This is a genomic window from Rhodococcus sp. JCM 9793, assembly GCF_055380405.1.
Genome location: NZ_AP043721.1, coordinates 5,800,801 through 6,028,012, shown reverse-complemented (window position 1 = coordinate 6,028,012; position 227,212 = coordinate 5,800,801). Strand labels below are relative to the sequence as shown.

224 protein-coding genes, 1 tRNA gene, 2 pseudogenes and 1 riboswitch (2 of these 228 running past the window's edge) are annotated in these 227,212 nt (G+C 65.7%); of the genes and pseudogenes, 113 read left to right on the top strand and 114 right to left on the bottom strand.

Annotated elements, in window-relative coordinates; translation table 11 throughout:
- The 6 genes from ACZ46K_RS30070 to ACZ46K_RS30045 all read right to left on the bottom strand — a co-directional run.
- Positions 1 to 151, bottom strand: partial view of a LamB/YcsF family protein gene (locus tag ACZ46K_RS30070; protein ID WP_054806248.1) — the start only. The gene continues 623 nt to the left of window position 1, outside the view; 151 of the gene's 774 nt are visible here — the first part of the coding sequence; its start codon is at positions 149 to 151; its stop codon lies off the left edge, out of view.
- Positions 152 to 172: 21 nt separating this feature from the next.
- A complete protein-coding gene (locus tag ACZ46K_RS30065; protein ID WP_464746328.1) occupies positions 173 to 1,768 on the bottom strand; it encodes a GMC oxidoreductase in 1,596 nt (531 codons plus the stop codon).
- 82 nt (positions 1,769 to 1,850) lie between these two features.
- Positions 1,851 to 2,399, bottom strand: coding sequence for a TetR/AcrR family transcriptional regulator (locus ACZ46K_RS30060; RefSeq protein ID WP_054806249.1), 549 nt, complete (start codon positions 2,397 to 2,399; stop codon positions 1,851 to 1,853).
- A gap of 28 nt (positions 2,400 to 2,427) precedes the next feature.
- Positions 2,428 to 3,315, bottom strand: coding sequence for a metal ABC transporter permease (locus tag ACZ46K_RS30055; protein ID WP_464746327.1), 888 nt, complete (start codon positions 3,313 to 3,315; stop codon positions 2,428 to 2,430).
- On the bottom strand, positions 3,312 to 4,178 hold the full coding sequence (locus ACZ46K_RS30050) for a metal ABC transporter ATP-binding protein (protein ID WP_464746326.1): 867 nt from the start codon (positions 4,176 to 4,178) through the stop codon (positions 3,312 to 3,314). Before ACZ46K_RS30050 ends, ACZ46K_RS30055 begins: the two co-directional genes overlap by 4 nt.
- 40 nt (positions 4,179 to 4,218) lie before the next feature.
- Complete coding sequence (locus ACZ46K_RS30045; RefSeq protein ID WP_464746325.1) at positions 4,219 to 5,250, bottom strand: metal ABC transporter solute-binding protein, Zn/Mn family; 1,032 nt, start codon at positions 5,248 to 5,250, stop codon at positions 4,219 to 4,221.
- A 150-nt stretch (positions 5,251 to 5,400) separates the two neighbouring features.
- On the opposite strand from ACZ46K_RS30045, the gene ACZ46K_RS30040 reads away from it, so the two are divergent.
- Positions 5,401 to 6,510, top strand: a complete 1,110-nt coding sequence (locus ACZ46K_RS30040) for a LacI family DNA-binding transcriptional regulator (RefSeq protein WP_464746324.1) — start codon at positions 5,401 to 5,403, stop codon at positions 6,508 to 6,510.
- Positions 6,511 to 6,516: 6 nt separating this feature from the next.
- Here the strand turns inward: ACZ46K_RS30040 and otsB are convergent, their stop codons facing one another.
- Together otsB and kstR are read right to left on the bottom strand one after the other, a co-directional pair.
- Positions 6,517 to 9,075: a trehalose-phosphatase gene (gene otsB, locus ACZ46K_RS30035; RefSeq protein ID WP_464746323.1), complete on the bottom strand. Its 2,559-nt coding sequence runs from the start codon at positions 9,073 to 9,075 to the stop codon at positions 6,517 to 6,519.
- A 106-nt stretch (positions 9,076 to 9,181) separates the two neighbouring features.
- The gene (kstR, locus tag ACZ46K_RS30030) at positions 9,182 to 9,859 is read right to left on the bottom strand and encodes a cholesterol catabolism transcriptional regulator KstR (protein ID WP_464746322.1); all 678 of its coding nucleotides are present in this window, start codon (positions 9,857 to 9,859) and stop codon (positions 9,182 to 9,184) included.
- A 92-nt stretch (positions 9,860 to 9,951) separates the two neighbouring features.
- Here kstR and ACZ46K_RS30025 point away from each other — a divergent pair, with 92 nt between their 5' ends.
- From ACZ46K_RS30025 to ACZ46K_RS29995, 7 genes are all read left to right on the top strand, one after another.
- Entirely contained in the window at positions 9,952 to 12,087 is a 2,136-nt protein-coding gene (locus ACZ46K_RS30025) for an acyl-CoA dehydrogenase (RefSeq protein ID WP_464746321.1), read from the top strand.
- A 163-nt stretch (positions 12,088 to 12,250) separates the two neighbouring features.
- Positions 12,251 to 13,300, top strand: coding sequence for an acyl-CoA dehydrogenase family protein (locus tag ACZ46K_RS30020; protein ID WP_464746320.1), 1,050 nt, complete (start codon positions 12,251 to 12,253; stop codon positions 13,298 to 13,300).
- Complete coding sequence (locus tag ACZ46K_RS30015; protein ID WP_054810659.1) at positions 13,285 to 14,436, top strand: acyl-CoA dehydrogenase family protein; 1,152 nt, start codon at positions 13,285 to 13,287, stop codon at positions 14,434 to 14,436. Before ACZ46K_RS30020 ends, ACZ46K_RS30015 begins: the two co-directional genes overlap by 16 nt.
- On the top strand, positions 14,433 to 15,446 hold the full coding sequence (locus ACZ46K_RS30010) for a bifunctional MaoC family dehydratase N-terminal/OB-fold nucleic acid binding domain-containing protein (protein WP_464746319.1): 1,014 nt from the start codon (positions 14,433 to 14,435) through the stop codon (positions 15,444 to 15,446). The genes ACZ46K_RS30015 and ACZ46K_RS30010 overlap by 4 nt, the downstream gene beginning before the upstream one ends.
- Before the next feature lie 8 nt (positions 15,447 to 15,454).
- Entirely contained in the window at positions 15,455 to 15,868 is a 414-nt protein-coding gene (locus tag ACZ46K_RS30005) for a MaoC family dehydratase (protein WP_464749508.1), read from the top strand.
- A complete protein-coding gene (locus ACZ46K_RS30000; protein ID WP_464746318.1) occupies positions 15,865 to 17,037 on the top strand; it encodes a lipid-transfer protein in 1,173 nt (390 codons plus the stop codon). The genes ACZ46K_RS30005 and ACZ46K_RS30000 overlap by 4 nt, the downstream gene beginning before the upstream one ends.
- Before the next feature lie 92 nt (positions 17,038 to 17,129).
- A complete protein-coding gene (locus tag ACZ46K_RS29995) occupies positions 17,130 to 17,966 on the top strand; it encodes a mycofactocin-coupled SDR family oxidoreductase (protein ID WP_464746317.1) in 837 nt (278 codons plus the stop codon).
- Here ACZ46K_RS29995 and ACZ46K_RS29990 read toward each other — a convergent pair.
- Positions 17,956 to 19,599 carry an MFS transporter gene (locus ACZ46K_RS29990; protein WP_464746316.1) on the bottom strand — a complete coding sequence of 548 codons (1,644 nt, stop codon included), beginning with the start codon at positions 19,597 to 19,599 and terminating at the stop codon, positions 17,956 to 17,958. The genes ACZ46K_RS29995 and ACZ46K_RS29990 overlap by 11 nt on opposite strands.
- 179 nt (positions 19,600 to 19,778) lie before the next feature.
- On the opposite strand from ACZ46K_RS29990, the gene ACZ46K_RS29985 reads away from it, so the two are divergent.
- Complete coding sequence (locus ACZ46K_RS29985; protein WP_464746315.1) at positions 19,779 to 20,738, top strand: ATP-binding cassette domain-containing protein; 960 nt, start codon at positions 19,779 to 19,781, stop codon at positions 20,736 to 20,738.
- A gap of 11 nt (positions 20,739 to 20,749) precedes the next feature.
- The gene (locus ACZ46K_RS29980; RefSeq protein WP_464749507.1) at positions 20,750 to 21,538 is read left to right on the top strand and encodes an ABC transporter permease; all 789 of its coding nucleotides are present in this window, start codon (positions 20,750 to 20,752) and stop codon (positions 21,536 to 21,538) included.
- 4 nt (positions 21,539 to 21,542) lie between these two features.
- Here ACZ46K_RS29980 and ACZ46K_RS29975 read toward each other — a convergent pair whose 3' ends face one another.
- The 6 genes from ACZ46K_RS29975 to ACZ46K_RS29950 all read right to left on the bottom strand — a co-directional run bounded on the left by ACZ46K_RS29975 (position 21,543) and on the right by ACZ46K_RS29950 (position 28,846).
- On the bottom strand, positions 21,543 to 22,589 hold the full coding sequence (locus ACZ46K_RS29975; RefSeq protein ID WP_464746314.1) for an alpha/beta hydrolase: 1,047 nt from the start codon (positions 22,587 to 22,589) through the stop codon (positions 21,543 to 21,545).
- A gap of 76 nt (positions 22,590 to 22,665) precedes the next feature.
- A complete protein-coding gene (locus ACZ46K_RS29970) occupies positions 22,666 to 24,411 on the bottom strand; it encodes a cholesterol oxidase substrate-binding domain-containing protein (RefSeq protein ID WP_054810347.1) in 1,746 nt (581 codons plus the stop codon).
- A gap of 31 nt (positions 24,412 to 24,442) precedes the next feature.
- Positions 24,443 to 25,303, bottom strand: a complete 861-nt coding sequence (locus ACZ46K_RS29965; protein ID WP_464746313.1) for a MaoC/PaaZ C-terminal domain-containing protein — start codon at positions 25,301 to 25,303, stop codon at positions 24,443 to 24,445.
- A gap of 52 nt (positions 25,304 to 25,355) precedes the next feature.
- The gene (gene kstD, locus ACZ46K_RS29960; RefSeq protein ID WP_464746312.1) at positions 25,356 to 27,071 is read right to left on the bottom strand and encodes a 3-oxosteroid 1-dehydrogenase; all 1,716 of its coding nucleotides are present in this window, start codon (positions 27,069 to 27,071) and stop codon (positions 25,356 to 25,358) included.
- A gap of 262 nt (positions 27,072 to 27,333) precedes the next feature.
- Positions 27,334 to 27,696 (bottom strand): hypothetical protein, encoded by a 363-nt coding sequence (locus ACZ46K_RS29955; RefSeq protein WP_054805051.1) that lies wholly within the window; start codon positions 27,694 to 27,696, stop codon positions 27,334 to 27,336.
- 1 nt (position 27,697) lies between these two features.
- Positions 27,698 to 28,846, bottom strand: a complete 1,149-nt coding sequence (locus ACZ46K_RS29950) for a Rieske 2Fe-2S domain-containing protein (RefSeq protein ID WP_054805050.1) — start codon at positions 28,844 to 28,846, stop codon at positions 27,698 to 27,700.
- Between the two features lie 189 nt (positions 28,847 to 29,035).
- Here ACZ46K_RS29950 and hsaA (ACZ46K_RS29945) point away from each other — a divergent pair, with 189 nt between their 5' ends.
- From hsaA (ACZ46K_RS29945) to ACZ46K_RS29925, 5 genes are all read left to right on the top strand, one after another.
- On the top strand, positions 29,036 to 30,211 hold the full coding sequence (gene hsaA / locus ACZ46K_RS29945) for a 3-hydroxy-9,10-secoandrosta-1,3,5(10)-triene-9,17-dione monooxygenase oxygenase subunit (protein ID WP_464746311.1): 1,176 nt from the start codon (positions 29,036 to 29,038) through the stop codon (positions 30,209 to 30,211).
- An 8-nt stretch (positions 30,212 to 30,219) separates the two neighbouring features.
- Entirely contained in the window at positions 30,220 to 31,092 is an 873-nt protein-coding gene (hsaD, locus tag ACZ46K_RS29940; RefSeq protein WP_054805049.1) for a 4,5:9,10-diseco-3-hydroxy-5,9,17-trioxoandrosta-1(10),2-diene-4-oate hydrolase, read from the top strand.
- Positions 31,092 to 31,991: an iron-dependent extradiol dioxygenase HsaC gene (hsaC, locus tag ACZ46K_RS29935; RefSeq protein WP_054805058.1), complete on the top strand. Its 900-nt coding sequence runs from the start codon at positions 31,092 to 31,094 to the stop codon at positions 31,989 to 31,991. The genes hsaD and hsaC overlap by 1 nt, the downstream gene beginning before the upstream one ends.
- Complete coding sequence (gene hsaB, locus ACZ46K_RS29930) at positions 31,991 to 32,605, top strand: 3-hydroxy-9,10-secoandrosta-1,3,5(10)-triene-9,17-dione monooxygenase reductase subunit (protein ID WP_054805057.1); 615 nt, start codon at positions 31,991 to 31,993, stop codon at positions 32,603 to 32,605. The genes hsaC and hsaB overlap by 1 nt, the downstream gene beginning before the upstream one ends.
- Positions 32,606 to 32,738: 133 nt before the next feature.
- The gene (locus ACZ46K_RS29925; RefSeq protein ID WP_054805048.1) at positions 32,739 to 33,020 is read left to right on the top strand and encodes a DUF4193 domain-containing protein; all 282 of its coding nucleotides are present in this window, start codon (positions 32,739 to 32,741) and stop codon (positions 33,018 to 33,020) included.
- Between the two features lie 5 nt (positions 33,021 to 33,025).
- On the opposite strand, the gene ACZ46K_RS29920 is transcribed toward ACZ46K_RS29925, so the two are convergent.
- The 5 genes from ACZ46K_RS29920 to ACZ46K_RS29900 all read right to left on the bottom strand — a co-directional run bounded on the left by ACZ46K_RS29920 (position 33,026) and on the right by ACZ46K_RS29900 (position 40,560).
- Positions 33,026 to 35,491, bottom strand: a complete 2,466-nt coding sequence (locus ACZ46K_RS29920) for a bifunctional lysylphosphatidylglycerol flippase/synthetase MprF (protein ID WP_464749506.1) — start codon at positions 35,489 to 35,491, stop codon at positions 33,026 to 33,028.
- A 38-nt stretch (positions 35,492 to 35,529) separates the two neighbouring features.
- Positions 35,530 to 36,846 (bottom strand): alpha/beta hydrolase, encoded by a 1,317-nt coding sequence (locus tag ACZ46K_RS29915; protein WP_054805047.1) that lies wholly within the window; start codon positions 36,844 to 36,846, stop codon positions 35,530 to 35,532.
- Positions 36,847 to 36,850: 4 nt separating this feature from the next.
- The gene (locus ACZ46K_RS29910) at positions 36,851 to 37,666 is read right to left on the bottom strand and encodes a hypothetical protein (protein ID WP_054805046.1); all 816 of its coding nucleotides are present in this window, start codon (positions 37,664 to 37,666) and stop codon (positions 36,851 to 36,853) included.
- A 103-nt stretch (positions 37,667 to 37,769) separates the two neighbouring features.
- Complete coding sequence (locus tag ACZ46K_RS29905) at positions 37,770 to 38,918, bottom strand: RNA-guided endonuclease InsQ/TnpB family protein (RefSeq protein ID WP_054805045.1); 1,149 nt, start codon at positions 38,916 to 38,918, stop codon at positions 37,770 to 37,772.
- A 154-nt stretch (positions 38,919 to 39,072) separates the two neighbouring features.
- Entirely contained in the window at positions 39,073 to 40,560 is a 1,488-nt protein-coding gene (locus ACZ46K_RS29900; RefSeq protein WP_464746310.1) for an NAD-dependent succinate-semialdehyde dehydrogenase, read from the bottom strand.
- A gap of 111 nt (positions 40,561 to 40,671) precedes the next feature.
- Between ACZ46K_RS29900 and ACZ46K_RS29895 the strand changes: the two genes are divergently transcribed.
- From ACZ46K_RS29895 to ACZ46K_RS29885, 3 genes are read left to right on the top strand one after another with little or no spacing between them, the layout of a single operon-like run.
- Positions 40,672 to 41,913: an aspartate aminotransferase family protein gene (locus ACZ46K_RS29895; protein ID WP_054810123.1), complete on the top strand. Its 1,242-nt coding sequence runs from the start codon at positions 40,672 to 40,674 to the stop codon at positions 41,911 to 41,913.
- A gap of 18 nt (positions 41,914 to 41,931) precedes the next feature.
- Positions 41,932 to 42,429 (top strand): DUF3830 family protein, encoded by a 498-nt coding sequence (locus ACZ46K_RS29890; RefSeq protein ID WP_054805044.1) that lies wholly within the window; start codon positions 41,932 to 41,934, stop codon positions 42,427 to 42,429.
- A 55-nt stretch (positions 42,430 to 42,484) separates the two neighbouring features.
- Positions 42,485 to 42,961 (top strand): SRPBCC family protein, encoded by a 477-nt coding sequence (locus ACZ46K_RS29885; protein ID WP_464749505.1) that lies wholly within the window; start codon positions 42,485 to 42,487, stop codon positions 42,959 to 42,961.
- 143 nt (positions 42,962 to 43,104) lie between these two features.
- Here the strand turns inward: ACZ46K_RS29885 and ACZ46K_RS29880 are convergent, their stop codons facing one another.
- The 4 genes and pseudogenes from ACZ46K_RS29880 to ACZ46K_RS29865 all read right to left on the bottom strand — a co-directional run bounded on the left by ACZ46K_RS29880 (position 43,105) and on the right by ACZ46K_RS29865 (position 45,190).
- Positions 43,105 to 43,353 carry a substrate-binding domain-containing protein gene (locus ACZ46K_RS29880; protein ID WP_464746309.1) on the bottom strand — a complete coding sequence of 83 codons (249 nt, stop codon included), beginning with the start codon at positions 43,351 to 43,353 and terminating at the stop codon, positions 43,105 to 43,107.
- 152 nt (positions 43,354 to 43,505) lie between these two features.
- Positions 43,506 to 44,202: pseudogene (locus ACZ46K_RS29875) on the bottom strand (SDR family NAD(P)-dependent oxidoreductase).
- A gap of 153 nt (positions 44,203 to 44,355) precedes the next feature.
- Positions 44,356 to 44,664, bottom strand: coding sequence for an ArsR/SmtB family transcription factor (locus ACZ46K_RS29870; protein ID WP_054805043.1), 309 nt, complete (start codon positions 44,662 to 44,664; stop codon positions 44,356 to 44,358).
- A gap of 262 nt (positions 44,665 to 44,926) precedes the next feature.
- Entirely contained in the window at positions 44,927 to 45,190 is a 264-nt protein-coding gene (locus tag ACZ46K_RS29865) for a hypothetical protein (RefSeq protein WP_054805042.1), read from the bottom strand.
- Between the two features lie 46 nt (positions 45,191 to 45,236).
- Here ACZ46K_RS29865 and ACZ46K_RS29860 point away from each other — a divergent pair, with 46 nt between their 5' ends.
- Entirely contained in the window at positions 45,237 to 45,473 is a 237-nt protein-coding gene (locus tag ACZ46K_RS29860; RefSeq protein WP_054805041.1) for a hypothetical protein, read from the top strand.
- A gap of 264 nt (positions 45,474 to 45,737) precedes the next feature.
- Here ACZ46K_RS29860 and ACZ46K_RS29855 read toward each other — a convergent pair whose 3' ends face one another.
- From ACZ46K_RS29855 to ACZ46K_RS29790, 14 genes are all read right to left on the bottom strand, one after another.
- Positions 45,738 to 45,911: a hypothetical protein gene (locus ACZ46K_RS29855; RefSeq protein ID WP_464749521.1), complete on the bottom strand. Its 174-nt coding sequence runs from the start codon at positions 45,909 to 45,911 to the stop codon at positions 45,738 to 45,740.
- A gap of 174 nt (positions 45,912 to 46,085) precedes the next feature.
- A complete protein-coding gene (locus tag ACZ46K_RS29850) occupies positions 46,086 to 46,418 on the bottom strand; it encodes a gas vesicle protein K (protein WP_054805055.1) in 333 nt (110 codons plus the stop codon).
- The gene (locus ACZ46K_RS29845) at positions 46,411 to 46,620 is read right to left on the bottom strand and encodes a gas vesicle protein (protein WP_464746308.1); all 210 of its coding nucleotides are present in this window, start codon (positions 46,618 to 46,620) and stop codon (positions 46,411 to 46,413) included. The genes ACZ46K_RS29850 and ACZ46K_RS29845 overlap by 8 nt, the downstream gene beginning before the upstream one ends.
- The gene (locus tag ACZ46K_RS29840; protein WP_464746307.1) at positions 46,617 to 47,405 is read right to left on the bottom strand and encodes a GvpL/GvpF family gas vesicle protein; all 789 of its coding nucleotides are present in this window, start codon (positions 47,403 to 47,405) and stop codon (positions 46,617 to 46,619) included. Before ACZ46K_RS29840 ends, ACZ46K_RS29845 begins: the two co-directional genes overlap by 4 nt.
- On the bottom strand, positions 47,392 to 47,805 hold the full coding sequence (locus tag ACZ46K_RS29835) for a gas vesicle protein (RefSeq protein ID WP_054805040.1): 414 nt from the start codon (positions 47,803 to 47,805) through the stop codon (positions 47,392 to 47,394). The genes ACZ46K_RS29840 and ACZ46K_RS29835 overlap by 14 nt, the downstream gene beginning before the upstream one ends.
- Entirely contained in the window at positions 47,802 to 48,095 is a 294-nt protein-coding gene (gvpO, locus tag ACZ46K_RS29830; RefSeq protein WP_464746306.1) for a gas vesicle protein GvpO, read from the bottom strand. Before gvpO ends, ACZ46K_RS29835 begins: the two co-directional genes overlap by 4 nt.
- A gap of 6 nt (positions 48,096 to 48,101) precedes the next feature.
- Positions 48,102 to 48,353, bottom strand: coding sequence for a gas vesicle protein GvpG (locus tag ACZ46K_RS29825; RefSeq protein ID WP_054809996.1), 252 nt, complete (start codon positions 48,351 to 48,353; stop codon positions 48,102 to 48,104).
- 4 nt (positions 48,354 to 48,357) lie between these two features.
- Positions 48,358 to 49,143, bottom strand: a complete 786-nt coding sequence (locus ACZ46K_RS29820) for a GvpL/GvpF family gas vesicle protein (RefSeq protein WP_054805039.1) — start codon at positions 49,141 to 49,143, stop codon at positions 48,358 to 48,360.
- Positions 49,143 to 49,547, bottom strand: coding sequence for a gas vesicle protein GvpJ (gvpJ, locus tag ACZ46K_RS29815; RefSeq protein ID WP_054805038.1), 405 nt, complete (start codon positions 49,545 to 49,547; stop codon positions 49,143 to 49,145). Before gvpJ ends, ACZ46K_RS29820 begins: the two co-directional genes overlap by 1 nt.
- Positions 49,544 to 50,686 (bottom strand): SRPBCC family protein, encoded by a 1,143-nt coding sequence (locus ACZ46K_RS29810; RefSeq protein ID WP_464746305.1) that lies wholly within the window; start codon positions 50,684 to 50,686, stop codon positions 49,544 to 49,546. The genes gvpJ and ACZ46K_RS29810 overlap by 4 nt, the downstream gene beginning before the upstream one ends.
- 5 nt (positions 50,687 to 50,691) lie before the next feature.
- A complete protein-coding gene (locus tag ACZ46K_RS29805; protein WP_054805037.1) occupies positions 50,692 to 51,354 on the bottom strand; it encodes a hypothetical protein in 663 nt (220 codons plus the stop codon).
- A 311-nt stretch (positions 51,355 to 51,665) separates the two neighbouring features.
- Positions 51,666 to 52,064, bottom strand: coding sequence for a hypothetical protein (locus ACZ46K_RS29800; protein ID WP_464746304.1), 399 nt, complete (start codon positions 52,062 to 52,064; stop codon positions 51,666 to 51,668).
- A 723-nt stretch (positions 52,065 to 52,787) separates the two neighbouring features.
- Positions 52,788 to 52,886 (bottom strand): DUF6131 family protein, encoded by a 99-nt coding sequence (locus ACZ46K_RS29795; protein WP_464746303.1) that lies wholly within the window; start codon positions 52,884 to 52,886, stop codon positions 52,788 to 52,790.
- 60 nt (positions 52,887 to 52,946) lie between these two features.
- Positions 52,947 to 53,141 (bottom strand): CsbD family protein, encoded by a 195-nt coding sequence (locus tag ACZ46K_RS29790; RefSeq protein ID WP_054805036.1) that lies wholly within the window; start codon positions 53,139 to 53,141, stop codon positions 52,947 to 52,949.
- A 291-nt stretch (positions 53,142 to 53,432) separates the two neighbouring features.
- Between ACZ46K_RS29790 and ACZ46K_RS29785 the strand changes: the two are divergent.
- A pseudogene (locus ACZ46K_RS29785) lies at positions 53,433 to 53,604 on the top strand (TetR/AcrR family transcriptional regulator C-terminal domain-containing protein); the annotation flags it as partial.
- 177 nt (positions 53,605 to 53,781) lie between these two features.
- Positions 53,782 to 53,988 carry a hypothetical protein gene (locus ACZ46K_RS29780; RefSeq protein WP_054805034.1) on the top strand — a complete coding sequence of 69 codons (207 nt, stop codon included), beginning with the start codon at positions 53,782 to 53,784 and terminating at the stop codon, positions 53,986 to 53,988.
- Between the two features lie 301 nt (positions 53,989 to 54,289).
- On the opposite strand, the gene ACZ46K_RS29775 is transcribed toward ACZ46K_RS29780, so the two are convergent.
- Together ACZ46K_RS29775 and ACZ46K_RS29770 are read right to left on the bottom strand one after the other, a co-directional pair.
- Positions 54,290 to 55,663, bottom strand: a complete 1,374-nt coding sequence (locus tag ACZ46K_RS29775) for an amidase (protein WP_464746302.1) — start codon at positions 55,661 to 55,663, stop codon at positions 54,290 to 54,292.
- 43 nt (positions 55,664 to 55,706) lie between these two features.
- Positions 55,707 to 56,681 carry a D-2-hydroxyacid dehydrogenase gene (locus ACZ46K_RS29770; protein ID WP_054805053.1) on the bottom strand — a complete coding sequence of 325 codons (975 nt, stop codon included), beginning with the start codon at positions 56,679 to 56,681 and terminating at the stop codon, positions 55,707 to 55,709.
- A gap of 80 nt (positions 56,682 to 56,761) precedes the next feature.
- Here ACZ46K_RS29770 and ACZ46K_RS29765 point away from each other — a divergent pair, with 80 nt between their 5' ends.
- From ACZ46K_RS29765 to ACZ46K_RS29755, 3 genes are read left to right on the top strand one after another with little or no spacing between them, the layout of a single operon-like run.
- Positions 56,762 to 57,502 (top strand): maleate cis-trans isomerase family protein, encoded by a 741-nt coding sequence (locus tag ACZ46K_RS29765; RefSeq protein WP_054805033.1) that lies wholly within the window; start codon positions 56,762 to 56,764, stop codon positions 57,500 to 57,502.
- Positions 57,503 to 57,517: 15 nt separating this feature from the next.
- Positions 57,518 to 58,273 (top strand): maleate cis-trans isomerase family protein, encoded by a 756-nt coding sequence (locus ACZ46K_RS29760; protein WP_464746301.1) that lies wholly within the window; start codon positions 57,518 to 57,520, stop codon positions 58,271 to 58,273.
- Entirely contained in the window at positions 58,260 to 58,943 is a 684-nt protein-coding gene (locus ACZ46K_RS29755; RefSeq protein ID WP_464746300.1) for a GntR family transcriptional regulator, read from the top strand. Before ACZ46K_RS29760 ends, ACZ46K_RS29755 begins: the two co-directional genes overlap by 14 nt.
- On the opposite strand, the gene ACZ46K_RS29750 is transcribed toward ACZ46K_RS29755, so the two are convergent.
- From ACZ46K_RS29750 to ACZ46K_RS29700, 11 genes are all read right to left on the bottom strand, one after another.
- Positions 58,912 to 59,655, bottom strand: coding sequence for an acetoacetate decarboxylase family protein (locus ACZ46K_RS29750; RefSeq protein ID WP_464749504.1), 744 nt, complete (start codon positions 59,653 to 59,655; stop codon positions 58,912 to 58,914). The two genes, ACZ46K_RS29755 and ACZ46K_RS29750, sit on opposite strands and share 32 nt — an antisense overlap.
- A 64-nt stretch (positions 59,656 to 59,719) precedes the next feature.
- Positions 59,720 to 60,595, bottom strand: coding sequence for an aldo/keto reductase (locus ACZ46K_RS29745; protein WP_464746299.1), 876 nt, complete (start codon positions 60,593 to 60,595; stop codon positions 59,720 to 59,722).
- 178 nt (positions 60,596 to 60,773) lie between these two features.
- Positions 60,774 to 63,944: a helicase HerA domain-containing protein gene (locus tag ACZ46K_RS29740; protein ID WP_464746298.1), complete on the bottom strand. Its 3,171-nt coding sequence runs from the start codon at positions 63,942 to 63,944 to the stop codon at positions 60,774 to 60,776.
- Positions 63,941 to 64,582: a hypothetical protein gene (locus tag ACZ46K_RS29735; RefSeq protein ID WP_464746297.1), complete on the bottom strand. Its 642-nt coding sequence runs from the start codon at positions 64,580 to 64,582 to the stop codon at positions 63,941 to 63,943. The genes ACZ46K_RS29740 and ACZ46K_RS29735 overlap by 4 nt, the downstream gene beginning before the upstream one ends.
- A complete protein-coding gene (locus ACZ46K_RS29730; RefSeq protein ID WP_464746296.1) occupies positions 64,579 to 65,616 on the bottom strand; it encodes an endonuclease domain-containing protein in 1,038 nt (345 codons plus the stop codon). The genes ACZ46K_RS29735 and ACZ46K_RS29730 overlap by 4 nt, the downstream gene beginning before the upstream one ends.
- A gap of 91 nt (positions 65,617 to 65,707) precedes the next feature.
- On the bottom strand, positions 65,708 to 66,268 hold the full coding sequence (locus ACZ46K_RS29725) for a P-loop NTPase family protein (protein ID WP_054807971.1): 561 nt from the start codon (positions 66,266 to 66,268) through the stop codon (positions 65,708 to 65,710).
- 19 nt (positions 66,269 to 66,287) lie between these two features.
- Positions 66,288 to 67,337 (bottom strand): acyl-CoA dehydrogenase family protein, encoded by a 1,050-nt coding sequence (locus ACZ46K_RS29720; protein ID WP_464746295.1) that lies wholly within the window; start codon positions 67,335 to 67,337, stop codon positions 66,288 to 66,290.
- Positions 67,334 to 68,308, bottom strand: coding sequence for an acyl-CoA dehydrogenase family protein (locus ACZ46K_RS29715; protein WP_464746294.1), 975 nt, complete (start codon positions 68,306 to 68,308; stop codon positions 67,334 to 67,336). The genes ACZ46K_RS29720 and ACZ46K_RS29715 overlap by 4 nt, the downstream gene beginning before the upstream one ends.
- Positions 68,305 to 69,465, bottom strand: coding sequence for an acyl-CoA dehydrogenase family protein (locus ACZ46K_RS29710; protein WP_054810695.1), 1,161 nt, complete (start codon positions 69,463 to 69,465; stop codon positions 68,305 to 68,307). The genes ACZ46K_RS29715 and ACZ46K_RS29710 overlap by 4 nt, the downstream gene beginning before the upstream one ends.
- Entirely contained in the window at positions 69,465 to 70,334 is an 870-nt protein-coding gene (locus ACZ46K_RS29705; protein ID WP_054810694.1) for an enoyl-CoA hydratase, read from the bottom strand. Before ACZ46K_RS29705 ends, ACZ46K_RS29710 begins: the two co-directional genes overlap by 1 nt.
- A complete protein-coding gene (locus ACZ46K_RS29700) occupies positions 70,331 to 71,878 on the bottom strand; it encodes a FadD3 family acyl-CoA ligase (RefSeq protein WP_464746293.1) in 1,548 nt (515 codons plus the stop codon). Before ACZ46K_RS29700 ends, ACZ46K_RS29705 begins: the two co-directional genes overlap by 4 nt.
- Before the next feature lie 44 nt (positions 71,879 to 71,922).
- Between ACZ46K_RS29700 and ACZ46K_RS29695 the strand changes: the two genes are divergently transcribed.
- From ACZ46K_RS29695 to ACZ46K_RS29665, 7 genes are all read left to right on the top strand, one after another.
- On the top strand, positions 71,923 to 73,131 hold the full coding sequence (locus ACZ46K_RS29695) for an acyl-CoA dehydrogenase family protein (protein WP_464746292.1): 1,209 nt from the start codon (positions 71,923 to 71,925) through the stop codon (positions 73,129 to 73,131).
- The gene (locus tag ACZ46K_RS29690) at positions 73,128 to 73,943 is read left to right on the top strand and encodes an SDR family oxidoreductase (RefSeq protein ID WP_054807217.1); all 816 of its coding nucleotides are present in this window, start codon (positions 73,128 to 73,130) and stop codon (positions 73,941 to 73,943) included. Before ACZ46K_RS29695 ends, ACZ46K_RS29690 begins: the two co-directional genes overlap by 4 nt.
- Positions 73,944 to 73,982: 39 nt before the next feature.
- On the top strand, positions 73,983 to 74,591 hold the full coding sequence (locus tag ACZ46K_RS29685; RefSeq protein ID WP_464746291.1) for a TetR/AcrR family transcriptional regulator: 609 nt from the start codon (positions 73,983 to 73,985) through the stop codon (positions 74,589 to 74,591).
- Between the two features lie 9 nt (positions 74,592 to 74,600).
- Positions 74,601 to 75,749: an acetyl-CoA C-acetyltransferase gene (locus ACZ46K_RS29680; RefSeq protein WP_464746290.1), complete on the top strand. Its 1,149-nt coding sequence runs from the start codon at positions 74,601 to 74,603 to the stop codon at positions 75,747 to 75,749.
- A gap of 124 nt (positions 75,750 to 75,873) precedes the next feature.
- On the top strand, positions 75,874 to 76,143 hold the full coding sequence (locus ACZ46K_RS29675; protein WP_054718315.1) for a DUF2277 domain-containing protein: 270 nt from the start codon (positions 75,874 to 75,876) through the stop codon (positions 76,141 to 76,143).
- A 144-nt stretch (positions 76,144 to 76,287) separates the two neighbouring features.
- Positions 76,288 to 78,600 (top strand): carbon starvation CstA family protein, encoded by a 2,313-nt coding sequence (locus ACZ46K_RS29670; RefSeq protein WP_464746289.1) that lies wholly within the window; start codon positions 76,288 to 76,290, stop codon positions 78,598 to 78,600.
- Entirely contained in the window at positions 78,597 to 78,779 is a 183-nt protein-coding gene (locus ACZ46K_RS29665; RefSeq protein WP_054807218.1) for a YbdD/YjiX family protein, read from the top strand. The genes ACZ46K_RS29670 and ACZ46K_RS29665 overlap by 4 nt, the downstream gene beginning before the upstream one ends.
- 6 nt (positions 78,780 to 78,785) lie before the next feature.
- Here ACZ46K_RS29665 and ACZ46K_RS29660 read toward each other — a convergent pair whose 3' ends face one another.
- Positions 78,786 to 79,313, bottom strand: a complete 528-nt coding sequence (locus ACZ46K_RS29660; RefSeq protein ID WP_054807219.1) for a PadR family transcriptional regulator — start codon at positions 79,311 to 79,313, stop codon at positions 78,786 to 78,788.
- 73 nt (positions 79,314 to 79,386) lie between these two features.
- Between ACZ46K_RS29660 and ACZ46K_RS29655 the strand changes: the two genes are divergently transcribed.
- Positions 79,387 to 80,343, top strand: a complete 957-nt coding sequence (locus tag ACZ46K_RS29655) for a hypothetical protein (protein WP_464746288.1) — start codon at positions 79,387 to 79,389, stop codon at positions 80,341 to 80,343.
- Here the strand turns inward: ACZ46K_RS29655 and ACZ46K_RS29650 are convergent.
- Positions 80,306 to 82,297 carry a CocE/NonD family hydrolase gene (locus tag ACZ46K_RS29650; RefSeq protein ID WP_464746287.1) on the bottom strand — a complete coding sequence of 664 codons (1,992 nt, stop codon included), beginning with the start codon at positions 82,295 to 82,297 and terminating at the stop codon, positions 80,306 to 80,308. The genes ACZ46K_RS29655 and ACZ46K_RS29650 overlap by 38 nt on opposite strands.
- 144 nt (positions 82,298 to 82,441) lie before the next feature.
- Here ACZ46K_RS29650 and ACZ46K_RS29645 point away from each other — a divergent pair, with 144 nt between their 5' ends.
- Positions 82,442 to 83,185, top strand: a complete 744-nt coding sequence (locus ACZ46K_RS29645) for a methyltransferase domain-containing protein (RefSeq protein ID WP_054809539.1) — start codon at positions 82,442 to 82,444, stop codon at positions 83,183 to 83,185.
- 107 nt (positions 83,186 to 83,292) lie between these two features.
- Here the strand turns inward: ACZ46K_RS29645 and ACZ46K_RS29640 are convergent, their stop codons facing one another.
- From ACZ46K_RS29640 to ACZ46K_RS29630, 3 genes are read right to left on the bottom strand one after another with little or no spacing between them, the layout of a single operon-like run.
- Positions 83,293 to 84,522, bottom strand: coding sequence for an NAD(P)/FAD-dependent oxidoreductase (locus tag ACZ46K_RS29640; RefSeq protein ID WP_464746286.1), 1,230 nt, complete (start codon positions 84,520 to 84,522; stop codon positions 83,293 to 83,295).
- A 28-nt stretch (positions 84,523 to 84,550) separates the two neighbouring features.
- Positions 84,551 to 86,131 carry an ABC transporter substrate-binding protein gene (locus ACZ46K_RS29635; protein WP_464746285.1) on the bottom strand — a complete coding sequence of 527 codons (1,581 nt, stop codon included), beginning with the start codon at positions 86,129 to 86,131 and terminating at the stop codon, positions 84,551 to 84,553.
- Positions 86,132 to 86,173: 42 nt separating this feature from the next.
- Positions 86,174 to 87,736: an ABC transporter substrate-binding protein gene (locus tag ACZ46K_RS29630; protein ID WP_464746284.1), complete on the bottom strand. Its 1,563-nt coding sequence runs from the start codon at positions 87,734 to 87,736 to the stop codon at positions 86,174 to 86,176.
- A 112-nt stretch (positions 87,737 to 87,848) separates the two neighbouring features.
- Here ACZ46K_RS29630 and ACZ46K_RS29625 point away from each other — a divergent pair, with 112 nt between their 5' ends.
- Positions 87,849 to 88,421, top strand: a complete 573-nt coding sequence (locus tag ACZ46K_RS29625; RefSeq protein WP_054805824.1) for a TetR/AcrR family transcriptional regulator — start codon at positions 87,849 to 87,851, stop codon at positions 88,419 to 88,421.
- Between the two features lie 64 nt (positions 88,422 to 88,485).
- On the opposite strand, the gene ACZ46K_RS29620 is transcribed toward ACZ46K_RS29625, so the two are convergent.
- The 5 genes from ACZ46K_RS29620 to casG all read right to left on the bottom strand — a co-directional run bounded on the left by ACZ46K_RS29620 (position 88,486) and on the right by casG (position 93,838).
- On the bottom strand, positions 88,486 to 89,598 hold the full coding sequence (locus ACZ46K_RS29620) for an NAD(P)H-dependent flavin oxidoreductase (protein WP_464746283.1): 1,113 nt from the start codon (positions 89,596 to 89,598) through the stop codon (positions 88,486 to 88,488).
- Complete coding sequence (gene ipdB / locus ACZ46K_RS29615; RefSeq protein WP_054809533.1) at positions 89,595 to 90,368, bottom strand: cholesterol ring-cleaving hydrolase subunit IpdB; 774 nt, start codon at positions 90,366 to 90,368, stop codon at positions 89,595 to 89,597. Before ipdB ends, ACZ46K_RS29620 begins: the two co-directional genes overlap by 4 nt.
- Positions 90,365 to 91,264, bottom strand: a complete 900-nt coding sequence (gene ipdA, locus ACZ46K_RS29610; RefSeq protein WP_464746282.1) for a cholesterol ring-cleaving hydrolase subunit IpdA — start codon at positions 91,262 to 91,264, stop codon at positions 90,365 to 90,367. The genes ipdB and ipdA overlap by 4 nt, the downstream gene beginning before the upstream one ends.
- Before the next feature lie 44 nt (positions 91,265 to 91,308).
- Positions 91,309 to 92,070 (bottom strand): (7aS)-7a-methyl-1,5-dioxo-2,3,5,6,7,7a-hexahydro-1H-indene-carboxyl-CoA hydrolase, encoded by a 762-nt coding sequence (gene echA20 / locus ACZ46K_RS29605; protein WP_054805823.1) that lies wholly within the window; start codon positions 92,068 to 92,070, stop codon positions 91,309 to 91,311.
- A gap of 88 nt (positions 92,071 to 92,158) precedes the next feature.
- On the bottom strand, positions 92,159 to 93,838 hold the full coding sequence (casG, locus tag ACZ46K_RS29600; RefSeq protein WP_464746281.1) for a steroid-24-oyl-CoA synthetase: 1,680 nt from the start codon (positions 93,836 to 93,838) through the stop codon (positions 92,159 to 92,161).
- Positions 93,839 to 94,044: 206 nt separating this feature from the next.
- On the opposite strand from casG, the gene ACZ46K_RS29595 reads away from it, so the two are divergent.
- The 5 genes from ACZ46K_RS29595 (at position 94,045) to ACZ46K_RS29575 (ending at position 98,994) form a co-directional block, all read left to right on the top strand.
- The gene (locus ACZ46K_RS29595) at positions 94,045 to 94,869 is read left to right on the top strand and encodes a MaoC/PaaZ C-terminal domain-containing protein (RefSeq protein WP_464746280.1); all 825 of its coding nucleotides are present in this window, start codon (positions 94,045 to 94,047) and stop codon (positions 94,867 to 94,869) included.
- Positions 94,870 to 94,896: 27 nt separating this feature from the next.
- Complete coding sequence (locus ACZ46K_RS29590) at positions 94,897 to 96,570, top strand: AMP-binding protein (protein WP_464746279.1); 1,674 nt, start codon at positions 94,897 to 94,899, stop codon at positions 96,568 to 96,570.
- Between the two features lie 155 nt (positions 96,571 to 96,725).
- Entirely contained in the window at positions 96,726 to 97,913 is a 1,188-nt protein-coding gene (locus ACZ46K_RS29585; protein ID WP_464746278.1) for a Rieske 2Fe-2S domain-containing protein, read from the top strand.
- Positions 97,894 to 98,151: a hypothetical protein gene (locus ACZ46K_RS29580; RefSeq protein ID WP_464746277.1), complete on the top strand. Its 258-nt coding sequence runs from the start codon at positions 97,894 to 97,896 to the stop codon at positions 98,149 to 98,151. The genes ACZ46K_RS29585 and ACZ46K_RS29580 overlap by 20 nt, the downstream gene beginning before the upstream one ends.
- A 39-nt stretch (positions 98,152 to 98,190) precedes the next feature.
- The gene (locus ACZ46K_RS29575; protein WP_054805822.1) at positions 98,191 to 98,994 is read left to right on the top strand and encodes an SDR family NAD(P)-dependent oxidoreductase; all 804 of its coding nucleotides are present in this window, start codon (positions 98,191 to 98,193) and stop codon (positions 98,992 to 98,994) included.
- Between the two features lie 72 nt (positions 98,995 to 99,066).
- On the opposite strand, the gene ACZ46K_RS29570 is transcribed toward ACZ46K_RS29575, so the two are convergent.
- The 3 genes from ACZ46K_RS29570 to ACZ46K_RS29560 all read right to left on the bottom strand — a co-directional run bounded on the left by ACZ46K_RS29570 (position 99,067) and on the right by ACZ46K_RS29560 (position 102,312).
- Entirely contained in the window at positions 99,067 to 100,116 is a 1,050-nt protein-coding gene (locus ACZ46K_RS29570) for a 2Fe-2S iron-sulfur cluster-binding protein (RefSeq protein WP_054805821.1), read from the bottom strand.
- A 136-nt stretch (positions 100,117 to 100,252) separates the two neighbouring features.
- A complete protein-coding gene (locus ACZ46K_RS29565) occupies positions 100,253 to 101,401 on the bottom strand; it encodes an NADH:flavin oxidoreductase (RefSeq protein WP_464746275.1) in 1,149 nt (382 codons plus the stop codon).
- Positions 101,398 to 102,312: an LLM class F420-dependent oxidoreductase gene (locus ACZ46K_RS29560; protein ID WP_054805827.1), complete on the bottom strand. Its 915-nt coding sequence runs from the start codon at positions 102,310 to 102,312 to the stop codon at positions 101,398 to 101,400. Before ACZ46K_RS29560 ends, ACZ46K_RS29565 begins: the two co-directional genes overlap by 4 nt.
- A gap of 315 nt (positions 102,313 to 102,627) precedes the next feature.
- Here ACZ46K_RS29560 and ACZ46K_RS29555 point away from each other — a divergent pair, with 315 nt between their 5' ends.
- From ACZ46K_RS29555 to ACZ46K_RS29525, 7 genes are all read left to right on the top strand, one after another.
- A complete protein-coding gene (locus tag ACZ46K_RS29555) occupies positions 102,628 to 103,542 on the top strand; it encodes an IclR family transcriptional regulator (RefSeq protein ID WP_464749503.1) in 915 nt (304 codons plus the stop codon).
- Positions 103,543 to 103,609: 67 nt separating this feature from the next.
- Positions 103,610 to 104,476 carry an alpha/beta fold hydrolase gene (locus ACZ46K_RS29550; RefSeq protein ID WP_464746273.1) on the top strand — a complete coding sequence of 289 codons (867 nt, stop codon included), beginning with the start codon at positions 103,610 to 103,612 and terminating at the stop codon, positions 104,474 to 104,476.
- 177 nt (positions 104,477 to 104,653) lie between these two features.
- On the top strand, positions 104,654 to 105,832 hold the full coding sequence (locus ACZ46K_RS29545) for an acyl-CoA dehydrogenase family protein (RefSeq protein WP_054809537.1): 1,179 nt from the start codon (positions 104,654 to 104,656) through the stop codon (positions 105,830 to 105,832).
- Between the two features lie 38 nt (positions 105,833 to 105,870).
- Entirely contained in the window at positions 105,871 to 106,791 is a 921-nt protein-coding gene (gene bphC, locus ACZ46K_RS29540) for a biphenyl-2,3-diol 1,2-dioxygenase (RefSeq protein WP_054804958.1), read from the top strand.
- A gap of 106 nt (positions 106,792 to 106,897) precedes the next feature.
- The gene (gene hsaA, locus ACZ46K_RS29535) at positions 106,898 to 108,064 is read left to right on the top strand and encodes a 3-hydroxy-9,10-secoandrosta-1,3,5(10)-triene-9,17-dione monooxygenase oxygenase subunit (RefSeq protein ID WP_054804959.1); all 1,167 of its coding nucleotides are present in this window, start codon (positions 106,898 to 106,900) and stop codon (positions 108,062 to 108,064) included.
- A gap of 117 nt (positions 108,065 to 108,181) precedes the next feature.
- Positions 108,182 to 108,661, top strand: coding sequence for a nuclear transport factor 2 family protein (locus ACZ46K_RS29530; protein WP_054804960.1), 480 nt, complete (start codon positions 108,182 to 108,184; stop codon positions 108,659 to 108,661).
- A gap of 2 nt (positions 108,662 to 108,663) precedes the next feature.
- Positions 108,664 to 110,130, top strand: a complete 1,467-nt coding sequence (locus ACZ46K_RS29525; protein ID WP_464746270.1) for an FAD-dependent oxidoreductase — start codon at positions 108,664 to 108,666, stop codon at positions 110,128 to 110,130.
- Positions 110,131 to 110,175: 45 nt separating this feature from the next.
- Here the strand turns inward: ACZ46K_RS29525 and ACZ46K_RS29520 are convergent, their stop codons facing one another.
- Positions 110,176 to 110,679 (bottom strand): flavin reductase family protein, encoded by a 504-nt coding sequence (locus tag ACZ46K_RS29520; RefSeq protein ID WP_464746268.1) that lies wholly within the window; start codon positions 110,677 to 110,679, stop codon positions 110,176 to 110,178.
- Between the two features lie 255 nt (positions 110,680 to 110,934).
- Between ACZ46K_RS29520 and ACZ46K_RS29515 the strand changes: the two genes are divergently transcribed.
- A complete protein-coding gene (locus ACZ46K_RS29515) occupies positions 110,935 to 111,549 on the top strand; it encodes a TetR/AcrR family transcriptional regulator (RefSeq protein ID WP_054804982.1) in 615 nt (204 codons plus the stop codon).
- 81 nt (positions 111,550 to 111,630) lie between these two features.
- On the opposite strand, the gene ACZ46K_RS29510 is transcribed toward ACZ46K_RS29515, so the two are convergent.
- Positions 111,631 to 112,476 carry a TauD/TfdA dioxygenase family protein gene (locus tag ACZ46K_RS29510; protein ID WP_054804963.1) on the bottom strand — a complete coding sequence of 282 codons (846 nt, stop codon included), beginning with the start codon at positions 112,474 to 112,476 and terminating at the stop codon, positions 111,631 to 111,633.
- A gap of 91 nt (positions 112,477 to 112,567) precedes the next feature.
- Between ACZ46K_RS29510 and ACZ46K_RS29505 the strand changes: the two genes are divergently transcribed.
- The 3 genes from ACZ46K_RS29505 to ACZ46K_RS29495 all read left to right on the top strand — a co-directional run bounded on the left by ACZ46K_RS29505 (position 112,568) and on the right by ACZ46K_RS29495 (position 115,017).
- Entirely contained in the window at positions 112,568 to 113,227 is a 660-nt protein-coding gene (locus ACZ46K_RS29505) for a TetR/AcrR family transcriptional regulator (protein ID WP_054804964.1), read from the top strand.
- 102 nt (positions 113,228 to 113,329) lie between these two features.
- On the top strand, positions 113,330 to 114,106 hold the full coding sequence (locus ACZ46K_RS29500; protein WP_464746266.1) for an SDR family oxidoreductase: 777 nt from the start codon (positions 113,330 to 113,332) through the stop codon (positions 114,104 to 114,106).
- Positions 114,103 to 115,017, top strand: a complete 915-nt coding sequence (locus tag ACZ46K_RS29495; RefSeq protein WP_464746264.1) for an SDR family oxidoreductase — start codon at positions 114,103 to 114,105, stop codon at positions 115,015 to 115,017. The genes ACZ46K_RS29500 and ACZ46K_RS29495 overlap by 4 nt, the downstream gene beginning before the upstream one ends.
- Positions 115,018 to 115,067: 50 nt before the next feature.
- Here the strand turns inward: ACZ46K_RS29495 and ACZ46K_RS29490 are convergent, their stop codons facing one another.
- The 4 genes from ACZ46K_RS29490 to ACZ46K_RS29475 all read right to left on the bottom strand — a co-directional run bounded on the left by ACZ46K_RS29490 (position 115,068) and on the right by ACZ46K_RS29475 (position 118,716).
- Complete coding sequence (locus ACZ46K_RS29490; protein ID WP_054804965.1) at positions 115,068 to 116,264, bottom strand: low temperature requirement protein A; 1,197 nt, start codon at positions 116,262 to 116,264, stop codon at positions 115,068 to 115,070.
- Positions 116,265 to 116,337: 73 nt separating this feature from the next.
- Positions 116,338 to 116,997, bottom strand: a complete 660-nt coding sequence (locus tag ACZ46K_RS29485) for a GNAT family N-acetyltransferase (RefSeq protein ID WP_054804966.1) — start codon at positions 116,995 to 116,997, stop codon at positions 116,338 to 116,340.
- A 79-nt stretch (positions 116,998 to 117,076) separates the two neighbouring features.
- Complete coding sequence (locus ACZ46K_RS29480) at positions 117,077 to 117,550, bottom strand: nitroreductase family deazaflavin-dependent oxidoreductase (protein ID WP_054804967.1); 474 nt, start codon at positions 117,548 to 117,550, stop codon at positions 117,077 to 117,079.
- A 2-nt stretch (positions 117,551 to 117,552) separates the two neighbouring features.
- Complete coding sequence (locus ACZ46K_RS29475) at positions 117,553 to 118,716, bottom strand: steroid 3-ketoacyl-CoA thiolase (RefSeq protein ID WP_464746261.1); 1,164 nt, start codon at positions 118,714 to 118,716, stop codon at positions 117,553 to 117,555.
- A gap of 202 nt (positions 118,717 to 118,918) precedes the next feature.
- On the opposite strand from ACZ46K_RS29475, the gene ACZ46K_RS29470 reads away from it, so the two are divergent.
- Positions 118,919 to 120,172, top strand: coding sequence for a cytochrome P450 (locus ACZ46K_RS29470; protein WP_054810435.1), 1,254 nt, complete (start codon positions 118,919 to 118,921; stop codon positions 120,170 to 120,172).
- Between the two features lie 66 nt (positions 120,173 to 120,238).
- Here ACZ46K_RS29470 and ACZ46K_RS29465 read toward each other — a convergent pair whose 3' ends face one another.
- From ACZ46K_RS29465 to ACZ46K_RS29425, 9 genes are all read right to left on the bottom strand, one after another.
- Complete coding sequence (locus ACZ46K_RS29465; RefSeq protein ID WP_054804968.1) at positions 120,239 to 121,183, bottom strand: DUF1254 domain-containing protein; 945 nt, start codon at positions 121,181 to 121,183, stop codon at positions 120,239 to 120,241.
- A gap of 54 nt (positions 121,184 to 121,237) precedes the next feature.
- Complete coding sequence (locus ACZ46K_RS29460; RefSeq protein ID WP_054804969.1) at positions 121,238 to 121,924, bottom strand: YqeB family protein; 687 nt, start codon at positions 121,922 to 121,924, stop codon at positions 121,238 to 121,240.
- A complete protein-coding gene (locus ACZ46K_RS29455) occupies positions 121,921 to 122,520 on the bottom strand; it encodes a TetR/AcrR family transcriptional regulator (protein ID WP_054804970.1) in 600 nt (199 codons plus the stop codon). The genes ACZ46K_RS29460 and ACZ46K_RS29455 overlap by 4 nt, the downstream gene beginning before the upstream one ends.
- A gap of 72 nt (positions 122,521 to 122,592) precedes the next feature.
- Positions 122,593 to 123,165: a nucleotidyltransferase family protein gene (locus tag ACZ46K_RS29450; RefSeq protein WP_054810433.1), complete on the bottom strand. Its 573-nt coding sequence runs from the start codon at positions 123,163 to 123,165 to the stop codon at positions 122,593 to 122,595.
- A gap of 9 nt (positions 123,166 to 123,174) precedes the next feature.
- Positions 123,175 to 123,588: a nuclear transport factor 2 family protein gene (locus ACZ46K_RS29445; protein WP_054810432.1), complete on the bottom strand. Its 414-nt coding sequence runs from the start codon at positions 123,586 to 123,588 to the stop codon at positions 123,175 to 123,177.
- Positions 123,585 to 124,481, bottom strand: a complete 897-nt coding sequence (locus tag ACZ46K_RS29440) for a TIGR03619 family F420-dependent LLM class oxidoreductase (protein WP_464749502.1) — start codon at positions 124,479 to 124,481, stop codon at positions 123,585 to 123,587. The genes ACZ46K_RS29445 and ACZ46K_RS29440 overlap by 4 nt, the downstream gene beginning before the upstream one ends.
- 12 nt (positions 124,482 to 124,493) lie before the next feature.
- A complete protein-coding gene (locus ACZ46K_RS29435) occupies positions 124,494 to 125,669 on the bottom strand; it encodes a thiolase domain-containing protein (protein WP_464746258.1) in 1,176 nt (391 codons plus the stop codon).
- Entirely contained in the window at positions 125,669 to 126,730 is a 1,062-nt protein-coding gene (locus ACZ46K_RS29430; protein WP_464746256.1) for a thiolase domain-containing protein, read from the bottom strand. The genes ACZ46K_RS29435 and ACZ46K_RS29430 overlap by 1 nt, the downstream gene beginning before the upstream one ends.
- A gap of 13 nt (positions 126,731 to 126,743) precedes the next feature.
- Entirely contained in the window at positions 126,744 to 127,718 is a 975-nt protein-coding gene (locus ACZ46K_RS29425; RefSeq protein WP_054804972.1) for a Zn-ribbon domain-containing OB-fold protein, read from the bottom strand.
- Between the two features lie 90 nt (positions 127,719 to 127,808).
- Here ACZ46K_RS29425 and ACZ46K_RS29420 point away from each other — a divergent pair, with 90 nt between their 5' ends.
- A complete protein-coding gene (locus ACZ46K_RS29420) occupies positions 127,809 to 128,846 on the top strand; it encodes an LLM class F420-dependent oxidoreductase (RefSeq protein WP_054810325.1) in 1,038 nt (345 codons plus the stop codon).
- A gap of 100 nt (positions 128,847 to 128,946) precedes the next feature.
- Positions 128,947 to 129,816: a class II glutamine amidotransferase gene (locus ACZ46K_RS29415; RefSeq protein ID WP_054810326.1), complete on the top strand. Its 870-nt coding sequence runs from the start codon at positions 128,947 to 128,949 to the stop codon at positions 129,814 to 129,816.
- 6 nt (positions 129,817 to 129,822) lie between these two features.
- On the opposite strand, the gene ACZ46K_RS29410 is transcribed toward ACZ46K_RS29415, so the two are convergent.
- The gene (locus ACZ46K_RS29410; RefSeq protein WP_054804973.1) at positions 129,823 to 130,659 is read right to left on the bottom strand and encodes a crotonase/enoyl-CoA hydratase family protein; all 837 of its coding nucleotides are present in this window, start codon (positions 130,657 to 130,659) and stop codon (positions 129,823 to 129,825) included.
- Between the two features lie 78 nt (positions 130,660 to 130,737).
- Here ACZ46K_RS29410 and ACZ46K_RS29405 point away from each other — a divergent pair, with 78 nt between their 5' ends.
- Positions 130,738 to 132,408 (top strand): acyl-CoA synthetase, encoded by a 1,671-nt coding sequence (locus ACZ46K_RS29405; protein ID WP_464746254.1) that lies wholly within the window; start codon positions 130,738 to 130,740, stop codon positions 132,406 to 132,408.
- A gap of 8 nt (positions 132,409 to 132,416) precedes the next feature.
- Positions 132,417 to 133,529, top strand: a complete 1,113-nt coding sequence (locus ACZ46K_RS29400) for an NAD(P)H-dependent flavin oxidoreductase (protein WP_464746252.1) — start codon at positions 132,417 to 132,419, stop codon at positions 133,527 to 133,529.
- 7 nt (positions 133,530 to 133,536) lie between these two features.
- Here the strand turns inward: ACZ46K_RS29400 and ACZ46K_RS29395 are convergent, their stop codons facing one another.
- Together ACZ46K_RS29395 and ACZ46K_RS29390 are read right to left on the bottom strand one after the other, a co-directional pair.
- A complete protein-coding gene (locus ACZ46K_RS29395; RefSeq protein WP_464746249.1) occupies positions 133,537 to 136,104 on the bottom strand; it encodes a multicopper oxidase domain-containing protein in 2,568 nt (855 codons plus the stop codon).
- Positions 136,101 to 136,823 (bottom strand): helix-turn-helix transcriptional regulator, encoded by a 723-nt coding sequence (locus tag ACZ46K_RS29390; RefSeq protein WP_464746247.1) that lies wholly within the window; start codon positions 136,821 to 136,823, stop codon positions 136,101 to 136,103. Before ACZ46K_RS29390 ends, ACZ46K_RS29395 begins: the two co-directional genes overlap by 4 nt.
- Before the next feature lie 79 nt (positions 136,824 to 136,902).
- Between ACZ46K_RS29390 and ACZ46K_RS29385 the strand changes: the two genes are divergently transcribed.
- Positions 136,903 to 137,685: a DUF2249 domain-containing protein gene (locus tag ACZ46K_RS29385; protein ID WP_464746245.1), complete on the top strand. Its 783-nt coding sequence runs from the start codon at positions 136,903 to 136,905 to the stop codon at positions 137,683 to 137,685.
- Here ACZ46K_RS29385 and ACZ46K_RS29380 read toward each other — a convergent pair.
- Positions 137,672 to 138,253 carry a TetR/AcrR family transcriptional regulator gene (locus ACZ46K_RS29380; protein WP_054804984.1) on the bottom strand — a complete coding sequence of 194 codons (582 nt, stop codon included), beginning with the start codon at positions 138,251 to 138,253 and terminating at the stop codon, positions 137,672 to 137,674. The two genes, ACZ46K_RS29385 and ACZ46K_RS29380, sit on opposite strands and share 14 nt — an antisense overlap.
- A 34-nt stretch (positions 138,254 to 138,287) precedes the next feature.
- Entirely contained in the window at positions 138,288 to 139,040 is a 753-nt protein-coding gene (locus ACZ46K_RS29375) for an esterase/lipase family protein (protein WP_464746243.1), read from the bottom strand.
- Between the two features lie 156 nt (positions 139,041 to 139,196).
- Here ACZ46K_RS29375 and ACZ46K_RS29370 point away from each other — a divergent pair, with 156 nt between their 5' ends.
- From ACZ46K_RS29370 to ACZ46K_RS29340, 7 genes are read left to right on the top strand one after another with little or no spacing between them, the layout of a single operon-like run.
- Positions 139,197 to 140,984, top strand: a complete 1,788-nt coding sequence (locus ACZ46K_RS29370) for a multicopper oxidase family protein (protein ID WP_464746241.1) — start codon at positions 139,197 to 139,199, stop codon at positions 140,982 to 140,984.
- Positions 140,981 to 142,156 carry an alpha/beta hydrolase gene (locus ACZ46K_RS29365; RefSeq protein ID WP_464746239.1) on the top strand — a complete coding sequence of 392 codons (1,176 nt, stop codon included), beginning with the start codon at positions 140,981 to 140,983 and terminating at the stop codon, positions 142,154 to 142,156. The genes ACZ46K_RS29370 and ACZ46K_RS29365 overlap by 4 nt, the downstream gene beginning before the upstream one ends.
- Positions 142,153 to 143,427, top strand: a complete 1,275-nt coding sequence (locus ACZ46K_RS29360; RefSeq protein ID WP_054804979.1) for an oxygenase MpaB family protein — start codon at positions 142,153 to 142,155, stop codon at positions 143,425 to 143,427. The genes ACZ46K_RS29365 and ACZ46K_RS29360 overlap by 4 nt, the downstream gene beginning before the upstream one ends.
- A gap of 24 nt (positions 143,428 to 143,451) precedes the next feature.
- On the top strand, positions 143,452 to 144,507 hold the full coding sequence (locus tag ACZ46K_RS29355; RefSeq protein ID WP_054804980.1) for a lipocalin-like domain-containing protein: 1,056 nt from the start codon (positions 143,452 to 143,454) through the stop codon (positions 144,505 to 144,507).
- Entirely contained in the window at positions 144,504 to 145,805 is a 1,302-nt protein-coding gene (gene hmgA / locus ACZ46K_RS29350; protein WP_054804981.1) for a homogentisate 1,2-dioxygenase, read from the top strand. The genes ACZ46K_RS29355 and hmgA overlap by 4 nt, the downstream gene beginning before the upstream one ends.
- Before the next feature lie 9 nt (positions 145,806 to 145,814).
- Positions 145,815 to 147,299 (top strand): aldehyde dehydrogenase family protein, encoded by a 1,485-nt coding sequence (locus ACZ46K_RS29345; RefSeq protein ID WP_464746235.1) that lies wholly within the window; start codon positions 145,815 to 145,817, stop codon positions 147,297 to 147,299.
- Positions 147,300 to 147,323: 24 nt separating this feature from the next.
- Positions 147,324 to 148,568 carry a CaiB/BaiF CoA transferase family protein gene (locus tag ACZ46K_RS29340; protein WP_464746232.1) on the top strand — a complete coding sequence of 415 codons (1,245 nt, stop codon included), beginning with the start codon at positions 147,324 to 147,326 and terminating at the stop codon, positions 148,566 to 148,568.
- Between the two features lie 214 nt (positions 148,569 to 148,782).
- Here the strand turns inward: ACZ46K_RS29340 and ACZ46K_RS29335 are convergent, their stop codons facing one another.
- Positions 148,783 to 150,015: an HNH endonuclease signature motif containing protein gene (locus ACZ46K_RS29335; protein WP_464746230.1), complete on the bottom strand. Its 1,233-nt coding sequence runs from the start codon at positions 150,013 to 150,015 to the stop codon at positions 148,783 to 148,785.
- Between the two features lie 160 nt (positions 150,016 to 150,175).
- Here ACZ46K_RS29335 and ACZ46K_RS29330 point away from each other — a divergent pair, with 160 nt between their 5' ends.
- Positions 150,176 to 151,309, top strand: coding sequence for a nitronate monooxygenase (locus ACZ46K_RS29330; RefSeq protein WP_464746228.1), 1,134 nt, complete (start codon positions 150,176 to 150,178; stop codon positions 151,307 to 151,309).
- A 58-nt stretch (positions 151,310 to 151,367) separates the two neighbouring features.
- On the opposite strand, the gene ACZ46K_RS29325 is transcribed toward ACZ46K_RS29330, so the two are convergent.
- From ACZ46K_RS29325 to ACZ46K_RS29275, 11 genes are all read right to left on the bottom strand, one after another.
- Positions 151,368 to 152,579, bottom strand: a complete 1,212-nt coding sequence (locus tag ACZ46K_RS29325; RefSeq protein WP_054810623.1) for an MCE family protein — start codon at positions 152,577 to 152,579, stop codon at positions 151,368 to 151,370.
- On the bottom strand, positions 152,576 to 153,670 hold the full coding sequence (locus tag ACZ46K_RS29320) for an MCE family protein (RefSeq protein WP_464746225.1): 1,095 nt from the start codon (positions 153,668 to 153,670) through the stop codon (positions 152,576 to 152,578). Before ACZ46K_RS29320 ends, ACZ46K_RS29325 begins: the two co-directional genes overlap by 4 nt.
- Positions 153,667 to 154,899, bottom strand: a complete 1,233-nt coding sequence (locus ACZ46K_RS29315) for an MCE family protein (RefSeq protein ID WP_054805266.1) — start codon at positions 154,897 to 154,899, stop codon at positions 153,667 to 153,669. Before ACZ46K_RS29315 ends, ACZ46K_RS29320 begins: the two co-directional genes overlap by 4 nt.
- Positions 154,896 to 155,897 (bottom strand): MCE family protein, encoded by a 1,002-nt coding sequence (locus ACZ46K_RS29310; RefSeq protein WP_464746223.1) that lies wholly within the window; start codon positions 155,895 to 155,897, stop codon positions 154,896 to 154,898. Before ACZ46K_RS29310 ends, ACZ46K_RS29315 begins: the two co-directional genes overlap by 4 nt.
- A 14-nt stretch (positions 155,898 to 155,911) precedes the next feature.
- Positions 155,912 to 156,928, bottom strand: a complete 1,017-nt coding sequence (locus ACZ46K_RS29305; RefSeq protein ID WP_464746220.1) for an MCE family protein — start codon at positions 156,926 to 156,928, stop codon at positions 155,912 to 155,914.
- The gene (locus ACZ46K_RS29300; RefSeq protein WP_054810782.1) at positions 156,925 to 158,097 is read right to left on the bottom strand and encodes an MCE family protein; all 1,173 of its coding nucleotides are present in this window, start codon (positions 158,095 to 158,097) and stop codon (positions 156,925 to 156,927) included. Before ACZ46K_RS29300 ends, ACZ46K_RS29305 begins: the two co-directional genes overlap by 4 nt.
- 4 nt (positions 158,098 to 158,101) lie before the next feature.
- Entirely contained in the window at positions 158,102 to 158,962 is an 861-nt protein-coding gene (locus tag ACZ46K_RS29295; RefSeq protein ID WP_464746218.1) for an MlaE family ABC transporter permease, read from the bottom strand.
- Positions 158,959 to 159,738, bottom strand: coding sequence for an MlaE family ABC transporter permease (locus ACZ46K_RS29290; protein WP_054805264.1), 780 nt, complete (start codon positions 159,736 to 159,738; stop codon positions 158,959 to 158,961). Before ACZ46K_RS29290 ends, ACZ46K_RS29295 begins: the two co-directional genes overlap by 4 nt.
- A gap of 123 nt (positions 159,739 to 159,861) precedes the next feature.
- Positions 159,862 to 161,481, bottom strand: coding sequence for a long-chain-fatty-acid--CoA ligase (locus ACZ46K_RS29285; RefSeq protein WP_464746216.1), 1,620 nt, complete (start codon positions 161,479 to 161,481; stop codon positions 159,862 to 159,864).
- 18 nt (positions 161,482 to 161,499) lie between these two features.
- Complete coding sequence (locus ACZ46K_RS29280) at positions 161,500 to 162,615, bottom strand: acyl-CoA dehydrogenase family protein (protein ID WP_054809804.1); 1,116 nt, start codon at positions 162,613 to 162,615, stop codon at positions 161,500 to 161,502.
- Positions 162,616 to 162,629: 14 nt separating this feature from the next.
- A complete protein-coding gene (locus ACZ46K_RS29275) occupies positions 162,630 to 163,808 on the bottom strand; it encodes an acyl-CoA dehydrogenase family protein (RefSeq protein WP_464746213.1) in 1,179 nt (392 codons plus the stop codon).
- Between the two features lie 106 nt (positions 163,809 to 163,914).
- On the opposite strand from ACZ46K_RS29275, the gene ACZ46K_RS29270 reads away from it, so the two are divergent.
- The 12 genes from ACZ46K_RS29270 to ACZ46K_RS29215 all read left to right on the top strand — a co-directional run bounded on the left by ACZ46K_RS29270 (position 163,915) and on the right by ACZ46K_RS29215 (position 175,693).
- Entirely contained in the window at positions 163,915 to 164,103 is a 189-nt protein-coding gene (locus ACZ46K_RS29270) for a ferredoxin (protein WP_054714149.1), read from the top strand.
- 142 nt (positions 164,104 to 164,245) lie between these two features.
- Entirely contained in the window at positions 164,246 to 165,163 is a 918-nt protein-coding gene (locus ACZ46K_RS29265; RefSeq protein WP_464746211.1) for a 3-oxoacyl-ACP reductase, read from the top strand.
- A gap of 467 nt (positions 165,164 to 165,630) precedes the next feature.
- Positions 165,631 to 166,395, top strand: coding sequence for an MlaE family ABC transporter permease (locus ACZ46K_RS29260; protein WP_440123043.1), 765 nt, complete (start codon positions 165,631 to 165,633; stop codon positions 166,393 to 166,395).
- Positions 166,396 to 166,408: 13 nt separating this feature from the next.
- On the top strand, positions 166,409 to 167,257 hold the full coding sequence (locus ACZ46K_RS29255; protein WP_054805263.1) for an MlaE family ABC transporter permease: 849 nt from the start codon (positions 166,409 to 166,411) through the stop codon (positions 167,255 to 167,257).
- Positions 167,258 to 167,264: 7 nt separating this feature from the next.
- On the top strand, positions 167,265 to 168,443 hold the full coding sequence (locus ACZ46K_RS29250) for an MCE family protein (protein ID WP_464746209.1): 1,179 nt from the start codon (positions 167,265 to 167,267) through the stop codon (positions 168,441 to 168,443).
- Between the two features lie 2 nt (positions 168,444 to 168,445).
- Positions 168,446 to 169,465, top strand: a complete 1,020-nt coding sequence (locus ACZ46K_RS29245) for an MCE family protein (RefSeq protein ID WP_054805262.1) — start codon at positions 168,446 to 168,448, stop codon at positions 169,463 to 169,465.
- A complete protein-coding gene (locus ACZ46K_RS29240; RefSeq protein ID WP_464746207.1) occupies positions 169,462 to 170,520 on the top strand; it encodes an MCE family protein in 1,059 nt (352 codons plus the stop codon). Before ACZ46K_RS29245 ends, ACZ46K_RS29240 begins: the two co-directional genes overlap by 4 nt.
- On the top strand, positions 170,517 to 171,845 hold the full coding sequence (locus ACZ46K_RS29235; protein ID WP_054805261.1) for an MCE family protein: 1,329 nt from the start codon (positions 170,517 to 170,519) through the stop codon (positions 171,843 to 171,845). The genes ACZ46K_RS29240 and ACZ46K_RS29235 overlap by 4 nt, the downstream gene beginning before the upstream one ends.
- Positions 171,842 to 173,059 (top strand): MCE family protein, encoded by a 1,218-nt coding sequence (locus ACZ46K_RS29230; protein WP_054809805.1) that lies wholly within the window; start codon positions 171,842 to 171,844, stop codon positions 173,057 to 173,059. The genes ACZ46K_RS29235 and ACZ46K_RS29230 overlap by 4 nt, the downstream gene beginning before the upstream one ends.
- The gene (locus ACZ46K_RS29225; protein ID WP_054809808.1) at positions 173,056 to 174,471 is read left to right on the top strand and encodes an MCE family protein; all 1,416 of its coding nucleotides are present in this window, start codon (positions 173,056 to 173,058) and stop codon (positions 174,469 to 174,471) included. Before ACZ46K_RS29230 ends, ACZ46K_RS29225 begins: the two co-directional genes overlap by 4 nt.
- Complete coding sequence (locus ACZ46K_RS29220) at positions 174,471 to 175,088, top strand: hypothetical protein (RefSeq protein ID WP_464746205.1); 618 nt, start codon at positions 174,471 to 174,473, stop codon at positions 175,086 to 175,088. The genes ACZ46K_RS29225 and ACZ46K_RS29220 overlap by 1 nt, the downstream gene beginning before the upstream one ends.
- Positions 175,089 to 175,219: 131 nt before the next feature.
- On the top strand, positions 175,220 to 175,693 hold the full coding sequence (locus ACZ46K_RS29215; protein WP_464749501.1) for a twin-arginine translocation pathway signal: 474 nt from the start codon (positions 175,220 to 175,222) through the stop codon (positions 175,691 to 175,693).
- A gap of 13 nt (positions 175,694 to 175,706) precedes the next feature.
- On the opposite strand, the gene ACZ46K_RS29210 is transcribed toward ACZ46K_RS29215, so the two are convergent.
- The gene (locus ACZ46K_RS29210; protein ID WP_464746203.1) at positions 175,707 to 177,212 is read right to left on the bottom strand and encodes an alpha,alpha-trehalose-phosphate synthase (UDP-forming); all 1,506 of its coding nucleotides are present in this window, start codon (positions 177,210 to 177,212) and stop codon (positions 175,707 to 175,709) included.
- Positions 177,213 to 177,243: 31 nt separating this feature from the next.
- Entirely contained in the window at positions 177,244 to 177,411 is a 168-nt protein-coding gene (locus ACZ46K_RS29205; RefSeq protein WP_464746201.1) for a hypothetical protein, read from the bottom strand.
- Positions 177,412 to 177,616: 205 nt separating this feature from the next.
- Between ACZ46K_RS29205 and ACZ46K_RS29200 the strand changes: the two genes are divergently transcribed.
- From ACZ46K_RS29200 to ACZ46K_RS29190, 3 genes are all read left to right on the top strand, one after another.
- The gene (locus tag ACZ46K_RS29200) at positions 177,617 to 178,417 is read left to right on the top strand and encodes an alpha/beta fold hydrolase (RefSeq protein WP_054809806.1); all 801 of its coding nucleotides are present in this window, start codon (positions 177,617 to 177,619) and stop codon (positions 178,415 to 178,417) included.
- 246 nt (positions 178,418 to 178,663) lie between these two features.
- Positions 178,664 to 180,073 carry a lysine N(6)-hydroxylase/L-ornithine N(5)-oxygenase family protein gene (locus tag ACZ46K_RS29195; RefSeq protein ID WP_054805260.1) on the top strand — a complete coding sequence of 470 codons (1,410 nt, stop codon included), beginning with the start codon at positions 178,664 to 178,666 and terminating at the stop codon, positions 180,071 to 180,073.
- Positions 180,070 to 180,309, top strand: a complete 240-nt coding sequence (locus tag ACZ46K_RS29190) for an MbtH family protein (protein ID WP_054805259.1) — start codon at positions 180,070 to 180,072, stop codon at positions 180,307 to 180,309. The genes ACZ46K_RS29195 and ACZ46K_RS29190 overlap by 4 nt, the downstream gene beginning before the upstream one ends.
- A gap of 8 nt (positions 180,310 to 180,317) precedes the next feature.
- Here the strand turns inward: ACZ46K_RS29190 and ACZ46K_RS29185 are convergent, their stop codons facing one another.
- Positions 180,318 to 181,940: a threonine/serine exporter family protein gene (locus ACZ46K_RS29185; protein ID WP_464746198.1), complete on the bottom strand. Its 1,623-nt coding sequence runs from the start codon at positions 181,938 to 181,940 to the stop codon at positions 180,318 to 180,320.
- A gap of 122 nt (positions 181,941 to 182,062) precedes the next feature.
- Between ACZ46K_RS29185 and ACZ46K_RS29180 the strand changes: the two genes are divergently transcribed.
- Positions 182,063 to 182,137: transfer RNA gene (locus ACZ46K_RS29180), tRNA-Thr, on the top strand.
- 494 nt (positions 182,138 to 182,631) lie between these two features.
- Positions 182,632 to 183,261, top strand: a complete 630-nt coding sequence (locus ACZ46K_RS29175; protein WP_464746196.1) for a YdcF family protein — start codon at positions 182,632 to 182,634, stop codon at positions 183,259 to 183,261.
- 10 nt (positions 183,262 to 183,271) lie between these two features.
- Here the strand turns inward: ACZ46K_RS29175 and ACZ46K_RS29170 are convergent, their stop codons facing one another.
- Together ACZ46K_RS29170 and ACZ46K_RS29165 are read right to left on the bottom strand one after the other, a co-directional pair.
- Positions 183,272 to 183,517, bottom strand: a complete 246-nt coding sequence (locus tag ACZ46K_RS29170) for a hypothetical protein (protein ID WP_054807462.1) — start codon at positions 183,515 to 183,517, stop codon at positions 183,272 to 183,274.
- A gap of 66 nt (positions 183,518 to 183,583) precedes the next feature.
- A complete protein-coding gene (locus ACZ46K_RS29165) occupies positions 183,584 to 184,057 on the bottom strand; it encodes a YflT domain-containing protein (RefSeq protein ID WP_054807463.1) in 474 nt (157 codons plus the stop codon).
- A gap of 106 nt (positions 184,058 to 184,163) precedes the next feature.
- Between ACZ46K_RS29165 and ACZ46K_RS29160 the strand changes: the two genes are divergently transcribed.
- Both ACZ46K_RS29160 and ACZ46K_RS29155 read left to right on the top strand, forming a co-directional pair.
- Positions 184,164 to 184,808: a TetR/AcrR family transcriptional regulator gene (locus tag ACZ46K_RS29160; protein ID WP_464746193.1), complete on the top strand. Its 645-nt coding sequence runs from the start codon at positions 184,164 to 184,166 to the stop codon at positions 184,806 to 184,808.
- Between the two features lie 7 nt (positions 184,809 to 184,815).
- On the top strand, positions 184,816 to 185,679 hold the full coding sequence (locus tag ACZ46K_RS29155) for a ribokinase (protein ID WP_464746191.1): 864 nt from the start codon (positions 184,816 to 184,818) through the stop codon (positions 185,677 to 185,679).
- Positions 185,680 to 185,686: 7 nt separating this feature from the next.
- Here ACZ46K_RS29155 and ACZ46K_RS29150 read toward each other — a convergent pair whose 3' ends face one another.
- Positions 185,687 to 186,514: an ABC transporter gene (locus tag ACZ46K_RS29150; protein WP_464746189.1), complete on the bottom strand. Its 828-nt coding sequence runs from the start codon at positions 186,512 to 186,514 to the stop codon at positions 185,687 to 185,689.
- A 42-nt stretch (positions 186,515 to 186,556) separates the two neighbouring features.
- A complete protein-coding gene (locus ACZ46K_RS29145) occupies positions 186,557 to 186,871 on the bottom strand; it encodes a DMT family transporter (protein WP_054807208.1) in 315 nt (104 codons plus the stop codon).
- Between the two features lie 10 nt (positions 186,872 to 186,881).
- Positions 186,882 to 186,947, bottom strand: a riboswitch (guanidine-III (ykkC-III) riboswitch).
- A 128-nt stretch (positions 186,948 to 187,075) separates the two neighbouring features.
- Here ACZ46K_RS29145 and ACZ46K_RS29140 point away from each other — a divergent pair.
- From ACZ46K_RS29140 to ACZ46K_RS29130, 3 genes are all read left to right on the top strand, one after another.
- A complete protein-coding gene (locus tag ACZ46K_RS29140) occupies positions 187,076 to 187,780 on the top strand; it encodes a response regulator (protein ID WP_054807207.1) in 705 nt (234 codons plus the stop codon).
- Positions 187,777 to 189,192, top strand: a complete 1,416-nt coding sequence (locus ACZ46K_RS29135; protein WP_464746187.1) for a sensor histidine kinase — start codon at positions 187,777 to 187,779, stop codon at positions 189,190 to 189,192. Before ACZ46K_RS29140 ends, ACZ46K_RS29135 begins: the two co-directional genes overlap by 4 nt.
- 69 nt (positions 189,193 to 189,261) lie before the next feature.
- A complete protein-coding gene (locus ACZ46K_RS29130) occupies positions 189,262 to 190,380 on the top strand; it encodes an alpha/beta hydrolase (protein ID WP_464746185.1) in 1,119 nt (372 codons plus the stop codon).
- A 2-nt stretch (positions 190,381 to 190,382) separates the two neighbouring features.
- On the opposite strand, the gene ACZ46K_RS29125 is transcribed toward ACZ46K_RS29130, so the two are convergent.
- The 3 genes from ACZ46K_RS29125 to ACZ46K_RS29115 are packed head-to-tail and all read right to left on the bottom strand — an operon-like array spanning position 190,383 to position 192,421.
- On the bottom strand, positions 190,383 to 190,808 hold the full coding sequence (locus ACZ46K_RS29125; RefSeq protein ID WP_054810699.1) for an HIT family protein: 426 nt from the start codon (positions 190,806 to 190,808) through the stop codon (positions 190,383 to 190,385).
- An 18-nt stretch (positions 190,809 to 190,826) separates the two neighbouring features.
- The gene (locus tag ACZ46K_RS29120) at positions 190,827 to 191,330 is read right to left on the bottom strand and encodes an ArsR/SmtB family transcription factor (RefSeq protein WP_054810700.1); all 504 of its coding nucleotides are present in this window, start codon (positions 191,328 to 191,330) and stop codon (positions 190,827 to 190,829) included.
- Positions 191,327 to 192,421, bottom strand: coding sequence for a serine hydrolase (locus tag ACZ46K_RS29115; RefSeq protein ID WP_464746183.1), 1,095 nt, complete (start codon positions 192,419 to 192,421; stop codon positions 191,327 to 191,329). Before ACZ46K_RS29115 ends, ACZ46K_RS29120 begins: the two co-directional genes overlap by 4 nt.
- Positions 192,422 to 192,523: 102 nt before the next feature.
- Between ACZ46K_RS29115 and ACZ46K_RS29110 the strand changes: the two genes are divergently transcribed.
- The 4 genes from ACZ46K_RS29110 to ACZ46K_RS29095 all read left to right on the top strand — a co-directional run bounded on the left by ACZ46K_RS29110 (position 192,524) and on the right by ACZ46K_RS29095 (position 197,555).
- Positions 192,524 to 193,189: a nucleoside/nucleotide kinase family protein gene (locus tag ACZ46K_RS29110; protein ID WP_464746181.1), complete on the top strand. Its 666-nt coding sequence runs from the start codon at positions 192,524 to 192,526 to the stop codon at positions 193,187 to 193,189.
- Between the two features lie 10 nt (positions 193,190 to 193,199).
- Positions 193,200 to 194,453, top strand: a complete 1,254-nt coding sequence (gene purD, locus ACZ46K_RS29105) for a phosphoribosylamine--glycine ligase (protein WP_464746179.1) — start codon at positions 193,200 to 193,202, stop codon at positions 194,451 to 194,453.
- Between the two features lie 86 nt (positions 194,454 to 194,539).
- Positions 194,540 to 196,306, top strand: coding sequence for a CocE/NonD family hydrolase (locus tag ACZ46K_RS29100; protein WP_464746177.1), 1,767 nt, complete (start codon positions 194,540 to 194,542; stop codon positions 196,304 to 196,306).
- Between the two features lie 31 nt (positions 196,307 to 196,337).
- Positions 196,338 to 197,555, top strand: a complete 1,218-nt coding sequence (locus ACZ46K_RS29095; RefSeq protein WP_054810672.1) for an aminotransferase class I/II-fold pyridoxal phosphate-dependent enzyme — start codon at positions 196,338 to 196,340, stop codon at positions 197,553 to 197,555.
- Between the two features lie 6 nt (positions 197,556 to 197,561).
- Here ACZ46K_RS29095 and ACZ46K_RS29090 read toward each other — a convergent pair whose 3' ends face one another.
- A complete protein-coding gene (locus tag ACZ46K_RS29090) occupies positions 197,562 to 199,145 on the bottom strand; it encodes a GMC oxidoreductase (protein ID WP_464746175.1) in 1,584 nt (527 codons plus the stop codon).
- Between the two features lie 185 nt (positions 199,146 to 199,330).
- On the opposite strand from ACZ46K_RS29090, the gene ACZ46K_RS29085 reads away from it, so the two are divergent.
- Genes ACZ46K_RS29085 through ACZ46K_RS29055 form a run of 7 tightly spaced genes read left to right on the top strand, consistent with a single transcriptional unit; the run spans position 199,331 to position 205,979 of the window.
- Positions 199,331 to 199,942 carry a TetR/AcrR family transcriptional regulator gene (locus tag ACZ46K_RS29085; RefSeq protein WP_054807714.1) on the top strand — a complete coding sequence of 204 codons (612 nt, stop codon included), beginning with the start codon at positions 199,331 to 199,333 and terminating at the stop codon, positions 199,940 to 199,942.
- Positions 199,943 to 199,973: 31 nt separating this feature from the next.
- Positions 199,974 to 201,395, top strand: coding sequence for an adenylosuccinate lyase (gene purB, locus ACZ46K_RS29080; RefSeq protein ID WP_464746173.1), 1,422 nt, complete (start codon positions 199,974 to 199,976; stop codon positions 201,393 to 201,395).
- Between the two features lie 60 nt (positions 201,396 to 201,455).
- Positions 201,456 to 202,073 (top strand): TetR/AcrR family transcriptional regulator, encoded by a 618-nt coding sequence (locus ACZ46K_RS29075; RefSeq protein ID WP_464746171.1) that lies wholly within the window; start codon positions 201,456 to 201,458, stop codon positions 202,071 to 202,073.
- Between the two features lie 24 nt (positions 202,074 to 202,097).
- Positions 202,098 to 202,526, top strand: a complete 429-nt coding sequence (locus ACZ46K_RS29070; protein WP_054810993.1) for an HIT family protein — start codon at positions 202,098 to 202,100, stop codon at positions 202,524 to 202,526.
- Positions 202,527 to 202,530: 4 nt separating this feature from the next.
- Complete coding sequence (locus ACZ46K_RS29065) at positions 202,531 to 204,123, top strand: L-lactate permease (RefSeq protein ID WP_464746169.1); 1,593 nt, start codon at positions 202,531 to 202,533, stop codon at positions 204,121 to 204,123.
- A gap of 36 nt (positions 204,124 to 204,159) precedes the next feature.
- Complete coding sequence (locus ACZ46K_RS29060) at positions 204,160 to 205,179, top strand: Dyp-type peroxidase (protein WP_054807495.1); 1,020 nt, start codon at positions 204,160 to 204,162, stop codon at positions 205,177 to 205,179.
- Positions 205,176 to 205,979 carry a family 1 encapsulin nanocompartment shell protein gene (locus ACZ46K_RS29055; protein ID WP_464746166.1) on the top strand — a complete coding sequence of 268 codons (804 nt, stop codon included), beginning with the start codon at positions 205,176 to 205,178 and terminating at the stop codon, positions 205,977 to 205,979. The genes ACZ46K_RS29060 and ACZ46K_RS29055 overlap by 4 nt, the downstream gene beginning before the upstream one ends.
- 48 nt (positions 205,980 to 206,027) lie before the next feature.
- Here the strand turns inward: ACZ46K_RS29055 and ACZ46K_RS29050 are convergent, their stop codons facing one another.
- The 3 genes from ACZ46K_RS29050 to ACZ46K_RS29040 form a co-directional block, all read right to left on the bottom strand.
- On the bottom strand, positions 206,028 to 206,522 hold the full coding sequence (locus tag ACZ46K_RS29050) for a MarR family winged helix-turn-helix transcriptional regulator (RefSeq protein WP_464746164.1): 495 nt from the start codon (positions 206,520 to 206,522) through the stop codon (positions 206,028 to 206,030).
- A gap of 248 nt (positions 206,523 to 206,770) precedes the next feature.
- Positions 206,771 to 207,529, bottom strand: coding sequence for a cutinase family protein (locus ACZ46K_RS29045; protein WP_464746162.1), 759 nt, complete (start codon positions 207,527 to 207,529; stop codon positions 206,771 to 206,773).
- 105 nt (positions 207,530 to 207,634) lie between these two features.
- On the bottom strand, positions 207,635 to 208,303 hold the full coding sequence (locus ACZ46K_RS29040) for an alpha-ketoglutarate-dependent dioxygenase AlkB family protein (RefSeq protein WP_464746160.1): 669 nt from the start codon (positions 208,301 to 208,303) through the stop codon (positions 207,635 to 207,637).
- A gap of 72 nt (positions 208,304 to 208,375) precedes the next feature.
- Between ACZ46K_RS29040 and ACZ46K_RS29035 the strand changes: the two genes are divergently transcribed.
- The 7 genes from ACZ46K_RS29035 (at position 208,376) to ACZ46K_RS29005 (ending at position 214,600) form a co-directional block, all read left to right on the top strand.
- Entirely contained in the window at positions 208,376 to 209,056 is a 681-nt protein-coding gene (locus ACZ46K_RS29035; RefSeq protein WP_054811042.1) for a TetR family transcriptional regulator, read from the top strand.
- 36 nt (positions 209,057 to 209,092) lie between these two features.
- Entirely contained in the window at positions 209,093 to 209,596 is a 504-nt protein-coding gene (locus ACZ46K_RS29030) for a hypothetical protein (RefSeq protein WP_464746158.1), read from the top strand.
- 114 nt (positions 209,597 to 209,710) lie between these two features.
- The gene (locus ACZ46K_RS29025) at positions 209,711 to 210,529 is read left to right on the top strand and encodes an SDR family oxidoreductase (RefSeq protein ID WP_464746156.1); all 819 of its coding nucleotides are present in this window, start codon (positions 209,711 to 209,713) and stop codon (positions 210,527 to 210,529) included.
- A gap of 21 nt (positions 210,530 to 210,550) precedes the next feature.
- Positions 210,551 to 211,774, top strand: coding sequence for an acyl-CoA dehydrogenase family protein (locus tag ACZ46K_RS29020; RefSeq protein ID WP_464746154.1), 1,224 nt, complete (start codon positions 210,551 to 210,553; stop codon positions 211,772 to 211,774).
- Positions 211,771 to 212,553 carry an SDR family oxidoreductase gene (locus tag ACZ46K_RS29015; protein ID WP_054806219.1) on the top strand — a complete coding sequence of 261 codons (783 nt, stop codon included), beginning with the start codon at positions 211,771 to 211,773 and terminating at the stop codon, positions 212,551 to 212,553. The genes ACZ46K_RS29020 and ACZ46K_RS29015 overlap by 4 nt, the downstream gene beginning before the upstream one ends.
- Positions 212,546 to 213,580, top strand: a complete 1,035-nt coding sequence (locus ACZ46K_RS29010; protein ID WP_054810104.1) for a phosphotransferase family protein — start codon at positions 212,546 to 212,548, stop codon at positions 213,578 to 213,580. The genes ACZ46K_RS29015 and ACZ46K_RS29010 overlap by 8 nt, the downstream gene beginning before the upstream one ends.
- 36 nt (positions 213,581 to 213,616) lie before the next feature.
- Positions 213,617 to 214,600, top strand: coding sequence for an NADPH:quinone oxidoreductase family protein (locus ACZ46K_RS29005; RefSeq protein ID WP_054806220.1), 984 nt, complete (start codon positions 213,617 to 213,619; stop codon positions 214,598 to 214,600).
- A 76-nt stretch (positions 214,601 to 214,676) separates the two neighbouring features.
- On the opposite strand, the gene ACZ46K_RS29000 is transcribed toward ACZ46K_RS29005, so the two are convergent.
- Positions 214,677 to 216,113, bottom strand: coding sequence for an MFS transporter (locus tag ACZ46K_RS29000; RefSeq protein ID WP_464746151.1), 1,437 nt, complete (start codon positions 216,111 to 216,113; stop codon positions 214,677 to 214,679).
- 103 nt (positions 216,114 to 216,216) lie between these two features.
- The gene (locus ACZ46K_RS28995; protein WP_054806221.1) at positions 216,217 to 216,852 is read right to left on the bottom strand and encodes a TetR/AcrR family transcriptional regulator; all 636 of its coding nucleotides are present in this window, start codon (positions 216,850 to 216,852) and stop codon (positions 216,217 to 216,219) included.
- A 123-nt stretch (positions 216,853 to 216,975) separates the two neighbouring features.
- Here ACZ46K_RS28995 and ACZ46K_RS28990 point away from each other — a divergent pair, with 123 nt between their 5' ends.
- The 8 genes from ACZ46K_RS28990 to ACZ46K_RS28955 are packed head-to-tail and all read left to right on the top strand — an operon-like array spanning position 216,976 to position 225,008.
- Positions 216,976 to 217,767, top strand: a complete 792-nt coding sequence (locus ACZ46K_RS28990; RefSeq protein ID WP_464746149.1) for a 3'(2'),5'-bisphosphate nucleotidase CysQ — start codon at positions 216,976 to 216,978, stop codon at positions 217,765 to 217,767.
- Positions 217,764 to 218,684: a sulfate adenylyltransferase subunit CysD gene (gene cysD, locus ACZ46K_RS28985; protein ID WP_054806222.1), complete on the top strand. Its 921-nt coding sequence runs from the start codon at positions 217,764 to 217,766 to the stop codon at positions 218,682 to 218,684. The genes ACZ46K_RS28990 and cysD overlap by 4 nt, the downstream gene beginning before the upstream one ends.
- Entirely contained in the window at positions 218,684 to 220,585 is a 1,902-nt protein-coding gene (gene cysN / locus ACZ46K_RS28980; protein ID WP_054810103.1) for a sulfate adenylyltransferase subunit CysN, read from the top strand. Before cysD ends, cysN begins: the two co-directional genes overlap by 1 nt.
- 44 nt (positions 220,586 to 220,629) lie before the next feature.
- Positions 220,630 to 221,007 carry a nuclear transport factor 2 family protein gene (locus ACZ46K_RS28975; RefSeq protein WP_054714012.1) on the top strand — a complete coding sequence of 126 codons (378 nt, stop codon included), beginning with the start codon at positions 220,630 to 220,632 and terminating at the stop codon, positions 221,005 to 221,007.
- The gene (locus ACZ46K_RS28970) at positions 221,004 to 221,819 is read left to right on the top strand and encodes an SDR family oxidoreductase (protein ID WP_241997447.1); all 816 of its coding nucleotides are present in this window, start codon (positions 221,004 to 221,006) and stop codon (positions 221,817 to 221,819) included. Before ACZ46K_RS28975 ends, ACZ46K_RS28970 begins: the two co-directional genes overlap by 4 nt.
- Before the next feature lie 36 nt (positions 221,820 to 221,855).
- The gene (locus ACZ46K_RS28965) at positions 221,856 to 223,001 is read left to right on the top strand and encodes a sulfotransferase family protein (protein WP_464746147.1); all 1,146 of its coding nucleotides are present in this window, start codon (positions 221,856 to 221,858) and stop codon (positions 222,999 to 223,001) included.
- A 40-nt stretch (positions 223,002 to 223,041) separates the two neighbouring features.
- A complete protein-coding gene (locus ACZ46K_RS28960) occupies positions 223,042 to 224,103 on the top strand; it encodes a DUF1214 domain-containing protein (protein ID WP_132475332.1) in 1,062 nt (353 codons plus the stop codon).
- A 29-nt stretch (positions 224,104 to 224,132) separates the two neighbouring features.
- Complete coding sequence (locus ACZ46K_RS28955) at positions 224,133 to 225,008, top strand: TIGR03619 family F420-dependent LLM class oxidoreductase (RefSeq protein WP_464746145.1); 876 nt, start codon at positions 224,133 to 224,135, stop codon at positions 225,006 to 225,008.
- Here ACZ46K_RS28955 and ACZ46K_RS28950 read toward each other — a convergent pair.
- Entirely contained in the window at positions 225,002 to 225,493 is a 492-nt protein-coding gene (locus ACZ46K_RS28950; RefSeq protein WP_054714018.1) for an FBP domain-containing protein, read from the bottom strand. The two genes, ACZ46K_RS28955 and ACZ46K_RS28950, sit on opposite strands and share 7 nt — an antisense overlap.
- Before the next feature lie 42 nt (positions 225,494 to 225,535).
- The gene (locus tag ACZ46K_RS28945) at positions 225,536 to 226,036 is read right to left on the bottom strand and encodes a MarR family winged helix-turn-helix transcriptional regulator (RefSeq protein WP_132475341.1); all 501 of its coding nucleotides are present in this window, start codon (positions 226,034 to 226,036) and stop codon (positions 225,536 to 225,538) included.
- A gap of 76 nt (positions 226,037 to 226,112) precedes the next feature.
- On the opposite strand from ACZ46K_RS28945, the gene ACZ46K_RS28940 reads away from it, so the two are divergent.
- Positions 226,113 to 227,212, top strand: the 5' portion of a protein-coding gene (locus ACZ46K_RS28940; protein ID WP_464746142.1) for an ABC transporter ATP-binding protein. It continues 733 nt past the right edge of the window; the window shows 1,100 of its 1,833 coding nt (coding positions 1–1,100); the start codon lies at positions 226,113 to 226,115; the stop codon falls past the right edge of the window.

The following is a 227,212-nucleotide window of genomic DNA, read 5'->3' as shown; positions in this document are numbered from 1 at the left end:
TGCAGGTTTCGAGCAGGGTCGACGGGTCGCCTGCGTGGAAGCCGCACGCGATGTTGGCGCTCGTGACGAGGGAGAGCATGGTCTCGTCGTCGCCGAGTCGCCATTGCCCGTAGCTTTCGCCCAGGTCGCTGTTCAGGTCGATGCGGGTCACGGGTCCGATTCTAGGCGGGTGTCAGATCGTCACCCCGACATCCTTCGCGACGATGTTGTCGAGCGCGCGTTCGGCGACGGCGGCGATGGTCATCGACGGGTTGCACGCACCGGACTGGCCCGGAAGCAGCGCGCCGTCGAGCACGTACAGGCCACGCTGGCCGTGTACTCGTCCGTCGAGGTCGCAGACGCCGCCCATACTCGCCCCGCCGAGCGGGTGCCACGTGGACGGAACGATGGCATTGGTATCGGTGGCGACGCCTGTGCTGCCGACGATCCTGCGGACCGTGGGATCGATGTGGCCGTTCTGGATCGCGGCGTCGCCGTCTTTCGGCCAGTGCAGGACGGCGTCGTCCTTCGCGGAGTCGTAGACGAACGAACCGCGGCTGTCGCTGATGCCGTAGCCCACGAGCACGGTGCTGCGGGTGTCGACGCCGATCGACGGGATCGACGCCTGGACCACCGTGAACGCGGCGTTCGGGTCGTCCCAGTTCTTGCTGCCGTAGACGACGGGGCCGCCCTGCAGCGCACCGAAGTCCTCGCGCATGTCGGACCAGAGATAGATACGGTCGGCGTTGCTGCCCCAGTTGCGTCCGAGATCGTCGGGAAGATCCGGGATCTGCCCCTTCTGCGAGGCCCGGACCAGTAGCCGTGTCGTGTTGAGGCTGCCGGCGGCCAGAATGAGCGTGTCGGTGGTGAGGATCTGGTTCTCGAGGAGTTTTCCGGAGGTGTCGATCCGGTCGACGTACACGGTCCACCGGCCGTCGGATGCTCGTGCGATGTCCCTGACCTCGTGCTGGGTCCGGACGGTCACCAGACCCGTGGCCTCGGCGGCAGCGATGTAGGTGACGTCGACGGAATGCTTGCCGCCGTTGTTGACACCGAGAGCGCCGGAGCCGTCCGTGTACGACGGAGTCATCTCGCCGCGCAGTTCGGCGAGGGCGTAGTCCCAGTCGATCGGCATGGGAATCTTGTCGAGCGGGAGACCGGCCTGTTTCACTCGTTCGGCGAAAATCCGCGCGGCGGCGTAGTTGGGGTGGGAGACGAGTTCGTCGGGGGCGGTCGCGAGCCCCAGCATCTGGGAGACACGCGGGTAGTGGACGCGATTCATGGTGGTCCAGTCGAGCTCGTTCGGGAAGTGGGTATTGAACACTTCCTCGCTGGGCTGCAACGACATTCCCTGGTAGACCAGCGAGCCGCCGCCGACGCCGGCGGCACACAGGGCGGTCATGTTCCGGCCGACAACCGCCTCGACCAGGCCGGTGTGCGGCTCGACCATGACGGGCCTGCCGAAGAGTTCGGGTGCAGAGCGGAACCACAGCATGCGCCCGTCGGGTGCGTCGACTCGCGGGAAGGTCGTCGCGTCGGGTCCGGTGGGCCAGCGTTTTCCTCGTTCGAGGATGGTGACGGGTACCCCGGCCTCGGCAAGGCGCAGTGCGCTCACGCCGCCGCCGAAACCGGAGCCGATGACGACGACGCGGTGTTCCTCGCGTGTCAGGGGAACTTTGTTCGTCCGGGCGGCGATGCCGGTGGACGCGTGGGCGGCCGATGTTCCTGCCAGTGCAGCGCCGACGGTGGCGGCCCCCGCGAGAAATGTGCGCCTGCTGATGCTCGACAAGATTTCGCTCCCCCAAGAGTCTGCTCGACCCCGGCGGATACCTCCGGGTCGCGTGCAAAACTAGACAGATGGGTGCCAAGTGTCAAGGTTTCGGCATCGCCGGCTCCAGCCATCTGGTGAGAAAGCGCCTCAGTTCGTCATCCGAATGCATTTCCGGATCGTCGAACAGAACCACCGACAATCCGAGGAAGAGCGCGATGTCGGCGATGTCGTCGAGTTGGGGAACGATCTCGGGGTATTTGTCGGTCATTGGCTCGAGCAGTCGAAGGACGACCGGTTTTGCCCGGCTCACCATGCCCGTGTCGAAGAAAGGATGCTCGCGGCCCGAACGATGCAATGCGGCGAGTACCGGATTGTCACGCACCGCCCTCCGGCCGGCGACGAGCAGTTCGACGAGGTACTCGCACGGCGTGTCCGCTCCGGCCAACCGCGTGAGGATATCGTCGAGCCTTCCCAGCGCAGCGCTCGCGACCGCCTGCGACACCAGATCTTCCCGACTCCCGAATATCGAGTACACGGTCTGTCGGGAGACGCCGGCCGCCTTCGCCACGCCCGCGATGGTGACGGCATCGAACCCGTCGCTCGTGATGAGCGCGAGCGTCGCGTCGAGGACTTTCGTGCGGGAGCGCATCCGCTGATTGTCCCGCACCCAGCGGGCGTCAGGAGGCCGGTGCCAGAACCCGTCCTGCGCCCCGGCGACGTTGCATCGATCCGATCGTCCGGCACACCAGGTAGATGACGAATGCGATCGCGGTGATGAAACTCGACACCGGGACACCGGGTGCGAGCGCGAGCAGGATGCCCCCGACAGCGGCGACTTCAGCGAAGATCACCGACAGGATCGTCGCGGCGAGCGGACCACGGGTGACGCGCGCCGCTGCGGCAGCGGGCGTGATGAGCAGGGCCATGACGAGCAGCGCCCCGACGATCTGCACACCGAGCGCCGCGGTGATGCCGACGAGCACAGCGAAGACCATCGACAGTGCCCGCACCGGTACGCCGCGTGCGGCGGCGACCTCCGGGTCGGTGCTCGCGAACAACATCGGCCGGTAGATCAGCGTCAAGGTGCCGATCACCACCACTGCACAGCCCGCGAGCAACGCGACACCGGTTCCGCCGGGCGCAACGATCTGGCCGGTCAGCAGTGAGAACGCAGCGCCGGTGCGCCCGTCGTATGCCCACAGCAGCAACACGGCGAGGCCGAGCCCGAAGGCCATGACGACGCCGATCACCGAGTCCCGTTCGCGGGCGCGGGTACCGAGCAATCCGAACAGGATCGCGGCGACCACTGCACCGACGACCGCGCCGATCCCGACGGAGACCCCCACGAGCAGTGCTGCGGCGGCGCCGGTGAGCGACAGCTCGGAGGTGCCGTGCACCGAGAATGCCATCTGTCGGCTGATGATCAGGGGGCCGATGACACCGGCGAGCAGACCGAGGATGGCGCCCGAGATCAGGGCCTGCTGCACGAAGTCGTACTGCAGGAGTTCTGCGGTGGCCTGGAAATCGAACAGCCGTCCCATGGCGTCCGAGAACTTGCTGCTCATGCGTGGTCCTCCGGGTGGTGATGGTGGACGCCTTCGCCGGGGCGGAGTCCGCCCGCGCTGCCGAGTGCATCGATGGCGTCGCCCGTGCCGACGACGACGAGTCGCCCGCGCATCTCGAGCACTTCGACCTCGGTGCGATACAGCTCGGAAAGCACCTCGGAGGTCATGACCTCCGAGGGGGTGCCGATGCGGAACTGGCCGTCGACGAGATACAGCACCCGGTCGACGAGGGGAAGGATCGGATTGATCTCGTGGGTGACGAACAGGACCGCGGTGTCGTGGTCCTTGCGTCGTTTGTCGATGAGTGCCGACACGAGATGCTGGTTGGCGAGATCGAGGCTGAGCAGCGGTTCGTCGCACAGCAGTACCTGCGGATCGCCCACGAGCGCCTGCGCGACGCGGAGTCGTTGCTGCTCTCCGCCGGACAGGTCACCGACGAGCGCGTTCGCATACGACTGCGCACCGACCTGCTCGATAGCGGCATTCACCGCGGACTTGCGGCGCGTGAAGTGTCGAATGCCCGTGCCCCACCGGTGCCCGTCGACGCCGAGGCCGACGAGGTCGCGGCCACGCAGTGGCACACCCACATCGAGCGTCTTCTGTTGCGGCACGTATCCGACGTGAGGACTGCCGGTGTGGACCGGTGTGCCCGCGATGGTGGCGGTGCCTGCGCTGAGCGGAAGCTGGCCGAGCAGGACCTTGAGCAGGGAGGTCTTTCCGGCGCCGTTCGGCCCGAGGACCGCGATGAACTCTCCTGGGTGCACCGCGAGTTCGAGGTGATCCCAGAGGATGCGTTCGCCGAACGCCAATCGGGCGCCGCTCAGTTCGACCGCGTGGGGATGGTCGGGGAGGGAAGATGTCACCGGGGTCCGTGTTCTCGAGCTGTGGTCAGGGGATGGGGGACTACGACGCAGAATCGAGTCCGGTGGCGAGCGACTCGGCGGTCCGGGTCTGCCACTGAATGTAATCGAGTCCCTCGGGGAGGGTCTCGAAAACTTCGACGACGGGAATGCCCGAAGACTCGGCGGCGGAGCGCATCTCCCTGCTCACCTTGTCTTCGGTCTGGGGGTTGTAGAGGAGGACCCCGACCTTCTTGTCGAGCAGTAGCTGCCGAGTCTCGGCGATGCTTGCGGGCGACGGATCGGTGCCGTTCTCGATCGCGTTGGTGAAGTCGGTGGGGGTCACGTCGTCGAGACCGGCCGCCAGCACGAGGTAGTGCCCGATGGTTTCGGTCTGAGCGATGGGTGCGTCGGCGTGGTCCTGCGCGATCCCCGTCGTCACATCGGAAACGCCGTGCAGGCTCTCATGGAAAGCGGCGGCATTGGCGCGATACACCCCGGCGCCGTCCGGATCGAGTTCGGAGAGCTGCTCGGCGACGGCGTGGGCGACGGCATCGGCGGTCGCCAGGTCGTACCAGACGTGCTCGTTGACGCCGCTGTGATCATGGCCCGCGTGATCGTCGCCGGCGTGATCGTGTGTGGCCTCGTCTTCTGCCGGCGCTTCGGATGCGGGGGCGTCAGTGCTCGTGCCGTGGTCGTGACCCGCGTGAAGGTCGCTGTGTTCACCCGACTCGAACAGTGCGAACGCTTCGACCGTGGGGACGTCACCGCCGACGGACTCGAGGATGTCGTCGACGAAGTGGTCGTATCCGCCACCGTTGTAGACCACCAATGACGCATCGCTGATCGCAGCGGCATCGAGCGGGCTCGCCTCGTACGAGTGCGGGTCTGCGGTCGGCTCGGAGATCAGCGACTCGACCTCGATCCGATCGCCCGCCACGGCCTGGGCGATCGAGCCCCACACGTTCGTCGATGCGACCACGCTCAGCTCGCCGTCCGAGCCCGAGTCGCCGGTCGTGCCGGAGCCACACGCTGCGAGGACGGTAGCGCACGACAGGGTGGCCGCAGCGAACGCGGCGCGGGAGGACATACGCACTGGTGTTCTCTCCTGGGTCGGGGCGCGGCAAGGCGGTGAGGCCACCCTAACGCTATTGGAAACCGTTACCGTTCCACTTTAGCTGACGATTTCGTGCATTCTGCCCAACCCGCGTGGTCGTGAGCATCGACACAGGACTACGGTCCGATCATGTCAAGGTCCCGTCAGCCGCGCCGACAGGCGACTCTGGCGTCGATCGCCGCCGAGCTGAAAATCTCCCGCACCACCGTCTCGAACGCGTACAACCGGCCGGATCAACTGTCCACTGAACTGCGCGAACGGGTCTTCGAGGTCGCCAAGCGCCGCGGCTACGCCGGCCCCGATCCGATGGCCCGGTCGTTGCGCACCCGCAAGGCAGGCGCGGTCGGGGTGCTGCTCACCGAGGCGCTGAGCTATTCGTTCCGCGATCCCGCTGCGATGAGTTTTCTCTCCGGCCTGTCCGAAGCGTGCGAAGCCGCAGGGCAGGGCCTGCTGCTCATACCCGCAGGGCCGGGCCTCACCGACGCCGAAGCGGCGCAGGTCGTGCACCGCTCGTCCGTCGACGGGTTCGTCGTCTATTCCGTACCGCCGGAGGATCCGTATCTGGCCGCCGTGCTCGAGCGGCACCTGCCGATCGTCGCCTGCGACCAGCCGCGAGGCATCGGGGCGGCGCCCGTCGTCGGAATCGACGACCGCAGACCCATGCGTGACCTCGCCGCCCACCTGATCGAGCTCGGACACCGCGAGTTCGGAATCGTCTGTATGCGGCTCGGTCGCGAACGGCACGACGGCGTCGTCGACCTCTCCGTGCTCGACGAGACGGGCTTTCACGTCCAACGTGAACGCATCCTCGGGGTGCGTGACGCCATGCGCGAGGCGGGGCTCGACGATTCCGCACTCACCGTCGTCGAACGGTTCACCCACACCTCCGGCGACGGGCAGTCCGCCGCGGCGCAGGTCATGAGCGTAAACCCGCGCATCACCGCGCTGATGTGCACCACCGACGTCCTGGCGCTCGGTGCACTGGCGTGGGCCGACCACGCGGGGCTCGATGTCCCCGGCCACCTGTCGATCACCGGGTTCGACGGCGTCGACGAGGCACTACGCGAAGGCCTGACGACGGTGAGCCAGCCGCAGAAGGACAAGGGACGCCGCGCGGGTGAGCTGCTGCTGGCCTCGCCGGCGCACTCGGGCATCCCCGAAATGGAGACCCTCGACACCCAGCTGGTGTTCGGCAAGACCTCGGGTCCTGTCGAGAGCACCGGCTGGTACGCCGAGTGAGGCCGGTCAGGCGGGATTCGCGGCGAGCAACTGCGCGCAGCGCAGGAGCCCGATGTGGCTGTACGCCTGTGGGTGGTTGCCCAGCGACCGCTCGGCGACCGGGTCGTACTCCTCGCTGAGCAGGCCGGTGGGCCCCGCCGCGGCGACGAGCTGGGCGAAGAGCGCCTCTGCGTCGTTGCGCTGTCCGACGAGCAGATACGCCTCGACGAGCCACGCCGCGCACAGGTGGAAGCCACCTTCGACGCCCGGCAGCCCGTCTTCGTGACGGTACCGATACACCGTCGAACCACTCCGCAATTCTGCTTCGGTGGCCCGAACCGTCTCGCGGAAACGCTCGTCGGTGGGGTCGATCAGTCCGGTCAGTCCGATGAACAGGGTTGCCGCGTCGAGGTCGGTACCGTCGTATGCGGCGGTGTAGGAACGGACGTCGTCGTTCCAGCCCTTCTCGAGGACTTCCTCCGCGATCTCGTCGCGGAGTGATTCCCATCCTTCACCGGCGGGACGCGAGAACGTATCCGCGAGTGCGAGAGCGCGATCGATGGTGAGCCAGCCCATCACCTTCGAATACACGTGGTGCCGGGGGTTGTCGCGGATCTCCCAGATGCCGTGATCCGGTTCGAACCAGCGACGTTCGACGGCTGTGACCATCGAGCAGACCAGCTCCCAGTCGCGATCGGTGAGCGCGGATGCGTGATCGGCGCCGCGTGCATCACGCCGATGCGCGATCGCGGAGATCAGATTCACGATGGGGCCGAACACGTCGAGCTGGACCTGCTGGTTGGCCGCGTTGCCGACGCGCACCGGTCGCGAACCTGCATATCCGGGAAGGGAATCGAGCACGGCCTCCGGTGGTAGCGGGCCACCCGCGAGCGTGTAGAGCGGATGCAGGCGCTCCGGTCCGGGCAGCGTCTCGAGGACACCGTGTACCCAGTCGAGGTAGTTCTCGGCCTCGACGAGGGAACCCACGTCCACGAGCGCGTGCGATGTCAGTGCCGCATCGCGCAGCCAGCAGTACCGATAGTCCCAGTTGCGTACGCCGCCGATCTCCTCCGGCAGCGACGTGGTGGCTGCCGCGAGGATCGATCCGGTCGGTTCGTGCACGAGACCGCGCAGCGTGAGCGCCGACCGCTTGGCAAGGTCGGGTTTGAGCGTAGGGAGGTCGAGTTCAGCGGCCCATTGCCACCAGTACGCTTCCGCGTGTGCACGGCGTTCCACCTCGGATACCGGATGGGATCCGAGATCGTCTGTTCCGCAGCGTAATTCCAGGGTTATGTCGCCTACGGTCGGGTCGACTACGGCGTGCGCGGTGTGGTGCACGCCCTCGCTGGTGATGTCCCAGTGGACTCCCGGTGACCGCAGGACGAACGGTTCGTTGAAGCCGTGCACGCGCAGACCGTCGTCCACGGTTTCGAGGATCACCTGGCCCTGACCGAACTCGGGCCTCGGTGCGAACGTCACGACTGCCGTGGCGCGGCCGGAGATCACACGTGTCAAATCGGTGCGGCCGGTATCGACGTCGTGCGGCAGGTAGTCGATCACCGCGAGACTCGCCCAGCGGGTTACGACCGTCATCGTCGAGTCGATGTACCGCTGGCTCAGCGGAAGTGCTTCGCGTGTCGGGCCGATCGTGAAATGACCGGCGGCGTCGCCGCCGAGCAGATGAGCGAAGATCGCGGCCGAATCCGGGTCCGGATGGCACAACCAGGTGATGGTGCCGTCGGGGGTGACCAGTGCCTTCGATCGAGGGCTTGCGAGCATCGTGAGCCGTTCGATCGGGGCGGCGTGCGCGCCCGAGAGCCACGTCCGTCGCTCCTCGAGAAGGAAGGCGAGCGCGGCGATCACGTTCTCGGACCGATCCACCCGATACTCGGCGACCGTCTCACCTTCGCCGACCTTGATACCCACGTCGGGTCCGCGCAGGGATGCGAAGGCCTTCTCGTCGGTGACGTCGTCGCCGAAGAACACTGCGGCGCTCGAACCCTCCTGGTGCCGGATGATGTCGAGTGCGCTGCCCTTGTCGGTCGGGACGACCGACAGTTCGATGACCGCTTTGCCTTCGGTGACCTGGACTCCGGGGCGCAACGCGAGGTCGCCGCGCACCGCCGCCACGGCGTGGTCGGCATCCTCGGGCGCGGCATTGCGTACGTGCAGGGCGGCGCTGGCGGGCTTCGTCTCCACCCCGACTCCGGGGAATCGGCTCGCGATGGTCTCGAGCCCCGCGACGATGTCGCGGAGTCTGCTCTTGGACTCGTCGTCGATCGCGTGCACGAACCCGACGTCGAACTCGGAGCCGTGGCTTCCTACCAGCTTGACCTCGATGGGCAGACGTGAAAGCGCTGCCAGATCCTTGAGCGCGCGTCCGGAGATGACTGCGGCGGAGGTCGCGGGTAGAACCGCGAGGCCGCGCAGGGCGCGGACCGCTTCGGCGTGCGGAACGGCCTTGTCCGGATCGGACACGATGGGAGACAAGGTGCCGTCGTAGTCGCTCGCGACCAGCAGCCGGGGCGCGCGTGCGACGGCGGCCAGTGCCCGGCGCAGCTCGATAGGGAGGTCTAGTGCGCTCACTTGTCCCAAGGTAGGCGAAAAAGCCGGTGCATCCACCCGAGCGGAGGCAATCGTGATGGTGTTTCGTGTTACATCGTCGGTGTGCAGGCCGAAAGAGTCGTTCGGCTCAGGAATCGCCGCGCGACTCGGCGCCACCCGGCGTGGAGTACGCCTCGCGCGGGGAATCGCCGAGCAGCAGGTCGACGGTCAGTTCCAGCCGACGTGCGACGTCTGTGGCCGAGGACCGGCGGGTCAGCCACGCCACGAGGTTGGACAACCACACATCGCTGATGACGCGCGCGACCGCGAGTTCTTCCTCGGTGGGCTCGCCCTCGTTCATCGCCTTGGCGAAGAGCCGGTCCATGAGCTTGCCCACCTGGTCGACCTCCGCGGCGGCCGATGCATCGGCGAACATGAACGCCCGCGTCATGGCCTCGGTGAGCAGCGGGTCGCGTTGCATGGCCTTGGTGATCAGGCTCAGGATCAGATGCATGCGTTCGAGGGGGCTGTGGCCGGGAGGGATCTTTCCCCTGCCCTCGATGCGGGCGAACTCACGCCCGAGTGCAGAGACCAGCAGGTGCACCTTCGACGGAAAGTACCGGTACAGCGTGCCCACCGCGACATCGGCGCGTTCCGCCACCGCGCGCATCTGCACGGCCTCGTACCCGCCCTTGGACGCGAGCGTCAGGGTGGCATCGAGAATTCGCTTGCGCCGTTCCTTCTGGGCGTTGGAACTGAGATCGTCCTCGGTGAGGGCGGTCAGGGTTCCGTTGCCATTGGAACGCGAGCGAGACGGGGTGGCCATAGATCGTTTTCCTCACACCTTGACTCTGAACCGGTGTCATATTAGAACACGTTCTAGGTAAGAATGTCATTTCGAAAGGTCGGAGACCCGCTGTGAGTATTGCCATGACAGAGGAGCAGCGGGCCGTTCAGGCTTCTGTTCAGGCCTGGTCACGAGCCGTGGAGCCGGTGTCCAGGATACGTCGGCACCCCGACGACGCGTGGCGCGAGGGCTGGACGTCGCTCGCCGAAATCGGACTGTTCGGCGTTGCTGTTCCGGAGGAGGCCGGTGGGCTCGGTGCGACCGTGGTCGACCTGGCCGTCATGCTCGAACAGGCCGCGTACGAACTCGCTCCCGGCCCCGTCGTGACCACCGCCGTCGCTGCGCTCGTGTTCGGCCGCGGCGGAGATTCGGCGGCGAAGACGGCCACGCTGCTCGCGGAGGGCGCTCTACCCACGGCCGTCGCACTCGACCCGGTCGCTGCCGAGCCCACCGCTGACGGGGTCGTACTCACCGGTGAGGCCGGCGCCGTGATCGCGGCGGAGTCCGGTGTCTCGGTCCTTGTCCGGCTCGACACCGACGGCCCCGAACGCTGGGGGCTGGTCGATCCCGACGCCCCGGGCATGCACCTCGACGTGCTCGACACGATCGACAAGTCGCGTCCGCTCGCGCGGGTGCGGTTCGACGGAACGGTCGTACCTGCCGATCGGGTGGTCCAGGTTCCCTCAGGGTTCGTCCGCGATCTCACCGTGGCGCTCTCGGTGGCCGAACTCGCCGGTGTCGCAGGCTGGGCGCTGACCACCGCCGTCGAGTACGCCAAGATCCGCGAGCAGTTCGGTAAACCCATCGGCTCGTTCCAGGCCATCAAGCACCTGTGCGCGGAAATGCTCTGCAGGACAGAGAAGATCCGTGCCCTCGCCTGGGACGCAGCCGTCGCCGTGGACACCGATCCGGCCGAACTGCCCGTCGCGGCCGCCGTCGCTGCGGCGGTCTCGCTGGATGCGGCTGTGAAGACCGCCGAAGACGCGATCCAGGTGCTCGGCGGAATCGGCTTCACCTGGGAACACGACGCGCACTTCTACCTTCGGCGCGCGGTTGCCACGCGGCAGGTGCTCGGTGGCTCAACCAAGTGGCGCGCGCGCCTGACCGATCTGACCCGAGCAGGCGCTCGCCGTCACCTCGGTATCGACCTGTCGGAGCACGCAGCCGATCGCGAACGCATCCGCGGCGAGGTCGCGGCGATCGCGGCGCGCCCTGAGTCCGAGCACAGGGTGGCGCTCGCCGAATCCGGTTGTCTCGCACCGCACTGGCCCGCTCCGTACGGGCGCGGGGCCGGCCCGGTGGAACAGCTCCTCATCCAGGAAGAGCTTGCCGCCGCAGGAATCCCGCGGCCGGACCTGGTGATCGGCTGGTGGGCGGTGCCGACCGTCCTCGAGCACGGCACCCCCGAGCAGATCGAACGTTTCGCGATGCCCACCTTGCGCGGCGAAATCGTGTGGTGTCAGCTCTTCTCCGAGCCCGGCGCCGGATCCGACCTCGCGGCCCTGCGCACCACCGCGGAAAAGGTCGACGGCGGCTGGACGCTGCAGGGGCAGAAGGTGTGGACCTCACTTGCACACGAGGCCGACTGGGCCATCTGCCTGGCCCGCACCGACCGGGACGCTCCGAAACACAAGGGCATCACCTACTTCCTCGTCGACATGAAGTCCGCGGGCATCACTGTGGCACCGCTTCGGGAGATCACCGGCGACGCGTTGTTCAACGAGGTGTTCCTCGACTCGGTGTTCGTGCCCGACGAGTGTGTTGTCGGTTCGCTCGGCGGCGGCTGGAAACTCGCACGGACCACGCTCGCGAACGAGCGGGTCGCGATGGGCGGGAAATCGTCGCTCGGCCCCGCAATCGAAGAACTCCTCGCCTCGGCTGCACCCGGCGACGCGGTGGCCGACGACCGGATCGGTACTCAGATCGGCGAGGCGCTGGTCGGTTCGCTGCTGGACATGCGTACCACTCTCGCGCAGCTCGAGGGTCAGGATCCCGGCCCGGCGTCGAGCGTGCGGAAGCTGATCGGAGTGCGTCAGCGTCAGGACACCGCGGAGCTCACGATGGATCTCGCGGGGGAGGCCGGATGGGTGGAGGGTCCACTCACGCGCGAGTATCTCAATCTGCGCTGTCTGACGATCGCAGGCGGTACGGAGCAGATCCTGCTCACCGTCGCGGCCGAACGCCTTCTGGGACTGCCCAGGAACTGACCAGGAGTTGACGAGGTCGGAGGTCGGGGTGCGGCGAGTCCCGAAGGTCGGGACGGGCTCGCCGTCGGCGTGTCGGGTCATGCACGATACGAGCCGACGGCGGTTTCGTAGACATCGAAATAGTGCTACAACTAGAACACGTTCTAATTAGAAGGTGGTTACGGTGGATTTCGCACGTGACGAGACGCAGGAGGAAGTGGCCGGAGTCGCCGCCGACCTGCTCGGTCGGGGTCTGGGCTCCGACGAACTGTGGTCCGCGCTCGCCGGTGCGGATCTGCTCTCCCTGGCATTGCCTGAACGGCTCGGTGGCTCCGGGCTCGGAGTTGCCGAGGCGCTCACCGTCCTCACCGAGGTCGGCCGCGTTGCGGCGCTGATCCCGGTGCTGCCCACCATCGGGTTCGGTGTGCTGCCCGTACTCGCGCTGGCCACCGACGAGCAGCAGGACGAATTGCTGAGCGGGGTCGCCGGCGGTGGTGTCCTCACCGCGGCGCTCGCCGAGCCGGGCCGTCCTTTCCCGCAGACACCCGCCGCGACGGCCGTCGCGGCCGACGGCGGTGTCGCGGTCACCGGTTCGTTCGTCGCGGTGCCCTACGCGGATCGGGCACGCAGCATTCTCGTGCCCACCGCCGCCGGTGTCGTCGCCGTGGCTCCGGACGCCGACGGGGTGACCCTGCGGGAGAGCCCCACGTCGGCACACACCCCCGAATTCTCCGTCCAACTCGACTCCGCAGTCGGAATCCGGCTCGGTGCAGGGGCCGAGCCGGCATCCGACGTCGAGACCCTGTACCGCCTCGCGACCACCGCGATCGCCGCATACTCCGACGGACTGCTCACCGGCGCCACCGAACTCACCGCGAAGCACCTGAGCGAACGTCAGCAGTTCGGCAAGCCGCTCGCCGCCTTCCAGGCCGTGGCGCAGCAGATCGCCGACGTGTACGTCACCGCCCGCACCCTGCACGTGGCGGCCCTGTCGACCATCTGGCGGGTCGCCGAGGGGCTCGACGCCGCAGACGATCTCGACGTCGCGGCCTACTGGATCGCCGCGGAACTACTCCCGGCGATGCGCGTACTGCATCACCTGCACGGCGGCATCGGCGTCGACGAAACCTATCCGATGCACAGATATTCGTCGACAGCCAAGGACATTGCGCGGCTGCTCGGCGGCGCTTCGTACCGACTCGACCTCGTGGGGGCCCGGTGTTCATCGAACTGACCGAAGACCAGCGTGCATTGCAGGACGAACTGCGCAGCTACTTCTCCAACCTGATCTCGCCCGACGAGGCCGAGATCATGCGGACCGAGCGGCACGGACCCACCTACCGTGACGTGATCCGCCGCATGGGCAAGGACCGCTGGCTGGGCGTCGGCTGGCCCGTCGAATTCGGCGGTCACGGTTTCGGCGACGTCGAACAGCAGATCTTCGCCAACGAGGCCGTCCGCGCCGACGTGCCGTTGCCCAGCGTCACGCTGCAGACCGTCGGCCCGACCCTGCAGGTGTACGGCACCGACGAGCAGAAGCAGAAGTTCCTGCCCGCGATCCTCGCCGGTGAGGTCCACTTCGCCATCGGTTACTCCGAGCCCGAAGCCGGCACCGATCTCGCGGCGCTGCGCACCACCGCTGTCCGTGACGGCGACGAGTATGTGATCAACGGCCAGAAGATCTTCACCACCGGCGGTCACGACGCCGACTACATCTGGCTCGCCGCCCGCACCGGATCCGCGGACTCCCGCCATCGGGGCATCTCCGTGTTCATCGTCGACACCAGCGACCCCGGATTCAGCTGGACCCCGATCATCACCGCCGACGGCGCGCACCACATCAACGCCACGTACTACAGCGATGTGCGGGTGCCCGCGAGCATGCTCGTCGGTGAGGAGAACAAGGGCTGGCGCCTGATCACCACCCAGCTCAACCACGAGCGCGTCATGCTCGGACCGGCCGGCAAGGTCGCGGGCATCTACGAGCACCTGCTCGACTGGGTGCGCGAACACAAGCTCACCGACGAGCCCGACGTGCGCCGTGCGCTCGGCGAGATCCACGCGACGTACCGGCTCAACGAACTGCTCAACTGGCAGGTCGCCTCGAGTGACGGCGACGCAGTCGACATCGCCGACGCCTCCGCCACCAAGGTCTTCGCCACCGAACGCATCCAGCGGGTCGGCATGCTCGCCGAAGAGATCGTCGGACGGCACGGCGACCCCGCCGACCCCGACACCGGCGCGCTGCTCAGCTGGCTCGACATGCAGGCCAAGCGGAACGTCGTCATCACCTTCGGCGGCGGCGTCAACGAGGTGATGCGGGAACTGATCGCAACGGCAGGTCTCGGGATGCCCCGGGTACCGCGATGACGGAGGCGAACACGATGAGCACCCCCGACGAGATACTCGCGTCCGCCGACGGCGTTCGCGGCGATGGGCCGTCTGCCGCGCGCGCGGGACGCGACCCCGTGAATATGCCGATGATCCGCAACTGGGTCGAGGCGATCGGCGACGACAACCCCATCTACACCGACGAAACCGCGGCCATCGCCGCCGGCCACGGCGGTCTCGTCGCGCCTCCCGCGATGGCGCAGGTGTGGACGATGCGCGGCCTCGGCGCCGAACGTGAGAAGGACGATCCGCTCGGCCGCATGACCGAAATTCTCGACGAGGCCGGCTACACATCGGTGGTCGCGACCAATTCCGACCAGATCTACCACCGCTACCTTCGTCCCGGCGAAGAGGTGACGATCGAGTCCACACTCGAGGACGTCGTCGGCCCCAAGAAGACCGGACTCGGTGAGGGCTGGTTCTTCACCACCCGCAACATCTGGAAGGTCGGCGACGAAACGGTCGCCGAGATGATCTTCCGCATTCTGAAGTTCGCGCCTCCCGCCGCGGATGATGGAGCGTCGAAGTCGGTTGCAGCGCAGCAGGTACCGGAGGACCTCGATCCGACCCGCATGCTCCGGCCGTCCGTGTCGCACGACACGAAGTTCTTCTGGGACGGTGTCGCCGAACACGAACTGCGCATTCAGCGTCGTCCCGACGGGTCACTGCAGCATCCGCCGGTCCCCGCGCTGTGGCTCGACAAGAACGAGACGACCGATTACGTCGTCTCGACCGGCCGCGGCACCGTCTTCAGCTTCGTGGTGCACCACGCACCGAAGGCGCCCGGGCGGCAGTTGCCGTTCGTGGTTGCGCTCGTCGAGCTCGATGAGGGAATCCGCATGCTCGGCGAGCTGCGGGGTGCCGCGCCTGCCGATGTGAAGATCGGAATGCCCGTCCAGGCAACCTATCTCGATTTTCCGGGCGACGACGAGACCGACGGAAGCCCCTGGACTCTCTACGCTTGGCAGCCCCGTGAGGAGGACGCGTGAGTACACCCATGATGACGGTGGGGGAGAAGCTCCCGCCCCTGTCCATCCACGGTGATCCGACCTTCGTCATCTCGACGGCGTTGGCGACCAGGGACTTCCAGGACGTCCACCACGACCGCGACCTTGCGCAGCAGCGCGGCTCGAAGGACATTTTTGTCAACATCCTCACCGACACCGGGCTCGTGCAACGGTATCTGACCGATTGGGCCGGGCCGCGTGCCGTCGTCAAATCCATCTCGCTGCGCCTCGGTGTCCCGTGGTATGCGTACGACACGCTCACGCTGAACGGCACCGTCGCCGGCATCGACGACGACGGTGTCATCACCGTCGACATCGTGGGCAGCAACTCGCTCGGTAGCCACATCGTCGCGAAAGCCACGTTCCTCGCAGGCGAGGGCGCATACGAAGGAGGGCTCGCATGAGTGGGCTGTCGCGTAAGGCTGCGATCGTCGGAATCGGCGCGACCGATTTCTCCAAGGACTCCGGGCGCAGTGAACTGCGCCTCGCCGCAGAAGCGGTGACCGATGCCCTCGACGACGCCGGACTCACACCGGCCGACGTCGACGGTCTGGTGTCGTTCACGATGGACACCAATACCGAGGTCGCGGTCGCGCGAGCGGCGGGCATTCCGAGCCTGAAGTTCTTCTCCCGCATCCACTACGGCGGCGGTGCTGCCGCCGCGACGGTGCAGCAGGCCGCGATGGCTGTCGCGACGGGAGTCGCCGACGTCGTCGTCGCCTACCGCGCATTCAACGAACGTTCCGGTGCCCGTTACGGGCAGGTCAACAGTGCCCTTGCGGCCCAGGTGAATTCGTCTGGTACCGACAACGCGTTCTCCTACCCGCACGGCCTGAGCACCCCGGCCTCGTTCGTCGCGATGACCGCGCAGCGCTACATGCACGTCACGGGAGCCACCAGCGCCGACTTCGGTGCTGTCGCGGTCGCCGACCGCAAGCACGCGGCGACGAACCCGAAGGCATTCTTCCACGGTAAGCCGATCACCCTCGAAGACCATCAGAACTCGCGCTGGATCGCAGAGCCCCTGCACCTTCTCGACTGTTGCCAGGAGTCCGATGGCGGTGTGGCCCTGGTGATCACGACACCCGAGCGTGCCCAAGACCTGAAGCAGACGCCGGCGATCATCACGGCGGCGGCGCAGGGCAGCGGCCCGGATCAGTACATCATGACGAGCTACTACCGGGACGGCCTGACCGGATTGCCCGAGATGGGCATCGTCGGCAACCAGTTGTGGGACCAGTCGGGCCTGACTCCGCAGGATGTGCAGACCGCGGTGCTCTACGACCACTTCACCCCGTACGTGCTGATGCAGCTCGAAGAATTGGGATTCTGCAAGCCCGGGGAAGCGAAGGACTTCATCGCCGGTGGTGGAATCGAACTCGGCGGGCACCTGCCGCTCAACACCCACGGTGGTCAGCTCGGAGAGGCCTACATCCACGGCATGAACGGCATCGCCGAGGCGGTTCGCCAGATCCGCGGTACGTCTGTCAACCAGGTCGACGCGGTCGAGAACGTGCTCGTCACCGCTGGTACCGGAGTACCGACGTCCGGCCTGATGCTCGCGCGGTCTTGATCGGATTCCCGGTCTTCGGGAGATTCCCGGGCGTGTCGCCGGTCCGTGGTGTAGACCGAGTCCGGCAGGTACGGAATCGAGAAGGGAACGGCATGAGCAGGTTCGAGGGCAAGGTCGCATTCATCACGGGGGCTGCGCGCGGTCAGGGACGCTCGCACGCACTGGCATTCGCCGAAGCGGGAGCGAACCTCGTACTGTGCGACCGCTGTGAGGATTCGCCCGCCGTGCGGTATCCCCTCGCCACCGACGACGACCTCGCCGAAACCGTGCGTCTGGCAGAAGCTGCCGGTGCGAAGGTGGTCTCGGAGAAGCTCGACACCGCAGATCGCGCAGCGATGGACGGGCTCGTCGCACGCGCCCACGACGAGTTCGGTCGCATCGACATAGCGGTCGCCAACGCCGGGGTGTCGACGGCGGCGCCGGTCCAGTCGATGCCGCAGGCCATGTGGGACGAGACGATCTCCTCGAACCTGACGGGTGTGTTCAACACGATCGGCGCGGTGTCGCCCGGAATGATCGACCGCGGCTACGGGCGGATCGTGACGATCTCGTCGATGCTCGGGCGCGCCGGGAACACCAACATGGTGGCCTACAGTGCATCGAAGTGGGGGGTCATCGGCCTGACCAAGAGTGCTGCACTGGATCTCGCGCAGAACGGGATCACCGTCAACGCCATCGCGCCCGGCAACATCTCCACGCCGATGATCCACAACGCCGCGCTCTACGGCATGCTCCGTCCCGATCTCGAGAACCCCACCGCCGACGACGTCGCGCCGGTCTTCACCTCTCTGCACGCACAGCCGGTGCCGTGGCTCGAGCCCGCCGAGATCACCCGCGCGGTGCTGTTCTTCTGCGACGAGGCCGCCGCGCACATCAGCGGCACCGTGCTGCCGATCGATGCCGGGAACGCCGCGCGCGTTACGGGCTAGCGACTTCGGGACCGGTGCCGACGGCGCGCGTCGGTAGCCGGCCCGTCCCGAACAGTGCCGCGACCGCGAGCAGCGCGGTCACACCGAATGCCACCTGCAGGGCTTCGAGGCGAGCGTCGCTGTTGACGGCGACGACGGCGTCGCGGGTCGGCTCGTCGAGACCCGCGGCGTCCAAGGCACCATCGAGTTCGGTGTTCGACAGGAACGGCACGCCTTGTGCGATCTGGGTGGTCGTCTGTTCCTGAACGGTTGCGGGGATCTCCGGGTTGTCTGCGATCCCCGCGCCCACCGACGTGGCGAGGGTGCCGATCAGGATCGATCCGATCAGCGCCGTACCGAGCGATGCGCCGAGGTTGGTTGCGGTGTTCTGGACGCCGCCGACCTCGGCGCTCTGCGATTCCGGGACCGCCGAGACCGTGATTGCTCCCAGCTGCGACGACAACGCCCCGAGTCCCAATCCCATGAACAACATCGGGATCGCCACGACGGCTGCTGTGGCACCGGGGTCCATTCCGGCGGTGAGGATCAGGATTCCGACGATCATCGACGCGAGACCGACCCGCACCACCCGGCGGGGGTTCGCGTGCGGCCACAGTTTGGGGATGCCTGCTGCCGCCAGGACGAGTGCGATCGAGAGCGGGAGGATCCGTACACCCGTCTCGAGTGCGCTCAACTCGAGCACCACCGACAGGAAGAGCGGCACCGAGAAGAACACTCCGGCCTGGACCGCGAACTGCGCGAAGAACATCGTCAGCCCGCCGGTGAGCTGACGGTTCTCGAACAATGCCGGATCGATGAGAGGGTCGCGGCCTTTCTCGACCAACGAGTGCTGCCGTCGCATGAACACATAGAGGACCAGCAACCCGCCGATGATCAGCCAGATCACCGGGGACACCCCGATGATCTCGGGGCCGGAGGGCGTGGCGATCACCCAGCCCCATTCGCTCGACCGCAGAACGCCGTACACGATCGTCGCCAGCCCCAGCATCGACATGATCGCGCTGGGCACATCGATCGACACCGGCGACGGCGGCACATCCCGCACCCGCCGCAGTACCAGCAGGATCAGCACCACCACGACGACCTCACCGAAGAACACGTATCGCCACGACGCGAAGGTCGTCACCGCCCCACCGAGCAAGGGCCCGACGGCGACGGCCATCGCGCCGGCTGCCGCGACGAGTCCGTACGCCGCCGCGCGTCGTTCCGGTGGGAAGTTCGCAGCGACGAGCGACACGATCGCAGGCATGATCAGCGCCGCGCCGATGCCCTCGAGCAGACTCCACCCCACCAGAAGGATCAACAGATTCGGGGCAAGACCGGTGACGAGCGAGCCGACACCGTAGATCACGAGACCGATGCCGAAGGCTCGTCGTCGTCCGAGTGCGGTGCCGATCTTGCCGCCGGTGATCATCAGCGACGCCATCACCAGCGTGTACAGCGTGATCGCGGTCTGGATGCCGGTGATCGTCGTACCCAGATCCTGTGCGACCGTCGCCATCGACACGTTCATCACCGAACTGTCGAGCGTCATGAGGAATTGGCCGGATGCCAACACCGCCAGGACGACGGCGGATCCGGATCGAGTGTCCGACCCGGAATCGACACCATCCGAATCGCAACCAGTACTCATGGTGAACCGGCTTTCGAGTTCAGAAGCGAATCCCGCAGTGTTCACAAAATACAGCAGTTCGGGGCGCTGACGGAGAGACTCGATCGAATTCCGCGCCGAGCCCGCGCGGGCAAATTCGGTCGCGTTCTGTCGGTGCCCTGATGCACACTGGGCGAGCACCCAAATCCAGGGGAGAACATATGGCCGACGCCATTGTCGTAGAAGGATTGATCAAGAGGTTCGGGGATTTCACCGCGCTGGACGGAATCGATCTTCATGTTCCGGAGGGCACGATCACCGCGCTCCTCGGCCCTAATGGCGCCGGGAAGACCACCGCGATCCGCGTGCTGACCACGTTGCTCGTCCCCGACGGTGGCCGCGCCGAGGTTGCCGGATTCGATGTGGTCTCCGAGGCCGCAGCATTGAGAACACAGATCGGGGCGTCCGGTCAATACGCAGCGGTCGACGAATACCTCACCGGGTACGAGAATCTCGAAATGGTCGGGCGCCTCTACCATCTCGGTGTCAAGCGAAGCCGTGAGCGGGCACGCGAGCTGCTCGGCCGATTCGACCTCGTCGACGCAGGCGATCGCCCGGTGAAGACCTACTCGGGTGGTATGCGGCGCCGGCTCGACCTCGCGGGTGCACTGGTCGCCGAGCCGCCCGTGCTGTTCCTCGACGAGCCCACCACGGGGCTCGACCCCCGTGCCCGCCTCGATCTGTGGGACATCATCGAGAAGCTCGTCGAACGTGGCACCACCCTGCTGCTCACCACGCAGTACATGGACGAGGCAGAACGACTGGCCGACCGGATCGTCGTGATCGACCGGGGCACCATCATCGCCCGCGGTACCGCCGACGAGCTCAAGTCGCTCGTCGGCGGGGAACGCATCGAGCTGGTGGTGCCCGACGCTGGGCAGCTCGAGACCGCGCGTGAGGCTCTCGCGGAGCTGGCAGCCGGAGACATCCGCATCGAATCGGGCCGGGTGGTCGTGCCCGCCACCGGTGGCACCGAACTCCTCGTTGCGGCACTCGGGCGGGTCGCCGAGGCCGGGGTGCGGGTCACCGATGTCACGCTGCGCCGACCCACCCTCGACGACGTGTTCCTCACCCTGACCGGCCATGAGGCAGAGGAGAAGATCGAGGAGACGACGACGTGAACACCTTGCAGATGACCGCATCCGACGGCCTGACCATCGCCAAACGCAACATGATCAAGATCAAGCGCGTTCCGGACCTGATCGTCTTCACGACGCTGTCGCCGATCATGTTCGTGCTGTTGTTCGCGTATGTCTTCGGCAGCGCGATCCAGATCCCCGGTACGTCGTACCGGGAGTTCCTCATCGCCGGCGTGTTCACTCAGACCGTGATCTTCGGAGCCACGTGGACGGGCCTCGGTATGGTCGAAGATCTGCAGAAGGGCATCATCGACCGATTCCGGACGCTGCCGATGGCACCGTCTGCGGTGCTGATCGGCCGCACCTCCACCGACGTGCTCATCAACATCGTGAGCTTGGTGGTCATGTCGCTGACCGGCCTGGTGGTCGGCTGGCGCATCAACTCCTCGCCCCTCGAGGCGCTCGCCGGATACCTCCTGCTGTTGCTGTTCGCCTATGCCCTGTCGTGGCTGATGGCTGTGGTGGGCATGTGGATCCGCACGCCCGAGGTGTTCAACAACGCCAGCTTCATGGTGATCTTTCCGCTGTCGTTCATCGCCAACACATTCGTCGACACGTCGCAGATGCCACCCGTGCTGCGCACGTTCGCCGAATGGAACCCGGTGTCGGCGGTGACGCAGGCCGTCCGCGAGTTGTTCGGCAACACCAATCCGATGATGCCGGTACCCGAGGTGTGGCCGTTGCAGAACCCCATCATTGCGTCACTGTTGTGGACTGCTCTGATGCTGGTCGTGTTCGTGCCGTTCGCGATCCGTCGCTACAAGAAGGCCGTCAGTCGCTGAGACATCATGCTCCGCGCTGCGCGGCCCATCCGTTTATTGCGGTCGCGAACTCGGTCGACGCGGGCAGCAGTGCCGGCCCGTCGGCGATGCCGGCGGGCAGCGGGCCGAGTTCTTCGAGGGTGTGGTTGGCCGTGGTGAAGTGTCCGAACTGCAGATCGGTGTGTTCGAGCGAGGCCCGCAGCGGCTCGATCTGATCGCAGCTGATGTTGAGGTCCTTGTCGGAACACGTCAGAAGGACCGGGGTGCCGTCCGGGAGCGATGCGGCAAGGTCCGGCGGGTTGAGCGCGTCGGCCTCGGCCAGGAACGTCGCGTTGTACGCGTTGAAGCCGAACTGCACCATGATCGGACTCAGATCTTCGGGGACGGTGCCGGTGGTGCGGAGGGACTCGACGGCACGGGGAATGTCGTTGCGCAGCGCCTCGGCGTCGGCGTCGGCGAGTTGCCCCGAGTGCGCGATGGACTCGAGCTGGCCACCCAGCAGGTCGAGGTAACGCATCGACAGCGGTGCGAGCAACCCGTAGCCGTCGCCGACGCCGCGCTCTGCGAGCGCCAGCGTGGTCAGGCCCCCTTCGCTGTGTCCCATGACGAGGATGTCGTCGACCCCGAACCCGGTGCGTTCGGAGAGCAGCTCGGCAGCGGCCTGTGCATGGTCGACCTGATCGGTGAATCCGTAGACGTTGCCGGTCTCGGGTGCGTATGAACCGAGGCCGGTGGCGCCCGCGCCGATCTTGTCGAAGCGCAGGCTGGCGATGCCTTGGGCAGCGAGCGACTCGGAGACACGAAGCAGGGTATCGGCCACCATCATCGGTGCCTGGTTGCCGTTGCGATCGGTGACTCCACTGCCCGGCAACAGCAGCGCGGCGCCCTTGACCTCGCCGTCGGGGCTGCGAAGGCTGCCGTGGAAGGTGGTCCCGGAGGCGTCGAACGTGACTTCGGTGTCGGAGCCGGACGGTGCGATGACGGATCCGGTGTCGGGCAATGCCGACGCGGTACCCGTGAATGTCGCACCGCCCGCCACGACGAGCAGGGGAATCGTTGCTGCACCGATCACATGTCGAAGGCTTCGCATAATTGCGAACCCTAACAAACCTCGTGAACCTCGGTCGGGTCGAGTGGGAACGGTCGGCTCAGGGGAGCAGGCGGTCGATGAAGGTGTTGCTGTACACGCGGTGCGGATCGAGCCGGTTGTACACCGCCCGCGCGGTATCCCAATTCTCGTCCGCCGGCACACCTTCGCGGTAGGTGTCGGGCAGCCCCTGGGTGATGATCTGCTCGTCCGTGTAGGGCAGGTCGGGGCCGAACGCCCAGCCCTTCGACCACTCGGGGCGGAACGTCGAGTCACCGCCGTTGTAGCGCTGACGCATCCACTGCTCCATCTCGCGGTAGAACGCGAACATGCCGGGTGTCCCCGGAACTCCCAGCACGTTCAGCCAGATCGCGGTGTCCCACTCGGGCTGGTCCGGGCGTGGACGCGTCGCCGAGATGGTCGGTGCCCCCGCAGACGGCACGCGCACATCGGCCGCCTGATCAAGGCCGCAGCAACGAATCTCGACCGGCCCGTTGAGCGGATACTGACCGAGCCCACGGTAGTGCTCGATCCGTTCGTTGAACCACTGGGTGAAATCGTGGATGACATTGGCGATGTTGGCCCGGTTCGTCAGTACCGCGCCGCCGCCTTCGGTGAGACGCAACGTTGTCGCCTTGATGTAGAACTGCAGGTCCTTGGACCAACCCCAGATGTCCGACGATGCCGTGGCGGCGAGCCCAGCAACGGTCACTCCGTAATAGGTCTGACCGAAAAGAGGTGCGATCTGGGGATTTCCTGCCGTCAGCTGCCCGAGCAGATCGGTGATCTCCTCGGGAACGTTGTCGGAGAACGGGTAGTTGTAGGGACCCGTGACTTCGCGGGACTCGGCCGGTTTCTCCGGAGCGAGCGACCACACCTTCATCCACGGCTTTTCCGTAAAGGGGTACCAGATGGCCTCGGCGCGGCCCGTGCTGCTGATGAACGACTCGAATGTACGACCGGAAGTTCCTGCGGGAGAAAATAGTTCATGCCAATCGATGTCGGTGTAGCTCTGGCATCGCATGCGATAGTTGGGGCCGGCCTGGAGCGTCACCGAGGTCAGGAACGTCCGTCCCAGGTGGGTGAGCAGCGCCGTGATGTCGGGATCTGCGCGGGTGACGGTGCGCAGCGCATACTTGTTGCCGTCCCAGACGACTGCGGTGAGTTCGGTGACGAGATTGCTCAGCGACCCGAATGTGTGTCCGGGAACGTTGCTTTCGCCATCGGCTGGAAGGGCTGCTCCGTGGGCGTTGACCGCGAGTGATCCTGCGATCGTCAGGACACCGGGAGCGGGTAGATTCGCGAACCCGAGTCCGTGATCCTGCAATGCCGAGGTGATCGCGTCGAGCGTCGCACCGGGCCCGGCGGTCACGGTGGCAGGGTCGCCACCCGGATTCACGCTCACCGAATTCAGATGGAGCATGGTGTCGGCGAGGATCACCCGGTCGACCGGAGCGCCGTTGACGATCGTCAACGGCGTCCAGCCGTGCATCGCTCCCCGCGGCCGGACGGTGTATCCGTTCTCATGGGCCCAATTCGTCAGCCGCACCACGTCATCGGCATTGTTCGGTGCGCATGTCCAGATCGAGTCCAGCATGATCTCTTTGGACCAGTTCTGGTACGCCTGCTGGTACAGATCGATGCCCTCAGGGAACGACGGCGGCGCTGGAAGCGTCGCGTCGGAAGATCCGAACGGAATTGCGTGCGCGGGTGTCCAGCCGCCGACGGCGGTCGCTGCCAGCGCCCCGGCGCCGACGGCGAGGAAGCCGCGTCGGGAAAGGCTCGGTGCGGAGTCTCGAATTGTCATGTTTTAGAGCAACTTTCCGGGAGGGATGGTCTCACGCGATGGCGAGCACCACATCGGCCAGGGCTGGTGCGAGGTCTCGGTCTGCGACGGTGACAGTGGCAAGGAGTTGGTTCGCGCTCTTCCAGACGCGCACGCGCAATGTCTCACCCGGGAACACGACGCCGGCGAACTTGGCACGGAAGCCCGCGACACGTGTCGCGTCGGAATCGAGGAGGTGGTCGGTGATCGACTTGCACACCGTGCCGTACGTGCACAGGCCGTGGAGGATCGGTGCCGGGAACCCGGCGGCCTTCGCGAACTCGGGATCCGAGTGGAGGGGGTTACGGTCGCCGCACAGGCGGTACAGCAGTGCCTGCTGAGGCAGGGTCGGGACGTCGAACTCGGCGTCCGGGTCGCTGTCGGGCAGTGCGACGGTCTCCGACGGACCGCGTTCACCGCCGAAGCCGCCTTCCCCGCGTGCAAAGATCGACGACCGTGCGGTCCACAGCGGGTTCCCGTCGAGATCCTCGGTGACGGATTCCTGCACGATGACCGCGGCCTTGCCCTTGTCCCACACCTCGGCGATACGAGTGGTGGTGCGGCCCTTGCCGGATGCCGGAATGGGCGCGTGGACCTGCACTTCCTGGCTGCCGTGGACGACCTTCGCCAGATCGATCTCGACCCCTGGGAAGGAGACCTTCGGAGGTTCCGTGTCGTGGAAGGTCGCGGCTACCGTCGCGAACGTGGGGAGCACCTGAGGATCACCGTCGCGGAGGTAGCGCAGCTCACCGGCGTCGGTGGGGCGGGCGCCGGCTCCGAGGCCGAGATTGTAGAGCTGGACGTCGCTGCTGCTCCACGAGAATTCCTGGACGGGGAGTGCTGCGCCGAGGGCGACTGAGAGATCGATGGGCACGAAGGTCCTTTCTTCACGAGCGGGCCGCACTTCGGCACCGGATGGGCGCAGGTTATGTGTGATCGGCGGTATCCGCGACGGTGTCTTCCGCGGAGCGGGACCCGTTCGTGCGGAGAATGTCGAGTACGGCCAGGTATCCGAAGGTCATTGCCGGTCCGATGGTGGCGCCGGGGCCGGCGTAGGTGTGGCCCATCACGGGGGAGCTGACGTTGCCGGTCGCGTACAGGCCGTCGATGACGGTGCCGTCCTCTTTCAGGACACGGGCATCGACGTCGGTGACGAGACCGCCCTTGGTGCCGAGATCTCCCGGAACGACCTTGATTGCGTAGTACGGCGCCTTACCGATCACCGCGAGGCTCGGGTTGGGCTTGTTTCGCGGGTCTCCGTAGTAGTGGTCGTACTTCGACTCGCCGCGACCGAAGTCCTCGTCCTTGCCGGACCGTGCGAAACCGTTGAAGCGTTCGACGGTTTCGGTGAGTGCAGAAGCCGGAACACCGATCGTGTCGGCGAGCTCGCTGACCGTGTCGGCCTTGACGATCACGCCCGCCTTGAACCACCGCTTCGGGAAAGGCTGTCCGGGAGTGATTCCCGCGAAGGTGTAGCGATTTCGGTAGCGCTGGTCGAGGACCAGCCAAGCCGGGATGTTCTCGCCCGGTCCATCGCCGCGGCCGTTCTTGCCGCCGTACATGGCGTGTGTGGCCTCGACGTACGGCGCAGATTCGTTGACGAATCGTTTGCCCGCGCTGTTGACCATCATGCAACCCGGCAGGCTGCGCTCCGACAAGGCGAACCACGGACCGCCTGTGAGGGGGAACGACGGTCCCCACCAGGCGTCATCCATGAAATCGACTGCGCCCCCGATGGCCTGGCCGGCGCGGATACCGTCGCCGGTATTGGCCTTCGCGCCTACCGTCCATTCGGTGCCGATCGGCTGACGCTGGTACTGCTCACGCATTTCGGCGTTGTGTTCGAAGCCGCCGGTCGCGAGGATGACGCCCTTGTTCGCGTGAATGGTGAGTTCCTCACCTCCGGTCTCGACGCGCACTCCGCGCACGACGCCGTCCTCGACGACGAGATCGGTCAGTGCGGTGTCGAGCAGTAGAGGGACACCGGCGTCCCGCAGGCCGATGCGCAGTCCGGCCATCAGTGCCTGACCGCGGACCAGCAGATTCTTCTTGGTGATCTTGGCCCATACGAATCGCGCGCCGACCTTTGCTGCGCGCAGGGGGCCGCGCGGATTGCGCATGAGCAGGTTGAGCCACTTGTAGTCGGCCTGGGTGATGACGAAGTTCGGTGGCGCCTTGACGTAGTCGGGCTCGAGGAGCTTCAGGTCGTCGCCGAGACGGTTGCCGTCGAACGGCTTGGGTTCCACCGAGCGGCCACCGGCCCGCCCTCCGGGCGCTTCGGGATAGTAATCGGAATATCCTGGCACCCAAGCGAGTTCGAGTGCGCTGTTCTTCTGGATGAACGACAACATCTCGGGCCCGCGGTCGATGTAGGTGTCGATTCGCTCGGCGGGAACGACGTCGCCGATGATGCTGTGGAGGTAGGTGCGTGCGGCTTCGGGGGTGTCCTCGACGCCCGCGGCCTTCAGGGCGTCGTTGTTGGGGATCCACACGCCGCCCCCGGAGCGCGCGCTCGAGCCGCCGTAGTGGGGTGCCTTCTCGATCAGGACGACACTTGCGCCCTTGCGGGCAGCGGTGATCGCGGCGGTCATGCCGCCGGCGCCGCTGCCGACGACGACGATGTCGTACTCCTGAACTGTCATCTGATGGTCGGCGCGGCTACTCCGCTGTTCGCGAGGGAGGGAAGCGCCGTCCTCCTTCCTATTGATGGGTTGCTCAACGCAACCGTGTCGGGTCGAGCAAACCTTGTCGGTGGGTCCGGTTACGGTGCCGTCAGGGCAGGAGAGACGTTAAGTAGAACACGTTATAGAACGAAACTGCGTCAAGTCCACCTTTGCGTGAGCGGTGGTCGCGAGTCGAGAGTTGAGGATCGAAACACGTTTCCGATCTCGAGGGTAGGAACACCTACGCGGAACCCTTGGCAGGCACTGGCAAAGTGCCGTCGATCACGGCCTGCTCGATGCTGGCGCGCAGATTCGGGCAGCCCTCGCGCGGTGTGATCGACGTGCCCGCGTCTGCAGCGTCGGCGCGGAGGACCGGGCACACGGCGCTCGGGTCGTCCTGCCACTGCACGCTCGTGTGCCGGTAGCTGTTCTTGCGCACGAGGACGCATGTGCCGCACTCGCGACACGCGACTTCGTGGAGGCCCGAGTCGAGATAGTTGATCTTGTCTATCGCGGTCTGGGCTGCGATGGCCTCGACCCGGTCGGGGCGATCGGCGAAATCCGGGGACTTCGCCCATTTGGCTTCTCGGGTCGAGGCGCTCATGTCAGACCTCCGCTTCCTGCGTACGCTTTTCTTCTTCTGCCGCCCTACGCTCGAGATTCTCGGCGACTTCCTTCTCCCAGGCCTCGTTGGCCTTGGCGGTGTCGACCTCGAATTCGAAGCGTCCGGTCATCTTGTCGGTGACGTCGGCCGCGTCGACGTAGAACTGCTCATACCAGCGACGCAGCTGGTAGACCGGACCGTCTTCTTCACACAGCAGCGGATTCTCGATCTTGGTCTTGTTCTTCCAGATCTCGACGTCCTGCAGGAAGCCTTCGCCGACACCTTCGGTCAGTTTGGCGGCCAGCATGTCGGTCTGCTCCGGGTTCATGCCGGTCGGCTTCTTGACGATGATTCCGTACTGGAGCATGAACGAATCGTGCGTGATCGGGTAATGGCAGTTGATGAGCACGGATTCGGTCTCATAGCCCCCGTAGCTGTTCTTCAGCGGGTTGATCATGTAGGACGGGCCGTAGTACGCGGCGTAGGACTCGAGTTTCGATTCCATGCCGTACTGGGTGGCCATGCCTTTGTCGGGGCGTCCGCGGGTGTTGAGGTACTGCTCCGCGACGTGGCCTTCGAAGACGTTCTTGAAGAACGTGGGAAAGGCGTAGTGGATGTAGAAGAAGTGCGCCATATCGACGACGTTGTCGATGATCTCGCGGCAGTTGGAACCCTCGATGACGATCTGGTGCCACGTCCAGTCGGTCCACTCGTCGGTCCCGTATTGCTCGAGTTCGGGGATCGTGACGTTCTCCGGTGGCTTGTTGCCCTCGGGGTCGTTCCACACGAACAGCTGGCCGTGCTTCTCCATCGTCGTCCACGCGCGGGTGCGGGCGAGCGGGGGAACGCGACGCGAGTAGGGGATATCGGTGCATTTGCCGTTGCCGCCCCAGCGCCAGTCGTGGAACGGGCACGCGATCGAATCGCCCTTGATCTCGCCCTGGGACAGGTCTCCGCCCATGTGTCGGCAGTAGCCGTCGAGCACCTTGATCTCGCCGTTGCTGTCCGCCCAGACCACGAGTTTGGTGCCGAAGGCCTCGACGGAGTGCGGCTTGCCGTCCTTGAAGCTGCGGCTCAGCCCGAGGCAGTGCCAACCCCGCGCGAATCGTGTCCGCGCCTCTCCGACGTCGATCTCGCGAATCTGTGCCATGTCCGCTCACTTCCTTCCGGATCTCTTAGTAGAACACGTTATAGAATTTAGCCCGCGACCGAAAGGGAACGAGGACTTTGGTCCCAGCGGAACCTGTGGCGCCGCTGAACTCCTCCGGTCTCGACACAAATAAGAACATGTTCTAGTCTCGAACCAAGCGATCAATTCCTGAACAGACGGGAGCGTCCAGTGGGTGACCACGACAGTCACGAGGTACTGCAGCGGATCGACGCTCTGCTGCCCAGCCTGCGGGAACGCGCGCAGGAAGCCGAGGATCTTCGCCGCATCCCCGACAGTTCGATCAAGGCGCTTCAGGAGTCCGGGTTCTTCAAACTTCTGCAACCGGCACAGTGGGGCGGATACGAGGCCGATCCCGTCACCTTCTACACCGCGGTGCGCACGATCGCGAGTGCCTGCGGATCCACCGGCTGGGTGTCCGGAATCATCGGTGTCCACAATTGGCACCTCGCACTGTTCGACCAGCAGGCGCAGGAAGACGTCTGGAGTGAGGACGCCGATGTGCGCATTTCCTCGTCCTATGCACCGATGGGCGCCGGCGAGGTCGTAGACGGCGGCTACAAGGTCAACGGTGCCTGGGCCTGGTCGTCGGGCAGCGATCACGCGACCTGGGTCGTCGTCGGAGGTCCGGTCATCAAGGACGGGCGTCCCGTCGACTTCGGCAGCTTCCTGATCCCGCGCTCGGAATACGAGATCGACGACGTGTGGAACGTGGTCGGACTGCGTGGCACGGGCTCGAACACCATCGTCGTCAAGGATGTGTTCGTTCCGCGACACCGCTTCCTGAGCTTCAAGACGATGAACGACCTGACCTCGCCCGGGCTCGAGCGCAACACCGCGCCCGTCTACAAGATGCCGTGGGGCACCATCCATCCCACGACCATCTCCACACCGATCGTCGGCATGGCGTACGGGGCCTACGACGCCCACGTCGAGCACCAGGGCAAGCGTGTGCGCGCCGCCTACGCGGGGGAGAAGGCCAAGGACGATCCGTTCGCGAAGATCCGCATCGCCGAGGCCTCCAGCGACATCGATGCCGCGTGGCGCCAGCTGTCGGGCAACGTCGCCGACGAGTACGCCTACCTTCTCGAAGGCAAGGACGTTCCGATCGAACTCCGCCTGCGCGCCCGCCGCGACCAGGTCCGCGCGACCGGTCGCGCCATCGCCTCGATCGACCGGCTCTTCGAGAACTCGGGCGCCACCGCACTCGCCAACGGCACGCCCATCCAACGCTTCTGGCGCGACGCACACGCCGGTCGTGTGCACGCCGCCAACGATGCCGAACGCGCGTACGTGATGTTCGGCGGCGCCGAGTTCGGCCTTCCGCTCACCGACACGATGGTTTAGGACCGCCCGTGACTGCAACGCAAGAGATCACCTACGAATCGACGTCCCGCTTCGCACAGGTCCGCGACGATCTGCGCCTGCACTACCACGAGGCAGGCGTCCGCAACGACACGACGATCGTGCTGCTGCACGGCGGTGGCCCCGGTGCGTCGGGCTGGTCGAACTTCTCGCGCAACATCCCGGTGCTCGCCGAGAAGTTCCACGTCATCTGCGTCGATCAGCCCGGATACGGCAAGTCCGACAAGCCCACCGAGCACCCGCAGTATTTCGTGCACAGCTCGACCGCGCTGAAGGATCTGCTCGACCACCTCGGTATCAAGCGGGTACACCTGCTCGGAAATTCCCTCGGTGGCGGCGCCGCAGTGCGTTTCGCCCTCGACTTCCCCGGTCGCGCCGGTCGGCTCGTCCTCATGGGGCCTGGCGGGCTCAGCGTCAACCTGTTCGCCCCCGACCCGACCGAGGGGGTGCGTAACCTCGGCAAGTTCAGCTACCAGCCGACGCGCCAGAATCTCGAGTCCTTCCTGCGGATCATGGTGTTCGACCAGTCGCTCGTCACCGAGGAACTGATCGACGAGCGATTCGAAGCCGCAAGTGCCCCCGAATCACTCGCTGCGGCAAAGGCGATGGGGAAGTCGTTCTCCGGCGCCGATTTCGAGCTCGGCATGCTCTGGCGCGACGCCTACAAACTCCGGCAGCGGGTCCTGCTGATCTGGGGGCGGGAAGACCGCGTCAATCCGCTCGACGGCGCGCTCGTCGCGCTCAAGATGATCCCGCGCGCGCAACTGCACGTGTTCGGCGGCTGCGGGCACTGGGCACAGCTCGAGAAGTTCGAGGAATTCAACCGGATCACGGCGGATTTCCTCACGGACGGAGGTAAGTGATGTCGATCCGCTCACTCGCGTATCTGCGTATCGGCGCGACCGACGTGGCTGCGTGGCGCGACTACGGACTCAAGGTGCTGGGCATGATCGAGGGCAAGGGCACGAATCCCGACGCCCTGTACCTGCGCATGGATGATTTTCCGGCTCGCCTCGTCATCGAACCGCACGACACCGACCATCTGCTGGTGTCGGGCTGGGAGACCGCGAATGCCGGCGACCTGCAGTCGGTGCGCGACAACCTGTCGGCCGCCGGTGTCCCGTTCAAGGAAGGCACCGCCGAGCAGATCGCCGACCGCCGCGTCGACGAGATGATCGTGTTCCAGGATCCGTCCGGCAACACACTCGAGGCATTCCATGGTGCCGCGCTCGAACACCGTCGCGTCGTCAGTCCGTACGGGCACACGTTCGTCACCGGAGAGCAGGGCCTGGGGCACGTCGTGCTCTCCACCCGCGACGACGAGGAGTCGCTGCGCTTCTACCGCGATGTCCTCGGTTTCCGTCTGCGCGACTCGATGCGGCTGCCCCCGCAGATGGTGGGCCGACCGGCCGACGGTAAGCCAGCGTGGCTGCGGTTCTTCGGATGCAACCCGCGCCACCACAGTCTCGCGTTCATGCCGATGCCTACACCCAGCGGCATCGTGCATCTGATGATCGAGGTCGAGAACTCCGACGACGTCGGGCTCGGACTCGACCGTGCGCTGCGCAAGAAGGTCAAGATGTCGGCGACCCTCGGCCGCCACGTCAACGACAAGATGCTCTCGTTCTACATGAAGACACCGGGCGGATTCGACGTCGAATTCGGTTGTGAAGGGCTGCAGGTCGAGGACGAGGGATGGATCGCCCGGGAATCGACCGCCGTGAGCCTGTGGGGGCACGATTTCTCGGTGGGGTTCCAGTGATGAGTGTCCCCACGGACGGCGACGCCGGTGCATTCGAACAGTCGCAGGGGGTCGCGCCCCTCGATCCGAGGACGTTCCGTACCGTCCTCGGGCAGTTCTGCACCGGCGTCACCATCATCACCACCGTCGACGACGACGGTGCTCCGGTCGGATTCGCGTGCCAGTCGTTCGCCGCGCTGTCACTCGACCCGCCGCTCGTCCTGTTCTGTCCCACGAAGCAATCCCGCTCGTGGTCGGCGATCGAACGCAGTGGCCGATTCTGTGTGAACGTGCTCGGAGAAGAGCAACAGGACGTGTGCGCCCGCTTCGGGTCCAGGGAACCGGACAAGTTCGCGGGTGTCGAATGGACGTCGTCGCCGCTCGGCTCACCCATTCTCGCCGGATCTCTCGCGCACATCGACTGCACCGTCGAGACCGTGCACGACGGCGGCGACCACTGGGTCGTGTTCGGTCGGGTCTCCTCACTGAGCGAGCTGGGCGACGAGCTGGGCCGGCCGCTGCTGTTCTATCGCGGTCAGTACACCGGCATCGAGCCGGAGAAGACCACCCCGGCCCCGTGGCGCGATGATCTCGAGGCGTTTCTCACCACGGTCTCCGAGGACACGTGGTTGTAGTAACCGAAACCGGGTCAGAAAATTGTTCCCCATGTGATCGGGCATAAATCCTCCCCTCGGCGTGTTGTGCTCTACCATCGGTCAACCAAGACCGGTAACCGGCAATTGCCAACATCCACGAACGGAGGAGCCCATGGCAACCGACTATGACCGCCCCAGGGTCGAAAGCAAGGATGAGTCGCTCGATATCTTGGGCCCCGGCCGCAACTCTGCGCAGGCGGCGGTGGCAGACGTCGAGGAGTCCGACACGGCCGAATCGTTCGAACTGCCCGGCGCCGACCTGTCGGGTGAGGAGTTGACCGTCCGTGTCGTTCCTCGTCAGGCGGACGAATTCACTTGCACGCGTTGCTTTCTCGTTCAACACCGCAATCGTCTCGCCGATTCTGCCGAGAGCATCTGCATGGATTGCGCCTGAATCGATCAGCGCTGCAGGATCCGGGACATCAGCTGCCGTCCCTGCTCGAACGACATGTTCGGCAAGTACGCGTGGCTGACTGCGAGCCCGATTCCGGGCAGTGCTGTGGCGTCCGGGAACACCATGTACATGGGTCGATGCCGTGGTTGGAACTTGGTCTTGAACGACAGCAGTGACCGGAACCCGTACACGGGCTCGAGGACCTGACCGAGTAGTTTCAGCAGATCGTCGAGTGCACCTCGCTCGTCGGTGCCCGAATTCTCCGTGGCACTGGCGAGTGGAGCGCCGGACAGGCTGAGGAACTCGAGACCGTCCTCCCGAGCGGATAGCGCGGCCGATGCGATGAGGAACTCCATCACCGGCGGAAACCCGTCGGAATGTCGCCGCATGAAATCGAGCGTGAGACCCACGAGCTGACCCCGACGGAACACAGGCATCCACGACGTGACGCCGTGAACATGCCCGTCGGCATCAAGTGCCACCAGCAGCCGCACCTCGGGATCCTTCAACTCGTCGAGACCTCCCAGCGTGAATCCCATTTCGGGAAGTCCCTTGTCTGCGACCCACTCTTCCGAGATCTCGACGATCTGTGAGGTCACCGACAAGGGGGCATCGGCGAAGGTGGTCCAGCGTGCCTCGATGCCCTGCTTGGACGCACGGTTGAGTGAGGTGCGGACGTCCTGGAATTTCTTGCCTTTGAACGCGAGATCGGGCAGGTCGATGACCGTCTCCTCGGCGACCTGCACGCAACTCCAGCCGTGGTCGCGTGCGATCGCTGCGAGCTCTTCGCCGACCGAGTAGAAGCACGGGGTCCACCCGCTTCGCTGACAATGCGCCGCGAACGCATCGACCGCCTCCGCACGGGTCGCCGGATCACCGACCGGGTCGCCGGTGGTCAGCGCGATACCCGAATACACGCGATACGCGATGGTGTGTGCACCGTCGTCGCTGAACCAGTAGCTGTTGCCCGGCCACGTGATCATCCACGACAGTGAACTGCCACCGGGCGACCGCAACAACGCGCGAACCCGCTGCTCGTCGGTGGGAGAGTGCCCGAGCACGGGAATCATGAAACTGCGGAGCATCAACAGGGCGAACACGATCCACACCGTGGTACCCACCCATTCGAACAGCACCGTTGCGGGAGTGGTCAGCGGCAGCACCGGCGGTTCGAACAACTGCAGATACACCGGTGGCACGAGCCGGTGGACGAAATCGCGGAGCAGCGTCACCGGGCCGGGGTCGCGATCGAAACCGTCGGCGAGCAGACTTCCCACCGCAACATAGACGACAAGGGCAGCAGCACCCGCGGCGACGGTCCCGAGCCACACACGCCGGTACGTTCCTCGGGGCGCACGCACATCGAACAGCCGATGCGTCGCCAACAGCACGATGAGCACCGCGAGAAGTGCCGACAGCGGCGCCAATTCCTGGTAGAGCGAACCGTGTCGATGGACTCCGTACACCAGCGACCGCGTCTCGTCCCGTTCGGTGACCCGCACCACGACGCTCGCTGCGGCCGCCGCGATGAGCGCCACGTGCCCCCATGTGACGAGCAGCCACGCTGCCCGGCGTCCCCGTCGTAAGCCCTCCGCACCGACGAGCAGTACGACCGCCGGCATCAGATTCGCGACCACAGGGCCGAATCCTGACAGCCGAAGTGCTTCCCGTCCCTTGCGGCATTCCCCGCGCAGCGTCGGGTCGGAGCACACGTCCACGAGCTCTCGGGCGGTGTAGGGAACCTGGTTGAACAGCTCACGCAGTGCCGACAGCGGTCCGATGGCGTGTGGGGAGAGCGCCGCGAGCATCGGCCCCAGCACACTCGCCGCGACCACGAGGGCGACGAGGGTGCGCTGTTCCCTGATGGTGCCGCCGAGCGTTGCCGTGCGACCGTGTCGGCCGAACAGGACCGGGCCCAGCGCCAACCCGATGACGGCAGCGCAGAGACGCGTCACGTCCTGCAGGTGCCCGGCGAACAATGCGGTCGTGACCAGGAAGACCAGCGCCACCATGCGGATCCGTCGTCGCCACAGTGTCGGCATGGCGGCGGTCGCCGCCAGGAGCGTGCCGATGACCCACGAAAGGGGGTCCTCGATCAGATGGCCGTGAAGGTCGAGCCCCCACGAGTTCGGAACCAGCGAGGCGAAGTGAGCGGCCACCAATGCCGATGCGGCGCCCGCACCTTGGGTGACGACGGCACTGATCGCGAACCGTGCGCTCCCACTGATGTTCTCGACAGGAACGGCCACCGCGAGGATGACGACCGTCGCGAGGAGATAATCGCCGAGCCCGGATGCGAACATTCCGGACGTCCACAGCACCCAGACATGTCCGTCCGAGAAGCTCGGGACCCCGAGCGAGACGCTGTGCGAGAGGTCTCGTGAGGGGCCGTGCAGGAGGCTTCCCGTCGCGACCGCCAGAATCCAGAGTCCCGCGAGCAGCGCGAGCGTCACAGGAGCGCGGCGCAGCATCGACGTGCCGCGGGTGATCACCGGCCGACGAGGCGGGGTCACTGGTCTGTCAGTCCGAGTCGACGGCTGAGCCACGGCAACTCCTTCTCCAGCCCGGCGGACCACACCTCGAAGCTGTGGCTGCCGGGCAGTTCGGTGAGGTGGACATCCATTCCGGCCGCCTTCGCGGAGGCGGCGAGCTGTTCGACTCCGGGTCGGTACTCGCTGTCGTCGGCGCCGACGACGAATGCACCGGCGGAATCGGGGAAGCGCTCGTGGGCCAGCAGGTACGCGGGGTCGATTCGATCGAACGCCGCTTCGTCGCCACCGAACACCTCGTTGATCGTGCTGGTGCGGTCGCCGAGCGTGGGTTCGGCCTGACCGGACAGGTCGAGGAACGTGGGGTAGACGTCCGGTCGTAGCGTCGCCATCTGGAGCGCGCACGTGCCGCCGTACGACAGCCCGCCGATCGCCCACGCCGTCGGATCGGTATCGACCTGAAGGTTGCTCCGCACCCACGCGGGGACGTCGACCGACAGATACGTCGCGACATTGCCGAGGTGCGAGTCGACGCACAGCGGGTTGGCGAACTGGCTGCCGGTGCCATCGGCGAGCACCACTATCGGCGCGAGTCCGCTGTGCTCGGCCGCAAATGCATCCATGGTCTGCGTGAGCCTGCCCCCGACGAGCCAGTCGTCGGTACTTCCGGGCTGCCCTGCCAGCAGCACCAGTACGGGCAGTTCCGGGCGAGGGTCGGTGAAATAGGCAGGGGGAAGATAGATGTTGGCATTGCGTGCCGGGAACCCCGACGTCGCGCCCGGTATCGGAGTGGTGGTCACGACACCGGTCTGCGGAATGTCCGACGGCGGGATCCAGTCGGCGCTGGCGACCGTGTCCGTCGGTTCGAGCGAGTCGAACGGGACAGTCCGATAGTTGCTCAACCCCAGCGCCGCCCGGACGGTCGGGTACGCGTCGTAGACAGCGTTGATCTGGCCGGCTGCAGCCACGGTGACCACGAGCCACGCCGCGATCAGCCCGCACGCCGCGACAAGGTGGCGTCGGGTGTGGTCGCGACTGAACAGTCGGCCCACGGGAAGCGCGAGCGCGAGAACCGCAATCCCGGCCCAGATGTAGACCGTCGTCGGGAGGCTGTCGGGAAACGGTTTCCACACCTGCTCGATGACCACGGCCGCGACCACCGTCGTCACCACGGCGATCACGCCGAGCAACGGCAGGTAGACGAGAAGCCACCGCGTGCGCCGCCGACCGGCGAGCACGCACAACCCCACGAGTGCAGCGACGGTGAAGACAACCGCCGCTGCGCTCGTGGTCAGCGGCAGATTCAACACGGGTTCGGTGATGCCGGACCAGGACACCGATTCAGTATGTACGGCGTTCGGCGTCGTCGGAGTCGTTGCCTGCGATCTGCGCGTCTCCGATCAGCGATTGAACGATCACCGGTGACGCGACGAGCACCAAAGCGACGACGAACAGATATCCGACCATGGTGAAGACGATTCCGAGTACCCCGAAGTGCGCTTCGGAACCGGCCGTGACATGCGGCAGCACCACGCTGCCGCCGATGGTCACCGCGGTCAACAGTGTCGCGGTGAGCAGACCCGTGGCGATCAGGATGCGAGTGGGAACGAGTCCCGAGGTGAGCAGCGACGGACACGCCGTCCACACGCAGACCCACATGCACCACTGTGAAATCACTTCGAGGGTCGGGGCATCCAGCTGATGGATCATCCCGGTGAGCAGTGCGGATGACGCCACCAGGAGCAGGACCGTGCACCAGCGCCACGCATGGGACAGACGGAGCACGGGCGTGGCCCAGATCTTCCCGTAAACCCTGCCGAGTGCACGCGCGAACGAGGTGCCGCTGATGAGGACCATCAGCAATCCCACCGCGCCGAACGCCGCAGCCTCGGACGTCACCTCGAACCCGTCCTGGACGAACGCGTCGGGATCGATTCCGAACGGGTCGAGGAGGGTCTCCCGGATCGCTGACGTATCGACGAGAACCGACGCAGCCATGATAACGGGCAGAACCGAAGTGAACAGCTGCGCAGCGAGCGTCATCGCGCGGTCGACGAGTTCGATCCGCCCGAGCCCCACAAGAATGTGCTGGAGGGCCCGACCCACCGGGTGGGTGTTCAACTCGGCGCGGAACCGCGCCACCGTTGTGGCCAGCATTGAGCGATCCTTTGACGTCCTCCTGGCCGTGAACGACCGGGATTCCTCCTGCGACACGATATGCCGCTTCGGTGGTTCCTGTTTCACAAGGGCTCGCTCTCCGCTACACGGAAAGACTCACAGCCCCTCCGCAGGCGTTTCGCCTCTCCGCCCGTCCGGCGGCGAGAATATTCTTCGCAGCATTGACATCGCGATCGTGGACCACCCCACACGCCTGGCACTGCCATCGACGCACCGACAACGGCTTCCGGCCATCCTGCACCCCACACACCGAGCACAATTGCGACGACGGAAACCACCGATCCACCTTCACAAACACCCGCCCGAACCGGGCAGCCTTCTCCTCCAACAAACGGGTGAACACGCCCCACCCGGCATCGTGCACCGACTTCGCCAACCGCGTCCGCGCCAACCCGGTGATGCACAAGTCCTCGACATACACCGCTTGGTTCTCGCGGATGATCGCCGTGGACTGCTTGTGCGCCCAATCCTTGCGGGCATCGGCCACCCGGGCATGGGCCTTCGCGACCTTGACACGTGCCTCGGCCCGATTCTTGCTGCCCCTTTCCTTGCGCGACAGGCTCTGCTGCGCCTTGCGGAGTCTGCGTTCGGCGCGGCGGAAGAACTTCGGGGACTCGATGACCTTGCCATCGGAGAGGACTGCGAACGTGGTCAAACCCAGGTCGATACCCACCTCCGCATCGCACTCCGGCAGTGGCTCGTCTGTTGTCTCGACGACGAAACTCGCGAAGTACCGGCCCGCGGCGTCCTTGATGACCGTGACCGACGACGGCTCCGACGGCAGATCCCGCGACCAGACGACTTTCAACTCGCCGACCTTCGCCACATACAACTTCCGGTTGTCCCGGATACTGAACCCGTTGCGGGTGAGCCGGATTGCCTGCCGGTTGTCCTTGCGGGACCGGAACCGCGGCGCCCCGACCCTGCGGCCCTTCCGCTTCCCCGACATCGAGTCGAACCAATTCCGGTACGCGCGCCGCGCATCCTGACAGGCCTGCACCAACACCACAGACGCCACCTCGGCCAGCCACGCCCGCTGCGGGGCCTTCTTCGCCTCGGTCACCACCCACCTCTGCACGTCGGTGTCCGAGACCTTCAGCCCCGCTGCGTACGCGTTCTGCCGGGCCAGCAGACAGTCGTTGAACACCACCCGTGCGCACCCGAACGACCGAGCCAGCATGTCCTGCTGTCCGGGCGTCGGATACACGCGGTATTGGTATCGCAGCTGCATGTCTGCACCGTACGGACACCTACCGACAAGATCGACAGATCGGATATACCCCGGCCGTGAACGACCGGGTTTGCGCCGAAGAGTCCATGGTCAGGGAATCGCCCGTCCCATCTGCTGTACGACTACAGCGCTGAACAACTACGGCCTCGAATAATCACAGCGTCACACCGATGTACTTGGTTTCCAGGAACTCGTCGATTCCCGTGAAGCCGCCTTCGCGCCCGAGCCCGGACTCCTTGATCCCGCCGAACGGTGCGGCAGGGTTGGAGACCACGCCCTGATTCAGTCCCACCATTCCTGCTTCGAGGGCTTCGCATACGCGCAGCCCCCGTCGCAGGTTCTCGGTGTAGACGTAGGACACGAGCCCGAAGGGAGTGTCGTTGGCGCGTCGGACCGCTTCCTCTTCGGTGTCGAAGGTGCTGATCGCCGCGACCGGGCCGAAGATCTCGGTGTGGCACATCTGCGCGTCGTCGGTGACGTCGGTGAGTACCGATGCCGGATAGAAGTATCCGGTTCGGTCGACGGGGGTACCGCCGAGGGCGACGGTCGCGCCGCGGGCGACGGCGTCGTCGATGAGTTGGCCGACCTTGTCGACGGCGGCGCGGTTGATGAGCGGCCCGACGACCACCCCGTCCTCGACACCTCGACCCATCGGCAGCGCAGACATGCGTTCGGTGAGGCGCTTCGTGAATTCCTCGGCAACACCGCGCTGGACGAGGATACGGTTTGCGGCGGTGCAGGCCTGCCCGATGTTGCGCATCTTCGCGGCCATCGCGCCGTCGACGGCGGCGTCGAGATCGGCATCGTCGAACACGAGGAACGGCGCGTTGCCGCCGAGTTCCATCGAGGTGCGCATGACGGTCTTCGCGCACAGTTCGAGCAGGTGCTTGCCGACGCCGGTCGATCCCGTGAACGACAGCTTGCGTGAGCGTGGGTCGAGGATCAGCGGCGCCATCACGTCGTCGGACTGCGACGTGGTGACGACGTTGACGACCCCGGGCGGAAGTCCCCCCTCGCTGAGGAGGTCGGCGAGGGCGAGTATCGACAGCGGGGTCTGCGACGCCGGCTTGATCACGCTCGTGCAGCCTGCGGCGATGGCCGGGCCGATCTTGCGGGTGCCCATCGCCATCGGGAAATTCCATGGGGTGATGAGCAGGGTCGGGCCCACCGGCTGCCGGGTGACGAGGAATCTCGATCCACCGGCGGGTGCCTGCATGTAGCCGCCGTCGATGCGGACGGCCTCCTCGGCGAACCAGCGGAAGAACTCGGCCGCGTAGTTGACTTCGCCGCGTGCTTCGGCGAGCGGCTTACCCATTTCGAGCGTCATGATGAGCGCGAGCCGATCGACGTTCTCGATCATGAGCCGATATGCGTCCGCGAGGATCGTCGAGCGTTCACGCGGTGACGTCTGCGCCCACGAATCCTGGGCTGCTGCCGCGGCGTCGAGAGCGCGCATCCCGTCGGCGGGGCTCGCGTCGGCGACCGAACACAACTCTCGTTCGGTGGACGGATCGACGACGGGCATCGTGCGGTCGGCGTCCTGCCATCGACCGTTTATGAAGAGGCCCGTCGGGACCGTACGGATGGCTGCCTCTTCGTTCGGGCTGAGCTTGTCGTTCTGATTGACCGCCTGATCGGGCATGGCATGCCTTTCGTCCGTTGCCTTCGGCCTCCGCCCATGTTATGCATATTGTCAACAATCCAACAATAGGATTGGGATTCGAATTCGGTCGCCGAACCCGGGAGGGTTGTCATGACTCGACTGTCTCCACTGCTTCAGCAAGCCACGCCCGTCACCGTCGACCACGCCGCCGGCAGCTACATCTATGGCACCGACGGACGCAGATATCTCGACTTCACGGCGGGAATCGGTGTGACCAGTACCGGTCACTGCCATCCGCACGTCGTAGAAGCGGCGCAGCGTCAGATCGGCTCGTTGATCCACGGCCAGTACACGACCGTCATGCACAAACCCCTGCTCGAACTCACCGAAAGGCTCGGCGCGGTCCTGCCCGAGGGTCTCGACTCGTTGTTCTTCGCGAACTCGGGGAGTGAGGCGGTCGAGGCCGCGCTGCGTCTTGCCCGCCAGGCGACCGGACGTCCCAATGTGATCGTGTTCCACGGCGGATTCCACGGCCGCACCGTCGCCGCCGCGTCGATGACCACCTCGGGCACCCGATTCTCCGCGGGGTTCAGTCCCCTGATGGGTGGCGTGCACATCGCGCCGTTCCCCAATGCGTACCGCTACGGATGGACCGAGGAACAGGCCACCGATTTCGCGCTCAAAGAACTCGACTACCTCTTCGCGACGGTCACCTCGCCGGCCGAAACCGCGGCGTTCATCGTCGAACCTGTCCTCGGCGAAGGTGGTTACGTCCCGGGGAACACTCGCTTCTTCCGGGGCCTGCGCGAGCGTGCAGACCGGTATGGAATCCTTCTCGTCTTCGATGAGATCCAGACCGGATTCGGGCGCACCGGAAAGTTCTTCGGGCACCAGCACTTCGACACCCGGCCCGACGTGATCACGATCGCGAAGGGCCTCGCCAGCGGGTTCCCCCTGTCCGGTATCGCGGCATCCGAAGAGCTCATGGCCAAGGCATGGCCCGGATCCCAGGGTGGGACCTACGGCGCCAATGCCGTGTCGTGTGCGGCGGCGGTCGCGACTCTTGACGTCATCGAGAAGGAAGGCCTCGTAGAGAATGCTGCGGCGCGCGGTGTCGAACTACTCGAAGGCGTCCGGGCGCGGGCTACTGACGCCGTGGGTGATGTACGGGGACTGGGCTTGCTGGTGGGTAGCGAATTCGTCACCGAAGATGGCGTTCCCGATCGCGAACGCGCCTCGGCTGCACAGAAACTCGCGTCGAGCAAGGGTCTGTTGCTACTGACATGCGGGGCATACATGAACGTCGTGCGGATGATTCCGCCGCTCATCGTCACCTCCGAGCAGGTCGAGGACGCCCTCGGCATCTGGTCCGAGGTGCTCGCCGAAGTCTGATCGCGTCCAGGAGGTTCTGTGACCCGTTTCATCACGATCACGCTCGACCAGCGTGGCATCTCCTGCCGTGCACGACTCCTCGACGCGGAGGCGCCGCTGACATGCGAGGCGGTGTGGAACGCCCTACCGCAGAGCGGCGCCGCGTTCCACGCGAAATACGCACGCAACGAGCTCTATACGCTCGTCCCGCGGATCGTGGCAGCGCCACATCGTGAAAACCCCACGGTTACACCGATTCCCGGTGATGTGTGCCTGTTCGATTTCGAGCCGTGGGAGATCGGCAACCCAGCGTACGGGTACGAACCGGGATCGGAGGCCCACCATGAGCAGGGCGCCACCGATCTGGCGCTGTTCTACGGCCGCAACAACCTGCTGATCAACGGCGATGTCGGGTGGGTGCCGGGAAATGTGTTCGCGACCATCGAGGACGGGTTGCCCGAGCTCGCCGTGGCGTGCAACGACCTGTGGATACAGGGGGTGGTGGGGGAGACCCTGAGCTTTACCCGAGCGACGTAGGCGGGAGGGTCTCGCTCATGGGCCGACCCGATGCTTCCTTGTGGCAGCAGGCAGGATGGGGCTCATGCAGACCTTGCCTCTGACCCTCCAGTCCTCTGTCGTCGTGCGCGCAACTCCGGAGGAGGTGTACGCGTTGGTATCGGATGTGACCCGGACCGGCGAGTGGTCGCCGGTGTGCGCCCATTGCTGGTGGGACGAGGGGCAGGGACCCGAGGTCGGTGCCTTCTTCACCGGTCGGAACGTGACCCCCGACCGCACCTGGGAAACTCGCTCGGAGGTCGTCGTCGCCGATTCGGGCCGGGAGTTCGCGTGGTCGGTCGGTCCTGGCGTGGTGCGCTGGGCCTATCTCACCAAGCCCACGGACGACGGCGCGGAGTTGACGGAGACGTGGCAGTTCGGCGAGGCCGGGCAGAAATTCTTCGAAAAGCGCTTCGGCTCCGAGGCTCAGCGGGAGATCGCGGCGCGGGAGCAAGCCGCTCGCGAGGGAATCCCCACAACGCTCGCCGCGATCAAGCGGATCCTCGAGGGCTGAGGCCCTGTCGGGGACCCAGGTGCGGTGGCGACGCCGCTGCGAGCTCGCGGTGGCGCCACCGACGGCCGCATGACAAGGAAGCGCGCTCAGCAGATGTTGTAGCGGAGACGCCCACGCGGTCTGCGGACTATGACGTTCTCCCGTCAGGGCGCGGTGAAGCCTGCATCGGCGAGAACCTGCTGTCCTTCGGGGCTGAGGACGAGTTCTTCGAATGCTGTGGCAGTGGCGGCGTTCTCCGAGTCGGTAAGGACCGCGATCGGGTAGGTGTTGACCGATTCGGCCGATTCTGGGAATGCGATGGTGACCACTTGGTCGCCTGCGCCGGAAGCGTGCCTCGGTCGTGCTCTGTTTGATCGCGGAGACCTGATCGGCGGACAAGCCCATCTGTCCATGATCGGAGTGTCGATCGGTCCTGGGCTGACGGCATTGACGCGAATGGCGTCGGGTTGCCGAATGCATCTTCCGACTTCTCACGACCCGGGCGGTGTGCCGGGGTCATCGTGTGGCCACCGACGGATGATCTCGATATGAACGGGTCGTTCCTTCAGATGGCGGAAGTGCCTCCGTCGACAGACAGCTCGACTCCATTGACATACGTCGAGTCTTCGGATGCGAGGAAGAGCGCGACCGTTGCGATTTCTTCGGGACGGCCCATCTGTCCACGCGGGATCAAGGATTCGAACTGTCGCTTCGTCTCTTCATCGAACAGCTCTTCTTGAATCGGCGTGGCGATCTGCCCCGGGCTCAGGACGTTGACACGAGTATGCGTGCAAAGCGGCCTTGCTGGCGGCGTAGACACTCCACCCAGGCCAGCCCTTCACCGAAGCGATCGAACCGGTCATGAAGATCGATCCGCCATCATTGAACAATGGGAGGGCCTTCTGGACTGTGAAGAGTGTTCCCCGTGCGTTCAAGCCGAATTGGCGATCGAAGTGTTCTTCGGTGATCTCCCCGAGATGACTGGCCTCTCCGGCTCCGGCGCTGGCATAGAGCACGTCAATGCTGCCCTTCTCGCGTTTGACGGTGTCGAAGAGACGATCGAGATCGCCGACCCTGCTTGCATCGCCCTGTACTCCCGTTACATTCCGCCCGATCGACTGAACGGCTGCGTCCAGGGCATCCTGTTTTCTGCCTGTGATGAACACATGTGCGCCCTCTTCTGCAAAAAGCTTGGCGGTGGCGAAGGCCAACCCGCTCGAACCGCCTGTGATGACCGCTACTTTGCCTTCGAGCTTTCCCATTTCATCCCTTGCGTGGTTCGTACAATTACGAACCTGAATACTACATCATAGGTACGTAAAAATACGAACCTTTCGGCACCGTTCGCGAACTCGCTTGCCACCTTCAGGCCAGAAGGGGGCCAACGGAATCAAGGGTCGGACGTGGGAGGGCAGTCAGCCGGCGTGGCGAATAACGTCGAGCAGGCCGGGGAGCTGCTGCTCGATCGCGGCGCAACGCAACGCTACGAAGACTCGATTTCCGTGGTCGACGGTCTCTACGATCCCGGATTCGTGAAGAACCCGGAGATGTTGAGTGAGCGTGGACCGACTTACGGACACGTTGAACGCGGCACATGACGACACCTGATTGCCGGGCGTCTCCAACAGTGCGGTCACCACCTGGCGACGGACCGGGTTGGCGAGCGCTTTGAGAGTCGTGTCGAGGGTGATCTCGATAGTGTTCTCAGGACTCACCGGTGGCATTTTCCGCTCCTCAGCTCATGTGCGTACGTTCGATGGCAAGCGTACCTCCGACTTCCATGCCCGAGCGCCTTGGCTGTGCCGGGCAATCGCATTGACTGCGCAGAGCAGTGTCAGCGATCCAGATGATGTCAACGGTGGTGACCGGCGGTCGCGCTGATTGCTTTGAGTGGGCGCAGTTGCGGCAAACTTCCCGCGCGGGAATCTCGGTGAGATCGCAGGAGCTGAGGAAGTTCCGGGCGCGTCCTTCATGTCCAGTTTCAGTTCAGCAGGTAGAGCAACGCGGCTTCGCGGCATAGGCGGTGTCGAAGTCGACAGCGAGCACGGCTTCGACCGGCCCGACCAGCGCGTGCTGCTCCCAACTCTGCCCGGTGCGGCTGTGCAGCTTGGTGCCAGCGGTGTCGATACCCCACAAGGATCCGTCCTGCGCGGCGCAGAGCAGCGTCAGCTGCGGGGCGCGGGGCACCACGGCGAAGGTGTGCCCGCCCGTCGGTGCTGTGTTGCAGCCCGTCCGTAGGGGTGCGCCCACCCCCCGGCATCGGTCACGGCGAGGACGGCAATACAGGAGGTGTGCGGTGCAGAAGGAGGTCGTCGAGTACGTCGACGACTTCGACGGGAAGCCGATCGACGAGGGCTTGGCACAGACGATCCGATTGACCGTTGACGACGGTCGCCTACGAGATCGACCTACGGACGTCGCCGGTGACCTGTGCCGGCCGGGACCGATAACAGCTCGCTGCGGTGCGGGCTTGGGCGAAGGGCAGGAGATTGCGAACGGATCCGACGCACCGAATCCGAACATGAAGCGGTGATCATTCGGCGCTGTGGGTCGCCGCGAACATGAGAAACACCACGAACAGCGCTGCCGCTCCCAAGACTGCTCCGACCGCGGCGGTCCGACGATCTGTCGCGGATCCCTTATCGACCCGCTCGAGACCGACCCATCCGCACAGCACGGCGATCACTCCGGCGGGGACGGTGACAAAGTCTCCGAACCGTTATCGTGCCAGACGAGAATCGAGGCAACACCCGACAACGGCAGGGCGGGGGTCAGCCCGAAAATGCAGGTTCCCCGGTCAGTGCGCGGCAGGGCCGCGAAGTGCGCTGCGCCGGGGGGCGTGGCCCTGCTCGGTCGCTTCTACGAATCGTTCTGCGACCATGCCGTGGAGATCGGTGACCGCGTGGTATTCCTGGAGACCGGCCTCACCAGCCATGCCGGGGAACGCCACGAGGGAGAGCCGCCGCAACACGGCCTCGACAGTTGAGGTTGGTGACCGGTTGCCGGCCGGGCCATTCGAGGGAGTGAGTACAGCCCGGCGTCGGAGTGTGTCCCCTTCAGCGACGGGGCCATGACGTCGATCTCGGCGCTGCCGTCTCTCCAGTGCCGGACGGTGGGGAATCAAGTGAAATCCGAAGGGCCCCTGTTATTCGTTGGACAGCAGCGGCCCCAGTGGTCCGAGGTCGATGTTGAGATCCTCGGGCGTGAGACCGAAATGATCCCGTAGTTCGGCCATGCGCTCTTCGAGCAGCATCAGTGTTGTACCGATGCGTTCGATCTGCTCGTCGCTGAGGTCACCGTGCTCGACGCGGCGTAGTGCCTGACGTTCCATCAATTGACGCAACAGTTCGACGAGGGTCAGGACCAAGGTGACCAGGCCACGCTCGACGGATTCGGGGTCGGCGTCGATCCGCTGAGGGAGACCGTGGCGGCCGATGTCGGGTTGCACGTGCGAGTGGGCAGGCTCCGGTTCAGTCATCGGTAGGGCCCAGTTCGACAGGGTCGGGGACGAGCGCGCTGACGGATGCGATGAGGGTGCGCAGCGAGATACGGACCATGTCGACGTCGGCGAGTGCGAGAGTGATCTCCCCGGTGATGACGACTCCACCACCGAGCACTCGGTCGAGCAGATCGACGAGGGCGATGCGACGAGTGTCGCTCGCGGGGACCATCTCGCTCATGGGTTCACCACCTCGGTCCCGGCGAACGAGTACGGAGGCCATGGTCCGGTCAGCTCCACCGTGACGCCGTGGTGTTCGGAATCGAGTGCTGCGACGAGCGCTGCGAATTCGTCGACCCGGTCGTCGTTCACGAGGTAGGTGCCGTTGAAGATCATCCAGGCCTGCTTTCCGGTCAGCACCGGATCGGTGACCGGCCGCCGGTGGCCGTCGACGGCGTGAGCGAGAAGCGCGGAGTGAATCTCTTCGGCATGGCCTGCCGCCCGCTGTTCCACGTCTTGTTGTGCGCTCAACTCAGCGCGTCGGCGCAGCAGATACGCCGTTCCTTTGCCCGCTGTGCCCGGCGGGGAAGATTCTGATTTCGTGCTCTGCGCCAGTGCCTTCGGGTCTCCGAATGCTTTGACGCCCCATTCGCTCCGTCCTGTCACCCGGCGCAGCGTTGCATCGAACTCCTCGTGTCGTGCGTCGAGGAGTAGACGAACGCGGTCGTCGTCGAGGTAGAGGGTCGCCAGCCGCAGTGGCAGGGTGGGCCCGCGGCGGAGTACGGCAGCGACGACGGCGTCGTGTGCTCTGGCGACCACGGTGAGCCAGTCGAGGTCCTCGAGGTGGCGCTGCAGAGGTTCCTGCCCGAATTCGCTCAGGCTCACCGTCCCGACCACCGCACCCAGGCCTGCCTCCACCACCGTCCGTACCGGTTCTCCTGCTACGCCGGTGATTCCGGCGAGTTGTGAATCGTCGATGCTGTCGGCGGTGATGCCGTAGAGCCAGACACCGTCATCGGCGGTCATCGTCGGACTCCCGCGGCGTCGCCTCCACCTCGGCCTCGACCGGTTCGGCGGCCTCGACCGCCGGATGCACCGACCTGTCGGCCTCGAGCTCGGCTATCCGCTCCCTCAGCTTCCGGTTCTCGAGCTCGACGTCGCTGTTCCTGCCGGTCAGCCAGGGGTCGTGCTCCCACCAGTCGATGCCCACCTCCTTCGCTGTCTCCAACGACGCGATCACCAGGCGCACCTTGATCGTCAGCAGTTCGATGTCGAGCAGATTGACCTGGATGTCTCCCGCGATCACCAGACCCTTGTCGAGTACCCGTTCGAGAATCTCACCGAGGTTGGTCGATTGGTGGCCGCCGCCCAGCCCGCCGCCGGAGCTCTGCGGCAGGTTGCTCGGGCCTCCACGGGCGACGGTCATGACCGCCCGCTAGAACTGTCACCGGCACCGCGGGTATAGCGGCGAGTTCTGCGATAGGACAGCAATTCTCCATCCATATCCAACACCACCTCGTACAGTGCGAGCATGTCCGTCGAGGACGGGATGCGCCGATCCTCGATCACCTCCACCTCCACCGTCCAGCCCTCGTCGGTCGGCGTCACAGCCGTTGCACCCATCGATTTCTTTCCGGTGAGGTGGGTGATGTCGCGCAACGCGAGTTCTGCGATGTCCTGCGCCGACAGGGCCGGGGGGTCCTCCGCTTCTGCCATGATCTTTCACTCCTTCTCCGGAGTGATCGTGGGTCCGGCTCCGGTCATGCGATCGAGGATCACCTGCTGCGCATGCTCTTCCTCTTCGGCAGAGATCTCTCCCGCCGCTCGCGCCTGCTCCAACTCCTCGAGAGCACGACGCGCACTGGCCGGATTGTGCAGTTCTTCCTCGACCTGACGCTGAATCACTTCGGCCAGCGAGATCACCCCCCGCACCGGTGCCAGCGGCAGGGTGACGATGAACGAGAGCACACCCATGGCCTCATCCCTCCGGTTGCTGGGCCACCACGAAGTCGTAGGCAGCGAGGGGGCCGAGCAACCGCATCTCGACTCGGCCGTCCCACTGCTGCGCCAACTCACCCACCGCGGTTTCGAGCTCGTCCTGCCGAGCGACCTCGACCAGGACCGCCACGTGCGCGGCCTCCAATTCATGTGTGGGTTCTCGCACGTTGAGGAAGTCGGCCAGCGGCGTGAGCGCTTCGACCACCTTCGCGGTGTCCTCGTCACGCTTGGCCACGATGGCGTTACTGATGATCTCGCCGAGGGCCATCCGTGCGTCGCGGCTGGTCTCCTCCGGCTGATCACGGAGCGCCTCACGGAGCTCACGTGCTTGCCCATTCTCCTCGAGCACTTCCGACAGAATCACCTGTTCGACGTATCGCCCCTTCACGACGTATTGCGCTCGTCCTTCGAGTTGCTCCAATGCTGCGGAGAACTCGTCGGCGTGGGCTGTGAGTAGTTCGTCCTTGACCGCGTTGGAGTCGGTCAGCACCGCCCCGAACCGAAGCGGAAGAACCGGCGCCACACGGGAAGTGCCGTCCAGAAGGTGCGCATGGGCTTGCAGGTCCACGGGTTTACCCAGAGGTCTGTCCACCGAAATGTCACTCACGAGCGCGGCGATGTCACCGTGTCTGACGAGCCTCACCGGCCCGTCGCACACCCCGACAGCGTCCTCTTCGGTCTCGACGTCGGCAGGCACGATGCCGTAGACGTAGATGCCGGTGGTATGTAGCTCTTCCGGCGCGTCGGAGGCCCGGTTCGTGGACATCACTCGTCCTCTCGCGTGGACTTGCGCGACACACGTTCGCGCTCAGGTTGTTCCTGCCCGCCGAGGAGATCGCCCAGCTTTTCGCCGGCAGCCTCGAGTGCGCCCTTGGTTTTCGATTGGGCGCCGGCCTCGGTGACGTCCCCGACCAGATCGGTCAGGCCCTTGGGCTCGCCGCCGATCTCGAGCCGGTTGACCGCCTCCGCGAACCGCAGATAGGTATCGACACTGGCGACGACAATGCGTGCGTCGATGGTCAGCAATTCGATGCCGACCAGCGAGACACGCACATACGCGTCGATGACCAGGCCCTTGTCGAGAATGGTATCGATGACATCGGCGAGGCTGCTCGAGCTGGGGCCACCGCCGACTCCGCCGCCACCGCCCGCTGGTTGTATCGCTGTCATCGCCGTGCGCCTTGCCTCGAACCCGCAGACTCAGCGGTCTTGCGTGGGCGGCCTCGCCGTTTCGGGGGTGACTGGTTCTCACTTGCGGCCGCAGTTTTGCGTGGGCGGCCCCGACGTTTCGGGGGTGCTTCTTCTTCCTCCTCCTCTGCGGTGTCCTCAGGTTCCTCGACGTCCTCCTCCTCGTCCTCCTCTTCGGGTTCCTCCTCGGCGGTGTCTTCGGGTTCCTCGGACTCTTCGGTGTCCTCGGCAGGCTCGCCCTCGTCGGCTTCGTCCGGCTCGGTCTCGACTACCTCACCATCCCGGATTTCGCCGCGCCAGCCCTCCACGTCGTCGGGATGAAGGATGGCCTGTGTCATGACATGCCGGCCGAAGTGCTTCAATTCCAGACGTACTCGACGACCCGGTGCACGCCACAGGTTCCCTGTCTTCTCGAAGAAGCCCTTCGGGTGATACTCGAGTATCAGAAGGATGCGGGTGAGATCGGGAGTCATCTCGTGGAACGTCACCGCACCATCGACATAGCCTTTGGCGCCCTTCGAGCGCCACACGATCCGTTCGTCGGGAACCTGCTCGAGGATCGTCGATTCCCACGTTCGGTGGGACAGGAAGACCTGCGCCTTCCACTCGAGCTTCTCGTCCGATTCTTGCTCCACCCGCTCGACCTTCTTCATGAAGGACGGAAAGTCGGTGAACTGAGTCCACTGATCGTAGGCCAGCTGGACCGGGACCCCGACATCGATCGATTCGACGATATTGGTCAACTTGAGCTTCTTGCCTTTTCCGCTACCGCCGCCACCGCCGTCACTGCCGCCGGTGATGGCGTCCTTGACGTCGGAAGTCTTGTCCTTGACCGTCTGCTTGGCGTTCTCCCAGCCCCCACTGATCGCGGACTTGAGCGGTGACCCGTCTTCGGACTGTTTTGCCGAACCGGTGACAGCGGCCAGCAACCCTCCTTCGCCGTCGCCTGTTGCGTAGTCATTGAGTCGTTCGGAGGTGTTCGTCACCTTCTCCGAGACCGACGACAGTGCTCGTTCGGCCACCAGGGACACCAGATTCTGTATCGAGTCCTGCAGCACACTCGACGCGCCGTCTCCGTCGCCCGGTCCGGCCTCGTGTAGTTTCTTCGCGGCGTTCGTCATGGTCATCATCTCCGTGCGCGTCGGACGGGCGCAGCGTCCGTCGCGGCCTGGGCTCGTGTCCTGCGACTGCGTGTCGGCTCTTCTTCTTCGTTCCGGTCGTCGTTCGTGTCGGACTTCGCCTTCCGTGGCTTGCTGGTGGCTCGGGTGTTGCCGGTGCTCGAGGTACGGCGCGGTGCCGACCGCGTCGGTTCCTCGTCGGCTCCGTCGTCCGGTTGCTCTTCGGCAGTGATCTCTTCGACAGTGGTCTCTTCGTCGGCAGCAGCGTCCTCGTCGTCCTCGTCGCGCGCACGGGTGTGTTTTCTGTGGCCGAGGCGCCGGATACCGGTGACCTCACCGACAGGTCCGGTGGCATCGCTGACCGTGCCCTCGATCTCATCGCCTGCCGCCAGCAACCGGTTGCTCAGCGCATCGATGCGATGACTGGCGGCAGTGACCGCTGCCGCCTTCGCTGCGGTCATCAACTCCTCCTTGACGGAGCCGCTGATCTTGGCGAATTCCGGCGAGGTCGCGAGCATTTTCGTCCCGCGTTCGAGTAAGTCTCGCGGTCCGCCGGGGAATCTTCCGGTCGCGCCCGCCGCCGCGAGCATCAGCGCCATTCTCATCTTGTGTGTACGACCGAGCATGTAGCCCGCGCCGACGGCCAACGCCACCTGACCCTTTGTTTTCATTTGTCGAGCCCCTTCACGAGTAGGTCGTTCGCGCACCTCTCGCCGATCTCAGCGCGGTGTCGGAGGACCGTCTTTGCGGATGCGCCGCAGAGCCGCGCGTGGTAGTGGGGTGCGTATGTCGACTACCCCGCCCGGCGAGCACTCAATCACCATCAGAAGCCTCGTTCGGCTGATTCGTCGTGGCAGTGGTGATACATGCATCGGGCAACTGGGTCCGAGGTGATCGCTCCTTGTGTGCGTCGCGCTTCGCATCGACATCCACAGCCTCGCCAGAAATCCTTGTTGCTCAACAGTGTGCGACCGTCGCTGAGCTACTCGGCGGCGGAGCGCACCGCGGCGACCACTACTGCGACGAGCAGGGCCAGCAGGAGGACCACCAGGAGCACCGGACCGAGCAGGAGAGCGAGGACCAGGAGAAGAACAAGGGCGATTTCGGCTTTTGTGCTCAATCCCGACACTAGACCCTTGATCGCGGCCCACACAGGATTCTTACCTGTCAGCACCGCACGAATCCCTTCGAGCCCCGCCGTCATGCCGCCCCCACCGAGGGAGCTGCCGGCCCCGCCGGGCGTGGCCGCCTCGACCAGAGTGTTCAGCGACTCGCGGAACGTGCTCGTCGCCTCTGCGGCGTGCCCGCGCATCGCGTCCAGAAGCCGGCGAATGTGCGTTGTCACCCAATCGACGGTGGCCTCGATCGCCTGCTGCATCATGCCGGGAGCGTGGCCCGCAGGGGCTTCGCCTTCGGCCGCCTGATCGGATACCTCTGGCCGGGAATGCTTCCGCGGCGCCGGCTCTGCACTATCGGGATGCTGCCGTCGGTGCGTCGGCTTCGACGCTGCGGTGCCGGTCGCCGCGTCTGTCCGTGTGGTTCGTTGTACCGGTTCCGCCCACCGTGGCCTGCTGCGCCGCGGTGAGTCCGCGGTCCATTCTGCTATCGGCTGCCTGCGTGGCAGCCGACCCGTGGGGGCCTCGGGCCTTGTCGCCGTCGCCCTCGTGGATGTGCGGGCCGCTGAACGGGGACTGGATGTCGCTGTCAGGGTGTTGCCGTCTTTGGCCTTTCCCTCGCCTGCGGTGCTTCGACGGCGCGGTGTGGCCGGTGGTGCTGTCCGGCCGCGCGCGTTCTTTCGTGCACTCATACCGCTCGCCTTCTCCTCGTGCACTGACGTCCAGCAAGTTCCCCGGGGGCGCTACCCGAATGGGAGGACTCAAGCGAATCGTGGTGTGTATTGCCGCGCAACCATTGTGGTGAACGGGGCACCGTACGCGCGGCGGTGCACGGCTCACCCAGAAGATCCTCTGTGAGGCGGCTCCGGTGCCGGCACACGCTTCGGCGAGTACCGGAGCAGTGCGATGTCGATGTTCATGTTCGTTGATGTCCTTATCGTCGAAATGGAACTCTGGCTCCGGCGATGCGGTGCGAATCCTGTGTGGCATCAGTAGAAGTGGCGGTGTCCGCCCACCGCGTGCCCGCTCATACCGATGAGCGCGAGCACCGCACCGATGACGGCGAGGATGATTCCAAGAATGATCATGATAGCGGCCTGACCTCGGGCGGAAGCAGAGTTCGATGTTCGGAAGTGGTGGATCGGTGGTCACTGGGTGAAGGTGTGCTTGATTCTCTGCCCCACCTGCTTGAGCTTGTCGCCGACCTGCTTCGCGTTTCCCTTGGATTGGTCTGCGCGTCCCTCGGCTTCCATACTTTCGTTTCCCAGGGATTTGCCTACGGACTTCTTGATGGCGCCCTCTGCGGTTTCGGCCTTGTGGCGGATCTTCTTCATGATGCTCATGACGGTCTTCTATTCCTTGCGCTGATCGACCGTCCCGGATACGGGTCAGTCGAGAGGGTCGGTACCGCAACGCTATCGGTCAGCGTGTGCACAGAAGCGGTCATGATCGGCGCGCCCGCGACAGCGACGCTCGTGGCGGCAAGAAGGACGACCAACCACAACACAATAAGCATGACGGCCTCCAAGCGGCCACGGCGTAATACCTAGTCAACGCCGCATTCTGCCCAGAGTCAACACTGTAGATCTACGCCCAGCAGTAGGGTGAACAACAGAAACCGATGCCCTCACCAGCGCCTGAGGCTACATCGGCTGCCGATCGGAGAATTCCCGCTCCTGCGGGCTGGCGTCGTCACTGGCTTCGTACGACGGCTCCGCCGAACTCGAACGCGGCATCGATATCGTCCTCGCTGGGTTGGCTGCAACGCTGACTTCCTCGGAAAGTGCGTCGCCGCAGCAGAGTTGACCGCTTGTTTGGTCATCCGTGTCCGGGTGAACCGCGGCGCGGTCGGGCCGGAGGCCATGCCTCGGCTGCGGACCAGGGTTTTCCGTCCCTGGGATATGGCGCTCCGGTGTACAAAATTGCTCCACAGCCAGGTGCACCCCAGCGCGCAGGCGCGCAGAATGGGGACAGGAGGTCAACATGAAACTGCTACGGGGCCTGGGCGGAGTGGTACTGGGGATCCTCACCGCTCTGCTCGGTACGGTACTGGGGATCCTTGCGGCCGTGCTCTGGCTCGTCGGTGCGCTGCTGTGCGTGACGGTCATCCTTATTCCGCTGGGTATCCCCGTCGTGCGGCTCGCCAACCGTCTCTTCGGCATTGCCAGGAAGTTGATGCATCTCCCCTGATCCCGCGGCACGTAGGCGCACGTCGACCTGCCCGATCGCGGTGATGGCGTGCGGTCCCGGTATCGCGCCGCACGGCGCAAATTTCCAAGCCGTCGAGGTTCGGGTGTGTGGCGCGGATGGTACGTGCCCGAGTGCTGGGCGATGCCGTGTGCTGCGGTGGAGAGTGCGAAGTTTCCCTCCGATGCGTGTCGCCAGCGACCGTCTCCGTGAGCGGAGAGGTCCAGGAGCCGTATGTCGCGGCGTCAGTCGACGGGTGCGCAAGTATTTGGGCCGCTCGAATGCCCCCGCCGTTTCAACTCCTCTACTCGGTCAGCGCATACTCCGCGAACCGTGCGACCGCGAGCACCAGATCGTCCGAGTGCCGCGGTCCCACAATCTGGAGTCCGACGGGAAGCCCGGCAGCCGTCGTCCCTGCCGGAATGCTGATCGCCGGCTGTTGCGAGAGATTGAACGGGTAGCTGAACGGCGTCCACTGCGGCCAGGTCGTTGCCGATGATCCGGGCGGCACGTCGTAGCCGGCCTCGAACGCGGGAATCGGTACCGCGGGGGTGATCAGCACATTGTGCGTCAGGTGGAATGTGCCCATGGTTATGCCCACAGCGGCCGCGACTGCGCGCGCATCGAGATATTCGACAGCGCTGAGTGTTTCGCCGCGTTCCCACACTCGCCCGAGGCCGGGGTCGACCTTGTCCCGAGTTCCTTCGGGGAAGTTCTTCAGCATCGCGGCGGCGCCGGATGCCCACAGCACCTCGAAGGCTTCGAGCGGATCGTCGAATCCGGGATCTGTCTCGGTGACGACCAGCCCGGCATCGGCGAGCCGGCGCACCGCGCGGTCGACGATGTCGCCGACCTCGGGGTCGACGGAGACGTAGCCGAGCGTTTTCGAATACGCGACACCGAGACCGACGACCTCACGGTCCATGGCTCCGCGGAATGTCATGACGGGGGGTGCGAGCGCGGTCGGGTCCCGCGGGTCGGGCAGTGACAGGATGTCGAGGAGCAGGGCGGCATCTTCGACGGTTCGGGTGATCGGCCCGGCGTGCGCGAGCGGACCGAATGGGCTCGCCGGAAAGAGCGGAATTCGTCCGTGCGTCGGCTTGAACCCGACGACACCGCAGAACGCCGCGGGAATGCGGATACTGCCGCCCCCGTCGGTGCCTATCGAGCAGGGGCCGAAGCCGGCTGCGACCGCCGCGGCGCTCCCGCCGGATGATCCGCCCGCGGTCTTCGTGGTGTCGAGCGGGTTACGGGTGATTCCGTACAGTGCCGAGTCGGTCACGGCTTTCCATGCGATCTCCGGAGTGGTGGTCTTGCCGACGAACACCATCCCGTCCTCGCGCAGGCGTGCGACGGCGGGACTGTCGACGTCCCATCTTTGATCGGGGTCGACGGCCTGTGAACCTCGTAGTGTGGGCCAATCCTTCGTCAGGAAAATATCCTTGATCGAGATGGGAACCCCGTCGAGAAGGCCTTTTGCATATCCGGTGCGCCACCGTTCTTCGGATCGGCGAGCCTGTTCCAGCGCCCGCTCCTCGTCGACGAGACAGAATGCGTTGACGCTGCGGTCGTGTTCGGCAATGTTGTCGAGAACTGCCCGAGCGGCCTCGACCGGGGACAGCTCACCCGCGGAGAAGGCAGTCACCAGCTCGACCGCGGTCATGTCGGTGGGCTTCATGCGTTGCCTCCCTGGTGTTCGGGCCTGCTCCCGGCGGCAGGCCTCAGGTACTCGGCACGTAGCCGAGGTGCTTGTCGACGACGTTCTCGAGCTCACCGCCGGAACGCCACCGCTGGAAGTTGTCGACGAACACATCGACCAGCGCATCTCTCCATCCGCGGAAGTCGCCGGAATTGTGCGGTGTGATCATGACATTCGGAATATCCCACAGTGCGTGTTCCGGCGGGAGCGGTTCGGTGTCGACGACGTCGAGTGCGGCGCCGGCGATTTCTCCGGCGCGCAGTGCGGCGACTAGATCGTCGGTGCGGACGAGATCGCCGCGTCCGACATTGATGAAGCGCGCACTCGGTTTCATCGCGCGGAACAGGGGAGCGTCGAACATGTCGCGTGTCTGCTCGGTCAGGGGTGCGGCCACGACCACGAAGTCGGCGTGGGCGAGTGCGGCGGGCAGGTCTTCGGTGGCGGTGACGGTGCCGAAGTCGGGGTCGTTCTCTCGCGCGCGCCGCCCCGACCCTCGAACCTTCATACCGACCGTGGTGAGCAGGCGCGCGATCGCACGCCCGATGGGCCCGGTTCCGACGACGAGTGCGGTGCGTCCGGCGATGCGTTCGGATTCGCGGTGTTGCCACGTGTGTTCGCGCTGGAGTCGCAACGACTCGGGGAGATCTTTCGCAAACGAGAGGATCTGTGCCAGGACATATTCGGCGATGGGTTGATCGAACACCCCACGTGAGTTGGTGACGATGACGTCACTGTCGCGCAGAGCCGGGAACATGATGGGGTCCACGCCTGCGGCTGCCGCGTGCACCCACCGCAGGGACTCCGCAGCGTGCCATGCCTGGGGGAGTGCATCGGTGAGGAAGTCGTAGACGAACAGTACGTCGGCGCCCTCGAGAGCGGTAGCGAGGCCGTCACTGTCGGTGTAGCGAATTTCGGCATGCTCGGCCACCGGAGCCAGGAGCGTCGCGCCCGGCAGGGTCTCGGCATGTAATACCGCCACCACAGGATTCGCTGTCACGATTGACACCGTATGAGTGCATCGTATTATTGTCAACAATCCTCGTATGGTGGTGTCATCGGGTAGAAGCAGAGGACCCCATGGAATTGAACATCCCCGAATTCGAGGGACCCCTCGCACAACGGGGCATCGGCATCATCGCACCGTTCGATCTCGCGCTCGAACGGGAGCTGTGGCGCTGGGCTCCGCTCGAAGTGAGCCTGCACCTCGCGCGCACACCGTTCCAGCCTGTCGCGGTGAGCAGGGCGATGGCCGAACTCGTCTCCGACCGGCATCACCTCATGGCCGCAACCCGCGACATCCTGCAGGTCGAACCCGAGGTTGTCGCCTATCTCTGCAGTTCCGGGTCCTTCATCAGGGGCGTGGCGTTCGAGAAGACGCTGTGCGACGCGATCTGCGAGGCCGGTGCCCCCACAGCGGTGACCACCTCGGGCGCGCTCCTCGAAGCGCTCAGCGAACTGGGTTCGACGAAGATTTCGGTGCTCACCCCGTACGACGAGGAGTTGACGCGCCTCCTGCACGATTTTCTCGCGGAAGCCGGAACCGAGGTTCTGCGTTCCGAGTATCTCGGGCTCGGTGGTGGTATCTGGAAGGTCAACTACCGCACCATCGCCGAACGCATCATCGGCGCCGATACCCCCGAATCCCAGGCCATCTTCGTCAGCTGCACCAATCTGCCGACCTATGACCTGATCGCACCGCTGGAACGTGAGCTCGGAAAACCGGTGCTCACGGCAAACCAGCTGACGATCTGGGCGTGCCTCGGGCGGATGCGGCTGCCGATGACCGGACCCGGCCAGTGGTTGAGAGATGTCTTCTGATGCGAGGTGTTTCAGGTGCGTGAGAGTCCGACGGTCGGAATCATCTACCCCGACCATGCAGCGGAGGACGACTACCCGTTCGCCGCCGACCTCCTCGGCGTCCGGCTTCCCGTCGCCCACATCTACGGAACCGACTTGCACGCGGTACCTGAACTGCTCGACCTGGGTAGCCCAGGCAAACTCGCCGCAGGCGCGGCGAAGCTCGCGCCGGAGTCGCCCGACGTCGTCGTGTGGGCGTGCACGTCCGGAAGCTTCGTGTACGGACCGGACGGCGCGCGCAACCAAGTGGTCGAGCTGTCGGTGGCGGCAGGGGGCATTCCGGCGTCGAGCACCAGTTTCGCGTTTGTCGAAGCATTACGTGCACTCGATGGACAGAAGAACCACAGCGCGACACGTGTCGCGATCGCGGCGAGCTACCCGCGCGACGTCAGTGAGCTGTTCGTCGAATTCCTGCGTGCCGCGGGTATCGACGTCGTCTCGTTCACCGGCGCGGGCATCGAGACCGCAGCGCAGGTCGGCGCCCTCTCCGCCGACGAGGTGCTGGCGCTCGCTGCGGCCAACGATCACCCCGACGCGCAGGTGCTTCTCGTTCCCGATACCGCTATGCACACGCTGCGGTTCCTGCCCGAGATCGAAAAGCAGGTCGGCAAGCCGGTACTCACCGCCAACCAGGTCTCGGTGTGGGAGGGGCTTCGGCTCGCGGGATATACATGTGTACGCCCGCAGCTGGGCACACTGTTCGAGGAAGGTATCGATCATGGCGCTCGGTGATCTCGGGGATCTCCAACCCGTGGCCCAACCGTCGACGGCGGAATTGATCGCTGATCAACTGCGGTCGGCCATCGTCCGCGGCGCCATCGAACCGGGCGCGCAGCTCGGTGAGGCCGAGCTCGCGACACGTTTCGCCGTGTCGCGGGGGCCGTTGCGTGAGGCCATGCAGCGTCTCGTGTCCGAGGGGTTGCTCTACAGCATCCGGAACCGCGGCATCTTCGTCTCCGAACTGACCTTCGACGACGTCGTCGACATCTACAACAATCGCCGCGTCATCGAGGGTGGCGCGCTCGATCTCGTGCTCGACGGGCGCCGTGAGCAGACGTGGCAGGATCTCGGGACGGCGATCGATGCGATGCGCGCGGCTGCGGACAGGGGTGACGCCGGCGGTGTCTCCGACGGCGACCAGATGTTCCACGAGATCCTCGTCGCCGGTGCATCGAGCCCGCGGCTGATCCGGTCGGCGCGCACGCTACTCGTCGAGACCCGCATGTGCCTCGGAGCGCTGCACACGACCTATCCGGATCTGCACGTGCAGGTCGACGAGCACGTCGCGCTGCGCGAGGCGATCCGGACCGCCGAACCCGACGTGGTGCGCAAGCTTCTCGGCGAGCACCTGCACGACACCGTCGATCGGCTCAGAGATCAGGGTTTCGGGGGCCAGGAGTAACGGCCTCGGCGTTGCCGAAGGTCATTCTCAGATCGGGGATGGACGACGTGACCAGTGCGCGTCGCGGCAGACCCAGGTGGCGTAGTTCCTCGGCGATCGGGTGAGTACCCAGCTGCAGCGTCGCACCACCGATCCGGGTACGCACGCCGCTGGGATTCATGTCCCACGTGGTGCGACGCGTGACGCCGTCGAGGTGCGAGTACGCGGCCAGCGACGCAGCGATGCCCTTGCCCGGAACCGGGACGCCGGGGGATACCGACATCTCTGCGATCAGTGCGCCGTCGCTGCTCACAGTTCCTTGCTTGGTGGCGCTGCGGTGGTCGGTGTCGAAATCTGCCAGGATCTTCGGGAAGCCCCAGATGCCGCGGCCCGCCACGCGTGTGAACTCTCCGTCGACCGGCAACTGATGGATCAGCGCGCCGGCTCCTCCGGTCGCGAGGTCGCGCAGATCCTGCGGCACGCCGCCGCCGCGCCGGGCGTGGTCGCGCACGAGGAAGCAGACGCCGAACTCGTTGTAGGGGCCGAGGTCGCCGTCCACGTAGTCGACGAAGACGAGCGTGCACACTCCGCGGCCGGGCCGGTACTGCAGGAGTTCGAGTCCGGTGTGGTCGATCAGGGTCTGAGCGGGGGAGGCAGGGACGGAGAAGACTGCCATGAACGCCGTCGCCGTGCGAACCTGCACGGGTATCTCGACGGGAGTGCCCAGCACCATGTGAATGTCGCTCATAGCAGCAATGAGAACACGTTCTAGATATTATGGGAACAGGCCGTGCTGCTCACTTCGGTGCGCCGACATTCATTTCGTCAGGATGCGCGCCGACGCGGGCGCCGTTGTCGAGGGTGTCGATCTCGCTGAGGTCGAGGTCGGACAGTTCGAAATCGAATACGTCGATGTTCTGGGCGATGCGCGCGTCGTGCACCGACTTCGGGATGACGATCAACCCGTTCTGCAGATGCCACCGAATCAGCACCTGCGCCGCGCTCTTGCTGTGACGATCGGCGATCCGATCGATGACGGGGTCGGTGAGCAGGGTGTTGGGCTTCGAATTCGGCCCCCAACCGGCGTTGCTGGTGCCGCCGAGCGGACTCCACGACTCGACCGCGATCCCGTGTTCGGCGGCAGTCGAGCGGATCGCATGCTGAGGAAGGTTCGGGTGCAGTTCCACTTGGTCGACGGCCGGCAGCAGCCCACCGCGGTCGACGAGCAACTGCAGGTGGTGCGGCTCGAAGTTGCACACACCCACGGCTTTCGCCCGCCCGGATTCGGCGATCTTCTCCAGGGCGTCCCACGTGCGTAGCAGACGATCGTTGTCCTGGAGCGGCCAGTGGATCAAATACAGGTCGACGTAATCGGTACCCAATTTCGCGAGGCTCGTGTCGAAGGCCTTCAGCGCAGATTCGTATCCCTGGTCGGAGTTCCAGAGCTTGGTGGTGACGAAGACGTCCTCGCGCGGAACCGAGGTGCCCGCGAGCGCGCGGCCCACACCCTCCTCGTTTCCGTAGGCCGCGGCGGTGTCGATGTGCCGGTAGCCGGCCTCGTCGATCGCGAATCGGACGGCGTGCTCGGTCTCGTCGTTGGTGGCCTGCCATACTCCCAGGCCGAGCTGCGGGATGGTGGTTCCGGAATTCAGCGTGATATCGGGAGTCGTCATGCGTTCGAGGCTAACGGGAATTCAAGAGTATCGACACCGATCACACGTCATGCCTCGCGGCATGGCGAACCGATCGTCGGTCGTGCCGAGCCCGCCGGCGGAGTGAGTGAACTTCGACCGTGGGACATGCCCGATCTCGCCATGAAGCCGCGCTCGAGCAACCAGCTTCCGGTCATGCTCATGTCATCGTCGCGGCGAGTTCGAGCACCTCCTCCTCGGTGGGCGGGCTCTTCGGGTGGTGGGTCAGGCACAGCGGTGCTGCGATCTTGCGGAAACTCGCGCCTTCGACCGCCGCGTAGAACTGCCCGGCGGGCAGTTTGCCGATGTCCGGGACCGTGCCGCCCTTGACGCGCGCCATCTCCTGCGCGGCCTGGATCTGGGCCGGGCTGTTGAGCAAGCCGTAGAACTGGGTGGCCGCGTTGCCTGGGATCTTGTTGTTCAGGCCCTTCGGGGCCTGCGTCGCGAACACCAGACCGAGCCCGTACTTGCGGGCCTGCGACGCGAGCGCGAGCGTGCTCTGCGTGCAGGCCGTGAATCCTCCAGCAGGCGCGAAGTTCTGGGCCTCGTCCATGACGAACAGCGCCCCGAGTGGGCGGTCGCCGGCCGGGTTCTTCTTGACCCACGCGAACAACGCCATCTGCAACTGGTTGACGAATCCCTGGCGCTGGTCGTCCGACGGCAATCCCGACAGGTTCACCACGGACACGCGGGCGCGGTAACCCGGGGAAGGCTCGAGCAGGGTCCCTGGGTCGGCGGCGGTGCCGCGACCGCCGAAGAGTGGATCGTTGGCGATCGACGCCTTCAGGTTCTCGGCGAGATCCGCGGCGATCTTCGTCGCGTTCCGCAGGTTGCTGATGTCCTCCGGAAGGTCCTCGAGCAACGCGACGAACGTGTCGAGGTTGCCACCGGGGCCTTCACCGAAGTATTCGAGTGCCTGCTTGAGCACCGCGCGGGCCTTGTCGGCGTTCGCGGACTTTCCGGCGGCGTTCGCGCGCGGGGCCAGCGCGGCCACCGCCGATTCGACGGAGGCGTCGAACTCGTCGGCATCGTCCCGGACACTGGCGAAATCGGGCAGCGGCTGGAAGGACAGCGGACGCCCGTTCTGGCGACGCGGTGTCCACACGACGACCTCGGTGTTCTCGAGGTACTCGTCGGCCTTGGCCCGATCGCCCGGCGACCACGGACGGGAATCGGCAGGCCATTCGCTGCCCAGCCGCGCGAGGTCGTTGTTCGGGTCGAGCACGATCGACGAAACACCTTGCAGCGCACATTCTTCGACTATCCGACGGATGAGCACGGTCTTTCCGGAACCGGATCCGGCGAAGATCGCGGTGTGCTTGCGCAGTGCTTCGAGATCGACGCGTACCTCCGTGTCCATGGCGATCGTGCGTCCGAGGGGAATGGACGCCGCGTTGTTCTCGACCGGTTCGACGTTCGAGTGAGGCGAGACTTGCTCCTCGACGACGGGTTCCGGCTCGGGAGAGTCGGTGACGGAGTCTGCAGCGGTCGGACGGACGAAGGCCACTTCCGGTTCGTCGCCGAGAGCCGTCGTGAGCAGTGTGGTCTCGTGTGCGGGACGACGGGCCCGCAGCCACGCGTCGAGGTGTTCAGGGTTCTGCTCCAGCAGTTCCCGGAGGGCGGCGAAGACGCGTGCGTCGTCGACGGAGAGGGAGCATACGCGACCCCCGGCCTGCTCGAACTCGGCGACGATCGCCCGGGTCTTCTCCCCGTTCGGCCACGGCTGATTGCGCAGCACGATCAGATTCCGTCCCGGGATACCTGAAGTCAACCCGACTGCGGTGCAGGACTTCTGGAGTCTGTTGACTGCTGCGGTGTGGTGTGTCGAGCCGATGGCGCGGAACGCCCAGTGCACATGCTGTTCGGTCTCTTCGTCGAGGGTGCGCAGCATGCGGGCGTGCAGTGCGGGTTTCGTGCCGGATGGAGTCTCCCGCCCGTACACGTCGTCGTCCGCGCCGCTCTCCCGGATCCACGCGTCCAGGCCCGCACCGAGCAGGGGCGGGATCACGAGATCCTCGACGGTGTGGTCGAACGCGCCGTCGATCGATGCGGTCGCCTGCAGCTGCGCGAAGCGGGCGTCGAGCACTGCGAAGTCACCGGCGTGATCGACTGTGGTCGGGGGCTTCTCGCGCTTCTCGGGTGCCGGGGTCGTCAGGTCGGTCATCTCCGCGACCGCCCCGTTGTCGAGGCAGGCCCGGATGTGGCGGTCGACGGACTGCAACAGGCGGCGCGGCGTGTAGTCGAGTGCTTCGTCGAAGACGGAACCGGTGACCGGCCACGTCGGATACGGCGCGGTGAAACCGACCGACGAATAGGCGCGTTCGAGCCGGAGCCGGATCAGATCCTGTGCCACCTGTGGCGACGGCAGTAGCGACAGCGTCGGGCACACCCGGAACCGGTCGCGGACCGTCGCCGTCGCGAACCGGTCGATCACGACCCACGCCGTCGGCAGGCACGACAGCACCGGGACCGTGCGGCTGAAGGTCTCGCGCAGGCCCATCAGGCCGTGTGCGAAGTCCTCGTACGAGTTGTCGGTCGGGCGCGTGACCGACCCGGTGTCGTCGGCCCCGGCATGCTGCGGGTTCAGCAGGGTGTCGAACTGATCGACCGCGAGCACCGTCGGTCCGGTCAGGGCGAGGAGACGTGACAGGTCGCGGGCGATCTCCTGATGGGTCGGAGCGGCCGACCCGACGCCCCAATCGGCGCGTTCACCCGTGGTCGATTCGTCCTGCCCGAGGAGATACGACTCGCCGATGTCCCGCAGGTCCAGCGCTCCGGCGTAGAGGACGAGGGCGCGTGCGGTGCGCCGACACTGCTGGGACAGCTGTGAATCGGCGGCGAACAGGCCGGTGATGAACGCATCGAGGGTCGCGCGGTCGAGTTCGGACTCCCCGATGATGGCCCGCCGCTGCACCCGCGACACCCCGGCGACGTTCGCGAGTTCCCACAGCAGGCGACGCAGTTGGGTCTCGTGATCGGCCATTGGGCGCCCGAGATCCTCGAGCATCGCGAACAGCGTCGACTTCCAGAAGCTCACGGCGTCGAGCATCTTCACCAGGAAGAAGTATCCGCCGTCCTGCTGGATCTGCTCGCGGACGTACCCGAGCAGGTGCGTCTTACCGACGCCGGCCTGGCCTTGCACCACCACCCCGAGCGGGCTCGCCGACGTGGAGGTCTTCGCGTCGCGGAAGGCGTCCAGGATCATGTCCATCGCGGTGCCGTGCATCCCGGGGACGTGGAGTGGTTGCTGCGCCTCCCACACCTCGTCGGGGGTGGGTGCCCAGGTCAGGCGGACGGACGCGAGCGCCCGGAGTTGTTCGTCGGTGCTCATGCGACCTCGATCGACAGCAGGTGGTTGGGGGTGTCGCCGACGACGACGGCGGCGGCACGGTCGTCGTTACTGAGCGCCTTCTGGTTCATTTCGGGGTTCAGGTGTACGTCGGGCAGGCGGTTCATGCGGACCAGTTCGCGGTCCACCTCGTCGACGGGCAGATCGGCGAGGACCGATCGCAGGCGGGCCAGACCCACCCACGCGCCCGGTTCGCGTGCGAGTTCCCGGTACGCGGCGCGAATGCGGTCCTCGACGGTCGGCGACGCGTCGTCCATCGGTGCAACCTCCTCCGTGGCCGGAGTGAACACCTCGTACAGCTGCAGGTCGGCTCGGTCGAGGTGCCGGCCGAGGGCGCGCAGGAGGGTGTACACGGCGCGGACCGGCGCCGTGACACGCGGCGGGGTGTCGGCGATGAGAAGCGCTCGGCAGCGCGCCCACCCGGCGTCGGTCAGCTCGTGCGTGAACGGGCGGACCGAGGTATCGGTGGCGACGAGACCGAGCCGGTTGAGTTTCCGGCGGCCCTCCGCGCGCAGTTCCGGGCCGAGCGTCTTCAGTGCGGTGTTGGAGACGGGCTGTGCTTCGGCGAGCAGGGTCAGCAGGACCAGCGTCTCGCTGGGGGTGAGGGATTCGGCGCTCACTGCGGTCTGCCTTCTGAAGTCGGGACGGGGGTGCGGGTGGCGAGACATCGGGCGATCAGGTCGGTGACAGCGGTGACGTCGCCGAGGACATGGTCGTTGGTGAACCGTAATACTGCGAACCCGGCGAGCTGAAGGTGCACATCGCGTCGACGGTCGGCGGCGAACTTCTCGGGCCGCCGATGGTCGTCACCGTCGATCTCGACGACGCAGCGTGCTTCGGAAAACATCAGGTCCACTCGGATCGGAGCGTCGAGCGGGCCGGCGGACCACGTCCGGTTCCACTGTCGGTCTCCGGCCCAGTCGCACGTGCTCAGGACGGACTCGAGCAATTGCTCGGCGTCGCTGGCGGGGTGTGGCCGACCGAGTGGGGCGGGCAGCCGCAGACGCCGTGTCACCGGAGTCGCGGCAGCGGGTGGCCGGGCCGGACCGACCCGGACGACAGGGAACCGGTCGACTGCCGGGATCGGATCGCCGATCAGCCAGATCCCGAACCGGTCGCGACCCGTGAGCCACTCGAGCGCCGCAGCGAGGACGTGCTGCTCCTCGACGGACAGCGGGGCGGCGGTCACGGCCAGCACCACGTGTTCCCGTCCGTATGCCGAGGCGAGGACCTGTGCGAGTCCAGCGGCACGCACCTCCGCCGAGTACCTGGCAGGATCGAGGCGACCACCGAGCACGGAGGCTTCGGCGAGGTCGGCCAGGAACGCCCCGTACTTCGGAGTGGCGAGTCCGGATGTCAGTGCGCGCACGGCCGTGATGTCGAGGCCGCTGTGCCCGTCGAGCACCCGGGCGCCGGGCAACCATTCGAGCAACAGGGCGTGAGCTGAGGTTTCGCACTCGTCGAGGATCCTTCCGACAACATCCGACCCGGTGGGTGCGTTCGTGACGTGGTAGCCGGACACCACCGGAGCCGCGGGCGGCAGCGGATCGAGTGCATCGGCGACGGTGGCGGCGTCGACACCGTCGACATGCACGACCCGGTCGACGGGCAAATCGACGAGCGCCAGGAATGAAGAAAATGCGGACGGAATCATCACTCCGTGGAGCCCACAACGCGCTGACGTCGATACATGCTGAGAAACCATACATACCGGACATGACATCGGCAGGGTGAGGTCGCTGCGGCTACGCGCACCCGAGGCGGGCCGTCCACCCGTCGATGTCACGTCGGCTCGTCAGACGCACGACCGGAAGGTCGGGATGCCGTTCGAGGACCTCGCCGACCCGGCCGACCAGTTTCCCGTGCGTCGACCACGACCACCGGATGATGTTCTCGCGTCGGGTGAAAAGTGTGTACAACGGCGGTTCCACATTGCCGTTCCACAACACCTCACGCCGGATTCGTCGGCGCAGCGTCCGGCGGATCACCTGCCGCATCACGACGGGGCGAGGTAGATCGAGCCAGATCATCAGATCGGCCCGCTCCGCAAGCAATGAACGGACCACGGTGTACTGCCACTCGGTCACCCAATACGGCTGTGAGGTGAAGTCCTCCACGTCGGCGACGAACGACGGCCGCGGTGTCCAGTTCGGTCCGTGATGCAGCCCGTCGATCTCGATGTGTTCGATGCCGATCGCGTCACCGATGCGGGCGGAGAGTGTCGTCTTCCCCGAGCCCGACGCCCCCGCCACAACGATGCGGCAGGGGCGATCGGGGACAAGCGCGGAGGCGTCGAGAAGTGGCACCGCTGCAGGTTATCGCACGTCAGGCGGAGACTGCGAGCAGATATTCGCGCGGCTGCCCGAACAGCTGCGCGGTGCCGTGCGCACGCTTGAAGAACAACTGTGTGTCGTGTTCCCACGTGATCGCGATGCCGCCGTGGAGCTGCACTGCTTCGGCCGCGACCTGCTCGAATGCCTCGGAGCAGTAGATCTTCGCCGCGTAGGCATCCTGCGGATCCTGCGACAGCGCCGCCGCGTACGACATCGACCGGGCGGTCTCGACCAGCGCATACATGTCGGCCATGCGGTGCTTGAGCGCCTGGAACGACCCGATGATGCGCCCGAACTGTTTGCGGTTCTTCGTGTATTCGACCGTGAGGTCCAGGGTCGCCTGCGCGGCGCCCACCTGCTCGGCGGAGACCGCGATCACCGCGGCCGTCCGCAGTCGCTCCACCAGGTCGTCGGTCGACGACACCCGGCGCGCGGACACAGCGGAGAACGACACCTCGGCCAGGGTGCGGGTGGGGTCCATCGTCGGGACTCGGCGACGCACGACGCCGTCCACACCGGGATCCACCTCGAACAGCGCCGTCGAGTCACCGTCGGCCGCGATCACCAGCAGGGTGGAGGCGATGTCGCCGCCGAGGACGTAGTGGGCGGTTCCGGTGAGCTCGTCACCGTCGGCGACCACGCCGGGCCGATGCCAGCCCGCTTCCGACGCCCAGCACACCGCGACGACCTCACCGGCCGCGATGCCCGGCAGCAGCCGGGACGCGGCGTCGGTGTCGCCGGACAGCAGCACCGTCTGCGCAGCGAGGACCGCTGAGCCGAGGAAGGGTGACGGAGTCAGCGTGCGACCGAGTTCTTCGAGCACGACATGAGTTTCGGCCCACGACGCACCGACCCCGTCGTACTCCTCGGGAATCGCGAGCGCCGCGACCCCCACCTGCTCGACGAGCCGCGACCACAGATCCGGGTCGTAACCGTCGGGGGAATTGATCGCCTTGCGGACCGCAGCGGAGTCGGAGTGCTTCGCCAGCAGGCTGCGTACCGACTCCCGCAGTGCCGCGCGGTCCTCGGTTTCGAACGTCACGACGCCACTCCGCTCTCCAGAGCCGTGACCACGCGTGAGCGGTGGAAATCAGGTGTGCCCCATGCGGTGACGAGTGCGCGTGTCTTCGTGATCCACAGCGACAGGTCGTATTCCTGCGTGTACCCGATCGCGCCGTGCACCTGCAGTGCGGTACGTGCCGCGAGATAGGCGGCGTCGCCGCATGCGACCTTGGCGGCCGACACGTCGCGCGACGCGGTAGGCAGACCGTCGCGCACTGCGAGCGCCGCGCCGTGGAGCAGAGGACGTGCCATCTCCAGTGCCACGGCGACGTCGGCGAGGTGGTGCTTGATCGCCTGGAACGAACCGATGACGCGGCCGAACTGCTTACGCTGCTGCACGTATTCGACGGAGGTGTCGAGCAGCGTCCGGCCGAGGCCCTGCAACTGTGCGGCGGTTGCGAGGGCGCCCAGGTCGAAGGCGGCGTCGAACGAGGTGGACCCCAGGGTCTCGGCGGACGACACCTCGAACAGACGGCGCGCGAGATCCACCGACGAGTGTTGCTCGCCCGCGGTGGCCACGGAAACGGTGTCTCCGTCGACGTTCAGGACGAGGTCGACGGAATCGGCGTCGACCGCGAACGGCGTGTGCGGAGCCGCAGCAACCGTCGCGAGCGACCCGGAAGCCAGAGCCGCGAGACGTTCGGGAGCGACCGCTGCCAGCAGTGCGGGGGCAACCGCGACGGTTTCGACGACCGGGCCCGGAACCGCGTGACGCCCGAGCTGCTCGAGCGCGACGACGAGATCGACGGCATCGGCACCGAGACCGTCGTGCTCCTCGGAGACGAGCAGGCCGTTGACACCGGTCTCGGCGAGGCGCTGCCACACCGTCAGGCCGGGTTCGGTGTCGCCGGTGTTCCATGCGCGGATGACGGCGGGCATGTCGGACTTGGTGAGGAGCGCGTCGATGCTCGACGCGAAGTCCTCGTGGGACTCATCGAGTGCGAATCTCATCGGTCGCCCTTCGGGAGGCCGAGCAACCGCTCGGCGATGACGTTCTTCTGGATTTCGTTGGTGCCGGCGTAGATCGGGCCCGACAGCGAGAACAGGTAGCCGTCGGTCCAGTCGTCGACGACCTCGGCGTGCGCGCCCTGCAGGTCGAGGGCGGTCTCGTGGGTCGCGATGTCCCACTCCGACCAGAAGACCTTGTTGATCGACGATTCGGCGCCGAGCTGTCCGCCATTGGTGAGGCGGGTGACCGTGCTCCACGTCGACAGTTCGTAGGCGCGAGCACCGATCCACGCGTCGGCGACCTTGTTCCGGAGCGCCGTGTCGCCGTGGAGCGGCGACTGCGAGTACTGCGCCAGCAGACGGTCGGTGGTGGCGAGGAACCGTCCGGGCGCACGCAGCGACAGACCACGCTCGTTCGACGCGGTGCTCATCGCGACACGCCATCCTGCGTTGACCTCACCGATCACACCGGATTCGGCGGGATTCGACGGGTCGTCGGGGACGAAGACGTTCTCGAGGAAGATCTCCGCGAAGCCGGGTTCGCCGTCGAGCTGATCGATCGGGCGGACGGTGACACCTTCGGCGCGCAGATCGAACATGAAGTACGTGATGCCCTTGTGGCGCTGCGCCTCCGGGTCGGAGCGGAACAGACCGAAGCCCATGTCGGCGAACGATGCCCGCGAGCTCCACGTCTTCTGCCCGTTGAGCAGCCAGCCGCCGTCGACCTTCGTGGCCGACGAGCGCAGCGACGCGAGGTCGCTGCCCGATTCGGGTTCCGACCAGGCCTGTGCCCAGATGTCGTCGGCGCGAGCCATGCGCGGCATGATGCGTTCGAGCTGCTCGGGCTTCGCGTGCTCGAACAGGGTGGGGGCGAGCAGGAAGATGCCGTTCTGGCTCACCCGACCGGGTGCGCCCGAGCGGTAGTACTCCTCCTCGAACACGACCCACTGTTCGAGCGTCGCGTCGCGGCCCCCGAGCGATTCGGGCCACGAGACGACCGACAAGCGCGCGTCGGCGAGAAGTGCTTCCCACTGCCGGTGCTCTTCGAAGCCCTCTGCGGTGTCCATCGACTTCAGTGGGGTCTTCGGGACGTTCTCCGCGAGGAACGCCCGCACCTCGTCGCGGAAGGCGATGGTGGCGGCGTCCAGTTCGAGATCCACTACTTGCCCCCCTCGGCCGGACGTGCGCTTGCCGCCATCGACTTGGCATCCATGCCGCCGAGGGAGTCGGTGCCGACCTCGGCGTTGTACGAGTGCGCGAAGTGATGCAGACCGAAGACCGACTCCATGCCGTTGCGCATGCCCATCTGGTCCTCGCACTGGTTCACAGCGCGCTTTGTCAGGGCCAGGCCGAAGCGCGGCATCTCGGCGATGCGTCCGGCCAGCGCGAGCGTCTCGGTCTCGAGGTCGTCGCGCGTCACGACGCGGCTGACCATGCCCACCTCGTAGGCTCGCTGCGCGGTGAACCGGTCGCCGGTGTAGAGGATCTCCTTCGCGAACCGGGTGCCCAGGATCCACGGGTGTGCGAAGTACTCGACACCCGGAATGCCCATGCGCACCACAGGATCGGAGAAGAACGCGTCGTCGGACGCGACGATGAGATCGCACACCCACGCGAGCATGAGGCCGCCGGCGATGCAGGCGCCCTGGACCATGGCGATGGTCGGCTTGGGGATCTCCCGCCAGCGGCGGCACATCCCGAGGTAGACCTCCATCTCGCGGGCATACCGCTGGTCGCCGCCCGGCTTGTCGACGTGGTCCCACCACATGACGGCCTTGTTGTCGTAGTGCACGTGGTGGTCGCGGCCGGGCGTACCGAGATCGTGGCCGGCGGAGAAGTGCTTGCCGTTGCCGGCGAGCACGATCACCTTCACCTCGTCGTCCTGGACTGCCTTCTCGAAGGCGGCGTCGAGGGCGTAGGTCATCACCGAGTTCTGCGCGTTCCGGTAGTCCGGACGGTTGAGGGTGACGATCGCGATGCCGTCACGCACTTCGTAGGTGACGACGTCGGGCTCGAATGGGACGGTCATGACTTCTCCTCACGCAGAGCGTTTTTCAGAACCTTGCCGGATGCATTCCGGGGTAGGTGGTCGACGAACCGCACCGACCGGGGGCGTTTGAAGTTGGCCAGATGCTCTTTGGCGTACGCGAGGACGTCGTCCTCGGTGAGATCGCTTCCGGCCAGCGGCGCGATGTAGGCGCAGCCGACCTCCCCGGCGCGCTCGTCGGGTATGCCGATGACGGCGACCTCGTGGACGCCCGGGATGCGCAGCAGCGACGCCTCGATCTCGGCGGGGTACACGTTGAACCCGTTGCTGATGTACATGTCCTTGAGGCGGTCGGTGATGTCGAGGTACCCACGTTCGTCGAGGGTGCCCACATCGCCGGTGTGAAGCCAGCCGTCGGCGTCGATGGTCTTGGCGGTCGCCTCGGGGTCGTCGAGGTAGCCGAGCATCACGTTGGGGCCGCGCAGCAGGATCTCGCCCTTGTCGCCGATGCGGACCTCGAAGTCGGCGGTCGCGCGTCCGGACGAGTTCGACACGGTGACGGGGTCGTCGTCCGTGCGGCACATCGTGGCAACGACGGCTTCGGTCTGGCCGTATGCGGTGATCACCGCATCGAAGCTCAGTTCGTTCTGCATGCGCTCGACTAGCGAGACGGGGACCGGTGCGGCGCCGGTGACGGCGACACGCAGGTTGCTCAGGTCGTAGTCGCCGCGGTGCGGGTGGTCGAGGATGCTCTGATAGATCGTCGGTGCGCCCGGCAGCACACTGATCTGTTCGGTGGAGACCATCGCCATGACCTTCTCGACGTCGAACACTGCCAGCGGGATGACCGTGGCGCCGACGAGCAGTGCCGCGACGAATCCCGCTTTGTATCCGAAAGTGTGGAAGAACGGGTTGATGATCAGGTAATTGTCGGCCTCTGTCAGGTCCGCGCAGTCGGCCCAGGCACGCGCTACGCCGATGGTCTGCCGGTGCGCGCTGAGCACACCCTTGCTCTTGCCGGTGGTGCCGGAGGTGAACAGGATATCGGCGACGTCGTCGGGGGCAGCCGCGACGGCACGCCTGTCGGCCTCGGTGCGGTTGTCGTCGGTGCCGAGCGTGACGAAGTCCGCCCAGTCGAGCACTCCGGGAGTCGCAGTGTCATTCCCGCTCACCGAGACCCGCACGACGGTCGGGACGGTGAGGCCAGGTGCGGTCTCCCGCAACTGGGCGTGTCGGTCGGAGCCGAGGAAGTCGCCCACGATGACGAGCGCAGCGGCATCGACACGTTCGAGGATCTCGGCTGCTTCGCTCGCGGTGTAGCGGGTGTTGATGGGGACGACGACGCCACCTGCCCAGTGCACACCGAGAGCTGCGATTTCCCAGTGGTACGTGTTGGGCGACCAGATCGCGACGCGCGCACCGACTTCGACACCTCGGGCGACCAGCGCGGACGCGAAGTCTCGCACGTGCTCGTGCAACTGTGCGAAGGTCAGCCGGGTGTCGCCGTCGACGATCGCGAGCCGGTCGGGCCAGGTCTCGGCGGAGTGGACGAGGGCGGCCGGCGTGGTTCTCGGATGTGTGTTCACTGAGCTCCCTACCTAGCAATTGCTTGGTAGGTTATCGTACAGACGTGCAAGAGAGCGAGAGCCTGGAAAATACCGAGTACGCGGCCACCGTGCGGACGTGGCTCGAGGAGAACTTGACCGGCGAGTTCGCCGCGCTCAGGGGTAAGGGCGGTCCCGGCAGCGAGCACGAGTTCTTCGAACAACGGCTCGCATGGGATCGTCACCTCGCCGAGGCCGGATGGACCTGCATCGGCTGGCCCACCGAACACGGCGGCCGTGGCGCGAGCATGGAGGAGCGGGTCACCTTCCACACCGAGTACGCGAAGGCCGATGCGCCCGCCCGCGTGAACCACCTCGGTGAGGAGCTGCTCGGACCGACCCTCATCGCGTTCGGAACCGAGGAACAGAAGAAGCGTTTCCTGCCCGGAATCCGCAACGTCACCGAACTGTGGGCCCAGGGTTACTCCGAGCCGGGCGCCGGATCCGACCTCGCCAATGTCTCGACCACCGCGCGGCTCGAAGACGGCAAGTGGATCATCAACGGTCAGAAGGTGTGGACATCCCTCGCGCACGTCGCGCAGTGGGCGTTCGTGATCGCACGCACCGAACCGGGCTCGACCCGCCACAAAGGCCTGAGTTTCCTGCTCGTGCCGCTCGACCAGCCCGGCGTCACCGTCCGGCCCATCCAGCAGCTCACCGGTACCTCCGAGTTCAACGAGGTCTTCTTCGACGACGCGGTCACCGACGCCGATCTCGTCGTCGGTGAACCCGGCGACGGCTGGAAGGTCGCGATGGGTCTGTTGACCTTCGAACGCGGTGTCTCCACGCTCGGCCAGCAGATCGGCTTCGCCCGCGAACTCGACGGCGTCGTCGACCTCGCGCGGGCCGGCGGCTCCCTCGACGACCCCGACATCCGCGAGAAGATCGCTCGCGCTCGCGTCGGGCTGCGCGTGATGCGTGCCCACGCGCTCCGCACCCTCGGCGACGCCGATCCCGGCCAGGCGTCGGTCGCCAAACTGCTGTGGGCCAACTGGCACCGCGACCTCGGTGTCCTCGCCATGGAAGCCCAGGGCGCCGCGTCGCTCGTCGGCCCCGACCACGATCACGCGGGCACACCGTCGAACATCACCGACCCGGAACACCTCGAGCTCGCCGAATGGCAGCGCCTGTTCCTGTTCACCCGCGCCGACACCATCTACGGCGGATCCAACGAGATCCAGCGCAACGTCATCGCCGAGCGGGTGCTCGGCCTTCCCCGAGAGGCTCGTCCGTGACCACCACGCCCCAGACCACTTCACCCCTGTCGGTCCCCCCGGTAGAAACTCCGGGCCACGGGCTGCTCACCGGAAAGAAGGTCGTCGTCACCGCGGCCGCCGGAACGGGTATCGGCTTCTCGTCGGCCCGACGTGCCCTGCTCGAAGGTGCCGACGTGCTCGTCTCCGACTTCCACGAGCGTCGCCTCGGTGAGGCCGCAGACAAGCTCGCCGCAGAGTTCCCCGAGCAGCAGGTGCACTCCATCGTGTGCGACGTGTCGTCGACCGAGCAGGTCGACGCGCTCATCGTCGGTGCAGCAGAGAAGCTCGGCCGAATCGACACGCTGATCAACAACGCCGGCCTCGGCGGAGAAACCCCCGTCGTCGACATGACCGACGACCAGTGGGATCGCGTCCTCGACGTCACTCTCACCAGCACCTTCCGTGCGACACGGGCCGCACTGCGCTACTTCAGGTCGGCCGGCCACGGTGGCGTCCTCGTCAACAACGCCTCGGTCCTCGGGTGGCGTGCCCAGCATTCGCAGGCGCACTACGCGGCCGCGAAGGCCGGGGTCATGGCACTCACCCGTTGCTCGGCGATCGAAGCCGCCGAGTACGGCGTGCGCATCAACGCCGTCGCCCCGTCCATCGCACGTCACGCCTTCCTCGCGAAGGTCACCAGCGAGGAACTGCTCGACAAGCTCGCCTCCGACGAAGCGTACGGTCGTGCGGCGGAGGTGTGGGAGATCGCGGCGACGATTGCGATGCTCGCGAGCGACTACACCACCTACCTGACCGGCGAAATCGTGTCGGTCTCCTCGCAGCGGGCCTAGCAGTTCGACAGGGCCAGAAGTTCGAAAGGCTTTCTTCCCATGACCCCACCTCGCGACGACTCAGCGAAGACCGGCCGCCGCGCCGAACTGCTCCACCTCGCGGCCGATCTCTTCGCGTCACGCGGTGTCCGCGCCACCACGGTCCGTGACATCGCCGACGCCGCGGGGATCCTCTCGGGCAGCCTCTACCACCACTTCGACTCGAAGGAGTCGATGGTCGACGAGATCCTGCGAGGTTTCCTCGACGACCTGTTCGATCGATACCGCAAGATCGTGGCCGCCGGCCTCGATCCCCGCGCGACGCTCGAAGCGCTCGTCACCACGTCCTACGAATCGATCGACCGATCGCACGCTGCGGTCGCGATCTACCAGGACGAGGCCAAGCATCTCGACGGCGACCGGTTCGCCTACATCGCCGAACTCAACACCGAATTCCGCACACTGTGGGTGGGTGTGCTCGAGCGCGGAATCTCCGAAGGCTCATTCCGACCCGACGTGGACGTCGACGTCGTCTTCCGTTTTCTCCGCGACACGGTGTGGGTCGCGGTGCGCTGGTATCGGCCTGGCGGAGCGCTCAGTGTCGAACAAGTTGCGCAGCAGTACCTTTCCATCGTTCTCGATGGACTGTCGAACCCGAACCCCGCATAAGGAGCAACAATGACCGAGGCGTACATCGTCGATGCGATCCGCACTCCGATCGGTAAGAAGAACGGTGGCCTGGCTCCCGTTCACCCGATCGACCTCGGCTCGCACGTCATCAAGGCCGTCGTCGAGCGCACCGGCATCGACCCGTCGGACGTCGACGACGTCATCTTCGGCTGCGTCGACGCGATCGGCGGCCAGGCCGGCAACATTGCACGCATGTCGTGGCTGGCCGCGGGCCTGCCGCAGCACGTGCCCGGTGTCACCGTCGACCGTCAGTGCGGCTCGAGCCAGCAGGCCATCCAATTCGGGGCGCAGGCGATCCTGTCCGGCACGGCCGACCTCATCATCGCCGGCGGCGTGCAGAACATGAGCCAGATCCCGATCTCCGCCGCGATGGTCGTCGGTCAGCAGTACGGCTTCACCACCCCGACCGCCGAGTCGAAGGACTGGACCGAGCGTTACGGCAACGAGGAAGTGTCGCAGTTCCGCGGCGCCGAGATGATCGCGGACAAGTGGGACATCACCCGCGAGGACCTCGAGCAGTGGGCTCTGCAGAGCCACGAGCGCGCCAAGGCGGCCATCGCCGAGGGACGCTTCGAGAAGGAAATCGTCCCGGTCGGTGAGTTCACCACCGATGAGGGCCCGCGTGAGACCAGCCTCGAGAAGATGGCCTCGCTCAACGTGCTCGTCGAGGGTGGACGACTCACCGCGGCCGTCGCCAGCCAGATCTCCGATGGCGCCAGCGCGCTGCTGCTCGCGTCCGACGAGGCAGTGAAGAAGCACGGTCTGAAGCCGCGCGCGCGGATTCACCACATGAGTGCTCGTGGCGACGACCCGATCTTCATGCTGAGCGCCCCGATCCCGGCCACCCGGTACGCGCTCGAGAAGACCGGTCTCACGATCGACGACATCGACCTGATCGAGATCAACGAGGCGTTCGCGCCCGTCGTGCTCGCATGGATCAAGGAGATCGGCGCCGACCCGGCCAAGGTCAACGTCAACGGCGGCGCTATCGCGCTCGGCCACCCGCTCGGCGCGACCGGCACCAAGCTCATGGCAACCCTGCTCAACGAGCTCGAGCGCACCGGCGGACGCTACGGCCTGCTCACCATCTGCGAGGGTGGCGGCACCGCCAACGTCACCATCATCGAGCGCCTCTGAGTTCGGCTGCTCGGTACTACTCGCGCGCCCGTCAGTTTCCCGCGGCTGCAATCGCAGCCGCAGGAAGCGGACGGGCGCGCGTTTTCTCTGGGCCGGTTCGACGACGAGGTCTACCCTCGAATGTATGTGCCGGAACATCACGGAGCTGCGCGGGCTCGAGCCGGTAGCGACCGCCGAAGAGATCGAGGCGGCCGCTCGGCAGTACGTCCGTAAGGTCAGCGGAATTCATAAACTGTCCGATGCCACCCGCGAGCCGTTCGAGCAGGCCGTCGCGGAGGTCACCGCGACGACCACCAGGCTGCTCGACCTCCTACCCGAGCGACGACAGCCCCCACCGACCGTGCCTCCCTTGCGCCGTCCCGAAGTCCAGGCGAGGATCGCGGCGCGCGGCTGAGGTTTGCCGATCGCCGAATCCGTGATTTCGGTTCCTTCTCACCCGTCCGCGGGTAGCGTCACGCAAGCCAGAACTGTGCACGTTGTCGAGAGCCGTCGGGGCGCATCGGTTGCCGCTCCGGGTCGGCTCTGGTGAGGAGCCGAGATGGCCGTCGACCCGGCGCCGCAAACCGACCCGAACATCGAATACCTGCGTACGGACCCGGACTTGCCGCCCGTCGGTGTCGTCGAGCGGACCCCGATGTCCGCCACGGCGCGCATCGTCTTCGTGGTCCTGGCGGTCATCGGCGGATTCGCATGGTCGATCATCGCGGTGGTCCGCGGTGAGAACATCAACGCGGTCTGGTTCGTGATCGCAGCGGTGTGCACATACCTTGTCGCATACCGGTTCTACGCCAAGTTCATCGAGCGCAAGATCGTGCAGCCGCGCGACGATCGCGCGACACCCGCCGAGGTCCTGGAGAACGGCAAGGATTACATGCCGACCGACCGGCGGGTCCTGTTCGGGCATCACTTCGCCGCGATCGCCGGCGCCGGACCGCTCGTCGGCCCGGTCCTCGCCGCTCAGATGGGCTATCTGCCGGGAACGATCTGGATCATCGTCGGCGTCGTCTTCGCCGGTGGCGTCCAGGATTTCCTGGTGCTGTGGATTTCGTCGCGCCGTCGCGGACGCAGCCTCGGGCAGATGGGACGAGATGAACTCGGTCCGATCGGAGGCATCGCCGCCTTGATCGCCGTCTTCGTCATCATGATCATCATCATCGCGGTGCTTGCCCTCGTGGTCGTCAATGCACTCGCCGAAAGCCCGTGGGGGCTGTTCTCGATCGCGATGACCATTCCGATCGCACTGTTCATGGGGGTGTACCTGCGGTTCCTGCGTCCCGGCAAGGTCTCGGAAGTCTCGGCGATCGGTGTCGTGCTACTGATCCTGGCGATCGTCGCCGGGGGATGGGTCGCCGAAACCGACTGGGGCGTCGAATGGTTCACCCTGTCGAAGGTGACGATCGCGTGGTTGATGATCGCCTACGGGTTCGCCGCGTCGGTCCTGCCGGTCTGGTTGCTGCTGGCTCCGCGCGACTACCTGTCGACATTCATGAAGGTCGGCACCATTGCGTTGCTCGCGATCGGTATTCTCATCGCCCGCCCCGAGATCCAGATGCCCGACGTCACGTCGTTCGCGATAGACGGTGACGGGCCCGCCTTCGCGGGGTCGCTCTTCCCGTTCCTGTTCATCACCATCGCGTGCGGTGCGCTGTCGGGGTTCCATGCACTGATCTCGTCGGGCACGACCCCGAAGATGCTGGAGAAGGAGAAGCAGACCCGTCTCATCGGGTACGGCGGGATGCTCACCGAATCGTTCGTGGCGATCATGGCTCTGGTCACCGCGTGCATCATCGACCAGCATCTGTACTTTGCGCTCAATGCGCCGGAGGCGTTGACCGGTGGCACTCCCGAAACCGCCGCGGCCTATGTGAACAGTCTCGGTCTCTCGTCGCCGGATGTCACTCCCGAACAACTCGCCGGTGCGGCGGCCGCGGTCGGGGAGGAGTCGATCATCTCCCGAACCGGCGGTGCACCCACCCTTGCGTTCGGTATGTCGAATGTGCTGTCAGATCTGTTCGGCGGCGACAGTCTCAAATCGTTCTGGTATCACTTCGCGATCATGTTCGAGGCGTTGTTCATCCTCACGACCGTCGATGCGGGTACTCGTGTCGCGCGCTTCATGCTCTCGGATTCCCTCGGCAACTTCGGCGGGCCCGCCCAGCGTTTCAAGGACCCGTCGTGGCGACCCGGCGCGTGGTTCTGCTCGTTCGTTGTCTGCGCACTGTGGGGTGCGATCCTGCTCATGGGCGTCACCGATCCACTCGGCGGTATCAACACCCTGTTCCCGCTGTTCGGTATCGCCAACCAGCTGCTCGCCGCGATCGCACTCACGATCGTCCTCACCATCGTGGTCAAGAAGGGTCTGCTGAAGTGGGCGTGGATCCCGGGAGTTCCGTTGGTGTGGGATCTCATCGTGACGATGACTGCGTCGTGGCAGAAGATCTTCTCCAGCGACCGCGCGGTCGGCTACTGGGCGCAGCACAATGCCTTCGTCGACGCGAAGGACGCGGGCGAAACCAGCTTCGGCTCGGCGGCGTCGCCGGCGGCGATCGACGCGGTCATCCGGAATACGTTCATCCAGGGCACCCTGTCGATCGTGTTCGCGGTTCTCGTCCTCATCGTGGCCGTTGCCGGTGTGGTGGTGTGTATTCGGTCGATACGGTTGGGCGGCATGCCCACCACGGAGTCGCCGGATGTGCCGTCGAAGATCTTCGCTCCGGCCGGGTTCGTGCCCACACAGGCAGAGCGTGAACTGCAGAAGCAGTGGGACGAACTCATCGCATCCGGCAAGGTACGTGCACCCGGTGCTGCCCATGCGCACGTCGATCGAGGGCAGGAGGGGAGCGCGCCGTGATCACTACGATCCGTCGAGTGTGGTGGTGGGTCGGTGCGTTGATGGGCGACCACGACTACGCGCGCTATGCGGCACTGCAGCGGCGGCTGCACCCGGAGTCCCCGGTCCTGAGCGAACGGGAGTACTGGCGTGAGAGGCATGCCGCCAGTGCCTCGAACCCGGGGGCACGGTGCTGTTGATGCGGGTCAGCGGACCCAGCCGAGCTCTTTCACCTTGATTCGTCGCGCGGTGCTGTCGAGCCAGTCGACGTCATGCTTCAGGCGTGAGCGCAGGAAGTAGGCTTCGATCATGTGGATTTCGGGCTCTCCCGAATTGTGGACGGCCTGATCGAGCCGCTGGATTTCTTCGTGGATGAGCGCGACCCGCTCTTCGAGTACGGCAACGGCCTCCGAGGGCGGCAGGATTCCGATGTATGCGAGCGCGGTGACGAATGCCGGTCCTCCGGTGAGGTCGGAGCTGCGAAGCTGCTGTGCGACACGTTCGGCGAGTGCGGCAACGCCTGATTCCGTCGCGATGCGCTCGTCGCCGCTCGCACTGACCCATCCTTCATCGGTCAGACGCTGCAGGAGTGTGTAGACGGTCCCGTTACGCACCTGGAGATAGTCGTACCGGCGCCTGAGCTCGCTGAATACTGCGTACGGGTGGCGGGATCGTTCGACGAGGAGGCCGAGTATGGGCAGTACCAGAGGATTGTCGAGCGCATTCGTGGGCACGCCCGAATTGTAGTCGACTAGCTGTATACGGCTAACCTTGTACGGTTAGCCGTATACAGCTAAAGGAGGAATCATGATCTTCGGGATCTGGCCCGGCGTCGTCGCGGCCGACCTTGTCGACTTCCACCCGCTCGAATGCCCACCGGAAGACCCCGTTGCATCCCTGGCTGCCATTCGCGAACTGCAGGGTGATGCGTCGGTCTTCTATGTGCGCTGCTATCGGCATTTCGGAGCGGGGGTGCAGCGGTCGCCTGGGGCGACCCGCACGCCCGAACAGCCCGCGGTGTACACGGGAGACGGGCGGTTGATCGACCTGGTGGCCTGCTACCAGAGCGTGGTACCGGACCCGGACGGCTTCGGCGAATTTATTCGCGAAGCCGTCCGGGACGTCGCCGCATGGGGCGGCGGCAAGGTACAGATCGGTGAGGAACTCAACATGCCGTCACCGCAGGACGGTGGCAGCCCGGGATGCTTCGACGCCGTCGCGGCCGGTATCGCTGCAGCGCTCGACGAGCGTGAGCGACTCGGTGTCGAGGTCGAGATCGGGGTGAACTCGGCGGGTATGGCCGACCCGGCATTCTGGGGGCAGATGGCACGCTCGATCGGCCCGGATCTCCTCGGGTGCCTCGACTACATCGGACTGGATGCCTTTCCCGACGTGTTCCACCCCGTTCCGCACGATCAGCTCGCTGGGGCCGTCACCTTTCTGCTGGACCGGTTCCGTTCTGTCACATCGGAAGTCGGGGTTCCCGCGTCCACGCCGATTCACCTCACGGAGACCGGATGGCCGACGGGAACCGATCGGGACGAGGCGACCCAGCGCAGAGTCCTCGAGACCGTAGCCCACGCTGCCTTCGACTCGGACGTGGGTGTCACCGCGTACGAGTTCTTCGGGCTTCGGGACGGGCGCAGCGACGCCGGATGGGCCAGCCGATTCGGACTCCTACGCGACGACTACACACCCAAACCGGCCTTCGATGCGATTCGAGACCTCATCGCACGACGGGGAGTGTCACGTAGCTGGGCGTAGACGGATCGAGTTCGACATGTTGGGGAGCAAGCTTGCTGTCGTGCAGCATCGGGCCGAGCGGCAGCGACCGCGGAATACTCGACGCGTACACATCGATCCGGATGCGGTGGCCCGGCTGCAGGATTGCGTCGGTGGGCAGCATGCTGATGTCGAGCAGGGTGGGCTGACCGGGGACGACGGGTTGGTGGGTGTCGAGCGTGAGGTACGGGTGGGCCTGCGCGTAGTCGCCCGACTCGGTGAACGTGCTCTTGGAATCGTCGATCGCACGTAGTGACGCAACCAGGGATCCGGTGGACAGCACCGTGGAGCGGCCGTCGGGCGCAACATCATTGATCGACACCGACCAGAACCCGTCCGGGTTGTCGAGCACGGTGTTCAGGTGCAGGTTGATCGGGCCGGAGAGCGGTGTCGGGTCGGCCACCGGCCCGGATGTGAACACCAGGCCCTCCGCCTCGTTGAATCGTGCGTCCTTCGTGCAGTTCGATCCGAGGACGACCGCGATGCCCGCGGTGCCTTGCGCGGCCTCCCTCGAACACACCCCGCGAAGGCCGGGTGCAACGGTGAGCCGCGCCGGAGAATCCGGCGGGGTTGGCTGCAGGCTTCCGTCGTGGACCGCGTGCGCGGCGGTGCCGCTCGGGGCCGTCGACAGGTACATCCGTTCGTATTCGACACCCGCACGCGGGAATTGGTCGGTGGTGGTCCAGCCGCCCCCCTGCTGCAGAAGCGTTACCGGCCCGTACCCCGTGATGCCGTTGTCGATGTCCTTGAGCCAATGGTCGAACCAGGCACGCTGCAACGCCACCATCGTCGGCGGGTGACCGGGTGTGCCGAAGCCTTCGCCGAGCACGGCGTGGTACCCGTCGCCCATCACGAGCTGCTTGTTGCCGGGGGACACCGGAATCGAGTTGTAGATCTCGGGCTCGCTGTTGGCGAAGATGTCGTGCCAGTTGCCGAACACGAAGGTGGGTACTTCGACGGCGTCGAGATCGGCTTGTCGGTCCTGGTAGAACGGGCCGTCCTGTGCGACCTCGAGAGCGCCGGGGGAGACGCCCTCGATGGTCGGTGCGGTGAGCGCTTCGGCGAGTTCGGGGATCTTGGTGAACGGATCGTCCATCCGGTCGTGAAGCCATTGCGCATCGAATCTGCCCTGCAACAATGCTTCGACATCGGGAACCCATTTGAGGCCGTTGACGAGACCGAGCCAGGCCGGCATGAATCCGACGCCGATCGCGCCGCCGGTGCCGACGATGTCGCGGAGGAGGTCGTTGCCGGGTTCGACGGCGAAGACAGCGTCGAGTTCGGCGGGCCGGTGTCCTGCGGCCTGGATCTGATTGATCGCCGAATACGACACGCCCGTGGTGCCGATGCGGCCGTTGGACCACGGCTGTGAGGCCGCCCAGTCGATGACCTCGACGGTGTCCTGTTGTTCGCGAGGTCCGAGCACGTCCCATTGCCCCTGGGAGAAGCCCGTACCGCGGACGTCGACGATGACCTGGGTGTAGCCGTTCTGTACGAGGTCGCGATTGAGTCCGAAGACGCGTCCGAGCTGTGCTGCGGGGGCGGCGAGTTCCGTGATGCCGTCGAAGGGAGCGTCGAGATTCACGATGTTCCCGAGGTCTTCGACGAGTGGTTGAAGCGTCGGATCCTCCATCGCCACGGATGCGAGCGTCGACAGGAGCTTCGTGTACGGCGTGAGGTTGAGGACCACCGGGGTCTGCTCGTCGATCGGTGTCCCGTCCGCATTCGCGGGACGGAACACATTGGCGCGAAGGATGGTTCCGTCGCTGAGGGTGATCGGAACGTCCCACTCGACTGCCGTGTTCGGGTAGGCATCGGGTGCGTCGACGGCGTCTTGCCATGCGACGGCGTCGGCTCCGCCGGTCGGATCGGCCGCGGCCGGTGGCGCAAGTGCGATCGTGGTGGCGGCGGCCACCGCCAGGACGGCAGCACTCATGAAGCGTCTTTTCACCTTGTATTCCCCCCATACCGGCAGTAACAGCTTTCGGCAACGTTAACCGTCGGTGATTCCCAGGTCAACGATGTGCACACGTCGGTATACCGATTTGTGGATGACCGCTGAGGTATCTTTCGCAGCGTGATGGTGGGAAAGAACTGGTTCGATCGTGGTGGTCAGGCCTACGCGCAGTTTCGTCCCGAGTATCCGGCGGAGCTTGCGGAGTTCCTTGCGTCCCTCGCTCCGGCGACCGATCTCGCGGTCGATGTCGGATGTGGAAACGGCCAGCTGACGGTGCAGCTCACATCCCATTTCGATGCCGTGATCGGAGTCGATCCCAGTGCCGATCAGATCGCGAACGCCAGGCGCCATGACCGGGTCCGCTACGTTCGGGCGCCCGCCGAGAACTTTCCCGTGCCGGAGCGGAGCGCCTGCCTGATCACTGCTGCGCAGGCCGCGCACTGGTTCGACCGCCCGGCGTTCTACAACGAGGTCCGGCGGATTGCGGTCGACGATGCTGTTCTCGCGTTGGTCAGCTACGGGGTGATACAACTCGACGCGGACCTCGATGAGCGGTTCCAGCGCTTCTATCGGACCGAGATCGGCCCGTACTGGCCGGAGGAACGCACACTCGTCGACAGCGGGTACGTCGACATCGACTTTCCGTTCGACGAGCTGTCGGCTCCACCGATGCAGATCCGGAAGGAGTGGGATCTGAACGGAATGCTGGGCTACATCTCGACGTGGTCGGCGGTCCGCAAGGCCGCCGAGGCGGGCAAGTCCGAGGTCTTGGAGTCCTTCGCCGCTGACCTGACGGAACTGTGGGGCGATCCTGCGGCAATGCGAGAGGTTGCGTGGCCGATCAACATGCGACTCGGGATCGTCTGATCGGACTCTTACCGGGGTCAGTGCGTCGGAAGTTTGTCCACATCGGCAAGTACCTTCTTGTGCCAAGGAGCTGCTGGTGTTGTGAGCACGGGGTCGGCGGCGAAGTTTCAATGCCCGGGATCGGGCCGTTCCTGCAGCACCGGCGCGGCAGCGGCCAACAATGCGTTGCGGTCGCGATTCAATGGGGGATAGATGCGCCGTGTGTTGATGGTGACCTTGGTGGCCTTGGCTTGCGCGCCACGCGCGACCACCTGACGATCCCAACCCTCGGTGTATACTGCACCCGCCGCTCCGAGGTCGAGAATCGTTGTATACCAGGGTATCCGGAGTGGCAGCATCGGCTCCCCGAGAAGATCTCCGATGACGTTGTAGCCCGCGTAGCGGCCCATCGGGCGCCCGTGCTGGCACGACATCACCGACAGGTGGTCGTCGTCCACCCGCGCCGCGGCGACGTCACCGGCGGCGAACACGCCGGGCGAGCCGATCACCTGCAGATAGTCGTCGACCGGCAGGCGACCGAGCCGGTCGAGTTCGGTACCGAGCTGAGCTGTCAGCGGGTTCGCCCGCATCCCTGCACACCAGACGACGGTGCCCGCGGTCAGGACGTCTCCGGAGGAGAGCGTCACACCGTCCTCGCCGACCGCTGCGACGCCGACGCCGGTCATCGTTTCGACACCGTTGTCGGACAGAGCCGCTTCGATCACAGGGCGCGCCGATGCCCCCATGTCGGAACCGATGTGCGGGTTGTGGTCGATGAGCACCACCCGCGGTTCGACGTTGCGTCCTGCGCACACCTTTGCCAGTCTTGCGGGTAATTCGGATGCCGTTTCGATGCCCGTGAGGCCGGCACCGACCACGACTGCGGTCGCCGCGGCCGTGTCCGGGCGTCCGTCGGAGAGTGCGGCCAGGTGGCGCTGTAGTTTCATGGCGCCGTCGTAGGTGTCGACATCGAAGCCGAATTCCCGCAGGCCGGGGATATCGGGTTCGGCCACCCGACTGCCGAGCGCCATGACCAAGCGGTCGTACCTCTGCGTGCCCGGTGTGCCGTGGTCCGAGACGGTGACGGTGTGCATCTCGGTGTCGATCGCCGTCACTTCGGCGGCGATGTGCCCGACGTCGGCCGGGTCGAGCACGTCGCCGAGCGGGATGCGGCAGGCGCTCAGGTCTGCCTCGTAGTTGCGGACCCGGATGTCGTGGAACGGCTGCGCACTGATGACTGTGACGTCGACGGTGCCGGCCGCGTCGAGTTCATCGAGCCGCCGCGCCGCCCCCAGCGCGGACCATAGACCGGCGAAACCCGAGCCGAGAACGAGGACACGATAGGAGTCGGTCACCATCCCATCGTGCCAGTTCGACACTGGAGAACTACGGGGTGAGCCACATTCCCTCGGGCAGTGCAGATCCGAGCGCGTACATCTGCACGCCGTGGAGATTCTGGCCACTGATCACCGACGGTGCGGATCGGATGTACCAGATCCCCGGTTCGAGCTCGGCGAGTCGTTCCTGCACCGTGCGGTAGGCGGCCACGCGTTCCTCGCCCGAAGTGCCTGTGCGGCCGGCGTCGAGTGCAGCGTCCAATTCCGGGTCGGAGATGCCGGTGTGATTTCCCGACGACGTGGAATGGAAGGCGTTCCACAACGTGGTGTCGGGTTCGGGACTGTCCGCAGCCCAGATGATCATGTCGAAGTCGCGGGCTGCGGTACGAGGCATGTACCCCGCGATGTCGAGCACCTCCACCTGGACGCCGACGTTGTCGTAGGCGGCGAGCTGCGCCTGAAGACTCTCGGCGACGGATTTTATCTCGACGAGCGAGGTTGCGGTGAAGGTGAATTCGACGGGCTTGCCCTCCGCGGCCAGTTCGTCGAAGAGTTGCTGCGCCCGCTCGGGATCATTCTGTCGGAGGGGGATGTCCGCATGGAAAGGTGAGGACTCCGGGAACAGTGTGTCGGGAACCTCGCCGTGCCCCTCGAACACGGCGGTGTTGATGTCGTCGAGATTCACTGCCGCGCTCACCGCCTCCCGGGCTCGGGGGTCGTCGAACGGGGCACGTCGGGTGTTCATGACCAGATACTGTCCGCCGCCGACGGGTACGGCGTCGGTGACCAGGCCCGCCTGATCGGCCTTTGCCAGTGCCGCCCAGCTGGATTCGGACGCCAGATCGGCGCCACCGCTGACCATCATGTTGACGCGCTGGTTCGCGTCGCTGACGGCACGGAGTTCGAGGGAGTCGAGATAGGGACGTGGCGCATCCCAGTAGTCGGGGTTACGTTCGAGCTTCATACGATCCTGGCGCGTCCACTCGGTCAGTATGAACGGGCCTGCGCCGACGGGATCTGCGTTGAAGGCGTCGGTCCCCTTGTCCAGCGCGGTGGGGGACGCTATCCAGTTGAGCGCGCTCGACGTGATCGAATTTCCGAACTTCGGGTTGGGCGCGACCAGGATGACCTTCAATGTCGCGTCGTCCACGACCTCGGTCGACGCGATCTGCGACGCCAGTGTCAGCGAACCGGATCCGCGCGACGGATCGAGAATGCGATCCCAATTGACCTTCACTGCATCGGCGTCGAGCGGTGTTCCGTCGGTGAACACGAGATCGGGTCGCAGGGTGAGCAGGAATGTGGCACCGCCGTCGGACGTGGCGAAATCCTCGGCCATCCGATACTCGAGCGCGAGTGTGTGCGGATCGTCGATCATGAGGGTCCCGTACAGAGCATTGCCCAGCAAGCCCTGGCCGACCCAGTTGTTGGCGAGGATCGCCGGGTCGAGCGACAGTGGTTCGCGCACTTGGATGACACGCGCGACACCGCCCGGCACCGGCTCGCCGTCGGATCCCGCGGACGTGGCGGAGTCGGTGCCCGACCCGCACGCCGTCAGGAGCAGTGCCGCCGCGCAGACAGCGACGAGCGCGGTGACCGGATTTCTCTGCTGAGCAACCCATCCGAACATGGATGTACCTATCTTTCAGGTAGCGAAATCGTGGGTGGGTCGCTACCCCGTGACCCACATCTCTGCGGGGATGGGGGAGCCGAGCGAATACATGCGGATGCCGTGAATATTGTCGGTGGTCATGACCGCCGGAGCCGCTCGTGTGTACCAGACGGCCGGGGCGACCTCGTTGAGCCGTTTCTGCACGATCTCGTAGGCGGCGTCGCGTTCCTCGGGTGTCGCGCCCACTCGTCCGGCATCGAGAGCCGCGTCGAGTTCGGGATCGGAGATGCCGGTGACGTTGCCCATCGACCGTGAGTGGAAGGCGTTCCACAAGGTGGAGTCCGGCTCTTGGACATTCGCCGACGAGATCATCATCTCGTAGTCGCGGGCGATGTTGCGCGGAATGAACGCGGCGAAATCGACGGCCTCGACGTTCATGTGCACGTTGTCGTATGCGGCCAGTTGCGCCTGGGTGACTTCCGCGGTCGCCTTGGTCTCCGGCAATGTCGTTGCAAGGAATGTGAAGTCGACGGGTTTGCCTTCTGCGGCGAGCTCGTCGAACAGTCGCTGGGCTTCTTCGGGGTTGTTCTCGGCCAACGGAATGTCCTTGTAGAACGGCGATGACTCGGGGAACAGGGTTTCCGGGACGTCGCCGGTGCCTTCGAACGCGGCGACGTTGATGTCGTCGAGGTTCAGTGCCATCGAGACGGCGCGACGTGCGCGGGGGTCGTCGAATGGGGCACGACGGGTGTTCATCGCGAAGTACTGCCCACCGCCGACGGGTGCGAGTTCGGTGCCGAGCCCGGCATCCTCGGCTCTGGCAAGGGCTGTCCAGCTGGTTTCCGAAGCGAGATCGGCGCCGCCCGATGCGAGCATGTTCACCCGCTGACTTCCGTCGGGGACATTGAGGAGGGTGATGCTGTCGAGGTACGGCCGGGGTGCATCCCAGTAGTCGGGGTTGCGTGTGAGCTCCATGCGGTCCTGGCGGCGCCACTCGGTGAGCGCGAACGGGCCCGCGCCGATCGGGGCGTTGTTGAAGGCGTCCTTGCCCTTCTCCAGTGCGGTGGGGGAGGCGATCCAGTTCAGCGTGCTGTTCGTGATCGAGTAGGCGAACATCGGGTTCGGGTCGGCCATGACGACCTTCAGCGTGGTCTCGTCGACCACCTCGGTTGCGGAGATCTGGGAGGCCTGTGGAAAGGAACTCGACCCCGTGTCGGGATCCGCGATCCGCGACCAATTGAGATGCACAGCGTCGGCATCGAGGGGAGTTCCGTCGGTGAAGGTCAGTCCCGGTTGCAGCTCGAGGGTGAAGGTGTTGCCTCCGTCGGCGGTCGAGAAGTCGGTCGCCATCTGGTATTCGATCTCGAGGGTTTCGGGATTGTCGATCATCAGCGTTCCGTAGAGCGCGTTTCCGAGGAGGCTCTGGCCGACCCAGTTGTTGCTCAACGTGGCAGGGTCGAGCGACACCGGCTCACGAACCTGGATCATGGTGGCCGAGCCACCGGCGACCGGATCGCCGACCGGTTCGTCCGAGCTGCCGCCGGAGCTGGGCGCGCCGCATGCCCCCACGAGTAGTAGCACTGAACATGCCGCAACGACGGTGGTCAGAGTGCGCCGGATCATCGATCTCCCTCATTGTGGGGTGTGTCACAAGTCCTGAGGAGAGAAGTTAGCAAGATCGGACGAGATATAGAAGGCCCTCTCCTGAAATGGTTGAACTGGGTACGATCGCCGAATGGCGGACATGTCCCGTCGTCCGGGCAGACCGCGCGACACCAGCATCGACGAACGGGCACTTGCTGCCGCGCGCGAACTGCTCGCCGAGCAGGGTTTCGAGGCGACGACGATCCAGGCCGTGGCGGTGCGGTCGGGTGTGCACGCATCGGCGATCTATCGCAGGTGGTCGTCACGAATCGAGCTGATCGAGGACGCAGCGTTCCCCATGGAGTCTCCGCTCCGGGTGGACCCGACGGGAGACCTTCGAGAGGATCTGCGCCGCTTCATCCGCGCGTACACCAGCACGTTCAGTGATCCGGCGACACGTGCGGCGGCGGGGCCGCTGCTGGCGTACCGCCGGTCCGATGCCGGTTACGGCGCGGCCTACCAGCGGGTGTCGGTGCGGCCCCAGTTCTTCGCGATCCTGGAGTCGGCGCCACCGGGCGCCGTCGATCCGACTCTCGATCCGCACGACGTGTTCGACATGCTCCTCGGCGCGGTGTGGACGCGCATCGTCGTGCCGATCACGGACTCCCGACCCGACCCGGTCGAGCGGACGGTGGAGATGATCGTGCGAATGCTGAGACCGTGAAAGCTCGCAGCCCTGGTGGATGACCACCAGGGCTGCGAGGTTCATGCCAGGTCTGCGAGCTTCGTCAGGCGACGTGCTTGGAGTCTCGGAGCGCACCGAGTGCGTCGATACGAGCGACTGCATCGGTCATGATCCGGTCGATCAGCTCTGCACAGCTCGGCAGGTCGTCGACCATTCCCACGGCCTGGCCGGAGGCGAGCACGCCGGCGTCGGTGTTGCCTTCGACGAGACCGGCTTTGAGCAACATGGGCGTGTTGGCGGCCATGATGATCTGCTGCCAGGTGCGGTCGCTCGCCTTCTTCATGGCGAGTCCGTCCTTGGCGAGCGTCGACCACTTCATGCCGGTCATCGACTTGAACTTCGTCGCGTTCCGCGCTGCCGCGATGAGTCCCTTGGCGTAGCTGGACTTCTCGAGACTGTTCACCAGGTCGGTGTTGAGGACACGATGCGGCATCCCGTCGACCTTGAGGGACACGGTGGTGTCCTGCAGCCCACGAGTGAGGTACTGCTGCTTCACAGAGTCGGGGACCGCGCTGTCGCTGGTGAGCAGGAAGCGGGTGCCCATCGCGACACCGGCCGCACCGTACGACAGCGCCGCGGCAAGACCACGACCGTCGAAGAAACCACCCGCGGCGATGACGGGGATGTCGACGGCATCGAGCACGCTGGGCAGCAGCAACGTGGTGGCGACAGGACCGGTGTGACCACCGCCTTCACCGCCCTGCACGATCACTGCGTCCGCACCCCACGACGCGACCTTCACCGCATGCTTTGCGGCGCCGATCGACGGGATCACGACGATGCCGTGGTCCTTGAGCTTCGCGATGAGCTCCTTCTTGGGAGCCAGCGCGAACGACGCGACCTTGACCTTCTCGCGAATCAGCAGATCGATGCGCTCACCTGCATCCGATGCGTCGGCACGCATGTTCACACCGAACGGCTTGTCGGTCAGCGACTTCGTCTTCGCCACGGCCGCTTCGAGTTCCGGGTACGTCATCGTCGCGGATGCGAGGATGCCCAGACCGCCCGCATTCGATGTTGCGGCCGTCAAGCGCGGACCCGACACCCACCCCATGCCCGTCTGGACGATGGGGTGCTCGATGCCGACGAGTTCGGTCAGCGGGGTACGCAGGACCTGCGCAGATCCCCCGTCGCTTCGCTCGCTCCCGCTGCTCACAGCGAGACCTCGCGGTCGCGCAGGCTCTTCGGGTCGATGACCTCGCGGATCAGGCGCAGCTCTTCGGCGGTGGGTTCGCGGGTCACGCCTGCCTCGGCGAGGCCAGCGACCTCGAACGACGTGTTCGCGGCGACGGTGTCGGCGTCGACACCCGGATGCAGCGACAGTGCGCGGAACGAGTGGTCCGGTCCACCGAAGTCGAACACACCGAGGTTGGTGACCACGCGGGGAATGCTCAGGAAACGGAACGCAGGGTTCTCGGGGTCGACCTTGTCGTAGCCGACGCCGCACACGATGTCGACCTTGTCGGTGAAGACGCGGCTCGAATGCTTGCCGACCCAGTAGCTGGTGGCGTGGTTGATGCTGTTGCCCGGCGCGCCGCGCACGCCGAACATCTGACGCGTCGGCTGCTGCAGCGGACCGAATGCGGAGAGGTTCTGGTTGCCGTACCGGTCGATCTGGTTGGCGCCCATCACCACGTGCCGGCGACCGGACGCGACGACGTCGAACACCTTTCGGAACGGCATCCAGCCTTCGACCGGAGCCTTCGCGCCGAGCGCGGGCACCTCGGCGAGAATGAGTGCCTCACCGTCGGTGATCACCAGGTCGGGTTCGGTGGTGAGCTTGGCCAGGCGAGCTCCGATCTGCGGGAGCGTCGCCATCGGGCTTGCGACGATTTCGCCTGCGCCGGAGAAGATCTCGGCGCATGCGATCGCGCAGTACTCTGCGCGGGTCACGGTGTCGGTGCTGGAGGTGATGTCGGTGGTCATGCCTGCTTCTCCCCGGTGTTCGATTCGGCTGCGAACTTCTCGACGGCGGCCTGGTAGTCCTCTTCGGATCCGGAGAGGAACCGGTCGACGAAGGTCTGCCACGACTCGGGGGTCTTGGCGGCCTCGGCGTAGTGACGCTGGAACTTCTCGTCGCGACCGTACGAGTCGCCGGCGAGGGTGAAGTGCGCGCCGTTCGGTGCCTCGACGACACCGTCGACCATCAGGCGGTTGAGCAGCAACTGCTGCAGCGGAACTTCCTTGACCAGCTGCTCGGTCTCGACGACCTTCTCCACGGAGACGTACCGCTTCTCGGCGGCCATGCAGTAGAGATCGTCGAAGTACGGGTCGACGCCCTGGTAGCCGGCGTTGCCGTGCTTGTCGCCGATGTTCAGGTGCACGAACGAGGCGTCCAGGTTCAGTGCGGGCATCGCGATCAGAGTCTCGCGCTTGCCGGATTCGTCGGCGTAGGGCGAGGTGACGGTCTGCAGTTCATCGCCCCAGAAGGTCTGCACGTCGGAGCCGAGTCCGGCGCGGATGGGCAGGAACGGCAGGCGCGCGGCGGCGGCTTCGAGGCCGCACTTGACCATGCCCTCGTCCATCTCGCGGGCGACGAGCGTGCCCTCGGTGCGGGCCTTGGCGAACCACGGGTCGTAGAACGGTGCCGAGTCGAGCGATACGAATCCGTAGTACGCCTTCTTGACCTTGCCTGCGGAGCACAGCAGGCCGAGGTCCGGTCCGCCGTAGGTGACGACGGTCAGGTCCTTGATGTCCGAACGCAGAATTGCGCGGACGAACGCCATGGGCTTGCGGCGCGACCCCCAGCCGCCGAGGCCGATGGTCATTCCGCTGCGCAGTTCGCCGACGACCTCGTCGAGCGACATTCTCTTGTCACGCATGAGTGTTCAAGCTCCTGTTCGTGCTGCTCAGTTCTCTGTACTGCTCAGTGGTTGCTTCGGGGCTTGCCCGTGGCGACGAACTCGTCGCGGTGCTCGTCGGCGACACCGGCGAGGTTCAATTCGAAGGTGAAGCCCTGCTCGATGCGGTAGGCGGTCTTCACGTCGACGGGATCGATCCGGTTGATCGCTTCCTTGGCGCGACGGATGACGCGGGTGTCCTTCGCGGCGATCATGCCGGCGACCTCGAGCGCAGCGGCATCGAGTTCCTCGCGCGGAACCACCTTGTATACGGACCCGAAGTGTTCGAGCTGCTGGGCCGTGACGTTCTGCGCCGTGTAGTACAGCGTGCGCATCAGGTGTTGCGGTACAAGTCGCGACAGATGGGTCGCGGCTCCCAGTGCACCGCGGTCGACCTCGGGGAGACCGAACACCGCGTCGTCGGACGCGACGATGACATCCGCGTTGCCCACGAGGCCGATTCCGCCGCCGACGCAGAAGCCGTTGACGGCGACGACGACGGGGACCTCGCAGTCGTACACGGCGGCGAATGCGGCGGCGCAGCCGTGGTTGGCGGCGATGAGGGCATCGAAGCCTTCGGTGGCCTGCATTTCCTTGATGTCGACGCCGGCGTTGAAGCCGCGTCCCTCGGCGCGCAGGACCACGACGTGGGTGTTCATGTCCTTGCCGGCGGCAAGGACGGCGTCGGCGAGTTCGAACCATGCGGCGGAGGGGAGTGCGTTCACGGGCGGGAAGTCGACGGTGACCGTGGTGATCCCAGCTCCGTCGGTGGTGGAGGTGATGCCCATGGCATATTCCTAACTTCGTACCGAACCAAGCGATTGCTTGGTAAGTTAGCACATGGGCCGACACCGGCCCAGTACCGTGAGGAATACTTCAGGGCTCGCGCAGGCCGTGCCCGGGGTGTCGCCGCACGATCTTGCCCGTGGAATTGCGAGGTAGCAGGTCGCGTGTCAACCGCCAGCGCGTCGGCACCTTGAAGTACGCGAGCCGTTCGGCCGTGAACGCCGTGAGCTCCTCCTTGGTCGCATCCGCACCGGCTACGAGAACGACGGTTGCGCAGACCTCCTGGCCCCATTCGGCATGAGCCATGCCTGTGACCAGGCATTCTCGCACTGCGGGGTGGGCGCCGAGCGCACGCTCGACCTCCGACGGGAAGATGTCCTCGCCGTTCTGCCGGATCATGTCCGCGCGCCGTCCCAGCAGACGTAGTCGGCCGTGTTCGACGACGCCGTAGTCGCCCGTGCGGAGCCACCGATCGGGCGTGATCGTCTCCGCGGTGGCCTCGTCGTCGCCCCAGTACCCGAGCATCACGAACGGGCTGCGCACGCAGATCTCCCCGGCATGTCCGTCGGGCAGCCAGCCGCCGTCCGGGTCACGGATCTCGAGGCTCACCGTGATCACCGGTTCCCCGACCGTGCCGGGATGTTCTTCGAGTTCCCGCGCGGTGGCCGACGCGATCGATGTGCTGCATTCGGTGAGGGTGTAGCTGTCGACGACGGCGTCGCGAGCGAACGGCAGATGTCTGCGTATCCGCTGAGCGAACTCGGGAGTGGACGGCTCCGACGACAGCGTGAACCTGATCAGAGAGGTCAGGTCGTATCGGTCGAGATCGTCGATCTCGAGCATGCGCGCCGCCATCGATGGCACAGCATTCCAATGGGTGACGTGCTCGTTTTCGAGCAGTTCGAGTACGGGTCGAATACCGAGCCAGCCCTGGTTCATCACGACGGTGCTGCCGGTCGCGAGCCGAGGGACGATTGTGTTGTGCAGGCTCGTGATGTGGCAAAGGGAAGAAGTGAGCAGGTGGCGGGTGTCCGAGGGGATATCGCGCGCGTACACCTCTCCGGTCCACGCGCAGGTGATGGCATCGGAGTATCGGTGATAGTCCGCCACGGCCAGGATGTTTCGTTGAGAATGCAACGCGCCCTTGGGATCACCGCTCGTTCCGGAGGTGTAGAGCAGCACGGCCGGGTCGTCCTCGACGACCCGAGGTGGGGGAGGCTGACACCCGGAGAACTCCGCGATCAGGCGAGGAAGATCACCTTCGAGGGTGAGCACGATCGTGTCGTCCGAGTGGAGACCGACGAGGGCGTCTGCGCGTGGCTCATCAGCGAAGACCACCCGAGGGCAGGAATGCTGGATCCCGAATTCGATCTCAGGTTGCACCCACCACGCATTGAGGCCGACGGTGATCGCACCGAGCGCCTGTGTCGCCCAGAACGCGGTGACCCATTCGAGACGGTTCGCCGACAGGATCGCCACCCGGTCGCCGACCCCCACGCCGTAGCGTTCGCGGAGCGCCGCAGCCAGCGCGTATGCCTCCCGCGCGTGCTCGGCGAACGAGATCCTGCGCTCCCACGTGACCAGGTATTCGCGGTCACCCCACACGAGGGACTGCGACAGCAGATCCGCGACCGCACGGTCGCGGTTCTTCATCACGGGCATCTCGGAACCGAGCACGTCGCCCATGGTGATCTCGAAGTCGCCTCCGCGGCCGGTGAGCCGCGAGATGAGCTGGTTCAGGTAGGGGCGCGGATCCGACGGTACGGTCACTGGCACACTCCCTGCCCCGCGCCGAGGACCTGCGCGGCCGTAATTTCTGCACGTCGCACGGAACTTCCTCCTCGACTGTACTGCGTGTCGCGAAAGACTCTCACGCTCTGGACAGCGACCTTCCAATGTACCGGTGAGTGAGACATGCGGTGGTAGGGGCCAGGGGTAGCCCTAGCCTGCTCACGGTGGAGAAAGGACTGCCTGCCATGACCACTACGGAAGAATCGTCGACCGCTCGCTGGCGCGGCGTGGAGCTGGGAACGCGCACCGTTCGTTACGACGAGAGCGACGCGATCCTGTACGCGCTCGCGGTCGGAGCACCTGCCACCGACCTCGACCTCGTGTTCGAGGACCGTCTGCGGGTCCTCCCTACGTTCGCGTTGACGCTCGCACAGTGGGCGCCGGACGAACTCGGCAGCCGCGGTGCGTTCGACACCCGAACCGCTGTGCACGGGTCCCAGTCTCTCGAGGTTCGCGCACCGCTGCCGCGCTCAGGCGAACTGACGTTGTCGGCACGGGTCGGCGACGTGTGGGACAAGGGTCGTGCTGCAGTGTTCGACGTCGTGGTCGAGTGCGAGTTCTTCGTCGCCACGTGGTCGTTGTTCGCGCCCGGCGCGGGTGGGTTCGGCGGAGAACGCGGTCCGTCGGCAGCCGCCGTGCCGGAGGGCGAACCGGACACCACGACAACGTTGAGCACCCGTGACGACCAGGCTGCGCTCTACCGGTTGACCGGAGATCGGCACCACATCCACATCGACCCCGCCGCGGCCGCGCACATCGGGCAGCCTCGCCCGATCATGCACGGTCTCTGCACACTCGCTGCGGCGACCATCCCGCTTGCCCGCGCGGTAGGCGCACACCCCGCGGACCTGACATCGCTGGCCGGCCGCTTCGCGTCGCCGGCATTCCCTGGAGACGACCACGAGATCCGGGTCTGGGGCAACCGCGACACCTTGCAGTTCGACGTCCGTACCGGCGACAACGCCGTCGTCTCCGGCGGACATGCGACGTTCGGCCGACCGCCCCTGTGAGGGGCCGGAAATATCTGGAGGAATGAGTTGGACACGTTCGCCGAGGTAGTGCGTTCTCGTAAGGGCGACGACAAGATCGGCCTGCGTTTCGAGGACAGGCAGTGGACCTGGGACGAGGTGACCCAGGAGAGTGCTGATCGAGCGGCCGCCCTCACGGCGACCGTTCCCGAACCGGCCGAGCGCCGCCGCCACATCGGTGTGCTGCTCGAGAACGTTCCGGACTTCGTGTTCTGGATCGGAGCCGGGGCGCTTGCCGGGGCCGTCGTCGTGGGCATCAACGCGAGCCGCAGCGGCCGGGAGATCGCCGACGACATCCGTCAGGCGGACGTCGATTTCGTCATCACCGAATCGCGCCTGGCGCATCTGGTGGACGGCACCGACCACGGCCTGCCCGCGGATCGGATCCTCGACATCGACTCGTCGGAGTATGCGCAGTTCCTCGAGCCGTACCGAGGCGCGGACCTGCCCGAGACGATTCCGTCGCCCGACGACATCGCACTTCTGCTCTTCAGTTCCGGGTCGACGGGACGGCCGAAGGCCGTGATCGTCACGCAGGGCAGGCTGGGGCGCCTCCTCGATGTCCTCGTCGAGCGCACCCGTATGCGCCGGGATTCGGTGGCATATCTGTGTATGCCGCTGTTCCACGGCAATGCCGTGATGCTCAATCTGGGCACCGCCATGCGTGTCGGAGCGACCGTCGGCCTGATCCGGAAGTTCTCCGCCAGCAAGTTCTCGGACGACATCCACCGTTACGGTGCGACTTTCGTCAACTACGTGGGACGTGCGCTGTCGTACGTGCTGAACAAGCCCGAGGACCCCCGCGATCGCACCGGAACACTCGAGGTGGCGTTCGGCACCGAAGCGTCCGAGGTGGACATCGCTCGGTTCACCGAACGATTCGGGTGCGTCGTGATCGAGGGCTACGGCTCGAGTGAGGGCGTCATCAGGATCAACCGCACCCCCGAATGCCCCACCGGGTCGCTGGGCGTGGTGTCGGGCGACGTCGATGTGCGGATCATGAACGAGGAGACGGACGAGGAGTGCCCGCCCGCGCGGTTCGACGAAACCGGCCGGCTGCTCAACTCCGAGGCGGTCGGGCAGATCGTCTCGATCGGCGGTGCCGCAGCGTTCGAGGGCTACTACAAGAATCCGGGGGCCGCGGCCGAACGGGTCAAGGGCGACGATTTCTGGACCGGTGATCTCGCGTACCGCGACGCCGACGGGTTCTTCTACTTCGCCGGTCGCGCGTCGGATTGGCTGCGTGTGGACAGCGAAAACTTCTCGGCCGCGCCGCTCGAGCGGATCCTGTTGCGGGTCAGCGGGATTCTTTCGGCACCTGTCTTCGCGGTGCCGGACCCCGCAACGGGTGATCAGGTGATGTGCGCGGTCGAACTCGATGCCGGAGCCGTGTTCGATCCCGAGGTGTTCGGGCAGACTCTCGCCGAGCAGCCGGACATGGGCGACAAGTGGTGGCCGCGTTTCGTGCGCGTGACCGATCACGTCCCGCTCACGGGCAGCAACAAGATCGACAAGGCGCCGCTGCGCGCGGCTGCGTGGAGCACCGACGACCCGGTCTATATCAGGGTCGGCCGCACTCACGAGTACGTCCTGCTCGACGACGAAGCACGCGCGCGCATCGAACGTGACTTCGCGGAGCAGGGCCGGTCGGCGCTTCTGCCCGCTCCGCTCACGTCGGCATAGTCGGGTCTCACCGAGCGGGACCGTGAGCTCGGTCGTGACATCGCTCACCTACGGTGGCGGTAGTACAGCCCTCTCCACCAGGACATATCGCGTATGCGACAGGTCCGAGCCGCGACCGGAACAACACCGTTCCACCCCTACTTCCGAAAGGACGGATGACCGTGAGCCTGGAAACGTCCGGAGACACCGAAATCCGTGAGATCGTCGTCGGTAACGCCCCCACCCGCTTCGCTCGCGGATGGCACTGCCTCGGTCTGGCAGAGTCGTTCAAGGACGGCAAGCCGCATTCCATCGAAGCGTTCGGCACGAAGCTCGTCGCGTGGGCCGACAGCAACGGAGACCTGAAGATTCTCGACGGCTACTGCCGTCACATGGGCGGCGACCTGACCCAGGGCACCGTCAAGGGCGACAACATCGCCTGCCCCTTCCACGACTGGCGGTGGGGTGGCAACGGTCGCTGCAAGGACATTCCGTACGCCCGACGTGTGCCTCCCATCGCGAAGACCCGCGCATGGACCACGCTCGTGCAGGACGGCCTGTTCTTCGTCTGGCACGATCCCGAGGGCAACCCGCCGCCGGCGGATGTCACGATTCCTCGGATCGCGGGTGCGACCAGCGACGAGTGGACCGACTGGATCTGGTACACCACCGAGGTCGATACCAACTGCCGCGAGATCATCGACAACATCGTCGACATGGCGCACTTCTTCTACGTGCACTACTCGTTCCCGACGTTCTTCAAGAACGTCTTCGAAGGCCACGTCGCGACGCAGATCATGAAGGGTCAGGCTCGCCCGGACATGCGTCCGAACACCGAAGGGCAGCCGAAGATGCTCGGCAGCCACTCCGAGGCGTCGTACTTCGGCCCGTCGTTCATGATCGACGATCTGAAGTACGAGTACGAGGGCTACGACATCGAATCGGTGCTCCTGAACTGCCATTACCCGGTCTCTGCCGACAAGTTCGTGCTGATGTACGGGATGATCGTCAAGAAGTCGGAGCGGCTCGAAGGTGACGCGGCCGAGGCGACGGCGCAGCAGTTCGGCAACTTCATTGCGCGTGGTTTCGAGCAGGACGTCGAGATCTGGAAGAACAAGACCCGGATCGAGAACCCGCTGTTGTGCGAGGAGGACGGCCCGGTCTACCAGTTGCGACGCTGGTACGAGCAGTTCTACGTCGACGCCGCAGAGGTGAAGCCGGAGATGGTCGACCGTTTCGAGTTCGAGATGGATACCACCCGGCCGGTCGCGGCCTGGATGAAGGAAGTCGAAGCCAATATGGCAGCGAAGGCGGAGGCCGACGCTGCCGCTACGGAGAAGGCGAATGCAGCCCCTTCGGTGTAACGACTGCATGGCGCAGGTGCTGGTGAAGAAGAACAGCTGGGAGCACACCGAGGTCCAGTGGGATCAGCGGTCGCGTCAGCAGTGCCGTGAATTCGGGGCCGGGGCGGCGACGTCCCGGCGTCCGGGTGCACCGGTGCCGACCTGCCCCTCGATGCTCGCCACCATCACCCGCGCCGCCGCCGACGGGCTGATCGACGTTCTCGACGATGCGCCCGTCCCGGCTCCGATCGTCCAGTAAACATTTGCCGAGTACACCAATACCTTTCGAAGGATCTCCATGACCGACCCCATTTCGATCGACCGCGCCCGGTACGGACAGTGGGCGGTGATCGCCGGCGGTTCCGAGGGCGTCGGCGCGTCCTTCGCCGACGAACTCGCCCGTGCCGGATTCGACCTGCTGCTCATCGCCCGCAAGCCGGGGCCTCTCGAGGAGACCGCGGCGAAGGTGCGTGAGCACGGCCGGGAAGTACGTACGCTCTCCCTGGATCTGCTCGCGGCGGACGCCGTCGAGACGATCCGGTCGGCCACGGCCGATCTCGAGGTGGGCCTGTTCATCTTCAATGCGGGCGCCAACAGCTACGGCCACGAGTTCGTCACCGGCGATCTCGACGGCTTCCGCGGCGTGATCGAGCTGAACGTGCACCGTCAGATCGAGCTGTCGCACCTGTTCGGGGCTCGGATGAAGGAGATGGGTCGCGGCGGCATCATGCTGCTCGGATCCTTGGCCGGATACATGGGTTCGGAGCATCAGAGCATCTACGCGGCGTCGAAGGCGTTCAGCCGGATCTTCGCGGAGAGCCTGTGGATCGAACTCGAACCGCACAATGTGCAGGTGGTCGAACTGGTGCTCGGTGTCACCCGTACGCCGGCAATGGAGCGCGCCGGCCTGAACTTCGATGTTCCGGGCATGCTGGTCGCCGAGCCGGAGGACGTGGCCCGTGAGGGTCTCGAGCACCTGGCCGACGGGCCGGTCTGGATTGCGGGCGGCAACTACGACGCCGCGGTCAAGCGCAGCGGCTTCCCCCGCGACAAGATGGTGAGTGGCGCCGCCAAGGCGATGCGGGCCCTGCTCAACCGCTGATACTGCTCGAACGACGAAGAACGGGCCGGCGAGGTGATCACCTCGCCGGCCCGTTCTTCGTCTGTAGGTGGATCAGAACTCGATCTCGATGTTGTCGCTGATCGGACGAGCCTGGCACGCGAGCACGTATCCGCTCGCGACGTCCTCGTCGTCGAGGATCGCAGACTCGGGCATGTCGACCTTGCCGGACACGACCGTGCATGCGCACGAACCGCATTCACCTTCGCGGCACGAGTAGGGCACATCTAGGCCGCGGGAGAGCATGACATCGACGAGGGTCGCGGAACGGGGCCAGGAGAGTTCGTGGTTCTCCCCGTCGAGGCTCACCTGAACGGATGCGGTCTCCTCGCCGTCGGACACCTCGATCGGGGCGATCTCGGCGAACGGATCTCCAGACAGGGACGTGAACACCTCGGCATGGATGCGGTCCGACGGCATCCCGGCCGTTCCGAGTCCTTCGCGCACGGCGTCCATGAACGGCTGCGGGCCACACATGTACGCGTGATGCGCGTGGTACGGCGCGAGCAGTGTCGCGAGCTGACCCACGACGGGCCGGCCCTGCACGGTTTCGAGCCAGTGCAGGACGGTGAATGCGCCGGGATGGCGTTCGGCGAGCTCGCGCAGCTCTCGAGCGAAGATGACGGACGACTCGTCGCGATTGGCGTAGAAGACGACGATGTCGCGGTTGCCCGCAGCGAGTGCCGACTTGAGAATCGACATCACCGGGGTGATTCCGCTACCCGCAGCACACAACAGCAGCTTGTCGTCGAGGCTGCTCGGGGTGAACACGCCCGCCGGTGGCAGGACCTCGACCTCGTCACCGGAACGGACGTTGTCGCACAACCAATTGGATCCGTATCCGTCGGCAGTGCGCTTGACGGTGACCTTGAGCTTCTCGTCGCAGTGCGGCGAGCTCGCGAGCGAGTAGCAGCGCGCCACCGAACCCGTCAGATCGCTGGGGATCCGGAGGGTCAGGAACTGGCCGGGCTTGTAGGTGAACCGGTGTTGCTGGTCTGCGGGGACGTCGAACACAAGTGAACATGCGTCGGCGGTCTCCTGCACGACAGCGGCCACGGTGACCGACACCGCACGTGTGCTCACCGGTGTCTGAACAGATGTCATGGCGGCTTCCTCGGATAGGGAAAGGATTGTGGATCACGGTAATACGTTCGGTGCAGACGATGATCGGCTCTCCCGTTGGCTGGGATGCCATCCGGGAGAGCCGATCATCCAGCGACAGCGCTGTCGCGTGCGGGATTCAGATGAGGTCGGTTGCGTGCGCCGCCCGGTCGAATTCCGGAAGGTCGGATCCCTCCCGGAGCGTGGTCGCCAGCGTGGGATCGGCAAGGTGGAGCCGGCCGATGGCGGCGAGGTCGAACTCGTCGGCGGAAAGTCTGCGTTCGAGTTCGGGAATGTTGTCCTCGGCGGGAGCCGAACCGGCGGCCATGCTCTCCCGCAGGCTCGCTCCGATGCCGACACTGCCGACGGCCATCGACGTCACGCCGGTCAGTTTCTTGGCCCACCCCGCCAGCGACAGGTCGCTGCCGTCGAAGACGGGTGCGTCGAACCGGCGGATGCTCGCATCGAAGACGTCGACGCCGGCGTCGACGAGCGCGGTGAGGATGGTCTTCAGCTCGTCGGGGGACTGTGCGATCTGCGCGGTGTAGTCCTGCTGCTTGTGCTGGGAGAAGCGGAAGAAGATCGGTGCGTCGTCGCCGATTGCGTTTCGGATCGACGCTACGACAGCGCTGGGGTAGCGGGTGCGTCGCTCGAGATCGCCACCCCATTCGTCGTCACGCTGGTTGGTGGAGTCCCACAGGAACGAGTCGAGCAGGTAGCCGTGACCGCCGTGCAGGGCGATGCCGTCGAACCCGACCTCACGGGCGTTTCGGGCCGCCTGCGTGTAGGCGGTGATGGTGTCGGCGATGTCCTCGTCGGTCATGGCGCGACACGGTTGCGTTGCCTGCGCGACGTAGTCCTCGGAGTAGGAGGTCACGCCGGGCTTGCCCCAGACGCCGGACGGTTTCATCGGGGTGAGCGCGGGATCGACGTCGCCGTGGGTCATTGCGCCCCAGAGGGGGCCCACGTGCCACAGCTGGGGGATGATCCGGCCGCCCTCGGCGTGGACCGCGTCGACCACGCGTTGCCAGCCCTCGAGTGCGTCGTCGCCGTACATACGGGGGACGAGCGGGTTGTCCACGGCCGTCGCATGTTCGATGGCCGTACCTTCGGTGATGATCAGTCCGGTGCCGCCTGCGGCGCGTCGTCGGTAGTACTCGGCGACATCTGCTCCGGGTACTCCGCCGGGGGAGTGCGAACGCGTCATCGGCGACATCACGATGCGGTTGGGCAGCTCGAGCGACCGAATCGACAGGGGCCGGAACAAAGGGGACAGTGTGCGGGTCATTGGCGCGGTGTGCTTTCGTCGTTGTCGGACAGAGGCGGTGGAGGTTCGAACGACGCGCCGACCTCGAGTGCTCGATCGCGCAACGCGTGCAGCTGGTCGCAGTAGTGCTCGACCCCGGTGGCCATGATGGGGGTGCTCACGATGGTCGCTCCCGCATCTGCGCGCCGCTCGAGCGCGCGCAGGACTGCGTCGGGTGAACCGAGCGGGTCGAGGGGCCGGGCAGTGGGGAGTACGACCTCGAAACCATTGGGGAGGTCTGCTTTTCGCAGCATCGTCTCGATCTGTTCCAACGTGAGACCGAACGGTATCCAGCCGTCGCCGAGTGTGGTGGCACGTCGCAGGGAACGCGGTGTGCGTCCACCGATCCAGAAAGGAACGTGCTGTTGCACGGCGTGCGGCTGGACGTAGAGGTCCGCGAAATCGTAGTAGGTGCCGTGGAACTCGGGGGATGCTGTCGACATGCAGGCGCGCAATGCGGCGAGGGCCTCGTCGGCGCGTGCACCGCGGTCGGCGAACGGCGCCCCGAGGAGGGTGAATTCCTCTTCGAGGGTTCCGACTCCCAGTCCGAGGACGAGCCGGCCGCCACTGACGGTGTCGAGAGTGCCGTAGCGTTTCGCGATTTCCAAGGGGTGGTGGTAGCCGAGGACGAGGACGCGCGTGTTCAAACGGATGCGCGACGTGCGTGCGGCGAGATACCCGAAGGTCGACAGCGGGTCCCAGTAGATACCGCCGCGTTCGGCCGCGATGTCTGTCGGGACGGCGACGTGTTCGCTGCAGGTCAGATGGTGGTAGCCGAGTTCGTCGGCGGTCTCCGCGACTCGCGCGAGTTCCGTGATCCCGGCGTCGCGCTCCCACTCCGCCTGAGAGGCGGGGTGTCCGATAACGACGGGTGATGTGATTCCTATGTACATCCGATCGATCACCTCATACCGAAACGGGCGTGCCGAGCAACGGCAGCGGGGGTGCGGACACAGGGTTGCCTACTGAAGTGTGTACTCGGCGGTGGGCGACGGTTCACGTGGTCTCCTGCTCAGTGGGATGCGTGGGCTCTCGGTGTTCCGGCAGCGTGTCCGGTGAGTGGGCGCGCGAAGCTCTCGGGTCCGTACTTGTGTTATCGGGTTCTGATTGTGATACTGGTCTCGGTGGCCACAAGAATGAATTTCAGTTTTGCCTGTTTCTCCAGGCAGAGCGAAGGTTGAGAGGACAGGCCGATGGTCGAATCCACGATGGCATCCACGATGGTCGAACCCGCAGCGACTCGGACTGCACCCGCGCAGATCACGTCGGAGACGAAGCATGAGCTTCCGGCGTCGATGGTCGAGCGCATGACACTGATCCTCGACGCCTTCGCCGGCGCCGGTTCCCGCCTGACGCTCGAAGAAGTGGCGTGCCGCACGGGCTTGCCCCGATCGACGGCCCACCGCATCCTCGACCAGATGGTCCGCCTCGAATGGGTCGACCACGCGTCGTTCGGCTACTGCCTCGGCCGCCGAGCGAAGTCTCTCGGCGCAAGCGACAACGGTCAGAGCCGTATCCGAGAAGCGGCGGCACCCCTCCTCCACGAACTCCACCTGCAGACCGGAATGGTCGCCCACCTCGCTGTTCTCGATCGGGGTGACTGTCTCTACCTCGACAAGATCGGCGGCCAGCTCGCCGCGACCCTGACCTCCCGCGTCGGTGGCCGCGTGCCCGCGTACCTCACCGCGTGCGGCAAGGCGATTCTCGCCGGGCTGGAACCCGAGATGGTCGACGCCTTCTACGGCCCCCACCTCGTCCGCCGCACCGAGCGCTCGATTGCCGAACTCGCCACGCTGCACCAGGAGCTGGGACGAATTCGGCAGCGTCACGGACTGGCCTTCGAAACGGGCGAAGCCATGAACAGCATGGCGTGTGTCGGAGCTGCGGTGCGCAGTCCCGAAGGCCCGGTCGCCGGCATCTCCCTGTGCGGGCCCGCCCGCCCCGGCCATCTCGAACGTGTCGCACCACTGGTCGCCGACGCCGCCCGCGACATCTCCCGCATCCTCCACCCTGAACTCGGCACTCCGCGGCGGGGTCGTCGCGCCTTTGCCGAACCTGCGCAGTCGTGGTCGCCGCAGGCGATGGAACGCCTGGTCGCGACGCAATCCGGGCAGTGGATGTAGGCGAAAGTGTCTCGATGAACGGGAGCGTTCGCACATCGTGAGCGGTATCACTGGGAGCCTCGACGGTATGACGACGGAATTGACCCACGAGGGCACTGCGAGGGAACTGAACACCGATCGCGGAGTCCTCCGCTACCACGAGGCCGGCGAAGGCCCGCCCCTGCTGCTGCTCCACGGCTCCGGCCCCGGGGTGACGGGATGGCGGAACTATCGCGGTGTCCTGGCGGATCTCGCGGAGCACTACCGGTGCCTCGTCCTCGAGTTCCCTGGGTTCGGCGTCAGCGACCCGTGCGAAGGCCATCCCATGGCGATGGCCCAGTTCGCGGTTGCGGATTTCCTCGACGGACTCGGTCTTTCGCAGGTCGCGACGATCGGCAACTCGATGGGCGGCATCGTCGCGACCCAGTTCGCGATCGGGTCGCCCGAGCGGGTGAGCAAGCTCGTCACCATCGGTGGCGCCGGCCGTTCGGTGTTCGCGCCGTCGCCCGGTGAGGGCATCCGGCTGCTCATGGAGTTCACCGACGACCCGACGCGCGAGAAGCTCGTCCGCTGGTTGCATTCGATGGTCTACGACCCCGCGATCGTCACCGAGGAGCTGATCGAGGAACGCTGGGCGCTGGCGACCGAGGCGAAGACCCTCGAGATCGCCCGTCGTATGTACAGCACCGAGGCGTTCGCGGCGAGTGGCCGCGCTGCTGCTGCGTCGACCGCAACACCGTACTGGGCGCAACTCCACAAGATCACCGCTCCCACGCTGCTCACCTGGGGTCGCGACGACCGGGTCAGCCCCGTCGACATGGCGATGCTGCCGATGCGTGAACTGCGTCGTGGTGAGCTGCACGTGTTCCCGAACTGCGGTCATTGGACGATGATCGAGGCGCGCGAAGCATGGCTGGCCACAGTACTGGCATTCCTGAAGCGGGACGATTCCTGATCCGGCCCGTCCTGCGGGAGCGATCGGTTCGGAGCGCTCCCACTGAGCGGAAGACCCGGGCACAGTGCCCGCGATGTGCACCAACGTAGAAGCAGTTCGCAGGTCGAGACGGTAGCGGCCTGACATCACCGTCGCCCGGACGATGTCCGGACACCACATCAGAAAGCTGGAGAGAAAATGGGACAGGTTCTCGACTCCATCTCGCCGTTCGCCGACGAGATCCGCGCCGACGGCGCCGAAGGCGACCAGCTCATGCGCCTGACCGACCGCACTGCCAAGCGGCTCGAGGATTCCGGGGTCATCCGGATGCTGCAACCCAAGGAGTTCGGCGGGCTCGAGGCGCATCCGCGCGAATTCGCTGAAACCGCAATGGCCCTCGGCGCAATGGACGGCGCGACCGGCTGGGTCAGCGGCATCGTCGGTGTGCACCCGTGGGAGATGGCTTTCTTCGATCCCAAGGCGCAGCAGGAGGTCTGGGGCGAGAATCCCGACACCTGGATCGCGTCCCCGTACGCGCCGATGGGTGTCGCGACTCCGGTGGACGGTGGCTACATCCTCAACGGCCGCTGGTCGTTCTCGTCGGGCACCGACCATTGCCAGTGGGTCATGATCGGCGCCGCAATCGGCGACAAGGACGGCAAGCGTCTGAACCCGCCGCAGGCCCTGCACGTGCTGGTCCCGCGGTCGGACTACGAGATCGACCAGGACAGCTGGAACGTCGTCGGCCTGCGTGGCACGGGTTCGAAGGACCTGATCGTCAAGGACGCCTTCCTGCCCGAGTACCGCACGTTGTCGGCCGCACGCGTGATGGGTGGTGTCGCATGGAAGGACGCCGGCCGTGACGAGACGCTCTACAAGTTCCCGTTCTCGTGCATCTTCCCGCTCGGCATCACGTCGTCGCTGGTCGGTATCGCTCAAGGTGCGCTCGACTGCTACATCGAGACCCAGCGTGAGCGTGTCACCATCTCCGGTTCCGCGATCAAGCAGGACCCCTACGTGCTGTCGGCGCTCGGTGACGCAGCGGCCGAGATCGCGGCGTCGCGCGCAGCACTGCTCGAGACCGTCGACCGGTTCTGGGACATGACCGAGAAGGGCCAGGAGGTCACCTTCGAGCAACGGGCGATCGGCCGCCGGACCCAGACCGCCGCTGCGTGGCGTGCAGTGCGCGCCGTCGACGAGATCTTCTCCCGTGCGGGTGGCGGAGCCCTCCAGCTGACGAATCCGTTGCAGCGCTTCTGGCGTGACGCACATGCGGGCCTCAGCCACGCTATCCACGTTCCCGGTTCGATCTTCCATGCGGCAACCCTCACTCAGCTCGGTGGTGAGCCCGAGGGCGCCATGCGCGGAATGATCTAGCACCTCCTGAATCCTCTACTGCGAAGGAATATTCGAACATGACGGATATCCGGGCCCTGGGCTATCTCAGGATCCAGACCACGGACATTGCTCGGTGGCGCGAACTCGTCGTCGACGGGCTCGGCATGGCTGTCGGCAGCGGGCCAGAGGAAGACGGCCTCTACCTGCGCATCGACGAGCGTCGCGCACGACTGATCGTGCTTCCCGGTGACACCGACAAGGCGCTCGCCATCGGCTGGGAGGTGCGCGATCAGTTCGCACTGCAGCGCGTGCGCGAAGCTGTCGAGAAGGCCGGCATCGAGGTGCAGCTGCTGTCGGAGGACGAGGCCCTCTACCGTGATGCGGAACAGGTCATCGCGTTCGACGACCCGGCGGGAACTCGCATCGAGGTGTTCTTCGGAGCGGTCCTCGACCACAGCCCGATCGTGACCCCGCACGGCGGCCGCTTCCACACCGGTGAGGAAGGACTCGGCCACGTCGTCCTGCCCATCGCGAATTTCGACGCGGAGTACGCCTTCTACACCGAGGTACTCGGATTCCTGCCGCGCGGTGCCATCCGCGTCGGCGGACCGAACGCGAAGCCGCCGTACCGCCGCGTGCGGTTCCTCGGCGTCAACCGTCGTCACCACAGCCTCGCGATGTGCCCGGCACCTCCCGGCGACGAGCCGGGTCTCGTGCACCTGATGCTCGAGGTCGACACTCTCGATGCCGTCGGACAGGCGCTCGATCGTGTCCGGAAGCTGGGCTTCTCGATCTCGTCGACCCTGGGCAGGCACACGAACGACAAGATGGTGTCGTTCTATGTGCGCGCACCGGGCGGATGGGACCTCGAGTTCGGAACCGAAGGCATGCTCGTCGACGAGACCTTCTACACCGCAGAAGAGATCACCGCCGACAGCTACTGGGGACACGACTGGTCCGAGTCCGAACCGCTTGCAGCGTTCACTCCCCGTAAGTGAAGTGGCACTGTACGTGACACAAGACCGGTACTGACGAAACACCGAACGATGCCACGTCCGCTGTGCGGCGTGGCATCGTTGCTTCCAGCGACCCGAGGAGTTCGAGATGGCCGACGACGTACTGGCGGCCGTGCGCGCACTGCTACCGGATATTGCCGAGCAGGCCGCGACGATCGATGAGACCCGTCGCGTACCCGACACCGTGGTCGACGCACTCGCGTCTGCCGGTGTTTTCCGGATGTTGCAGCCGCGTCGCTACGGCGGTACCGAGACTGCACCGGTCCGGTTCTACGAGGTGGTGCGGGCCATCTCCGGAGTGTGCGGCTCGACGGGGTGGGTCGCGTCGGTACTCGGCGTACACCCGTGGCATCTCGCACTGTTCGACGATCATGCCCAGCACGACGTGTGGGGCGACGATACGTCGACCCTCGTGAGTTCGGCATACGCGCCGGTCGGCCGGTTGATACCGGTGGAGGGCGGCTACGAACTCTCCGGCACCTGGATGTTCTCCTCGGGGTGCGAATACGCTTCGTGGGCGCTGCTCGGCGCGGTGGTGACCGGGTCGGAAGGCCGGCCCGTGGACTTCATGACCGTGCTCGTGCCGCGCACGGACTATGCGATCCGCGACGTGTGGAACGTGGTCGGGATGCGCGGCACGGCCAGCAACGAGATCGTCGTCGACCACGTGTTCGTGCCGGAGTACCGGGTCAAGAGCAACTTCGAGACCTCGAACCTGCGGGGTCCCGGGCGGAAGGTCAATACCGGTCCGCTGTACCGACTTCCGTTCGGTTCGCTGTTCGGGACGACGGTGAGCATGCCCATCGTCGGAGTGGTCGAGGGCTGCTACGAGCACTACCTGGCAGCAATGCACGAGCGTGTCCGGTTGAGCCTGGGCGGTGGACGATTCGTCGACGATCCGTTTGCACAGACGTCTGTCGCGCGTGCCGCATCGGAGATCGATGCCGCGATCCTGCAGACCACACGCAACATCGAGGAGCTCTGGGAGTGCGCGGTGGCGGGACGGGAGATCCCGATGATGCTGCGTGCGCGCGCCCGGCGCGACCAGGTACGGGCGACCGAACGCGCCGTCGAGGCGATCGACCTGTTGTTCAAGACGGCAGGTGGCTCGTCGCTGTTCCTGGGGAACATCGTCGAACGTGCCTGGCGCGACGCCCACGCGGGGAGCGTGCACGTCGCCAACGAGCCCGAACGTGCACTGGCCCAGTACGGGCGGGCTGCATTCGGACTACCCGTCGAGGACAATCTGCTCTGAGTGTGTTCCCGATCACCGGGATGGGCCGCTGTGGCCGGGCCCTGTTCTCCTAGCGTCCGATCAAGCCCCGCTGTCGATCTGCGCACCCGGCCGGTGTGCGCCCGAAGGAGTACGACAATGTCCGACCCGGTAGCACTCGTCGAAAAGCTCGCGAATCGAGTCGCGATACTCGAAGACACCCTCGCGATCCAGCAATTGATCACCACGTACGGGCCGGCGGTCGACAGCGGTTCGGCAGAAGCGGTGGGTGCACTGTGGACGGAGGACGGCGTCTATCGCGGAGACTTCGGCGAATACAACGGACGCGACGAGATCACGGCGATGGTGCGCTCGGACGCGCACCAGACGTTGATCAACGGCGGGTGCGGACATCTGATGGACCCGTTGAACATTCGGATCGACGGTGACACCGCAGTCGTCACCTGTCACTCGCAGCTGATCGTCAATGGCAGCAAAGGATTCCGTGTCGCTCGTGTGACCGCGAATCGGTGGGAGCTCGTACGGCAGGGCAGCAGGTGGCAAGTCCGTCTGCGCGTCGCGCGTGCGCTCGACGGTGACGCCGACGCCAGGGAACTACTGGCAGCGGGGGTGAGCTGATCATGGCCGGCACGGATATCAGGCCCATACCGGCCGAAGGCATCGAACACTGGGACCACGAAGCCGACGTCGTCATTGCGGGATTCGGCATTGCCGGTGTCGCCGCGGCGATCGGGGCGGCCGAGAGCGGAGCCGATGTCCTCGTGCTCGAACGCACCGGCGGCGGGGGAGGAGCCGCGGCGCTGTCCGGCGGCATCGTCTACCTCGGCGGCGGGACACGCCTGCAGAAGGCGTGCGGCATCGACGACACCCCCGAGAACATGAAGACGTTCCTGGCAGCGGCCCTCGGGCCCGGCGTCGACGAACAGAAGCTCGACGCGTACTGCGACGGAAGTGTCGCGCACTTCGAATGGCTCGAGGCGTGCGGTGTGCCCTACAAGGACGCGTTCTGGAACCAGCCCGGCTGGGAGATCCCGAACGATGACTCACTGATGTACAGCGGCGGCGAGAACGCGGCACCGTTCTCGACGCTCGTGGACCCCGCGCCGCGCGGACATCTCGCGCAGGTGCCGATGCCCCGCAAGGGTGAGCAGGGCGCCGGCCACGTCCTGATGACGACGCTCATCGCGAAGGCCGGGGAACTCGGCGTCCGCATCGAAACGGATGTGCGGATGCAGCGTCTCGTCACCGACACCGACGGCAGGGTCGTGGGACTCGTGACGACCCGATTCGGCAAGCAGGTCGCTGTCCGTGCCCGCAAGGGTGTCATCCTCGCGACCGGGTCGTTCGCATACAACGACGAAATGATGCAGGCGTACGCGCCGCGTTTGTACAAACGGCCCGCGGCCACGGTCGAGGAGCACGACGGTCGCGGGATCCTCGTTGCACAGGCACTGGGCGCGGGTCTCGCGCACATGGATGCGTGCGAGGTCGCGTTCTTCTGCGACCCGCAGCTGATGGCCCGCGGGATTCTGGTCAACGGTCGTGGCCAGCGGTACGTCCAGGAAGACACCTACCCGGGCCGGATCGGCCAGCTCACACTGTTCGAGAACGACAACCAGGCCTTCCTCGTCATCGACCAGAAGTCGTACGAGGAGGGGATGGCGGCACCGAGTTCGAGCCCGCAACTCAAGCGTCAGCCGACGTGGGTGTGCGAGACGGTCGACGAACTCGAATCCGAGATGGGCCTTCCCTCAGGGTCGCTCACCTCGACGGTGGCGGAATACAACCGGCATGCCGCCGAGGGGTCGGATCCGGTACTGGGTAAGAAGCCCGAATGGGTCGCGCCGATCGGCTCGCCTGTCGCGGCGATCGACCTCCGCGGAAACACGGGAGGGTTCACCCTCGGTGGTCTGCGGACCACGGTGGACTCCGAGGTTCTCCACGTCGACGGCACCCCGATCCCGGGTCTGTATGCGGCGGGGCGCTGCACGTCTGGGCTGTCCGCCTTCGGGTATTGCAGTGGTATCTCACTCGGTGACGGCAGTTTCTTCGGCCGCAAGGCGGGCATACACGCAGCGACGTCGTAGTACCCGGGCGTGTGGGGCCGTCGGATCACGGCCCCACACGCACTGTCAGTTCCGGAGGCCGAACGCTCCCCGGTAGAACACCATCGGCCGGTCGTCGTCGAAGCATTCGAGTTCCAGGACCCGACCGATCACGACGTCGTGGTCGCCGGCGGTATGCACATCGTGGACCTCGCAGTGTGCGCGCATGAGGACACCCGGAAGCGACGGGGTGTCCCACCGCGACAACTCCCAGTCGAGACCGTCGAACTTCGTGCCGCGCGACGATCCGAAGCGCCCGCACAGATCGGACTGTTCTTCCCCGAGGACGTTGATGGAGAATCGTCCTGTCGGGCGGATCCGCGGCCAAGCGCGACCCCGGTGGTCGGCGCAGAACAGGATCAGCGGCGGCTCGAGCGATACCGACGTGAACGACTGGCAGGCGAAGCCGACCGGGCCGTCCTCGTCGATGCCGGTGACGATGGTGACTCCCGTGGCGAAGCGGCCCATTGCGTTGCGCATGTCCGTGGGTGTGGGGAACTCGGGTTCCGGTGCGAGAACTTGCGTCCGCATCTGGGGGTGCATGCGTCTCAACTCCGATTCGGTCGGGTCGCCTCGGATCGGCGACGTTCGCGTGCCACGAGCGTATGGACGACTCGACCCGTCACCGATCCGGATTCTCGCTCAGTGGACGAATTCGCAGGACTGCGGGAAGTACTGATTCGGACGGCACTTCATCTCACTGGATGGGAGCAGGCAGACGGGATGAGAGCCGACGACCTGTTGATGGGACAATTGTTGGCATCTGTCACGGAAGGAGAGGCGTCGATGCCCAGAATCGGGGTGGCGCGAGACGGCGCCGAACCGACGTCGGCCGAGCAGCGCGACCGGCACGAACGCATTCTCGACGCGGCGGCTCACCTCGCGACGGAGTTCGACCTGCCGCGGGTGCAGATGACCGAGGTCGCGAAGCGGGCCGGTGTCGCGATCGGCACGCTGTATCGTTATTTCCCGTCGAAGACTCACCTGTTCGTGGGGGTGATGCTCGATCGGCTCGAGCGGTTCAGCGGATACACACCGGTCAGCGACCCCGATGTGCCGGTGCAGGATGCGATCTGTGACGCATTGATCGGGATGACCCGTGAAATGGTCGCGTACCCGTCGCTCGCGTTGGCAATGCTGCAGTCCAACAGCACCGCGGTGGCGTCCGCGGTGCCCGACACGGTCAAGATCGAGGCGACGTTCCAGGAGATTCTGCTGACCACCGCCGGTATCGCCGATCCGACCGAGGGTGACAAGGACCTGTTGCGGTTGATGTCGATGCTCTGGTTCGGGGTGATCACTGCGTTCCTCAACGGCAGGTCGACCACCGCAGAGGCGGAGGCGGACATCCGGCGCAGCTGCGATCTGCTGCTCGTCGAACTGAGCCCTCGCTCGAACTGAGCCCGATCGAGGTGAGTTCCGGATGTCCGCCCATGTGGCTCCGGCGGTATCGAGCGTGATACTGCTGGTGGCCTTCTCGGCCTATCGGACTGGATCGGCTGCAGCAGTTCGCGCGGGATCGGCGAGCGCCGGGATCAGCGGCTGACCTTCGACCTCGATCCGATGAATCGTTCGCGGTGCCGACCCGTAATCGGTGATGGCGTAGTGCAGGACGAAATGGTTGTCCCACACCGCGATATCGCCTTCGGACCACCGCCACCGGCACACTGCCTCGGGGGCGGTGCTCGTCCGGTAGAGGTGAGCGAGCACGGCCTCGCTCTCCGCGTCGTCGAGTTCGACGATGCGGTGCGTGAACGTCGGCGAGACGAACAGTGCGCGCCGACCGGTGATCGGATGCTGATGTACCAGCGGGTGTGTTGCGCCCGCCGGTCCCGACGGTAGACCATGCTCGACGGTCAGCGGCTCGAGGAACCGTTTCATCGGTTCCGACAGCCGGTCGTAGGCGTCGAATTGGCTTGCCCACATCGTGTCTCCACCGACCTCGGGCACCACCTGCATGTGGAGAATCGAGTACCGCGGCGGGGTCGGTGCCCAACTGACGTCGGCGTGCCATTTGTCCGCTCGCGTGCCGAAGCCGTTCTCCGTCGAGAGGACGCTGATCTCTGGATAGCCGTCGTTCTTCAGCGTGGGGAGGTAGTCGGGTGGGAAGCGGATCTCGCCCAACTGCCGAGCCAGCGTCCGGTGTCCCTCGCATCCGAGCGTCTGGCCGGTGAACACGACGACGCCTCGGTCCGCGAGGACTTCTCGCACTTCGTCGATGGTGTCTGCATCGAGTGGGTCGTGTAGATCGATGCCGCGGATCTCCGCGCCGACGTGACCCGCCAGCGGTCGGACGACGAATCTCCTCTGTGCAGTCGGTGTACTCATGAACGTCTCCCCTCATATACAACAAGTGTTTTAAAGACAAACACATGATTTAATGGCAGTCAATGGCTTACCAGCAGAAAGGGTCTGGAGCATGGGAGGAACCTCCGTATCGCGGCCGGTTCGAGAGCGTAGTTCCGCCGATCTGGTCGAGACCGCGGAGCGGTTGTTCGCGGTGCACGGCATCGAGGGTGTGTCCTTACGCCAGATAGCCGTGGCGGCGGGGCATCGCAATCCCGCAGTCGTGCAATACCACTTCGGCTCGAAGTCGGCGTTACTGCAGGCCATCCTCGAGCATCGACTACCGGAGATAAACGCCGCGCGGCTCGAAATCCTCGACGGGCTCCGCCGTGACGGCCGGGCCGGAGAGTTGCGTGGCCTTGTCGAGTCGATGGCGCGGCCGCTACTCGATCTCGATCCGGCGAACAATCACTACGTCGAGTTCCTCTCGCGCTTGATGGCCCATCGTGAGGAACTCCGGATCGCATACAGCAGCACCGTCTCGCATGTTCTCAGCGCGCAGATCACCGCCGACGGGCTCAAAGCTGCGCTGACGCATCTGCCGCCGCGGTTGCGCGAGCACAGGTTCTCGATGGCCACCGAGCTGATGGTGCATGTCATCGCACACCAGCGTGCGAACGTCCACGACGATGAGAGCGACGGCCTCTCCCGAGCGGAGTTCGAGAGCGGTCTCTTCGACGCGATGGTGGGGTTGTTGTCGGCGCCGCACACCGCCGTGCCGCTGTCCGAGTAGTACCGGTCGTCGACTCCTGGGCCCGCGGTACCGAACCAAGCAATTGCTTGGTAAGTTGGGGGCGGCCCACAGCCGGGGCCACGGAAAAGACCCGGAGGCAGGATGGATCTCGGACTCGACGGCGCAGTAGTACTCGTCACCGGCGGCGTGCGCGGTGTCGGTGCGGGCATCACCAGGGTGTTTCTGCGTGCGGGCGCGACCGTCGTGACGTGCGCGCGCAACGAGCCGGAGAATGCGGTCGAGGTGGACGGCCGCGCCGCGGAATTCCTCGCGTGCGACGTCCGCGACGCAGATCAGGTCCACGCCATGGTGGCCACCATCGTCGAGCGACACGGACACCTCGATGCGCTCGTCAACAATGCCGGCGGCTCTCCGTACGCACTCGCGGCCGATGCGAGCCCGAAGTTCCACGCGAAGATCGTCGAACTCAACCTGCTCGCACCGCTGCTCGTCGCGCAGGCCGCGAACGCGGTCATGCAGACGCAGGACGGCGGCGGGTCGATCGTCAACATCTCGAGCGTCAGCGGGTCGCGCCCGTCGCCCGGCACCGCTGCATACGGCGCAGCGAAGGCCGGAATCGACAGTCTCGGAACATCTCTCGCGGTCGAGTGGGCACCGAAGGTGCGCGTCAACTCGGTGGTGGTGGGCATGGTGAACACCGAGCAGTCGCACCTGTTCTACGGCGACGACGACGGGATCGCCGCCGTCGGCGCGACCGTCCCGCTGGGACGGCTGGCCAGCCCCGACGACATCGGGAACTGCGCGGCCTTCCTGGCCTCACCGTTGTCGGCGTACGTCAGCGGATCGACATTGACCGTCCACGGCGGCGGTGAACGCCCTGCCTACATGGCAGCGGCCCGAACGAAGGAGACAAAGTGAGTGGACTGCTGGACGGACGCGTCGTCATCGTGACGGGTGCCGGGCGTGGGCTCGGTCGTGCCCACGCGCTGGCGTTCGCCGCCGAGGGCGCCAAGGTCGTCGTCAACGACATCGGTGTCGGTGGAGACGGCTCCGCGACCGGCGAATCGCCGGGCGAACTGGTCGTCGAGGAGATCCGTGCGGCAGGTGGCGAAGCCGTCGTCAACGGCGACGACGTCGCCGACTGGGCGGGCGCCGAGAACCTCGTCAAGACGGCGCTCGACAACTTCGGCCGCCTCGATGTGCTCGTCAACAATGCCGGCTTCCTGCGCGATCGCATGCTCGCGAACATGAGCGAACAGGAGTGGGACGCGGTGACCCGCGTGCACCTGAAGGGGCATTTCGCGCCGATGCGGCATGCGATGACCTACTGGCGTGCCGAGTCGAAGGCAGGCAACCCCGTCGACGCCCGCATCATCAACACCAGCTCCGGTGCCGGCCTGATGGGCAGCATCGGTCAGGGCAACTACGCCGCGGCCAAGGCCGGCATCGCGACTCTGACCATTCAGGCCGCCGCCGAGTTCGGTCGCTACGGCGTCACCGTCAATGCGATTGCGCCTTCCGCGCGGACCCGCATGACTGTCGGCGCGGGTGGCGCGATGGCCGAGATGATGGCGGCGCCCGAAGAAGGATTCGACGCGATGGCGCCCGAGAACGTCTCGCCCCTCGTCGTGTGGCTAGGCAGCAGCGAGTCGAAGGATGTCACCGGGCGGGTCTTCGAAACCGAAGGCGGCAAGGTGTCGCTGGCCGACGGCTGGCGTCACGGCGAGGCCGTCGACAAGGGCGACCGGTGGGATCCGAAGGAACTCGGACCGGTCGTCGAGAAGCTCATTGCCTCGTCCGAGCCGCCGACCCCGGTCTACGGCGCCTGAGAAGCTCCCGCTCCCGGTCTGTGCCGGAGAACACCGGGCCGGGAGCGGGTTCACCATCCCGAAGTCGATGTGTCCGTCGCCTTTGCCTCGGCCGAAGATGAACCGGCCGACGTCGCTACCAGCACTGCGACGAGTACTGCGATGAGCACTGCAGCCACCACCAGTGACGCTGGGGCCAGCGCACTCGCGCCGATGAGTACCGACAGGACGACGACGGCGATGCCGGTGCCCCGAGGCAGACGTCCGCGCATCGTCAGGAACCACGAGCCGAGCAGGAAGATCGCCACCGGCACCGTGAGCGTCGCGGCCGCGGTTGCCGCGGTGAGGCCCGTCGCATGAGTGTCGTGGTCGATCGCGACCTCGATGCCCGCGGAGAACGCACCTGCCGCCGCGAACACCACATAGTGCCCGTATCCGAACAGCAGTGCCGACGACATACCGGCAAGGACTCCTCCGTGCTCGGTGTGGAAGTACACCCACCACATGCCGCCCGCGAGCACCAGACCGCACACGGCGATGACGACGAGCGAACCGAGATGGTCGGTGTGCTCGACTGCGTCGACTATCGAGTTCGCCGATGCAAGGATCGATTCACCGAGGACGATCAGCGTGAACAAGCTGTATCGCTCGGCAATGTGCTCAGGATGCCACGGGGTGGCCCGGACACGCTCGGCGACAACCGGCACCGATAATTCCGCGGCGACGAGTACCAGGAACGATACGGTGCCCCATTCCTCGGGCAGTGCCAGGCGGAGCACCCACAAGATCTGCACGAGCGTCACACCGATCGCGTACCGCATCGCGGTCGGCCTCAGATCCGGGTCGGAACGCGCAGCCCGCAGCCACTGCGGGACCAGGGCGAGCCGCATCACGACATAACCGAGTGTCACGAGGGTGAAATCGCTGTCGGTCATCGCTGGCACGGTGCCCGCCGCGAGTACGAGGACGCCACCCATCTGGACGAGTGTGAGCAGCCGGTACAGCCAGTCGTCGGTGTCGAAGGCGCTCGCGAACCACGTGAAGTTGACCCACGCCCACCAGATCGCGAAGAACACCATGAGGTATGTGCCGACACCCGAGGCGATGTGCTCGGAGGACTCGCTCTGATGTAGTTGCGCCGACGCGAACGACACCGCGACAACGAACACGAGATCGAAGAACAACTCCAGCGGTGTCGCGACACGATGCTTCTCGTCGCGTCGTCGCGGCACCATAGGGCGAAGTTTGAGGAACGATCCGTCCGGCATGCGAGCTCCCTCCGTGGTGCGCGTTTCCGGTAGCCCTAGGTACCAGAAACGCGCACGGGCAGCGTAGCTGCGTCTACGCGGGAGTTCGGATGATCAGCGTCGAACCGGGGAAGTAGGCCGCGAGTTCGGTGCGGGCCTGCTTGAGGGTGGCTGTGCCGTAGCCCTGCTTGCGTGCCTCGGGGCGAACCCAGATCCGCACCTCTACCTCGTTGCCGCTGAGCTCGCCGAATGCGAAACCGATCTTCCTCGGTTCGTCGCCGGACAAGTCCTCTGCCACGAGCCACATGCCCGACTCGTCGTCCATCAGTACAGCGCCCTTGCGGCGCTCCGCCGCGACCGCCTCGTCGCTTCCATCGCCGAGCTGTTCGGCGCAACGCGCCTTCAGCAGCTCGATGTCGGCCGGATCCTCGCTGATCGGGCGCAATCGGAAGTGCTCGCCGGTCGCGTACGGGCGCGAATCCGTCGTCCACTTCACGACCGCGTCGAGGTCGTCCAGCTCGGCGCGGATCTTCTTACGTTCCGCCTTCGTCAACCGACCCAGCGGCAGGGCGAGGACGGCCTCCGCGCAGAAATCGGTGGTGTCGAGCAGCGACCCGATGGCGGCGATGGCGGCGGCACGATCGTCGCTCTCGACGATCGCGTCGAGCACCTCGTGACGACGTTCGAGCGCGCGCAACAGTGCGGCCGCGACCTCGCGGCGATCGAGGACCCGGTCGTGATTCGTGGTTGCCATCGCGTGACATCCCCTCTCGAGAGCATGGACAGTGCGCTTCCCAGTATCACCGTCCGCGGCGCTACGCGTGAAGGTGATGTCACTCGCAGACGACCACGGGGATGACACGATCGGTCCACGACTGATAGTTGTCGAAATCCGGATACATCGCCGTGAGTTTCGGCCAGTACCGTGCGCGTTCGGCATCTGTGGCGACCCGCGCCTTCAGCTGACGGATGTCGGATCGGATCTGGACCGTCACTTCGGGGTTCGCCACAATGTTGCGGAACCACAGCGGGTGCTTCGGCAGACCACCCTGAGACGCGACCAACAGCACCTTGCCGTCGTCCTCCAGGAACAGCAGGGGAGCGGTCCGCAGCTGCCCGGTCTTCCGGCCCGTGGTGGTGAGCAGGCACACCGGGATTCCCCACGGAAATGCGCTGCCCACCCGCCATTTTCCGCCGAGACGGCCGCCGGTGGCCCGATACAGCGCCACGTTCCCGCGCGACATCCACTTGATGATCGACGACGTCGCCTTCGAATCGAGTCCCTTCGGGGCCGCCTCGGTGCCCATGATCAGATGCGTTCGATGATGGTGCCGGTGGCGAGCGCGCCGCCCGCGCACATGGTGATCAGCGCCGTCGACGCGTCGCGCCGCTCGAGTTCGTGCAGCGCTGTCGTGATCAGCCGAGACCCCGTCGACCCGACCGGGTGACCGAGCGCGATCGCGCCGCCGTTGACGTTGACCTTGTCCATATCGGGCCCGTGGACCTGAGCCCACGACAGCAGCACCGACGCGAATGCCTCGTTGACCTCGAACAGGTCGAGGTCGCCGATGCTCATGCCGGACTTCTCGAGCACCTTCGACGTCGCCTGCACCGGGCCGTCGAGGTGGAACTCGGGCTCGGCGCCGACGAGTGCCTGCGAGACGATGCGTGCGCGCGGCTTCAGGCCCAGTGCCTTCGCCTTGTCCTCGTCCATCAGGAGCACAGCGGCCGCGCCGTCGGAGATCTGCGACGAGGTACCCGCGGTGTGGATACCGCCGTCGAGCACCGGCTTCAGCTTGGCCAAGGACTCGGGCGACGTGTCGCGCAGACCCTGGTCGCGGGTGACGGTCTGCTTCTCGCCGGTGTGGTTGCCTTCCTTGTCGACCACGGGCGCGACGACCTGCAGGACCTCACGTTCGAAACGGGCTTCGTCCCACGCCTGCTTCGCGAGCTGCTGGGAGCGCACGCCGAGGGCGTCGACGTCGTCGCGGGTGATGCCGCGGCGGCGGGCGATACGTTCGGCGGCCTCGAACTGGTTCGGCATGTCGATGTTCCACGACTCGGGCCGGCGCGGTCCGGCCTGATCGCCGACGTTGGCGCCGAGCGGCACCTGCGTCATCGCTTCGACACCGCATGCGATTCCGGCGTCGATGGCACCGGTCGCGATGAGGCCCGCGATCAGATGATTCGCCTGCTGTGCGGAGCCGCACTGGCAGTCGATCGTGGTGGCGCCGACCTGCCACGGGAGTCCGGCGTGGAGCCAGGCCGTGCGGGTGATGTTGTTGGACTGCGCGCCGGCCTGGGTGACACAGCCTCCGATGACCTGTTCGACGAGCGTCGGATCGATCCCGGACCGTTCGATCAGCCCACTTTGCGCTGCGCCGAGGATCTCGGCAGCGTGGAGGCCCGAGAGCCATCCACCGCGCTTGCCGATCGGGGTGCGTGCAGCCTCGACGATGACGGGTGTGCCCACAGCGGGCTCCTTTCTGTGTGCCCTCGCGGGGCAGCGTTCCTACCTCGGAAAATAGAACAGGTTATCGAGTGGTGCAAGAGGTGGTCTCGTTGTTCGGAAGCACGGTTTCCTTGGCGAGTCGCGTGTGCTGTGCTTCAATGATTCTAGAACGTGTTCCACATTACAGCGCGGGGTACCGCGCAAGGGCAGGAGAGGTTCAGTGGTGGCACAGCCCAACATCCCCGAAGGCATCGACTTCACAGATCCCGATCTTTTCGCGGAGCGTATGCCGTTCGAAGAATTCGCCGAACTGCGTAAGACGGCACCGGTCTGGTGGAACAAGAAGTCGCCGGATGTCAGCGGCTTCCACGACGAGGGCTTCTGGGTCGTGTCCCGCCACGAGGAGGTTCGCGAAGTCTCCCGCCGGAGCGATGTGTTCTCGAACTGGGAGAACACCGCGATTCCGCGTTTCAACGACGACATGCCGCGCGAGGCCATCGAACTTCAGCGCCACGTCCTGCTCAACAAGGACGCCCCCGAGCACACCAAGCTGCGCAAGTTGGTCGCGCGTGGCTTCACCCCCCGCGCGATCAACGGGCTGCGCGACGAATTGGACTCGCGGGCAAAGAAGATCGTTGCCGAAGCCTGCCAGGAAGGCGGGGGCGACTTCGTCACCCAGATCGCAGCCGAGCTGCCGCTGCAGGCCATCGCCGATCTCATCGGAGTTCCACAGGGCGATCGCGCGAAGATCTTCGAGTGGTCCAACCAGATGACCGGCTACGACGATCCCGACAACACCGCCGATCCGGCTGCGGCCTCGATGGAGGTCCTCGGATACGCATACCAGATGGCTGCCGAGCGCAAGGCGAACCCGGCCGACGACATCGTCACCGCCCTCATCGAAGCGGACATCGACGGCGACGAACTCGCACCCGAGGAATTCGGTTTCTTCTTCATCGTGCTCGCGGTCGCGGGCAACGAGACCACCCGCAACGCCATTTCGCACGGCATGGCGGCGTTCCTGGACAATCCCGAGCAGTGGGAGATCTTCAAGCGCGATCGCCCGAAGACCGCTGCCGACGAGATCATCCGCTGGGCCACACCGGTCATCTCGTTCCAGCGCACCGCACTCGAGGACACCGAACTCGGTGGTCAGCCGATCAAGAAGGGCGACCGCGTCGTGATGCTGTACGCGTCGGCCAACAACGACGAAGAGGTCTTCGAGAATCCGCGCGAGTTCGATATTCTCCGAGATCCGAACCCGCACCTCGCATTCGGCGGAACCGGTGCGCACTACTGCCTCGGTGCCAACCTTGCCCGCATGGAAATCGATCTGATCTTCAATGCGATCGCCGACCACATTCCGGATATCAGCAAGATCTCCGACCCGCACCGTCTGCGGTCGGGATGGCTCAACGGCATCAAGGAGTTCCAGGTGGACTACAAGACGTCCGGTGGCTGCCCGGTCAAGCACTGACACAAGCGGTCACGTGGACCCCTGCTCCTTCGGGCGCGGGGGTCCGTGCGTGTTCACAGCATCGGTTCAGCTCTGCGCGGTGATGGTGGGGAACGTCCAGCGGCCGTCCACTATCTCTGCGCGTGGACGGTACAGGCGCACGAGGTAGTTCCAGCCCTCGGTGATGGGAATGACGTTGTTCTGCTCCGGACTCCCGCCGAACCGCACGGTGACCGAACCGTCGCCGTCGGTGACACCGGTGATGTTGTTGACGCTGTACGCGTGGCGTTCGTTCGGCTCGAAGAACCCGTCCGCGTTGTATACCGAAATCGACCAGAATCCGTCGACGGGCACATCGCGCACGGTCAGTTCGTACTCGCCGACCGGAAGTCGGGGATCGACGCCGATGTACGCGGCCTCCTCGGTCGGGAGCCCACCCCAGCCTGCTGCAGTACCGATCAGATGCCGAACTTCGTCGACAGTATCTCTGGCGCCGAATGTGTGGTCGAAGTCGGTGAGATTCCGCGCCAACGCGAGCAGCGCGTCGCGCGTCTCGTCCATGTTCTCTCGGTCGTAATCCGGTGAAGTGAACGGAGTCGACGATCCTGCGTCGATGCGGAACTGATCTTGCAGTGCGGCAACGGCGCGTACATCGTCGGAATCGGCAGGGTCGACGAGAATTCTGATTGCGACAGCGACATATGGTGTCGGGAAATCGCCGGCTGCGAGTCGGTACTCGCCCGGGTCGTGGAAGATCCGATCGACGTAGTGATCCTGGTCGACCACCATCACCGACACGTAGCGTTCTCCGGATTCGGGGACGGTGACGACCGCTCCGTCCGAGACGTCGACGATCGCAAAACTGTAGAGAGTGTCGCGATTCATCCGAATCACGGTTTGATTTTCGACTGCAGCGGGCTCTCGATTGTGCAGGAGCGTATTGATTCCTCCGGCGTCGCGCTGGAGATCGGCAAACATCCGATCCGTCTCCGCTCGGACGAAATTGTCGACGTTCACCCGCACCGGTGTCATTCCGGCAGCCTAGCCAACCGACGGTGTGACGCGGTGCGCTTTCGCGCGGTCTCGTCATTGCACCAGACGGTATTCCTGACGCTTGTCGCGGTCGCGCACGACGATACCGCGAGTCTGCAGCTTGTTGCGGAGTTCCTCGGCAGTGTTCGTCTCCTTGCGGGAGAGCGCATGGCGTCGTTCGCGAAGCAGGTCGTGAGCTTCGTCGTCGAGAGCGGGGTCACCGTCGACCCACCGAGAGAACTCGCCGCCGTGAAGTGACTTCTCGGTCCAGAAGTAACCGTGCTCGGTGAACGCGCGGCCGACGGCATCCTTGTCGAGATCGCCGGTGCCGCGCCGGGCGAGTTCGCGTCCGGTGATGTCGATGAGAACCAGGTCCTTGTCGTCGAGGTGAGCCTCGGCCACCTTGGACCGTGGCACAAACAGTCCGTCATCGTTCTGCTCGAGGAGCACGCCGTCGGAATCGACGGTGACGGTGAGGGATTCGCCGAGGGTGATCATGGCGAGGACGACGCCCCCGACGATCCCGAGGATTGTCAGGATCGGCAGCGACCACGCGGTCGTGAGTTCCGCGAGGAGCTCGACCGGTCCGGGGACCGACGGCAGGGTATCGACCGCCCAGCGGCAGAACGGGGGAGCGGCGAAGCCGAGCCCGATGCCGGCCAGGATGCACACCACCGCCACGACGGCGGGGATCACCCAGGAGACCGAGATCCTCGTTGCATCGTCACGCATCATCGTCATGATTTCTCTCCTCGGTGTCCGGTGAGATAGCGGTGGATGACCGTCCGCATGGTGTCGACGGGTGCTGTGGCGGCCGGATTGTCGGCGTAGAGGAATGCCGAGTCGGTGATTGCCCGGATCCAGGTGGAGGTCGCGTCCGGGTCGAGCGAAGGGTCGATCCGGTCGTGTGCGCGACGGAGGAGATCGCTGATCCCTCGGTTCACAATGGCATCCGTTTCTTCGAGGATCACGGCGAGTTGTGGGTCGTGAGCGACCTGTCGAATCACCTCGATCACGAGGCCCGCGGCGAGAGGGTCGGAAGCGGGTTCGACCAGCTCGGCGACGATGTCGAGTATCGCCGCGAGGGGATCCTCGGCATCGCGATAGCGTTCGATCATTTCCCTGGATTCCGGGAGGTCGCGCTCGAAGATAGCGCGGAAGACCCCGCGCTTGTCGCCGAAGTAGTGGAACACCGTGCCCGAGCTGACTCCTGCGGCCTTCGCGATCGCGGTCACTGGTGTTGCGTCGTAGCCGTGTTCGGCGAAGAGTGCGGCGGCAGCGTCGGTTATGGCGTTGCGGCGTTGGGCTTGCAGTTCAGGGTCGACGGTGCGGGCCATGAACCCAGCATAATAATTGATTGACTGGTAAGTCAATCAATTATTTCTGTGTCTGCGCCTACTTGAACGGATTCAGTTCAGCCGGTGCAGGTCGTCGACGGTGTCGACGTCGCCGGGATCCGCGAGACCAGAGCAGTCCAGCCGCCGGACACGGTCGCGATTACGTGAGAGGAACGAACGGGCGCCTTCGTCACCCGCTGCTTGCTGCGCCGCTGCCACTGCGTCGACCAGGTCGAAGACGACGGGATGGCCGGGGTGGTCGCCGAATACCGGCAGCGTCACGGTGCCGACCTCGTGTGCCATCAGAACCGTGTGTACGAGCTTGGCGTTGATGCCGGGGAAGTCCACAACAGTCAGTGCGATCACGTCAGCACCGGCTGCGGCATCCACCCCGCACTGCAGCGACGTCGACATGCCCTCTTCCCAGCGAGGATTGCGCACCAGGGTTGTGCCGGGCGGGCACACGGCGGCGACGTCGTCGGCGTACGCGCCGACGACCACGATCGTCTCGTCGCACCCGCCTTGTTCGAGAGCGTCGACGACGGAATGCAGCAGGGGACGGCCCCGATGGGGGAGCAGGGCTTTCGCCCGTCCACCCAAACGTGAGCCGTCCCCGGCTGCGAGGACGATCCCGGTGACAGTCATGCGCCGACTCTACTGGGCCGGACGCACCGTCTTCATGGCCCGATCCACTTCCCAGAATGCGCGCAGTGACGCGATCTTGCCGTCCTCGTTCACCCGGTACACGAATACACCCTCGGCGTCGATGATGTTGCCGGCCAGGGTGGTGCGAATGGTGCCGACGTTGACGCACTCGTTGCCGCACACCAGGACATCGTCGACGAGGAACTCGAGACTCTCGGTGTTCGCGATCGTCATGTCGTAGAACGCCGCGATCGCCTCACGTCCGTGATGGCCCTTGCCCTCCGGATCGAACCCCGACGGACCCACCGGATCCTCCACGCATCCGTCCTCGGCGAACAGCGCGAGCCACTCGTCCTTGCGTCTCGCACTTGCGGCCGTCTGCGATGCGCGCGCCGCGATGCGTGCGGGATGTTCCTCGCTCATGCCTTACCTTTCCCGTGGATGAACTTGTCTGCGCTGATGAACTTCTCGGCGAACTTCCGGAGCGACTCCTGCTTCGCTTCGAGCGGAGAGTCGAATCCATGGCCGTCGAAGATCCACGGCACGACGATGATGTCGGTGACTCCCGCATCGGCGAGCTCGGCGTAGCCGGACGAGCCGAACTTGTCGATGCACACCGTTTGGATCTCGAAAGGATCCTCGCTGCGGCCGTATTCGGTGCGCAGCGTCCGCAGGCGGTCGATCACCTGGACGAGATCGTCGAACTTGATCATTGCCGAGGTCCAGCCGTCGCTGACCTTCGCCGCGCGGCGAAGCGCCACTTCGGTATGGCCACCGACATACAGCGGAACCGGTTTACTGGGGGCGGGACTCATCTGGAGACGATCGAAATCGTAGAATTCACCGTGGTGCTCGACCATCCCGCCGCCGAGGATCAGCTTCAGCACGTCGATCATCTCGTCGACCCGCTTGCCGCGCCGAGCATAGGGTACGCCGCACCATTCGAATTCTTCTGGTGCCCAGCCAATCCCGACACCGAGCCCGAATCGGTTGTTCGTGAGATTCGCGACCGAACCGACCTGGCGGGCGAGCAGCACCGGATTGCGTGAGCCGAGTTTGAGTACCTGGGTGTAGAACTCGATCGTCGACGTAGCTGCCCCCATCGCAGCTGCGGCAATGAGCGGGTCCACCCAGGGTGTGTCGGCCGTCCACATCCGTGAACCGTCCGGAGTATACGGGTAGTCGACGGTCTGCTTCTCCATGTAGAACAGCGAATCCGGTAGGGCGATCGACGAGAACCCCGATTCCTCGGCGGTCTTGGCGATCCCCGCGAGCTGATCGAGTGGCGTCATTGCGACGCCGACGGTGAACTTCACCATGAGAGACCCCTAGTTCGTCGGCTTGTCGGACCCGACCACCCACATCGAGAAATACTGCGACCCACCGCCATACGCGTGACCGAGAGCCTTGCGTGCATCCTCGACCTGGTGGTCGCCGGCCTTTCCCATCACCTGGATTGCTGCTTCGGCGAAACGGATCATGCCCGACGCGCCGATCGGGTTCGACGACAGCACGCCACCCGACATGTTGACGGGAAGCTGTCCGCCGATCGCGGTTTCGCCTGCCTCCGTCAGCTTCCAGCCGCCTCCTTCCGGAGCGAAACCGAGGTTTTCGAGCCACATCGGCTCGAACCAGGAGAACGGGACATAGATCTCGGCGCAGTCGATCTCGGTGAGCGGATCGGTGATCCCCGCCTGTTTCCACAACGCCGCGGCCGCGATCCGGCCCGCCTCGGGGTTGACCTGGTCGCGACCCGCATAGGTGGTCGGTTCGGTGCGCATCGCGGTGGCGTGGATCCATGCGACGGTGCGCCCGGCAGCCTCGGCCGCGGCAGCGCTGTCTGCGTCGCCGAGGACTACAGCGCACGCCCCGTCCGACGACGGGCACGTTTCGTCGTAGCGGATGGGATCCCACAGCATCTGCGACGCCTGCACCTTCTCCAGGGTGATGTCGGACTGCTTGAGGTGGGCGTATGGGTTCTTCGCGCCGTTGAGACGGTCCTTCACGGCAACCATCGAGCCGACGTGTTCGGGTGCCCCGGAGCGGCGGATATACGAGCGGACGTGGGGTGCGAAGTACCCACCGGCACCCGCACCGACCGGCATCGTGAACGGCACCGGCGTGGACAGCGCCCACATCGCGTTGGATTCGGACTGCTTCTCCCACGCAACGGCGAGCACACGACGGTGGACACCGGCCTGGACGAGGCTCGTGGCCACATTGGCGGTGGAACCGCCGACCGAACCGGCGGTGTGCACGCGCAGCAGGGGCTTGCCGGTGGCGCCGATCGCGTCGGCCATCGTCAGTTCGGGCATCATCGCACCCTCGAACAGGTCGGGGGCCTTTCCGATCACGACGGCGTCGATGTCGTCCCAGCCCACATGGGCATCGGCCATCGCGCGGTCGATTGCTTCGCGGACGAGTCCTGCCATCGAGACGTCGTGCCGTTTTGCGACATAGTGGGTCTGTCCCGTTCCGAGGACTGCCGCAGGTTGCTTCGTCATCAGTTACGTCCCTCCAGAACGGCTACCAGATTCTGTTGCAGCACAGCGCCACCCGTCGCATGGGCGAGGGCCCTGCCGGCCTTCCCGTCCATGATTGCCTGGGCGGCGAAACCGATGCGTTCGAGACCGCCGGAGAACATCGGGTTCCCGGTCAGAGGGCCACCGGACGGATTGATCACGGTGGTGCCGTTCAATCCGATCTCTTCACGCAGGATCAACTCCTGGTGAGTGAAGGGCGCGTGCAGTTCGGCGATGTCGAAGGAGGTGTCGCCACGGGTGACGGCCTGCGCTGCGGCACGTGCCGACGGCGCGGTCGTCAGGTCAGCGGCACCGAAATTCGGGGAGTCGATGCGATGCTCGATTCCGGTGATCCAGGCGGGGTTCTCGCACAGTTCGCGTGCGCGGTCGCCGGATGCGAGGACGATCGCGGCGGCGCCGTCGGTGACCGGCGCGCAGTCGTGTGTGCGCAGCGGATCGGCGACGTACGGCTGCGCGAGCAACTCCTCGACGGTGACGTCGCCGCTGAGTTGTGCGTCGGGTCGGCTCTTCGCCGCGGCACGGGCCTGCACTGCGACCTCGGCCATCTGTTCGGCGGTCCACTTACCGGAGTCGAGTCCGATCCGCGCCTGCAGACCGGCGAGCGATACGGCGTCGAGACCGAGCGGTGCGACGAGATACGGATCGAGCTGCAGCGACAGGGTGCGCCGCAGCGTGCCGGCCGACGACTTGCCGAATCCGTACACGAGCGCGGTGTCGACCTCGCCGGTGATGAGCTTGACCCACGCTTCGTAGAGCGCCCACGCCGCGTCCATCTCGACGTGCGATTCGTTGATCGGGGGAACTGCACCGATCGCGTCGATGGCCGAGATGAAGGAGAACGAGCGGCCCGCGAGGTAGTCGGATGATCCGGAACACCAGAAACCGATGTCGGACTTGGTGATTCCGAGGTTCCCGTAGAGCTGCTGGAAGCAGGGCACGAGCATTTCGACACCGTTGGTGGTGCCGTGCGTTTCGCGGACGTGTGGAGCGTGCGCGAAGCCGACGACTGCAATGTCTGTCATGATTCCGCGGCTCCTAGAGGTGGTGTTTGAAGGTGTCGAAGTCGGCGTCGGGTTCGCCGGTGGGACGGAAGTATTCGATGTTCTTGAGGGTGTAGTCCCATTCCTCCCGCGGTCGCCACTTCGCTTCGACGCGCATACCCATGCGCACTTCCGCGGCATCGCACTCGAGGATCAGGTGGAGGAACGGGATGTCGGCTCCGTCGAGCAGCACGTAGGCCGCGACGTACGGAGGCTTGATCTGCTGACCCATGAACGGCACGTTGACGATACAGAATGTGGTGACGATGCCCTTGTCGGGCAACTCGACGTGCTCCTTGGTCGGAACGCCGTCGGTGGGGCTCGCACCGCGCGGCGGGACGTACACCTTGCCGCCGGGCCCGGTCCGCCCGCCGACGAGCTTGCCTTCCTTCAGTCCGCGCAGATACCACGACTCCTCGGGAGATGCAGTGTGCGTGTAGTGCAGATCGAGGGGAGTGGTGATGATCGTGACCGGTTCGGTGTCGGCGTCGGAAGCGGGTGCTGTCTCGGCCTCTCCTGGTTCGAACGCCACGATGTCGTGGATATCGCCCACCCGCTCGTCGGCCCATCGGACCCGTACCCGCAGGCCGGTCTCGATGTCGTCGGGAGAGGAGACGTCGACGGCGTGCAGGAGGGACGAGTCTGCGCCGTCGAGCCGGATCAGGGCCCACGCGAAGGGGCGGTCGAACGGTTGTCCGGGCAGCGGCTCGGGATTCCACGTCCAGCTCACCACGGTGCCGGTCTGTCCGACCTCGACGAAATCGACGAGCGGCTCGTGTGTGATCGCGTCGAATTCCGGGGGAGGGACGAGAACTCGGCCGTCCGAACTACGCGCACCGACGATCCGCCCGTCGCGCAATCCGGTGACGAATGCGCCGACGGTCGGCCCGGTGGATCGGGTGTAGTCGAACTGAAGATTCAACGGGGCTCTCAGTGGCGGCTCGACGACCGCGCTCTTTCCCAGGCTCACATCTTCGAGTAGAACAGGTTCTAATGTCGCTGGCAAGAGTAGCGTGTGAACAGCACGGTACGGTCAGTCGTCCGACCTGAAAGGCGTGCAATGAAACTGGGACTGCAACTGGGGTACTGGGGTGCGCAGCCGCCCACGAACGGACCGGAACTTGTTACTGCAGCGGAAGCCGCGGGCTTCGACGCGGTCTTCGCGGCCGAATCGTGGGGATCGGATGCCTTCACTCCGCTCTCATGGTGGGGCTCGGCAACCGAGCGAGTGCGGCTCGGCACCTCCGTCGTGCAGATCTCCGGACGAACCCCGACGAATTGCGCCATGCACGCACTCACGCTCGACCACCTCTCCGGCGGCCGGCACATCCTCGGCCTGGGTGTGTCCGGACCGCAGGTCGTCGAAGGCTGGTACGGGCAGCCGTTCGCCAAGCCGCTCGCCCGAACCCGTGAATACGTGTCGATCATCCGCGACGTCCTCGCGCGAAGAGAGCCGGTCACCAGTGCGGGCCCGCACTATCCGCTGCCGTACGACGGCGAAGGCGCGACCGGCCTCGGTAAGCCACTCAAGCCCATCACACATCCGCTCCGATCCGACATCCCGATCTGGCTCGGCGCCGAGGGCCCGAAGAACGTCGCGCTCACTGCGGAGATCGCCGACGGCTGGCTCGCGATCTACTACTCACCGCGCCTTGCCCCGATGTACGACGAATGGCTCGACGAAGGATTCGCCCGCCCGGGAGCGCGTCGCAGTCGCGAGGACTTCGAGATCGCGGCGACCTGCCAGGTGGTGGTGACCGACGACCGTGCGGCGACCATCGCCGGGATGAAGCCGGTGACGGCGCTCTACGTCGGCGGAATGGGTGCCCCCGAGTTGAACTTCCATGCGCAGGTCTACCGCCGCATGGGCTACGGCGACGTGGTCGACGAGGTCACCGAACTATTCCGTGCGGGTCGTAAGGACGAGGCAGCTGCAGCAATTCCCGACGACATGGTGACCGAGACGATGATCGTCGGCGACCATGACGAGGTTCGTGCGGGTGTGAAGCGGTGGGAGGATTCGGGGGTGACGATGCTCCTCGTGTCGTGCCGCGACGCCGAGCATGTGCAGTCTTTGGCCGAGGTAGTCCTGGACTGAGCGGCGTCCTTCGCCGGGTACCGGCCGTTTCCATCTCGCCGAATACGGGTTTCGCCTATCCTCGAGCCATCCGGAATATCCGTGACAAGGTGGGATTCGCATGTGCCGACTGTTCGGGCTCAGTGCCGCACCACACCGCGTACACGCGACCTTCTGGCTGCTCGAGGCCTCAGATTCGCTGGCCCGGCAGAGTCGACGCGAGCCCGACGGTACAGGGCTCGGTACGTTCACCGTCGGTGACGAACCGCTCGTGGAGAAGCAGCCGGTGGCCGCGTACGAGGATCGTGCGTTCGCCACGGAAGCGAAGGAGCGTTCGTCGCGGACGTTCCTCGCCCACATCCGGTACGCGTCGACCGGCGGCCTCGCCCCGCGCAACACTCACCCGTTCGAGCAGAACGGACGGTTGTTCGCGCACAACGGAGTTCTCGGCGATCTCGATCGGTTGGATGCGGAGCTCGGGCCGTACCGGGACCTCGTGCAGGGGGAGACGGATTCGGAGCGGTTCTTCGCGCTCGTCACCCGCCGCATCGATGAGCACGGCGGTGACGTGACCGCCGGACTCACCGCTGCAGCGGAGTGGGCCGCCGAGAACCTCCGGATCTTCGCCTTGAACGTCATCCTGACGACCGCAACCGAACTCTGGGCGTTGCGGTACCCGGACACTCACGAACTGTGGGTGCTCGAGCGCCCCAGCGGCGGCACTCAGGGCGGTCGCCACCTCGACCACGCCAGTGCTACCGGTACCGTGAGAGTCCGGTCAGGCCTTCTCGCGCAGTATCCGGCGGTGGTGGTGGCCAGCGAGAAGATGGACGAAGACCCACGGTGGTCGGCGATGAAGTCCGGGGAACTGTTGCACGTCGACGATCAGCTGCGCAGCACACGTTCCGTCGTGCTCGACGCGCCTCCGGCGCACCGGATTGCGCTCGACGAACTCGACGAGCAGGCGTCGGCCTCCCAGCGCGGGAAGTGAACCTGCTCAGGCGCCGGTGAACTTCGGGGCGCGTTTCTCGGCGAAGGCACGGGGCCCTTCCTTCGCGTCGGCGCTCTTGAACACGGCGGCGCCGAGCTCCGCGTCGATGCGGAACGCCTCCTCTTCGTGGAGTCCCTCGGAGCGGCGGATGGTTTCGAGGATCGCCTGCACCGCGACCGGTCCGTTGGCGGAAATCACCTCGGCGATCTCGAGGGCCTTGTCGAGGGCCTGACCGTCTGGGACGACGTGCCCGATGAGCCCGATCTCCTTGGCTTCGGGCGCTTTCAGGTGACGACCGGTGAGCAGGATGTCGGCGGCGATCGTGTATGGGATCTGGCGGACGAGGCGTACTGCCGAGCCGCCGAGCGGGAAGAGCCCCCACTTCGCCTCGGACACACCGAATTTTGCGCTCTCGCCGGCCACCCGAATGTCGGTGGCCTGGAGGATCTCGGTGCCGCCTGCGATGGCGGGGCCCTCGACTGCAGCGATGAGGGGCTTCTTCAACCGGCGGCCCTTGAGCAGCGCGGGCAGCCGTGACAGGTCCCAGCCCCCACCTTCGAACTTGTCGCCGGGTGCGGACTTGTTCATGTCCTTGAGGTCGGCACCCGCGCAGAATGCTCCGCCCGCTCCGGTGAGGATCGCGACACGGATGCCGGGATCGTTGTCGACGCGGTCCCAGGCCTCGCTCATGATCGCCATCATCTCGCCCGACAGGGCATTTCGTGCTTCAGGGCGATTCATCGTGACGATCAGGGTGTGCCCGCGTTGCTCGACGAGGCAGTGCGGAGCGCGCTCCGAAATATTCGAAGGTTCGGCAGCGCCGGTGGGGGCGGTAGGGGCCACTGGAAACTCCTGAAGGGTTGTGAACTGGATCTCAATTCCGGTCTTGTCAGAAACGATAACACGTTCTATTTTGATGACGTGGCCCTAAATATCGCAGACCTCGTAGAGCACGCCATCGACCTCGTCCCCGACCGCGTCGCACTCGCGTCGGACGGTCACGAACTCACCTACGCGCAGCTGGAGGATCGGACCAACCGCCTCGGTCACTACCTGCGTGAACAGGGAGTCAAGCCGGGCGACAAGGTGGGGATCTATTCGCGCAACACCATCGAGGCCGTCGAGGCCATGGTCGCGGTGTTCAAGATCCGTGCCGTGATGGTCAACATCAACTTCAGGTACGTCGAGAACGAGTTGCAGCACATCTTCGAGGATTCGGACATGGTGGCGCTCATCCACGAGCGTCAGTACACCGACAAAGTCGCGAATGTACTGCCGACGACGCCGCTCGTGAAGACGGTCCTCGTCGTCGACGACGACACCGAGCTCGACTACTCCGGATACGGCGCAGTCGACTACGAGCAGGCGCTCGCCCAGAGTTCACCGGAGCGCGATTTCGAGGAGCGCAGCCCCGACGACCTCTACATGCTCTACACAGGCGGCACGACCGGTAAGCCGAAGGGCGTGATGTGGCGCCAGGAAGACGTGTGGCGCGTCCTCGGCGGCGGCATCAACTTCCTCACCGGCGAGTATGTGGCCGACGAGTGGGAACTCGCCAAGACCGGCGCCGCCAACCCTGCGATGGTGCGATTCCCGATTCCGCCGATGATTCACGGTGGCGCACAGTGGGCGCTCTTCCAGGCGTTGTTCGGTGGCGGCAAGCTGGTCATGCACCCCGAGTTCGACGGCCACGACACGCTGCGCGTCATCGAGGAACACAAGGTCAACGTCATCTTCATCACCGGCGACGCGATGGGTCGACCCATGATCGATGCGCTCGAGCAGGGGAACCCGAAAACCGGTAAGCCGTACGACCTCTCGTCGATGTACTTCATGGGCTCGAGTGCGGCACTGTTCTCCCCGGCGCTCAAGGAGCGATTCCTCGAGCTCCTCCCGAACTGCATGATCACCGATTCCATCGGCTCTTCCGAGACCGGCTTCTCCGGTATCGGCGTGGTTCAGAAGGGGCAGGCCCACGTCGGTGCCCCCACTGTGAAGATCGACGCGTCCACCGACGTGATCGACGAGGACGGCACACCCCTGCAGCCGGGCGACGGCAAGGTCGGTCTGCTTGCTCGCAAGGGGCACATCCCGATCGGGTACTACAACGACGAAGCGAAAACGGCGGCGACGTTCCGCGAGTACAACGGCGTGCGGTACTCCATCCCGGGCGACTACGCGCAGGTCGAGGCCGACGGCACGGTGACGATGCTCGGCCGTGGCTCGGCATCGATCAACAGCGGTGGCGAGAAGATATACCCCGAGGAGGTCGAGGCCGCCCTCAAGGGACACCCAGACGTGTTCGACGTCCTCGTCGTGGGTGTCCCTGACGAGCGATTCGGTCAGGGCGTTGCTGCGGTCGTCGCGGGGCGCCCCGGCACTCGCCCCGATCTGGCCGAACTCGTCCAGCAAGCCCGCGGCTCGATCGCGGGATACAAGGTGCCGCGGAGTCTCTGGCTCGTCGACGAGGTCAAGCGTTCACCGGCGGGTAAGCCCGACTACCGCTGGGCGAAGGAGCAGACCGAATCCCGCCCGGCAGACGACATCTACAGCAACGGCACCGCCGACAACGCCGCCGCCGCAGCAGGATAAGGACCGTCATGCAGACCGATCTCAGCAAGAAGTTCGGCATCGAGTACCCGATCTTCGGGTTCACACCGTCCGAACACGTCGCAGCGGCCATCAGCCGGGCCGGTGGCCTCGGAGTGCTGGGCTGCGTCCGGTTCAACGATGCCGAAGAGCTCGACGCGGTCCTCACCTGGATGGACGAGAACACCGACGGCAAACCGTACGGTGTCGATATCGTGATGCCGGCGAAAGTGCCCACCGAGGGTACGGCCGTCGACCTCGACAGCCTCATCCCGGCGGAACACCGAGCGTTCGTCGACCGCACGCTCACGGAGCTGGGAGTGCCACCGCTCGGCGACGACGCCGAACACGCCACCGGTGTGCTGGGCTGGCTGCATTCGGTCGCACGTTCCCACGTCGATGTGGCGCTCGAACATCGCCCCGCGCTCATCGCCAACGCTCTCGGATCACCTCCGAAGGACGTCATCGATCTCGCACACGAGAAGGGTGTGCCGGTCGCGGCTCTGGCGGGTGCCGTCGACCATGCGAAACGACATGTCGAGAACGGCGTCGACATCGTCATCGCCCAGGGCTACGAGGCCGGTGGCCACACCGGTGAGGTTGCGTCGATGGTGTTGTGGCCGGAGATCGTCGATGCCATCGGGGATTCCGCGGCTGTTCTCGCCGCGGGCGGTGTGGGTTCGGGTCGGCAGGTTGCTGCAGCGCTCGCACTCGGTGCCTCCGGTGTGTGGATGGGTTCGTACTGGTTGACGACCTCCGAGTACAAGCTCGGCTCGGCGGCCAACGGGCCGTCCTCGATCCAGCGGGCGCTGCTCGGCGCGACCTCGTCCGACACCGTCCGCTCGCGCATCTACTCCGGCAAACCGGCCAGGCTGCTCAAGACGAAGTGGACCGAGGCGTGGTCGAAGCCCGACGCGCCGTCGCCGTTGCCCATGCCGTTGCAGAACATCCTCGTCAGCGAGGCGCACCAGCGTATCTCGGCAGGAGATGACCCCGAAGTCGTGGCGATGCCGGTCGGTCAGATCGTCGGACGGATGAACGAGATCCGTCCCGTCGCGGAGATCATGGCCGAACTCGTCGACGGCTACGATCAGGCGGTCGAGCGCCTGAACCAGGCGAGGTAGTACCCGATCATCGGACCTCGACGATGCCGTGAGCACCGCGCTCGGCGTCGACCATCGAGTGCGACACGAACGGATAGCGTCCCGGCTCAGGGAATTCGAGTTCGACGAATCCTCCCTGGGCCGGGAACAATCCGAGGGTCTGACTTCCGCCCGTGCCCGGTTGCAGGCGGAAGCTACCCTCCGACCAGACGGTGTCGAACTGCCCGCCGACGATGTGGAACGCCGAACCGCGGTTCGGTCCCGCGGCGAGCACCCAGATACGTACGCGTTCACCGACTTTCGCGATCAGGGGATCGTGGTCGTACTGGTTCGCATATCCGTTGAACACCACGAGATCCGGATTGTCGGCGATGATCTTGTCGGCGTCGGCTTCACCCCCCTCGGGTCCCAGATACAGCTCCGACTGCACTATGACGTACTCGCGGTCGGCGGGCGGCAGATCGGGCGGGTCGATGATGACCGCGCCGAACATCCCGTTCGCGATGTGTAGTGACATCGGCATCGTCGAGCAGTGATACATCCAAATCCCCGCTCGGCGGGCTGTGAACCGGTAGACGAGCGATTCGCCCGGCTCGATGGTGCGCATCGGTTCGTCCGGGGACAGCGAGCCCGCGTGGAAGTCGATGGAGTGGCCGATGGTCCCGTCGTTGACGAGTGTGATCTCGAAGATGTCACCGACCTTCCCTCGCAGTGTGGGACCAGGGGCGGTGCCACCGAAGGTCCACAGACGCTGCGTGATCCCGGGCGCGACTTCACGTTGCTCGTCCGTTGCGGCCAAGGTGATCCGGTGATCGGCCGAGGTGGCCGGCACGACCGGATCGTGCGCGACGAAGCCGGCATCGGGGTGCGCGCCCAGGCTCCGCGACACGTCGGATGAAGTGAGGGAGACTGCTTCCGCGTCGTTCTGGTGTCCGGTGTGGGCACGGTCGTCGATGACACCGGTCGCCTGCACGGTGAGCGTCATTCCCATCTGGCGGTGCCCGGCGACGGAGCACCATCCGTCCATCTGCCCTCCTACGAGTCCGGCGTCGAGCGTTGCAGTCTCATCCGGATTGATGCGTCCGGTGCGGGCGCCGTTGGCGAGAACCAAATCGTGACGATCGGTGCCGGTGTTCACCAGCGTGACCACCAGGCGATCCCCCAGGGGCACGTCGAGGACGTCGGGAACGAACCTCATGCCCTCGATCCGCACCTCGACTTCGGTGGTGTGCCCACTCGCCGTCACGTTTCCGGTATCGGTGGTGGAGATACCGACGGCAGCCGGATCGGCCGCGATACCGACTGCCGCGGCGAAGACGACGACGCCCAGGCCTGCTGCGGCGGCCCGGATTCGTCTGTGTGCCGGAACAGGTTCGGGACGACCCGGTTTCGACGGCATCCCACGCATGCGCCGGGCGACCAGGACCGCGCGCACGGCCAACGGCAGGAACGACGCGAACGCCACCAGAACGAGCACTGAACACGCGACTCGCACGAGGCTCGGCACCGGCAGGACACACACCAGCAGACCCGCATTGGTGATCGACAGGCGCCACGGCGCGCCGCGCTCGAGTTCGGTCATCGCTCCCTGCACCGCTGCACGACCGCCGATGACGACAGGAACGAGATATGTGAGGGCGCCGAGCAGCACCTGGACGAGGAAGCCGGCGAGCAGCGCCGCGGTCACCGACCCCGCTGTCTCGGTCGCTTCCAGTGGGGTCGACGCCGTCGCCAGTCCCACCGTGAGGTACGTGAGTGAGCCGAGCAGCCACATGATGCCCGCCAGCACCGACAACGTCGCGAAATCGGCGGGATGCTTGCGGCGGATCTCGTCGAGGTGTGGTTCGAGGACGTAGACCGCGGCAGCGAGATATCCGAGGGCTCCCGCGGCCGTGACGAGGGGTGTGCCCGCGATTGCACCGACGACTCCCACTGCGAGAGCGAGAAGTAACGCCGGGAGTCCGCGCCGCGCTGCGGTTTCGACACGCTCCGCCATGCGGGTCCGCAGCATCGTCGGCCATAGCGTCACGAGGGTACCCAGCACCGTCAGCCCCACCCAGCCCAGGACGTTGACGGCCGCGTGAGCGAGCACGAGCCGTTCGTGCAGTTCGCTGGGCAGATCGACATTCGCCATGGCGATGCCGATCCCCGCACCGATCGGCAGCATGGCGGCCGCAGCGATGTAGTAGCGCACGGTGTGCCCGAACCGGGACGGCAGCGCGGACCGCAGACGCTTCAGCAGCGTGGTGCCGTGCCATCCGGCAACCCCGGCGACGACACATCCACCGACCACTATCGCGGGCCACCATCCGGTCACCATGCCGGCGACCACCGCAACTGCACCGGTGTTGAACACGATCAGTCGCGCGGTGTCGGCGCGGCGGGTACCTCCGGCCGGGCGCCGGAGGAGGGCATCGGTGAAATGCCCGCTCCAGATCAGGATCGCGTTGCTCCCGGCCCCGAGGCCGAGTAGATGGACGAGGAGCCAACCGGATTGCGGAACCCAGCGGTGTGCGACGGACACCACGACCAGTGCCGCGAACCACGCGGCAACGACCGTGCCGGCGCGAAGATGCCAGCTTCCGCGCTCGTTCACGATCCGCTCCGCGGACTACAGCACACCGGGGGAACTGTGGGATCGGGAAGGAAGAGCCGGCACGCGCCGGGTTCGGCGAAGGGCAGGAGATCGAGCCCGGGGCCGGTCGGTGCGCCGACCTCCTCGAGCGCGCCCTCGACGATGCCGAGATGGACCTGGCAGACGACGGTCGGGTAGCGGCGCGCGGCGTCGAGTAGGGGGCACATCGGCAGCGCAACACCGAGCGCGGGGCCGCGGTCGTGGGGAGCGAACCCCAGACGTGTGAGCAGGTCGAGGGTGAAGGAATGCGGATCGTCGGTGTCGCAGTCCGATTCGCGGGCGAGGTCGCGTCCCCACTCCCGCCCGGCGGCGCGTGCGTCGCCTTCTGGATCGCTGCTGGTACGGGCGATGTGCCCGGCGAGAGCGGTCGCGAGTCCCGCGTAGTCGCGGCCGGAAAGGGTGGGGTCGGCGGCGGGCATGGGCCGATACACCTTGGCGGGACGTCCGCGTCCGCGGGCCGGTTCGTTGGTGCATTCGACGAGGCCGTGGTCGGCGAGTGCGTCGAGGTGTTCGCGCACAGTGTTGGCGTGCAGGCCGAGCCGCTCGGCGATGTCGTTGATGCGCGTGGGGGTGTGGGCACGGACATCGTCGAGGACGGTGATCCGCTGGGGCGACAGCGCGAGGTGCGACGCCGGTGTCGGTATCGCACGCGGTCCGGGTCCAAGTTCCCTATTTTCCACGGAAATAACTGTAGTAAATTGGACGGCGAAAGGCCATCCCGCCGCGCCACCACCGCCGCGCCACCGAGAGGAACCGTCCATGAGTATCGACCAGGTTGTCGTTGCCACCACCGCAGAGGATGCGCGTGCTGTCGACGCCGTCAAGAGCCATCACAGCGAGCTCGCGGGACACATCGCGATCCTCAGCGAGGCATTGCTCGACGCTGCCTCCACCGGAAAGGAGGTCGACGCATCCCGTCGTGCGTTGGTCGACTACCTCACCGGCACCCTCCTGCCGCACGCCACAGCAGAGGAGCACGCGCTCTACCCGCCGGCAGCCGGTCGCGGCGAGGCGAAGCTGCTCGTCGAATCCATGATCGCCGTGCACCGCATCCTCGGCGATCTCGTCGATCGGATTGCGAAGGAACCCGATCCGGTGCGTGCAGCCGCGGCCGCCTACGCGTTGAGGGTGGTGTTCGATGCGCACCTCGTCGACGAGAACGACCGGATCCTTCCGCTCGTCGCCGCAGACCCCGGCGTCTCACTGGCCGGCATTCTGGACGGTATGCACGAACTGCTGGGCGCGAATGCGGAACCCGAGCGTGACAGTCACGCGTGCGCGTGCGGGGAGCACGACCACCCGGATCCGGTGCTCGATGTGCGGGAGATTCCGCATGCGATCCGCCACGCCACGGTGTTCGGCGCGTTCGATTCCGTGCCCGACAGTGGGACGCTCGTGCTCGTGGCACCCCACGACCCGATCCCGCTGCTCCGTCAGCTCAGCGAGCGGGTGGACGGGCGGCTCGGTATCGATTACGAGGAGCGCGGACCCGAGGCGTGGCGCTTGCGCCTGACGCGAATTCCGGAGGCTACATCCTCGTGAGAATCGCGACGAGGTCCTGGATCTCGTCGGCCGTCGGTGTGGTGAGGTTGTCGCGACCGTAGACGAACCCGATACCCGCATACACCAGAGTGCCCGCGCGGATGCGCGCCTCGCGATCGTCGAAACCCAGTTCGCGAAACGCGTTCTCGACCACCGACATGATGCGCTGGTCGAGGGCGCGCACGGACTTCGCCACCTGCGGGTCGGTGCGCGCCCAGTCGCGTATTGCCGCCTCGGTGGCCCAGGCCCGGTCCTCGACGAGTGTCGCGCCCATGTGTGCGAGACGGTCGCGGACGGGCATCTCTTCGATGCTTGTCAGTCCGCGCAAGGTGTCGTTGTCGTGCGAGCAGTAGCGGGTGGCGATGGCATGCATCAACTCGTCGATGTCGGCGAAGTGCCAGTAGAAGCTGCCTTTGGTGACGCCGAGTTCGTTGCACAACCGCGCGATCTTCACCGCGTTGCGACCCTCGGTGACAAGAAGTTGCAGACCTGCGTCGGTCCAGTCGTCGAGCGAGAGCCGCGGCCGGCGGGGGGAGGCGGGTTTCTTCTTCTCCGATTGCCGAGTCACGACCACTTCTCCTAGGTTGTGCGCTGCTACGAGATTACACGTCGGGGGCCGAGGCGGCCGACGTGACGAGGTGCCGGGCGAGCGGTGACTTCGGAAGCTCATGGTGCGGTGTGCAGTCGAGAGGGTTGCTGTCCTGCAGGCGATGGACGGTCGTGCCGGGAATGCTGTTCGCTTCGGCCGGAACTACGAGGCCGTCGCATATCGAGACGATGTCGGTGTAGCGGACTCCTCTGGTGGGAAGCCCCCGAGCATGCAGATCGCGCAGCAGATCGGAGCCGCGGATCACTTCTCGGCAGCCCTCGCACACGGGGTCGATCAGCGGCTTCTCGAGTCCGAGGATCAGGTCGTAGGTGCCGAGGTCGCGGCTGAACTGCTCCATGGCGGCGAGGCCGCCGATCTCGGTGCCGTTCCAGATCGGTCCCAGAGTGGTCAGTGAGCGGATCGACCCGGCGCCGTAGTTCTGCAGGTAGCGTTGCACCACCAGGGATCCCACTCCGTGCGCGACCACATCGACCCCGGCGCGCGCATCCATGACGGCCATCGTGTTCGCGAGGTCGTGTGCGCCCGCGTCGATCCCGCGGACCCCTGCGACGGGCAGGGGGATATCGCCGGGTGCAGGTGCGCCCCAGGTGACGGTGACGACGCAACGACCGTCGTGTCGTAGATCGTCGGCGAGCATCGACAGGGAGTCCGGCCCCGCTGCGATGTCGTGGACCAGAAGGACCGTCTCGCAGCCGCCGGGTGCGGGGGCCGCTGCCGCTGTGCCGGTTGCGGCCGAAAATGACACGGCTGCAACGATAGCCAGTGTTGCGGTACGCGAGCATCTGTACGGGCTCATGGGCACCTTTCATAGTCTTGACCAAACCATACCGTATGGTACTGTGAGTGCCATCACGATCCGTCGTGTTGTTGTCAATCGGGGTGGGATTCGACACGAAAGCGCATGATGCAAAGAATCAGTCGCAGAACACTTCTCGCCGGAATGGCCCTGGGTGCCGGCGGAGGAGCGTCACTGCTGTTCGGCGGCGGGCGTGCCATCGCCGACGGGCCTGAATTTTCGAGCCCGCTGCTGTTCCATTCACCGCGACTCGAGCCGTTCGTCGATGAACTGCCCATACTCCCGCGTATCGACAGCGCGACGGTGTCGATCGACGCGACGACCACGTCGCACAGCTTCCACCGCGACCTGGCCCCGGGTCCCGCCCTCGCCTACGGCGACCGCAGCTACCTCGGGCCTGTCGTCGTCGCGAGGCGCGGTCGTGAAACTACTATCGAATACCGCAACCGGATCACGACCCATCCGTTTGCGGCCGATTTCGACACCTCACTGCACGGGCTCGGCGAACACGATCGCACCGCGGTGCCCACGTCGATGCACCTGCACGGCGGTGTCACCCCGCCCGAGTTCGACGGCCACCCGAAACAGATCTCGCGCCCCGGCCAGGGCTACACATACCGGTTTCCGAACCAGCAGGAAGCCACGACGATGTGGTACCACGACCACGCGATGGCCGTCACCCGGCTCAACGTCTATGCCGGTCTCGCGGGGCTGTATCTACTGCGCGACGAATACGACACCGGCGAGCCCGGTAACCCGCTGGGCTTACCCACGGGCGCACACGAACTCGATCTCGTCCTGCAGGAAAAGATCGTGAACAGCGACGGTACACAGAGTATCCGCTCGACACCCGTCGTCCCCCAGGGGCGATGGGAAGGCGGAGCCGTCGGCGACGTGGGGGTCGTCAACGGCAAGATCTGGCCCGAAGCCCGCGTCGACCGCGGCCTGTACCGCATGAGACTGCTCAACGCGGCCTCGTTCAGCGTCTGGGACCTGCACTTCTCCGACGACATGCAGTTCTGGGTGATCGGGATGGAAGGCGGCCTGATGGACGCTCCCGTCCGCACCGGCCGCGTGCGGCTTTCACCGGGTGAACGTGTCGACATCCTCGTCGATTTCGGTTCCCTCGAACCTGATTCGATGGTCGAACTGCGTAACACTGAACCCGCGGCGCCGCAGGCCGCGCAGATCGGCGCGGTCCTGATGCCGGTGTTCATGCGCTTCCGCGTCGGGACCGAACGCGGTTTCACCGGCGCCGTCCCGGATACGCTGCGCGGCGCTCCTGGGCAGCCTCCGCTCCTGGGGCCGATTCCGGCGCCGCAAGTATTTCGCAACGTGTCGCTGAGTCAACCGTCGGAAGTCCGTCTGCCCCCGTCCATCATGTCGCTCAACAACCTCACGTTCGACAGCGACGACATCGAGATGCCGAGGCAGGGCACGACCGAACAGTGGAACATCGTCAACGCGACCCCTGACCCGCACCCGATCCACTTGCATCTTGTCACCTTCCGCGTTCTCGGGCGTCAGGCGATCGATACCCTCGCGATGTGCGCGCGGCAACCGCAGGGGCCGCTCGGTATCAAATGGACGCCTGACCCCGACCCGTTCGTCGTCGAACCGCTCCGCGGCCCCGAGCCGTGGGAGACCGGCTTCAAAGACACGGTGATCTGCGATCCGAACTCGGTCACGCGCATCGTGGTGCGCTTCCCGACTGCCGACGAGCTCGGCTTCGACCCCGACTCGACCTTCTCTCCAGCGGTGCACACGTTCGACGACCACGCGCATGTGATGCCCCACCACGGTGACAGCGACCTGCAAGGTTATGTGTGGCATTGCCACATCCTCGACCACGAAGACCACGACATGATGCTCGAGTATCGGACGGTGACATGACTTACGAAGCAGTAGTAGATGAGCCAATCGACCACTTCCAGCGCATTCCCTACGAACCCGCATCCGACGGACGCATCGAGATGCATTCCGGTCTGAGCCGGCACTATCCGACGCTCCACGGAAATCTCGTAGCGGCGCCGGGATATTCGCGCAAGGTGGGTGTGATCATGTGTCACCCGGCATCGAACTTCCTGAGCCACTTCCTGCTTCGCGCGATCGCGAACACGGGCATCCCTGCGATGGGGCTCAACACCCGTTACGCGTCGAACGAACCGGCTCTGATCATGGAACGCGCGGCATTCGATCTCGGCACCGGTGTGCGCTGGATGGCAGAAGAGCTGGGATTCGAGAAGGTCGTACTACTGGGCTTCAGCGGCGGCGGCTCGCTGGCATCGTTCTACCAGTCGCAGGCCGAGAACCCCACCGTCACAGAGACACCCGCTGGTGACCCGGCATCGTTCCCCGACGCGAAGCTCCGTCCGGCCGATGCGATCATGCTGGTCGGTGCTCATCCTGGACGCGCACGGGTGCTGCGGCACTGGATCGACGGCGCGGTACTCGACGAAACCGACCCGTACAGTGTCGATCCCGAACTCGATCTGTATGCACCGGGCCGCACGGCGCCGCTCGACCGCGGCTGGGTAACCCGCTACCGCGAGGCGCAGCTCGCGCGGATGCGCCGCATCGATGCGTGGGCACTCGAGCAGCTCGACGAGATGAACCGCACCGGTGCATCCGACCGCGGTTTCGTCGTGCATCGCACGGTCGCCGACCCCCGCTTCGTCGACACCACTCTCGACCCCAGCGACCGCGTGCCCGGCAGCATGTACGGAAATCCGGCCGCCGCGAATACCGCGGCCGGTGGCCTCGCTCGATTCGTGACGGTGCGCAGCTGGCTCAGTACGTGGAGCTCTGATCGCACCAATGCCGACGCGTTCGAGGATCTGTTGGATGTCGATGCCCCCGCCATGGTGATGAGCCTGCTCGGCGACCAGGCCGCGTTCGCAGAGGATTCGCGGCTGATGCACCAGGCACTGGGCGGCGACACCGAGCTGATCGAAATGCGCGGACTCAATCATTACCTGGTGGACCAGCCGGGTGGTCTCGACGACGTCGTCGGCCGCGTCACCGGTTGGATCCGCCGCACTGTCCTCGAGGAGGCACAGCCATGACGGAGGCACTTGACACGAAGGCTGCTTCTGCGCCGGACCGATGCCCGAGCCGATTCCCCTACTGGCAGGCCGTCGAAAGGCCGGGAGTGGTCCGCGTCCGGAACCTCATCCGCACGGTCACGGGTTTCGACATCCTGCACGACGACGCGACAGCACGCGCCCTGTGCAACGACCTCTTCAGCGGCGATCCCACCGCGGAACGGTTCGTCAACGAGGTCTATCACGGCGACCTCGGTCCGAAGAAGACCCGGGAGCTGCTCGACACCGCGCTGACCGGCGGAATCGACGCCGTGCCGGATGCACCCGAGGCGATGAAGGCACTGTTCGAGGAGTTCGAGACCGTCCCCGACTGGGTGCGGCCCGAACTCGTCGAAGAGGGCGCGAAGATCTGGCGGCGCTGGGGCACCATGCTATTCAGCTTCGCCGGCGCCGAGACCCTCGAGATCTACACGGAATCCGCTGTCGCCACACCATTGTCGCTTGCTGGTGGGTACGCGGGCGACAACGCCCTGCGTCGCTATCTCGAAACCTGCCGATTCTGGTGCGATGTCTCCGAACCCGGCGCGCTGCTCACCCCGGGATCCGTCGGGCGCGCGACCGCGCTCAAGGTTCGTGTGATGCACGTGTCGGTGCGCGAGCGGGTCGCGAAACACGCCGAGTGGGACGAGGAGAAGTGGGGGCTGCCGATCAGCCAGACCTACATGCTGCTCACCCTCATCGCAGGCAGCCTGACCCCGGGACTCGCTTTGTGGACCTTGGGGTACCAGACCACACCGCGAGAGATCCGCGCGCTCATCCACTTCCAGAAGTACATGGGATATCTGCTCGGTGTGCGCATCGACTGGTATCCGGAGACAATCGGCGACAGCATCCGTACGCTGCTCACCACCGTCGTGTCCCGGTCCTACGACTCGGGCGACCACGGCAAGGAACTGATCGAGTCGTACCCGAAGGCATTCGCGCCCCGCGACGGCCAGCGAGGACTCGAGCGGCTCCGGGCGGCATACAACTTCCGGATCAACTCCGTCTACTCGGCGATGTTCATGGGTCCTGGTACACGTCGCAAATACTCGATGCCGAAGGTCATTCCGTGGCTCGTCATCCCGATCGTGCGATTCCCGCTCATCACCGCGATGGAACTCGTGAGACGGGTTCCGGGGATCTCCGAAGTACACGAGAAGATCATGGTCGCTCATCGCGAGAACTGGTACCGGGCCCAAATGAGCGGGCGAGAAGCGCAATTCGACGCAAGTGGCGCATTGCGGCGCTGAGCACCCACATATATCGGAGGAACTATGGCGGCACTACAGATCGTCGAGGCATGGAACGGCCCCGGTCGACGCGACGGCGAGATCACCGAGGTGGCCCCGAGCGACAACGGCGCTCACCCGTCGGCCGACAAACACGCATTCGAACACTGGTACTTCGACGCACATCTCGACGACGGCCGTATCGTCGTCGCGATGCTGCAGACCAGGGAGCTGGTGCACCGCAAGCCGGGCGTCGAGATTCACGTCTACAGCGCCGACGGTCAGCGCCGCGAGGCGATCAAACAGTATTCCGACGCGGATCTCACCGTGTCGGCGGAGCGGTGCGACGTCCAGGTCGGCCGCAGCTTCGCGAAGCTGACAGGTGAGGAAGATGGGCTACCCGTCTATCACGTGTCGGTGGCCGAGGACGATCTCGCCTTCGATCTCACCTTCGCAGCCGAGGTACCGCCGTGGATGCCGGGTCGTGGGCAGACCAGCTACAACGACCGCGAGTTCTTCGCGTGGGTCGTCGGTGCACCCCGCGCACGTGTCGCGGGGACGGTGACGGTCGACGGGGTCGCCACCGAGGTGACGGGCCGCGGCTACCACGACCACAACTGGGGCGTGGGCGACATGAAGCGGATCATCTCCAAGTGGTACTGGGGCCGCCTCTACACCGACGATTTCTCGCTGGTCTACGCGATGGTGCAGACCCAGAAGAAGTACGGAGAGCACTGGTCTCAGCCGGTGATGATCGCGCACGGGCGAGAGGTGGTGCTCAGCAACGGCGAGGTCGAGATGACGGAGGGCCCCGCGGTCTACGACCCGGTCGCCGACCGCACCTACCCGTCGTGGCTACGGATCAAGGTCGCCGATTCACTTGATCTGACGCTCACGGTCCGCGAGATCGTCCACGCCCATAATCTCCTCGAGGACATCCCGGTCGCGTCGAGCAAACTCGTCAAGCCGATCGTGCACTGGCTCGTCGGCCGTCCAGGCTACTTCCGGTTCCGCTCCGATTTCACCATGACCGTCACCTTCGACGGTGAACAATACGAGCGTTCGGGTTCGACGTTGCACGAGATGGTCGCACTGACATGACAGTCGACCTCGAGTACTTGCACGGGTTCGGCAACGAACATCACAGCGAGGCGGTCGAGGGAGCATTGCCGTGGGGGCAGAACTCGCCGCAGCGGGCACCGTACGGGTTGTACGCCGAACAGCATTCTGCGACTGCGTTCACCGAGCCGCGTGAGATCAACACGAGGAGTTGGACCTACCGGATCATGCCGTCGGCCGCACACCGGCCGTTCGAGCGGACCGACGATCGCGGATGGGTGTCTGCGCCGTCGACGGCGACGGTGCTGACGCCGAACAGGCTGCGGTGGGATCCGCAACCCGCGCCGCCGGCCGGGACGGATTTCGTCGACGGCATCACGACCTACGCCGTCAACGGCGACGTGCACGCCCGGACGGGTATCGCAATACACATGTATTCGGCGTCGGTATCCATGACCGACCGGTACTTCGTCGACGCCGACGGAGAACTGCTGTTCGTCCCGCAAGAGGGCGCGCTGCTGCTGTGCACCGAGTTCGGCAGGATCGCGGTCTTGCAGGGGGAGATCGCGGTCGTCGGACGGGGCGTGCGGTTCCGGGTGGAACTGCTCGACGGCACAGCGACCGGGTACGTCTGCGAAAACTACGGAGCCGCCTACCGACTCCCCGAACTCGGCCCGATCGGCGCCAACGGTCTCGCTCATGCGCGCGACTTCCTCTATCCCACAGCGTGGTACGAGGACCGTGTCGGGCCGGTCGAGCTGGTGCAGAAGTTCGGCGGACACCTGTGGGCCACCGAACTCGACCATTCGCCGCTCGACGTCGTCGCATGGCACGGAACGTACGGCGCCTACAAATACGATCTGTCGCGCTTCAACGTAATGACGACGGGAGGCTGGGACCATCCCGACCCGTCGATCTTCACCGTCCTGACCTCGCCGACGCCGGTCGCGGGGCAGGCCAACGTCGACTTCTGTGTCTTTCCCGACCGGTGGGTCGTTGGCGAACACACGTTCCGGCCACCGCATTTCCACCGCAACGTGATGACCGAGTTCATGGGGCTGATCCGCGGTCGGCACGACTCGAAAGCCGAAGGCTTCGTTCCCGGAGGGGCGTCGCTGCACAACCAGTGGGGTGCACACGGACCCGATCGGGAGACCTTCGACTTGGCGTCCGCCGCGGAGCTGAAGCCCGTGAAGCTCGAGAACACGATGTCGTTCATGTTCGAAACCCGACTCGCCCTCGCCGTCACCGAGACCGCCTTCAACGCATCCCATCGCCAGCGCGACTACGACTCGTCGTGGTCCGGACTGGAACGCCGCTTCACCCCACCCTCGAAGTAGGAGCCTTTCATGACCGACATTGCAGCTCCCGTTACTCCCGCCCCGGTCGTTGTGCCGGACACACTTCTGCGCATCGGTGGCCGGGCGGTTCCCGCGCGGTCCGGCGATAAGTTCTCGTCGATCAACCCGGCAACCGAAGAAGTCGTCGCCGAGATCGCACGCGGTGGGGCCGATGACATCGATGCCGCTGTCGACGCTGCCCGCGACACGTTCGACTCGGGCGCGTGGTCGCGGATGGCCGGTGCCGAGCGTGGCCGTATCCTCTCCCGTGCGGCAGATCTCATCGAACAGCACGCCCCCGAACTGTCGGCACTCGAGACCGCGGAGATGGGCAAGCTGTACGCCGACACTGTCGCGGGCGACATTCCCGCCGCGGCCGCGTCGTTCCGGCACTACGCTGGCTGGGCCGACAAGATCGCCGGCGAGGCGATGATTCTCCCGGATGTCGGACCACAGCACCGTTTCGGCTTCACTCTCCGTCAGCCACTCGGCGTGGTCGGTGCGATCACGCCGTGGAACAACCCGACCGTGGTCGCGGCGTGGAAGATCGCCCCGGCGCTGGCAGCGGGCTGCTCCGTCGTCGTCAAGCCCGCGGAGGACGCTTCTCTCGCCGTCCTGAAACTCGCCGATCTGCTCGCGGAGGCAGGAGTGCCGGACGGCGCGTTCAACGTCGTCCCCGGTCTGGGACCGGAGGCCGGATCCGCGCTTGCCTCACACCAGGGCATCGACAAGATCACTTTCACCGGCAGCCCCGCCGTGGGCAAGACCATCACGTCGCTCGCGGGGGAGAAGTTCCGCAAGGTGACTCTGGAGTTGGGTGGCAAGGCCCCGCAGCTGATCTTCCCCGACGCCGATCTCGAGGCGTCACTGCCGTGGATCGCGATGGGCAACTTCTACCACCAGGGCCAGGTGTGCGCCGCGGGCACCCGCGTGATCGTGCACGAATCCATCGCCGACCAGGTCGTCGAGGGGCTTGTCGAGTTCGCTCGCAATGCAGTGATCGGCGACCCGTTCGACGCAGGCACCACCCAGGGCACGATCGTCAACCGCAAGCAGCTCGACCGCATCCTCGGATACATCGAGATGGGCCGCAGTGAGGGCGCGGAGCTGCTCACCGGCGGCGCCCGAGTAGGGGAGAAGGGTTTCTTCGTGCAGCCCACCGTGTTCCGCGGCACCAACGATCTGACGATCGCGCGCGAGGAGATCTTCGGGCCCGTCGCTACCGTCATCACCTTCAAGACCACCGAGGAAGCTGTGCGGCTCGCCAATGCGACGCAGTACGGTCTCAACGCCTTCATCTTCAGCCAGAACCTTTCGACCGTGCACAGCGTGATTCCGCAGCTGAGGGTCGGCACGGTCTGGGTCAATGGCTGGGGTGTGCCCGATCCGGCACTACCCTGGGGTGGTCGCGACGCGAGCGGCATCGGGCGTGAGCTCGGGCGCAGCGGTCTCGAGGCCTTCACCGAGGAGAAGACGGTTCACCTCGGCTACTGACCGGACAGAAATGGACAACACCGAGTGACGGACGCGGATACACGGAACGAGTCGGCGACACGGCCCACCTCCACGGGTGCGCTCGGGGAGATCAGGGTGCTCGAACTGGGCACCCTGATCGCCGGGCCTTTCGCCGGGCGACTGCTCGGCGACATGGGCGCCGACGTCATCAAGATCGAGGACCCGAAGCGCCCCGACCCGCTGCGCACGTGGGGGCAGGGCGAGCGGGACGGTCACCGGTTCTTCTGGACCGTGCATGCCCGCAACAAGCGGTGCATCACCCTCGATCTGCGTTCACCCGACGGACAGGACCTGTTCCGTCGGCTGGTCGCCGAGTCCGACGTCATCGTCGAGAACTTCCGTCCCGGCACCCTCGAGAAGTGGGGCCTCGGCTACGACGTGCTCTCCGAAGTCAATCCGGGGATCGTGCTCGCGCGTGTCTCCGGATACGGGCAGACCGGCCCCAAGGCAACGCAGGCCGGATACGCCTCGGTCGCGGAGGCGGAAAGCGGTCTGCGGCATCTGAACGGCTACCCCGGGCAGGCTCCGCCGCGCCTCGCGTTGTCTCTCGGCGACACGCTCGGCGGCATGTTCGCCGTCCAGGGTGTGCTCGCGGCGCTGCTGAGTCGCGAGCGGACGGGCCGTGGTCAGATCGTCGATGTGGCGCTGACCGAAGCATGCCTGGCCGTCCAGGAGTCGGTCATTCCCGACTACGACGCTGCCGGAGTGGTGCGAGGCCCGTCCGGCACGCGGCTCGAGGGCATCGCGCCCTCGAATCTGTATCGCACCTCCGACGACATGTGGATCGTCATCGCCGCCAACCAGGACACCGTCTTCCGGCGTCTGTGCGCGGCGATGGGCCGTCCCGAACTGGCCGACGACGCACAGTTCGCCGACCACCTGGCGCGCGGTGTCAATCAGGACGAACTCGACGGGATCATCGGCGCATGGGCGGCGAAGTGGCCGCTCGCCGAGCTGCTCGAACACCTTTCGGCTGCCGGTGTAGTTGCGGGGCCCGTCAACACCGTCGCCGAGGTGGTCGCCGACGAGCAGTTCCAGGCGCGCGACATGCTGGTGCCTCATCGCGACGAACGCACCGGCGACGACGTTCTCGGGCCCGGTGTGGTGCCGCGCCTGACGGATACCCCAGGTTCGGTGCGTCGAGCCGGTCCGCCGATCGCCGGTTACGACAACGCGGCCGTCTACGGCGACCTGCTGGGCGTGACCGACGGAGAGCGGGCCGATCTGCGCGAGCGCGGTGTCATCTGAGCAGACCCGGCGCGCCGTTGGTTGAAGTTCCGGCCGTAGTCGGCCGCGACATCATGGCGGGGGAATCGGTCGCGAGACAATACGGACATCATCGATGGCAAAGTGATTTTCAGCGAAATCGTCGGAACACAGTCACGACCACGACCCTGGCCACCGTTACCAGGGCACACGAGTGCCCTGGTAACGGTGGCTGTTTTCGAATCAGGTTGTGGAACTAGGCGACCAGATCCGGCCGATTCCCGGTTATCGGCTTCCGGAACAGATCGATGCTCGCGGGCGGAATGAACTGCGGCCGACGCTCTTTAGTCATCTCGACTTCCCAGTCGGTGTGATGCATCAACCGGTGATGATGTCCGCACAACAACACCAGATTGTCGAGGTCGGTATCACCACCATCGACCCAGTGGCCAATGTGGTGGGCATCCGCCCACGCCGGTGGGGTGGTGCACCCCGGGAAAGCACATCCGCCGTCTCGCACAGTCAACGCTCGGCGTTGCGCGACCGTCGCGGAACGGTGCGTCCGGCCGTGCGCCAACGGCACGCCGTGTTCGTCGAGCAGGATCCGAGTGACCTGGCAGTCGCAGGCGAGCATCCGGGCGGTGTCGATCGACAACGGTCCGGCCCAGGGTTCGGTGGCGTATCCGTGTTCTGGGGAGTTCGCGAAGAGTTCTTTGACGGCGGTGTTCTTGGTCAGATCCGTGATCGACGCGGTGACCGTCACGTGTGGTTTCACACCGCCTTCGACGGGGACGAGTCCGGCGGCTTCGACGCACTGCAGAAGTTGCTCGAAGGCGTCGGCGGTGCGTCTGGATGCCGGCCGGTCGTCTGTGATGCCGTTCGTTTCGGGCCTCGGTGCCGACAGTGGTGAGAGCAGGTGGCGGAGGCGGGCGCCGGTGACGGCATCGAACTCGCCTGTGATCACCACACGCCCGTGCAGGGTGGTGGAGACGAACAGTTCGTTGCGGGTGGAATCTTCACCGGGTGGTGGTCCGTCGCCGGTGCCGTAGAGGTGTTCGAGGCGGCGGATCAGGGCGCGGACGGTGGCTTTGGTGGCGACGGTCTTGCTGGCGTGGTCGATGAGGATGGTGCGGGCTTTCTCGAAGTCGCAGGGGTTCATATTCCGTGGGTAGTGCTGGCAGAAGTAGGCGATCTGGCGAGCTTTGTCTGCATCGAGCAGCCCCGAGCTGTATGCCTCACGCACTTCCGGTTCGAGTCGTAGTAGACGAGCCAGTGATTCGATGCGGTGGCATTCACCGAGTTCGAGGTTCGTTGCTGCGCACAGCCAGTGGGCGGGGCTGCGGTAGCCGTGTTCTTTGACGGTGTCGCGTTCGTACATCGCGATCATCAGATCCACGCGGTGCACCTGCGCGGTGTGGATTTCGGCGGAGACGGCGAGTGTCTCGGCCATCAGTTGCTTGTTGTCGAGTTTCCAGAGTTCCCCACCCATGACCGAATTCTATAGAACAAACATTCGATGTTCAAGCATCACCCGAATTTATGTTCTAATACTGGTCAATTCGGTGTTGCGGAGCATGTTCATTCGGGCACGCTGGCCCTATGGTGGAACTTGTTTCAGTTGTTCACCGTCTATTCTCGAGGAGTGCCGAATGCACACACCCCTATGCGACCAGCTCGGCATCGAGTTCCCGATCTTCGCATTCACCCACTGCCGCGACGTCGTCGTCGCTGTCGCCAAGGCGGGTGGCTTCGGCGTCCTCGGCGCTGTGGGCTTCACGCCCGAAGAGCTCGAAATCGAGCTGAACTGGATCGATGAGCACATCGGCGACCGGACTTACGGCGTCGACATCGTGATTCCGGGCAAGTACGAGGGCATGGATTCCAACCTGTCCGCCGACGAGCTGACGAAGATGCTGCAGTCGATGGTGCCGCAGGAGACCCTCGACTTCGCCCGTGGAATCCTCAGCGACCACGGTGTCCCTGTATCCAAGGGCGACGACGATAACGCGTTGCAATTGCTCGGCTGGACAGAGGCCACCGCCACGCCGCAGGTCGAGGTGGCGCTGCAGCATCCGAAGGTCACGCTCATCGCCAACGCGCTCGGCACTCCGCCTGCCGACATGATCGCGCACATCCACGACTCGGGTCGCAAGGTTGCGGCGCTGTGCGGTTCCCCGTACCAGGCCCGTAAGCACGCGGATGCCGGAGTCGACATCATCATCGCCCAGGGTGGCGAGGGCGGCGGACACTGCGGCGAGGTCGGCTCGATCGTTCTGTGGCCGCAGGTCGTCAAGGAGGTTGCGCCCGTTCCGGTACTGGCTGCCGGTGGCATCGGCAGTGGCGAACAGATCGCCGCTGCGCTGGCGCTGGGTACGCAGGGCGTCTGGTCGGGTTCTCAGTGGCTCATGGTCGAGGAAGCCGAGAACACGGCGGTCCAGCAGGATGCCTACATCAACGCAGGTAGCCGCGACACCGTGCGCAGCCGTTCGTTCACCGGCAAGCCCTGCCGCATGCTGCGCAACGACTGGACCGAGGCGTGGGAGCAGGAGGAGAACCCGAAGCCGCTCGGTATGCCCTTGCAGTACATGGTCTCCGGCATGGCTGTTGCCGCCACCCACAAGTACCCTGACGAGTCCGTCGATGTCGCGTTCAACCCGGTGGGTCAGGTCGTCGGCCAGTTCACCAAGGTCGAGAAGACCTCCGCGGTCATCGAACGGTGGGTGCAGGAATACCTCGACGCGACCGGCACCCTCGAACGGTTGAACGACGCCGCGAACGCCTGAGCCTCCTCCCGTGCGTGGTTCTGGTAGCGCCGGGGCTACCGGAACCACGCACCGGTGGTCACGCCGGCGGCGTCATGAGTTCCCCGAGGTTCGTCGCCGAACCTCCGCCGTCGCGGCACAGTTGCACGGTCGCGGCTCGTCGGCCCGGGTACTCGATGCACGGCATGTTCCTGGCGCCCCGCACCGCAATCGGCGAATCGGGCGGCAGCTTGCAGTACAGATCCGACGGCGTCTCGGGCACATCGAGTTCGGTCGGGGAGCGCCTCTGCTCGGGCGGAAGGAAGCCCTCGATGCACGGCGGCGGGTCGTTGTAGGAGTTGACGAAGAACGTGTTCTGCGCCGGATCGTCGGCGTTCGGGAGCGCCGCCGACTGCGTCGACGCCATGATCGACGGGAACAACACCAGCATCTGCTCGAGCGAAGGACGGTACACGGCCGCAACCTGTTCGACGGTGATGAGGTTCGCGAGCAGCAGCGGCATCGTCGGCTCCATCTCCTCGAACATCGCCTGCACCTGCGCAGCGGCGGGCGCTGCGACATCGAGCAGCGCACGAATGTCCGCATCGGATTCGCGCAGTTGCTCGGTGGTTCCCGCGAGGGCGCTCGCCCACTGCGTGATCGACTCCGATGCCGTGACGTTCGTTTCGAGCAGGGGGCCCGCCTGATCGAGCAGCGCCGCGATGGCGTCGGCGCTGTCGGCCCCGTCGGCACTGACGGCCGCTGCAGCATCGATCAGGGTTCGCAGGGTTTCATCCGATTCGCCCACAGCCGTGTAGGTTTCGTCGAGGAGAGTTGCTAGCCGGTCGTTCCCGACGGACTGCAGTGTCTCGTCGAGTTGGTCGAGCGCCCCGGCAATCGGCTCGGGAAGCGACACCTGCGCGGCGGCGACGACGGCGCCGTCGCCCAGATACGGCCCCTTCTCGTTCCCGGGCAGGAACTCGAGGTACTGCTCACCCACCGCCGACATGCTGCGGACCTGCGCCGGTGCATCCATCGGCACCGCGACCCCGGAATCGAGCGAGAGGACGGCCTCGGCCCCGGAGGTGGTCATCGCGACATCGGTCACCCGCCCTATCTCGAATCCCCGATAGGTGACATTCGCCGACGGATACAGGCCTGCGGCATCGACAAGTTCGACGCGCACCTCGTACCTGCCGACCCCGAGCAGCTGCGGCAGATTCACGACCCACAGCGCCACCGCCAGCACCGCGGCGATACCGATCGTGAAGAACACGATCAGCCGGGCACGCAGGGCTGCGGTGGGATTCATCGGGTGGCCTCCTCGGTGGGCGGAACCAACAGCGACACGAGGTCGGGAACCGGACGACCCGCCCCGGTCAAGGCTCCTTCGAACGGTGTCCCGAGTAGCAGTGCGTTCTCGAGTGTCGGGAGCGTGAGGTCGAGGATGACGGTGCCGTTGGCGTAGTCACCGCGGACCGCGTTCTTGTAGGTGTCGATCGGGAACGGGAACGTGAGCAGGTAGCGCAGCGACTCGGTCAGCGAATCGCCCGTGCCCGCGAGCGCCGCGAGGACCGGCTCGAGGTCTCGGAGATTCGCGACGGCGTTGTCGCCGCCGGCTTCGACCACCTCCGTGGCGACACGGCCGAACTGTCCCAGGGAGTCGACGGCACGCGTCAGATCCTCACGCTGCTCGTTCAACACCTCGAGAGTGGGGGCGAGCTGATCGGTGGCGGCTGCGAGTCGCTGGTTGTGCTCGGATACCTCCGCGGCAAGGGCGTCGACGGATTCGATCGCCCCGATGATCTGCTCCTTCTGACCGTCGAGCCCGGCCAGCACGGAGTCGAGTCGGGTGATCAGCGCCCGCGCCGACTCCTGACGTCCGTCGAGTGCGGTGTTCAGTTCGCGGCTGATCTCCTGCGCCTGCGCGAGACCGCCGCCGCTGAGTACCAGCGACAGCGACGACAGGGTCTGCTCGGTCGTGGGGAACAATCCCGCCCGGTCGAGCGGAATGACGTCTCCGTCCTCGAGTCGGCCTCGCGGCGCCTCGGTGGTCGGCGCGCCGAGCTCGACGTGCGCGGAACCGAGCAGGCTGGTCTGTCCGATCTTCGCAATCGCATTGACGGGGAGCTCGGTGCCTTCGTCGATCACCACCGTCACCACCGCGTGCCCGTCGGCGAGCTGCAGATCGGCGACCCGCCCGATCGTGACATCGCCGGTCCGTACACGCGAATTGCGTTCGAGTGTCGTGACATCGGGCATCTCGATGATGACCTCGTACGCGCCGTCGCCACGGCCGTGGGTACCGGGCAGTTCGAGGGAATTCAGGCCGCGCCACTCGCACCCCGACACCAATGCGGTGCACATCAGCGCGAGCGTGATCTTCGACAGTCGTGACGTCACGGTGCCCCCGGGAGCAGGAGTTCGGTCAAATCGAGTGGAGCGACCACCGGCGCAGGTGGTGGAGCGATGCCTGCCTGCGGCGCGAGATCGGGTTCGGTGTACACCAGCTGATCGGGCAGCGCCCCCACCCCGCGAGTGGGATTGATGCGTACGGGCGGGTATTCCATCGTGAGCAGCGGCAGGATCGGGCCGAGGTACTGCACGCACAGTTCGGAGCCGGTATGGGCATCGACCTGCTCCGCGGCGGCAAGGGCCGAGCACACGAACTGGGCCGGATTGGCGAAGTTCGACAGTGCCAGTGCGGACACCACGGTGTTGTGGGCGGGCTGGTAGATGCTCTGTAGGTTCGACAATGCGGTCGGCGCGACATGCAAGACCTGTGCGATGCCGTCGCGCTGCGCTGCGAGCGTCTCGGTGAGCGCGGCGGTGCGATCGAGCGTCGTGTCGATGTTCCCGCGGTTGTCACGCACGAAGCGTTCGACGTCGACGAGCACCGTGTCGAGGGTGGCGAGCGCAGCACCCATGTCGTCGCGGTTGTCGTCGAGAGTCTGCGTCACGGATGCGAGATGAGTGTGAAGAGAGACGATCTGGTCGCGGCTGAGCGACAGTGCCTCCACGAACACCTGGAGATTCCCGATGGTGCCGAACATGTCCTTACGTCCGTCCGAGATGGTGCGCAGCGCAGCGGACAACTGCTCGAGAGACTCGCGCATCGCCGGACCCTGCCCCTCGACGTTGGCGGCAGCGGTGTCGAGGACCTCTCCGAGAGGGCCCTGCGGGTCGTCGACGGTCGGCCCGAGTTCGGTGGTCAACCGGGTCAGTTGTTCGGTGATCTCATCCCATTCGACGGGCACAGCCGTGCGCTCGAGCGGAACTACGGCTCCGGGGGAGAGCTCCGGCCCACCCGTGTACGCGGGCGTGAGCTGCACGAACCGTGCCGAGACCAGTGTCGGAGCGATGATGGCGGCCTGAGCGTCTACGGGTATGGGCCTATCGGAGGTGAAGGTCACGAGAACGTGGTTGCCGCGCGGCTCGATATCGGTGACCCGCCCGACCTCGACGCCCATCACCCGCACGTCGTCCCCGACGTACAGGCCGCGACTCGTATCGAACTCGGCGGCGTACTCGACCGACGAACGCCACGGCGCCACCGTGAACGACAGCACCGCGACGATCGCCAGCACGACGAGGGGAACGAGCCAGGTGAGAAGGGGGCGCGCGCGGGTCATCGGCCACCTCCGACCGGGGCGATACCCGCGCCTTCGAGTGCGGCGGTGAGCGCGGGTTCGATGATCTGCGCAGGCAGTAGGTTCTGGATGTACGAGTTGAAGAACGGGCCCGATGCCACCGCTTCACCGAGTTCGGTTGCGTACGGGCTGAGCCGCTGGATCGCCAGGGCGATGTCGTCGCGGTTGCGCGTGAGGATGTCGAGCACCGAGTTGACCTTCTGCAGTGTCGGAGCCAGTTGGGCTTCGTTGTCGACGATGAGGTTTCCGATCTCGACCGACAATGCCTGCACGTTGGCGAACAGGGTGTCGAGAGAGCTGCGACGGCGATCGAGTTCGGCGAGAATGCGATCCGCGTCGACGATCAGCGAATCGATTGCGGTACTGCGCTCGGCAAGCACTGTGGTGACTTCTTCGGCATGCCGGAGCAATTCACGCAGGGAATCGTCGCGGGAGGCCACCGTGTCGGACAGCCGCATGACCCCGTCGAGGGCGGCGGCGACGTCGTCGGGGGTGTCGCGCAGGGTATCGGACAGGACGTTCATGGAGGTGCGCAGTTGTTCGGCATCGAGTTCTGCCGCGGTCTCGGTGAGATCGCCGAGGGCATCGGTGAGCTGATACGGAGCGGTGGTGTGGTCGACGTCGATGGTGGTGTCCGGGTCGAGGGCTCCGGGCCCGGCGGGACGTACGCGCAGGTTCCGCGCGCCGAGGGCAGTGGCCGTGGCAATCTCTACGGTGGTGTCGGTGCCGAGGACGACGTCGTCGGTGACGGTGAAGGTGACGGCGACGGCATCGTGGTCGATCTCGATGTCGGTGACCCGACCGGCGTCCTTGCCGGACACCTGCACGGCGTCGCCGGTGTTCAGTCCGCCGGCGTCGACGAACCGAGCACGGTAGGTGCTGCCGTCGTCGACGAACGGGAGCGACTGGATGTTCAATGCGCACAAGACCAGCACGATGACCGCGACGGAGCCGGCGACGCCGACACGAACCTGGTTCATCTCACGAAATTGGATCATTGCGGAGCGCACCTGCCCGTGGTCTGCCCGAACAGAGGAGAGGTGATGGTGTTGCCGGACGGATCGCTGACCTTGATGAGCATGCCGCACAGGTAGTAGTTGAAGAATCCGCCGTACGCGCCGAGTCGGGTGAGCGAGGCATATGCCTCGGGAAGTTCGGTGGTCAGTTGCTCGATGGTGTCGCTGCGAGAGTCGAGTAGTGTTGCCAAGTTCCCTGTTTCGCGGATCGTCCCCGCGAGTGGCGCGCGAGCCTCGGCGAGGAGCGCGGCCACCTCTGCGCCGGCAGCATCGATATGGGTGACGGAGTCGGCGAGCAGCGTGCTGTCCTGAGCGAGACCGGACGCGAGTTGGTGCGCGCGGTCGAGAGCGGTGTCGAACGTGTCGCGGTGGGTGGCAAGGTTTGCCAGCACTGATTCGAGGTTCGCGATCACCTGGCCGACGAGAGCATCACGGTCGGCGATGCTCGAGGCGAGCGACGCCGCGTGCACGAGAATCGATTCCACGGATCCGCCCTGACCCTGCAGTACGGTGATCAGGTCGGCGGACAATTGGTTGACCTGCTCGGGTTCGAGGGCCCGGAACAGGGGCTTGAAGCTGCCGATGAGCACGTCGAGGTCGAGTGCGGGTTCGGTGCGGTCGGTTCCCATCGTCTCGCCGGGGGCCATCGGGGTGGCGTCGCCGGGACCGTCGGACAGTTCCATGTACCGGTCGCCCACCAGGTTCAGATAACGAACGGTGGCGATCGTCGCACGGGTAGGTGTGTACGAGGACTCGACGTCGAACGTGACCTCGATGCGATTGCCGTCGGTGTACTCGACCGACGACACCTTCCCCACCTCGACACCGGACACCCGTACGAACTGGCCTTCCTTCAGGCCGGACACATCGTCGAACAGTGCTCGGAATTCGGTGGTTTCGGCGAAACGCACCTGACCGAACACGACGAAGAGTCCGCCGAGGATCAGCAGCATCACCGTCGAGTAGATGCCCGCCGCGAATACCGTCCTGGTCATGACGGAGCTCCGGAGAGCAGTTCGAACAGTGACTCCGGCACGAACACCGGCGATGTGTTGCCCCTTTCGAACGGATTCGCGCCGGTGCGCGCGACGAGGTAGGGGGCAGGCGTCTGCTCAGGTGTGACGATCGGCAGCAGTCCGCAGTGAGGCCCGCCGGTTGCTTCGACGACCGGCAGATTCCGCGGATACTCGTACGGATCGACACCGAGCAGGAGCGAGGAGTTGAGCATCATGGTCGCTCCGTTGCCTCCGGATGCAGGTTCGGCGAGTTGGCGGGCGCGGTCGGCGCCTTGGAAGAAGCAGGGCAGCACAGGAGCGTATTCGTCGAGGAGCGATGCGGTCGGTCGCAGCAGGTCGAGGATCTCGACGATCTCCTCGGTATGCGGGCCGACCACGCGGAGCCCTGCGTCGCTCATGCCCGTGGTTGCGAGGAGCACCTGGTCGAGGTCGTCGGCGCGGTCGACGATCGTGCCGCCGGTGACGGCGAGGTTGTCGAGCGCATCGACCAGATCGTCGGTGGCGCCGGCGTAGACGTCGGCGGAGGCCTCGGTCGCGGCCAGGTCGCGGTCGATGACGTCGAGCCGAGGTTCGATCTGCGACAGGAGCACGTCGGCATCCTCGATCGCTCCGCCGAGGGCATCACCGCGTCCACGAAGTGCGGAGGACAGTGCACCGAGGGTGCTGTTGAGTTTTGCGGGATCGACGGCCTGCAGTACGCCGGACAACGACTCGAAGACGGTGTTCGTCTCCACCGTGACGTTCGAGGCGAGCAGGACGGTGCCGTCGGACAGTCCCGTCGGTCCCGGTATCGGCGGGTCGGTGAGGGTGACGTACTTGGCGCCGAAGACTGTGGTGGCACGAATGTCGGCTCCCACCCCGACCGGGATCCGTGCGGCATCGTCCGGGTTCAGGCTCAGTTCGACGACAGCTCCGGACTGAGTGTGCACGACAGAGGCGACAGTGCCGACCTGCACCCCGTGCGCTTTGACCATCGATCCACGGTCGAGCATCAAACCGGCCCTGTCGGTCTCGACGGTGACGGTGATTCCGGGCGCGAACGAGCCACGGAAGCTGTGGTAGACGAGAAGCAGGACGGCGGCGATCACGACGACCAGTGCGGCCGTCACGATCTTCGGGAGCCATGTGGGGGACTGACCGGCGGGCATCGGATCACCCCGCCAGGTGCAGCTGCCGGCTGCTTCCGTAGAGGGCCAGGGAGATCAGCAGCGTCACGGTCACCACGCCGATCAGCGACATACGCACGGCGCGCCCTGTTGCAACGCCGACGCCGGCGGGGCCGCCGGTGGCGGTGTACCCGTAGTAGCTGTGCACGGTCATCACGACGACGGCCATCGTGATGGCCTGGAGGAACGACCACAGCACGTCGGCGGGACGCAGGAATGTGGCGAAGTAGTGGTCGTAGACGCCCGGTGACTGGCCGAGCATGACGACGGTCGCGATGCGGCTCGACAGGAACGACGCGAGCACCGACAGCGCATACAGGGGGACGACCGCGATGAGGCCGGCGAGGATGCGGGTGCCCACCAGATACGGAATCGAGCGGATGGCCATGACCTCCAGTGCGTCGATCTCCTCACTGATCCGCATCGCACCGAGCTGCGCGGTGGTGCCCGCGCCGATGGTCGCGGCCAATCCCACACCCGCGACCACGGGCGCGACCACTCGGACGTTGACGTACGCGGACAGGAATCCGGTGAGTGCCTCGACACCGATATTGCCGAGTGAGGTGAAGCCTTGGACTGCGACGGTGGCGCCTGCGAACAGCGTCAGGAAGCCCATGATCGCGACGCTTCCGCCGATCATCGCGAGGACGCCTGTGCCGAGGCCGATCTCGGAGACCACACGCAGGGTCTCGCGCGGGTAATGACGTGCGGCGCGGCCGGTCGATACGAGAGCGCCGACGAAGAACATGACCTGGCGACCGATGGTGTCGATTCCCCGCGACACCGATCGGACTGCACGCCTTCCCGCGAGCACCCCGCGGCTCGCCGTGAACCCGACGAGGCTCATCGGCCCATCACCGCGATCCCGACCGTGGTGAGCAGCATGTTGGCGAGGAACAGTGCGATGAACGCGAACACGACGGTCTCGTTGACGGCCTCACCGACACTCTTCGGGCCGCCGGTGACCGAGAGTCCGCGATAGCACGCGATGAGTCCGGCAAGGAGACCGAACACGGCGGCCTTGAGTTGGGAGAGCAGGAGTTCTCCGGGCCCTACGAGCAGGGTGACGCCCGCGGCGTAGGCGCCGGGGTCGACGTTCTGCAGCATCACCGAGAAGAAGAACCCGCCGGTGAGCCCGATTGCGCACACTGCACCGTTGAGGGTGACGGCGACAGCCATCGACGCGAGCGCTCGGGGGAGTACGAGTCGTGCGGCGGGATCGATCCCGAGGACTTCGAGCGCGGCGATCTCGTCGCGGATGGTGCGGGAGCCTAGATCGGCGGCGATCGCGGTGGCGCCCGCACCGGCGACCACGAGGACGGTGACGAGGGGCCCGATCTGCGTGATTGCGCCGAGGCCCGCGCCTGCCCCGCTCAGGTCGCCGGCCCCGATCTCGAGAAGCAGCGAGTTGAGGGTGAACACCACGAGCACGGTGAACGGGATCGACATCAGCACGGTGGGAACGAGGGACACTCTCGCGATGAACCAGAACTGAGTGACGAATTCGCGCCACTGGAACGGCGCGCGGAACAGTCCGGTGAAGGCGTCGAGCGACAGCGAGTAGAAGCCGCCGAGTGCGGATGCAACATTTCGAGACACTGTGGTTCGGGAATTCGAAACCATCGGTGTATTCGCCTCCCCCCACGGATCAGGCTCCCGAACTACGGGTTCCGCCAGACCATACCGCAGGGTATGTGGAGCGACAAGGGTATCGGCATGGGTTGCGCCGGATAAGGTGTCCTATGTTCAGGCGGTGGGGGACTTGTCCAGGTTGTGTGCGAGTTCGCCTGTCAACAACTGGAATTCGTTCTGTCCGCGTTCGCGGACCCACACGGGATCTGCGCAATGCCACCGCTCGGCGGCGAGCGAGCGTGTGAGTATTTTGAACGTTGCGGTACGGGGGAGGCTTCGCGCCACCCTGATGAATGTCGGGAGCTGCTTGGGTCCGAGATCGGCCTGAGCATCGAGGAATTCGGTGAAGGCGATCGGATCGAACTCGGCGTCCACGGTGGGAACGACCGCGGCCATCACCCTGTCGCCCACATACCGGTCGGGCACACCGTAGACCGTCACCTGCGCGAAACCCGGATAGCGCACCAGCGCGCGTTCGATCGGAGCTGCACCAAGGTTCTCGCCGTCCACACGTAGCCATCCGGAACTGCGGCCGGCGAAATACACGAAGCCGTCGGCATCCCGATATGCGAGGTCGCCGCTGTGGTATCTGCCGTCTCGGAGCCGCTCCGAATCGGCCTGCGGATTCTTGTAGTAGCCGGAGAACGCGCCGGCACCTTCGTTGTTGACGAGCTCCCCCGTGGCCTCGTCGGCGTTGACGATACGGCCATCCATATCGAATTCCGCTGCCGGACACTCCGACCCGGTCTCGGGATGGAGGATCACGACATTACCGGGAAGCCGGCCCAGCGCTCCGGGCGGTGCACCGGGTGTCGCGGCGATCGACACACCACCTTCGGTGGACCCGAAGCCGTCCACCACGACAGCATCGAAGCGGCGGGCGAACTCGGCGACCGCGGGCGCGCTGCCCTCGTTGCCGTACATGATCCGCAGCGGATTGTCTGCGTCGTCGGATTGTTCGGGTGTCGCCACGATGTACGACAACGGCTTACCCACGTAGTTCGCGTAGGTCACCGAGAACTTGCGGAGGTCGGTAAGAAATCCCGACGCCGAGAACCGGCGACGCAGTGCGATCGAGCTCTCGGCGGCCAAGGCGACACCCCACCCGGCCATCATTGCGTTCGAATGGAACATCGGCATCGAGAGATAGACGGTGTCGGCCGAGCTCAATCCGAACCTCTCTGCCAGCATGCTCCCGGGTCCGGAGATCTTCGCGTGCGTGCACCGCACCGCCTTCGGGTCGCCGCTGGTGCCGGAGGTGAAGATCAGCATGAAGAGGTCGTCCGGTTCGGTGGCATCGACGATCTGCTCGGAGCCCGCGTACGGGGCGATCGTTGTGCGCCACTCGTCGGAATCGATGTCGATCACCCGCACCCCGGGGAGATCGAGCCCGTCGAGCAATCCGAGGTGCGCGGTCTCGGTGAACACCACCTGACAGTCTGCGAGCAGAATGTCGCGGGCGAGTGCCTCACCTCGCCGGGTGGTGTTCAGTCCTGCCACCACGGATCCTGAGAATGCCGCAGCCCCGAGCAGGAGCGAGAACTCCGGCACGTTGTCGAGTAGTACGCCGAGGTGCCGCGGACGCGACGGGTCGAGAATGTCGCGCAGCAGCGCCGCCCGATCGTGCGAGAGTGCGACGTGGCTGCGCCACGGGACGAAGGAGTCCTCGAACCGCATGCCGCGGTCGTCGACCGTGTCGAGGCGCCGGAGCAGAGTGGCAACGGTATCGGTCATCGTGACAGCCTCCGAACGTCAGGCAGGAGCGTCGGCGAGTTCCCGGCCGAGTGCACGCAACTGCGTCGTGGCAGATCCCAGCAGGAATTCGTGATGCTTCGCAACGAGGAAGTACCGGTGAACGGGATGGTCCTCGTCGAGCCCCACACCGCCGTGGACGTGCACGACGGTGTGCGCTACCCGATGTCCCGCATCAGCCGCCCAGAATGCGGCGGTGCGCAGGTCTTCCACGTGGGGGTCGCCCTGGGCGATGCGGAAGGCCGCCTGCCACAGTGTCAGGCGAACACCTCTGACGTCGATGTACGCGTCGGCCAGGCGTTGCGCGACGGCCTGGAAACTGCCGATCGGGCGATCGAACTGGACTCGCTCGCGTGCGTATTCGGCGGTGAGTTCGAGGCTTCGGTCAAGGGCTCCGCACTGGTAGGCGGCCGACCCGAGGAGCATGCGGTCGCGCAGCAAGGTCGCAACGGCCGCACCGTCGGAACCGAGGATGCGATCCGGCCCGAGGACGACTCCGTCCAGCGTGACCATGCCGGTGGATCCGAGACCGGTGGTCTGTTGCGGCGTGACTCTCACACCGGGATCGTCGGCGCGGACCAGGAACACTGCGACACCGTCATCCGTCGCGGCGGGCACGAGGAAGCCGTCGGCGACGGGTGCGGCGTCGACGACGATCTTGGTGCCGTTCAGCACATGGTCGGAACCGGACACGGTGGCCGACGTGGTGGGGTGCAGCGGATCGTCGTTGACCTCTTCTGCCAGCGCGGCCGTCAGGATCTTCTCGCCGGCCGCGGCGGGTTCACCCCACTCTTTGCGCTGTGACTCTGTCCCGAATTCCGCTATTGCGGAAGCTGATCCGACGATCGACGTGAGGTAGGGCACTGTCGCGGCGCCGCGACCGAGTTCGATGAGGATGCTGGCCTGTTCGAGAGGGCCGAAGCCGTCGCCGCCGACCGAATCCGGTAGGGCCGCGCCGAGCACGCCCGACGATGCAAGTGCATCCCACAGGGCATGATCCGTGCGGTCGTCAGCGGCATCGAGGCTGCGCTGATGTTCGTTGGTGACAATATCGGTGACGATGCTGCGCGTGAGTTCCGAGAGGTCCTGCTGCGCTTCTGTGAGAGTGAAATCCACGGTGGATGTCCTTTCTAGCGCTTGGAAGGCGGTAGGCCGAGTGCGGTCATGGCGATGATGTCGCGCTGCACTTCGTTGGTGCCGCCCCCGAAGGTGAGAATCAGCGAACTGCGATGCATCCGCTCGATGCGTCCGCGCAGCAGTGCGCCGGGCGAGTTCTGCCGCACCGTCGCCGCGGGGCCGAGGATCTCCATGAGCAGGCGGTACCCCTCCGTGGCGAATTCCGTTCCGAAGACCTTGTTGGCCGAAGCCGGTGCGGGTCCGAGGGGGCCGGTACCGGAGGCGATGTCCCAGTTCATGAGTTGGAGGTACTCGGCCTTGGCGTACACGCGGGCCAGGTTGATCTGGACCCATTCCTGGTCGATGACGCGCCGTCCGTCGGGAAGCCGCGTCTCCTGGGCCCAGGTCCGAACTGCGCGCAGTGCGCTGAGGATGGGACCGGCGGAGGTCAGCGCGACCCGTTCGTGATTGAGCTGATTGGTGATCAGTGCCCAGCCGCCGTTCTCCTCGCCGACGAGTGCAGAGGCCGGAACCCGGACGTCCTGGTAGTAGGTGGCGCTGGTGTCGGGGCCGGCCATGGTGTGCACCGGTGTGTAGGAGAAGCCCTCGGCGTCGGTGGGGACGATGAGGATGCTGATTCCCTTGTGCTTCTTGGCATCAGGGGCGGTGCGGACGGCGAGCCACACGTAGTCGGCGTAGGCGATCAGGCTCGTCCACATCTTCTGGCCGTTGATCACCCACTCGTCGCCGTCGCGGACGGCGCTGGTGCGCAGCGACGCGAGATCGGTGCCTGCCTCCGGTTCGGAGTATCCGATGGAGAAGTGGAGTTCACCGGCAGAGATGCGCGGGAGGAAGTATGCCTTCTGTTCGTCGGTGCCGTAGTGCATGATCGTCGGCGCGACCGAGTCGATGGTCAGGAATGGAACGGGCGCGCCGGCGATGGCGGCCTCGTCGCTGAAGATCAGCTGATCCATTGCGGGGCGGTTCTGGCCGCCGAACTCTTCCGGCCAGCCGAGGGTGAGCCACCCGTCCTTGCCCATCTGCTGGACGACCTCGCGGTACACGTTGCCCGAGCCGTACTCACCGGTGGTGGCGGCGAGGGCCTCTCGTCGTTCTTCCGTCATCAGGTCTGCGAAGTACTCGCGCAATTCCTCGCGTAGCCGTTGCTGTTCGGGGGTGTAGTTGATGTCCACGAACGCTCCTTCGTCGTCATAGGATCCGACGAATCATTGCACAGAATTGTAACGCGTTCTAGTGTGAGTTCGAACGACTCGTACGGCGAGGGAATGAGGTCCGGAAATGGATGTCGAGGTCGACTTCGACCGCTGTGAGGCCAATGGCGTGTGCGTGGGTATCGCACCCGAGGTCTTCGATCTGAACGACGACGACGAACTGATCGTCGTGCATCCCACTCCCGCGGGGAGTGAGGATCTCGTTCGCGACGCGATCGCGCAGTGCCCGCGTGCGGCGCTGTCCGAGGTTCGCTAGCGACGGGCCCACGGGAGTCTGCCGGGGGTCTTGTCATAAACAGGAACAAGTTCTAGATTCCTGGTCGGCTTCGGATCTCCGGGGTAGGCCACGGGTGAGGGTATGTCGGATGTCCCGCCCGACTTCGCAAGGGAGTGCGTGAATGAGTGCTGTCGGCAACGGTCGCGACGAGGATGTGTCGCTCGAAGGCAAGGTTGCGGTCGTCACCGGTGCCGGCGCGGGACTCGGGCGCGCCGAGGCGCTCGGTCTCGCCCGTGCGGGCGCGAGGGTGATCGTCAACGATCTCGCTCCCGGTGACGCGGTGGACGACACCCTCGCGCAGATCCGGTCGCTGGGGGTCGACGCCGAGTTCGTGGCCGGCAGCGTCGCCGAACGAGAGACCGCCGACGCAATGGTCGCCACCGCTGTGGATCGGTTCGGCGGGCTCGACATCGTGGTCAACAACGCAGGTGTCGTCCGCGACCGGATGCTTCCGAACATGTCCGACGAGGAATGGGACACCGTCGTCTCGGTGCATCTGCGCGGACACTTCCTTCTGTGCCGCAACGCCGCGGCCTTCTGGCGCGGGAAGTCGAAGGAGATAGGCGGTCCCGTGTACGCGCGGATCGTGAACACCTCGTCCGAAGCCGGGCTTCTCGGCCCCGAAGGGCAGGCCAACTACGGTGCCGCGAAGGCGGGGATCACCTCACTCACCGTGTCGGCGGCACGTGGTCTGTCGCGGTACGGCGTCCGTGCCAATGCGATCTGCCCTCGTGCTCGCACCGCGATGACGGAAGCGGTGTTCGGAGATGCACCCGACGGGGAGATCGACCCCCTTTCACCCGACCATGTCGCATCGCTCGTCTCCTACCTGGCGTCTCCCGCGGCAGAGAAGGTCAACGGCCAGGTCTTCATCGTCTACGGCCCGATGGTTGCGTTGATGGCAGCGCCGACCGTCGAGCAGCGCTTCGACGCAGTTGGGCAGTGGACCCCTGCCGCGCTCGCATCCGAGCTCGGTGGGTACTTCTCCGATCGGGATCCGGGCAGGACGTTCTCGGCATCTGCCGCCCTCGAGCTGTAGTTCGCCTCTAAGCTTCGTAGGAGGTCCGATTCGGACGCTCGTCCGGATCGGGTTTACTGCAACCGACAGTGTCGGTTACTGTGCAGTCCGTGTGCCGCGGGGGTGCCGGCACCCCCGGCTCCGGCTGCGGGAAGAACGGCTCTTTCGATGCCGAAACCGAATAGGAATCTGTTCTAGTTTTGTTGCCGGATCAAGGCCGATTTCGATGCCTCGACCGCATGGTGCCAACAATGCGGAAAAGTCTCCCGGGAGTTCGGATTCCCATCAAAGCCCCAGTGTAAACCGGCTTATGTCTGCTCGGGTTCTTTGAATACGCTCATGTTTTTTCGTCAGCAGGACCGATATTCCAACCGTGGAAGCGATGCATCTTTGACACGTGAACACGTTCTAGTTAATATGACGCGGGTCACAGCATTACTGCTGCTGTGGCGTGGTGCGGGTGAATCATCGAACGAAGGGGGGACGCGGTGGTAGACCTCTTCGAAGTCCCCCTGCGGGCTGTCGGCGGATTGTTCGCCATGACGGGCGAGACCGCGCGTGCCGCCTTCGTCCGTCCGTTCCAGCGACGCGAATTCATCGACCAGGCGTGGTTCGTCGCCAGGGTCTCCCTGATGCCGACCATCCTCGTCGCTGTTCCGTTCACCGTGCTCGTCAGCTTCACGCTGAACATCCTGCTGAGAGAGATCGGCGCGGCCGACCTCAGCGGCGCGGGTGCCGCACTGGGCGCTGTCACCCAGGTCGGTCCCATGGTCACCGTGCTCATCGTCGCCGGCGCCGGAGCGACCGCGATCTGCGCCGACCTGGCCGCGCGTACCATTCGCGAGGAAATCGACGCGATGAAGGTGCTCGGTATCAATCCGATCCAGCGCCTCGTCGTACCGCGGGTGCTCGCGTCCACCGTGGTCGCGCTACTGCTCAACGGACTCGTCTGCACCATCGGCATCCTCGGCGGTTTCGGTTTCTCGGTCTTCTTCCAGGGCGTGAACCCGGGCGCCTTCGTCAACGGCATCACGCTGCTCACCGGATTCGGGGAACTCATGATCTCCCAGGTCAAGGCAGGCCTGTTCGGCATGATCGCCGGACTCGTTGCCTCATACCTCGGTCTGAACGTGCGTGGCGGCGCGAAGAGCGTCGGCGACGCCGTCAACCAGACGGTGGTGTTCGCCTTCATGGCGCTCTTCGTCGTCAACCTTCTTGTCACCGCTGTCGGCATCAAGCTGACCGGCGGATGAGGGGGGACACACGATGGCACTGATGACAGGTCGGTTCCCCAGGACCGCGCGGCGACTGGGCAAGACGTCGAAATCGATCGACAAACTCGGCGAGCAAGCACTGTTCTTCGCCCGCGCCCTCGGCACCATGCCGCGCGCGGTGATGCACTACCCGAAGGAAACCGTGCGGCTGATCGCGGAGATCAGCATGGGCACAGGCGCGCTCGCGGTGATCGGCGGCACCGTGGTGATCGTCGGCTTCCTGACCCTGTTCACGGGCGGCATCATCGCCGTGCAGGGATTCAGCTCGCTCGGCAACATCGGAGTCGAAGCGCTCACCGGTTTCTTCGCTGCATTCATCAACGTGCGCATCGCCGCCCCCACCATCGCCGGGATCGGTCTCGCTGCGACGATCGGAGCAGGCTCCACCGCGCAGCTCGGTGCGATGCGTGTCTCCGAAGAGATCGACGCCCTGGAGACCATGGCGATCCCGTCGATCCCCTACCTCGTCTCGACACGCGTGATGGCCGGGATGATCTCGATCATCCCGCTGTACTCGCTCGCGGTCATCGCGTCGTTCATCGCCAGCCGGTTCGCGACCGTCGTCCTCTACGGACAGTCGGCCGGCGTGTACGACCACTACTTCTCGACATTCCTCATCCCCACCGACATCCTGTGGTCGTTCGTGCAGGCCATCGTGATGGCGGTTGCGGTGATGCTCATCCACACCTACTACGGATTCAACGCGAGTGGAGGTCCGGTCGGCGTCGGCGTCGCGGTCGGCAACGCGGTGCGGGCCTCGTTGATCGCCGTCGTGACGGTGACCCTCCTGATTTCCCTTGCGGTGTACGGCACCTCCGGCAACTTCAACCTGTCGGGATAGGGCGCGCATGGATACCCCTTCGTGGAAGAAGAAACTTGCTGCCCTCGGATTGGTCGGCGGACTGGCGGCGATCATCGCCGTGTCGCTGACATTGTTCGTCGGGGGATTCACGTCGACGACACCGATCACCGTCACCTCGGCCCGATCCGGTCTGGTGATGGAAACCGATGCCAAGGTGAAATTGCGCGGCGTCGAGGTGGGTCGGGTCGCGTCGATCGGGCACAGCCCGAGCGGAGCCGTCCTCGAGCTCGCGATGCAACCAGGACAGATGGAACTGATTCCCTCGAACGCGCAGGTGGCAATCGAATCCACCACGGTGTTCGGCGCGAAGTTCGTCAACATCATCGTCCCCGACGACCCGTCGTCCACGCCGTTGCAGGAGGGCGCGGTGATCGCGGCAGACAGCGTCACCGTCGAATTCAACACCGTCTTCGAACACCTCTCCGACGTGCTGGCACAGATTCAGCCGGAGAAACTCAATGCGACTCTCGGAGCACTGTCCGAAGCGCTCAACGGGCGCGGTGACGAACTGGGCGCGACTCTGGTCGAGGCGGACGATTACCTCGTCGAGATGAACCCGTCGCTGCCACAGCTGGAATACGATCTCGAGGTCGGAGCGACCGTCGCGCAGCTGTATGCCGATGTCGCGCCCGATCTCATGACCACCATCGGGAACGCAACGGATGTGGGTAACACGATCGTCGACGAGCAGGAACAACTCGATCTGCTGCTGATGAATCTCACCGGGCTGGCCAACACCGGACGGGATGTGCTGGGGGAGAACGAAGGCCAGCTCACCACCGCACTCGATGTCCTGACCGACACGACCACACTGCTCGCTGAGTACTCGCCCGAACTCACGTGCTTCATCGTGGGTCTCAACGATGCACGCGTCGCGTTCGAGCCGATGGCGGGCACCGGGAAGTACCCGGCCCTCATGCTCAGCACCAGTTTCATGGGCGGAGCGACCCCCTACAACCACGAGGAGGACCTTCCGGTGGTCGGTGCGTCGGGTGGCCCCAACTGCCACGGTCTGCCGAATTTCGATCCGGTGCGCGACGGTAATGCTTCGTTCGTGGTGACCGACACCGCGACCGTTCCGTACAAACCGGCGACCGAGGCCTGGATCCGGTACCCGACGATCTTCGGATTCCTGTTCGGCGACTACCTTCCGGCAGGGCAGTGACCATGAAGGATGCCACGGTCAAGTTCTCGATCTTCGCTCTCGTCATGGTCCTCGTGTTCGTGGGCCTCGCGGTGGTGTTCAGTCAGGCCCGCTTCACCGGAACCGAGGACTACCACGCCACATTCACCGACGCATCAGGGCTCGAAGCCGGCGACAAGGTGCGTATCGCAGGCGTCCAGGTCGGTTCGGTGACGGGTATCGACATCGGGGACGGCAACCACGCCGAAGTCGATTTCGATGTCGACTCCCAGCACATGCTGTTCGCCGGCACCCGCGCGACGGTGCGCTACGAGAATTTGGTCGGCGACCGCTACCTCGAGCTTCTCGAAGGCCCGGGCAGCCTCGACATCCTCGCCGCCGGCGGCAGCATCCCCGTCGAACAGACCGAACCTGCTCTCGACCTCGACCTTCTGCTCGGCGGATTCAAGCCGCTGCTCAAAGGGCTCGATTCCCAGCAGATCAACGACCTCTCCGGTGCGTTGTTGCAGGTCTTCCAGGGGCAGGGCGACACATTGGTCTCGCTTCTCGGCTCCACGAACTCGTTCACCAATTCGATTGCCGACCGCGATCAGTTGATCGGCGACGTCATCGATAATCTCAATGGTGTCCTCGGGACCATCGACGACCACGATCGCGAGTTCACCGAGACGATCGATCAGTTGCACGCCCTGGTCGGTGGGCTCGCCGAGGACCGCGACCCGATCGGCGCCGCCATTCCGCAGATCGCCGCAGGAACTGCAGATCTCGCCTCACTGCTGCAGAACACGCGCCCGGATCTGCAATCGGTGATCGCCGAAACCAACCGCACCATGACGCAATTGGACCTGGGGGAGGACGACATCAACACCACCCTCGAACGACTGCCATCGGACTACAGGAAACTCATCCGAGTCGGTGCGTACGGAAACTTCTTCCAATTCTTCTTGTGTGCCAACACCTTCAAGGTATCGGGTCCGGACGGAACAACGATCCGATTCACGTCCGCCGCACAGACGACCGGAAGGTGCGCGAAACTCGAATGAGTGGAATCCGAGAACCAGACACACTCCGGATCGGCGCGGTCGGTCTTGCGGTGTCGGTCGCGATCGTGGTGGCGGGCCTGCAATATGACCAACTGCAGTTCCTTTCCGGTGGACTGACCTACTCGGCGCGGTTCGCAGACGCCGGCGGTCTCATTCCTGGCGACGACGTCACCCTCTCCGGAGTCGACGTCGGATCCGTGACCGACGTCGCCCTCGACGGTGATGCCGTGCTCGTGACCTTCTCCATCCGTGACGGGATCGGGCTCGGCGACGGTACCGGCGCCGATATCAAGACCAACACCGTGCTCGGTGCGAAGTCCCTCGCCGTCCGGCCGGGCGGGCAGGGCGTGATGCGACCGGGATCGGTGATCGCCCTCGACCGCACCAACTCGCCGTATTCCCTGACCGATGCTCTCGGCGACCTCACGACGACCACGTCGGAACTCGATACCGAACAGATCAACGAATCGCTCGAAGCGCTGTCGGATTCGTTGCAGGACACACCGCCCGAGATCCGCGGCGCACTCGAGGGCATGACCCGTCTGTCGCAGTCGATCAACGCGCGCGACGAATCGTTGTCGCAACTGCTCGAACGCGCCGAGGACGTCACCGGCATCCTGGCCGAGCGCAGCGACCAGGTCAACGAACTGATCGTCGACGCGAACTCCCTCTTCGGTGAGCTGAGCCTGCGACGCGACGCCATCACCGAACTCATCGCGAACATCGGGGCGGTGTCGCGGGAGCTGACCGGCCTCGTCCAGGACAACCAGGCCCAGATGGGCCCGACGCTCGAAGTGCTCAACAGGGTCACCGAGAACCTGCAGGCCAACAAGGAGAACATCGCCGGTGCGCTCGACGGGCTCGGTCCCTATATCAGTGCCCTCGGCGAATCCGTCGCGAGCGGGCCGTTCTTCAATGCCTACGTGTCGAACATCCTCCCGGCGCCGTGGTGGAAGGCCATCGTGGACAGTCAACTGGCACCCGACCTGCTGCCGCAGGATCTGCAGGACATAATTCCGAAGGATCCGCCGTCGATCACGAGGGATGGCGAATGAACGCGCACACCACACCCACTGAGAGTGCGGCCGGCGGGCGCCCGAAATGGCTGCTGCCCGCGATTGCCGGCCTCGTGGTCGTCGCACTGGTCGCCGTCGGACTCGCGGTGTTCTCCGGCCTGGGTAAACGTACGATCCATGCCGAATTCCTCTCCACCAGTGGCCTGTACGAGGGCGACGACGTGCGGGTGCTCGGGGTGTCGGTCGGAAAGATCACCGACATCGACGCCGGCGATCAGTCGGTGCGCGTAACCATGCAGGTCGACGATTCGGTCGACGTCCCCGCCGACGCCAAGGCTGTGATCATCGCCCAGAGTCTCGTCTCGGCGCGATTCGTCCAGCTCACACCGGTCTACTCCGGCGGAGAGGAGATCGCTGACGACGCGACGATTCCGATGGAGCGCACGGCATCTCCTGTCGAATGGGACGAGATCAAGGAAGAGCTGATGCGCCTATCGGAGGCGCTCGGGCCGGAGGAACTCGACCCGCAGGGCTCCCTCGGACGGTTCATCGACACCGCTGCGGAGAATCTCGACGGCAATGGAGCGACGATCAACAGCACACTTCGGGAACTCTCCGACACGATGAAGACGCTGTCGGAAGGTCGAACCGATCTGTTCGGCACCGTCCGCAACCTGCAGACCTTCGTGTCGGTGCTCTCGCAGAGCAACGAGCAGATCGTGCAGTTCGGCGGCCGCTTGGCATCCGTGTCGAATGTACTGGCCGAAAGTTCCGATCAATTGGGTGTCTCGCTCACCGATCTCAATGTGGCGGTCGGAGATGTCCAGCGGTTCGTGCAGGACAATCGCGCGGGCCTGACCGAATCGGTGCAGCGGTTGGCCGACGCGACAGAGGTGCTCGCCCGTAAGCGTCCCGAGATCGAACGCGTGCTGCATTCCGGCCCGACTGCGCTGTCGAACTTCTACAACATCTACAAGCCGGCCCAGGGTTCGCTCACCGGTGCTCTCGCGATCAACAACGCTGCCAACCCGATCGAGTGGATGTGTGGATCTGTGGGTGCCGCGGCGAACGCGACCTCCGAGCGCAGTGAGGAACTGTGCCGACAGCAACTCGGTCCGGTCCTGTCGTCGATCCAGGCCAATTACCTTCCGGTCCTGTCCAATCCGCTGGCCGGTGTCCAGGCGTTCCCCGACCAGATCGAGTACTCCGAGCCAGGTCTCGAAGAAGCGTCGGCCGGGCGCGGAACCGCTCCGGAGCAGCCCGCGATGCCGGCATCGCCGCTGGACGGGTTGATCCAGGGGATGCCCGACATCAGCGTTCCGGGCGACCTGGGGTCGCTACTGCAGCCGGGAGGCGGACGATGAGGATGCGGAGCAGAACCGCGCGGTTCGTCGCAGCGGCAACGACGGTGGTCGCGGCCGCCACGCTGTCCGGGTGCGAGTGGGACGGGCTCAATTCCGTCCCGATGCCAGGGGCTGCGGGTCGTGGCGACGACGCATACCAGGTTCAGATACGAATGCCGAATGTCACGACGCTGACGCAGAATTCGCCGGTGCGGATCGACGACGTCACAGTTGGTTCGATCGAGAACATCGAGGTCGAGAACTGGCACGCGCTGGTGACGGTGTCGCTCGAAGGTGATGTCGCGTTGCCGGCCAACGCGACCGCCCGTATCGGTCAGACTTCGTTGCTGGGATCGCAGCATCTCGAACTTGCGGCACCGACCACAGAGCCTCCTGAAGGCCGGCTCGAACCGGGCGACATCATCCCGATCGAGCGTGCGGGTGCGTATCCCACGACGGAGCAGACACTGTCCTCGCTGTCGGTCGTGCTCAATGGCGGTGGCCTTGCACAGATCAACGACATCACCACCGAACTCAATGCGGCCTTCGTCGGCCGGGAGGATTCGATTCGCGATCTGCTGCCGCGTCTCGACGAGCTCGTCTCCACCCTCGACACCCAACGCGAGGACATCGTCTCGGCGCTCGAGGGGATGGATCGTCTCGCGTCGACGGTCAACAATCAGAACGAAACACTCGTCCGGGCGTTGGAGGAACTGCCCCCGGCTCTCGAGGTGCTCGCTGATCAGCGACAGAACCTCACGTCGGCCATGACATCGCTGGGAGAGATGAGTACTGTCGCCAGCCGGCTCGTCGAGAACAGCGGCGCCGATCTGAAGACGAACCTGGAGGCATTGTCTCCGACACTGCGCGCGCTCGCCGATTCGGGGAGCGCATTGACCGAGGTGCTCGGTGTGCTGCTGACCTATCCGTTCCCGCAGGCGGGGATCGACCAGATCATTCGCGGTGACTATGCCAATCTCGCGATGACGATCGACCTGACTCTCGAGAGGCTCGACCTGAACTTCCTGACGGGGACGCCCCTGGCCGGGCGATTGGCGGGTCCCGAAGGCATCCTCGGTACGGACGCCGGTCTCGCCGCGCAGGCGGTCGATCCCTTCCAAGCACCGTTGGCGCCGCCTCCGCCGGCACAGCAGGGAACGGAAGGAACAGTGACGATCCCGGGTCTCGGCGAGATCAAGATCCCGGGTCTGCCGTGGGAGGTGCCGGCACCATGATGCTCACGAGGTTCGTCCGTATCCAGCTCTCGATCTTCGCGGTACTCACCGTGATCGGGCTCGTGGTGATGTCGCTGATGTATGTGCGTCTGCCGCAGTTGGTGGGGATCGGTCAGTACGAGGTCACCGTCGAATTGGCATCGACCGGTGGTCTCTATCCGCATTCGAACGTGACCTACCGCGGGAACACCGTCGGCACCGTCACGAACGTGACATTGTCGCCGGTGGGCGTCGACGCGGTGCTGTCCATAGATTCCGGCCAGAAAATCCCCGCGGATGTCGACGCTGCTGTGCGCAGTGTGTCTGCGGTCGGTGAACAGTACGTGGATCTCGTGCCGCGCGAGAATGCGTCTTCGGACGAGCATCTCGGCGACGGCGATGTGATTCCCCTCGATCGAACAACGGTGCCCCAGGAGGTCGGTGCACTACTCGATCAGGCGGATGTCCTGCTCGCCAGTATCTCCGACACACGGTTGCAGACCGTCGTCGACGAGGCATTCGATGCGTTCAACGGGACGGGTCCGGAACTGCAGCAGTTGATCGACTCCACACGACTTTTCGTGCAGGAGGCGTCAGCGAATTCGGGTGAAACCCGCAGGCTCCTGGACGAACTCGGGCCGCTGCTGGACACGCAGGTGGTCACCAGTGATTCGATCCGATCCTGGACCCGCGACATGGTGACTTTCACCGATCAGCTCCGCGAGAGTGATCCGGATCTTCGTGCACTCATGGAGAAGGGACCTGCGGCCGCTGCGGAGGCGGAAACCCTTCTACAGGATCTGCGTCCGACGTTGCCGCTGTTGCTCGCCAACCTGGTGAGCGTCGGTGAAGTCGGGGTCATCTACAACGCGGGTATCGAACAGATCTTGGTGCTGTACCCGCCGATGACGACCGCTCTGATCACAGCTGCGGGTGGCGGACCGGCAGAAGACGGCGCGCTGGTCGACTTCCATCTGCAGTTGCACGACCCGCCGCCATGCCTGTCCGGTTTCGTGCCGCCCGATCAGTGGCGGAGCCCCGCGGACACCTCGATGGTGGAGACACCCGACAACATCTTCTGTCAACTGCCGCAATCGGATCCGAATGCAGTACGCGGTGCGCGGAATGTACCGTGCATGGAGTACCCCGGTCGGCGGGCGCCGACCCCGGAGATGTGCCGGACGGGCTACACGCCGGGCTATTCGGACAACCCGTGGCGCGGTGCTCCCACGCCCGTCGAGTCGGAGAACGACATGCCGACGCCGGCGTCGTATACCGAGGACGGTGCCGATGCGGCGCCCGCAGGCGTGACTGCGCGCCGGATCGATCCGGAAACGGGCACGTACATTGGACCGGACGGCACTGTGTTCCGGCACACCGACCTCGGAGATGGGACGAGTTTGGAAACCTACATGAAGGCACAACAGGGCTGATGGCGGAGCAGAACGAGAACCCCGAATCAGACAGCGTCGACGCGAGCAAGGTCGCGCTGAGTAAAGCCACGTCGAGCACGGGTGAGCAGAGCACGGACAGTGAGGTCGACGAGCGTCCGGATGCCGCTGCGGCACCGCGGTGGGCGAAACTCGTCACCGTGGCCGCATCGGTACTGGTCGTCGCGCTCATCGCCGCCGGGGCATGGTTGCTGTTCGAACAACAGTCCGCGGCCGACCGCAACGACCGTCGCGAAGAGCATCTGCAGGCTGCACGCCAGACCGTGTTGAACCTGACGAACATTCAGGCCGACACTGCCGATGCCGACGTCAAGCGACTGATGGAAGGCGCAACCGGCGACTTCAAGGCCGAGTTCGAAGGTCGTGAAGGGCCGTTCGTCGAGGTCGTGCAGCAGGCGGGCGTCACCACCACGGGTGAAGTGCTCGAGGCGGGCATTCAGAACGAGGACGGTTCGTGCACGGCGTCGCTGGTCGCGTCCCGCGCGATGGTGAGCAACGCAGAACAGTCCGAACCGGAGCCCCGCGATTTCCGCCTCCGCGTGACGACCTGCGACGAGGAGGGCCGCTTGCTGGCGTCGAAGGTGGAGTTCGTGCCGTGAGCGATGACCGGAAGGAAGAACCCGTGACAGCTGTCGACACGGATACGGAGAACAAGACGGATATCGCGGACAAGACGGATGCTCGGAGCAATACACCGTCCGGGAACGATACCGAGTCGTCGACGTCGCGGCTGGCGCTGATCGCAGGTGCCCTCGGTGTGGTCGTTCTGGTGTTCGCGGTCCTCGTGGGATGGCTGGGGTACGGCAAGATCCAGGACGCCGCCGCCGAATCGGCCAGGACAGAGGCAGTGGCGGCGGCGGAGGAACAGGCCGTTGCGATGCTCGCCTACGACTTCGAGAACGTCGACGAGCAAACCGCAGCTGCGGGCGAAGGACTCACCGGCGACTTCCGCGACGAGTACATGAGCTTGATGCAGAACATCATCGCACCCGGCGCGAAGGAGAAGTCGATCAGTGTCCAGGTGAGTGTGCAGGGATCGTCTGTGGTGTCGGCCGACGCCGATCACGCAGTGACGCTGCTGTTCCTGAACCAGATCACCACCAGTTCCGAGAACCCGGAAGCCGTGAGCAGCGGGAGCCGGGTACGCGTGGAACTCGAAAACCAGGACGGGCGCTGGCTCGTGAACCGGTTGACGCCCATCTAGATATGGACCGCGGTCAGTTCTGCTCGCCGGCCTCCGCGGGGGCGACCAGCGCGGGACCGGCCGCGCCGTCGTGAGCGAGCGCATCGAGGAATGCGCGAGCCCATCGATCCACGTCGTGGGTGAGTACCTGGCGACGGAGGGCTCGCATCCGCTTGCGGCCCTCCTCTCGGGTCTGTGTCAGTGCGGCCTCGAGCTTGTCTTTGACGTCTTCGAGGTCATGTGGGTTGCACTGGTACGCCTGCTTCAACTCCTCAGCGGCACCGGTGAATTCGCTGAGCACAAGCGCTCCGCCCAGGTCGCTCCGGCAGGCGACGTATTCCTTGGCGACGAGGTTCATTCCGTCTCGCAGGGGAGTGACGAGCATCGCGTCGGCTGCGACGAAGAACGCGATCAGGTCTTCGCGGGGGACCGGGCGGTGGATGTAGTGCACGACGGGGCGGCCGACTTCGGCGTATTCGCCGTTGATGCGACTGACGACCATCTCGATCTCGCCGCGCATCTGTACGTACGACTCGACGCGTTCACGGCTCGGTGTCGCGAGCTGCACCATGACCGTATCGGCGGGGTCGACGCGGCCTTCGGCGATGAGTTCTCGAAGGGCATCGAGCCGGATGTCGATGCCCTTGGTGTAATCGAGCCGGTCGACGCCCAGCAGGATTTTCGCCGGGTTGCCGAGTTCCTTGCGGATGGCCTTGGCGCGGGCACGGATTGCCTTGCTTCGGGACTGCTCATCCAATGCTCCGGACGCGATCGAGATCGGGAACGCTCCCACCCGCACGGTGCGGAATCCGACCTGCACCACACCGAGCTTGGAACGCACACCGACCGTCCCTCGGGACGTCTGGTGTCCGGCGAGGCGTCGGGCGAGGTAGAGGAAGTTTGTGGCACCGCCGGCGAGGTGGAAGCCGATCAGATCGGCGCCGAGAAGACCTTCGACGATCTCGGTACGCCACGGCATCTGCATGAACAGCTCGACCGGCGGGAACGGGATGTGGAGGAAGAACCCGATGGTGAGATCGGGCCGCAGCATGCGGAGCATCTTCGGGACCAGCTGGAGTTGGTAGTCCTGGATCCACACCGTCGCGCCGTGCGCGGAGGCCTTCGCCGTTGCTTCGGCGAATCGCCGATTCACCTCGACGTAGGAGTTCCACCACTCGCGCCGGTATTCCGGGCGCACGATGACGTCGTGGTAGAGCGGCCACAGGGTCGCGTTGGAGAAGCCCTCGTAGTAATCGGCGATCTCGTCGGCGCTGAGCGGCACGGGATGCAGGACCATGTCTCCATCGACGATGGGATCGATTTCCGCGTCCGCGACACCCGCCCAGCCGACCCATGCGCCGCGATTGCTGCGCAGGATCGGCTCGAGTGCGGTGACGAGACCACCGGGACTGCGCTTCCATCGGGTCGTGCCGTCCGGTAGCCGTTCGAGGTCGACCGGGAGGCGGTTCGCGACGACCACGAAGTCCGATTCGGTGAACGTGTCGGAATCTTGGCGTGGTTCCGCCTCGCCGGTCGTCACATCGTGTCCTCTCCGCCTACGGGTCGTCGGTTCAGTTCTTTTCGAGCGGGCCGATGCCGAGCATCGCCAGGAGCATGCGGCACTCGTCCGCATCCTCGGCGTATGCGGCGACGACGCGCTGCGCCTGGCGTGCGGTTTCGTCGGCGAGGGGTTCGAGATCCTCGTCGACGATGTCTTTCGCCGTGGGTTCCGCGGCCATGATTGTCCTCCCAAGGTGACTGCTGTGAGCAGGCGCTCTACCTGACTCTATGAGAATCGGACACCTCGACGCCACCCGCCTTCCGCTGGATCGAGTCAGGTGCGTGGACCGGGCAGACCGACAGGCCGCCACGGTACGGTGTACCGGGGGTTGCGCCGCCGTGTCGACGTGCGGCGCTGTTCGCTATTCGTCGAGGAAGGTTTTCATGCCCATCGCCACGATCAATGGAATCCCGCTGAACTACCAGGTCAAGGGTTCCGGCGACCTGGTCGTCCTGATCATGGGGACCGGTAGTCCGGGCCGGGTGTGGGATCTGCATCAGGTTCCTGCGCTGGTGAAGGAGGGATACCGGGTCGCGACGTTCGACAATCGCGGTATCGCACCGTCGGGCGAGAGTCTCGGCGGGATCACCATCGAGGACATGGTCAAGGACACCGCGGGTCTGATCGAGCTCCTCGGAGGCCCGGCACACATCGTCGGAACATCGATGGGTTCGCGCGTCGCGCAGGAACTTGCCCTTGCCCGGCCGGATCTGGTGCGGAAGGCCGTGTTCCTCGCGGCGCATGCCCGGATGGACCGCTTCCAGATCACGCTGACCGAGGGTGAGCGTCAGCTGTACGACAGCGGGGTGGAACTGCCGCCGAAGTACAAGGCCGCGCTCACCGCGGTGATGAACCTGTCGCCTGCGTCGCTCGCCGACGAGAACACTGCCCGCGACTGGCTCGATGTATTCGAGTTCAGCGGGGGTCGCGTGTCGCCCGGTGTGCGGGCTCAGCTGGGCATGGACCGCGAGTTCGACCGCCGTGTCGCCTACCGGGCGGTGCGGGTTCCCTGCTTGTCGGTCGGGTTCGCCGACGATCGGATGATTCCGTCGTATCTGTCGCGTGAGGTCGCCGATGCGATCCCGAATGCCCGATACGAGGAGATCCCGGATGCCGGCCACTACGGATACCTCGAGCGTCCGGAAGCCGTGAACAAACTGCTGTCGGACTTCCTGGCCGACTAGAAGCCGGTCGACTGGAAGAGCGACGGCAGACCGCGTGGCGAGCGCGGCGGAATCCCCGTGGGGTTCCGCCGCGCTCGTGCTTTTCCGGGCATTTCGGCAATGGTCGTGGACGTGGCCGAGCGAGGGTCCCCGCAGAGGGGACTTCGCTTGGTACGCTCGCCGAACCAAGGTTAGCCTGAGCTTTGTTCAGGGGTGTTGAGGCGAGCCGGCTGCGGGCATCCTGCCCCCGACTACGGAAGTTGAGTGATGATCGACCGATCCAGCACATTCACCGGTCAATCGGAGGTGCAGGGCGACCCGCACAGGGAAGTCTTCGACCTCGTCGGCATCGGTTTCGGACCCGCGAATCTGGCGTTGGCCATCGCGATCGAGGAACACAACGAAACCTCTCCCGGCAACGAGGTCGACGCGTGTTTCCTCGAACGTCGTGCCGACTTCGCGTGGCATCCCGGGATGCTTCTCGAAGGCTCGACGATGCAGATTGCGTTTCCCAAGGATCTGGTCACCTTCCGCAATCCGACCAGCAGTTACAGCTTCTTCTCCTACCTCCACGAGCACGATCGGCTCGTCGATTTTGTCAATCATCAGACGTTCTTCCCCACCCGGCTCGAGTTCCAGGACTATCTGCATTGGGCTGCTCGACGGGTCGGTACCGAGGTCCGGTACGGCACCGACATCGTGTCCGTCGAGCCGTTGTGCAACGCGCGGGGGATCGCGGACCTGTTCGCGATCCGCACTGCGGACGGACGTGTCGTGCATGCTCGGACAGTCGTGATGGGTGTGGGCCTGCGGGCTCGCGTTCCCGCCTGGGCGAAAGAGTCGTCACGCTGCTTCCACAACCACGACTTCCTGTTCCACCTCGAGGAGATGCCGTCTCCGATCCACCAACGGTTCGTCGTTGTCGGCGCCGGCCAGAGCGCTGCCGAGGTGGTGCAGTACCTGCATACCAACTATCCGCAGGCCGAGGTCCACAACGTCTTCGGACGGTTCGGTTACAGCCCCGCCGACGACAGCCCTTACGCCAACCGGATCTTCGACCCCGACGTGGTCGACGAACTGCATGCGGCCCCGCTCGAGGAACGCGAGCGCCTCCTCGCGCTGCACAAGAGCACGAACTATGCGGTCGTGGCGCCCGAACTGATCGAAGCTCTGTACGCAGCCGAATACCGCGAACGGGTGCGCGGGCCGCGCCGCCTGTTCATGCGTCGTGCGTCCGAAGTGCTCGCAACCGGGGAGACCTCCGCGGGCATCGACGTGGAGATTCGTAACAACCTGGACGGCCTGTCCGACACACTGAAGTGCGACGCCGTGGTCCTCGCGACCGGCTTCGAGCCGACATCGCTCGGCTCGTTGCTCGGAGACCTTGCGTGGGACACCCCGGTGCCGCCAGTGGCACGCGACTATCGTCTGGAGTTGCCGGCCGAAGTCGCGGCCGACATATACCTGCTGGGAGGAACGGAGAAGACTCACGGTTTGACTGCGTCGCTATTGTCGAACGCGGCTGTTCGGGCCGGAGAGGTGCTCTCGTCGTTCCTCGAACGCCGACTGCGGGAGCAATCGGTGGAGCGAGCTGAGCAATCTGTGGAGCACGCGGGGATCGGCGAGCTTGGTAGAATACCGAACCAGCACACCTACGCAACAAGTGAGGCGAGATGAGCACGAATCCATTTGACGACGAAGACGGCCGCTTCTACGTTCTCGTGAACGACGAGGAGCAGTACTCGCTGTGGCCGACCTTCGCCGAGGTCCCGCAGGGGTGGCGGGTGGTATTCGGCGAAGAGTCGCGCGCCGCATGCGTCGAGTACGTCGAGCAGAACTGGACCGATATGCGTCCCAAGAGCCTGCGCGACGCGATGGAGGCCGACGAGAAGGCCCGCCAGGGTAGCGCCTAGAACTTCTTCTACATCCGACGAGAGTCACGCAGCCGACGAAATCGCTGCGTGACTCTCGTCTTTTGTTCCGGTATCGGTGCGGTGGTGGAGATCGGTGTTGTCGGAAGCGGTCCGGTGCCCTCGATGATGGGCAGGGCGCCGGTGGCGTCGATGACCGGAATCGGTCCGGTCGTCGCGGTGGCACTCGGCCGATCTTCGGCTTCCTCCATGGCGGTCCGCGACCCGGTCCGGCGCATCTGCGGTCGGCGCAGCCCGCTCGCCGCGGCGCCGAGGAGAACACGGGGATGACGTGTCGTCCGGGCGAGCCACTCACCGAGGGTCACACCGGCGGCGAGGGCACATCCGATGCCGAACGCCGAGAACAACGCCGTCATGCCGCTGGTGACCTCGTTGCGCAGCATCGCGTACAGACCCCGATACAGAGCCAGACCCGGCAGAAGTGGAGTGATACCGGCAACGGCGACGACGAGCGGCGGGATCAGAGCGCGGCGGGCCATCAGACCACCGGCGAAGCCGATCACCGTCGCGGCGGTCGCGGACGACACGATCGGCCCCAGGCTCAGCCCCAGAGACAACTGGTAGACGAGGGCGCCGGCAGCGCCGGCGAGCGCGGCCACCGTCAGGGCCCGGCGTTCTGCGTAGCAGGCCAGGGCATAGAACAGGGCAGCCGCCGCACCCGCAGTGACCTTCGTCGGCAGCTGCGCCAGATCGGGTAGCGCGGCATAGGTGATCAGAGGGAGTTCGGCCCCGAACACCTCGGCGACGCGCAGCGTCGTCGCCACGCCCGCAATGATCCCGCCGGTCATCATCAGCAATTCGAAGAACCGGGCCGACGCGGTGATCGGCGCGCCTGTGATGGCGTCCTGCACCGAACCCACCAGAGAGAGCCCGGACAGCAGCACGGTGACGCCCGCCGCGATGATCAGTCCCGGCGAGATCTCGAAGCCGAGCGCTTCGCGGAACCCGTACAACGTGATGGCCGGGGCCGTCGCAATGATGCCGCCCACCACGTGCTGGAAGAAGAACGGCAATCCTGCACTGTTGAGAAGTCGGTTGACACGGTCGATGACGAAGGTCGACCCGAAGGCCACCAATGCGACGAGAAAGCCGCCACCGAGCAGCACGGAGATCGCCGCGGCCATGCCCGACCACGCGACCGTTGCCACCCAGCGGTTGTAGGGGTGGGGCGCGCTCGTGAGCGCCATGAGTTCTTCGTGGGCCTGTGCCGGTGAGATCGCATCGCGTCGGACTCTCCGAGTGAGACGATCGACCGCCGCCAGGCGAGTGAAGTCCATCGAGCGGTACTGCACCACGCGCATGGTGCTGGCCGGGGGCATCGTCTGCCCGCGATAGGCCGACAGCACGATCGAGTTGTAGGTGACGTCGACGTCGCACTGGGCCAGACCGTAGGTGGCGGCGACGAACCTCACCTGCTCGGAGGTGTCGATCGCGCCGGTGCCTGAAGCGAGCAGAACTTCACCCACGCGGACTGCGACATCGAGCGCTTCGGCTACCACTGCGTCGTCCGTGAGGTCGATCGGCTGGAGTGGTGCGGGTGCGGCGGTGACCGCGTCGATGGTTGCGCGTCGCTTGCCGAAGATCAGGTTGGCGGCGTCATTGAGAAAGCTCACCGGCGACCGTCCGCAACGAATCCGTGGCAGGCAGGGGTGAAACGCATGAGACCCACGGTAGCCAAACCGGGTGGGTGTGCGCGGCGAGTGTGACGCACTATATGATGGGCCGCGCTTGAAATGCCTCCTTAGCTCAGTGGTAGAGCACTCGCCTTGTAAGCGAGCGGTCGTCAGTTCAATCCTGACAGGGGGCTCCAGGGTCGGGGCCCTGACCAGCCATAACGGCGGTCAGGGCCCCGTCTTCATCCACGCAGTACGTGTGGTGGTGTCTCACGCGACACGCCGGCATTCGCAGCAGCAGCCGACGATCGAGCGCGTGGGATTCGACGACGACAGCGTGCGTCACCCTGTCGAGACAGTCTGCCGCTGACGACAACGACGTGGACTGCGCTGCGTCGGCACCGGTCGGTGCGATCGTGCGCGCGGCGTAGTCGTTGGTTTCAGTACGTGCTCGGCGAGTTTGCGCATCGCGGTGCGGATCGCTTCGCGACTTTCGCGCGGGGACTCGACAGCGAATCTCGGGAACCGAAGTTTGTCCGCAACGTCCTTCTTGTGTTGTCGAATTTCCTCAGATTTCACCACGGGCATGGTGATCGTCTCTGACGGTCCAGCTGCGTTGCGTGTGGATGCCGGTCGATATGGCACAGTGCGGCGCAGCCGGAATCCGACCACGCCTGGATGGGAGACGTGCATGAGAGGTGCTCGACGGACAGCGCTCGCGGCGACAGCGACAGCGGCAGCGACGGCCACGCTCGGAATCTCGACGGGGCAAGCGGCAGCGACACCGGCGGTGGACACGATCGTCAACGGGATTCTGTCGGTCACACCGCTATGTCAGGGAACGATCGACGAGTTGATCATTGCCTGCACCGAGGTGGAGAACCTGACCCCTCGTTTTCCAGTGATGCTCGACCTGAATCCGGTCGGTACCCACCTCGTGGTCCTCGGGGCCGGCCTGACCGAGGACGGCAGGATTCAGCCTGTGCTCGAGCAACGGCTCGAAGCGGCTCTCCGTGCGGCGGAGCGCTATCCGACGGCACCCATCGTCGTCACCGGAGGAGTGCCGCGTGACGGCATCACCGAGGCCGGGGCCATGAAGGAATGGCTGGTGTCACGGGGACTTCCGCCCGAACGGGTCATCGAAGAACCTGAGTCGACCTCCACCGTGGAGAACGCGCGCTTCACCAACGACGTTCTGCTCGACCGTCGCGCAACAGGAGCTGTGCTCGTCACCAACCGTGATCACCTCGAGCGCGCAATGATCAATTTCCGTCAGGCCGTCGACGCCAGGATTCCGGTGGCGGGCATCGTCGCTGCCTGAGGGCGAGCATTCAGACGGGGGCGATCTCCAGATCGTCGTCGTCGACGAACACGAGACGCCCGTCGTCGAGCGCGACCGCCCACCGGCGGATAGGTGCCCAGTTGCGCCCGAGTTCCTCGCCCACTGCCTGCTGGGATGTGCCGTAATCCTCCACGATCTTCCCGGGTGTCGATCGCGCCTCGGCGACCCCGGCTCTGACGATCACTGCAATACCGACCGACAACTGCGGTGAAGAGTTCGACGTTGGACGGGCCATATTCGGATCATGCCATCTCGACGCGGGCTTGTCGGGGCGAAAGCGCGTACTCGAGTGGCGACGGAGTCATCGCAGCGCGAGTTTTTCCCGTGCTTCGCCAGCGAAATCCTGCTCCACCATCAGGTCGTATCGGGTGGCCTCGATGCTCTTGCGGGAGACGAAGTCGCGCCGACCGCCCGTGCCGTAGTGGGCCACGAAGCCGAGTGCACCGCCCCAGAGCGCGCCGAATGCGATACCGACGAGGATGGGGCTTGTGACGGTGCTGGCCGGGAGGAAAACGGCGAGTAGAAGTCCGAACAGCAGACCGGTCCACACGCCCACGCCCGCTCCCTTGGCGGTGGAGCGGGCCGTGGTCATCCGGCCTTCGACTTGTTCGACGGTGGTGACGCCCTGGCCCACGACCCGCAGATACTCGACGGGAAAGCCCTCGTCGGACAGGTGGTCGATTGCGCGTTCCACTGCGTCGTAGGTGCGGTAGCTCTCGAGAAGTGTCTCCGAATCGAAGTTGTAGCGCGGAGTCGGTGCATAGATTTCGGTCATGCGTAGCCCCCTGAAGACTGCAAAATTGGAAAAACGATACGCTCAGCGTAGCGTATCGTTTCGTAGGGTTTGATTTCGGGGGGTCTTCTTCCGCAGACTCGATACATTGGCGGGGACACTCGCCCTGGGAGGGATGGACATGGTTGTCGATGCCGACGTGGAACCCGCGTTCGTATCGCCGCGACGCTCCGTCAAGTCGCGTGCTGGAACGGACTCGAGGATTTTGGGTGCGGTCCTCGCGATTCTTCGCGCGCACGGCCCGAACCGGGTCACCGTGGAATCCGTTGCGGCATTGTCCGGTGTCGCGAAGACCACCATCTACCGTCGCTATGCGAACCGCGACGAACTGTTGGAGGCGGCACTCGACTCGAAGGCCGCAGCACCGCCTGTCCCCGACGGACTCTGCGTGTACGACCGAGTGAAGTGGACCCTCGACCTGCTCCGAGTGGCCCTGTCGAGCGACATCGGTATGGGCAGCGTCAGCGCGGTCCTCACCGACCAGGACCCCGACCTCACCGAATCGTTCCGCGACATCATCAACAGTCGCAGCCAGGTCGCGGCCGAGGTGCTCCGCGCCGCAGTCGACGCCGGCGCACTCCGTGCGGACCTCGACATCGACACCGCGGTGTCCACTCTCGTCGGGTCGTACCTCGGTGCATACCTGCGACACGGACGGGTCGACGAGACCTGGGCCGACGAAGTGGTGCACATGGTGTGCCCAGGGCTCGAGCGGGGCAGTGCCGCCGAATGACACCGGCGTGCCACAGCAGTGTGTGGTGGCCGTCGTCGGATCTCTGAACCTCGACCTGACCGCGCTCGTGACACGTGCCCCGGCGGACGGGGAGACGGTGCTGGGCCGAAGTCTGTCGACCCATCCCGGTGGAAAGGGCGCCAACCAGTCGATCGGAGCTGCACGGATCGCCGCCACGGCGATCATCGGGGCGGTCGGAACCGACGATGCCGCCGACGTCCTTCGCGCAGCACAGCAGTCCGCGGGTGTCAGCACGCGCCACCTGACCGAACTCGACGCCGCGACGGGTCGCGCCATCGTCGTTCTCGCCGAGGACGGCAGCAACAGGATCATCGTGATCGCCGGGGCGAACAGTCTCCTGGACCCCGCGTATGTCACCGCGGCGCTCGACGAACTCGATCCGGCGGTCGTCCTCACACAACTCGAACTGCCGCCGCCGGTGACGCGCGCGGCGGCGTCATGGGCGAGTGGTCGTCGGCGCAGGTTCGTGCTCAACCCCAGCCCCACGGCCCCTCTGGGCGCCGAGATCCTCCGGGTGGCCGACCCTCTCGTCGTCAACGAACACGAAGCCGCGTACTACGCGGGGACGAATCCGGGCGACGACATCGACGTCGCGGTCGCGACGCTGCTCGAACGCGTTCCCGCCGTGGTGGTGACACGAGGCGGCGACGACGTTGTGATCGGCACGGCGGACGGCGTCGAACGCATTCCGGTGCCGCACGTCGACGCCGTCGACACGACCGGCGCCGGCGACCATTTCGCAGGCACTCTCGCGGCCCTGCTCGGCACCGGGATGTCGCTGCGAGCCGCGGCGACGCGAGCGGCCGCTGACGCAGCACACCTCGTGGCGCTGCGCCGGGACGAGCGCTGACAGACGATCACGGCGGCGGCAGGAGTTCGCCCTTGCCCCGCAGCCACCTTCCGGGGATCCTGCCCACGAGGTCGCCCAGCGGGCCGACCGCGCCGCGGAGCAATTCGACGGTTTCCTGCAGGGTGTCGATGCTCTCGTTCATTCGGATGATGCCCGGTGTGAGACTGGCGAGGGTCTCGGACAGCGACACGATCTGATCGAGTGGGCCGCCCTCGGCAAGTAGTCGTTCGAGGGCGCCGTGCTCGGACAGCAGCACATCGAGGGTGCCGCCGTCGGCGAGCACTCGCTCGACGACCCCGCCGGGCCGAAGCGCGGTGTCGACGAGGCCACCGGGCTCGGTGAGCCGCTCGACGGCGCCGTCCTGCGCAAGCAACCGTTCGAGAGGCCCGTCCGGTGCGGTGATGCGATCGAGGAGACCGCCTTCGGACAAGAGCCGGTCGAGGGCGCCGTCGTCGGCGAGTACCCGGTCGAGCGGTCCGCCGGGCACGGTCAGCCGGTCGAGTGCACCGCCCGGTTCCAGGAGTCGTTCGAGTGGCCCTCCCGGTGCGGTGAGCCTGTCCACAGGGCCGCCGGTCGCGAGGAGTCGGTCGAGTGGTCCACCGGGGCGGAGGGCCTGTCCGAGCCCACGATCGTCCGCGGTCAAGCGAGACACCTGTTGCAGCAACCCGAGCGATCCGCGGGTGTCGTTCAGCCCGACCGCGCCCAGTGCCGAATAGGTCGTCGGTGACACCGCGATGCGTATCGTGCCGATGACCGTTTCCGCGACGAGCAGCGCGGAATCTGCCGCGGCGAGACCTGCTCGCAGCGGCAACGAGAGCGCGGACCCCAGATTCACGGGCTCACTGTAACCCGCGACACACAGGAATCACGTCGGCGATCAGTGCAGGACCTTCAGACCCACCACACACACGACGATCCCGGCGATCAACAGAACCTTGGCGACCGAGGCCGCCTCGGTACCCGTGACCATCGCATATCCCACGGTCAGCGCCGCACCGATGCCTACCCAGATCGCGTACGAAGTACCGATGGGAAGGGTGCGCATCGCATAGGCCAATCCGGCCATGCTGGCTGTCAACGCAACGATGAAGACGATGCTCGGGGTCAGCCGACTGAACCCCTCCGATCTACCCAACGCGGTGGCCCACACCGCTTCGAGAACCCCGGACAGGACGAGGACGATCCATGCCATGACGACCACTCCTGCACCGTCTTGTCGCTGGCCGGGTACGGTGCGCTCGTCCGGGAGACCGAGATGCGGTCACCATCGGTCCAGGCTACGAACTCCGGTCGACGGCGGCAAGGTTCCGGTGGCCGAACTCACCGCCCCCGGTTCCCAGGAAGTTCACAGCGAACGTCCGGACAGGCTCCAGACGTGGACGCGACAATCACCTACGTGACAGACACACCGGAAGCCCGCATCCTCGTCGTCGACGACGAATCGACCATCGTCGAACTGTTGTCGGTGAGCCTGAAGTTCCAGGGGTTCGAGGTAGAGACCGCTTCGAGTGGCGCGGAAGGCCTCGACAAAGCGCGCCGCTTCCGCCCCGATGCGGTGATCCTCGACGTCATGATGCCCGGCATGGACGGATTCGGGATGCTGCGGCGACTGCGGGCCGACGGCATAGACGTACCGGTCCTGTTCCTCACGGCGAAGGATGCCGTGGAGGACAAGGTGTCCGGGCTGACCCTCGGGGCCGACGACTACGTGACCAAGCCGTTCAGCCTCGAGGAGGTCATCGCGCGGTTGCGCACCATCCTGCGCCGCGCGGGCAAGGTGTCGGAGTCGGAGCGGTCGGCGCGCATCACGTTCGCCGACATCGAACTCGACGACGACACCCACGAGGTGTTCAAGGCAGGTGAATCGGTGTCGCTGTCGCCCACCGAATTCACGTTGCTGCGCTACTTCATGGTCAACGCAGGCACGGTGCTGAGCAAACCCCGGATCCTGGAGCACGTGTGGAACTACGACTTCGGGGGCGAGGTGGGTGTCGTGGAGTCGTACGTGTCGTATCTGCGACGCAAGGTCGACACCGGTGACACCCCGCTGATCCACACATTGCGCGGTGTGGGCTACGTGATGCGGGAGCCCCGGACGTGAAGTCCCGACTGTGGGTCCTTCCGCTGCGGCTGAAACTGGTCGCGGCTCTCGTGCTCCTCGCCGGAGTGGGTCTGCTGGCATCGGGTTTCGCCGTCACCTCGGCGTTCGAGGCGTCGATGATCGCCCGTGTCGACGGCGACCTGCACGATGCCGCGCAGACCTGGGCGAAACCGCTCGGGGCAGGCCACCCGCCGCCACCGAATCTCGGATCCGGGCGCCCGCCGAGCCCTTACTATTTTCGTCTCACCGACAGGGACGGTGAGGTCCGCCTGTTGATCAACGACCAGGCCGGGTCTCCCAGTTTGCCGACCCCACCCGAATACGGACTGACGACGGTGGATTCGGCCGACGGTTCGGGTGAGCCGTGGAGGGTGCTGACGACGAACAACCCGGATGGCAGTGTCTCCACGGTCGGAAAGACGTTGACGGAGACCGAGGCCATCGTCGACCGGCTCATCCTGTTGCAGTTCGTCATCGGGGGTGTCGTGCTCGTTCTGCTCGGTGTCGCCGGATATTTCGTGGTTCGGCGCAGTCTGCGCCCGCTGCAGGCGGTCGAGCGCACCGCCGCCGCGATCGCCGCAGGCGACCTGAACGAACGTGTCCCGGAATCGGATCCGAGAACCGAGGTGGGTGGCCTGTCCGTCGCACTCAATACGATGCTCGCGCGAATCCAGGAGGCATTCACGGCCACCGAAGCGTCGGAGGAGTCGGCTCGGCGTTCGGAAGAGCGGATGCGCCGGTTCGTCGCCGACGCCAGCCACGAGCTACGCACGCCGCTCACCACGATCCGTGGGTTCGCCGAGTTGTACAGGCAGGGAGCGAGCGACGACACCGACATGATCCTGGATCGCATCGAGAGTGAGTCGCGTCGTATGGGACTGCTCGTCGAAGACCTCCTGATGCTCGCACGGCTCGATGAGCAACGACCGATCGAGCGCAGGCCCGTCGATCTGCTCGCGATCGCCGCGGACGCGGTGCACGGTGCGAGGGTCGTCGCGCCCGGCCGGGCCATCGCGCTCGAGATCCTGGACGGTCCGGGTATCCCCGAAGTGATCGGCGACGACATCCGGTTACGGCAGGTACTCGGAAACCTCGTGACCAACGCGGTGACCCACACCCCGGCCGATACCTCCGTGACCGTCCGGGTGGGCACCGTCGGCGACGATGCGGTGCTCGAGGTCGTCGATAACGGTCAGGGGTTGTCGGAGATCGACCGGGAGCGTGTGTTCGAGCGGTTCTACCGAACCGACAGTTCCCGTTCACGCTCCGCCGGCACCGGTGGAGGCAGCGGGCTGGGGCTGTCCATCGTCGCGGCCTTGGTCGCAGCGCACAACGGGATCGTCGAGGTCGACAGCATCCTGGGAGAGGGCTCGACATTCCGGGTTAGGCTGCCGCGTCTCCGCCCAGAGTGAGAAAGCGCGGGCTTGCTCTAAAATCGTCTCGCAACGTGCAGTTCCGGTGGGCAGGGGAGCAGGTCGAAGATGGGGATCACGGACTTCGTGTCGAACGCGGCACGTAACGCCTGGGGGCTGTTCGTCGCGGACGGTGTCGCCGAGCCGCACCGGACGCCGTCGGTCGTGGTGGGTGAGGGTCCGCATCGCACATTGCGCCGCTTCGGCCCCGAGGATTCCGGTGACCCCGTCCTGCTCGTGACACCGCTCGCGGCGTCGCCGACCTGCTTCGATCTGATGCCGGAGCAGAGTCTCGCTGCGCATCTCGTGAGTCTGGGCCGCAGTGTCTTCCTCATCGAATACGGGGAGATGACCGGCGACGACCGCGATCTCGGCCTCGAATTCTGGATCGACGACGTACTTCCCGAGGCGATCCACCGTGTCGCGGAACTGTCCGGCGGACGCGCCGTCGATGTGGTCGCGTGGAGCATCGCGGGAAGCCTGGCGTTATTGACCTCGGCGGCCCACCCGGAACTCCCGGTCCGCTCGATCACCACGTTCGGGACACCCATCGACTACGAGAAGATCCCGCTGATGTTTCTCCCCCGGCTGGCGGGCAGGTATCTCGCGGAGCCGGCGCTCGATGTCGCCGACCACCTTTTCGGCGGAATTCCCGCACCGGTGGTGCGGATTGCCTACCGTCTCACCGCCCTCGAACGCGAGGTGAGGCGGCCGTGGTTCGTCGCCGCCAATATCGCCGACCGCGACAAACTCGAACGCATGGAGCGCGTCGACCGGTTCCAGAACGAGATCGAGGGCTATGCGGGTCGCGCGTTTCGGCAGCTTGCGGTACACGTGACGGTGGGGAACGAACTGGCGACCGGACGGATCGAACTCGGAGGCCGCGTCGTCGACCTCGCCGATGTGGACGTACCGGTACTGGCACTCGGCGGCACCGATGACGTCCTCGCGCCGATCCCGTCGGTCGAGCCGGTCACCTCGGTGCTCAGCGGGGCACCGTGCGTCCGGTTCGTTCGTGTTCCGGGCACTCACCTCGGAATTCTCGCCGGCACCGCGGCACCCACCACCTCGTGGGCCGAGCTCGCCGAGTTCCTCGACCACCCTCTCGGAGACGATCCGGACCCAGAGCCCGCGGCGCCGGCCGCCGACGAGTCGATGCCGACTACACCGGCGACCAGGGCCGACTGAGCTCAGGCGGGGACGTGGTCTCCGTGCCCCTGCTCGCGCAGGGCCGCGCGGATCCTGTCGCGGGCACGGTCGAGCGATTCGGCCGACGGATCCTTCTCCGCCTGCGCAAAATCGAAATCGCCGAGGGTGTGTGCGGGGAACACGTGCAGGTGCAGGTGGGGAACCTCGAGCCCGGCGATCACCAGGCCGATGCGTGGCGCCTCGTACGCGGCGCACACTGCACGGCCGACGATCCTGGCGACACGGTTGACCTTGTCCCAGAGGTCGTCGTCGATGTCCTGCCAGTGGTCCACTTCCTGTCGCGGAACGACGAGGACGTGCCCCTCGGTCAGAGGGTTGATGGTGAGAAACGAGACGACGTCGTCGTCCTCCCACACGAAACGTCCGGGAAGGTCACCGGAGATGATCATGCTGAACACGGAAGCCATACCGGCACAATAGGCCGCTCACAGCTGCTCGGCGACATCTGCGGCCGCGAGTGAGAGGACCAGCAGCGGGACGACCTTCGCAGGTGGGATGTGGTAACGGTTGCGGGACTGTTGTTCGACGATGTGCGCAGCCGAGAGCGTCCTCAGATGGTGGTAGAGGCGGCCGGGCGACGACAGAGCTGTCGCCTCCTGCAATTCGCCTGCAGTCGCAGGCCCCCGCAGCAAGGTGCGCACGATCGCGAGCCGGGCGGGGTTGCCGAGTGCATCGAGGACGCCCGCGATCGCGAGACCGTCCAATCCGAGGGTGGCGGCAGCGTCGTATTCGATGGTCCACGACACGGTTCCGGACAACGACACGGTGCCTTGGTATCCGATGCTGCCCGCCGTCCCCGGAGACGCGGTGCCGAGACTCTCGTCGGCCTCAGGGCCCCTCTCGGATGCTGCGCTGTCCTCGAGGAGTCGGACGCGACGTTCGAGGTCGGCGATGCGGTCCTCGTGGCTGCCGGTCGGGCGGTCGTTCACACCGCGCACCGTATCCGATCGAGGATCTCGGGCTCGCTCATCGCCGCGAACATCAGACCTTGGTGCGCGAAGCTTCCCAGCGCGGCTGTGTAGTCGCCTTCGGTCATGTTCGACGTCAGCATCACTGCGGTCGCGACGGTGCCGTCGGCCAGTCGCAGGCTCATCGCCTCGGTGAGTATCCCGGGCAGGCTCCCGCCCTTGAATCCGAGCCCCTCGGCGCCGGGAGGCGCGGGCTGCCATTCCAGGTGACCGCGAGCGATGTCCGCTCCGCTCCCGAACGACCCGTCGGCGATCGCCCGATGGATGCCCGCAATCCGGTCGGCCGTTCCCGCGTTGTCGTCTCGTTGAATCCGGTCCATTTCGCCGAACGGGTCGTCGGGCAACACATCGGGTTGCTGCAGGAGTCCGAGGATCTCGGCGCGGAAGCCGGGATCGTCCGCGTAGCGCTGCGCGGTGTCCCACAGGTCGGCGTCGGTGTCCTCCGGTGCCACGAACGCGAGCGTATTGCCGAGCAGGGTGGGCGGTTCGAAGTCGTCCCAGCCGCCCTGCTCGGCGGCTGCCGTCAGCGCGTCGTCGCCGAGCCGATCGCGTAAGTAGTCGGGTGCGGCGTTGTCGCTCTCCTGGATCATCGCGGTCACCAGGTCGTCGAGAGCGACAGTGCCCTCGGCGGTGACGCCGAGGCGTTCCAGCGCGGCGGGGTGTGCGCCGCCGTCCGTGTCCGGGAGGTACCAGCGTTCCCATTCGGCGACGGGGATCTGTTCGGCGGGGTCGAGGTTGCCGTCCGCAACGGCCTGCGCGTACGCGGCGAGATGGACGATCTTGACTGCCGACGCGAGTGGTTGCGGTTCGTCGGCTCGATGGGTCACGACGTTTCCCTGCCCGTTGTCGATGACGAGACCGACAGAATCGGGGTGCTCGGCGAGGTAGCCGATCCAGCCTTCGGGGCTGGTCACGTCGGAGGCGGGGAGCGGACCGCAGTCGGCGGCGGCGCTCGTGTCGGTTGCGGTCTCGTCTTCGGGAGGTGCGTCGGTGCATGCCGTGAGCGTCAGGGCGGTCGCGGCGGCGAGTACGGCGAAAATCTTCGTCGACATGTCTGCTCCGTAAGTTCGAAATTTCGAAATTCCGGAATAACGATAGGTGTGACACGGGTAGGTGTCCAGCCGCCCGGGCCGACCGGTCGTATCGTCACCCTCATGAACGGGCCAGGATCCGCACGCGTCGGCACCCAGCGTGCGCTGATCGCGGAGCTCGTCGCCGAGGTCCTGGCGCCACTGCCGGTGAGCCGGCGAACCGTCGTCGGGCTGTGCGGACCGCCCGGATCCGGGAAGAGTCGGGCGGCCGGACTGCTCGTCGGTGCGCTCACCCGCGCCGGAATCGAGACGGGTCTGGCGCCGATGGACGGTTTCCACCTGTCCAACGCCCAGCTCGACGTCCGCGGCGCACGCGGACGCAAGGGGGCACCCGACACCTTCGACGTGGCGGGATTCCGCGAGCTGCTCGCTCGCGTGCGACTGCGCCGCGACGAAACTGTCTACGCCCCCGACTTCTCGCGCAGACTCGACGACCCCGTCTCCGCGGTGCACGCCATCGAGCCGTCTGCCCGCGTGGTGGTCACCGAAGGGAACTACCTGTTGTTCGACATCGGGGGGTGGGAGGAGATTCGTCCACTTCTCGATCTCGTGATCTATCTGGACGTGCCCGCCAGGACGCTGACTCCGCGCCTGGTCCATCGGCACCGCGTGGGCGGCCGTGCACGGTCGCAGGCGCGCGACTGGGTTCGCGACGTCGATCTTCCCAACGCGACCGCTGTTGCTCGCACCCGCGGCCGTGCCGATCTCGTGTGGAGCCCCGTCCCGTAGTCTGTCGTGCGTGCGCGTACTCGTAATCGGCTCCGGTGCCCGTGAACATGCTCTCGCCCTGGCTCTGTCCCGAGACCCGGGTGTGACTGCCGTTCTTGCTGCTCCGGGCAACGCGGGCATCGCCGACGTCGCCGAGCAGTATCCGGTCGACGCCTCGTCCGCCGACGAGGTCGTCGCGCTCGCGAAAGACCAGCAGGTCGACCTCGTCGTGATCGGCCCCGAGGTCCCGCTCGTTCTCGGTGTCGCCGAGGCCGTGCGAGAGGCGGGCATCCCCTGCTTCGGCCCGTCCGCCGACGCTGCCCGCATCGAGGGTTCGAAAGCCTTCGCGAAGGACGTCATGGCCGCCGCAGGTGTGCGTACCGCACACAGCGAGGTCGTCGACTCTCCCGCGATCATCGACGAGGCCCTGGACCGATTCGGCCCGACCTGGGTGGTCAAGGACGACGGTCTTGCCGCGGGCAAGGGTGTCGTGGTGACCACCGACCGCGACGCCGCTCGCGATCACGCAGCGGAGATCATCGAGAACGGGCACCCCGTACTGCTGGAGTCGTTCCTCGACGGACCCGAGGTATCACTGTTCTGCTTGGTCGACGGCGAGACGGTGGTGCCGCTGCTTCCCGCACAGGATCACAAGCGCGTCGGCGACGGAGATGTCGGCCCCAACACCGGTGGCATGGGCGCGTACACACCGCTTCCGTGGCTGCCCGAAGGCGCCGTCGAGCAGATCGTCGACGAGGTCGTCAAGCCTGTCGCCGCCGAACTCGTACGTCGCGGATGCGGCTTCTCCGGTCTGCTCTATGCGGGGCTCGCAATGGGTGAGGAAGGTCCCGCGGTCGTCGAATTCAACTGCCGTTTCGGGGATCCCGAGACACAGGCCGTGCTCGCGCTGCTCGAGTCCCCGCTCGGTGAGGTGCTGGGTGCGGTCGCGAACGGCACCCTCGCGCAACTGCCTCCGCTGCAGTGGCGTGACGGCGCCGCGGTGACGGTCGTGCTGGCCGCGGAATACTACCCGGCGAGCCCGCGCACGGGCGACGTGATCAGCGGCGCCGACAGCGACAATGTCTTCCATGCCGGTACGAAGCGCGGGGATGACGGCGCGCTCCTGTCGGCCGGAGGTCGTGTGCTGAGCATCGTCGGGGTCGGCGACGATCTCGAGGCGGCACGCGCGGACGCATACGCAACCTTGGGCGACATCAAGCTCCCGGGCGGCCATTTCCGCAAGGACATCGGTCTCGCCGCCGTCGAAGGACGCATCACGCTCTGAACTTTGATCCCGCGCGGGAAAAACTTGCGCGTACAGCAAGTATGTTTCACACTCGGTGCATCTTCTGAAGGGGACAGAGGTGACACATGGGTTCGTCGAAGCGTGGATCGACGCAGGATCCGACTCCGCTCGAACATCACTGCGTCAGGGTCTATCCGCTACCGAGCGACATCACCGTCGAGCGTGATGTCCCGATCCGCACTGCCGATGGCACAACTCTGCGGGCGAACGTGTACCGGCCGGAGGGATCAGAACGGTGCCCCGTCCTCGTCTCCGTCACCCCGTACGGCAAGGACGCCGGTGTCGACGACTACCCGGTGAACTTCGACGAGCTCGCGGAGTCCGGCAACTTCGTCGGAGAACTCGAACTGAGCGACCACACGGCGTTCGAGGCACCCGACCCCGGCTACTGGGTTCCGCGCGGATACGCCGTCGTCGTCGCCGACCTGCGCGGCTGCTTCGCCAGCGCCGGCCGTCCGCGATTGTTGCTCGGCCGGATCGCGGCGGACGCAGCCGATGTCGTCGAATGGGCCGCCGAACAATCGTGGAGCACCGGCAAGGTGGGCATGGCCGGAGCGTCACACCTGGCGACCCTGCAGTGGTACACCGCGGCGCAACATCCGCCCCACCTCGCCGCTTTCTCCCCGTGGGAGGGCATCACCGACCCCTTCCGCGACACACTCAGTCACGGCGGGATCCCCGAAACACGTTTCAGCGATTTCTGGTGGCGCGCGACGCAGCGCGGAACCCGGTCGCCGTCGACATCGATCCGGAAGATCTCGCCGTGGCTGTGGCGCCGGTTCCCCGACCGCTGCCGGCACGTCGTCGGCCCGCCGCCCTTCGCGGACATCACAGTGCCCGCTCTGGTGGGAGCGTCGTGGTCGGACCAGGGGCCGCGCACACGTGGCTCCATCACCGGCTATTCACAATTGGGATCACCCGACAAGTGGCTGTACACGCACGGCCGCAAGACCTGGCAGATGTTCTACGGCGCCGAAGCGCTCGACATACAGCGCCGGTTCTTCGACCACTTCCTCAAGGGCGAGGACAACGGGTTCGACGAAGTGCCGCACGTTCGCGTCGAAACCCGCCACGACCTGCGCACCTACTCCGAGCGCCACGAATCGCAGTGGCCGCTCCCGGACACCCGCTACGTCCCGCTCCATCTCGATCACGCCGGCGGTGGCCTGCACTCGGAGCAACCCGCCGAGGAGACGAGTGTCCGGATGTTCCCCGTCGCCGGTGACGAATCGGTCTTCACGACGACATTCGACGAGGACACCGAGGTCACCGGCCACGCCGCCCTGAGACTGTGGGTGGAGGCCAAGGATGCCAAGGACATGGACCTGTTCGTCGCGCTGAAGAAGATCGATCCGTCGGGCGACGAGGTCCGCTTCGAAGGCCACGACGGTTTCGAAGAGGGGGTCGTCGCGCACGGCTGGATCCGGGTCTCGCACCGCGCGCTCGACCCGGAGGCGTCGACCGCGTACCGTCCGGTGATCGACCCGGCCGCGTACTGGCCGCTGTCGGCCGGACAGATCGTGCCCGTCGACATCGAGATCATGCCGCACAGCACTTTCTTCGAAGCAGGTTCGTCGCTCGCGCTGGTCATCACGGGCCACGACTTCGACGCCCTCCCCGACGTCCGGCACGACGACACGATCAACAAGGGCTTCCACATCGTGCACACAGGTGGACGATTCGATTCGCACCTTCTGCTGCCCGTTGTGCCGACCGCGGTCTCCGCGGACAACGCCACCGGCACGGCTGCGGCGTCCGACACCCCCGCTTCGCTTCACGACCTCCCTATCGCGTGGGGCGCCGTGTTCGGTCGCCAGCACGTCCGACTCTGAGCGCCCGAGGAGGACGACTACCGTCGACGTCGTGCGCACTGAATCCCGACGCTCCCGAATCGAGACGTTCCACGTCATGGACGTGTGGAAGGCGGCCGCCGAGCGGCAACGCACCCACGGTGACGTGTTGAGCCTGGCTGCAGGACAGCCGTCGACACCGGCACCCGCCCCGGTGTTGCGCGCGACCCGGCACGCCGTCGACACCGAACTCCTCGGCTACACCGAGACCTTCGGGATCCTCCCGCTGCGCGAAGCGATCGCCGAGTACCACCGTGACCAGTACGGACTCGATGTCGATGCCGACGACGTTGTGGTCACCACCGGGTCGTCGGGTGCCTTCACCCTGCTGTTCCTCGCCGCGTTCGACCCGGGCGACACCGTGGTCGTCGCGCGTCCCGGATACCCGGCCTACCGCAACACGCTCGCCGCGCTCGGCTGCAACGTCGTCGAACTCGATTGCGGTCCCGACACCCGTTATCAGCCCACCGTTGCCATGCTCGAGGCGCTCGACACCCCGCCGGCCGGATTGGTGGTCGCGAGCCCGGCCAACCCGACCGGCACCATGATCGAACCGGACGAACTCGCCGCGCTGGCCCGCTGGTGCGACGATCACGGTGCGCTGCTGATCTCCGACGAGATCTACCACGGCATCGAATTCGGCACCCTGACCTCATCTGGAACAGCGGCGGCTTCGCCGGGGACATCGGCGGCTTCGCCTGGGACGTCGACGTCCTGGGCGACGTCGAGGGAGTCGGTTGTCATCGGGTCGGTGTCGAAATACTTCTCGATGACGGGGTGGCGACTCGGGTGGATGCTCGTGCCGGAATCTCTGCGACCGGCCCTGCAACGCCTGGCGTCGAACATGACGGTGTGCCCGCCGTCGATCTCGCAGTTCGCGGCGATCGAGGCATTCAGCGCCGAATCGCGCACCGAACTCGACGGACATGTCGCCCGATACGCCGCCAACCGTGAACTGTTGTTGTCCGGACTACCGGATCTCGGGATCACGAAGCTGGCGCCGGCCGACGGCGCGTTCTACGTGTACGCCGACATCGCCCACCTGCGGGGCGACGAGACGTCGACCGCGTGGTGTTCCCGACTGCTGCACGACACGGGTCTGGCGCTCGCACCCGGCATCGACTTCGACACCGTCCGAGGTGATGAGACGGTGCGCCTGTCGTTCGCCGGATCGACCGCGGACGTGTCGGCGGCGCTGGACCGGCTCGCCGGATGGCTGCCGGTGCGCTGAGCGCGTCTACGTGCCCGACGCGATGATCTGCGCGATGTTGCGTTCCGCGAGTGCGGCGATGGTGAGCGACGGATTGGCCGTGCCGGTGCTGCCGGGGATCAGGGAGCCGTCGACGACGTACAGGCCGGGGTGGCCGTGCACTCGGCCGTAACCGTCTGTCGCGTCGCCCATCACCACGCCACCGAGGGGGTGCGCGGTGAACGATGCGTTGACGTCCGCGGCCATCGGCTCGGCGCCGGGCACGGTGCCACCCGCCTCGGCCATCTTGTTGTGCACGGCGCGGAGTGCGTCCACGCTCGCGCGTTCGCCACCCGCCGGCCAGTTCACCACCCCGCGATCGGCGTTCGCGTCGTAGACGATCTCGGCGCGCGTCGGGTCGAGGGTCATGCCGAGTGACGCGAGCATGCCGACGTCCTTCGCGGTGCCCGCGACGAACCAGTTCTCGAGGCTCAACGGAAGGCCTGATTCGTCGACCACGCGGGAGGCCGCAGGCGAGCCCTGGTCGCCGCCGAAACCGTCGGTGAGGGCCACCGAGCGGACGAGCACTGCGTCGCCGTTCGTTCCCCAGCCGCGACCGACGTGCTCATTGAGATTTCCGAGCGAGCCCGTGTGACGTGCTTTGACCAACAGTTCCGTTGTCCCGATGGAGCCTGCGCCCAGCACCAGCCTGTCGCAGGTCAGTGTCGAGGTACTCAGGATTTCCCCGGTGGGGTCGACGGCCTGCACCTCCACCACATAGCGGCCGCCGGGTTCCTGCCCGACCGACAGCACCCGGTGCGCGTGGCACACCTGGGCGCGACCGGTGGCCTCCGCGGCGGGAATGTAGTTCTGGGTCAGGTCGAATTTCGCGCCGTCGGAGTTGCCGAGGTTCGTTTCGCCGGCCACCGCCGAGCGGCGCACCGACCCCGCGAGTTCGGCGCGGACGATGTCCCAGTCCCAGATGCCGTCGATGCGGTGTGGCGTGTAGCCGGCTTTGATGGCGTCGTCGTCCCAGCGTCGCGAATGCGTGAACTCGGCGGCGTTGTAGATGTCGTCGGGCATCGTGTCGAGTCGCAGCATCGACCGCACCTTGGGGTACCACATCGAGTTCATCTCGTCGTAGCTCAGCCGGTCGCCGAACACCTGCTCGAAGAAGTGCTGTTCGGGGGCGATCATCACGCCCGTGAACACGATCGAGCCACCACCGACGGCGGCGCCGCGCCACACCGACATGTTCGGGTAGTCGGTCACGTCGAGCACACCCGCGAAGTCGTCGCACACGACGGGAACTCCGGTGGGGCCGGTGAACGAGGTGCGGTGGTAGTAGCCACGCCCGTCGGCGAGCAGATCGGTCGTGAAGATCTCCCGCTGCGGGTCGCGCGGCCAGCGCATGCCGCGTTCGAGCACGGTCACCTGCGCGCCGGATTCCGCGAGCCGCAGCGCGGCGACACTCGCGCCGAATCCGGAACCCACCACGATGACATCCGAATGGGCCGGTGGCGTGGGGGGAGCAGTGAACAGTTCAGGGACGAGGCGACGGTATTCGTCGACGCCGACGGGCAGCGCCGACGCGACCGGAAGCCGGGTGCCGGGCACACCCACGGACGCCACGGCTGCACCCAATGCCGATGCCTGTATGAACCGACGACGCTTCATCCTGGATTCGCTCCGATCGTGTAGATACGACCGGGGGCGCGACAGCCGAGCCCCCATGCTGCGACAGCGCGCCAATCGTACCGGGTGGTCTCTGGTCCGTTCGCCCCTGGTAGAGGCGGTCGGGCTGTCACGATGACTAGGTGTCGATTGCTGCGACTCCGAAAGGCGAGCGGCGCCGTCAGGCGCTGGTCGAGGCTGCAGCCGATCTCATTCTCGAAGGTGGAATCGACGCGGTTCGGCACCGGTCCGTTGCGACCCGCGCCGGCCTGCCGCTGGCGTCCACGACGTACTACTTCGATTCGCTCGACGACCTCGTGAGCTGTGCCGTGCACTTCAACAGCGTGCGAGAACTCGACGAGATGGGCGACTGGGTGCGCGAGGTCCCGCAATCGTCGCGCGCCGTCGACTCCACCGCCGATCTGATCGTCGACCTGCTCATCGGCCCGCGCGCCATCGGGCCCGCAGACCGGGAACGCCTCATCTCGCGATACGAGCGTTATGTCGCAACCGCACGTCACCCCGAGTTGCGCGACGTACAGCTGGAGATGCGTGAACAGCTCGACGAGTTGCTCACCGAACTTCTCCACCGATGCGGGCGGAACGTGCACACGAATCAGCTGCGTCGGCTCGTCGCGGTAGTCGATGGCGCCGTGCTCGGTGGTCTCGGAGAGCTCGATCCCGACCCGAGAGCGCTGGCACGAGCGATCTTGATCGACGTCATGGAGACCGTCGCACCGCCAGCCGATGAATGATCGCGGGCTCGGGTCCGTAAACTGTTGCTCCGTGAGCAACATCCCGAACGTCCTCGCCACCCGGTACGCCAGCCCCGAATTGCGGCAGTTGTGGTCGCCGGAGCACAAGATCGTGCTCGAGCGCCAGTTGTGGCTCGCGGTGCTCCGTGCCCAGGCCGAGCTCGGGATCGATGTGCCGGCGGAAGCGGTCGCCGATTACGAGCGTGTCCTCGATCAGGTAGACCTCGACTCCATCGCCGCTCGCGAGCGGGTCACCCGTCACGACGTGAAGGCTCGCATCGAGGAGTTCAACGCCCTCGCCGGTCACGAGCACGTGCACAAGGGCATGACCAGCCGCGACCTGACAGAGAACGTCGAACAGCTGCAGATCCTGCGGTCGCTCGAGCACGTGCACGCGCACGGTGTGGCGGTCGCTGCCCGTCTCGCCGAGCGCGCCGCGGAGTACTCGTCGCTGGTGATGGCCGGACGCTCGCACAACGTCGCCGCGCAGGCCACGACGCTCGGGAAGCGGTTCGCATCGGCAGCCGACGAACTCCTCATCGCTCTACAGCGCGTGCGCGAACTGATCGACCGGTACCCGCTGCGCGGGGTCAAGGGCCCGATGGGTACCGCCCAGGACATGCTCGACCTGCTCGGTGGCGACGCCGACAAGCTCGAACAGCTGGAAGCGAAGGTCGCCGAGCACCTCGGCTTCTCCCACGTGCTGACGAGCGTCGGTCAGGTGTACCCGCGTTCGCTCGACCACGACGTGCTGTCCGCGCTCGTGCAGGTCGGTGCGGGTCCGTCGTCCTTCGCGCACACCGTCCGACTCATGGCCGGACACGAGCTGGTCACCGAGGGGTTCCAGCCGGGTCAGGTCGGATCGTCGGCCATGCCGCACAAGATGAACACCCGCTCGTGCGAGCGCGTCAACGGGCTGCAGGTGGTGCTGCGCGGCTACGCCTCGATGGCTGCCGAACTCGCCGGTGCCCAGTGGAACGAAGGCGACGTGTTCTGCTCGGTCGTGCGCCGTGTCGCGCTGCCGGACGCGTTCTTCGCAATCGACGGGCAGATGGAGACCTTCCTGACCGTGCTCGCGGAGTTCGGCGCGTACCCGGCGGTGATCGAGAAGGAACTCGTCCGTTATCTGCCGTTCCTGGCGACCACCAAGGTGCTCATGGCTGCGGTGCGCGCGGGTGTGGGTCGGGAGACCGCCCACGAGGCGATCAAGGAACACGCTGTGTCTGTGGCGCTGGCGATGCGTGAGCAGGGCCGCGAACCCGACCTGCTCGACCGCCTCGCGGCCGACGAGCGGTTGCCGCTCGACCGCGCAGGGCTCGACGCCGCGTTGGCCGACCGGTCGGTGTTCGTCGGTGCTGCCGAGGCACAGACCGCACGGGTGGTTTGCGCCGTGGAGGATCTGGTAACGCAATACCCGGAGGCGGCGACGTACTCGCCGGCTCCGATCCTGTAGATACAGGAGACGGCTACCAGGGGAGTTCGATGGGGGTAGCTGCACACAACAGGGGAGACAATGGCTTCGGAGAAGTTGGAAAACAACGGTCGGATCAGGGACGCGGCGCGCACACGCACCGCGCTTCTCGACGCCGCGCTCGAGGTGTTCCTCAGGGACGGGTATGCGGAGGCTGCGACCGAAGAGATCGTGGCTGTGGCGGGGGTGACCCGGGGCGCGCTCTACCACCACTTCGCGAACAAGCGTGAGCTGTTTCGGGGTGTGATCGAGCGTATCCAGAGGGAGGCAGAGGAAACGCTGGTTCCTGCCGAACCGTTCGACGATCAGTGGGAAGCGTTCACCGTCGCGGTACTGGCTTCGCTCGACGCGGTCTACGACCAGGCGACGCGCCGCCTGTTGCTGATCGAGGCACCGGCGGTGCTCGGATGGGCCGAGGTACGGGAGACCCACCGCGGTTCGACGTTGCGCAGCGTCGAACTGATGCTGCAGTCGTTCCGTCCCGACGGGGCGGAAAATTCGATTCGTGAATCGGTGCTCGCTCATCTGGTCGTTGCTGCCGTCGAGGAAGCGATGCTGTACCTCGCGCACAGCGACGATCCGCAGCGCGATCGAAACATCGTGGAGGCCGAATTGCTGAAGGTGCTCGGTGCTGCTCGACGGCCGGCCGTCGAAGCGTAGTCCCCGAGTGAGATCCTTAGCGCCGTGAACGACTGTATTTTCTGTGCGATCGTGGCCGGTGCAGCACCGGCCAGTGTGGTACTCGACGAACCCGAGGTCCTCGCGTTCATGGACATCCGCCCCTTCACTCCGGGGCATCTGCTCCTCGTACCCAAGCGGCACGCGTCCGGTCTTGCGCAGCTCGAGCCGGATGACGGGTCCGCGGTGTTCGAGGCGGGTCGACGCATCGCCACGGCCCTGCGGGCGAGTTCCCTGCCGATCGACGGCGTGAACCTCATGCTGGCCGACGGCGTGGCCGCAGGCCAGGAAGTGTTCCACGTGCACCTGCACCTCGTTCCGCGCACGAGCGGCGACGGGTTCGGGATCCGCGCTCGGCCGCAGTCACCGAACCGCACGGTGCTCGACGGCACTGCCGACGCGATTCGATCCGCTCTGACGGCACCGGAGGAGTGAGTTCGTGACGTACGTGCAACCGATCGCGCCTATCGGTGAATCGATCGCGTGGTCTGCCCTGGTCGCTGTACTGCCGCTGCTGACGATGCTCGTGATGCTGGCCGTGTTCCGGGTCAAGTCCGCTCTTGCTGCGGCGGTCGCGGTGGTCGTGGCAATCGTGCTGGCCGCGACTGTCTACGGGATGCCGTTGGCGTCAGCGATCAGCTCCGGCATCGAGGGTGCCGCGTTCGGCGTGTTCCCGATCATGTGGACCGTCGTGAGCGCGGTGTTCGTCTACCGGCTGACAGTGGAGTCGGGCCATTTCGACGTGCTGACCCGTGCGTTCGCGCGGATATCACCGGACCATCGCATCCTCACGATCGTCATTGCCTTCCTGTTCGGGGCGCTCCTCGAGGCCGTCGCCGGCTTCGGAACACCGATCGTCGTCGCCACGGTGGTGCTGATCGGTGCGGGCCTGCAACCCGTCCGCGCTGCGGCCGCGGCGTTGATCGCCAACGCAGTAGGGACACCTCTCGGCGTGATGGGCACCCCGATCCTGACGATGTCGAAGGTGTCGGAGATCCCGGTCGAGGAGATCGGACCGGTGGTTGCGAGTCAGGTATTCCTGCTGGCGGTGTTCGTTCCGTTGGTGCTCGTCGCGGTCGTCGGCGGCGCGCGTGGGGTTCGGCAGACGTGGCCGGCGGCGGTCGCGGTCGGTATCGCCTTTGCCACCGCACAGTTCTTGTGCGCGAGTTACTTCGTGGTGGGGTTGAGCAACATCGCGGGTGCCGCCGCCGGGCTGGCGGCCTTGTTGGTCGTGCTGCGGTTCTGGTCGCCGCGCGCCGGGGAGGCACCCGCCGCGCCGCAGCACGAACCCGACAGCACCCGCCGTGTCGTCGAAGCCTTCGCGCCGTACGCGCTGATCGTCGTCGTGTTCCTGGTGAGCCGCATCGGCCCCGTCGCGTCGGTGTTGTCGGGCGCGACGTTCTCGTTCACATGGCCGGGGCTCGACGTGGAGAGCGCGGCCGGCGGAGTTCCCGCGGCCGAGACGTTCACTCTGAATCTGCTGACGGCGCCGGGCACGATCGTGTTCGTTGCGGCGCTGTTGTCCATCGCACTGCTGCGTGTCGAGGCGGGTGATGCACTGCGTTGTTTCATCGCTGCGGTCGTGCAGTTGAAGTGGTCGTTCGCGACGGTGACGTCCGTCGTCGCGTTGGCGTATGTGATGAACCTGTCGGGTCAGACGGCGACGATCGGCCAGTTCCTTGCGGGTGCGGGTGCTGCGTTCGCCCTGCTCTCGCCGGTCCTGGGATGGCTCGGTGTCGTGGTGACCGGATCGAACACCGCCTCGAATGCGATGTTCGGAAGTCTGCAGGTCTCGGCCGCGCAGCAGGCGGGCCTCGACCCGACCGTCCTAGTGGCAGGCAACATGACCGGTGGAACGGCCGGAACACCGATCGCGCTGCAGAACCTTGCCCTCGTGTCGTCGGTCGAGGGTCTGGCGGGCAGGGACGGATTGCTGCTTCGTCGACTCCTCCCCGTCAGTCTCGCGGCGCTCGCCGTGTACGCGGTGGTGGTGTGGTTGCAGACCACATCGGTGCTGTCATGGATGGTCTAGCACCCACTCGGTGTCTCGGTCCATTACGGTGATCTTGTGGCTGGCTCGCAACCGATAGTGACGCCCCTGACAGAGGCGGCGATCTTCCTTGTCGTGACGGTGGACGACGGAGGTGAACCCGCGGTCCGGGATCTGCTCGGCGACCTCGCAGGCCTGCGTCGTGCCGTCGGATTCCGCATCCCCGAGGGTGGGCTCTCGGTCGTCGTGGGGATCGGATCGGCGTTGTGGGACCGATTGTTCTCCGGGTCGCGCCCCGCCGAACTCCACGAATTCATACCGTTGGACGGCGACACACACCACGCGCCCGCCACCCCGGGCGACCTCCTGTTCCACGTGCGGGCGTCGACGATGGACCTGTGCTTCGAACTCGTGGCGAAGGTCAACGATCGCTTGCGTGGTGTCGCGAAGGTCGTCGACGAAACCCACGGCTTCCGCTACTTCGACCGCCGCGACCTCCTGGGGTTCGTCGACGGCACCGAGAACCCCGAGGACGACGACGCCGTTGCCGCAGTTCTGGTCGGTGACGGCGACCCGGACTTCGCCGACGGCAGTTATGTGATCGTGCAGAAGTACCTGCACGATCTCGAGACGTGGAATGCGCTGTCGGTCGAAGAGCAGGAACGTGCGATCGGTCGTACCAAGCTCGACGACATCGAACTCGACGACGAGGTCAAACCCTCCAATTCGCACGTCGCGCTCAACACGATCGTCGACGAGAACGGCGTCGAGCGGGAGATCCTACGGGCGAACATGCCGTTCGGGAACTTCGGTGCCGACGAGTTCGGCACATTCTTCATCGGTTATTCCGGCACACCCGACGTGACCGAACAGATGCTGCGCAACATGTTCCTCGGCAACCCACCCGGAAATCACGACCGGATCCTGGATTTCTCCACGGCGGTCACGGGCACGTTGTTCTTCTGCCCATCCATGGAATTTCTCGACGATCTTCCTCCTGCCCGGGAGGACCTCGATGTCGCCACCGGATCGAATGCACCGACCGCCGGAGACGGATCCCTCGGAATCGGCCCTCTCAGAAGGAGTTCAACGCTGTGAACAACTTGTATCGCGAACTTGCCCCGATCACGGACGCGGCGTGGGCCGAGATAGAGGAAGAGGCCGGCCGCACGTTCAAACGGCATGTCGCCGGTCGCACCGTCGTGGACTTCTCCGGTCCGCACGGCACCGATTTCGCGGCGGTCGGTCTCGGCCGTACCAGCGAGATCGATGCGCCGGCAGACGGGGTGCGGGCGCGGCAGCACCGTGTGGCGTCCGTCGTCGAACTGCGTGTGTCGTTCACGCTCTCGCGTGAGGAGCTCGACAATGTCGAGCGCGGCGCCCACGACGTCGATCTCGACGCCGTGAAGGACGCTGCCAAGAAGATCGCGTTCGCGGAGGACCGCGCGATCTTCGAAGGCTACGCGGCCGCGGGGATCGAGGGCATTCGTGCGTCGTCGACGAACGCTCCACTGCACCTGCCCGAGGATCCGCGCGACATTCCGGAGACCATCAGCCTGGCACTGTCGGAGCTGCGCCTCGCCGGTGTGGGTGGCCCGTACTCGGTGCTGCTGAGTGCCGATGCGTTCACCAAGGTCAGCGAGACCTCCGACCACGGCTACCCCATCCGCGAGCAGATCCGTCGCCTCATCGACGGCGACATCATCTGGGCGCCGGCGATCGACGGCGCGTTCGTCATGACCACCCGCGGAGGCGACTACGACCTACAGGTCGGCCAGGACCTGTCGATCGGTTACCTGTCGCACGACGCCGACAGCGTGCAGTTGTACTTCCAGGAGACCCTGACGTTCCTCGTGTACACGGGCGAGGCCTCGGTCGCCCTGCTCCCGCAGAGCTGAAGCTCCGGCCGGCCCGGCGGGGCGAACACCTGCCGGTCCGGGCGTCTGTCAGGGCTGCGTCTGCTGGTGGGGCGCCGTCCGGTTCAGAGCGGCGACGTTGATGCGCGTGAGCACCCGGTGTAGTTCCTCGAGCTCCGAGATGTCCACGCCGAGTGCAGCAACGACCTGTCCTGGCACGGATTCGGCGGCGTTCCGCAGGTCGCGACCGGCGTCCGTCAAATCGACGTCGAGTCGCCGTTCGTCGACAGAGCTTCGGGCGCGGGTGATCAGTCCGAGCGTCTCGAGTCGCTTGAGCAGTGGAGACAGTGTCGGTGAGTCGAGTTGAAGGAGTGCGCCGATGTCCTTGACCGCCAGCGGCGCCTGCTCCCACAGTGCCAGCATGACGAGGTACTGAGGGTGAGTCAGTCCCAGTGGTTCGAGGATCGGCCGGTAGACCGCGAGCACCGCGCGGTTCGCCACCGATAGTGCGAAACACACCTGACGGTCGAGGGCGAGGGGGTCGTCGTCGAATGAGGCCTGTGAAGGGGGGATGCCGACGCTCATGCGACCACAGTACCGAATCGATCGTGCATCAATGGATCGTGGGCGATTCGGTTCGTCTCCGATCTGCTTCATGGCTGATGTACCCGGTCGTAGTACGCCGGAACATCGCTCGCGACGCCCACGTCCGGAAGTTCAGGTCTACCGGCGCATCGAGCCACCGCTGTGCCTGCGCTCGCAACACCGGAGCGGGAGGGAGGAGTCGGACCCGCCCGTCTGTGCAGTAGTGGCCTGAAACGAGTGGTCGGATTTCAGGGCTGGTAGTCGGGGTATTTCGTGTGGAGTTCCAGATAGCCCGTGACGTTGTCCCGGAGCCAGTCCTCGCCGTCGCCGGGGGTGCGTCCGTCGCACACCGCGTCGCCTTCGATGCAGACTCGCTGGACGGCGATGGCGCCGAAGTCGTGTCGCCCGCCGCCGAGCGTGACGCCGGGAACGACCGGGCCCGGGAAGAGGGTTTCGACGCCGCGGGTGTCGCGCGGGTCCGAGTAGAGGATGCCGCTGATCCGGTCGGGTGGGACGGATCCGTCGGCCGCGATCTCGGCGAGGACGTCGCCGGCGATCGAGGCGCCCTGTGAGTAGCCGACGATCAACAGATCGGTGTCGGGGCAGGTGCTGTGTCGAGCGGTGATGGTCTCGCGGAGTCGCTGGTGACCGATCTGCTTGGATCTGTCGTAGGCGATGGCGCCGTCGTCGTCGATGCCGTCGCCGTCGTCGCTGGAGCCGGTACCGGGCATCGGTACGACCACCGCCGGGTAGCGGATGTGTTCGACGACAGTGCCGGGTTCCTCGTAGCGCGCGGAGATCTCGGCGAGCGGCGACTCCGGGTCGATCGAGTCCGGAGTGCTGAAGCCCTTGGTGCCGTCGACCGCGAGGACATAGCGGTCGGGGCAGGGGCGCACCTCGTCTGCAGTAGCAGTGGGCGCGGTGGCCAGCGCAGTCCCTGCGGTGGTGATCAGGCCGGCGGCGAACAGGCTGAGAACGCGGGTGTATGTGCGAGTGGTCCGGGGCATGCGCAGTTCTCCTGGTAGGCCCCCGACAGGCGATGATCGAACTCGATACTAGCGAATGCCCGGCCGGTCCGGGTGTCTATTTTGTCGCGTTCGTAGTGAAGGTGATCACACCGAGTCCGGTGGTAGTCCGGTCATCCGGAGGGTGAGGTTGAGCCGCCCCCGAGTCATTCCGAGATCGGGCGGGCAGGTATCCGGAAATACCGACGGCACACCGTGATACGCAAATCTGGACGGCCCCCCGAACACGAAGAGATCCCCGGACTCGAGCCGTATGTCGGTGTAGGGCCGGCCTCGGGTCTCGCAGTTTCCGAATCGGAAGACGCATGCGTCGCCGAGGCTCAGCGACACGATCGGTTCGGCGATGCGTTCGTCCTTGTCCTGGTGCATCCCCATCCGGGCGTCGGCGTCGTAGAAATTGATCAGGGCGGTGTCCGGCTCGTAATCGTCGGCCGGGTAGGAGTACGCGTCGGCGACCGCTCGTCGGCCGAGATCGGCGAGCCAGCGGGGGAGGGGTGCGACGGGCGCGTCGTCGACGTCCACCGCCCGGCGCGTGTAGCGGTACGGTGACCAGTGCCATCCCAGGCAGACCGTCTGCACCGACATGACCCCACCTCCGGGGAGTGCGGTGTGTCGCATGGGGGCCGGGCCTCGTGCCCACTCGCGGCACGCGTGGACCATCCGGCGCTGCATGTCGTGGTCCAGCCAGGCGGGCACGTGCACCGCCCCGGGCGCGACCTCGCGACGTGCGCGGGGAAGCGGTAGCGGTTCGTTCACGGTCGAGGCTCCTCGATGCGATCGGCGTCCAGGGTGGTCGGCGGTCACGTGCCGATCACGTATAAATACAGAATGCCGAGCTCCGACACCGACGACACCTTCGACGATTCTCCTCCGTCGATGGCGCCGTCGTCGTTGCTACGGGACCTGCCGGTCACCGAGCGTGGGTTGCGGACGCGGTCGTCGTTGATCGCCGCTGCTCGGACGGTGTTCGAGAGCACCGGTTATCTCGATACCCGGCTCGTCGACATCACGAAGCGTGCGAAGTGTTCGGCCGGCACGTTCTACACGTACTTCTCGAGTAAGGAAGAGATCTTCGCGGCGGTGCTGGAACTGGCGCAGGAGGACATGCTGCATCCGGGCATGCCGCGCGTGGCAGACGAGGACGATCCGGCCGCGGTCGTGGAGGCGAGCAACCGGGCGTATCTCGAGGCGTATCGGCGCAACGCAAAGCTGATGGGGCTGCTCGAGCAGGTCTCGCACATCGATCCGGTCATCCGCGAACTGCGTCAGAAGCGGGGCGACGCCTTCATTCGCCGCAACGCCCGCAGCATCGCGCATCTCCAGGACCGCGGTCTGGCCGATCGCGAAGTCGACGCGTTGCTGGCGTCGAGGGCGCTGTCGGGCATGATCAGCCGGCTTGCCTTCTCGCACTTCGTCGTCAACGAGGACGAGTCCGTGGACATGGACGCGCTCGTGTACACCGCGACCCGGCTGTGGGTCAATGCGCTGCGGATCCCGCAGGGAACCTGACACGTCCCGGGTGCTCGGTCGTCGTACGATGCGGGCATGACGACGACTCGTATCGCCGCCCTCTCTCTCCTTACAGCCGCGGCCTGCGTTGCCTGTAGCCAGCAAGAAGTTACCGTGACCCGCAACGGCACCACCGTCTCGACGGTGGCAGATCCCGACGCGGCGGAGGGTATCGACCCGTGTGCCGCACTATCCCGCGAGACTCTCGACCTGTTGGGAGCGGGGGAGGCGATGCCGCGTGAGTTGTCGGCCGAGCCGGGATGCGAGTGGTCCGGGGTGAACTCGTACATCACGCCCTCGGCGACGTTGTGGGTGTCCGGGAGATCCGAGCCCGAGAATGTCTGGGAGTCCACGACCGTCGCGGGTGTCGAGGTCGAGATCTGGACCCTCACCCCGGAGATGGGTAGATACATCGCCCGTTTCGACGACCTCACGTTGTCGCTGAACTATCTGCGCGCACGAAGTGAGGTTCCCGCCGGTGAGGCCTTGGACCTGCTGATGGCCGACGTGCTTCGCGCGTACGGACGCGCCGAGACGTAGGAGTCCTCCGCGGGTCGTGCGGCATTGCGGACCCGCGCAACCAGACAGTTGAAGTTGACGCCGCATTCAACTTATAGTGCGGAGGACGAGGAGCACGGCTGCCGGGAGGACATTGTGGACGTTGCAGGGAAAGTGGCCATCGTGACCGGCGGGGGGAGCGGGATCGGTGACGCCCTCGCCGCTCGCCTCGCACACGCAGGGGCCCGGGTCGTGGTGGTCGACCTCGACGCCTCCGCCGCTGAGGAGACGGTCGCGCGCATCCTGGCGGAGTGCCCCGACAGTGCCGTCGCCGCCGGTGCCGATGCATCCGACGCCGCCGCGATCGCGCAGGTCATCGAGATCGCCGAAGCCCGCTTCGGGCCGGTCGATCTGTACTTCGCGAACGCCGGAATCACCGGCATGCACGGACTCGACCTCGACGACGACCAGTGGGAGAACGTCTTCGACGTCAACCTCCGGGCGCACATCCGCGCCGCGAAACTCCTCGTCCCGGGGTGGATGGAACGCGGCGAAGGGTACTTCGTGAGCACCGCGTCGGCCGCAGGCCTCCTCACCCAGATCGGAGCGGCAGGATATTCCGTCACCAAGCACGCCGCCGTCGGCTTCGCTGAATGGCTGTCGGTGACCTACGGCGACCGGGGTGTGCGCGTCAGCTGCATCTGCCCGATGGGTGTGAACACGCCACTGCTGTACGCGGGCAGCAACTCCGGCGAGTCGCTCGGCGACCTCGGAACCCGCGCCGTGACGTCCTCCGCTGCCGTGCTCGAACCCGCAGACGTCGCCGAGATCGTGCTCGACGGCGTCCGGGAAGAGCGTTTCCTGATCCTCCCGCACCCGGAGGTACTCCAGATGTACCGGAACAAGGGTGCCGATTACGACCGGTGGCTGCGCGGAATGCGCCGCTACCAGCGGTCTCTGATGTCCGAGTCCTGACCACTCTTCGAGGAGCTTGTCGTGTCTTTGTTCGATCTGTCGCCGCGCGCCGAAAAATATCGGGCGGACCTGCTGGCATTCATGGATTCCCACGTCTACCCGGCCGAGGCCGTTTACCACCGTCAGATGGAGGAAGCCGGCGACCCGCACTTCCACCCGCCCATCATGGAGGACCTCAAGGCGGAAGCGCGTTCGCGCGGGCTGTGGAATCTCTTCCATCCGCATCCGGAGTGGGGCCCGGGACTCACCAACCTCGAGTACGCCCCCCTCGCCGAGATCATGGGCCGGAGCCCGCTGGCGTCGGAGGCCTGCAACTGCGCTGCCCCGGACACCGGGAACATGGAGGTGTTCACGCTCTTCGGCACCGACGAACACAAAGAGAAGTACCTGAAGCCGTTGCTCGACGGCACGATTCGCTCGGCCTTCGCGATGACCGAACCGGATGTCGCGAGTTCGGACGCCACCAACATCGAGATGTCGATGGTCCGCGACGGCGACGACTACGTCCTGAACGGTCGCAAGTGGTTCGCGTCCAACGCGATGCACAAGAATTGCAGGGTCCTCATCGTGATGGGTAAGACCGATCCCGCGGCGGCTCCCCACCGGCAGCAGTCGATGATGGTCGTCCCCATCGACGCCCCCGGTGTCACCGTGGTGCGCAACCTCCCTGTCTTCGGCTACCACGACCGCGAAGGCCACGCCGAGATCCTGTTCGAGGACGTGCGGGTGCCGTCGAAGGACGTCCTGAAGGGGGAGGGCGAAGGTTTCGCCATCAGCCAGGCGCGTCTGGGCCCCGGTCGAATCCACCACTGCATGCGGGCGATCGGTGTGTCCGAACGCGCCCTGGAACTGCTGTGCCGCCGTGCGCAATCACGCGTCACGTTCGGCAAGCCCGTCGCCGACAACGCCAACATCCAGGACTGGATTGCCGAGGCGCGCATCGAGATCGAGATGATCCGCCTCCTCACCCTCAAGACCGCGTACCTGATGGATACCGTCGGCAACAAGGAAGCGCGCACCGAGATCGCGGCGATCAAGGTTGCGGGACCGAACATCGCGCTCAAGATCGTCGATCGTGCGATCCAGGTCCACGGCGGCGGTGGTGTCACCGACGATTTCCCGCTCGCCATGGCGTACGCGCACCTGCGCACACTGCGCCTGGCCGACGGCCCCGACGAGGTCCACAAGCGCGCGATCGCGAAGCAGGAACTGCGCAAGTACCGAGACCTGCGGCCCACCTCATGACGGGGTTCGACCTGACGGGCAGGACCGCGATCGTCACCGGCGCCTCCCGCGGCATCGGATTGGAGACCGCCCGCGCCCTGGCACAGGCGGGAGCGAACGTCGTCGTGACCTCGCGCAGCCAGGAATCGGCGGATGCCGCCGCAGCCGACATCGGCCCGGATGCGCTCGGTGTGGGTGCACATTCTGTCGACGAGGAGGCTGCGCGTCGATGCATCGACCTGGCCCTCGAGAAGTTCGGGAGCATCGACATCCTCGTCAACAACGCCGGGACCAACCCGTCGTACGGCCCGCTGATCGAGCAGGACCATGCGCGGTTCGCGAAGACCTTCGACGTGAACGTGTGGGGTCCGGTGCTGTGGTCGTCGTTGGTGGTGAAGGCGTGGATGGGTGATCACGGCGGCAGCATCGTCAACACCGCGTCGATCGGCGGTATGAAGTTCGAAGCGAACATCGGTGTGTACAACGCGTCGAAGGCAGCACTGATCCACCTCACCAAACAGCTCGCGCTCGAGCTGTCGCCGATGGTCCGTGTCAACGCCGTTGCACCCGGTGTCGTGAGGACCAAGCTGGCAGAAGCGCTGTGGAAGGACCACGAACCGCGGGTCGCGGCGTCCACGCCGCTCGGGCGCATCGGTGAACCCGTCGATGTCGCGTCCGCCGTGCACTATCTCGTATCGGACGCGGCGCAGTGGATCACCGGTGAGGTGATGGTGATCGACGGTGGCCGGTTGCTCGGCAACGCGCAGTCGTTCCGGCAGGGAGGTGCGCGCGATGTCTGAGGCCGCGGTGGTGGGGATCGATACCGACGCAGTCACGGCGTGGGTCGCGGGCATCATGCCGGAACTCACGGGACCACTGACGTTCGAGCGGATCGGGCTGGGACAATCCAACCTGACCTATTTGATCGGTGAGGCATCCGGCCGACGATGGGTGCTGCGCCGACCGCCACTGGGCACGTTGCTCGCGTCCGCGCACGATGTTGCGCGGGAAGCCCGGATCCTCTCGGCCCTCGAACACTCCGCCGTACCCGTACCCCGGGTGCTTGCGGTGACAGACGACCCGTCGGTCACCGACGCGCCACTCGTCCTCATGGAATTCGTCGACGGGCTCGTCGTCGACCGGATGACCGTGGCCGAGGAACTCACACCCGGGCATCGACGCGCGATCGGGATCCGACTGCCGCGGACGCTCGCGGCGATCCATGCCGTGGACCTCGCCGAAGTGGGATTGGCGGATCTCGCGAGCCACAAGCCCTACGCCCAGCGGCAGCTCACCCGGTGGTCGGGGCAGTGGGAACGCTCGAAGACGCGAGAGATACCCGATCTCGACGACCTCACCCGACGGTTGTCCGCCAACATCCCGGAGCAGCGGGAAGTGACACTCGTGCACGGCGACTTCCATTTGCGAAACCTCATCACCGCACCGGACGACGGTCAGGTGCGAGCTGTCCTCGACTGGGAATTGTCCACACTCGGAGAACCCCTGGCAGACATGGGAAGCACGCTCGCGTATTGGAGCGAACCGGGTGAGCGCACCGCGGGAGACTTCCCGGCAACCCAGCTCGACGGCTTTCCGAACCGGTCCGAACTCGTGGAGATGTACCTCGCCGAGACCGGTCGCGACCCTGCCGCACTGAAGTTCTGGCATGCGCTCGGGTTGTGGAAGGTGGCCATCATCGCCGAGGGCGTGATGAGACGGGCACTCGACGACCCGCGCAACAAGGCAGCCGCGAGCACCCCGACCGTGGAGCGCATCGACGCACTCGTCGACGCCGCCCGGGCGGTCGCGGCCGATGCCGGAATCTGACCGACCGACAACCACCGAACTGAAGGTTGTGATTGCGTGAAAGCATGGCGTGTACACGAACTCGGTGAGCCGCGAGATGTGCTCCGGTTCGAGGAGATCGACGACCCGACGGCCGGTCCCGGACAGTTGCTCGTCCGAACACTCGCGGCACCGGCAAACTTCCCCGACGTGCTGCTGTGCCGGGGAAAATATCAGGTCAGGCCTCCGCTGCCGTTTACTCCGGGAGTCGAACTGTGCGGCGAAGTGATCTCCGTCGGGGAGAACGTCACCCGTTTCTCTGTGGGCGACCGGGTCATCGGGAATCCGAATCTGCCGCTCGGTGCGTTCGCTGAGCGCACCGTGATGGACGAGGTGAACGCATTCCCTGCACCCGCATCGCTCGACGATGCGTCGGCGTCGGCGTTGTTCATCGGATATCAGACCGCGTGGTTCGCGTTGCACCGCAGAACACGCCTGCTCGAGGGCGAGACGCTGCTCGTGCACGCTGCAGCGGGAGGTGTGGGCAGCGCCGCGGTGCAACTCGGCAAGGCCGCCGGTGCCCGCGTGATCGGCGTGGTGGGTGGATCCGAGAAGGCCGAATACTGCAGGAGGCTCGGCGCTGATCTGGTGATCGACCGGCACACCGACGATTTCGTGCCGCTGGTCAAGGAATTCACCGGAGGCAAGGGCGCCGACGTCGTGTTCGATCCCGTGGGTGGCGATGCCTACACCGGATCGACGAAGTGCATCGCGTTCGAGGGCCGGATCGTGATCATCGGTTTCGCGGGCGGGACCATCCCCACTCCGGGGCTCAATCACGCACTGATCAAGAATTATTCGATCATCGGACTGCACTGGGGGCTCTATAAGGAGCGCAACCGCGCGGTGATCGAAGAATGCCACACCGAACTCGCGGCTCTAGCCGAGTCCGGGGCGATCGCGCCACTCGTCAGTGAGCGGTTGTCGCTGTCGGAGGTCGCCGATGGGATTGCGCGGCTCGGTGAGGGAGCGACCGTGGGCAGGGTCGTGTTCGAGCCGTAGCCGACGAAGCTGTAGCGACAACGTCGGTCGGGGTCCCACTCGTGGAGCGGGACCCCGACCGACGTTGCGGATCCCGTCAGTTCTTCTGGTATTTGATGCCGAGCGTGAGCACGATCGCGATCACACACATGACGACGAGCATCGCGCAGACCGCGCCGAGTGCGGCCACTGTCGGGGTCGATGTTCCGGGCACGATCAGAGAAGCAAGCAGGACCGTCGTGATGGACGTGCCAACCGCCATGGCTGCGGTGCGCACGACCGACTGGCTTCCGGTGATCTCGCTGGTGTTGTGCTCGGGGACGAACTCGACCAGCAGGTTCGGCAGAGCTGTATATGCGAATGCCGTCGCGATGGACACGGTGACAACCAGTGCGGTCATGCCGACCACGGAGCCGCGGAAGACGAAGAACGCGGCACACGCGATCATGAACAGAGTGGTACCGAGCAGCAACGATGCCCGCGCGCCGACTGCCGCAGAGATCTTGCCGGCGACCGGGGTGAACACCATGCCGATCATCGCGCCGACGAACGAGAGCATCCCGGCGTGGGTGGCCGACAGGCCGAGTCCGAACGGCGCGGTGGTCGGGGTCTGCATGATGATCGGGATGAGCATCGTCGTCACGCCGATCGGGCCGATGCCGAGCGCGATCGTAGCGAGCATGGTGAAGGCGACGTTGCGTTCGGCGAGCAGGCGAAGGTTGATGATCGGGGACTTGCGGCCCAGTTCCCAGCGCACCCACCAGGTGAAGATCGCGATACCGACCACGAGGAGGCCGAGTACACGAGTATCGCCCCAGCCCCAGGACTTGCCCTGGGTGAGGGCCAGCAGGATGGCGGTCACCGAGATCGCGAGGCCGATCGCACCGACGAAGTCGACCTGCTGACGTTCGGTGTCGCGATGGCGCCACGGCAGCACGGCTTCGACGAGGACGACGCACCCGATGGCATAGACGGCGGTGACGACGAACATGTACCGCCAGTCGCCGAGATCGATGAGCACGCCTGCCACCAGGAGCGAGGCGGCACCGGCGGCGACCGCGGATCCGGAGATCAACGCGATGGCCATCGGCACCTTCTTCGCCGGGAGGTGTTCACGGGCGAGTCCGATACACAGTGGCAGGATCGCACCCGCGACACCTTGGATCGCGCGTCCGATGATGATCGCCCACAGCGAGCCGAAGGCCATGCTGATGATCGATCCGACCGCTGCGCAGACCAGGACGACGATCAGGACGCGTTCTCGGCCGTACATGTCGCCGAGGCGTCCGCACACGGCAGCCGAAGCTGCGGCAACCAGCAGGAACGACGTCACGGTCCATCCGACAGCGGACGAGTCCGTCGAGAACACCTGAGTGAAGGTCGGAAGAGCGGCGTACATCATCGACGTCTCGAACGCGCTGATGACTTCCACCGCGATCAGCACGGCCACGATCAACCAGACCGGCCTGGTCCGTTCGTACCGCCGTTGTGCGCGTGTCGACCGGGGCCGATCGGGTAGGACCGATGTACTCATACGAGCTCCTGAATTCCGTGAGGCTTCGAGGGAGCACGGTATGGTTGTGCGCGCGGTCACATCGGCCGGATACCGCTGAGTGAGACCTTCGGCCGAGCCGAGCTCACCCCTGTGTCCGCGACTCTTCTGACGCAGTGATCGCCCGGGTCAGTGAGGCTGCAGCGAACTCTGTCAACTCTGTGTGGTCGAGGTCAGTGGCCCAATTGTGGACGATGGTGTCGGCCACGCCCTGAAGGACGGACAGGACGAAGGGGAGCATGGACGGGTCGTCCCGTAGGGCGCGGCCTTCGGATGCGGCGGCCTCCGTGAGTGCGGCATGGAGCTCGCTGTTGTACTCCCGAGCGGTCCGCCGCACCTCGCGGACCGATTCGCGTTCGGCGCGCTCGTCGCCTTCGATGTCGCGCCAGGTGGCGGTGAAGCGGCCGACTCGACCCCACTGTCGGGTGGACTCGGGGATCACCGCGGCAAGTAGCGCCGCGACTCCCTGGTCGCGGGGGAGGGCTGCCACGAACGACCGGGACTCGATCTGACTCTCGTTGAGTAACGAGGTGAAGATGTCCTGCTTGTCGGTGAAGTACTGATAGATCAGCCCGACGCTGGTTCCGGAGCGTTTCGCGACCGAGCGGATCGTGAGTGCGGAGTACCCGCCTTCGTCGAGCAAGGCCGCGGCCGCATCGAGTGTGCGGCGACGCCGGGCCCCTGCGTCTCCGTAGATCGATTTGTTGCTCGATTCGCCCATTCATCCACCGTAGCCGGGGCCTGGTAGTTGCCGATGCCCGCACCGGCGGGCATGTTCAACTGAGATCGAACAATGTTCAAAATGGGATTGAACATTGTTCGTTCTGTGTCTAGAGTCTCATTCATGAACGAAGGCGCCCCCGTTGCGATACAAACAATTCATCCCCCCTCGCGTGTCGGGGACGCGCTCGCTGCCTCTGAATTAGCAACTGCTGCAGGCAAGTTGCTCCTCGAGCTCCGACTCGGCCTCGAAACTGCAGACGCGGATCCGGATGAGATCCGCCGGATGGGAGATCTGAGGAGCCACGAGTGGCTCGTCCGTGCGCTCGAGGCCAAGTTTCCCGAGGACGCAGTGCTCTCCGAAGAAGGCGCAGACGATCTTGCCCGTCTCGGCTCGGACCGTATATGGATCGTCGACCCGCTCGACGGGACCCGGGAGTACGGCGAGTCCGGACGTACCGACTGGGCCGTGCACGTCGCCCTCGTCGAGAGCGGACTGCTGACGGCCGGAGCGGTCGCGATGCCCGCACTCGGGGTGACCTACTCGACGGGCGACACACCCTCAATCTCCTCGCCGCAACCGCGAACCCCTCGCGTGGTGGTGTCCCGCACCCGCAAACCCGAACCCGTCCTGGCCCTCGCGTCCGCGCTCGGCGGTGAACTCGTGGAGATGGGGTCGGCCGGCGCGAAAGCGATGGCCGTGGTGCGGGGTGAGGTCGACATCTACGCCCACACCGGCGGCCAGTACGAGTGGGATTCCGCCGCCCCCGTGGCGGTTGCACGCGCCGCCGGGCTGCACGTGTCACGAATCGACGGCTCCGAACCCCGCTACAACCAGGAAAACCCCTGGATGCCCGACATGTTGATCTGCCGCCCCGAACTGGCCGGCGAAGTATTGGAGGTGCTCGGACGATGAACAGTCCCACCATCAGTAAAACCCTGACACACCTGGAACGTCTCGAGGCGGAGAGCATCCACATCATGCGGGAAGCAGTCGCCGGGAGCGAGAACCCCGTGATGCTGTACTCGGTCGGCAAGGACAGTGCCGTGATGTTGCATCTGGCCCGCAAGGCGTTCTACCCGTCCCGCCTGCCCTTCCCGCTGCTTCACGTCGACACCACGTGGAAGTTCCGCGACATGTACACGCTGCGTGACGAGACTGCCGCCGCAAGAGATCTCGACCTGATCGTGTACAAGAACCCGGAATGTGTCGAGAAGGGCATCAACCCGTTCACTCATGGTTCGGCGACCCACACCGACATGTGGAAGACCGAAGGCCTCAAGCAGGCGCTCGACCTGTACAAGTTCGACGCCGCATTCGGCGGCGCGCGCCGCGACGAGGAGAAGTCCCGTGCCAAGGAGCGCGTCTTCTCCATCCGCTCCGCCGAGCACCGCTGGGATCCGAAACAGCAGCGGCCCGAGCTGTGGCGGATGTACAACGTCCGCAAATCGCCCGGTGAGTCCCTGCGGGTGTTCCCCCTGTCGAACTGGACCGAACTCGATGTGTGGGAATACATCCGGCAGGAGAACATCCCGATCGTCCCGCTCTATTTCGCGGCGAAGCGGCCCGTCGTCGAACGCGACGGCGCACTGATCATGGTCGACGACGACCGGATGCCGCTGCTGCCCGGCGAGGTCCCCGAGCTCAAGAGTGTGCGCTTCCGCACCCTCGGGTGCTACCCGCTCACCGGCGCCGTCGAATCCACGGCCGAGACGTTGACCGACATCATCCAGGAAATGTTGCTCACCACCACCTCCGAGCGTCAGGGTCGCGTGATCGACCACGACTCCAGTGCCTCGATGGAGAAGAAGAAGCAGGAAGGGTACTTCTGATGACTCAGCCTTCGGAACTGATCGCCGACGACATCGAGCAGTACCTTGCACGGCACGCGAGCAAGTCGATGCTCCGATTCATCACGTGCGGCAGCGTCGACGACGGCAAGTCCACCCTGATCGGCCGCCTGCTCTACGAGTCGAAACTGGTCTTCGAGGATCAGCTTTCCGCGCTCGAAGCCGATTCACGCAAGGTCGGCACCCAGGGTGAGGGCCTCGACTTCGCGCTTCTCGTCGACGGTTTGGCTGCCGAACGCGAACAGGGCATCACCATTGACGTCGCGTACCGCTACTTCTCGACCGAGCAGCGCAAGTTCGTCGTCGCGGACACTCCGGGTCACGAGCAGTACACCCGCAACATGGTCACCGGTGCGTCCACCGCCGACCTCGCGGTGATCCTCATCGACGCCCGCAAGGGTGTGCTCACCCAGACCCGCCGGCATTCGTACCTCGTCTCGCTTCTCGGTATCCGCCACGTGGTGATCGCCGTGAACAAACTCGACCTGGTCGACTACTCGCAGGGCGTGTTCGACGACATCGTCAGCGAATACACGAGTTTCGCGAACGAGATCGGTCTCAGAGGCGTCGTCGCGATCCCCATGTCGGCGTACGTCGGTGACAATCTCACCGAACGCAGCTCCAACACACCCTGGTATCACGGGCCGACGCTGATCGAGCACCTCGAGAACGTCGAGATCGACGACGACCTGCGCAATGGCCCGTTCCGCATGCCGGTGCAGTGGGTCAACCGCCCGAACCTCGACTTCCGTGGCTTCTCCGGCCAGATCGTCGGCGGAGCCGTGCGTCCGGGCGACCGGCTGCGAGTTCTCCCCAGCGGCAAGGAGTCCACCGTCGCGCGGATCGTCACCATGGACGGTGACCTCGACGAGGCCATCGCCGGTCAGTCGGTCACCATTACTCTCGCCGACGAGATCGACGTCAGCCGCGGCGATGTGCTTGCCGGAGCGGAGGTACTGCCCGGTGTCGCCGACCAGTTCGAGGCGCACGTGGTGTGGATGGGCGAACACGAAATGCTGCCCGAGCGTCCCTATCTGTGTCAGATCGGGACGATGACGGTGCAGGCACGCATCACCAAACCCAAGCACAAGGTCAACGTCAATACTCTCGAGAAGACTGCGACCAACACGCTTGCGCTCAATGAGATCGGCGTGTGCAACATCAGCTTCGACCGGCCGGTGCCGTTCGATGCCTACGCTGCGAATCGCGATACCGGCGGGTTCATTCTGATCGACCGGCTCACCAACACCACGGTCGGCGCCGGTATGATCGCGCACTCGCTGCGACGTTCCGACAACATCCACTGGCAGGCCGTGGACGTCGACGGTGATGCCCGCAGGGCGCTCAACGGCCACGGATCGCAAGTACTGTGGTTCACCGGCCTGTCCGGATCAGGCAAGTCGACCATCGCCAACGATCTCGAGCGCAAGTTGTATGCAATGGGCTGCCATACCTATCTCCTCGACGGAGACAACATCCGGCACGGACTCGGCCGCGACCTCGGATTCACCGAGGCCGACCGAGTGGAGAACATCCGACGCGTTACCGAGGTGGCCCGGCTGATGGCGGATGCCGGCCTGATCGTCCTGGCGTCGTTCATCTCTCCGTTCCGTGCTGACCGCGACGCGGCACGCGAAGTGATCGGCCCGGACCAGTTCTGCGAGGTGTTTGTCGACACCCCGATCGAGGTCGCCGAACAGCGAGACCCCAAGGGCCTCTACAAGAAGGCGCGCCGCGGCGATCTGACGAACTTCACCGGAGTCGACTCCCCGTACGAGCCGCCGGAAAATCCCGAACTGCGAATCCGCACGACCACGACCACGCCCGAGGAAGCAAGCGGGCTGGTAGTCGAATTCCTGCGCGACCGCGGCATCATCGCCTGACCACTTTCGTCGAGTAAGTCGTTCATCACCAGAAGGAGGGCCCTGTGCCCAGTCGTGACGAAATCTGCTCCGTCATCGAATCGTATGTGAAGCATCTGAGCAATCATGAGGTGGATCAACTCGTGTCGCTCTTCGCGGCCGATGCCGTCCAGCACGAGCCGCTGGGCATGAATACCTACCGGGGGATCGAGGAAATCCGGGAGTTCGACACCGAGTGCGCGAAGGTGGAGTTCTCGGTGACGCGATACTCGCCCATCACGGTCTTCGGCCGGTACGCCGCCACACAGTTGAGGATCCAGCGCGAGGGGATGCGCGAGTTCCTCGCCACCGACCTGTTCGAGTTCGACGACGAGTGCCGGATCGTCTCGCTCAGCGTCGTGATCGATATCGAAGCCCACGCGGATCAGGCCGGATCGCGGTGACGAGAGCCGCGATCCGGCCTGCTCAGACGACCCCCCGACTGCTCGATAACAAGATCGTGGTGGTCTCGGGCGTGGGGCCGGGGCTGGGCCGGTCCGTTGCGATCCGTGCCGCAGAGGCAGGCGCACGGGTCGTGCTGGCAGCGCGTACTGCCTCGCGGCTCGACGCTGTCGCGGAGGAGATTCGGGCAGGCGGCGGCACCGCTTTGTGTGTGCCCACCGACCTCACCGACGGGGAGTCGGTGCAGTCTCTCGCGTCGAGCGCGCTCGAAGAGTTCGGCCGGATCGATGCGGTGGTTCACAACGCGTTCGTCGTGCCCGCGCATGGCGGGCTGCTCGACGCCGCGCTCGACGACATCCGGCAGGGCGTGGACATCAACGTGCTGGCCTCGCTCGCTCTCACGAAGGCGCTGGCCCCGGCGCTCGTGGAGTCGCAGGGTTCGGTCGTGATGATCAATTCGATGGTGATCCGGAACCGATTGCCGAACTTCGGTGCCTATCGGGTGATGAAATCGGGTCTCCTGGCGATCGCCAGGAGCCTGTCGGTCGAGCTCGGACCGAAGGGCGTCCGGGTGAATTCGGTGGCTCCGGGGTACATCTGGGCCGATTCGGTGAAGCGGATGTTCGAACGGCAGGCGGAGCAGCGTGGTGTCGATCCGGACGTGATCTACGCCGAGGTCGCGGCAGGCACCGATCTGCGCCGGCTGCCCGAGCCCGACGACATCGCGAACGCGGTCGTGTTCCTCGCCTCCGATTTCGCGCGGGCGATCACCGGGCAGTGCCTGGATGTCGACTGCGGTCACACCCACCACTGAGACATTCTCGCAAGGACATTCTCGCAAGGAGTATGGATGACACACGATTACGACGGCATCGGTTCCATCGAGGACCTGCACCAGGCCGCGCGTGAGGCTGCCGGATACAGCGACTTCGGCAGCGACGACTACCTCGAAGGGCTGCAGGTTCTCCTCGATTCCTTCGAACGCGAGGCCGATCTCACCTCACAGGGGCGGATGATCGCCCGCAAGATGATCGTCAGTGCACTCTCGGGTCGCCTGACCAGCGAAGCCGGATTCTCCCGCTACCCCGCACACGTCGACGTCGCGGTCGAGCGACCTGTCTTCGTGTGCGGCCTGACGCGGACGGGGAGCACTGCGCTGCACCGGCTGCTCAGCGCGGACCCGGCGCATCAGGGCGTCGAGATGTGGCTTGCTGAATCACCACAGCCTCGCCCCGCTCGCGAGACATGGTCGGAGAACGCGGATTTCCTCCGGTCGGATGCCTTCTACCGGGCCCGCCAGGAGAATGAGGCGGATCTCATGAAGGTGCATTTCATGGGAGCGGAAGAAGTCGAGGAATGCTGGCGGCTGCTACAGCAGACGATGCTCTCGATTTCCTTCGAGTGCGTGTCGTACATACCGTCCTACTCGACGTGGTTGGCCGAGCAGGACTGGACTGAGACCTACGCGAGGCACAAGAAGAATCTGCAGCTGATCGGGATGAACGACCCGGGGCGTCGGTGGGTGCTCAAGAGCCCCAGCCATGTGTTCGCGATCGACGCGATCATGCGCGCCTACCCGGACGCATTGATCGTGCGCACATTCCGCGATTCACACACGTCTATGGCGTCCACCTTCAGCCTCGCCGAGCAGGGCAAGCACGACATGTCGGATGCGTTCGACCGCGAGACCATCGGGCGTACTCAACTCGAGTTGTGGGCGCGGGGTAACCGGGAGTTCAACGAGGCTCGCGCCCGCTACGACGCGGAACAGTTCATCGATGTCGACTACCGGGATTTCGTCGCAGACCCGACCGGCACGGTCGAGAAGATCTACGCGCAGTTTGCGATGCCGTTCACGGACGCCACACGTGCTGCGGTGGAGGCGTCGCATCAGGGCAGCCTCGCCGAGCATCGTCGCCCGTCGCACGTCTACTCGCTCGAAGACTTCGGGATCACGGCCTCCGACGTCGATCGGGCATTCGCCGCCACCGCCTGAAGCGGACCTCGGAACACCGACCGAAGAACAGGACCATCATATGAACGCGACCTGGGAGAAGTTCTGCGCCGATCTTCTCGAGACCGGCAACATCCTGCAGGACGAGATCGTCCCGCAGGACTCGACGACCCAAGCCGAAGGTGTCCGCTACCTGAGCCGGCTGCTGCGCTACGCCACCATCAACTGCGTCGAATACACCGATCCACGGTGGCCACAGTTCACCTCGGCGCCGAACCCGAACATGATGACGAAGATCGGTGCCGACAACCCCGACAACCTGTACATGCGCGCGAACATTTCCGGTAGGTACACCTACCGGATCACGGGCACGCGGGGGACCGTGCCGCTCGTGACGTTCGGGTCGCGGGTCAACCGGTACCACATCGACGGCACCATGCTGCAGACCGGCGACCTGCACGGCCACGATCTCGACGTCGACGAACACGGGCGGTTCACGTTCATCGCGAGCGTCGACGCACCCGCAGAAGGGTCGTGGCTGCCGCTCGCCGCGGACAGTAACCTCATCTCGGTTCGGCAGACGTACCGGGACCGGCGCAGCGAGGTTCCCGCCGAGCTGTCCATCGAATGCCTGAACCCCGACGGTGAATTCGTCCCGTTGAGCTCGGAAGAGATGTCCGGCCGCCTCGGAAAGGCCATCGGCATGGTCCGCGGCACCGCGAACACTTTCCTGGAATGGTCGCGCGAGTTCCAGGGGCAGCCCAACGAGATCTTCGACCGCGGACAGGAAACGTTCCAGAACGCCGGTGGTGATCCCACGATCTTCTACCTGCACGGCTACTGGAAACTCGCCGCCGACGAAGCCTGGGTGATCGAGACCGAGGTGCCGAACTGCGAGTACTTCAACTTCGTGCTGCAGAACTTCTGGGTCGAGTCGCTCGACTACAACCGGACCAACATCTACATCAACAACCACACGGCGAAGCTGAACGACGACGGCACGTTGACGATCGTCGTCGCCGCGAAGGATCCCGGATTCGGCAATTGGATCGATACCGATTCGCACACCGAGGGCACGTGGGCGATGCGCTGGATCAAGGCCGATTCGCATCCGATCCCGGCGTCGCGGGTCGTGAAGTTGTGAGCTCAGTGCCCATGAAGAGATCAGGGCCCATGAAATGGGCACTGCCCGCCGCGATGATCGATGCGGGAGACCTGCCCGCCTTCGCTCGGGTGGCCGACGAATGCGGCTACGACGCGATTGCATTGCCCGACTCCGTCTTCTACCCCGAGACGGTGTCGGCCGACTATCCGTATTCGGCGGACGGCAAGCGGATGTGGGCTCCCGAGACGCCGATGCCCGATCCGTTCATCGCGATGACCGCGATGGCGGCCGTCACCGCGCGCGTGCGGTTCTACACCAATGTGCTGAAGCTGCCGCTGCGCGATCCACTGCTCACCGCGAAGCAGGTGGCGACAATGGCGGTGATGTCGCAGAACCGCATCGCGGTCGGCGTCGGACTGTCGTGGATTCCCGAGGAATTCGAGTTCACCGGTACCGAGATGCGCACTCGCGGTGCGCGCACCGACGAAGCCATCGCGATCGTCAAGGCGGTGTGTTCCGGCGAGGGGCCGCAATGGGTCGAATTCCACGGTAAGCATTACGATTTCGATCGTCTGATGATCAGTCCGGCGCCTGACCGGCCCGTCCCGATCTACGGCGGCGGTCACAGCGAAGCGGGTCTGCGGCGCGCGGCGCGGCTCGGAGACGGCTGGATCTCGGTCAATACGGATACCGAAGCGCTGGCATCGGCGATCACACGACTGACGGAGCTCCGTTCCGAATTCGGCCGTGCCGATGTGCCGTTCGAGATCGATGTGTCGCCGACAGACGTCTCCGATGTCGAGGGATACCGACGCCTGGCCGATATCGGGGTCACTCGCGTGCGGGTGGCGCCCTGGCGGATGTACGGCGTGGATCCGTCGGATCCGCAAGCCAGGCTCGACGCGATCCGACGGTTCGCCGACGACGTGATCGGTGTTCAGTAGGCGCCGACGCGGGCGATGAACGCGTCCAGATTGGACCGGACGCGCTCGATCCGGCCGTCGAGTGGGGAGTCGTCGCGGTACAGACGGCCCCCACTCGGCGTCTTCTTGCGGCGTGCGTAGAGCGAGCAGCCGAGGTCGGCACACATGTAGATGCCGACCGTATTGCCCCGGCGTCCGGCGTCGCCGGTCTTGCTCGCCGCCATGAGGTGCACTCCGCCGTTGGGGTGCGTGGTCTGGCAGATCGAGCACATCTGCGCGGGGCGGCGGCCACCGGACTCGTGTCGCAGTGCGACCCCGACGATGCGGTCGCCCTGCTCGGCCACCACGTAGCAGCGGCCGGGATACGACGGGTCGGTCCAGCCGAGGAAATCGAGGTCGTCCCAGGGCAGACCGTCCAGGTCGGCGGGGACGGACAGGCGCTTCGCGTCACCTTTCGAGCAATTGATGAACGACGACCTGATGTCGCGTTCGCTGACCGGCAGCATGGATGCGCCTTCCTTCTCGACTGCGTTCGACGTTCGCCGACGCTACGGACCTTCGTTCGCTGAGGCAACAGAATTTCCGTCGCGGGACTCCCGGTCGTGACCGTCGGCGTCGTGACCGTCGGCGAGTTTGCGGAGCAGGCGGGCGAGCTCTGCGCGTTCGGCGGCGTCGAGCCGGGTGAACACTTCGGCCGCGTCGGCGTCGCGTGCGGCGTCGAGCTCGGTCAGTAGGCGTCGCCCGTCAGAAGTGAGTTGTACGCACACCGCGCGCCGGTCGGCCGGGTCGGGTAGTCGCTCGGTCAGACCGCGGGACTCGAGCCGGTCGACGACTTCCGTGACCGACCGCGGCACGATGCGCAGCGACTTCGCGACGACCCCCAACCGGGCCGGTTCGTCTGCGTTGCCGATCACCCGCAGCGCCCGGTGTTCGTGCGGGGACAGCTCCCAGGGCCGGATTCTCTCGTGCCACCGTTTTCGCAGCGTACGGGTGGTGGCCATGAGAAGGTCGCGGAGTGTGGCGGGGGAGTCCGACATGACGTTCACCATACCTCAGTTGACTGTTACCTCTTAATGAGGCAACCTCACTAAGTACGAACGAATCATGAATCGAGGTGGTGCGCACATGATGCAGCCCCCACCCGGCCAGGGCGGCGGCAGAGGCCGCGGATCCAAGGTCGACCCCAAAGACATCGAACAGCTGAAGGAATCACCCGTCAGCCTGCGGCGCATCGGCGCCCTGTTCGCCCCCTACCGCTGGCAGATCACCGTCGTCGTTGCGCTCATCGTCGCGTCGTCGGTCATCTCGCTCGCGAACCCCTTCCTCGTCCGCGCCGTCATCGACGACGCGATCCCGCACCAGAACGTGAGCCTGCTGCTGTGGGTGGTGGGCGGCATGCTCGCCGTCACCGTCGTCAGCTCCCTGCTCGGCGTCGCTCAGACGTGGATTTCCACGACCGTCGGGCAGCGGATCATGCACGATCTGCGAACTCGCGTGTTCTCGCACCTGCAACGGCAGTCGTTGAGCTTCTTCACCCGGACTCGCGGTGGTGAGATCCAGTCGCGGCTGACCAACGACATCGGTGGAATGCAGTCGGTGGTGACCTCCACGGCGACGTCCATCGCCTCCAACGTCACCACCGTGGTCGGTACCGCCGTCGCGATGACGATCCTCAGCTGGCGACTGGCGCTACTGTCGCTGATCGTGCTGCCGCCTGCCATCTGGCTCACGCGCCGTGTCGCGATGATGCGACGCGTGATCACCGCTCGCCAGCAGCGCCGCATGGCCGATATGCAAACGCAGATCGAAGAGGGGCTGTCCGTCAGCGGAGTGCTGCTCGTCAAGACTCTCGGCACCGGGCCCGCACTGTCCGGTAAGTTCGCGCAGACCTCCGACGAGCTCGCCGATCTCGAACTGCACGCGCAGCTGTCCGGACGCTGGCGCATGGCCACCATGAACATCGTCTTCTCCGCGATCCCCGCGGTGCTCTATCTCGTCGCCGGCCTGCCCGCTACCTCCGGCGGCATGACGATCGGTACCCTCGTCGCCTTCACCGGCCTGCAGGCGACCCTGTTCCGGCCGCTGATGAGCCTGCTCGACGTCGGAATCACCGTCACCAGTTCGCTCGCGCTGTTCAGCCGGATCTTCGAATACCTGGACCTCACCGTCGAGATCGACGACCCGGAGAGACCGGTCCACGTCGACCGCGAACGGGTCGCGGGTGC

Coding starts and splice junctions, on each gene's coding strand:
- ACZ46K_RS30060 (WP_054806249.1), bottom strand. CDS start 2,399: ATGCGCTCCCGCACGAAAGTCCTCGACGCGACGCTCGCGCTCATCACG.
- ACZ46K_RS30055 (WP_464746327.1), bottom strand. CDS start 3,315: ATGAGCAGCAAGTTCTCGGACGCCATGGGACGGCTGTTCGATTTCCAG.
- ACZ46K_RS30040 (WP_464746324.1), top strand. CDS start 5,401: ATGTCAAGGTCCCGTCAGCCGCGCCGACAGGCGACTCTGGCGTCGATC.
- kstR (WP_464746322.1), bottom strand. CDS start 9,859: ATGGCCACCCCGTCTCGCTCGCGTTCCAATGGCAACGGAACCCTGACC.
- ACZ46K_RS30010 (WP_464746319.1), top strand. CDS start 14,433: ATGACGGAGGCGAACACGATGAGCACCCCCGACGAGATACTCGCGTCC.
- ACZ46K_RS30005 (WP_464749508.1), top strand. CDS start 15,455: ATGATGACGGTGGGGGAGAAGCTCCCGCCCCTGTCCATCCACGGTGAT.
- ACZ46K_RS30000 (WP_464746318.1), top strand. CDS start 15,865: ATGAGTGGGCTGTCGCGTAAGGCTGCGATCGTCGGAATCGGCGCGACC.
- ACZ46K_RS29995 (WP_464746317.1), top strand. CDS start 17,130: ATGAGCAGGTTCGAGGGCAAGGTCGCATTCATCACGGGGGCTGCGCGC.
- ACZ46K_RS29990 (WP_464746316.1), bottom strand. CDS start 19,599: ATGAGTACTGGTTGCGATTCGGATGGTGTCGATTCCGGGTCGGACACT.
- ACZ46K_RS29985 (WP_464746315.1), top strand. CDS start 19,779: ATGGCCGACGCCATTGTCGTAGAAGGATTGATCAAGAGGTTCGGGGAT.
- ACZ46K_RS29980 (WP_464749507.1), top strand. CDS start 20,750: ATGACCGCATCCGACGGCCTGACCATCGCCAAACGCAACATGATCAAG.
- ACZ46K_RS29970 (WP_054810347.1), bottom strand. CDS start 24,411: ATGACAATTCGAGACTCCGCACCGAGCCTTTCCCGACGCGGCTTCCTC.
- kstD (WP_464746312.1), bottom strand. CDS start 27,071: ATGACAGTTCAGGAGTACGACATCGTCGTCGTCGGCAGCGGCGCCGGC.
- ACZ46K_RS29955 (WP_054805051.1), bottom strand. CDS start 27,696: ATGAGCGCCTCGACCCGAGAAGCCAAATGGGCGAAGTCCCCGGATTTC.
- ACZ46K_RS29950 (WP_054805050.1), bottom strand. CDS start 28,846: ATGGCACAGATTCGCGAGATCGACGTCGGAGAGGCGCGGACACGATTC.
- hsaC (WP_054805058.1), top strand. CDS start 31,092: ATGTCGATCCGCTCACTCGCGTATCTGCGTATCGGCGCGACCGACGTG.
- hsaB (WP_054805057.1), top strand. CDS start 31,991: ATGAGTGTCCCCACGGACGGCGACGCCGGTGCATTCGAACAGTCGCAG.
- ACZ46K_RS29925 (WP_054805048.1), top strand. CDS start 32,739: ATGGCAACCGACTATGACCGCCCCAGGGTCGAAAGCAAGGATGAGTCG.
- ACZ46K_RS29920 (WP_464749506.1), bottom strand. CDS start 35,491: ATGCTGCGCCGCGCTCCTGTGACGCTCGCGCTGCTCGCGGGACTCTGG.
- ACZ46K_RS29910 (WP_054805046.1), bottom strand. CDS start 37,666: ATGCTGGCCACAACGGTGGCGCGGTTCCGCGCCGAGTTGAACACCCAC.
- ACZ46K_RS29905 (WP_054805045.1), bottom strand. CDS start 38,918: ATGCAGCTGCGATACCAATACCGCGTGTATCCGACGCCCGGACAGCAG.
- ACZ46K_RS29900 (WP_464746310.1), bottom strand. CDS start 40,560: ATGCCCGATCAGGCGGTCAATCAGAACGACAAGCTCAGCCCGAACGAA.
- ACZ46K_RS29895 (WP_054810123.1), top strand. CDS start 40,672: ATGACTCGACTGTCTCCACTGCTTCAGCAAGCCACGCCCGTCACCGTC.
- ACZ46K_RS29885 (WP_464749505.1), top strand. CDS start 42,485: ATGGGGCTCATGCAGACCTTGCCTCTGACCCTCCAGTCCTCTGTCGTC.
- ACZ46K_RS29880 (WP_464746309.1), bottom strand. CDS start 43,353: ATGGACAGATGGGCTTGTCCGCCGATCAGGTCTCCGCGATCAAACAGA.
- ACZ46K_RS29870 (WP_054805043.1), bottom strand. CDS start 44,664: ATGCCACCGGTGAGTCCTGAGAACACTATCGAGATCACCCTCGACACG.
- ACZ46K_RS29850 (WP_054805055.1), bottom strand. CDS start 46,418: ATGACTGAACCGGAGCCTGCCCACTCGCACGTGCAACCCGACATCGGC.
- ACZ46K_RS29845 (WP_464746308.1), bottom strand. CDS start 46,620: ATGAGCGAGATGGTCCCCGCGAGCGACACTCGTCGCATCGCCCTCGTC.
- ACZ46K_RS29840 (WP_464746307.1), bottom strand. CDS start 47,405: ATGACCGCCGATGACGGTGTCTGGCTCTACGGCATCACCGCCGACAGC.
- ACZ46K_RS29835 (WP_054805040.1), bottom strand. CDS start 47,805: ATGACCGTCGCCCGTGGAGGCCCGAGCAACCTGCCGCAGAGCTCCGGC.
- gvpO (WP_464746306.1), bottom strand. CDS start 48,095: ATGGCAGAAGCGGAGGACCCCCCGGCCCTGTCGGCGCAGGACATCGCA.
- ACZ46K_RS29825 (WP_054809996.1), bottom strand. CDS start 48,353: ATGGGTGTGCTCTCGTTCATCGTCACCCTGCCGCTGGCACCGGTGCGG.
- ACZ46K_RS29820 (WP_054805039.1), bottom strand. CDS start 49,143: ATGTCCACGAACCGGGCCTCCGACGCGCCGGAAGAGCTACATACCACC.
- gvpJ (WP_054805038.1), bottom strand. CDS start 49,547: ATGACAGCGATACAACCAGCGGGCGGTGGCGGCGGAGTCGGCGGTGGC.
- ACZ46K_RS29810 (WP_464746305.1), bottom strand. CDS start 50,686: ATGACGAACGCCGCGAAGAAACTACACGAGGCCGGACCGGGCGACGGA.
- ACZ46K_RS29805 (WP_054805037.1), bottom strand. CDS start 51,354: ATGAAAACAAAGGGTCAGGTGGCGTTGGCCGTCGGCGCGGGCTACATG.
- ACZ46K_RS29800 (WP_464746304.1), bottom strand. CDS start 52,064: ATGATGCAGCAGGCGATCGAGGCCACCGTCGATTGGGTGACAACGCAC.
- ACZ46K_RS29795 (WP_464746303.1), bottom strand. CDS start 52,886: ATGATCATTCTTGGAATCATCCTCGCCGTCATCGGTGCGGTGCTCGCG.
- ACZ46K_RS29790 (WP_054805036.1), bottom strand. CDS start 53,141: ATGAGCATCATGAAGAAGATCCGCCACAAGGCCGAAACCGCAGAGGGC.
- ACZ46K_RS29780 (WP_054805034.1), top strand. CDS start 53,782: ATGAAACTGCTACGGGGCCTGGGCGGAGTGGTACTGGGGATCCTCACC.
- ACZ46K_RS29775 (WP_464746302.1), bottom strand. CDS start 55,663: ATGAAGCCCACCGACATGACCGCGGTCGAGCTGGTGACTGCCTTCTCC.
- ACZ46K_RS29765 (WP_054805033.1), top strand. CDS start 56,762: ATGGAATTGAACATCCCCGAATTCGAGGGACCCCTCGCACAACGGGGC.
- ACZ46K_RS29755 (WP_464746300.1), top strand. CDS start 58,260: ATGGCGCTCGGTGATCTCGGGGATCTCCAACCCGTGGCCCAACCGTCG.
- ACZ46K_RS29750 (WP_464749504.1), bottom strand. CDS start 59,655: ATGGTGCTGGGCACTCCCGTCGAGATACCCGTGCAGGTTCGCACGGCG.
- ACZ46K_RS29745 (WP_464746299.1), bottom strand. CDS start 60,595: ATGACGACTCCCGATATCACGCTGAATTCCGGAACCACCATCCCGCAG.
- ACZ46K_RS29740 (WP_464746298.1), bottom strand. CDS start 63,944: ATGAGCACCGACGAACAACTCCGGGCGCTCGCGTCCGTCCGCCTGACC.
- ACZ46K_RS29730 (WP_464746296.1), bottom strand. CDS start 65,616: ATGATTCCGTCCGCATTTTCTTCATTCCTGGCGCTCGTCGATTTGCCC.
- ACZ46K_RS29715 (WP_464746294.1), bottom strand. CDS start 68,308: ATGAGATTCGCACTCGATGAGTCCCACGAGGACTTCGCGTCGAGCATC.
- ACZ46K_RS29705 (WP_054810694.1), bottom strand. CDS start 70,334: ATGACCGTCCCATTCGAGCCCGACGTCGTCACCTACGAAGTGCGTGAC.
- ACZ46K_RS29685 (WP_464746291.1), top strand. CDS start 73,983: ATGACCCCACCTCGCGACGACTCAGCGAAGACCGGCCGCCGCGCCGAA.
- ACZ46K_RS29680 (WP_464746290.1), top strand. CDS start 74,601: ATGACCGAGGCGTACATCGTCGATGCGATCCGCACTCCGATCGGTAAG.
- ACZ46K_RS29675 (WP_054718315.1), top strand. CDS start 75,874: ATGTGCCGGAACATCACGGAGCTGCGCGGGCTCGAGCCGGTAGCGACC.
- ACZ46K_RS29670 (WP_464746289.1), top strand. CDS start 76,288: ATGGCCGTCGACCCGGCGCCGCAAACCGACCCGAACATCGAATACCTG.
- ACZ46K_RS29655 (WP_464746288.1), top strand. CDS start 79,387: ATGATCTTCGGGATCTGGCCCGGCGTCGTCGCGGCCGACCTTGTCGAC.
- ACZ46K_RS29650 (WP_464746287.1), bottom strand. CDS start 82,297: ATGAGTGCTGCCGTCCTGGCGGTGGCCGCCGCCACCACGATCGCACTT.
- ACZ46K_RS29645 (WP_054809539.1), top strand. CDS start 82,442: ATGGTGGGAAAGAACTGGTTCGATCGTGGTGGTCAGGCCTACGCGCAG.
- ACZ46K_RS29640 (WP_464746286.1), bottom strand. CDS start 84,522: ATGGTGACCGACTCCTATCGTGTCCTCGTTCTCGGCTCGGGTTTCGCC.
- ACZ46K_RS29635 (WP_464746285.1), bottom strand. CDS start 86,131: ATGTTCGGATGGGTTGCTCAGCAGAGAAATCCGGTCACCGCGCTCGTC.
- ACZ46K_RS29630 (WP_464746284.1), bottom strand. CDS start 87,736: ATGATCCGGCGCACTCTGACCACCGTCGTTGCGGCATGTTCAGTGCTA.
- ACZ46K_RS29625 (WP_054805824.1), top strand. CDS start 87,849: ATGGCGGACATGTCCCGTCGTCCGGGCAGACCGCGCGACACCAGCATC.
- ipdB (WP_054809533.1), bottom strand. CDS start 90,368: ATGACCACCGACATCACCTCCAGCACCGACACCGTGACCCGCGCAGAG.
- ipdA (WP_464746282.1), bottom strand. CDS start 91,264: ATGCGTGACAAGAGAATGTCGCTCGACGAGGTCGTCGGCGAACTGCGC.
- echA20 (WP_054805823.1), bottom strand. CDS start 92,070: ATGGGCATCACCTCCACCACCGACGGAGCTGGGATCACCACGGTCACC.
- ACZ46K_RS29595 (WP_464746280.1), top strand. CDS start 94,045: ATGACCACTACGGAAGAATCGTCGACCGCTCGCTGGCGCGGCGTGGAG.
- ACZ46K_RS29585 (WP_464746278.1), top strand. CDS start 96,726: ATGACCGTGAGCCTGGAAACGTCCGGAGACACCGAAATCCGTGAGATC.
- ACZ46K_RS29580 (WP_464746277.1), top strand. CDS start 97,894: ATGCAGCCCCTTCGGTGTAACGACTGCATGGCGCAGGTGCTGGTGAAG.
- ACZ46K_RS29575 (WP_054805822.1), top strand. CDS start 98,191: ATGACCGACCCCATTTCGATCGACCGCGCCCGGTACGGACAGTGGGCG.
- ACZ46K_RS29570 (WP_054805821.1), bottom strand. CDS start 100,116: ATGACATCTGTTCAGACACCGGTGAGCACACGTGCGGTGTCGGTCACC.
- ACZ46K_RS29565 (WP_464746275.1), bottom strand. CDS start 101,401: ATGACCCGCACACTGTCCCCTTTGTTCCGGCCCCTGTCGATTCGGTCG.
- ACZ46K_RS29560 (WP_054805827.1), bottom strand. CDS start 102,312: ATGTACATAGGAATCACATCACCCGTCGTTATCGGACACCCCGCCTCT.
- ACZ46K_RS29555 (WP_464749503.1), top strand. CDS start 102,628: ATGGCATCCACGATGGTCGAACCCGCAGCGACTCGGACTGCACCCGCG.
- ACZ46K_RS29550 (WP_464746273.1), top strand. CDS start 103,610: ATGACGACGGAATTGACCCACGAGGGCACTGCGAGGGAACTGAACACC.
- ACZ46K_RS29545 (WP_054809537.1), top strand. CDS start 104,654: ATGGGACAGGTTCTCGACTCCATCTCGCCGTTCGCCGACGAGATCCGC.
- bphC (WP_054804958.1), top strand. CDS start 105,871: ATGACGGATATCCGGGCCCTGGGCTATCTCAGGATCCAGACCACGGAC.
- hsaA (WP_054804959.1), top strand. CDS start 106,898: ATGGCCGACGACGTACTGGCGGCCGTGCGCGCACTGCTACCGGATATT.
- ACZ46K_RS29530 (WP_054804960.1), top strand. CDS start 108,182: ATGTCCGACCCGGTAGCACTCGTCGAAAAGCTCGCGAATCGAGTCGCG.
- ACZ46K_RS29525 (WP_464746270.1), top strand. CDS start 108,664: ATGGCCGGCACGGATATCAGGCCCATACCGGCCGAAGGCATCGAACAC.
- ACZ46K_RS29520 (WP_464746268.1), bottom strand. CDS start 110,679: ATGCGGACGCAAGTTCTCGCACCGGAACCCGAGTTCCCCACACCCACG.
- ACZ46K_RS29515 (WP_054804982.1), top strand. CDS start 110,935: ATGCCCAGAATCGGGGTGGCGCGAGACGGCGCCGAACCGACGTCGGCC.
- ACZ46K_RS29510 (WP_054804963.1), bottom strand. CDS start 112,476: ATGAGTACACCGACTGCACAGAGGAGATTCGTCGTCCGACCGCTGGCG.
- ACZ46K_RS29505 (WP_054804964.1), top strand. CDS start 112,568: ATGGGAGGAACCTCCGTATCGCGGCCGGTTCGAGAGCGTAGTTCCGCC.
- ACZ46K_RS29500 (WP_464746266.1), top strand. CDS start 113,330: ATGGATCTCGGACTCGACGGCGCAGTAGTACTCGTCACCGGCGGCGTG.
- ACZ46K_RS29490 (WP_054804965.1), bottom strand. CDS start 116,264: ATGCCGGACGGATCGTTCCTCAAACTTCGCCCTATGGTGCCGCGACGA.
- ACZ46K_RS29485 (WP_054804966.1), bottom strand. CDS start 116,997: ATGGCAACCACGAATCACGACCGGGTCCTCGATCGCCGCGAGGTCGCG.
- ACZ46K_RS29480 (WP_054804967.1), bottom strand. CDS start 117,550: ATGGGCACCGAGGCGGCCCCGAAGGGACTCGATTCGAAGGCGACGTCG.
- ACZ46K_RS29465 (WP_054804968.1), bottom strand. CDS start 121,183: ATGACACCGGTGCGGGTGAACGTCGACAATTTCGTCCGAGCGGAGACG.
- ACZ46K_RS29460 (WP_054804969.1), bottom strand. CDS start 121,924: ATGACGATGATGCGTGACGATGCAACGAGGATCTCGGTCTCCTGGGTG.
- ACZ46K_RS29455 (WP_054804970.1), bottom strand. CDS start 122,520: ATGGCCCGCACCGTCGACCCTGAACTGCAAGCCCAACGCCGCAACGCC.
- ACZ46K_RS29450 (WP_054810433.1), bottom strand. CDS start 123,165: ATGACTGTCACCGGGATCGTCCTCGCAGCCGGGGACGGCTCACGTTTG.
- ACZ46K_RS29445 (WP_054810432.1), bottom strand. CDS start 123,588: ATGAGCGAGGAACATCCCGCACGCATCGCGGCGCGCGCATCGCAGACG.
- ACZ46K_RS29435 (WP_464746258.1), bottom strand. CDS start 125,669: ATGACGAAGCAACCTGCGGCAGTCCTCGGAACGGGACAGACCCACTAT.
- ACZ46K_RS29430 (WP_464746256.1), bottom strand. CDS start 126,730: ATGACAGACATTGCAGTCGTCGGCTTCGCGCACGCTCCACACGTCCGC.
- ACZ46K_RS29420 (WP_054810325.1), top strand. CDS start 127,809: ATGAAACTGGGACTGCAACTGGGGTACTGGGGTGCGCAGCCGCCCACG.
- ACZ46K_RS29415 (WP_054810326.1), top strand. CDS start 128,947: ATGTGCCGACTGTTCGGGCTCAGTGCCGCACCACACCGCGTACACGCG.
- ACZ46K_RS29400 (WP_464746252.1), top strand. CDS start 132,417: ATGCAGACCGATCTCAGCAAGAAGTTCGGCATCGAGTACCCGATCTTC.
- ACZ46K_RS29385 (WP_464746245.1), top strand. CDS start 136,903: ATGAGTATCGACCAGGTTGTCGTTGCCACCACCGCAGAGGATGCGCGT.
- ACZ46K_RS29370 (WP_464746241.1), top strand. CDS start 139,197: ATGATGCAAAGAATCAGTCGCAGAACACTTCTCGCCGGAATGGCCCTG.
- ACZ46K_RS29365 (WP_464746239.1), top strand. CDS start 140,981: ATGACTTACGAAGCAGTAGTAGATGAGCCAATCGACCACTTCCAGCGC.
- ACZ46K_RS29360 (WP_054804979.1), top strand. CDS start 142,153: ATGACGGAGGCACTTGACACGAAGGCTGCTTCTGCGCCGGACCGATGC.
- ACZ46K_RS29355 (WP_054804980.1), top strand. CDS start 143,452: ATGGCGGCACTACAGATCGTCGAGGCATGGAACGGCCCCGGTCGACGC.
- hmgA (WP_054804981.1), top strand. CDS start 144,504: ATGACAGTCGACCTCGAGTACTTGCACGGGTTCGGCAACGAACATCAC.
- ACZ46K_RS29345 (WP_464746235.1), top strand. CDS start 145,815: ATGACCGACATTGCAGCTCCCGTTACTCCCGCCCCGGTCGTTGTGCCG.
- ACZ46K_RS29335 (WP_464746230.1), bottom strand. CDS start 150,015: ATGGGTGGGGAACTCTGGAAACTCGACAACAAGCAACTGATGGCCGAG.
- ACZ46K_RS29330 (WP_464746228.1), top strand. CDS start 150,176: ATGCACACACCCCTATGCGACCAGCTCGGCATCGAGTTCCCGATCTTC.
- ACZ46K_RS29325 (WP_054810623.1), bottom strand. CDS start 152,579: ATGAATCCCACCGCAGCCCTGCGTGCCCGGCTGATCGTGTTCTTCACG.
- ACZ46K_RS29315 (WP_054805266.1), bottom strand. CDS start 154,899: ATGACCCGCGCGCGCCCCCTTCTCACCTGGCTCGTTCCCCTCGTCGTG.
- ACZ46K_RS29310 (WP_464746223.1), bottom strand. CDS start 155,897: ATGAACCAGGTTCGTGTCGGCGTCGCCGGCTCCGTCGCGGTCATCGTG.
- ACZ46K_RS29305 (WP_464746220.1), bottom strand. CDS start 156,928: ATGACCAGGACGGTATTCGCGGCGGGCATCTACTCGACGGTGATGCTG.
- ACZ46K_RS29300 (WP_054810782.1), bottom strand. CDS start 158,097: ATGCCCGCCGGTCAGTCCCCCACATGGCTCCCGAAGATCGTGACGGCC.
- ACZ46K_RS29295 (WP_464746218.1), bottom strand. CDS start 158,962: ATGAGCCTCGTCGGGTTCACGGCGAGCCGCGGGGTGCTCGCGGGAAGG.
- ACZ46K_RS29290 (WP_054805264.1), bottom strand. CDS start 159,738: ATGGTTTCGAATTCCCGAACCACAGTGTCTCGAAATGTTGCATCCGCA.
- ACZ46K_RS29285 (WP_464746216.1), bottom strand. CDS start 161,481: ATGACCGATACCGTTGCCACTCTGCTCCGGCGCCTCGACACGGTCGAC.
- ACZ46K_RS29270 (WP_054714149.1), top strand. CDS start 163,915: ATGGATGTCGAGGTCGACTTCGACCGCTGTGAGGCCAATGGCGTGTGC.
- ACZ46K_RS29265 (WP_464746211.1), top strand. CDS start 164,246: ATGAGTGCTGTCGGCAACGGTCGCGACGAGGATGTGTCGCTCGAAGGC.
- ACZ46K_RS29255 (WP_054805263.1), top strand. CDS start 166,409: ATGGCACTGATGACAGGTCGGTTCCCCAGGACCGCGCGGCGACTGGGC.
- ACZ46K_RS29250 (WP_464746209.1), top strand. CDS start 167,265: ATGGATACCCCTTCGTGGAAGAAGAAACTTGCTGCCCTCGGATTGGTC.
- ACZ46K_RS29245 (WP_054805262.1), top strand. CDS start 168,446: ATGAAGGATGCCACGGTCAAGTTCTCGATCTTCGCTCTCGTCATGGTC.
- ACZ46K_RS29240 (WP_464746207.1), top strand. CDS start 169,462: ATGAGTGGAATCCGAGAACCAGACACACTCCGGATCGGCGCGGTCGGT.
- ACZ46K_RS29235 (WP_054805261.1), top strand. CDS start 170,517: ATGAACGCGCACACCACACCCACTGAGAGTGCGGCCGGCGGGCGCCCG.
- ACZ46K_RS29230 (WP_054809805.1), top strand. CDS start 171,842: ATGAGGATGCGGAGCAGAACCGCGCGGTTCGTCGCAGCGGCAACGACG.
- ACZ46K_RS29225 (WP_054809808.1), top strand. CDS start 173,056: ATGATGCTCACGAGGTTCGTCCGTATCCAGCTCTCGATCTTCGCGGTA.
- ACZ46K_RS29220 (WP_464746205.1), top strand. CDS start 174,471: ATGGCGGAGCAGAACGAGAACCCCGAATCAGACAGCGTCGACGCGAGC.
- ACZ46K_RS29205 (WP_464746201.1), bottom strand. CDS start 177,411: ATGGCCGCGGAACCCACGGCGAAAGACATCGTCGACGAGGATCTCGAA.
- ACZ46K_RS29200 (WP_054809806.1), top strand. CDS start 177,617: ATGCCCATCGCCACGATCAATGGAATCCCGCTGAACTACCAGGTCAAG.
- ACZ46K_RS29195 (WP_054805260.1), top strand. CDS start 178,664: ATGATCGACCGATCCAGCACATTCACCGGTCAATCGGAGGTGCAGGGC.
- ACZ46K_RS29190 (WP_054805259.1), top strand. CDS start 180,070: ATGAGCACGAATCCATTTGACGACGAAGACGGCCGCTTCTACGTTCTC.
- ACZ46K_RS29175 (WP_464746196.1), top strand. CDS start 182,632: ATGAGAGGTGCTCGACGGACAGCGCTCGCGGCGACAGCGACAGCGGCA.
- ACZ46K_RS29170 (WP_054807462.1), bottom strand. CDS start 183,517: ATGGCCCGTCCAACGTCGAACTCTTCACCGCAGTTGTCGGTCGGTATT.
- ACZ46K_RS29165 (WP_054807463.1), bottom strand. CDS start 184,057: ATGACCGAAATCTATGCACCGACTCCGCGCTACAACTTCGATTCGGAG.
- ACZ46K_RS29145 (WP_054807208.1), bottom strand. CDS start 186,871: ATGGCATGGATCGTCCTCGTCCTGTCCGGGGTTCTCGAAGCGGTGTGG.
- ACZ46K_RS29130 (WP_464746185.1), top strand. CDS start 189,262: ATGGGGATCACGGACTTCGTGTCGAACGCGGCACGTAACGCCTGGGGG.
- ACZ46K_RS29125 (WP_054810699.1), bottom strand. CDS start 190,808: ATGGCTTCCGTGTTCAGCATGATCATCTCCGGTGACCTTCCCGGACGT.
- ACZ46K_RS29115 (WP_464746183.1), bottom strand. CDS start 192,421: ATGTCGACGAAGATTTTCGCCGTACTCGCCGCCGCGACCGCCCTGACG.
- ACZ46K_RS29110 (WP_464746181.1), top strand. CDS start 192,524: ATGAACGGGCCAGGATCCGCACGCGTCGGCACCCAGCGTGCGCTGATC.
- ACZ46K_RS29100 (WP_464746177.1), top strand. CDS start 194,540: ATGGGTTCGTCGAAGCGTGGATCGACGCAGGATCCGACTCCGCTCGAA.
- ACZ46K_RS29075 (WP_464746171.1), top strand. CDS start 201,456: ATGGCTTCGGAGAAGTTGGAAAACAACGGTCGGATCAGGGACGCGGCG.
- ACZ46K_RS29050 (WP_464746164.1), bottom strand. CDS start 206,522: ATGAGCGTCGGCATCCCCCCTTCACAGGCCTCATTCGACGACGACCCC.
- ACZ46K_RS29045 (WP_464746162.1), bottom strand. CDS start 207,529: ATGCCCCGGACCACTCGCACATACACCCGCGTTCTCAGCCTGTTCGCC.
- ACZ46K_RS29035 (WP_054811042.1), top strand. CDS start 208,376: ATGCCGAGCTCCGACACCGACGACACCTTCGACGATTCTCCTCCGTCG.
- ACZ46K_RS29030 (WP_464746158.1), top strand. CDS start 209,093: ATGACGACGACTCGTATCGCCGCCCTCTCTCTCCTTACAGCCGCGGCC.
- ACZ46K_RS29015 (WP_054806219.1), top strand. CDS start 211,771: ATGACGGGGTTCGACCTGACGGGCAGGACCGCGATCGTCACCGGCGCC.
- ACZ46K_RS29010 (WP_054810104.1), top strand. CDS start 212,546: ATGTCTGAGGCCGCGGTGGTGGGGATCGATACCGACGCAGTCACGGCG.
- ACZ46K_RS29000 (WP_464746151.1), bottom strand. CDS start 216,113: ATGAGTACATCGGTCCTACCCGATCGGCCCCGGTCGACACGCGCACAA.
- ACZ46K_RS28995 (WP_054806221.1), bottom strand. CDS start 216,852: ATGGGCGAATCGAGCAACAAATCGATCTACGGAGACGCAGGGGCCCGG.
- ACZ46K_RS28990 (WP_464746149.1), top strand. CDS start 216,976: ATGAACGAAGGCGCCCCCGTTGCGATACAAACAATTCATCCCCCCTCG.
- cysD (WP_054806222.1), top strand. CDS start 217,764: ATGAACAGTCCCACCATCAGTAAAACCCTGACACACCTGGAACGTCTC.
- cysN (WP_054810103.1), top strand. CDS start 218,684: ATGACTCAGCCTTCGGAACTGATCGCCGACGACATCGAGCAGTACCTT.
- ACZ46K_RS28965 (WP_464746147.1), top strand. CDS start 221,856: ATGACACACGATTACGACGGCATCGGTTCCATCGAGGACCTGCACCAG.
- ACZ46K_RS28960 (WP_132475332.1), top strand. CDS start 223,042: ATGAACGCGACCTGGGAGAAGTTCTGCGCCGATCTTCTCGAGACCGGC.
- ACZ46K_RS28955 (WP_464746145.1), top strand. CDS start 224,133: ATGAAATGGGCACTGCCCGCCGCGATGATCGATGCGGGAGACCTGCCC.
- ACZ46K_RS28950 (WP_054714018.1), bottom strand. CDS start 225,493: ATGCTGCCGGTCAGCGAACGCGACATCAGGTCGTCGTTCATCAATTGC.
- ACZ46K_RS28945 (WP_132475341.1), bottom strand. CDS start 226,036: ATGGTGAACGTCATGTCGGACTCCCCCGCCACACTCCGCGACCTTCTC.